Source organism: Pantoea stewartii (assembly GCF_011044475.1).
Classification (GTDB): domain Bacteria; phylum Pseudomonadota; class Gammaproteobacteria; order Enterobacterales; family Enterobacteriaceae; genus Pantoea; species Pantoea stewartii.
In genome coordinates this window covers 2982672-3213357 of record NZ_CP049115.1, presented here as the reverse complement: position 1 = coordinate 3213357, position 230686 = coordinate 2982672, and the positions used below count along the sequence as shown (strand labels likewise).

189 protein-coding genes, 7 tRNA genes, 6 rRNA genes, 1 pseudogene and 3 riboswitches (2 of these 206 only partly in view) are annotated in these 230686 nt (G+C 54.0%); of the genes and pseudogenes, 77 read left to right on the top strand and 126 right to left on the bottom strand.

Annotated elements, in window-relative coordinates:
• Positions 1–35 carry the start of an aerobactin synthase IucA gene (iucA, locus tag G5574_RS15190; protein WP_164482812.1) on the bottom strand. It extends 1690 nt beyond the left edge of the window, so the window shows 35 of its 1725 coding nt (coding positions 1–35); its start codon is at positions 33–35; the stop codon falls past the left edge of the window.
• 132 nt (positions 36–167) lie between these two features.
• On the opposite strand from iucA, the gene G5574_RS15185 reads away from it, so the two are divergent.
• Genes G5574_RS15185 through G5574_RS15175 form a run of 3 tightly spaced genes read left to right on the top strand, consistent with a single transcriptional unit; the run spans position 168 to position 2748 of the window.
• The gene (locus G5574_RS15185) at positions 168–1373 is read left to right on the top strand and encodes an MFS transporter (RefSeq protein ID WP_110268063.1); all 1206 of its coding nucleotides are present in this window, start codon (positions 168–170) and stop codon (positions 1371–1373) included.
• A 15-nt stretch (positions 1374–1388) separates the two neighbouring features.
• Entirely contained in the window at positions 1389–2279 is an 891-nt protein-coding gene (locus tag G5574_RS15180) for a siderophore-interacting protein (RefSeq protein ID WP_033739076.1), read from the top strand.
• A 37-nt stretch (positions 2280–2316) separates the two neighbouring features.
• The gene (locus tag G5574_RS15175) at positions 2317–2748 is read left to right on the top strand and encodes a GFA family protein (protein ID WP_164482811.1); all 432 of its coding nucleotides are present in this window, start codon (positions 2317–2319) and stop codon (positions 2746–2748) included.
• Between the two features lie 72 nt (positions 2749–2820).
• Here the strand turns inward: G5574_RS15175 and G5574_RS15170 are convergent, their stop codons facing one another.
• Positions 2821–3699, bottom strand: a complete 879-nt coding sequence (locus tag G5574_RS15170; protein ID WP_164483242.1) for a LysR family transcriptional regulator — start codon at positions 3697–3699, stop codon at positions 2821–2823.
• Between the two features lie 98 nt (positions 3700–3797).
• On the opposite strand from G5574_RS15170, the gene G5574_RS15165 reads away from it, so the two are divergent.
• The 3 genes from G5574_RS15165 to G5574_RS15155 all read left to right on the top strand — a co-directional run bounded on the left by G5574_RS15165 (position 3798) and on the right by G5574_RS15155 (position 5676).
• Positions 3798–4304: a phenolic acid decarboxylase gene (locus G5574_RS15165; protein ID WP_033739073.1), complete on the top strand. Its 507-nt coding sequence runs from the start codon at positions 3798–3800 to the stop codon at positions 4302–4304.
• A 502-nt stretch (positions 4305–4806) separates the two neighbouring features.
• Complete coding sequence (locus G5574_RS15160; protein ID WP_033739072.1) at positions 4807–5232, top strand: YeeE/YedE family protein; 426 nt, start codon at positions 4807–4809, stop codon at positions 5230–5232.
• A 15-nt stretch (positions 5233–5247) separates the two neighbouring features.
• Entirely contained in the window at positions 5248–5676 is a 429-nt protein-coding gene (locus G5574_RS15155) for a DUF6691 family protein (RefSeq protein ID WP_039339027.1), read from the top strand.
• A gap of 170 nt (positions 5677–5846) precedes the next feature.
• Here G5574_RS15155 and G5574_RS15150 read toward each other — a convergent pair whose 3' ends face one another.
• The 7 genes from G5574_RS15150 to G5574_RS15120 form a co-directional block, all read right to left on the bottom strand.
• A complete protein-coding gene (locus G5574_RS15150) occupies positions 5847–6863 on the bottom strand; it encodes a substrate-binding domain-containing protein (protein WP_033739070.1) in 1017 nt (338 codons plus the stop codon).
• A gap of 29 nt (positions 6864–6892) precedes the next feature.
• Complete coding sequence (locus tag G5574_RS15145; RefSeq protein WP_164483241.1) at positions 6893–8302, bottom strand: sucrose-6-phosphate hydrolase; 1410 nt, start codon at positions 8300–8302, stop codon at positions 6893–6895.
• Entirely contained in the window at positions 8302–9672 is a 1371-nt protein-coding gene (locus G5574_RS15140) for a sucrose-specific PTS transporter subunit IIBC (protein ID WP_033739068.1), read from the bottom strand. Before G5574_RS15140 ends, G5574_RS15145 begins: the two co-directional genes overlap by 1 nt.
• 66 nt (positions 9673–9738) lie before the next feature.
• On the bottom strand, positions 9739–11277 hold the full coding sequence (locus tag G5574_RS15135; protein WP_054688391.1) for a carbohydrate porin: 1539 nt from the start codon (positions 11275–11277) through the stop codon (positions 9739–9741).
• Positions 11278–11515: 238 nt separating this feature from the next.
• Positions 11516–12760 (bottom strand): MFS transporter, encoded by a 1245-nt coding sequence (locus tag G5574_RS15130; RefSeq protein ID WP_054688393.1) that lies wholly within the window; start codon positions 12758–12760, stop codon positions 11516–11518.
• Between the two features lie 50 nt (positions 12761–12810).
• Complete coding sequence (locus G5574_RS15125; RefSeq protein WP_164482810.1) at positions 12811–15897, bottom strand: beta-galactosidase; 3087 nt, start codon at positions 15895–15897, stop codon at positions 12811–12813.
• A 399-nt stretch (positions 15898–16296) separates the two neighbouring features.
• The gene (locus G5574_RS15120; protein ID WP_033739058.1) at positions 16297–17214 is read right to left on the bottom strand and encodes an aminoimidazole riboside kinase; all 918 of its coding nucleotides are present in this window, start codon (positions 17212–17214) and stop codon (positions 16297–16299) included.
• A gap of 227 nt (positions 17215–17441) precedes the next feature.
• On the opposite strand from G5574_RS15120, the gene yghU reads away from it, so the two are divergent.
• Together yghU and G5574_RS15110 are read left to right on the top strand one after the other, a co-directional pair.
• A complete protein-coding gene (yghU, locus tag G5574_RS15115; protein ID WP_006121666.1) occupies positions 17442–18305 on the top strand; it encodes a glutathione-dependent disulfide-bond oxidoreductase in 864 nt (287 codons plus the stop codon).
• Positions 18306–18316: 11 nt separating this feature from the next.
• Positions 18317–18610, top strand: coding sequence for a DUF1330 domain-containing protein (locus G5574_RS15110; protein ID WP_006121667.1), 294 nt, complete (start codon positions 18317–18319; stop codon positions 18608–18610).
• A 136-nt stretch (positions 18611–18746) separates the two neighbouring features.
• On the opposite strand, the gene G5574_RS15105 is transcribed toward G5574_RS15110, so the two are convergent.
• Together G5574_RS15105 and G5574_RS15100 are read right to left on the bottom strand one after the other, a co-directional pair.
• Complete coding sequence (locus tag G5574_RS15105; protein ID WP_164482809.1) at positions 18747–20183, bottom strand: methyl-accepting chemotaxis protein; 1437 nt, start codon at positions 20181–20183, stop codon at positions 18747–18749.
• Positions 20184–20339: 156 nt separating this feature from the next.
• Entirely contained in the window at positions 20340–21272 is a 933-nt protein-coding gene (locus tag G5574_RS15100; RefSeq protein ID WP_039339035.1) for a LysR family transcriptional regulator, read from the bottom strand.
• A gap of 136 nt (positions 21273–21408) precedes the next feature.
• Here G5574_RS15100 and G5574_RS15095 point away from each other — a divergent pair, with 136 nt between their 5' ends.
• On the top strand, positions 21409–22479 hold the full coding sequence (locus G5574_RS15095) for a tartrate dehydrogenase (protein ID WP_033739048.1): 1071 nt from the start codon (positions 21409–21411) through the stop codon (positions 22477–22479).
• Between the two features lies 1 nt (position 22480).
• On the opposite strand, the gene G5574_RS15090 is transcribed toward G5574_RS15095, so the two are convergent.
• From G5574_RS15090 to G5574_RS15070, 5 genes are all read right to left on the bottom strand, one after another.
• Positions 22481–23812, bottom strand: a complete 1332-nt coding sequence (locus G5574_RS15090) for a glycoside hydrolase family 28 protein (protein ID WP_164482808.1) — start codon at positions 23810–23812, stop codon at positions 22481–22483.
• A 36-nt stretch (positions 23813–23848) separates the two neighbouring features.
• A complete protein-coding gene (locus G5574_RS15085) occupies positions 23849–24664 on the bottom strand; it encodes a carbohydrate ABC transporter permease (protein ID WP_054634647.1) in 816 nt (271 codons plus the stop codon).
• Complete coding sequence (locus tag G5574_RS15080) at positions 24664–25536, bottom strand: carbohydrate ABC transporter permease (protein ID WP_164482807.1); 873 nt, start codon at positions 25534–25536, stop codon at positions 24664–24666. The genes G5574_RS15085 and G5574_RS15080 overlap by 1 nt, the downstream gene beginning before the upstream one ends.
• Before the next feature lie 63 nt (positions 25537–25599).
• Positions 25600–26931 (bottom strand): ABC transporter substrate-binding protein, encoded by a 1332-nt coding sequence (locus tag G5574_RS15075; RefSeq protein WP_033739253.1) that lies wholly within the window; start codon positions 26929–26931, stop codon positions 25600–25602.
• A 96-nt stretch (positions 26932–27027) separates the two neighbouring features.
• Positions 27028–27312: a hypothetical protein gene (locus G5574_RS15070; RefSeq protein ID WP_164482806.1), complete on the bottom strand. Its 285-nt coding sequence runs from the start codon at positions 27310–27312 to the stop codon at positions 27028–27030.
• Between the two features lie 145 nt (positions 27313–27457).
• Here G5574_RS15070 and G5574_RS15065 point away from each other — a divergent pair, with 145 nt between their 5' ends.
• Both G5574_RS15065 and G5574_RS15060 read left to right on the top strand, forming a co-directional pair.
• Positions 27458–28057, top strand: coding sequence for a GNAT family N-acetyltransferase (locus G5574_RS15065; RefSeq protein WP_033739037.1), 600 nt, complete (start codon positions 27458–27460; stop codon positions 28055–28057).
• 13 nt (positions 28058–28070) lie between these two features.
• Entirely contained in the window at positions 28071–29162 is a 1092-nt protein-coding gene (locus G5574_RS15060; protein WP_164482805.1) for an ABC transporter ATP-binding protein, read from the top strand.
• Positions 29163–29251: 89 nt separating this feature from the next.
• Here G5574_RS15060 and G5574_RS15055 read toward each other — a convergent pair whose 3' ends face one another.
• Both G5574_RS15055 and G5574_RS15050 read right to left on the bottom strand, forming a co-directional pair.
• Positions 29252–30370, bottom strand: coding sequence for an ROK family transcriptional regulator (locus tag G5574_RS15055; RefSeq protein ID WP_033739033.1), 1119 nt, complete (start codon positions 30368–30370; stop codon positions 29252–29254).
• Positions 30367–31242 carry a glucosamine kinase nucleotide-binding domain-containing protein gene (locus G5574_RS15050; RefSeq protein WP_164482804.1) on the bottom strand — a complete coding sequence of 292 codons (876 nt, stop codon included), beginning with the start codon at positions 31240–31242 and terminating at the stop codon, positions 30367–30369. Before G5574_RS15050 ends, G5574_RS15055 begins: the two co-directional genes overlap by 4 nt.
• 273 nt (positions 31243–31515) lie before the next feature.
• Here G5574_RS15050 and G5574_RS15045 point away from each other — a divergent pair, with 273 nt between their 5' ends.
• The 3 genes from G5574_RS15045 (at position 31516) to G5574_RS15035 (ending at position 36774) form a co-directional block, all read left to right on the top strand.
• Positions 31516–32676: a Gfo/Idh/MocA family protein gene (locus tag G5574_RS15045; RefSeq protein ID WP_006121682.1), complete on the top strand. Its 1161-nt coding sequence runs from the start codon at positions 31516–31518 to the stop codon at positions 32674–32676.
• Positions 32677–33511: 835 nt separating this feature from the next.
• Entirely contained in the window at positions 33512–34117 is a 606-nt protein-coding gene (locus tag G5574_RS15040) for a hypothetical protein (RefSeq protein ID WP_033739027.1), read from the top strand.
• A 266-nt stretch (positions 34118–34383) separates the two neighbouring features.
• Positions 34384–36774, top strand: a complete 2391-nt coding sequence (locus G5574_RS15035; protein WP_164482803.1) for a glucose/quinate/shikimate family membrane-bound PQQ-dependent dehydrogenase — start codon at positions 34384–34386, stop codon at positions 36772–36774.
• Positions 36775–36815: 41 nt separating this feature from the next.
• On the opposite strand, the gene G5574_RS15030 is transcribed toward G5574_RS15035, so the two are convergent.
• The 3 genes from G5574_RS15030 to G5574_RS15020 form a co-directional block, all read right to left on the bottom strand.
• Positions 36816–38036, bottom strand: coding sequence for an MFS transporter (locus G5574_RS15030; RefSeq protein ID WP_058702344.1), 1221 nt, complete (start codon positions 38034–38036; stop codon positions 36816–36818).
• Positions 38037–38145: 109 nt separating this feature from the next.
• Positions 38146–39042, bottom strand: a complete 897-nt coding sequence (locus tag G5574_RS15025; RefSeq protein WP_164482802.1) for a LysR family transcriptional regulator — start codon at positions 39040–39042, stop codon at positions 38146–38148.
• Between the two features lie 189 nt (positions 39043–39231).
• Positions 39232–39600, bottom strand: a complete 369-nt coding sequence (locus G5574_RS15020; RefSeq protein ID WP_006121688.1) for a helix-turn-helix domain-containing protein — start codon at positions 39598–39600, stop codon at positions 39232–39234.
• 233 nt (positions 39601–39833) lie between these two features.
• On the opposite strand from G5574_RS15020, the gene G5574_RS15015 reads away from it, so the two are divergent.
• The 3 genes from G5574_RS15015 to G5574_RS15005 all read left to right on the top strand — a co-directional run bounded on the left by G5574_RS15015 (position 39834) and on the right by G5574_RS15005 (position 42980).
• Positions 39834–40493, top strand: coding sequence for a response regulator (locus tag G5574_RS15015; RefSeq protein ID WP_033739018.1), 660 nt, complete (start codon positions 39834–39836; stop codon positions 40491–40493).
• The gene (locus G5574_RS15010; protein WP_110268073.1) at positions 40490–41839 is read left to right on the top strand and encodes a sensor histidine kinase; all 1350 of its coding nucleotides are present in this window, start codon (positions 40490–40492) and stop codon (positions 41837–41839) included. Before G5574_RS15015 ends, G5574_RS15010 begins: the two co-directional genes overlap by 4 nt.
• A gap of 274 nt (positions 41840–42113) precedes the next feature.
• A complete protein-coding gene (locus G5574_RS15005; RefSeq protein WP_006121691.1) occupies positions 42114–42980 on the top strand; it encodes a nucleoside-specific channel-forming protein Tsx in 867 nt (288 codons plus the stop codon).
• Positions 42981–43084: 104 nt separating this feature from the next.
• On the opposite strand, the gene yjdN is transcribed toward G5574_RS15005, so the two are convergent.
• Positions 43085–43522, bottom strand: a complete 438-nt coding sequence (gene yjdN / locus G5574_RS15000) for a VOC family metalloprotein YjdN (protein ID WP_039339045.1) — start codon at positions 43520–43522, stop codon at positions 43085–43087.
• Between the two features lie 572 nt (positions 43523–44094).
• Here yjdN and G5574_RS14995 point away from each other — a divergent pair.
• Together G5574_RS14995 and G5574_RS14990 are read left to right on the top strand one after the other, a co-directional pair.
• Entirely contained in the window at positions 44095–45639 is a 1545-nt protein-coding gene (locus tag G5574_RS14995) for a methyl-accepting chemotaxis protein (protein WP_033739011.1), read from the top strand.
• Between the two features lie 307 nt (positions 45640–45946).
• Positions 45947–47359 (top strand): MFS transporter, encoded by a 1413-nt coding sequence (locus G5574_RS14990; RefSeq protein WP_033739010.1) that lies wholly within the window; start codon positions 45947–45949, stop codon positions 47357–47359.
• Positions 47360–47401: 42 nt separating this feature from the next.
• Here G5574_RS14990 and G5574_RS14985 read toward each other — a convergent pair whose 3' ends face one another.
• The 3 genes from G5574_RS14985 to G5574_RS14975 are packed head-to-tail and all read right to left on the bottom strand — an operon-like array spanning position 47402 to position 51242.
• Positions 47402–48712, bottom strand: coding sequence for a c-type cytochrome (locus G5574_RS14985; protein ID WP_164482801.1), 1311 nt, complete (start codon positions 48710–48712; stop codon positions 47402–47404).
• 11 nt (positions 48713–48723) lie between these two features.
• Complete coding sequence (locus G5574_RS14980) at positions 48724–50508, bottom strand: GMC family oxidoreductase (RefSeq protein WP_164482800.1); 1785 nt, start codon at positions 50506–50508, stop codon at positions 48724–48726.
• 2 nt (positions 50509–50510) lie between these two features.
• The gene (locus G5574_RS14975) at positions 50511–51242 is read right to left on the bottom strand and encodes a gluconate 2-dehydrogenase subunit 3 family protein (protein ID WP_058707829.1); all 732 of its coding nucleotides are present in this window, start codon (positions 51240–51242) and stop codon (positions 50511–50513) included.
• 275 nt (positions 51243–51517) lie between these two features.
• On the opposite strand from G5574_RS14975, the gene sbmA reads away from it, so the two are divergent.
• On the top strand, positions 51518–52765 hold the full coding sequence (gene sbmA / locus G5574_RS14970) for a peptide antibiotic transporter SbmA (RefSeq protein WP_164482799.1): 1248 nt from the start codon (positions 51518–51520) through the stop codon (positions 52763–52765).
• Positions 52766–53133: 368 nt separating this feature from the next.
• Here sbmA and G5574_RS14965 read toward each other — a convergent pair whose 3' ends face one another.
• The 5 genes from G5574_RS14965 to gltP all read right to left on the bottom strand — a co-directional run bounded on the left by G5574_RS14965 (position 53134) and on the right by gltP (position 59497).
• Positions 53134–53343 (bottom strand): YdgH/BhsA/McbA family protein, encoded by a 210-nt coding sequence (locus tag G5574_RS14965; protein ID WP_033739003.1) that lies wholly within the window; start codon positions 53341–53343, stop codon positions 53134–53136.
• Between the two features lie 487 nt (positions 53344–53830).
• Positions 53831–55375, bottom strand: a complete 1545-nt coding sequence (locus G5574_RS14960) for a methyl-accepting chemotaxis protein (RefSeq protein WP_054688415.1) — start codon at positions 55373–55375, stop codon at positions 53831–53833.
• 324 nt (positions 55376–55699) lie between these two features.
• Positions 55700–57124, bottom strand: coding sequence for a PTS N-acetylmuramic acid transporter subunit IIBC (murP, locus tag G5574_RS14955; RefSeq protein WP_164482798.1), 1425 nt, complete (start codon positions 57122–57124; stop codon positions 55700–55702).
• Positions 57124–58035: an N-acetylmuramic acid 6-phosphate etherase gene (gene murQ, locus G5574_RS14950; RefSeq protein ID WP_039339122.1), complete on the bottom strand. Its 912-nt coding sequence runs from the start codon at positions 58033–58035 to the stop codon at positions 57124–57126. The genes murP and murQ overlap by 1 nt, the downstream gene beginning before the upstream one ends.
• A gap of 160 nt (positions 58036–58195) precedes the next feature.
• On the bottom strand, positions 58196–59497 hold the full coding sequence (gene gltP, locus G5574_RS14945) for a glutamate/aspartate:proton symporter GltP (RefSeq protein WP_006121589.1): 1302 nt from the start codon (positions 59495–59497) through the stop codon (positions 58196–58198).
• A gap of 583 nt (positions 59498–60080) precedes the next feature.
• Between gltP and acs the strand changes: the two genes are divergently transcribed.
• The 3 genes from acs to actP all read left to right on the top strand — a co-directional run bounded on the left by acs (position 60081) and on the right by actP (position 64151).
• Complete coding sequence (acs, locus tag G5574_RS14940; RefSeq protein ID WP_039339051.1) at positions 60081–62036, top strand: acetate--CoA ligase; 1956 nt, start codon at positions 60081–60083, stop codon at positions 62034–62036.
• Between the two features lie 133 nt (positions 62037–62169).
• Positions 62170–62499, top strand: a complete 330-nt coding sequence (locus G5574_RS14935) for a DUF485 domain-containing protein (RefSeq protein ID WP_054688417.1) — start codon at positions 62170–62172, stop codon at positions 62497–62499.
• Positions 62496–64151, top strand: a complete 1656-nt coding sequence (gene actP, locus G5574_RS14930) for a cation/acetate symporter ActP (RefSeq protein WP_369974375.1) — start codon at positions 62496–62498, stop codon at positions 64149–64151. The genes G5574_RS14935 and actP overlap by 4 nt, the downstream gene beginning before the upstream one ends.
• Positions 64152–64218: 67 nt before the next feature.
• Here actP and G5574_RS14925 read toward each other — a convergent pair whose 3' ends face one another.
• The 3 genes from G5574_RS14925 to G5574_RS14915 form a co-directional block, all read right to left on the bottom strand.
• The gene (locus G5574_RS14925) at positions 64219–64764 is read right to left on the bottom strand and encodes a YfaZ family outer membrane protein (RefSeq protein ID WP_006121584.1); all 546 of its coding nucleotides are present in this window, start codon (positions 64762–64764) and stop codon (positions 64219–64221) included.
• 164 nt (positions 64765–64928) lie between these two features.
• Positions 64929–65624, bottom strand: a complete 696-nt coding sequence (locus G5574_RS14920) for an LrgB family protein (RefSeq protein WP_033738999.1) — start codon at positions 65622–65624, stop codon at positions 64929–64931.
• Positions 65617–66042, bottom strand: coding sequence for a CidA/LrgA family protein (locus tag G5574_RS14915; RefSeq protein ID WP_039339056.1), 426 nt, complete (start codon positions 66040–66042; stop codon positions 65617–65619). Before G5574_RS14915 ends, G5574_RS14920 begins: the two co-directional genes overlap by 8 nt.
• 101 nt (positions 66043–66143) lie before the next feature.
• Between G5574_RS14915 and G5574_RS14910 the strand changes: the two genes are divergently transcribed.
• Positions 66144–67046, top strand: coding sequence for a LysR family transcriptional regulator (locus G5574_RS14910; RefSeq protein WP_164482797.1), 903 nt, complete (start codon positions 66144–66146; stop codon positions 67044–67046).
• Between the two features lie 58 nt (positions 67047–67104).
• Here the strand turns inward: G5574_RS14910 and G5574_RS14905 are convergent, their stop codons facing one another.
• The 4 genes from G5574_RS14905 to soxR all read right to left on the bottom strand — a co-directional run bounded on the left by G5574_RS14905 (position 67105) and on the right by soxR (position 71787).
• A complete protein-coding gene (locus tag G5574_RS14905) occupies positions 67105–68757 on the bottom strand; it encodes a Na+/H+ antiporter (RefSeq protein ID WP_033738994.1) in 1653 nt (550 codons plus the stop codon).
• A gap of 144 nt (positions 68758–68901) precedes the next feature.
• A complete protein-coding gene (locus tag G5574_RS14900; protein ID WP_033738992.1) occupies positions 68902–70251 on the bottom strand; it encodes an NCS2 family permease in 1350 nt (449 codons plus the stop codon).
• 345 nt (positions 70252–70596) lie between these two features.
• Positions 70597–71262 carry a glutathione S-transferase family protein gene (locus G5574_RS14895; RefSeq protein WP_033738991.1) on the bottom strand — a complete coding sequence of 222 codons (666 nt, stop codon included), beginning with the start codon at positions 71260–71262 and terminating at the stop codon, positions 70597–70599.
• 39 nt (positions 71263–71301) lie between these two features.
• Positions 71302–71787: a redox-sensitive transcriptional activator SoxR gene (gene soxR / locus G5574_RS14890; protein ID WP_006121571.1), complete on the bottom strand. Its 486-nt coding sequence runs from the start codon at positions 71785–71787 to the stop codon at positions 71302–71304.
• A 155-nt stretch (positions 71788–71942) separates the two neighbouring features.
• Here soxR and soxS point away from each other — a divergent pair, with 155 nt between their 5' ends.
• Complete coding sequence (gene soxS, locus G5574_RS14885) at positions 71943–72368, top strand: superoxide response transcriptional regulator SoxS (RefSeq protein ID WP_006121570.1); 426 nt, start codon at positions 71943–71945, stop codon at positions 72366–72368.
• Positions 72369–72612: 244 nt separating this feature from the next.
• The gene (locus G5574_RS14880; protein ID WP_006121568.1) at positions 72613–72894 is read left to right on the top strand and encodes a YjcB family protein; all 282 of its coding nucleotides are present in this window, start codon (positions 72613–72615) and stop codon (positions 72892–72894) included.
• A 52-nt stretch (positions 72895–72946) separates the two neighbouring features.
• Here G5574_RS14880 and G5574_RS14875 read toward each other — a convergent pair whose 3' ends face one another.
• Entirely contained in the window at positions 72947–73897 is a 951-nt protein-coding gene (locus G5574_RS14875) for an ATP-grasp fold amidoligase family protein (protein ID WP_039339061.1), read from the bottom strand.
• A gap of 8 nt (positions 73898–73905) precedes the next feature.
• Positions 73906–75162 (bottom strand): oligosaccharide flippase family protein, encoded by a 1257-nt coding sequence (locus G5574_RS14870; protein WP_033738990.1) that lies wholly within the window; start codon positions 75160–75162, stop codon positions 73906–73908.
• 523 nt (positions 75163–75685) lie between these two features.
• Here G5574_RS14870 and G5574_RS14865 point away from each other — a divergent pair.
• Entirely contained in the window at positions 75686–76081 is a 396-nt protein-coding gene (locus G5574_RS14865; RefSeq protein WP_033738988.1) for a transposase, read from the top strand.
• 902 nt (positions 76082–76983) lie between these two features.
• Here the strand turns inward: G5574_RS14865 and G5574_RS14860 are convergent.
• Together G5574_RS14860 and G5574_RS14855 are read right to left on the bottom strand one after the other, a co-directional pair.
• Positions 76984–77964: a DMT family transporter gene (locus G5574_RS14860; protein ID WP_164482796.1), complete on the bottom strand. Its 981-nt coding sequence runs from the start codon at positions 77962–77964 to the stop codon at positions 76984–76986.
• Between the two features lie 71 nt (positions 77965–78035).
• Entirely contained in the window at positions 78036–78869 is an 834-nt protein-coding gene (locus G5574_RS14855; protein ID WP_164482795.1) for an AraC family transcriptional regulator, read from the bottom strand.
• Positions 78870–78995: 126 nt separating this feature from the next.
• Here G5574_RS14855 and G5574_RS14850 point away from each other — a divergent pair, with 126 nt between their 5' ends.
• Positions 78996–79514: an isochorismatase family protein gene (locus G5574_RS14850; RefSeq protein WP_164482794.1), complete on the top strand. Its 519-nt coding sequence runs from the start codon at positions 78996–78998 to the stop codon at positions 79512–79514.
• A gap of 93 nt (positions 79515–79607) precedes the next feature.
• Positions 79608–80180 carry a DUF1349 domain-containing protein gene (locus G5574_RS14845; RefSeq protein WP_054634664.1) on the top strand — a complete coding sequence of 191 codons (573 nt, stop codon included), beginning with the start codon at positions 79608–79610 and terminating at the stop codon, positions 80178–80180.
• A gap of 256 nt (positions 80181–80436) precedes the next feature.
• Here G5574_RS14845 and ssb1 read toward each other — a convergent pair whose 3' ends face one another.
• The gene (gene ssb1 / locus G5574_RS14840; RefSeq protein ID WP_006121517.1) at positions 80437–80979 is read right to left on the bottom strand and encodes a single-stranded DNA-binding protein SSB1; all 543 of its coding nucleotides are present in this window, start codon (positions 80977–80979) and stop codon (positions 80437–80439) included.
• A 224-nt stretch (positions 80980–81203) separates the two neighbouring features.
• Between ssb1 and uvrA the strand changes: the two genes are divergently transcribed.
• Together uvrA and G5574_RS14830 are read left to right on the top strand one after the other, a co-directional pair.
• Positions 81204–84032 carry an excinuclease ABC subunit UvrA gene (uvrA, locus tag G5574_RS14835; protein WP_164482793.1) on the top strand — a complete coding sequence of 943 codons (2829 nt, stop codon included), beginning with the start codon at positions 81204–81206 and terminating at the stop codon, positions 84030–84032.
• A 227-nt stretch (positions 84033–84259) separates the two neighbouring features.
• Positions 84260–85324 (top strand): NAD(P)-dependent alcohol dehydrogenase, encoded by a 1065-nt coding sequence (locus G5574_RS14830; protein WP_033738979.1) that lies wholly within the window; start codon positions 84260–84262, stop codon positions 85322–85324.
• Positions 85325–85362: 38 nt separating this feature from the next.
• Here the strand turns inward: G5574_RS14830 and G5574_RS14825 are convergent, their stop codons facing one another.
• The 6 genes from G5574_RS14825 to dnaB form a co-directional block, all read right to left on the bottom strand.
• Positions 85363–85686 carry an MmcQ/YjbR family DNA-binding protein gene (locus G5574_RS14825; protein WP_006121520.1) on the bottom strand — a complete coding sequence of 108 codons (324 nt, stop codon included), beginning with the start codon at positions 85684–85686 and terminating at the stop codon, positions 85363–85365.
• 2 nt (positions 85687–85688) lie between these two features.
• The gene (locus G5574_RS14820; RefSeq protein ID WP_033738976.1) at positions 85689–86105 is read right to left on the bottom strand and encodes a secondary thiamine-phosphate synthase enzyme YjbQ; all 417 of its coding nucleotides are present in this window, start codon (positions 86103–86105) and stop codon (positions 85689–85691) included.
• 124 nt (positions 86106–86229) lie between these two features.
• The gene (locus G5574_RS14815) at positions 86230–87423 is read right to left on the bottom strand and encodes an amino acid aminotransferase (RefSeq protein WP_133745551.1); all 1194 of its coding nucleotides are present in this window, start codon (positions 87421–87423) and stop codon (positions 86230–86232) included.
• 42 nt (positions 87424–87465) lie between these two features.
• Positions 87466–88080, bottom strand: a complete 615-nt coding sequence (locus G5574_RS14810) for a YitT family protein (protein WP_033738971.1) — start codon at positions 88078–88080, stop codon at positions 87466–87468.
• A gap of 183 nt (positions 88081–88263) precedes the next feature.
• The gene (locus G5574_RS14805; protein WP_039339069.1) at positions 88264–88755 is read right to left on the bottom strand and encodes an Lrp/AsnC family transcriptional regulator; all 492 of its coding nucleotides are present in this window, start codon (positions 88753–88755) and stop codon (positions 88264–88266) included.
• A gap of 126 nt (positions 88756–88881) precedes the next feature.
• Positions 88882–90288, bottom strand: coding sequence for a replicative DNA helicase (gene dnaB / locus G5574_RS14800; protein ID WP_164482792.1), 1407 nt, complete (start codon positions 90286–90288; stop codon positions 88882–88884).
• Between the two features lie 96 nt (positions 90289–90384).
• Here dnaB and G5574_RS14795 point away from each other — a divergent pair, with 96 nt between their 5' ends.
• Positions 90385–91368: a quinone oxidoreductase gene (locus G5574_RS14795; RefSeq protein ID WP_164482791.1), complete on the top strand. Its 984-nt coding sequence runs from the start codon at positions 90385–90387 to the stop codon at positions 91366–91368.
• A 181-nt stretch (positions 91369–91549) separates the two neighbouring features.
• On the opposite strand, the gene pspG is transcribed toward G5574_RS14795, so the two are convergent.
• The 3 genes from pspG to G5574_RS14780 all read right to left on the bottom strand — a co-directional run bounded on the left by pspG (position 91550) and on the right by G5574_RS14780 (position 94344).
• A complete protein-coding gene (gene pspG / locus G5574_RS14790) occupies positions 91550–91816 on the bottom strand; it encodes an envelope stress response protein PspG (protein ID WP_006121560.1) in 267 nt (88 codons plus the stop codon).
• A gap of 161 nt (positions 91817–91977) precedes the next feature.
• Entirely contained in the window at positions 91978–92973 is a 996-nt protein-coding gene (gene dusA, locus G5574_RS14785; protein ID WP_058702334.1) for a tRNA dihydrouridine(20/20a) synthase DusA, read from the bottom strand.
• Between the two features lie 99 nt (positions 92974–93072).
• Positions 93073–94344: a conjugal transfer protein TraF gene (locus G5574_RS14780; RefSeq protein WP_164482790.1), complete on the bottom strand. Its 1272-nt coding sequence runs from the start codon at positions 94342–94344 to the stop codon at positions 93073–93075.
• 423 nt (positions 94345–94767) lie between these two features.
• On the opposite strand from G5574_RS14780, the gene zur reads away from it, so the two are divergent.
• Positions 94768–95289 carry a zinc uptake transcriptional repressor Zur gene (zur, locus tag G5574_RS14775; protein ID WP_033738958.1) on the top strand — a complete coding sequence of 174 codons (522 nt, stop codon included), beginning with the start codon at positions 94768–94770 and terminating at the stop codon, positions 95287–95289.
• Positions 95290–95360: 71 nt separating this feature from the next.
• On the opposite strand, the gene G5574_RS14770 is transcribed toward zur, so the two are convergent.
• The 4 genes from G5574_RS14770 to G5574_RS14755 all read right to left on the bottom strand — a co-directional run bounded on the left by G5574_RS14770 (position 95361) and on the right by G5574_RS14755 (position 98266).
• On the bottom strand, positions 95361–95573 hold the full coding sequence (locus G5574_RS14770) for a CsbD family protein (RefSeq protein ID WP_006121556.1): 213 nt from the start codon (positions 95571–95573) through the stop codon (positions 95361–95363).
• Positions 95574–95744: 171 nt separating this feature from the next.
• Positions 95745–97067: an MATE family efflux transporter DinF gene (dinF, locus tag G5574_RS14765; protein WP_164482789.1), complete on the bottom strand. Its 1323-nt coding sequence runs from the start codon at positions 97065–97067 to the stop codon at positions 95745–95747.
• 109 nt (positions 97068–97176) lie between these two features.
• The gene (gene lexA / locus G5574_RS14760; RefSeq protein WP_006121554.1) at positions 97177–97791 is read right to left on the bottom strand and encodes a transcriptional repressor LexA; all 615 of its coding nucleotides are present in this window, start codon (positions 97789–97791) and stop codon (positions 97177–97179) included.
• Positions 97792–97897: 106 nt separating this feature from the next.
• Positions 97898–98266: a diacylglycerol kinase gene (locus G5574_RS14755; RefSeq protein WP_006121553.1), complete on the bottom strand. Its 369-nt coding sequence runs from the start codon at positions 98264–98266 to the stop codon at positions 97898–97900.
• A 128-nt stretch (positions 98267–98394) separates the two neighbouring features.
• Here G5574_RS14755 and plsB point away from each other — a divergent pair, with 128 nt between their 5' ends.
• Entirely contained in the window at positions 98395–100821 is a 2427-nt protein-coding gene (gene plsB, locus G5574_RS14750; RefSeq protein WP_039339074.1) for a glycerol-3-phosphate 1-O-acyltransferase PlsB, read from the top strand.
• A gap of 102 nt (positions 100822–100923) precedes the next feature.
• On the opposite strand, the gene ubiA is transcribed toward plsB, so the two are convergent.
• The 3 genes from ubiA to psiE form a co-directional block, all read right to left on the bottom strand.
• Positions 100924–101790 (bottom strand): 4-hydroxybenzoate octaprenyltransferase, encoded by an 867-nt coding sequence (gene ubiA / locus G5574_RS14745; RefSeq protein WP_191091184.1) that lies wholly within the window; start codon positions 101788–101790, stop codon positions 100924–100926.
• Between the two features lie 29 nt (positions 101791–101819).
• Positions 101820–102332: a chorismate lyase gene (ubiC, locus tag G5574_RS14740; RefSeq protein ID WP_006121550.1), complete on the bottom strand. Its 513-nt coding sequence runs from the start codon at positions 102330–102332 to the stop codon at positions 101820–101822.
• A gap of 83 nt (positions 102333–102415) precedes the next feature.
• Positions 102416–102826, bottom strand: coding sequence for a phosphate-starvation-inducible protein PsiE (gene psiE, locus G5574_RS14735; RefSeq protein ID WP_006121549.1), 411 nt, complete (start codon positions 102824–102826; stop codon positions 102416–102418).
• Between the two features lie 574 nt (positions 102827–103400).
• On the opposite strand from psiE, the gene G5574_RS14730 reads away from it, so the two are divergent.
• Together G5574_RS14730 and G5574_RS14725 are read left to right on the top strand one after the other, a co-directional pair.
• Entirely contained in the window at positions 103401–104213 is an 813-nt protein-coding gene (locus G5574_RS14730) for an alkaline phosphatase family protein (protein WP_058707957.1), read from the top strand.
• Between the two features lie 380 nt (positions 104214–104593).
• On the top strand, positions 104594–106219 hold the full coding sequence (locus G5574_RS14725; protein ID WP_006121547.1) for a Na/Pi cotransporter family protein: 1626 nt from the start codon (positions 104594–104596) through the stop codon (positions 106217–106219).
• Between the two features lie 39 nt (positions 106220–106258).
• Here the strand turns inward: G5574_RS14725 and panS are convergent, their stop codons facing one another.
• Positions 106259–107191, bottom strand: coding sequence for a ketopantoate/pantoate/pantothenate transporter PanS (gene panS / locus G5574_RS14720; protein ID WP_033738950.1), 933 nt, complete (start codon positions 107189–107191; stop codon positions 106259–106261).
• Between the two features lie 115 nt (positions 107192–107306).
• Positions 107307–108659 (bottom strand): lysine-sensitive aspartokinase 3, encoded by a 1353-nt coding sequence (gene lysC / locus G5574_RS14715; RefSeq protein WP_006121545.1) that lies wholly within the window; start codon positions 108657–108659, stop codon positions 107307–107309.
• A 110-nt stretch (positions 108660–108769) separates the two neighbouring features.
• Positions 108770–108963, bottom strand: a riboswitch (Lysine riboswitch).
• A gap of 399 nt (positions 108964–109362) precedes the next feature.
• Here lysC and pgi point away from each other — a divergent pair.
• The 6 genes from pgi to iclR all read left to right on the top strand — a co-directional run bounded on the left by pgi (position 109363) and on the right by iclR (position 116674).
• Positions 109363–111009, top strand: a complete 1647-nt coding sequence (pgi, locus tag G5574_RS14710; RefSeq protein WP_033738948.1) for a glucose-6-phosphate isomerase — start codon at positions 109363–109365, stop codon at positions 111007–111009.
• A 558-nt stretch (positions 111010–111567) separates the two neighbouring features.
• A complete protein-coding gene (gene yjbE / locus G5574_RS14705; protein ID WP_006121543.1) occupies positions 111568–111813 on the top strand; it encodes an exopolysaccharide production protein YjbE in 246 nt (81 codons plus the stop codon).
• Positions 111814–112005: 192 nt separating this feature from the next.
• Positions 112006–112653, top strand: a complete 648-nt coding sequence (locus G5574_RS14700) for a YjbF family lipoprotein (protein ID WP_006121542.1) — start codon at positions 112006–112008, stop codon at positions 112651–112653.
• Positions 112650–113393, top strand: a complete 744-nt coding sequence (locus G5574_RS14695) for a capsule biosynthesis GfcC family protein (protein WP_164482788.1) — start codon at positions 112650–112652, stop codon at positions 113391–113393. Before G5574_RS14700 ends, G5574_RS14695 begins: the two co-directional genes overlap by 4 nt.
• On the top strand, positions 113393–115483 hold the full coding sequence (locus tag G5574_RS14690) for a YjbH domain-containing protein (RefSeq protein WP_006121538.1): 2091 nt from the start codon (positions 113393–113395) through the stop codon (positions 115481–115483). Before G5574_RS14695 ends, G5574_RS14690 begins: the two co-directional genes overlap by 1 nt.
• A 360-nt stretch (positions 115484–115843) precedes the next feature.
• Entirely contained in the window at positions 115844–116674 is an 831-nt protein-coding gene (gene iclR, locus G5574_RS14685; RefSeq protein ID WP_164482787.1) for a glyoxylate bypass operon transcriptional repressor IclR, read from the top strand.
• A 90-nt stretch (positions 116675–116764) separates the two neighbouring features.
• Here the strand turns inward: iclR and G5574_RS14680 are convergent, their stop codons facing one another.
• Positions 116765–117943, bottom strand: a complete 1179-nt coding sequence (locus G5574_RS14680; protein WP_039339084.1) for a serine hydrolase domain-containing protein — start codon at positions 117941–117943, stop codon at positions 116765–116767.
• Between the two features lie 586 nt (positions 117944–118529).
• Here G5574_RS14680 and G5574_RS14675 point away from each other — a divergent pair.
• From G5574_RS14675 to uxuR, 3 genes are all read left to right on the top strand, one after another.
• Positions 118530–120059: an MFS transporter gene (locus G5574_RS14675; RefSeq protein ID WP_164482786.1), complete on the top strand. Its 1530-nt coding sequence runs from the start codon at positions 118530–118532 to the stop codon at positions 120057–120059.
• 104 nt (positions 120060–120163) lie between these two features.
• Complete coding sequence (gene uidC / locus G5574_RS14670) at positions 120164–121426, top strand: glucuronide uptake porin UidC (RefSeq protein WP_164482785.1); 1263 nt, start codon at positions 120164–120166, stop codon at positions 121424–121426.
• 207 nt (positions 121427–121633) lie between these two features.
• A complete protein-coding gene (gene uxuR, locus G5574_RS14665; RefSeq protein WP_054634681.1) occupies positions 121634–122404 on the top strand; it encodes a Uxu operon transcriptional regulator in 771 nt (256 codons plus the stop codon).
• Here uxuR and aceK read toward each other — a convergent pair.
• The 6 genes and pseudogenes from aceK to G5574_RS14635 form a co-directional block, all read right to left on the bottom strand.
• Entirely contained in the window at positions 122362–124182 is a 1821-nt protein-coding gene (gene aceK, locus G5574_RS14660; RefSeq protein ID WP_164482784.1) for a bifunctional isocitrate dehydrogenase kinase/phosphatase, read from the bottom strand. The genes uxuR and aceK overlap by 43 nt on opposite strands.
• A 58-nt stretch (positions 124183–124240) precedes the next feature.
• Positions 124241–125542 carry an isocitrate lyase gene (aceA, locus tag G5574_RS14655; RefSeq protein WP_164482783.1) on the bottom strand — a complete coding sequence of 434 codons (1302 nt, stop codon included), beginning with the start codon at positions 125540–125542 and terminating at the stop codon, positions 124241–124243.
• A gap of 17 nt (positions 125543–125559) precedes the next feature.
• Positions 125560–127158, bottom strand: a complete 1599-nt coding sequence (gene aceB / locus G5574_RS14650) for a malate synthase A (protein WP_164482782.1) — start codon at positions 127156–127158, stop codon at positions 125560–125562.
• Positions 127159–127420: 262 nt separating this feature from the next.
• Positions 127421–128350: a homoserine O-acetyltransferase MetA gene (metA, locus tag G5574_RS14645; protein ID WP_033738928.1), complete on the bottom strand. Its 930-nt coding sequence runs from the start codon at positions 128348–128350 to the stop codon at positions 127421–127423.
• Positions 128351–128488: 138 nt separating this feature from the next.
• Positions 128489–129247, bottom strand: a pseudogene (locus tag G5574_RS14640) (substrate-binding domain-containing protein).
• Positions 129216–130286, bottom strand: coding sequence for an ABC transporter substrate-binding protein (locus G5574_RS14635; RefSeq protein WP_164482781.1), 1071 nt, complete (start codon positions 130284–130286; stop codon positions 129216–129218). The pseudogene G5574_RS14640 and the gene G5574_RS14635 overlap by 32 nt, the downstream one beginning before the upstream one ends.
• Before the next feature lie 584 nt (positions 130287–130870).
• Here G5574_RS14635 and G5574_RS14630 point away from each other — a divergent pair.
• Positions 130871–131089 carry a YdgH/BhsA/McbA-like domain containing protein gene (locus G5574_RS14630; protein ID WP_006122329.1) on the top strand — a complete coding sequence of 73 codons (219 nt, stop codon included), beginning with the start codon at positions 130871–130873 and terminating at the stop codon, positions 131087–131089.
• A gap of 573 nt (positions 131090–131662) precedes the next feature.
• On the opposite strand, the gene rrf (G5574_RS14625) is transcribed toward G5574_RS14630, so the two are convergent.
• From rrf (G5574_RS14625) to G5574_RS14610, 4 genes are all read right to left on the bottom strand, one after another.
• A 5S ribosomal RNA gene (gene rrf, locus G5574_RS14625) occupies positions 131663–131778 on the bottom strand.
• Positions 131779–131881: 103 nt separating this feature from the next.
• Positions 131882–134783: ribosomal RNA gene (locus G5574_RS14620) — 23S ribosomal RNA — on the bottom strand.
• A gap of 213 nt (positions 134784–134996) precedes the next feature.
• Positions 134997–135071: transfer RNA gene (locus G5574_RS14615), tRNA-Glu, on the bottom strand.
• 92 nt (positions 135072–135163) lie between these two features.
• Positions 135164–136699 (bottom strand): 16S ribosomal RNA (locus G5574_RS14610).
• Together the 16S, 23S and 5S rRNA genes with 1 tRNA gene alongside form the textbook arrangement of a ribosomal RNA operon.
• A 633-nt stretch (positions 136700–137332) precedes the next feature.
• On the opposite strand from G5574_RS14610, the gene purH reads away from it, so the two are divergent.
• Together purH and purD are read left to right on the top strand one after the other, a co-directional pair.
• Positions 137333–138922: a bifunctional phosphoribosylaminoimidazolecarboxamide formyltransferase/IMP cyclohydrolase gene (gene purH / locus G5574_RS14605; RefSeq protein WP_164482780.1), complete on the top strand. Its 1590-nt coding sequence runs from the start codon at positions 137333–137335 to the stop codon at positions 138920–138922.
• 16 nt (positions 138923–138938) lie between these two features.
• Positions 138939–140219 (top strand): phosphoribosylamine--glycine ligase, encoded by a 1281-nt coding sequence (purD, locus tag G5574_RS14600; RefSeq protein ID WP_164482779.1) that lies wholly within the window; start codon positions 138939–138941, stop codon positions 140217–140219.
• Between the two features lie 38 nt (positions 140220–140257).
• Here the strand turns inward: purD and G5574_RS14595 are convergent, their stop codons facing one another.
• The 6 genes from G5574_RS14595 to nudC form a co-directional block, all read right to left on the bottom strand.
• Positions 140258–140920, bottom strand: a complete 663-nt coding sequence (locus tag G5574_RS14595; protein WP_033737951.1) for a DUF1481 domain-containing protein — start codon at positions 140918–140920, stop codon at positions 140258–140260.
• 67 nt (positions 140921–140987) lie between these two features.
• The gene (hupA, locus tag G5574_RS14590; RefSeq protein WP_006121511.1) at positions 140988–141260 is read right to left on the bottom strand and encodes a nucleoid-associated protein HU-alpha; all 273 of its coding nucleotides are present in this window, start codon (positions 141258–141260) and stop codon (positions 140988–140990) included.
• 188 nt (positions 141261–141448) lie between these two features.
• Positions 141449–142039, bottom strand: coding sequence for a YjaG family protein (locus G5574_RS14585; protein WP_006121510.1), 591 nt, complete (start codon positions 142037–142039; stop codon positions 141449–141451).
• 62 nt (positions 142040–142101) lie between these two features.
• Positions 142102–142770: a deoxyribonuclease V gene (gene nfi, locus G5574_RS14580; RefSeq protein WP_033737954.1), complete on the bottom strand. Its 669-nt coding sequence runs from the start codon at positions 142768–142770 to the stop codon at positions 142102–142104.
• Complete coding sequence (gene hemE / locus G5574_RS14575) at positions 142770–143840, bottom strand: uroporphyrinogen decarboxylase (RefSeq protein WP_039343272.1); 1071 nt, start codon at positions 143838–143840, stop codon at positions 142770–142772. Before hemE ends, nfi begins: the two co-directional genes overlap by 1 nt.
• A 40-nt stretch (positions 143841–143880) precedes the next feature.
• The gene (gene nudC / locus G5574_RS14570) at positions 143881–144651 is read right to left on the bottom strand and encodes an NAD(+) diphosphatase (RefSeq protein ID WP_033737957.1); all 771 of its coding nucleotides are present in this window, start codon (positions 144649–144651) and stop codon (positions 143881–143883) included.
• A gap of 196 nt (positions 144652–144847) precedes the next feature.
• Between nudC and rsd the strand changes: the two genes are divergently transcribed.
• The 3 genes from rsd to thiE all read left to right on the top strand — a co-directional run bounded on the left by rsd (position 144848) and on the right by thiE (position 148226).
• Entirely contained in the window at positions 144848–145351 is a 504-nt protein-coding gene (rsd, locus tag G5574_RS14565) for a sigma D regulator (protein WP_164482778.1), read from the top strand.
• Positions 145352–145484: 133 nt separating this feature from the next.
• Positions 145485–145584: riboswitch (TPP riboswitch) on the top strand.
• Between the two features lie 86 nt (positions 145585–145670).
• Entirely contained in the window at positions 145671–147593 is a 1923-nt protein-coding gene (gene thiC, locus G5574_RS14560) for a phosphomethylpyrimidine synthase ThiC (RefSeq protein WP_033737960.1), read from the top strand.
• Positions 147594–148226, top strand: coding sequence for a thiamine phosphate synthase (thiE, locus tag G5574_RS14555; RefSeq protein ID WP_164482777.1), 633 nt, complete (start codon positions 147594–147596; stop codon positions 148224–148226).
• 113 nt (positions 148227–148339) lie between these two features.
• Here thiE and G5574_RS14550 read toward each other — a convergent pair whose 3' ends face one another.
• Entirely contained in the window at positions 148340–149878 is a 1539-nt protein-coding gene (locus tag G5574_RS14550) for an aminotransferase-like domain-containing protein (RefSeq protein WP_164482776.1), read from the bottom strand.
• 174 nt (positions 149879–150052) lie between these two features.
• Between G5574_RS14550 and G5574_RS14545 the strand changes: the two genes are divergently transcribed.
• The gene (locus G5574_RS14545; protein ID WP_033737966.1) at positions 150053–150238 is read left to right on the top strand and encodes a DUF1127 domain-containing protein; all 186 of its coding nucleotides are present in this window, start codon (positions 150053–150055) and stop codon (positions 150236–150238) included.
• Positions 150239–150413: 175 nt separating this feature from the next.
• On the opposite strand, the gene rpoC is transcribed toward G5574_RS14545, so the two are convergent.
• The 13 genes from rpoC to G5574_RS14480 form a co-directional block, all read right to left on the bottom strand.
• Complete coding sequence (gene rpoC, locus G5574_RS14540; RefSeq protein WP_033737967.1) at positions 150414–154637, bottom strand: DNA-directed RNA polymerase subunit beta'; 4224 nt, start codon at positions 154635–154637, stop codon at positions 150414–150416.
• Positions 154638–154756: 119 nt separating this feature from the next.
• Positions 154757–158785, bottom strand: coding sequence for a DNA-directed RNA polymerase subunit beta (gene rpoB, locus G5574_RS14535; protein ID WP_033737970.1), 4029 nt, complete (start codon positions 158783–158785; stop codon positions 154757–154759).
• A 330-nt stretch (positions 158786–159115) separates the two neighbouring features.
• The gene (gene rplL, locus G5574_RS14530; RefSeq protein ID WP_006121499.1) at positions 159116–159478 is read right to left on the bottom strand and encodes a 50S ribosomal protein L7/L12; all 363 of its coding nucleotides are present in this window, start codon (positions 159476–159478) and stop codon (positions 159116–159118) included.
• Positions 159479–159541: 63 nt separating this feature from the next.
• Positions 159542–160039, bottom strand: coding sequence for a 50S ribosomal protein L10 (gene rplJ, locus G5574_RS14525; protein ID WP_003848098.1), 498 nt, complete (start codon positions 160037–160039; stop codon positions 159542–159544).
• 421 nt (positions 160040–160460) lie between these two features.
• Positions 160461–161165: a 50S ribosomal protein L1 gene (gene rplA, locus G5574_RS14520; protein ID WP_006121496.1), complete on the bottom strand. Its 705-nt coding sequence runs from the start codon at positions 161163–161165 to the stop codon at positions 160461–160463.
• A gap of 3 nt (positions 161166–161168) precedes the next feature.
• Entirely contained in the window at positions 161169–161597 is a 429-nt protein-coding gene (gene rplK, locus G5574_RS14515) for a 50S ribosomal protein L11 (RefSeq protein ID WP_006121495.1), read from the bottom strand.
• A 145-nt stretch (positions 161598–161742) separates the two neighbouring features.
• Positions 161743–162288 carry a transcription termination/antitermination protein NusG gene (gene nusG / locus G5574_RS14510; protein WP_003848088.1) on the bottom strand — a complete coding sequence of 182 codons (546 nt, stop codon included), beginning with the start codon at positions 162286–162288 and terminating at the stop codon, positions 161743–161745.
• A gap of 1 nt (position 162289) precedes the next feature.
• The gene (gene secE, locus G5574_RS14505; protein WP_006121494.1) at positions 162290–162673 is read right to left on the bottom strand and encodes a preprotein translocase subunit SecE; all 384 of its coding nucleotides are present in this window, start codon (positions 162671–162673) and stop codon (positions 162290–162292) included.
• A gap of 229 nt (positions 162674–162902) precedes the next feature.
• The gene (gene tuf / locus G5574_RS14500; RefSeq protein WP_006120578.1) at positions 162903–164087 is read right to left on the bottom strand and encodes an elongation factor Tu; all 1185 of its coding nucleotides are present in this window, start codon (positions 164085–164087) and stop codon (positions 162903–162905) included.
• Positions 164088–164193: 106 nt separating this feature from the next.
• A tRNA-Thr gene (locus tag G5574_RS14495) sits at positions 164194–164269 on the bottom strand.
• A gap of 5 nt (positions 164270–164274) precedes the next feature.
• Positions 164275–164349: transfer RNA gene (locus G5574_RS14490), tRNA-Gly, on the bottom strand.
• Between the two features lie 192 nt (positions 164350–164541).
• A tRNA-Tyr gene (locus tag G5574_RS14485) sits at positions 164542–164626 on the bottom strand.
• Positions 164627–164633: 7 nt separating this feature from the next.
• Positions 164634–164709, bottom strand: a tRNA-Thr gene (locus tag G5574_RS14480).
• A gap of 1470 nt (positions 164710–166179) precedes the next feature.
• Between G5574_RS14480 and coaA the strand changes: the two genes are divergently transcribed.
• A complete protein-coding gene (gene coaA / locus G5574_RS14475) occupies positions 166180–167127 on the top strand; it encodes a type I pantothenate kinase (RefSeq protein WP_006121491.1) in 948 nt (315 codons plus the stop codon).
• Between the two features lie 44 nt (positions 167128–167171).
• Here the strand turns inward: coaA and birA are convergent, their stop codons facing one another.
• The 9 genes from birA to btuB all read right to left on the bottom strand — a co-directional run bounded on the left by birA (position 167172) and on the right by btuB (position 178017).
• A complete protein-coding gene (gene birA, locus G5574_RS14470; protein ID WP_006121490.1) occupies positions 167172–168131 on the bottom strand; it encodes a bifunctional biotin--[acetyl-CoA-carboxylase] ligase/biotin operon repressor BirA in 960 nt (319 codons plus the stop codon).
• Complete coding sequence (murB, locus tag G5574_RS14465; protein WP_164482775.1) at positions 168128–169165, bottom strand: UDP-N-acetylmuramate dehydrogenase; 1038 nt, start codon at positions 169163–169165, stop codon at positions 168128–168130. The genes birA and murB overlap by 4 nt, the downstream gene beginning before the upstream one ends.
• Before the next feature lie 552 nt (positions 169166–169717).
• Positions 169718–169833: ribosomal RNA gene (gene rrf, locus G5574_RS14460) — 5S ribosomal RNA — on the bottom strand.
• A gap of 103 nt (positions 169834–169936) precedes the next feature.
• Positions 169937–172831, bottom strand: a 23S ribosomal RNA gene (locus G5574_RS14455).
• A gap of 202 nt (positions 172832–173033) precedes the next feature.
• Positions 173034–173109, bottom strand: a tRNA-Ala gene (locus G5574_RS14450).
• A gap of 142 nt (positions 173110–173251) precedes the next feature.
• A tRNA-Ile gene (locus G5574_RS14445) sits at positions 173252–173328 on the bottom strand.
• Between the two features lie 73 nt (positions 173329–173401).
• Positions 173402–174938: ribosomal RNA gene (locus G5574_RS14440) — 16S ribosomal RNA — on the bottom strand.
• A gap of 396 nt (positions 174939–175334) precedes the next feature.
• Positions 175335–176186 (bottom strand): glutamate racemase, encoded by an 852-nt coding sequence (murI, locus tag G5574_RS14435; RefSeq protein WP_054632891.1) that lies wholly within the window; start codon positions 176184–176186, stop codon positions 175335–175337.
• Complete coding sequence (gene btuB / locus G5574_RS14430; protein ID WP_164482774.1) at positions 176131–178017, bottom strand: TonB-dependent vitamin B12 receptor BtuB; 1887 nt, start codon at positions 178015–178017, stop codon at positions 176131–176133. The genes murI and btuB overlap by 56 nt, the downstream gene beginning before the upstream one ends.
• A gap of 66 nt (positions 178018–178083) precedes the next feature.
• A riboswitch (cobalamin riboswitch) is annotated at positions 178084–178266 on the bottom strand.
• Positions 178267–178385: 119 nt separating this feature from the next.
• Here btuB and trmA point away from each other — a divergent pair.
• Positions 178386–179489, top strand: coding sequence for a tRNA (uridine(54)-C5)-methyltransferase TrmA (gene trmA, locus G5574_RS14425; protein WP_039342545.1), 1104 nt, complete (start codon positions 178386–178388; stop codon positions 179487–179489).
• Between the two features lie 34 nt (positions 179490–179523).
• Here the strand turns inward: trmA and G5574_RS14420 are convergent, their stop codons facing one another.
• Both G5574_RS14420 and fabR read right to left on the bottom strand, forming a co-directional pair.
• Positions 179524–179877 carry a YijD family membrane protein gene (locus G5574_RS14420; RefSeq protein WP_006121168.1) on the bottom strand — a complete coding sequence of 118 codons (354 nt, stop codon included), beginning with the start codon at positions 179875–179877 and terminating at the stop codon, positions 179524–179526.
• Positions 179878–179891: 14 nt separating this feature from the next.
• Positions 179892–180539 carry an HTH-type transcriptional repressor FabR gene (gene fabR, locus G5574_RS14415; RefSeq protein WP_006121169.1) on the bottom strand — a complete coding sequence of 216 codons (648 nt, stop codon included), beginning with the start codon at positions 180537–180539 and terminating at the stop codon, positions 179892–179894.
• A gap of 193 nt (positions 180540–180732) precedes the next feature.
• Here fabR and sthA point away from each other — a divergent pair, with 193 nt between their 5' ends.
• Positions 180733–182133 (top strand): Si-specific NAD(P)(+) transhydrogenase, encoded by a 1401-nt coding sequence (sthA, locus tag G5574_RS14410; RefSeq protein WP_033738119.1) that lies wholly within the window; start codon positions 180733–180735, stop codon positions 182131–182133.
• Here the strand turns inward: sthA and oxyR are convergent.
• The 5 genes from oxyR to argC form a co-directional block, all read right to left on the bottom strand.
• Positions 182116–183033, bottom strand: a complete 918-nt coding sequence (gene oxyR / locus G5574_RS14405) for a DNA-binding transcriptional regulator OxyR (protein ID WP_006121171.1) — start codon at positions 183031–183033, stop codon at positions 182116–182118. The two genes, sthA and oxyR, sit on opposite strands and share 18 nt — an antisense overlap.
• Positions 183034–183390: 357 nt before the next feature.
• On the bottom strand, positions 183391–184764 hold the full coding sequence (gene argH, locus G5574_RS14400) for an argininosuccinate lyase (protein WP_054632888.1): 1374 nt from the start codon (positions 184762–184764) through the stop codon (positions 183391–183393).
• A gap of 88 nt (positions 184765–184852) precedes the next feature.
• Positions 184853–186070, bottom strand: coding sequence for an argininosuccinate synthase (locus G5574_RS14395; protein ID WP_033738115.1), 1218 nt, complete (start codon positions 186068–186070; stop codon positions 184853–184855).
• Between the two features lie 24 nt (positions 186071–186094).
• The gene (argB, locus tag G5574_RS14390; RefSeq protein WP_006121174.1) at positions 186095–186871 is read right to left on the bottom strand and encodes an acetylglutamate kinase; all 777 of its coding nucleotides are present in this window, start codon (positions 186869–186871) and stop codon (positions 186095–186097) included.
• Positions 186872–186885: 14 nt separating this feature from the next.
• On the bottom strand, positions 186886–187890 hold the full coding sequence (argC, locus tag G5574_RS14385) for an N-acetyl-gamma-glutamyl-phosphate reductase (RefSeq protein ID WP_039342537.1): 1005 nt from the start codon (positions 187888–187890) through the stop codon (positions 186886–186888).
• A 168-nt stretch (positions 187891–188058) separates the two neighbouring features.
• Here argC and argE point away from each other — a divergent pair, with 168 nt between their 5' ends.
• Together argE and ppc are read left to right on the top strand one after the other, a co-directional pair.
• Positions 188059–189207 carry an acetylornithine deacetylase gene (argE, locus tag G5574_RS14380; RefSeq protein WP_033738113.1) on the top strand — a complete coding sequence of 383 codons (1149 nt, stop codon included), beginning with the start codon at positions 188059–188061 and terminating at the stop codon, positions 189205–189207.
• Positions 189208–189557: 350 nt separating this feature from the next.
• Positions 189558–192206 (top strand): phosphoenolpyruvate carboxylase, encoded by a 2649-nt coding sequence (gene ppc, locus G5574_RS14375; protein ID WP_006121177.1) that lies wholly within the window; start codon positions 189558–189560, stop codon positions 192204–192206.
• Between the two features lie 473 nt (positions 192207–192679).
• On the opposite strand, the gene G5574_RS14370 is transcribed toward ppc, so the two are convergent.
• Positions 192680–195112 (bottom strand): bifunctional aspartate kinase/homoserine dehydrogenase II, encoded by a 2433-nt coding sequence (locus tag G5574_RS14370; protein ID WP_164482773.1) that lies wholly within the window; start codon positions 195110–195112, stop codon positions 192680–192682.
• A gap of 2 nt (positions 195113–195114) precedes the next feature.
• Positions 195115–196275: a cystathionine gamma-synthase gene (metB, locus tag G5574_RS14365; RefSeq protein WP_006121311.1), complete on the bottom strand. Its 1161-nt coding sequence runs from the start codon at positions 196273–196275 to the stop codon at positions 195115–195117.
• Between the two features lie 269 nt (positions 196276–196544).
• Here metB and metJ point away from each other — a divergent pair, with 269 nt between their 5' ends.
• A complete protein-coding gene (metJ, locus tag G5574_RS14360) occupies positions 196545–196862 on the top strand; it encodes a met regulon transcriptional regulator MetJ (RefSeq protein WP_006121309.1) in 318 nt (105 codons plus the stop codon).
• A gap of 74 nt (positions 196863–196936) precedes the next feature.
• On the opposite strand, the gene rpmE is transcribed toward metJ, so the two are convergent.
• The gene (gene rpmE / locus G5574_RS14355; RefSeq protein ID WP_006121308.1) at positions 196937–197152 is read right to left on the bottom strand and encodes a 50S ribosomal protein L31; all 216 of its coding nucleotides are present in this window, start codon (positions 197150–197152) and stop codon (positions 196937–196939) included.
• Positions 197153–197376: 224 nt separating this feature from the next.
• Between rpmE and priA the strand changes: the two genes are divergently transcribed.
• From priA to rraA, 6 genes are all read left to right on the top strand, one after another.
• Complete coding sequence (gene priA / locus G5574_RS14350) at positions 197377–199572, top strand: primosomal protein N' (protein ID WP_006121307.1); 2196 nt, start codon at positions 197377–197379, stop codon at positions 199570–199572.
• A 164-nt stretch (positions 199573–199736) separates the two neighbouring features.
• Positions 199737–200771, top strand: a complete 1035-nt coding sequence (cytR, locus tag G5574_RS14345; RefSeq protein WP_006121306.1) for a DNA-binding transcriptional regulator CytR — start codon at positions 199737–199739, stop codon at positions 200769–200771.
• A gap of 156 nt (positions 200772–200927) precedes the next feature.
• The gene (gene ftsN, locus G5574_RS14340; RefSeq protein ID WP_006121304.1) at positions 200928–201869 is read left to right on the top strand and encodes a cell division protein FtsN; all 942 of its coding nucleotides are present in this window, start codon (positions 200928–200930) and stop codon (positions 201867–201869) included.
• Positions 201870–201957: 88 nt separating this feature from the next.
• Complete coding sequence (gene hslV, locus G5574_RS14335) at positions 201958–202488, top strand: ATP-dependent protease subunit HslV (protein WP_006121303.1); 531 nt, start codon at positions 201958–201960, stop codon at positions 202486–202488.
• A gap of 10 nt (positions 202489–202498) precedes the next feature.
• Positions 202499–203836 carry an ATP-dependent protease ATPase subunit HslU gene (gene hslU / locus G5574_RS14330; RefSeq protein ID WP_006121302.1) on the top strand — a complete coding sequence of 446 codons (1338 nt, stop codon included), beginning with the start codon at positions 202499–202501 and terminating at the stop codon, positions 203834–203836.
• 160 nt (positions 203837–203996) lie between these two features.
• On the top strand, positions 203997–204482 hold the full coding sequence (gene rraA, locus G5574_RS14325) for a ribonuclease E activity regulator RraA (protein WP_006121301.1): 486 nt from the start codon (positions 203997–203999) through the stop codon (positions 204480–204482).
• A gap of 54 nt (positions 204483–204536) precedes the next feature.
• On the opposite strand, the gene zapB is transcribed toward rraA, so the two are convergent.
• The gene (zapB, locus tag G5574_RS14320; protein ID WP_164482772.1) at positions 204537–204776 is read right to left on the bottom strand and encodes a cell division protein ZapB; all 240 of its coding nucleotides are present in this window, start codon (positions 204774–204776) and stop codon (positions 204537–204539) included.
• 418 nt (positions 204777–205194) lie between these two features.
• Here zapB and G5574_RS14315 point away from each other — a divergent pair, with 418 nt between their 5' ends.
• The 3 genes from G5574_RS14315 (at position 205195) to glpX (ending at position 208689) form a co-directional block, all read left to right on the top strand.
• Positions 205195–206043 carry an MIP/aquaporin family protein gene (locus G5574_RS14315; RefSeq protein WP_033738104.1) on the top strand — a complete coding sequence of 283 codons (849 nt, stop codon included), beginning with the start codon at positions 205195–205197 and terminating at the stop codon, positions 206041–206043.
• 29 nt (positions 206044–206072) lie between these two features.
• The gene (gene glpK, locus G5574_RS14310) at positions 206073–207584 is read left to right on the top strand and encodes a glycerol kinase GlpK (RefSeq protein WP_039342527.1); all 1512 of its coding nucleotides are present in this window, start codon (positions 206073–206075) and stop codon (positions 207582–207584) included.
• Between the two features lie 94 nt (positions 207585–207678).
• Positions 207679–208689: a class II fructose-bisphosphatase gene (gene glpX / locus G5574_RS14305; protein ID WP_006121296.1), complete on the top strand. Its 1011-nt coding sequence runs from the start codon at positions 207679–207681 to the stop codon at positions 208687–208689.
• On the opposite strand, the gene emrD is transcribed toward glpX, so the two are convergent.
• Positions 208679–209872, bottom strand: coding sequence for a multidrug efflux MFS transporter EmrD (gene emrD / locus G5574_RS14300; protein WP_269750932.1), 1194 nt, complete (start codon positions 209870–209872; stop codon positions 208679–208681). The genes glpX and emrD overlap by 11 nt on opposite strands.
• 270 nt (positions 209873–210142) lie before the next feature.
• Here emrD and fpr point away from each other — a divergent pair, with 270 nt between their 5' ends.
• Positions 210143–210889, top strand: coding sequence for a ferredoxin--NADP(+) reductase (gene fpr / locus G5574_RS14295; protein ID WP_164482771.1), 747 nt, complete (start codon positions 210143–210145; stop codon positions 210887–210889).
• Here the strand turns inward: fpr and G5574_RS14290 are convergent.
• Positions 210880–211314 (bottom strand): DUF805 domain-containing protein, encoded by a 435-nt coding sequence (locus G5574_RS14290; protein ID WP_006121293.1) that lies wholly within the window; start codon positions 211312–211314, stop codon positions 210880–210882. The two genes, fpr and G5574_RS14290, sit on opposite strands and share 10 nt — an antisense overlap.
• 98 nt (positions 211315–211412) lie before the next feature.
• On the opposite strand from G5574_RS14290, the gene G5574_RS14285 reads away from it, so the two are divergent.
• Together G5574_RS14285 and tpiA are read left to right on the top strand one after the other, a co-directional pair.
• A complete protein-coding gene (locus tag G5574_RS14285) occupies positions 211413–212003 on the top strand; it encodes a DUF1454 family protein (protein ID WP_006121292.1) in 591 nt (196 codons plus the stop codon).
• A gap of 120 nt (positions 212004–212123) precedes the next feature.
• Positions 212124–212891, top strand: a complete 768-nt coding sequence (gene tpiA, locus G5574_RS14280; protein WP_033738096.1) for a triose-phosphate isomerase — start codon at positions 212124–212126, stop codon at positions 212889–212891.
• A 31-nt stretch (positions 212892–212922) separates the two neighbouring features.
• On the opposite strand, the gene G5574_RS14275 is transcribed toward tpiA, so the two are convergent.
• The 6 genes from G5574_RS14275 to cpxP all read right to left on the bottom strand — a co-directional run bounded on the left by G5574_RS14275 (position 212923) and on the right by cpxP (position 218346).
• Positions 212923–213696, bottom strand: a complete 774-nt coding sequence (locus G5574_RS14275; RefSeq protein ID WP_164483240.1) for a CDP-diacylglycerol diphosphatase — start codon at positions 213694–213696, stop codon at positions 212923–212925.
• Positions 213697–213804: 108 nt separating this feature from the next.
• Complete coding sequence (locus G5574_RS14270; protein WP_033738094.1) at positions 213805–214794, bottom strand: sulfate ABC transporter substrate-binding protein; 990 nt, start codon at positions 214792–214794, stop codon at positions 213805–213807.
• A 138-nt stretch (positions 214795–214932) separates the two neighbouring features.
• A complete protein-coding gene (pfkA, locus tag G5574_RS14265; RefSeq protein WP_006121288.1) occupies positions 214933–215895 on the bottom strand; it encodes a 6-phosphofructokinase in 963 nt (320 codons plus the stop codon).
• A gap of 205 nt (positions 215896–216100) precedes the next feature.
• Complete coding sequence (gene fieF / locus G5574_RS14260) at positions 216101–217003, bottom strand: CDF family cation-efflux transporter FieF (protein ID WP_164482770.1); 903 nt, start codon at positions 217001–217003, stop codon at positions 216101–216103.
• Between the two features lie 231 nt (positions 217004–217234).
• Positions 217235–217399 carry a KGG domain-containing protein gene (locus G5574_RS14255; protein WP_028723167.1) on the bottom strand — a complete coding sequence of 55 codons (165 nt, stop codon included), beginning with the start codon at positions 217397–217399 and terminating at the stop codon, positions 217235–217237.
• Between the two features lie 437 nt (positions 217400–217836).
• Positions 217837–218346 (bottom strand): cell-envelope stress modulator CpxP, encoded by a 510-nt coding sequence (cpxP, locus tag G5574_RS14250; RefSeq protein WP_033738090.1) that lies wholly within the window; start codon positions 218344–218346, stop codon positions 217837–217839.
• Positions 218347–218494: 148 nt separating this feature from the next.
• On the opposite strand from cpxP, the gene cpxR reads away from it, so the two are divergent.
• From cpxR to trmL, 3 genes are read left to right on the top strand one after another with little or no spacing between them, the layout of a single operon-like run.
• Positions 218495–219193, top strand: a complete 699-nt coding sequence (gene cpxR, locus G5574_RS14245) for an envelope stress response regulator transcription factor CpxR (protein WP_006121283.1) — start codon at positions 218495–218497, stop codon at positions 219191–219193.
• Positions 219190–220569, top strand: coding sequence for an envelope stress sensor histidine kinase CpxA (gene cpxA / locus G5574_RS14240; protein ID WP_006121282.1), 1380 nt, complete (start codon positions 219190–219192; stop codon positions 220567–220569). The genes cpxR and cpxA overlap by 4 nt, the downstream gene beginning before the upstream one ends.
• Before the next feature lie 35 nt (positions 220570–220604).
• Complete coding sequence (gene trmL, locus G5574_RS14235; RefSeq protein WP_054632878.1) at positions 220605–221078, top strand: tRNA (uridine(34)/cytosine(34)/5-carboxymethylaminomethyluridine(34)-2'-O)-methyltransferase TrmL; 474 nt, start codon at positions 220605–220607, stop codon at positions 221076–221078.
• On the opposite strand, the gene cysE is transcribed toward trmL, so the two are convergent.
• From cysE to G5574_RS14210, 5 genes are all read right to left on the bottom strand, one after another.
• The gene (cysE, locus tag G5574_RS14230; RefSeq protein WP_006121280.1) at positions 221075–221896 is read right to left on the bottom strand and encodes a serine O-acetyltransferase; all 822 of its coding nucleotides are present in this window, start codon (positions 221894–221896) and stop codon (positions 221075–221077) included. The two genes, trmL and cysE, sit on opposite strands and share 4 nt — an antisense overlap.
• 67 nt (positions 221897–221963) lie before the next feature.
• A complete protein-coding gene (gene gpsA / locus G5574_RS14225) occupies positions 221964–222980 on the bottom strand; it encodes an NAD(P)H-dependent glycerol-3-phosphate dehydrogenase (RefSeq protein ID WP_174250601.1) in 1017 nt (338 codons plus the stop codon).
• The gene (secB, locus tag G5574_RS14220; RefSeq protein ID WP_006121277.1) at positions 222980–223444 is read right to left on the bottom strand and encodes a protein-export chaperone SecB; all 465 of its coding nucleotides are present in this window, start codon (positions 223442–223444) and stop codon (positions 222980–222982) included. Before secB ends, gpsA begins: the two co-directional genes overlap by 1 nt.
• Positions 223445–223482: 38 nt before the next feature.
• Positions 223483–223737 carry a glutaredoxin 3 gene (gene grxC / locus G5574_RS14215; RefSeq protein ID WP_033738087.1) on the bottom strand — a complete coding sequence of 85 codons (255 nt, stop codon included), beginning with the start codon at positions 223735–223737 and terminating at the stop codon, positions 223483–223485.
• A 16-nt stretch (positions 223738–223753) separates the two neighbouring features.
• Complete coding sequence (locus tag G5574_RS14210) at positions 223754–224185, bottom strand: rhodanese-like domain-containing protein (RefSeq protein ID WP_006121275.1); 432 nt, start codon at positions 224183–224185, stop codon at positions 223754–223756.
• 252 nt (positions 224186–224437) lie between these two features.
• Between G5574_RS14210 and envC the strand changes: the two genes are divergently transcribed.
• Together envC and G5574_RS14200 are read left to right on the top strand one after the other, a co-directional pair.
• Positions 224438–225739, top strand: a complete 1302-nt coding sequence (gene envC / locus G5574_RS14205; protein WP_133745880.1) for a murein hydrolase activator EnvC — start codon at positions 224438–224440, stop codon at positions 225737–225739.
• On the top strand, positions 225740–226651 hold the full coding sequence (locus tag G5574_RS14200) for a divergent polysaccharide deacetylase family protein (RefSeq protein WP_164482769.1): 912 nt from the start codon (positions 225740–225742) through the stop codon (positions 226649–226651).
• A gap of 63 nt (positions 226652–226714) precedes the next feature.
• On the opposite strand, the gene tdh is transcribed toward G5574_RS14200, so the two are convergent.
• Both tdh and G5574_RS14190 read right to left on the bottom strand, forming a co-directional pair.
• The gene (gene tdh / locus G5574_RS14195) at positions 226715–227743 is read right to left on the bottom strand and encodes an L-threonine 3-dehydrogenase (RefSeq protein WP_033738079.1); all 1029 of its coding nucleotides are present in this window, start codon (positions 227741–227743) and stop codon (positions 226715–226717) included.
• Positions 227744–227752: 9 nt separating this feature from the next.
• Positions 227753–228949, bottom strand: a complete 1197-nt coding sequence (locus G5574_RS14190) for a glycine C-acetyltransferase (protein ID WP_164482768.1) — start codon at positions 228947–228949, stop codon at positions 227753–227755.
• Between the two features lie 227 nt (positions 228950–229176).
• Here G5574_RS14190 and rfaD point away from each other — a divergent pair, with 227 nt between their 5' ends.
• Both rfaD and rfaF read left to right on the top strand, forming a co-directional pair.
• Positions 229177–230109 carry an ADP-glyceromanno-heptose 6-epimerase gene (gene rfaD / locus G5574_RS14185; RefSeq protein WP_162286805.1) on the top strand — a complete coding sequence of 311 codons (933 nt, stop codon included), beginning with the start codon at positions 229177–229179 and terminating at the stop codon, positions 230107–230109.
• Positions 230110–230125: 16 nt separating this feature from the next.
• A protein-coding gene (gene rfaF, locus G5574_RS14180; protein ID WP_164482767.1) for an ADP-heptose--LPS heptosyltransferase RfaF crosses the window boundary here: on the top strand, positions 230126–230686 show its 5' portion. It continues 498 nt past the right edge of the window; the window shows 561 of its 1059 coding nt (coding positions 1–561); it begins with the start codon at positions 230126–230128; its stop codon lies off the right edge, out of view.

The following is a 230686-nucleotide window of genomic DNA, read 5'->3' as shown; positions in this document are numbered from 1 at the left end:
ACGTCCCAGGCCCCGTCATGCGTTGATTGTATCATTATCAAACAATTTCCAGTCGTTATGATAATGCGAATTCTGCCGATAACAGTTCTCATTATCAACGACAATTGTTAGAATTGGCAGAATAAATTTTACAAATACATACAACAAAGATACGGGTTAGCAACATCGTGACATCTCCTGAACTGGCCATGACGCAAAAAAAAGCGTTAGCAAACTGGCCTTTAGCCATCAGCGCCGGGTTGCTGGGTGTGGGACAAAATGGCCTGCTGGTCGCGATTCCGGTGCTGGTTGCTCAGACCAGCCTGAGCCTGTCGGTGTGGGCAGGACTGTTAACGCTCGGCTCCATGTTGTTTTTGCCCGCGTCGCCGTGGTGGGGAAAGCAGATTGCCCGTCAGGGAAGTAAACCGGTGGTCCTGTGGTCGCTGGCCGGTTACGGCACCAGCTTTTTGCTGCTCGGTCTGGGCTGTGCGCTGCTGTCTGTGCAAGCCGTCAGCGCACCGATTGGATTAGGCATATTAATTATTGCCCGGGTTTTTTATGGTTTGATGGTATCGGCCATGGTGCCCGCCTGTCAGGTATGGGCGCTGCACCGGGCGGGCGAAGAGAAGCGCATGACGGCGCTGGCGACCATCAGCTCCGGCCTGAGCTGTGGCCGGCTTTTTGGCCCCCTCTGCGCGGCCGGAATGCTGGTGATTCATCCGCTGGCCCCGCTGGCGCTGTTGGTGGTGGCGCCGCTACTGGCGCTGGCCCTGTTGCTGCCGTTACAACGTTCGGCCCCGCAGCCAGCGGTGACGCGTAAAAACGCCCGCCTGCGCCCTCATTGCCTGCCCTACCTGCTATGCGCCCTGCTGCTGGCGGCCACCGTCAGCCTGATGCAACTGGGACTGTCTCCGGCGCTGGCCCGACAATTTGCCGGGCAGACGGCGGCGATAAGCCATCAGGTTGCCTGGCTGCTGAGCGTTGCCGCCATCGCGTCACTGGGTGCGCAGTTTCTGGTGTTGCGTCCGCAGTTACTGACGCCGCTTTCACTGTTAATCAGCGCCGGGATCCTGATGGCGCTGGGCCTGGGCATGATGCTGACCACGCCGCTCTGGCTGTTTTATGTCGGCTGTGCCGTGATGTCGTTCGGTGCGGCGCTCGGCACACCCGCCTATCAGTTGCTGCTCAACGACACGCTGGCAGACGGCGCCGGAGCAGGCTGGATCGCCACCAGTCATACGCTGGGCTATGGCTTGTGTGCCCTTTTGGTGCCAGTGATCACGCACTCGCACGGCGAAGCCGCGCTGATTGCCGCCGCACTCACTGCCGCCATGCTCTTTATTGCCCTGTCGGGGCTGATCTGGCGTTCACGATCAGCCTTATCGGCTCATTAACCACAAGGAACGACGATGGCTGACGTCCCTGCTTACCGCCTTTTTGAGGTCAAACTGGCCCGCAAACATCACCTTTCACCTTCGATGCTGAGCCTGGTGTTTAACGGGCCCGACGTGGCACAGATGAAATCGGATGCGCCCGACCAGCGGATTAAGATTTTGCTGCCTGCCGAAGATGGCAGCCTGCCCGACCTGCCCAATAACGATGAGTGGTACCAGACGATTCTGTCGCTGCCCAAAGCGCAGCGGCCGCTGCTGCGCACCTATACGCTGCGCCACCTGGATGTCCAACGTGAGGAGCTGACCATTGAGTTTGTCAGCCACGGTACAGAAGGCCCGGCCTCGGCCTGGGCCATCAACGCGAAACCGGGCGACAGCCTGGTGATCGTTGCGCCGAATGCGGCTTTTGAGGCCGACAGCGGTGGCTATGAATGGACGCCGCCAGACGGCCTGCGCAATGCGCTGCTGATTGCCGATGAAACCGCCTTGCCTGCCGCGAAAGGCATTCTGGAATTGCTGGCCCGCCAGCCCCATCCGCCCCGGGTTCAGGCTTTTTTTGAGGTGCCGGATGCTGAGGATTGCGTCGATTTACAGGCGTACGCGTTTGCCGACATTGTGTGGTTGCCCCGCAAACCTGCGTTTGCTTCACATGGTGAATGCCTGATCGCGGCAATTCAGTCCCAGGTCAGCGTACCCGATGGCGGCCAGCAGCAGGCCGTGCAGGAAGAGGAAGACGGTGAGTTACTGTGGGATCGTGCGCAGGCGCGCAACAATGAATTTTACGGCTGGGTGGCCGCCGAATCGACCGTCGTGAAACTGCTGCGTCGCCATCTGATTGGCGAGCGCGGCGTTGATCGCGAAGCGATTAACTTTATGGCGTACTGGGCCAAAAAGCGGGCACACTAATCGTCTTCTTAAGCGCATTTTATTCAGGGAAGCCAGCATGATTTCAGGACGTTGTTTATGCGGAACGGTGGTATTCAGGCTGACACAAAAGCCCAGTCATTTTTACCGCTGCCACTGTTCGCTGTGTCGTCGCCAGACCGGCACGGGCCATAATCTGGCGACGATCGTTAATGCAGACCACTTTCGCTGGTTGGCCGGTGAAACCTTTATCGCCAGCTGGCGTCGCCCGCAGGGATACCGCAATGACTTCTGCAGGAACTGTGGATCCACCGTGCCGAACGACTTACGTGACCGGCCGCTGATCTGGCTGCCGATTGGCCTGCTGGATGACGATCTTGATCTGCATTACGCCGGCGACTATTGCCTGGACGATGCCCTGTCGTGGAGCGGTCATCCGGTTGAAAACCGCCATCAGCAGGCTCCTGACTCGCTGGATGCCCTGCTTCACGCCCTGCACGTCACACCGTAAATCCAGTCCGCCGCGTAACTGGCTCACGAAAGCTGTGCCGTGGCGGATCGTCTGCCCGGCCCGTGGCGCCCGTTACGGTACGTCCGTTTGCGGTGCCGTTTTCAGCAGGTCAAGTAAGGTCGCGATGGGCGGATCCAGCATGATAATGTCTTTTTTAATCAGCAGATGCAGCGTGGTGGCGCGGCGCACCCCATGCCGAAGCGGCAATATCTTCAGGATGCCCTGTGCCAGTTCGTGACGGATGCGCTCCTGCGGAATCCAGCCATAGCCCACCTGATGCATTACCGCTTCTACCGCCGCGTCAATGGTTGAGAAAGACCAGTAATCGCCACTGCTGCTTTCATTCTGCACTGTAAAATGTTCGCGATCCGCAATGCGAATCAGCGAATACCGCGCCAGTTGTTCCTCATCCAGGTCTACGCCGCATTGATGCAAGGGGTGATCGCGGTGCGCCACCGCGACAAAATCCACGTTCATCAACCACTCGCCCCGCCCGGCCATATCCTGACGCTGGGTTACCACCATCACATCGGCCTCAGCATAATCGGTATCGGTTTCGAGCACTTCGGTGAGATTAATTTGCGTGTGTGGGTGGCGTTGCTGAAAGGTTTTCAGGACAGCGAACAGGCGGCGGCGCGGAAAGATGCTGTCCACCACCAGATCCAGTTTGGTTCTGACGCCGCTGCGTATGGCGCCCGCATACGCCTCCAGCGAATGAAACGCCTTAAGAAGCGGCCGCACCTGCGCCAGCAGCAATTCACCGGCGGGCGTAAGTACCGCTTTGCGCCCCTCAATGTGCAGTAAGGTGATGCCAATACGCTGTTGCAGCATGGCAAGATTGTAACTGACTGAGGACTGGCTGCGGTTGGTCAGGTCGGCGGCTTTTGCAAAGCTGCCTTCTTTCATAACCTTATCCAGCAGGCTCCATTGTTCCAGCGTGGTTTTATGCATCATCAATCCATTTTTTGAATGGTTTTCATCATAAATTAGCGTTTTTAATTCATAAAGTGAATGACTAAGCTGGATTCACCAACAGAGGAGAACGAAAGATGAGCAGCTTCGACAAACACAATCTTGACGGTTTCACAGGTAAACATCTGGTTTATACCTACGACAACGGCTGGAATTATGAGCTGTACATTAAAAACGAAGACACCATTGATTATCGTATCCACAGCGGGATGGTGGGCAATCGTTGGGTCAAAGACCAACACGTTTATATCGTCAGAGTCGCGGAAAATAGCTATAAAGTGTCCTGGACCGAACCTACCGGCACCAGCGTCAGCCTGATTGCCAACATGAGCGACAAGCTGTTCCACGGCACCATTTTCTTCCCACGCTGGGTCATCAATAATCCTGAACGTACCGTCTGTTTCCAGAACGACCATCTGGACGAAATGGCGAAATACCGCGATGCGGGCCCAACCTACCCAATCGAAGTGATCGATGAGTTTGCCACGATTACCTTTGTACGGGATGCCGGAAAAAATAACGAAGACGTGATTGCCTGCGCGGCAAGCGAGCTGCCGGCGAATTTCCCTGAAAACTTAAAATAGTCACCAGGCAGGAAAGGGGCTAAGCCCCTTTTTGTTCACCAAGACGCACACAGCAATACAATTCCGCCAATGCAAAACGGCCCGGTTGATCTTTACTGGCGGTTATCCCTGACCGGTTCCTTTCCCTTATCACGCCTCTTTTATCCTGTCCGGACACCCACCTCTGTCCGTACCCTCTCCCCGTACACCTGGCGCAAAACAGATCTGTGCACAGAACTTTTATGTGCCTCACACGAAGCCGATTGATAAAGACGGCAGATGCCGTCATCCTGCTTTAAAAGCCGGTAAGCACAGTTCGTCAGCTGTGTGAAAATAGCCTGTGACAGTCGTCAGCAGAAGATATTGCCCGGCCACCGCAGCGCGACCACGTTATTTGCGCTGAGGCGCATGGCGTTGCAGGTAAAGCGCAATCGCGGTCGTTCACCTGAGAGCGACGGTGAACGCTAGCTGGAACAGGGCGTGTTTAAAGCACGCATTGGCAGATCACAAGGAGTCAACGGTAATGCATATCGATCTGGACCATTTTACGCCGATTCAGAGTCTGGCAGGTGGCCTGCTGATTGGCGCGGCGGCGGGTCTGTTAGTGCTATTTTGTGGCCGCATCGCCGGTATCAGCGGCATTCTGGGCGGCCTGCTGAAACGTCAGTCGGCTGACAAGCCGTGGCGGTTCGCGTTCATTGCGGGCCTGGTGTTGTCACCGCTGGTGTTTCAGTTATTCAGCGCGCTGCCCGCTATCGACATTGACGCCTCATGGGGACGCCTGGTGCTGGCCGGCTTACTGGTGGGCCTGGGCGCGCGCCTGGGCTCGGGCTGTACCAGCGGTCACGGCGTCTGTGGTTTATCGCGACTGTCGCCGCGCTCACTGGTGGCGACACTGGTCTTTATGTTAACCGCCATGCTGACCGTCGGCATGATGGGTCACGGGTAAACATCAGGAGGCACGATGGTCGTTTTATTTTCTCTGCTTAGTGGACTGTTGTTTGGCACGGGCTTGCTCGTCAGCGGCATGGCGAATCCGGCGAAGGTTTTGGGTTTTCTGGACATTACCCGCGCCTGGGATCCCTCTCTGGCGCTGGTGATGGGCGGCGCGGTTATCGCCGGGCTGGTAACGTTCTGGCTGGCTTCCCGACGCAAGCGGCCCGTCTTTGAGGAAACGTTTTATCTGCCTGGCAACCGCACACTGGATAAACGGCTCATCAGCGGCGCGGCCCTGTTTGGCATCGGCTGGGGACTGGCGGGCATCTGCCCCGGCCCGGCGCTGGTCCTGCTCGGCGGCGGCGTGCTCAAAGGCATTGTCTTTGTCCTGGCGATGCTGGCAGGCATGCTGCTTTTTGAGTGGCTCGACAGCCGCACGTTATCGCGTGGTCAGTAATCCCAACTGGCCATCATGAAAACGTTCAGATGGCCACATGGCGAAGCACGGCCTGATACCGTCCCCGTTTCGTGAGCCCTGTCCGTAATCTTGCCCTGATGCAGAAACGGAGTGGCAACAGCACGGGATCGGTTACCTGAACCACGCTTGTGGCCTGCCGCTGAACCGGATCACCCCGCCAGCGAGGAGCGGTAGCGCAGCCTGGCGGGCAAAACGATCTGCCGCTCCGCCAGGTCCTGCCCCTGAATCATTTGCGTGATGACCGAAAAGCACTCCTGCGCCAGGCGCGGCACATCCTGCTCTACGGTATCGATATGCAGTGACAGCGAGTCATATAAATAGTGATCGTCGAAACTGGCGATATGGATATCACTCTCCAGCAAATGGTGCTGGCTCATGTAGCGCAAAACCCCTTCCAGTAAGCCACAGGCGGCGGTAAACACGGCTTTCGGCGGCCTGCCTAACCGCGCACAGAGCGCGGCAAACATCTCATAGCCGCTGCTGGGGTGGTAGTTGCCCTGGATGATCCATTCCGGTCGCGGCGTGACGCCCGCCCGCGCCAGGCCCTGCATAAAGCCAGCCAGCCGATCTTTCGTCGGTGACAGGCGCGGCTGCCCACCCAGAAAATAAACCTCATCAGGATGCGCGCGCGCCAGACGTTCTACCAGCTCGGCAGTTGGCGTTAGTGAATCCGTTATCACCAGCGGCAAACTGCTGTTATTTACGTGGCGGTCAAACAGCACGACCGGCAGTTGCTCGCTCAGCTTCAGGTAGTCGCTGTCGCTCTGCTGACTGGAGGCGACGATCAAACCATCCACCTGACGCGAGACCAGATTGTTGACCACCAGGGTTTCCTGACTGGCATTTTCATCGGTGCAGGAGATCAGCAGTTGCAGACCCGCTTCACGGCACAGGTTTTCCAGCGCGTGAGAAAACACGGCGAAACCATAGTTGGTGATTTCAGGCACCACCAGCCCCAACGTATGGCTGCGATTTTCACGCAGCAGACGCGCGTGGATGCTGGGCTGATAGTGATGTTGCTGAGCAAGGGCCATGACGCGTTCACGCGTTTCCTGCGCCACGCGCAGTTCTTTACCGCGCCCGTTAAGCACCAGGCTGGCCGTGGCTTTTGACACCCCGGCCAGCGCAGCGATATCACTGATGGTAACGCGCTTTGTTTTTTTCACGACGGTGCTTCGGTTAAGGAAACAAGGGCTTATTCTACCATGCAGGATCGTAACGACCAGTAGCAGGCCGTGACTTCTGCGCTACCGCGCAGGCGTAACTCCGTCGGATGCGTGGGGAAGTAACGGCTACTCATAACGCCTTCTCCGTCATTGATAAAAATCTCTACGCTGGAGTGGTCACACAAAATATGCAGTTTGTGCGCCCGCCCGTTCCAGTGGCGGTAAAGCCATTCGCCGGTTTCCAGACTGCGGCGCGCCAGGCACAATGCATCCGCATGCCAGGTCAGCAGCAGTGAACCGGCGAAATCCAGCGTGATCCCGCCGCCTGATTCCAGCATCAGCTCAAGCCGTTGTGCAGCGAGTAACGGAGCCTGACTGGCGTTGCCGTGATAGCGCTGCGTCTCGCCGCGCAACGCCTGCAGTTCCGCCACCGGTTGCTGGTACAGTTTACCGTTGCGCGCGCTCAGTTCCCGGATACAGGTCATTTGATGAATCCAGCCGAATTTCACGGTAGGCTGGTGCATCTCCTCTCCGTCCGGGACGCCCATCCAGCCCACCAGCAGCCGACGGCCATCCTCGGTCAGCGTGGTCTGCGGCGCATAGAATTCAAACCCCGCATCCAGCTCAGTGAACCCCCCGTGCGTATAGCGGGCGTTTTCATAATCCAGCGTGCCGCTGAGACAGGCGCAGGGATGGCTGTTCAGAAAGCGTTTCTCTTCCCGTTCAATGCCCTGAGGACAGCAGATCAAAAACGTCGATTCTCCCAGGGTGAACATGTCCGGGCATTCCCACATATAACCGGCTTCGCCCAGTCCACCCAGACCGCTACCGGCAATTTCGCCGAGGTTTTCCCAGTGGTGCAGATCGCTTCCGCGCAGTAGCAGGACTTTGCCCTTGAGCTGCTTGTCCTGCGCGCCCAGCACCATGTACCAGTGTGCGCCATGACGCCAGACTTTCGGATCACGAACATGGCCGGTGTAGCCCGCCGGCAGGGGAAGCACCGGCCCCAGCTTATCGAATCCCCCGTCAGGGTTCTGCACCGCCAGGCACTGCCAGGCGGTACGGGAGCCGTCGGCAAACTTAACGTTGCCGGTATAACACAGGGTTAAGGTGCCATTATCGTCTACCGCGCTGCCTGAATAGCAGCCGCTCCGGTCGTACTCTTCGTCTGGCAGCAAGGCGACAGGTTCATGCGACCAGTGCAGCAAATCCGCAGAGCGCCAGTGGCCCCAGCATTTATGCTTATGCTCACAGCCCAGGGCGTTCCACTGGTAGAACAGGTGATAGTGCCCGTCGAAATGGATAAACCCATTGGGATCGTTAAGCAGCCCGGTGACCGGCGCCAGGTGCCAGCCCGGATAGTGGCTGTCCTCGCGTGCTTTAGGCTGGCCTTTCATTACCGCCTTCAGCATGGCGGGCAGCAGAGTGTTGTTAGCCATCATTCAGAGTCCGTTTTGTATTTCAGCAGGAAGGCGATCACAAAGGCGACGCTAAAGGCGATAACCATACCAATAATATAATTCAGCAGCGAACTGGCCTGAACGATCGCCATACCGGGTAAGCCCGTCAGGCCCACCGCCGTCATATACACTTTCATCGACACCACCCAGGCACCGCCGATGGCTCCCCCGATCAGGCCGGCGATGAAGGGCTTCATGAAGCGCAGGTTAATACCAAAGATGGCCGCTTCGGTAATGCCCAGCAAGGCAGAAAACGCAGAGGGTAAAGTAATCGCCTTGATTTTGGCATCCTGCGTTTTGAACCACACGGCCAGACATGCGCCGCCCTGTGCCACGTTAGCCATCGCCCATATCGGCAACAGGAAATTGACGCCGATAGACGGGTTACCCAGCAAGCCAGCTTCAATCGCGTGGAAACTGTGATGCACACCAGTAATCACGATAACGGAATACAGCCCGCCAAACAGCAATCCGGCCAGCCAGCCTGCATGGGCAATCAGGGTGCTGAGCACAAAGGAGATACCATCCCCCAATGCGCGCCCGGCCGGGCCAATGATGAGCAGTGCCACAAAGCCAGAGATGATCACCGTCAGGAAAGGCGTCAGGATCAGATCGAGCGCATCCGGGATGATGCGGCGCAGCTGTTTTTCCAGCAGACTCATAAACCACACGGCCAGCAGGACCGGAAAGACCGTGCCCTGGTAGCCAATCATCGCCACTTCGATACCAAAGAAGTTCATGGTATGGAAACCGGCCGCCACGCCCCAGGCATTAGTCAGCGCAGGATGCGTCAGAATACCGCCCAGCGTAGCGCCTAAGAACGGGTTACCACCAAACTCACGGGCCGCCGTAAAGCCAATCAGAATCGGCAGAATGATAAACGCCGCCGAACTGCACATATCCAGCATGATATACAGGGCGTTTTCCGGGTTAACCCAGCCATAGGTTTTGACCATGCCCAGCAGGCCCATCAGCAGGCCGGAGGCAACGATCGCCGGAATAATCGGGACAAAAATATTCGACAGCAACCGGGCGATACGCTGGAAGGGATTGAGCTTACGGGCCGCAATGTCGGCCGCTTCCGATTTACTGGACTCGCTGATGCCCGCTTCCGCCACAAACGCCGCATAGACTTTGTTGACCACGCCAGTCCCAAAAATGACCTGCAGCTGGCCCGCGTTGCGGAAACAGCCCTTCACACCGTCGATTTTACCAATCGCGGCGGTATCCGCTTTGGCATCCTCGACCAGCACCAGCCGGAGCCGGGTTGCGCAGTGGGCTGCGCTGGCAATATTTTCTTTGCCTCCCAGCAGCGGCAGTAATGCGCGGGAGATTTGTACAAAATCCATAAAAAACCTCTGTGTTGTCGTGTAATGTTGTCAACCCGGTTGAAACGGCCCTACAGGGCCGCCCGGTCAGAACCAGGTTTCCATTTGTACGCCGAAGTTCCATTCACCGCCGGCTTCAAAGCCGCTGCTGCCAAACGCATCGCCGCGCGCATAGTTGTCCAGTCGGTGATCCCAGTCCATCCAGGTGGCGAAAAGGCGAATTTCCGGACGTTTCAGGAATTCCCCTACGTTGCTGGCTTTCAACGTAGGCGCAACGGTCAGTTTGTAGAAGTTACCACTCACTGCGCTACGCTGATTGAAGCCCTCCGGACGCAGATCCATATATTGATAGGTGGCTTCGTACTGCATTTCGAAATTCTCCGTCAGCCCCTGAATCAGGCGCAGGTTGGCGGTCGCCCACTGATAGCTGTCGCCTTTGACGTAACGATCTTTACTGCTCTGCGCCAGTACCGCCGGAGCAATATGCCAGCCGCCGCCCAGTGGGGTGATCCCGTAGCTGGCCAGACGCCAGGTATCCGCATCCGGCAGCAATGCGCCGTCGGACCCAATGGCTTTGACCTCTGCACCTAAGCCGTGACCATACAAGAGCGCGGTTTTCGCCGTTCCTTCACGCAGACCATAAAAGCTGTCGTTGTGCAGCCCCACCAGGGCATGCAGACCGGTATTCGCAGCATCGCCTTTCACTTTCAGGCCATTCACGTCCAGCCGATCGTCATTGTCTTTGGCGCGCATACCGCTGAGCATCAACTGGAACGGGCCGTAATAGTTGTTGGCTGTCAGAATGTAGTTCTGTGCGGTGTTATCGTTGTTTTCGATATCACCAAAGGTGCGCCCGTAGAGCGACAGGTTGCTGTGAGCCTGATCGCTCCACTTCATGTCGTAAATACCGGCTCCGGTCCCGGCGAGGAACACGACGTCGGAGTCGATCCAGTGAATATCGAAATTGTCGCGGTCAAAGCGTTTCCCCGCCCAGACGGTGGTGTCTTTGAACGCGCCCGTAAAGGTGGGCAGTTGACCAAGTTCCACAAACGCCTGCCGCAGGTTGAGATCGCTACTGGCGGCCGTCCAGTCGTTATAGGTCCGCTGACCGTCGGCCAGCATGGCTTTAAAGCGGGTGGTCGCCCCGTTTTCCAGCGTTTGCTTATGTTCCAGATTCAGTTCGACATAGGTATCCGGTTCGTTGCCCAGGCGCCCGACATGCCCACCGGTTTCCCCTGCCGGCGTCACGGTCGGGCCGCCCTGCGTTTTGGCCGCCGAGCTGTTCATTAATAAGCCAGAACGCGCATAACCGTGAAATTCAAAGCCCCCGTCATCACTCGCCTTCTGTTCCAGTTTCGCCGTGCGCTGTTCCATCTGGGTGGCAGTGGCCTGGGTTTGCTGTTGTGCGCTGGCAAGCTGCTGGGCCTGTTTTTCTGCTGAAGCGGCCTGTTTTTCTGCGGCGTTTGCGCGACGTTCGGCGGCGTCAGCACGCTGCTCAGCCGCCTGCAGGCGCTTTTCCAGCGCAGCCAGCCGGGCTTCGATACTGCTCATGCTCGGTTCCGCAGCCAGAGCCGGGCCTGCGCAGAGCAACAATCCAACGGTTGCAGCAAGTCTCTTTTTTCTCATCGTTTTGCCATTCCAGAAAGGTTCAGGTCGTGGTGTTGTCATTTTGCTAAACCGGTTTAGGTTCTGGATAATATTGATCGCCGGATTTCCAGGCAAAGCAATTTGCTAAACCGTTTTTATGATTGTGAGTCAGTTCGCAAAACGACACGATGTGGTGGGAAAGGAAGCGGCAAAAAGCGGGGAGCGCGGACAAAACAATGGGCAGTCTCCTGCCCAGTGTTAAGGGGATAATTGTGCGTCAGACAGGCTGCCGACGTAACGCTGTCAGCGGCCCTGGCCCGCTGAGCGTGAAGACGGAAAGCAGCGTGAAGGCCAGTGCAATACAGCCCAGCACCAGATACGCGCCCTGGAAGCCAATGCTTTCGTACATATTGCCCGCCAGTACCGACATAAAAATCATCGCTAACTGCTTAAAGAAGCAGAAGCACACCAGATAAATCGTGGCGGAGAAGCGCACCTCAAACTGGCTGGTGATGTATTTAAAACAGCCGACGATCAGGAAAGGGATCTCAAACATATGTAATGTTTTCAGGATCACCACCTCCACCGCCGTGGTGGCAAAAGAGGAGCCCATAATGCGCACAGACATGATCATGCCCGCCAGCAACAAGGCATTTTTGCCGCCGATACGGTTAACGATGAGCGGCGCAAAAAACATGATGCAGGCGTTCAGCAATTCGCCCAGCGTGGTGACGTAACCAAAAACGCGCGTGCCCTGCTCACCCGACGTAAAGAACGAGGTAAAGAAGTTGGCGAACTGCTGATCAAATACATCGTACGTACAGGAAACGCCCACAACATATAGCGACAAAAACCACAGTTTGGGTTGCTTAAACAGCTCCAGTGCCAGCTTCAGACTGAATGCGGACTGGTTCGCCCCCACGGCCTGCGCCACCGTGGCAGATGAGGAATTGCTGGTGCGTGAAAAGAACAGCAGCAGCGCCAGGATCACGGCACAGCCAGAGCCTAACCAGAAAACAAACTGGTTATTAATGGTGAACATGATGCCGACGATAGAGGCGCACAGTGCCCAGCCAACGCAGCCAAACATTCGGGCCCGGCCAAATTCAAAATGGCTGCGGCGACTGACTTTCTCAATATAAGCTTCAATTGCAGGTGCCCCCGCATTGTAGATAAAGCCCAGATAAATACCGCCCACAACCGAACCCGCCAGAATATTCACCTGCAGGAGCGGGCCAAATACATAAATAAAGAAAGGGGCGAACATCACCAGCATGCCGGTGATCACCCATAACAGGTGTTTGCGCAGCCCGAGCTTGTCGGACAGCAGCCCAAACAGCGGCTGGAACAGTAACGAAAACAACGAAATACTGGCGAAGATAATGCCGGTGTCCCCTTTGCTGATGTGATTAATATCATGCAGCCAGATGGGGAAGAACGGGAAATAGGCACCCATGATGAAAAAGTAAAAGAAGAAGAAAAGGCCAAACAACCAAAAGTTAGTATTTTTTAAATAGTACATAGCGGACTTCCTTATGCGAGAGTCAGGCAGGCCGGAGCCTGCCCGCTAAGTTACTTTTGTTGCCCCCAGGTAAACTGGTAGCCATAACGTCCGGCACTAAGCAGGAATTCAGGGGAAACCGACGGACTCCAGGAGTCATCGCCGCCGACGCCCATATGGAAGCCATCAATGTTGAGCCAGGTGCCTGCTTCAGGCTGCAAAAGGTGACGGTGGCGGGTGTCCATCAGCTGTTTCTGGCTGTAGCGGCTGATGTTGAACTGAAAATCACCGCGCCACTGATGGACACCGTACCGCAGTTCACGCGTGCCACAGCGCAGGCCGTTCTCGGTGGGGAAGACATACGGCGTGTACATGTCGTCCAGCGATAAATCCCAGCGATCAAAGCAGGCCGCGGTCAGGCGATCCGGGTAGTTTTCATGGGGACCCAGACCTAACCAGTTCACCCGATCAGCCACCTCCGCTAACTGGCAACACATCCCGATGCGGGCCGGATACGGCGTATCGCGGGCGACCTCGACATTGACCGTCACCTGCATCTCACCAAAGCCATCGATACGGTATGTTTTGCGGCTGACAAACAGGGTCTTGCCCTGGAACTGCCAGGCATGTGCGGTGGTAATCAGTACGGCATCGGTGAGCGTTTCCGCGCTACACTGCAGGGTGATAACGTCCGCCTGGTAATGCCCCGCCGCTTTCCAGCGCTCAACCCAGGCGTTGGGATCGATACGGGTGGCCTCGCTGACACCGATATCGTTATCCAGTGGCGCGCGGGTGAACTGGTCCGTCAGCGGCGACAGTAACTGTGCTTTTTCATCAATCCAGTACTGCGTCAGGACGCCCTGCTCCCGACTGAACGCCCAGCGCTGGTTATTCACCACCACGCTAAAGCGGTCTTCGCTGCGCTCAAGCACGGGGGCGCTGGCGGCCACAGACGCAGGCGTGATATCAAGAATCGTCTCCAGCGGCCACTGCTGCCAGGCACTGATGTGTCCGGCTTCGGACCAGGCGGTAGGTTGCGGCTGCTCTACGCGCACCGTTAACCACAATTGCCCTGCGGATTCTGGCAGTGGCATGGCGGGCAGGGTAATACGCTGACGGCCCTGCGGTGCGATGTCGAGCGTGACCTCACCTGTCGCCAGCAGATTACCGTCCTGGGCCACGGACCAGTGCAGAATTTCATTGTCACTATGGCGGAACAGGTATTCGCTGGTGACCTCCAGCGTGCGCTCACTGCCGGGCAGCAGGCTGAACTGGAAGAACTGCTGTGCGTGGCGCGCTTCATACAGCGACGGATGCGGCGTCCGGTCGGCAAAAACCAGCCCGTTCATGCAGAACTGACGGTCGTTGGGCGTATCGCCAAAGTCACCGCCATAAGCGGACCAGGCTTCGCCGCTCTCATCGTACCGAATTAAAGACTGATCGACCCAGTCCCAGACAAAACCGCCCTGCAGGCGGGGATACTGACGGAAGGCCTGCCAGTACTTCGCATAGCCGCCCAGGCTGTTGCCCATTGCATGGGCGTATTCACACAGAATCAGCGGCCGCTGCTCGCCCGGCATCGACAGCCATTTCTTAATCGACCATTTTGGCACCGCCGGGAACGGCTGGTCCTGATCCACGCGCGCATACATCGGGCAAATGATGTCAGTGGCCGCCGTGTTGGCGCCGCCGCCTTCATACTGCACCGGACGGGACGGATCCTCGCTTTTCAGCCAGCGGTAGAGCGCATCATGGTTGGCACCATGGCCTGATTCATTGCCCAGAGACCAGATAATAATGCAGGGGTGATTGCGGTCACGCTGCACCATGCGCGTAACGCGCTGGCTCATCGCGGGCAGCCAAGCCGGATCGTCACTCAGGCGATTCATCGGCACCATGCCGTGGGTTTCGATATTGGCTTCATCCACCACATACAGCCCGTAATAATCACACAGGCTGTACCACAGAGGATGATTGGGATAATGGGAGCAGCGCACGGCATTAAAGTTATTCTGCTTCATCAGCAGAATGTCCTGCACCATTGTTTCGCGATCCATCACCTGGCCGTGGACAGGATGGTGCTCATGACGGTTGGTGCCGCGGATAAGCAGTGGCTGGCCATTGAGTAACAACAGGCCGTTCTCAATACTGACGTGACGGAATCCCACATCGCAGGCTTCCGCTTCAATCAGCGTGCCGTCCGCCCAGTGCAACTGCACCACCGCCCGATAGAGATGCGGCGTTTCCGCGCTCCAGAGCGCAGGATTGTTCACGCGGAGGGACAGCGTTGTCCGATCGTTCCAGGCGCCGCGCTCGTCAACGATCGCACTGCCCAGTGGCGATGTCGCGTCCCCCACCAATTCACTGCCTGCAAAGAGCTGTATGCTCACCTGTAAGTCGTCATCCAGCGTGCCGGCGACGCGCACCTCGGCGTCCAGCCGGGCACGGCTGAAATCGTCATTGAAATGTGTGCGGATACGCAGATCGCGGATATGGGTGGCCGGTTTGTGCAGCAGGGTGACATCGCGGAAAATGCCGCTCATGCGCCACATGTCCTGATCTTCCAGGTAGCTGCCATCGCTCCAGCGTAACACCATGACGGCAAGACGGTTTTCACCCCTGACCAGGTACTCCGTCAGATCATACTCCGAGGGCAGACGACTGTCCTGACCATAGCCAACCCAGCGGCCGTTGCACCACACATTAAACGCTGAATTCACACCATCGAATACCACTCGGGTTTGTCCTGACACCAGCCACCCGGCATCCACATTAAATGTGAGCGAATAACATCCTGTGGGGTTTTCAGCGGGAACGAAGGGGGGATTTACCGGGATGGGATAGGTGACATTGGTATAGATGGGAACATCATAACCCTGCATCTGCCATACCGACGGCACGGCTATCGGCGCGGCCTCGGCCAGATCCTGCGTCCGCCAGCTCTCCGGTACGGCCTCGGGCGCGGTGAAATAAGCAAATTGCCACTCGCCATTCAGACACTGGACGTGCCCTGACTGATGCTTCTCACGCGCTGCTTCTGCACTGCGCCAGCTGCAAAAAGGGGGATGGGCTTCCAGCCGGTTACGTTCGCTGATGCCAGGTTTTTCCCAGTCGCGCCGGGCCAGTACGGCAGCCAGTGAATCTCTCTCCAGGGCCATGTTACTCTCCTGCGTAAAATTGTTATCCGCTCACATAAAAATGACATTACGAGCCAGGTCAGCGCTTGTAAAGCAGGGAAAGGCGAATGAGTGAACTGCCTCACAGCAAAGCGCATTCGGGCATAACGTAGCGTCGGGGGCCTGGCGAAGCAGGACAAAGCGGGCGCGGTCAGGCAACGTCGAAGCCGTCACAGGTCAGTCAAATCAGCCGGAAACCTGATAAGGCCAGCGCAACGCGGTGAAATGATACGGCAGGAGAAGGGGGCAGGTTCGGGTGCGTAATCCGTCGTGGTCGCCAGGGTGACGGAACGCGCGCATCTGGGCGTTCCGCCAACGGTCACCTGCCCCGTATGGGTTCTGCTGCCCGCCGGGCGGGCCTGAGCGCGGCGACAGTGGGCATTAGCCCGCAATCTGATGACGATAGGGCAGCGCCGTCATCGCGCCTTTGGCGGTCGTCGCCAGCGCGCCACATTGCTGAGCGCTGGTTAGGCATGCCGCCAGCTCCGTTTCATTGGTGGGCAGGCCTTTTTCTGCCAGTCCCCACAATAACCCCGCGACAAAAGCGTCACCGGCACCGGTGGTGTCCACGCTCACCACGGGCAACGTGGGATAGTGATAATGCTGACCCTGGTGCCAGACTTTTACGCCGGCTTTGCCCTGGGTGACCATCAGCAGACTGATCGCATAGCGTTCTGCCAGCATCTGCAGGCTGTCACCGCCCTGCGTCTCTTCGGTCAGAAAGGCCAGCTCTTCCTCCGACAGCTTAACCACATCTGCCCGTTGCAGCGCGCGGTTCACACAGTCACGTAACTGCGCGTCATCGCGCCACAGGTCGTGACGAATGTTGGGATCAAAGCTGACATATCCCCCGGCTTCGCTTATCCGCTGCATCGCCGTAAAGGTCGTGGAACGGGACGGTTCGGCGGCCAGCGCAATGGAACAGCAGTGAAGCCACTCGCCCGGCTGAAACGGCGGCAGATCGCCTTGTTCAAGAAACAGGTCTGCGCTGGGCCGGACCATGAAGGTAAAAGAGCGTTCGCCCTCATGGTCGAGCGCGACCACGACCGTTGACGTGCGATGCGCGCTGTCCAGCGTCATATACGCCGTCTCAACCTGCTCACTGGCCAGCGTTTGCTGCATAAAATGGCCAAAGGGATCGTCCCCGACCCGGCCGATAAATCCGCTCTTGCCCTGCAAGCGGGCAATGCCGACGGCCACATTGGCGGGCGCGCCGCCTGCACACTGAATTAAATGCCCCGGTCCGTCCGGAAGCAGGTCCACCACGGCGTCACCCAGACACCAGACTCGCGCTGTCATCGTTATCTCCTGCTCAGCTATAGCTAAATTTTACTAAACCGTTTTAGCATAGCAATGCTCAGCCGTCATCAATGTGATTTAGGCAGAGAAAACAGACACAGGGCTGACGGTCAATTGCCTTAAGCATTGTAGTAAAGCGATACAAAGTCACCGCCACCAGGGTTAAACCGGCGTGCTGGCAACTGCTACACTCGTGACACTCCAAACACAAAAAGGCGAACCTCATCATGTCTGAACAACACTATCAGCCCGCTAAAGTCTGGAAGTGGGACCCGGAAGCCAAAGGTAACGGCGCCAAAACAAATCGCCCAACCGCAGGCCCAACGCATGAAAAAGCCCTGCCGGTCGGTAAACATCCTTTGCAGCTTTACTCCCTTGGTACGCCAAACGGCCAGAAAGTCACCATTCTGCTGGAGGAGCTGCTGGCGCTGAACGTAAATGATGCGGAGTACGATGCCTGGCTGATTAACATTGGCGAAGGCGACCAGTTTACCAGCGGCTTTGTTGATATCAACCCGAATTCCAAAATCCCGGCCCTGAGTGACCACTCTGCCACGCCGCCGATTCGGGTGTTTGAATCCGGTAATATCCTGCTCTATCTGGCAGAGAAATACGGTTATTTTCTGCCAAAAGACATTGCGAAGCGCACCGAGACGCTGAACTGGCTGTTCTGGCTGCAAGGCTCTGCCCCTTATCTGGGCGGCGGTTTTGGTCACTTCTATCACTACGCGCCAGAGAAAATTGAGTACGCCATTAACCGCTTCTCACTGGAAGCCAAACGTCAGTTTGACGTTCTGGATCGTCAGCTGGCCAATAACCGCTATCTGGCCGGTGATGACTACACCATAGCTGATATCGCCACCTGGCCGTGGTACGGCAGCATGGTGCTGTACAACCAGTACAACGCGGCCGAATTCCTGGATCTTCAGTCCTATAAAAATGTGGTGCGCTGGGCCAAAGAGATCGCCCAACGTCCGGCTGTGATGCGTGGTCGCAAAGTTAACCGCGTGATGGGCGATCCCGCCGACCAGCTGCGTGAACGCCATGATGCATCGGACTTTGATACCCAAACCCAAGACAAGCAGGCCTGAGGAGAAAGACAGTGAGTGCATATGTCGTATTTATTCGTGATAACACCCTGAATCAGGATGAAATGGCTGCCTACGCGGAAAAAGCGGGCAAAGCACGGGGTGACCATCCCATCAAACCGCTGGCGTTCTATGGCGAACTGGAAACGCTGGAAGGGCCTGAAGCCGAAGGCGTTGTGATTATTGAGTTCCCGACGACTGAGGCGGCGCATGCCTGGTATGACAGTCCGGAATACCAGGCGGCGAAACAGCATCGCCTGAAAGGCGCCAACTACCGTGTACTGTTAGTGAAAGGCGTGGACAGCTAACGGCCAGGGGCCGCTGTCGTCCTGCGGATCACGACGTCATCCTGACGGACCCGCAGGCCGGCGGCTGCCCACTTAGCCAGCCAACGTAACCCCTGCCCTTGTGAACCTCATCCCGGGATGGTTCCCCTGTCTTTAATCAGCTAAAACGAAACAGCGAAATCGCCTGCTGCAACGCGCCTGCCTGCTGCCGTTGCTGCTGCGCAACCTGGAGCGTTTCGGTCACATGTTTGACGTTATGCTGCACGCTGTGATCGATACTGCTAATACTTTGCTGAATCTGCGCAATGCTCTGATTCTGCTGGACACTCATCTCAGAGAGTTCACTCACCAGCTGTGACAGGCTGTCGATACTCACGTGAATGGCCTGCATGGTTTGCGCGGCCTGGTCAACCTGAACGGTGCCCTGACCGGCGCTGGAGCTGGAGGCATCCATCAGTTGCCGGATTTCCCGTGCCGCATTCTCACAGCGTAACGCCAGGGTACGCACCTCACTGGCAACGACTGCGAATCCGCGTCCTTCCTGACCGGCTCGTGCGGCTTCCACCGAGGCGTTCAGCGACAGGATGTTGGTCTGGAAGGCAATGCCGTCAATCAGTTCAAGAATGGTTTTTACCCGCCCCGACTCGACATTAATCTGGGCCATTGAGTGCAAGGCCTGCTGAATATTCTCCTGGCCTTTACTGGCGACCTGGCGGGTTTCCCGGGCCAGATCGCAGGCCGTTTGCGCTTTGTCCCGCGCAAGACTCGCCGCCACGCTGATTTGTGACATTGCACTGGTCGCAACATCCAGCGCCTGCGCCTGCTCGTCAGTGCGCTGTGACAGCGCGGCATTACGAGACAGCATGCTGTCTGATTCCTGCAGCAGTTCCGCAACGCCGTGGCTGACCTGATTTAACGTACCGCGCATCGTCCCCAGCGTCTGACTAAAGGTGCGGGCAAAGGGCGTTTCGCTCTGCTGACTGTCCGCAAACAGCGTCAGGCAACCAGGCTCGCGGTTAATGCGGGCAGCCAGTTGCGCCACTTCGCTGGAGGCGCGCAAATCCGCAGCCATCTGCCGGGCAATAAGCACCAGCATCGCGGTTTGCGCCACCACAAACAGTGAATGAAACAGCACCATCTCCAGACCAGGATGGTGAAAGACCACGATGCCAAACCGATCGTGCTCCTGCAGATAGTTAAATACCAGGTGATGCACCGCGCCTGTCGCGGCTGCCATCAGAAGCGGTCGGCTGTCGCGGTAAACCAGCAAGACCGACAGTAAAACAAACACCGAAAAGTGAAACTCGGTTTCGCCCCGGCCCAACTGAATCAGCAGCCCCGCAAACCCAATCAGCGTGAAGGCCAGCCAGAGTCGGGAAAACAGCGTTCCGTTTGCCAGCCATCCCACCAGCGTGGCGACCAGCGCCAGCGCGGTACCCACGGTTATGGCCAGCCACGTTGACTGATACAGACTGCCGACGATAGCGGAAATCACTACCAGGGCCCAGCACAGCATAACAATCAGCCTGTCGGCCTGCTTCGCAATACGCTGAGGGGAAACCCCCTCCCCGACGCGGGTTAAATCTGTATTCATAGGTACGCATCCACCAGAGGTTGCACCGCGCCTCAGACCTGAGGCGTGCCCAGAGTTGGTCGGCGCAACGGGCGCAGACACATGAGATTGGTATCGACGCGTACCGTAAATACTTTATGGCGGGTAATGCATAACTGAGGGCGATTTTTCAAAACCTCACAGATTCGTTAACGATGCATCCATCTGCAAATTTTCCTGCAGAAAAGTCACAAACGCCGAGATGCGTGCTGGCGGCTGCCGCTGCGCCTGCCAGACGGCAAAAATATCGCCATCGGGCGCATGCCAGGCAGGCAGAACATGCAGCAATTCCCCCGCCGCAATGCTGTGTTTTGCGTCCCACCATGAGCGCAGCAAAATACCATGCCCATCCAGCGCCATGCGCATCGCCACTTCCCCGTCGTTGGTCACCAGATTACCGCGCACCTTCTGGCTCAGGCTCTCAGCGCCGCTAACTAAGCGCCACAGAGCGAAGTCGCTGTCATGTTGCCTGAGTAAAATGCAGTTATGCTGCGCCAGCGCACGGATACTGTCTGGCAGGCCGTGCTTCGCCGCATAGCCTGGCGAGCAGCACAGCACGCGCGGATTCTGGACCAGCTTACGGGCGATCAGCCGCGAATCCGGCGGCTCGCCTACGCGAATATCAATATCCACATGCGCATCAAGAAAATTCAGCGGCTGGCTGCTGAGCTGCAGGGAGAGGGCCAGATGAGGGTGGAGGGCGGCAAAAGCTGACACGCAGGGGGCAATATGGCGACGGCCAAAGCCGAAGGAGGCGTTGATGTTCAGCGTGCCGCGTAACTGCGTCGTTTCACCACTGACCGCCTCTTCCAGTGCCGCCAGTTGCTCCAGCAGCGGACGGGCACCGTCCAGATAGCGCCGCCCTTCCGGCGTCAGTTCCAGCCTGCGCGTGGTGCGGCGCAGTAACTGTACGCCCAGCCGCTGCTCCAGCTGGCTTAATCGTTTGCTGACGGCCGCCAGCGATAATCCCAGCTCGCGCGCCGCCGCCGTTAAGCTGTCCAGAGAAGCGACGCGCAGAAAGAACACTAAGTCATCACTGGAGGTGCGTGATTCTCTACTTTGATTCAACATGGGATTAACTTCCAGGCTAATTATTTACCTCAGGTGGAGAGTTATACTGCGCCGATGCCCGATCATTAATCAAGCTGCATATCGACAGCCTTCACCCACTGACGGGCCCCTACAACATCAACCTCAGAGGTACCCTGTGACAGAGAAAATTCATCGTATCGCCGTGATTCCCGGCGACGGCATTGGTAAGGAAGTAATGCCAGAAGGTATTCGCGTGATGAATGCCGCAGCAGAGAAATTTAATATTCCGCTGCAGTGGACGTGGTTCGATTATGCCAGCGCGGAATACTGGCAACAGCATGGCAAAATGCTGCCTGATGACTGGTTTGCTGAGCTGAAAACCTTTGATGCGATCTATTTTGGCGCGGTCGGCTGGCCCGATATCGTGCCGGATCACGTTTCTCTGTGGGGGTCGTTACTGCAGTTCCGTCGTGAGTTCGATCAGTACGTTAACCTGCGTCCGGTCCGCCTGATGCCCGGCGTGAAAGCGCCGTTAGCCAACCGGCATCCCGGTGATATCGACTTTTACGTCGTGCGCGAAAACACGGAAGGTGAGTACTCCAGCGTCGGCGGCACGATGTTCCCCGGCACAGAACGAGAAGTGGTCATTCAGGAAACCGTGATGACCCGGGTGGGCGTTGACCGCATCCTGAAGTTTGCCTTTGACCTGGCGCAGCGTCGGCCTAAAAAACACCTGACCTCTGCCACCAAATCAAACGGCATCGCCATCACCATGCCTTACTGGGACAACCGCGTTCAGGCAATGCAGGCGCATTATCCTGACGTTAAGGTCGACAAGTATCATATTGATATTCTGACCGCGAATTTTGTTTTGCATCCCGACTGGTTTGATGTCGTGGTGGCCAGCAATCTGTTCGGCGATATTTTGTCAGATCTGGGCCCTGCCTGTACCGGCACCATCGGCATCGCGCCGTCCGCCAATATTAACCCGGAAGGCAACTTCCCCAGCCTGTTTGAACCGGTACACGGTTCCGCGCCCGATATCGCCGGTAAAAACATCGCGAACCCGATTGGTCAGATTTGGTGTGGTGCGATGATGCTGGAGCATCTGGGCTACAAGGCGGCAGGAGATGCCGTGCTGGATGCCATCGAACGCACGCTGGCCGCAGGCGAGCACTTAACCCGCGACCTGGGCGGCAGCGCCAATACACAGCAACTGGGCGACGCTATCGCAGCGGCGCTGTAAGTTACTCCGCCAGCAGCACTACGCTGTCCGGATGCCAGCCTGGCGGCAGTGGCTCAGGCCGCTGAATCGCCAGGTGGTGCAGGTGCAAATGTTCAACGCCGCGCGCGAACAGGCCCGGCAGCCCGCCCGGATAGCGCTCCACGCCGTACGCCTCGCCCGTGGCCACATCGACCCGGTACGCGTTGTCCAGCCCCATCCCGGTCGGTGAGTCCGGATTACAGGGCGGCCGAACATCGAACTGACCCTGTACGCCCTGCGCGACTGTCTGACGCAGCTGTAGCTGGCTGATGACGATGTCGCGGATCCAACCCGGCTGCGCCGCATGCAGGTTGATCGCCCCTTCTGCCACACCGCTGAGATGGCTGAACTGAACCTGTTCAACGATCCCCGGTGGCACCTGCGGATCGCGCGTGCGCACAGAAATAAACAGGGGATCGGCTTTGCCCCAGTGGCAGGCGGCAACATGGTGACAGTGAAAGGTGATGTGACTGAACAGGACGCGCCGTATCGCACCGCCGTCCCGCGAGACGATGCCAATGCCGCGGTTGGAATCAAATAGGCTGCAGCCGGTCACGGTAATATCTTCGACGTCATCCCAGGTTTCCGTGCCGATTTTAATCGCGCAACTGTCGCTGCGCAGCAGGCAGTTGCTGATCGCGATGCGCCGGGCCGGACGGCGCAGACTGCCAGGCTTCAAGGTCGTTTTAATGCAAATCGCATCGTCAGCGGCGCTGAAGTAGCTGTTGCTAATCAACACGGCTTCGCAGCTGTCGATATCCAGCGCGTCCGTGTTGGGCAGCGTCATGGCGTTATCAATGGTCAGATGGTCAATGTGTACATGGCGGCAGCTGACAAGGTGCACGGTCCACATTGGGGCCTGGAACAGGGTAAAGTCCTTGAGCGTCACCTGCTCGCAGTCCTCAAAGACGATCATGCGCGGTCTGTCTGCCCTGGGCATGCGATAGCCCTGTTCGTCGGCCTCTGCCGCAAACCAGGCTTCGGCGTCGCCTTCTATACGGCCTTTGCCACTGATCGTCAGATTGCGCTGCCCCAACGCATACAGCAGGACGTTATGCGATTTCTCAGCACTGCTCAGCGTCTTCCATTGCTGATAATCTGCCAGGTGCCGGCTGGCAATCAGCACCGCCCCGGCGGCCAGATGCAGCTCAAAATTGGAAGGCAGATTCAGGCTGCCACTGCGATAACGCCCCGGTGGCAACGTCAGCCGACCGCCGCCCGCTTCAGCAATCTGATCGATCGCGCGTTGCAGTGCCTGCGTGTCCGGCGTTTCACCGTCCGCTGCCGGATGAAAATCAGCAAGAGAAAGATCCATTTTTCGGCCTCCGTCGTGAAGTGTGACCTGGTGGGGTTATTTCACCGCGCCTTCGGTCACGCCACTGATGAATTTGCGCTGGAAGAACAGGAACACCAGAATGAGCGGCATAATGACGATCATCGCCCCTGCCATCAGTACCGGGATATCGATGGTGTTTTTATTCTGAAAAAACATCATGCCAATCGGCAGGGTACGCAGTTCGTCTTTATTCACCAGAATTAACGGGATAAGAAATTCGTTCCACGTCCAGATAAATAGCAGCAAGGCCAGCGTGGAGATCGTCGGCCAGATAGCCGGGACTAAAATGCCCCACAGGATTTTGACGCGCGACGCACCATCCATTACGGCCGCTTCAACCAGCTCTTTCGGAACCTGCTGGAAGGCGCTGGCAATCATCAGCGTCGTAAAGGGCAACGAGAGCGCAATTTGCGGCAGGATCAGGGCCAGAGTGGTATTGGTTAATCCCATCCAGTGCAGTTCGTGATACAGCGGAATGATAAAGGCTTCACTTGGTAATACCATGCCCAGCGCCAGCATCGCCGCCACCAGCTTTTTACCGGGGATTTTCAGCATGGCAAAGCCAAATCCGGCCAGAATACCCAGCAAAATACTGCACAGCACCACCGGAATCACGACCAGCACGGAGTTCATAAAGTAAACGTTAAAATGCCCCTGTTGCCAGGCGGTCACGTAATTTTTGATATTCAGGGACGCGGGCAGCGTAAACACGCCCTGAAACAGCTCCATCTGAGTCTTAAATGAGGTCATAAACGCCATCAGAAACGGCATGATGGTCAGCAACGCCACGACCCAGATGAGCGCACGAGAAATAACCGGAGTGCTTTTCATCAGTAACGCTCCTTCAGGGCCAGATGAATCAGGTAGTTAATCCCTAGCACAATCATCATGCTGAATACGGCAACCGATGAGGCATAGCCGAAGTAGTGCAGATCAAAACCCTGCTTATACATAAAGATATTGGTGACCATCGTGGAAGTGCCCGGCCCGCCCTGGGTCATCACATAAACCAGATCAAAGGCTTTTAAGCTGGCAATCACCGTCAGGAGCAGCGCGATACGCAACTCCGGGCGCAGACCCGGCAGCGTGATGCGTATAAACTTACGCCGCCGCGACGAGCCATCCAGATCGGCCGCTTCCAGCAGGGACGGGTCCATACGCTGCAGGCCCGCCATAAACAGCACCAGACAGAAGCCAAAGAAGTACCAGGTGGCTACCATGCCCACGGCAGGCAGTGCCCAGGTAAAATCCCCCAGCCACGACATTGCCAGCTGCGGTAAACCGACAGCACGCAGGAACTGATCGATCGGGCCAAATGCCGGGTTATAAAGCCAGCGCCAGACCACGCCCAGCACCGCCATCGGCATGATATAGGGCAGGAAGAACAGAATCCGCAGCACGCTGCGCTCGGTATTGTTGCGGGTTTCATACAAAAAGCTGCACAGCAGGAGTCCGACGCTGATCGGCAGCAGCGTATAAAACAGCATCAGGATGGCGTTGTTGCCCAGCGCAATCCAGAACACCGGATCGCTGAACATGCGCAGGTAGTTAGCGACGCCGGCGAAAACCGGCATGGATATGCCATCCCATTCGGTAAAACTGATTCCCAGTGACGCCAGCAGCGGCAATAACAGAAACAGTCCATAAACCAGCACGGCTGGAAGAAGATAGAGAAAATTGCGCCAACTGCTTTGATTCAACATAACCGTACTCGTCGTAGTGAGATCGACATTCAGGCCCGGCAGATATGCTGCCGGGCACCCGGCTTAGTGTTTCAGGGTTTTTATATAACGCTGATAGTTGTTATCGAAGTTAGTGACCATCTGATTCGCCGTAAGTCGTCCCGCCAGCAGCAGCTGTACGTTTTGATTGAGTTCGGCGTTCATCGTCGGGGTGGCCCAGTCCACATAGTGACCCAGTCCGTCATAAGCATTGAGCGTCAGCCAGACCTGATAGGCCTCGCCTAAGAGCGGATTGTCGGCCGGGATTTTTGCGTCTTTACTGGTGCTGGCGGGCAGGAAGCCCACACTCAGCCAGCGGTTTGCCATGCTGTCTGACACCATATAGTTGATAAATTTGGCTGAGGCATCCTGCTGCGCTTTGGTTTTTGCCATGCTGGTCATCGAGAAGGCCAGGTCAGTCCCACCGACCATCAACGGCTGCTTCACACCCTCACCCGCCGGCATCGCGGCAAAGTGAATATCTTTATTGTCTTTAAACTGGCCCAGATACCAGGTGCCGCTGACCAGAAAAGCCGCCTGACCGTTCTGGAACAGCGTGGCGGCATCATCGTGGCCAATGCCCTGATAGCCAGGGAACAGGTAACCTTTATCGGCCCAGCCTTTCATCATCGTGGCGGCCTTAATCAGCTTTTCATCTTTGAACGTGCCGCCCACGTCATAAATCAGGTCATCCAGCGCTTTACGATCGTGACTTTCAATCTGCGCTTCCCACAAGGTGCTGAGCAGTTGCTGACCCATATTGCCGTCCAGCAGACCTAACATCATTGGCGGCGTGCCCTGCTGCTTCAGTTTTGCCATGGCGGCTTCCAGCTCGCTCAGGGTTTTCGGCACCGCAATACCGGCTTTATCCAGTAGCGCTTTGTTGTAATACAGGCCGACCATTTCACCGAGGCTGGCAACACCGTACAGCTTACCGCTGCCAAACTGACCACTGTCAGACCAGCGGTTACGCTTCAGAATGGAGTCCGGGAAGCGTTTGGTCCAGCCGTACTCGGCCGCATAGCTGTCCAGCGGCAGCAGCAGTTTGTCTTTTACCAGCGATCCCATATCGCCGCCGCCCTGGTTCACCTGTGCGATCTGCGGCCCTTCACCTGCGGTTAACGCCAGCTTCAGTGGAATTCGGGTATCTTCGAAAGAGTGCACGGAGCGATTAATGACGATGCCGGGGTTTTGTTGAGTGAATTCTTTAATGCCTTCATCGACTGCCGCCGTTTGCTGAGGATACGTATAGATATCCCACTCATTCAGCGTGACTTTGCTGTCGGCATGCGCAACGCTGCCCATCAGCAAGCCCGCCGCCAGGAGGCTACGAACCGACGTGCGAAAACGGAACGAACGAACTGAGGAATCAGACATCATGCTCACTTTCTCCAATAGAGGACGGGCATCCTTTCTTCACACGGTCTGCACTCCCGCAGACTGAAGCCGCATAACTCACCTTCTCATCCATAGTTACTTTAATAAAAAAATAAAGTCAAACACCGGGCCGGCGGAATTGCCAGGTTGTGAGCCTGCGCAAAAAATCAACCTGGCAGACCGCTTATCCGAATAAGCGCGGGGTGATAAAAAGAAATGCAGCGTAATATTCATGCTGATCTTTTCCGCAGCAGCACAATAATCCACCGCCAAAATGACGTAATAACCTGCTGATAAAAAATATGAAAATCCTATGACGCTCACATTTTTAACTTTTAATTTAAACGGGTAATCCGCGCAGGCCTTGCGGTAGCGCGCCACAAGGGCGCACGGAGACTGGTCTGGTCAGGCAGAGCGCGGGCATAACGGGAAGCCCACTGACAGCACGGTAATTATTCCATCTTGAAAACTAAGTCAGCTTTCATTAACGTGAGATTGTTCAATGACTGACCTGTGAGAAATGACGATGGTGAATCAAGGTGTCATTCGTCCGGCGACCGCGTCGGATTATCCCGCGCTCTACCGTATTTGTCTGGAAACGGCCAATGCTGGAAAAGATGCCAGTCACTGCTATTCCGACCCTGAGTATCCCGGGCAGCGCTTTGCGGTGCCCTATGCACGCTTTGCCCCGGATTTTGCCTTTGTGCTGGAGGTTGAGGGTGAGGTGATGGGATATGTCGTTGCCACACCGGATACCGTCGCCTTTGAAGCGCAGCTTGCACGCGACTGGTGGCCCCGGCTGCAGGAGAAATACCGCGATCGCACACCTGTCGCCCCTTACGACAGCAAGATCCTTGACAGTATCCGTCAGCCTGAGCCTGCCGCACAGGCGCTGGTGACGCAGTGGCCTGCCCATCTGCATATCAATCTTCTGCCGCCCGTTCAGGCGGGCGGCTGGGGACGCAGGATGATCGAACATGAACTGGCAGCCCTGCGCAACGCGGATGTGCGCGGTGTCCATCTGGGCGTCAGCCTGCAAAATGAGCAGGTTTGCGCGTTTTATCAACGCCTGGGATTCAGCCATATCCTGCGCAGCAACGCCATCTATATGGGCCAGTTACTTTGATCAGGGGAAGCTTATGACCAGCCTGCGCTTACAGAACGTTAAGAAGTCCTATGACAACATCGGGGTGATTCACGGGGTCGATCTCACCATAAACAGCGGCGAGTTTGTTGTGTTTGTCGGACCTTCCGGCTGTGGCAAATCCACCCTGCTACGCATGATCGCCGGACTGGAAGAGATTACGGACGGAAAGCTGCTCATCGACGACAAAGACATGACCCGCCAGCCTGCCACCGAACGCGGCATTGCCATGGTCTTTCAGTCTTACGCGCTCTATCCCAATATGACCGTGCGCGGCAATCTGGCGTATCCGTTAGAGGTCATGAAGAAATCAAAAGCGGAGATTGCCCAGGCCATTGAACAGACCGCCGCGCGCTTACACCTGACAGAACTGTTAGACCGCCTGCCGCGCGCACTGTCCGGTGGTCAGCGCCAGCGCGTCGCCATTGGCCGGGCCATCATTCGTCATCCCCGCATTTTCCTGTTTGATGAGCCGCTGTCCAACCTGGATGCCGAACTGCGTCTGCAGATGCGCATTGAAATCGCCCGTCTGCATGCCTCACTGGGCAATACCATGATCTATGTTACTCACGATCAGTCTGAGGCAATGACGCTGGCCGATCGCATCGTCGTGCTGCGTAAAGGCAAGATTGAGCAGGTGGGCGCGCCGCTGAGCCTGTACAGCGATCCCGACAACCTGTTTGTGGCCGGATTTATTGGCTCACCGAAGATGAATTTCCTGCGAGCTGAGATTAAGGCGACGCGTCAGGGCGAAGTGCAGTTAACCGTCCCTGATCTGGCCATCACGCAGCTGGTACTGAAGATTGAGGCGCCCTGCCATGAAGGTCAGCGCGTAACGCTGGGCATTCGCCCTGAACATATTCAGCCCGCTGCCGCCACACCATCTGCACAGCAATTTAGCGGAACGCTGTCCTTTGCCGAAATGCTGGGCCATACCAGCTACCTTTATCTGGATGTGGGCATTGAACAGATGCTGGTGGTAGAAGAACGTGAGGCTCAGCCACGTGAGTTGGGGACGGCGGTTAGGCTGGGACTGTCAACCGATCACTGCCTTCTGTTTGATGAGCAGGGGCAGCGTCTGCGCTAAACCGGATGGCGCCCCGGCGCCGTCAGATGACTTTTCCAGCTTCACCAGTGCAGGCCGCATCATCATACCAGCGGCCTGCGCGCCCCTCGTCAGGTCACCGGTTCTTCGTCTGCCTGTGCAGCCAGCAGGTCGAGCAGCATGTTCACGGCGAAACCCGCCGCGCCCAGGGCCCACATCCGGTTGGATTCGGTGAGAAACTGCAGCGGTGTCATATGAGGCGTAAGCTTCAGACGATAGGCCTGAAAGCTTTGGGTGATATGGTCTAAAAGAATACGCGAGGCCATATGCGGCTCCATAGCCAGATAAACGATATCCGGATCGTAGGCGACCGACAGGTTTGCCAGTGAAATTCCCAGCTCACGACCGGCCTCTTCCAGCGCCGCCAACACATCGGCCGTCGGACGCTGATCAAGCGCCTGCAGCGTTAACGGACCGCCCTCCTCATCCTGCGCCACACGTTGCAGAATGGCGCGGGACGAGGCCACATCCTCCAGCAGGCGCATCGAGCCATCACCGACCAGGCCATTGCCAATTTCGCCCGCTTTGCCGTGCCGTCCACGGTACAGTCGCCGGTTGAGAATGATGCCCGCACCGATGCCTTTGCCGTACGTGGCGATAACGGCAGACTGTGCATGACCCAGTTGCCCAAAGACCATCGTTGCCATCGCCATCGCGTTGGCATCGTTTTCGATAAAGACCGGCAGAGAAAAGCGCGTTTCCAGTAGCTGCGCAATGGGGACATTTTCCCAGTCGAGAACTTTAGACCGGATGCAGTAGCCGTTTTCGGCATCGACTAAACCGGACAGGGCCAGGCCAATCGCGCCGACGTGTTTTTCTTCAACACCGCGTAAAAACCTGGCCAGCGCGTCGCCTAACTGACGCGGCGTGATCGCGCCCGCAGGCATCTGCTGTTCCCCCAGCAAATTGCCGCTGAGATCCGTCATGACGATCAGGTTACGTTCGGCATTAAGCTGGATTCCGATGACGCTGGCGCGATCGGGATTCAGCCCCAGCAGCGTTTTAGGCCGCCCCATTGAGACCCGCCGCAGGCCAAGCTCCTGCACAATGCCCTGGGCGAGCAGGCGGTTGGTCGCCTGAGACACGGTCGACATACTGAGTCCACTGCGAACCTTCAGGTCAGACTGACTGATGGGCGCATGTTCCACAATCAGTCGCAGAATGCGCGCGGTGACGTTGGGAGCGATCATAAAGTCCTCAGATTTGATCGTGCCATCATTAATGCGCCGTCCAGCGCATCGTATTGCGCAGCGACCAGGCGAGCCTGCACATCGCTTGCCAGCCAGGGCAAAATCGGGGTTGCCAGCCCGCCCATTAACGCAACCTGCCCCTGACTGATGGCGGAAAGACGATTCACCATCAAACCAATATCGTGAGCGGTTTGCCGCAGTAAGACGGTAGCATGAGAATCGTCTGCATGTGCCGCGGCGAAAACCTCGGGCACCACGCGCGCCCAGTCGGCCGGCATGGCATCGCGCGTCCACAGCAGCATGGATTCCGGGCTGTGATCAAAACGCGCCATCAGGCTGTGCGTCAATGCGGTACGTTCAACAATGGCTTCATGCGCCAGCAGCGCCAGTCGCAGTGCCCGTCGACCAAGCTCAGCGCCCGATCCCTGGTCGGAAAGCGCAAATCCCCAGCCGCCCAGCAGCGTAAAGCGTTCGCCATCCCATGCCGCGCCCTGGCTCCCGGTGCCGGTAATAAAGACCGCGCCCGGTGCCGCAGCATGCGCACCGGCGCAGGCGATTTCCACATCACTGACGACCTGCAGGGCCGCGCAGTCGGGCTGCCATTGTGCCAGACGTGCCTGAACGGAGGCCACATTGGCCCCTGCTAAACCGGCTACCAGCGACGTGTGAGACAGCGCCTCGGGGGTCAGACCGGCCTGAGACAGCACCGCCGCGATTAACTGTTCAACGCTGTTCAGTGCGGCATCGAACTGGGACCAGACGTTAGCGGGACCGCCCACAGCCTGGGCCAGGAGCGTGCCCTCGCTGTCGGTTAACCGTGCGCGACACTGGGTGCCGCCGCCATCAATACCAAGGAGATAGTGTGATTGCACGCGCTTCCTCCCGTCTTAACTCATCTCGATTCTGTAATCTGCGAACGATAGGTGAAAAAAACTTAAATCGCAATAACAAATAAATATAGGGAAAAAACAATAACTATTTTTTATTTAAAATCAGTTAAATAACAAAAAATACGTACGCAAATCACACAACCCGTTATTGACATTACTTTTTCCATCGTAATAAGTTGGTGGGCAGCATCTCAACCATAACGTCCGGTCAGCGGCGTGATTACCGTTGTCAGAACTCAGGATCAGGGGTTTCCCATGAAAGTAGGCATTATTGGTCTCGGCTTTCGTCTTTCTCACGTGGTTAAAGAGTTTCACAAAGCCGATCCCGCATTTTCGCTGGTAGGCTATTGCGATCCCGCACCTGCCGGGCTGCCGAATCTGCACAGTTTTGGTATCGATCCCGGCAAGGCGTTTGACTCCATTGACGCGCTGCTGCAGCACGGCGGCTTTGATTTGTTGCTGGTGGGCTCGCCAAACTTTATGCATCTTGAGCATGTCACGCAGGCGCTGGCAGCAGGTTATACCGTATTTACGGAAAAGCCTGTCGTGATCAATGAAGAACAGACGATGGCGATGGCAAGACTGGTGCGCCAGTACGGTGAAGACCGAATCCTGGTTGGGCTGGTGCTGCGTTATTCACCGCTGTACCACGATCTGTTGGCCGCACGGGACGATCGTCGACTGGGTGAAATTACCTCAATTGAAGCCACTGAGCATATCAAGCCTTACCATGGCGCGTTCTTTCAGCGCGACTGGCGCAGGCTGGAAAAATATGCCGGCCCCTATATTCTGGAAAAATGCTGTCACGACATCGATCTCTATCAGGGATTAATGCAGGAACGTCCTGTGCGGGTTGCCAGCTTTGGTGGACGTAAATCCTTTACACCGCAACATGCGCCGCAGGGCGCAGTGAATGCGCAGTCTGAGATTTACCATACTAAACCGAGTGGCTGGGCGAGTACCGACGCGGTCTTTGACAGCGATGCGGACATCGTCGATTACCAGACGGCCCTGATTGAATATGCCAGTGGCGCGACGCTCGCCTTTCACGCCAACCTGAATGTCCCGGACGAGTTCCGTCGCTTCTGCGTGATCGGGACTGACGGCATGGCCGAGGGCGATTTTGTCCGTAACTATTTCCGCGTGCACAACGCACGTACCGGCGAAAAAGAGGTTGAAACCATCTATAACGGTAATGCCTATGATGGCCACTACGGGGCCGATGCCTTGATGGCTGAAGAGATCGTGAAACATATTAAGCAGGGCACGCCGCTAAAAGTTTCTGTGATCGATGCACTGGAAGCGGGCCTGACGGCCATTAAGATTGACGAAGCGCGCAAAACCCGCAGCGTCATCGATCTGACCGAAAGCTGGAAAAATTTTGACGCCAACCTGGGAAAAACGGGAACGCCTTAGTTCCCTCCTGATCTTTTCTCCCCCGAGAGCATCAGGTTGATCGCTAGCATCACTGACTGGTACCTCACTCAAACCGGCCCTCTGGGCCGGTTTTTTTTTAGGGCAAAGGGAAACGTACCGTTTCTTACCAGCCTGCCCGCCGACACGAAAGGTTGCTGACAGCCTGTGCGTGAACGACGCTCCGCACCTGCGACGCCTTTATCAGGTTCACGCTGAGGCGCGCCAGTGTGGCTGCCTGCTTACAGGAGTACAGGAGCCACATTCAGAGTGGCTCCTGTAAGCAGGCCATTCGGCGCTGCACGCGCCTTGCGGCGTCAGGGACCAGTCAGCCACAGCCCGGTTTCTTCGGGCGTTGAGGACAATGCCTGTACCCGCCCTGTCCGGCGTGCCATACCGTTTCGTACGCCCCTCAATTCGTCCCGCTATTTAGCAATCTGGTCGCGTTTTCTGTCACGATTATCACAATCATAATTACGTGCGAACGATAAAAAAAACCGATAACTCTGCTGCTAACTTTAGCCAGGAGAAAATAAAGCCATAACCGAAGCGGTAAGTCAGGCAAAAACACGACAGTTTATTCTGTGAATCTTAACTGCGGACTTTCCCGATTTCGTAAAGTTATCGCGTGTTGCTAAATTAACATGCGTGCAGTAATCACGTCTGGAAAAACCATTCAACGTTATAATTAGATGTCATATAAAGTTAAATGAATGCCTAATAAGAAGAGTGAGATAATGTGTTTGCCAACAGAATAGCGTATATTCATTGCCGTACTTCACTTTGTTAATGAAAAAATATAACGCACAGCAAACATAAAAAACGTTTCGAAGAGATAATGAAAAATAGCTTATATAACCCTTATATTACTGAGCCTATTCATCACGTCACGAGCCAGGTGGCCGGTATTTGCTATCATCTTCCCAATGCGGACTTTGCACGTCCTGAGAAAATGATACTTAATGACGACAACATTATTTCATTACACAATCACCTTGCAACTGAAGCAGCATTAATGATTATTCCGCTGTGCGATCGCCAGTTAAAGGAATGGATGAATCAGCCTGCGCGTTATTTACCTTTGCAGGATTCACGGGTGCGTATTGGTATTAATTATCACAGTCTTTTGCTTTACCGGGAAAGATTACTGGAATTAATTAACACCTATGCTTTCTGGCTTTTTGATTTCGCACCGCCTGGCGCAGAGTGGCATTTAGTCGAATCTTTTCCCTTTTCCGCAATTGTCCTGAGTGAAACCTTCTTTAATGACAACTATCGGAAATTTAGTTTTCCTTTCTTAATTGAATCGTTAAGGGAAAAAGGCGCCGAGATATTCGTCCGCGGTTATGATCCAACGTTAAGCGCAGAACAACTCGCAGCCGTGAACATCAGCGGCTGGCAATTACAGCGTTTATCGGGCGATCTCATTCCTTTTACGCTTTAACCTTTCCTGCGTTCGATTAGTAATGGATCATATCGAGATGAACCATTAACCCCTTCTAAAGTGTTGCCTTAGGTGCGTTGTTAAGAGTTTTAAGCCAAAAAAATCAAAACTCATACCAATTTTGCTATAACATTTAACACATCTGGATCATCGAGCTTAACGGAAGAGCCTAATTAAGAATGCCTTTAACTTTTGTACTTTATGACTGAAAACAATCTATCTGATTGTTTTCTTGTGTTTTATGGCAACGAAACGAGGTCAACATTATGGGGAAAAACTCCTCATCCTTTAGCGTGGTCCGTTTTTTAACGGTGCTGTTCGCCGTGCTAACGGGTGCGTTCATGTTAATTGGTGGTATCTGGTTAGCCATGATTGGTGGTTCCTGGTACTACATCATTGGTGGTGCAGCTATGCTGCTTACCGCTTTTCTGCTCTGGCGTCGAAACAGTGCTGCGCTGCTGGTCTATGCATTACTGCTGCTGGCGACCCTGGCATGGGGCGTTTGGGAAGTCGGTACTGACTTCTGGGCGCTGGCACCTCGCACCGATGTCCTGGTCATTTTTGGCGTCTGGCTGGTGTTGCCTTTTGTTTACCGGGTCTTTTATCGTCCAGGCAAAGGCCCATTGAGTGCGATGGCGGTTGCCCTGGTGGCCAGTGCAGTCGTATTAGCCTATGCCGTCTTTAACGATCCGCAGGTTGTTAACGGCGCCGTGCCTGCCACAGCAGATACGGCGACGCAGGCTCAGCCGTTGAGCAATGTTGCCGATGCTGACTGGCCAGCTTATGCACGCGATCAGCAAGGTACACGCTATTCACCGCTGAAGCAGATCAATCACGATAACGTGAAAGAGCTGCAGGTTGCCTGGCAGTTCCAGACCGGCGATATGAAAAAGCCGAGCGATCCCGGTGAAATCACCGATGAAGTGACGCCGATTAAAATCCGCGACACGCTGTATCTCTGCTCACCTCACCAGATTTTGTTCGCCCTGGATGCGGCAACGGGTAAGCAGAAATGGAAATTTGATCCCGGTTTGAAAACTGACCCAACCTTCCAGCATGTTACCTGCCGTGGTGTGTCCTACCACGAGTTCCCGGCAGCTAAAGATGCCGCGAATACGCAGCCTGCGCTGTGCTCGCGTCGTATCTACCTGCCTGTGAACGATGGTCGCCTGTTTGCACTGGATGCGGAAACCGGTGAACGTTGCCCGGCCTTTGGTAATAACGGTGAGCTGGATCTTCAGCACAAACAGCCGGTCACTACGCCTGGCATGTATGAGCCGACCTCTCCGCCAGTGATTACCGACACCACCATCGTGATGGCGGGTGCGGTGACCGATAACTTCTCAACCCGTGAGCCATCCGGCGTTATCCGTGGTTTTGACGTTAATACAGGCAAACTGCTGTGGGTATTTGATCCGGGTGCGAAAGATCCCAACGCGATTCCGGCGGATGAACACACGTTCACCATGAACTCGCCGAACTCCTGGGCACCTGCGGTCTACGATCCGAAACTGGATATCGTTTATCTGCCTATGGGCGTGACAACGCCTGATATCTGGGGCGGTAACCGCACCCCAGAGCAGGAGCGTTATGCGAGCAGCGTCCTGGCCCTGAATGCCACCACCGGTAAGCTGGTGTGGTCTTATCAGACCGTGCATCACGATCTGTGGGACATGGATCTGCCGTCGCAGCCGACGCTGGCCGATATTACCGATAAAGACGGTAACACCGTGCCGGTGATTTATGCGCCAGCGAAAACCGGGAACATTTTCGTCCTGGACCGCCGTACCGGTAAAACCGTTGTACCGGCCCCCGAAACCCCGGTTCCGCAGGGTGCCGCAAAAGGCGACCACGTCTCTCCGACTCAGCCTTACTCTGAACTGACCTTCCGTCCAAAACAGAATCTGACGGACAAGGACATGTGGGGCGCCACGATGTACGACCAACTGGTGTGCCGCGTGATCTTCAAACGCCTGCGCTATGAAGGTCCGTTCACCCCGCCTTCTGAGCAAGGTACGCTGGTGTTCCCGGGTAACCTGGGCATGTTTGAGTGGGGCGGGATTTCGGTCGATCCGCATCGTCAGATTGCGATTGCCAACCCAATGGCACTGCCGTTTGTGTCCAAGCTGATTCCGCGCGGACCGGGTAACCCGGAAGAGCCACCAGCCGGCGCAACAGGCGGTTCCGGTACCGAAACCGGTATTCAGCCGCAGTACGGCGTGCCGTATGGCGTGGAACTGAATCCGTTCCTGTCACCGTTTGGTCTGCCCTGTAAACAGCCTGCATGGGGTTATGTATCGGCGGTTGACCTGAAAACCAATAAGGTCGTCTGGAAGCAACGTATTGGTACCGTTCGTGACAGTGCGCCAGTGCCGCTGCCATTCAAAATGGGTATGCCAATGCTGGGTGGCCCGGTCGCCACAGCCGGTAAAGTGTTCTTTATTGGCGCAACGGCCGATAACTACCTGCGTGCTTACAGCACCGATACCGGTGAGCTGCTGTGGCAGGCGCGTCTGCCAGCAGGCGGTCAGGCGACACCAATGACTTATGAAGTTAACGGTAAGCAGTACGTCGTGATTGCTGCCGGTGGCCATGGTTCATTTGGTACCAAACTGGGCGATTATGTCATTGCCTATGCACTGCCGGACCAGAAATAACCTGAACCTGTAAAAACAAGGCGGACTCCGGTCCGCCTTTTTTATGCCGACCTTCCGCCCTTTCTGCCCTGCCGCCAGTTTAGCCAGGCGCACACGCCCACCACGAGGCTGGTCGCCAGAAAGACGGGCCGCATGCCCCATGCGCCGCCAATAAACCCGCCGAACACCGGCCCCGTTACCTGCCCGATATACTGCGCCGAGGTGGAATAGCCCAGCATCCGCCCCACCTGCGTGGCCGGAACAGTGTGACGAATAATGGCGGTAATACAGGGCATCAATCCGCCCAGCGCCAGCCCCATCAAAAAGCGCAGAGGCAGAAGTTGCCAGGCGTCGGTAATAAACGCCTGCGGAATGAGTAACAGCGCACAGCTCAGCAATCCGCCACTCAGTACGCGCCAGTGGCCGATACGGTCGGCCAGCCTGCCGGCATAAGGCGCGGAAAGAATGCTGCCCAGCGCGGCTGCCGCCATGACCACACCCGACATCAGCGTTATGGCATGCTGCTCATGTAAAAACTGGCCGATATACAGGGTAATGATCGGCTCAATCGACATGTTGGCAAAAATCAGCAGCATGCCTGAGAGCCACATCAGCCTGACGTTAACAAGCTTGTGCGGCGACGGGTCGTCAACCGGCTGAGACAGCTCCTGGTCGGTTTTTCGCACCGGCGGCCGCGCTTTCAGTAAAAAGGTCGTCGCCAGAAAGGCCACAAAGATGATCGCCCCCATCAGCCAGAAGGTCGCTCTGATCCCTATCAGCGGCGGCAGGACGCCACCCAGCAGCGGACCAACAATGTTACCGGCCATCATGCCGGATGCCAGCACACCCAGAGCCCATCCGGTGTGCGCTTTGGGCGTTTGTGCCGCAATCAAAATGGTCGAACCGGAGGCATAACCGCCCAGTAATCCCGCCAGTAAACGCAGCGCCACCAGTTGCCAGGCCGCCGTCGCCATGCCCGTCAGCGCCATGGCTACTGCCATACCCAGACTGGCGCGGATGAGCATCAGCTTACGTCCGTAGCGATCGGCCAGTCTCCCCCACAGCGGTGCAGTTAAGGCCGCACTGAAGAAGGTGGCACCATAGGCGATGCCCGACCAGCGCGCAATTGCAGCGGGTGCGTTGACGCCAAGCTGCTGCACATACAACGGCAAAAACGGCAGCAGAAGCGTCATCGCTACCAGTGTGGTAAAGGAGCCGAATACGCAAACCCACAAGTTGCGTTGCCAGTGTTCAGAGTCAGGTGCTTCCGACGCGGTTGCCATGCGATATCCCCCTTATGTTCAGGGATTCAGGCTACCAATGGTCACGAGACAACAACAGTGAGGGCGGGATATTTGTCTGCTGGCATAGTTTGTTGCTGTATTGCAACAATCAGCGACCACTGAGCTGGCTGATAAGCACATCACAGAGCAGATTGACCGCGGAAACCGCCAGACTGTCCTGATGCACCAGCAGGTAACTCTGCAAGCGATCCATCTGCCACTCTGACAGCACCTGCACAATCGTGCCCTGCGCCAAGGCTTCCTGCACCATGTACGAAGGCAAATAGGCAATACCCGTGCCTGCCAGCGCGGCATTCAGCAAAGCCATACTGTTGTTAGCGCGAAAGCGGCTGCGGACATCCACCGCCAGGCGCTGTTTATCACGGCGAAAAGGCAGCGCAGCCGTGTGTGCCGGACCGTGGAACATCAATAAATCATGGCGCGGTAACAGGCGAGGATGCGAGATAGCAGGATGCTGCGCCAGATAAGCCGGGGCGGCATACAGCCCCCAGTGGATATCGTTCAGTACCCGGAAATTGCCCTGACGTGGCGCATGAGCGCGGATGATAACCGCGACATCCACGCCTTCGTCCATCGTCTCGTCGTTGTTATCCGTCAGGCTGAGGTCGACGTTGATGTGCAGATGACCGCGCAGAAAGCGATTGAGGATGGGAACGATGCACTGACAGCCGAAGGTAACGGGAGCCTGCAGGCGCACATGTCCAACGGGATGTTGATGCGTCTCCTGAACAAACGCCTCTGCCCGCTGCATTTCATCCAGCATGCGCACGCAGTAGGGATAGTAAGCCTGGCCTAATTCGGTCAGGGTCATCCTGCGGGTGGTGCGCTGCAGTAAACGGATCCCCAACCGTTGTTCCAGTCCGGCGATCTCCCGACTGATGTGGGATTTTGACACGCCGAGTATGCGCGCGGCTTCTGTGAAGCTTTTTAATTCAACCACGCGTGCAAACACCATCATGGCGATGAGGTTATCGCTGTTATTCATGGGCTTCCTGCGGACATCGCGGCATGCTGCCGCCGGGTGCAACATGGCAGGCGCGCCATGTATCAGGCGTTAAGCATAAAGGAACGTCAGGAAAGCTGACAACATCACGGCGGAAAGGAGGCAGAACATCGCGCGGGCGATGTATGGACATTGCCACAAGCGATCAGGATGGCAATGTCCATACAGAGACTAACTGGCCATGGCGAGAGGAAACAACAAGCGATCCGGTTCAACACGGCGCTGGCGTCGTAACTGGCCGGGCGTCATCATAAAATAGTTTTTAAAGGTGCGCGTGTAGGCCTGTTGCGTATCAAAGCCGTAGTTCATCGCCACCTGCAGGATCGCTTCATTGCTGTTGAGCAGCGTCAGGGCCGATTCGGTCAGGCGGCGCTGGCGGATGTACTCGGCAAGTGAGAAACCGGTGTGCTGGCGAAACAAACGCTGTAAGTGCCAACGGGAATAGCCCGCCCGGCGGGCGACTTCGTCCAGATGCAGATCGTGTCCTAAATTGCTTTCTATCCATTCCAGCAAACTACGAATAAACTCGCGCTGATTCATGGTGTTCTCCTGGTTAAAGCAGATGTGCAGGAACACACTTTAGCGCGCTAAATTTATCCCTTAATTAGCGGAAAATTAGCGCAGAATTAGCAAAGCGCTCCATGCCTGCACCGACGCCAGGTTTTGTCGCCTTCCCGGCCGGAGCGGTAAGAGTGCTGAGGCTGGTAACAGCAATAATTCTGCGCTAATAATCCAGCGCTACACTGGGGTCATTTTTCTGGGGGACGTCATCCATGCGCGTGTTGCTGGTTGAAGATGATGAAATGATCGGTGCCAATTTACAGCAGGCGCTGGAAGCCGCGGGCTGGTCTGTCGACTGGGTTCGCGATGGCGTGTATGCGCACAATGCCTGGAGCGAAGGCGGTTACAGTTGCGTGCTGCTTGACCTCGGTCTGCCTCGCGACGACGGGTTGCAGGTGCTCAGACGCGCACGTGGGCGCGGTGATGCCACACCGGTATTAATTCTGACCGCACGCGACACGGTCGCTCAGCGGGTACAGGGCCTGGATTACGGGGCAGATGACTATTTGCTCAAACCCTTTGATCTGCAGGAAGTCATGGCCCGTATGCGCGCGATCACCCGACGCCACCATGGTTCTGCCGATTCGGTGCTGGGCAGCGGCGATGTTCAACTGGATATGTTGACCCGCGAAGTCCTGTACAAAGGGCAGCGTGAACAGCTCACCGCCCGGGAATATGCCCTGCTTTATGCTCTGCTGGAGCGGCCCGGTGCCATTCTGTCACGTGAACAGCTGGAAAACCGTATCTACGGCTGGGGCGAAGAAGTCAGCAGCAATGCCGTGGACGTTCTTATCCACGGGATGCGGCGCAAGCTGGATAATGATGTGATTCGCAACGTGCGTGGGCTGGGCTGGCGAGTACCGGCAATATGAAAATCTTTATGCGTTCATTACGAAATAAATTACTCAGTACCCTGCTGTTGATTCATTTACTGATGATTGGCGGTGTCGCCTGGTATTTTTTTAACTGCTACGGCGAAATGGTTGGCGTCATTAAGGACGAACAGCTCGCCAAGCTGGCCGATGCGTGGTCCGTTAACCGTGAAATCCCCCCGTTGATGCCGGTGATTGCGCCTGCGCATAAGATCAAAAGTGCCTTTGTCATTCAGCTGTGGGATGCGCAGGGCCGGTTACGATCCAGCTCATGGCCAGAGCTGCATGCGCCCTTACAGTCGGAAAATGGCTACAAAGACGTGCAGATCGGTGACTGCCGCGACTGTGAATGGCGTATTTACACCCGTTCCGGTCAGCCAGGCAGTGAGATTAAAACTATTCAGGTCATGCTGAACCTGAGCTACATGAAAGAGATGATGGTGCGACGGGCGCTGTCGGCGATTATTCCGCTGATTTTGATGATGCCGCTGTCGCTGCTGGTCATCTGGCTGGTCGTGCGCAAGATCACCCGGGATTTGCGCGTTGCCTCGCGAGAAATCGCCGCCCAGGATGCGCACCATCCCCACAGCGTATCGCCGGAACGGCTGCCCGACGAAATTCAGCCCCTGGTTGAGGCCTACAACTCCTTACTGGATAAACTGCGTGCCGCCTGGTCTTCACAACGTCAGTTTATGGAAGATGCCGCTCATGAACTGCGGACGCCGGTCACCGCCGTCACGCTGCAACTGGAAAATCTGCGTCAGCACATTCAACCCGGCGAGGCCAGCCGTCAGTTCGCTCAACTGGAATCAGGTGTGACCCGCACGCGCCATCTGGTCACTCAACTGCTGAATATGTCGCGCTGGGAAGATCAGTCAGTCGTCGCGCACCTCGAAAATATCGATCTGGAAGATGTGCTGAAAGAGAGTATTGAACAGCTCATGGTTGTGGCGGATAAACGCGGTATCGACATTGGCTTTAGCGGCACCACGCACTATCGACTGCAGGCCGGGCGTTCCGAACTTCGCAGCCTGTTTGATAATCTGATTGGCAACGCGATGTTACATACGCCTGAAGGCAGCATGGTCGATGTGCTGCTGCATCGTGTGGCAGGACAAACCGTTGTCGACATCGTTGATAACGGTCCGGGTGTACCGGAATCCTTTCTTGAACGCGCATTCGATCGCTTTGCCCGTTCACCCGACGTTAAAGCGCAGGGCAGCGGTTTAGGTCTGTCTATCGTGCGCAGCGTCGCCCAGAAACACCATATCGACGTTGCCCTTGCCAACTGTCGGGACGCACAAGGCCTGCGCTGCGGTTTTCAGGTGCGCGTCACCTTTCCCTGATTCCTGCCGATCGATTCGGAACCCGACAACGTAAACGGTTGCCTGGTTCCGTTCGCCACAACCCTATATTGTGACAATCATCACAATTATGATGAATTGTTATGCAACACATTTTGACAAATGTGATCAAAAGCTATTTTCTATCTCTCTGTTACAGGCACGCTACGCTAACTAAAACAGTCGGCCTGAGTACATTACTGCCCAACCTTTGGGATTGATTTCCAAACAGCACGCAAACGATTGTCTTGCGTATGAAAACCAGTGGTCAAATATAATGAAATTTAAAACGTTAGTTGCAGGTGCCCTGCTGGCAGGCTCCCTGAACGGTGCAGTGCAGGCTGCAGAAAACGATCCCCAGTACCTTTCCGACTGGTGGCATCAGAGCGTCAACGTGGTGGGCAGTTACCACACCCGCTTCGGGCCCCAGTTCAATAACGATGTCTATCTGGAATACGAAGCGTTCGCCAAAAAAGACTGGTTTGATTTTTACGGCTACGTTGACCTGCCAAACTTCTTTGGCGTAGGCAACAACAACGCCAACGGTATTTTCGACCACGGTTCACCGCTGTTCATGGAAATCGAACCGCGTTTCTCTATTGATAAACTGACCGGCACCAGCCTGGCTTTCGGTCCGTTTAAAGAGTGGTATTTTGCCAACAACTATATCTACGATATGGGCCGTAACAGCGCAAACCGCCAGAACACCTGGTACATGGGCCTGGGCACCGACATCGATACGCACAGCGATATCGGTCTGTCACTGAACGTCTATGCCAAGTACCAGTGGGAAAACTACGGTGCTGCGAACGAAGACAGCTGGGACGGCTATCGCTTTAAGGTGAAGTATTTCGTGCCAATCACCACACTGTGGGGTGGTAACCTGGGCTATGTGGGCTTTACCAACTTCGACTGGGGCTCAGACTTGCGTGATAAGACCGGGCCGATCCGTACCAGTAATTCCATTGCCTCCAGTCATATCCTGTCACTGGGCTACGAGCACTGGCACTTCTCTGCTGTGGCGCGTTACTTCCATAACGGCGGTCAGTGGGGAGACGGTCAGGAGTTAGGTTTTGGCAGCAGCGCGTCTGAAATTAAATCAACGGGCTGGGGTTACTATCTGGTAGCTGGCTATAACTTCTGATCAGTTTGTTGCAAGACAGGCACGGTAATTGACGGTGGCCTTCCCCCTGGGAAGGCCGCTGTTGTATGCGCCATCCAACGTCGTTGAACGGCATCACCGACAAATTACTCGTCTGATTTAACAACGTTAATGCGCCACGGAATATTGAATTTATCAATAAACATGGCGAAGCCATCAGACCAGAAAGTTTTTTGCCACGGTGTGGTCACTTTCCCGCCTGCCGACAGCTTTTCAAACCAGGCTTTACCCTGTTCTGCATCCGTGGTCGCCAGACTGACGGCATAGCCTGCGTGCTCTGACGCCGGTGGCTGGTCAGGATTGCCGTCACTCATCATCAGTTCGCCCTGCCCGATACGCAGATGCGCATGCATAATTTTTTCAGGTGGCAACGGGGGTGCAGACTGGTCGCCAATCTGTTCACCCTGCTCCGGCATATCACCAAACGTCATTTTTTGCAGCAGCTGTCCACCTGTTGCCTGCAAATAGAATTCCATCGCCTCTTCACAGCGACCATAGAGAAACAAATAAGGACATACTTGCATTATTACCTCGATACAGGTGAGTAGAAACTTCCTTATAAGGAAGTAATAAGTGTAGACGACAGCGCAGAGAAGAGGATTCATAACGGCGCAAAGAATCTCCTTTCAGAGGATTTACCCAATCGCCTGAGACGTCGCCCCCGTTTTTTTTCAATTAAATCAATGCCTGGTACGCTAATAATGTTTTACGTGTTAATAACCATATTATCTCACAGGCAATAGTCACTTTTATTTACTACTGCAAGGATTAGAATTAACCCTTAAATTACAATGCCTTAAAATAAATAATAAATGAACTGTTCAGACAAATGCTGACAACCGCACTTTCCTGCTTTGCACTTCCTCGTTGACTCAACCTATTAGTGGATCTGAAAACCATACCGCCGGCGTTAACGCATGAAATAACCGAAGCGGCAAGCGAAACGTCAACCTGATAATAGTGAATCAGTTGGTTCATTATTTCGCTTATGTTTTATGCACTTAATTCTGTGCTTATTTCGGTGCGTTCCAGCTAAATATTTAGCCCCAGGATGCCGATATATCTGTCCATAATCCCCCCTGTTCAGGACTGTGTTATGTCGTTAAAAAAATCATCACTGTTGGTGTTGTCTTTTCTGTTAATTCTTTTTCTTATCAGTATTTCCGTCAGCATCTGGTTACTGGCCCGCAGCAATGCGTCACTTAATGCCGTGAATAAAGAAATTCGTGTGGTGCTGTCGGTGATTGACCCCATCAACCACAGTCGTACCTTACGCGTCCGTCTGATGGAGTACATGAAAGAGACGGAGAATGGTGGCCCGCAGGGCGCCGCTTCACTGGACAGCGTAAAAAGCGTTGCCGCTAAAGCCGATGCCGCTTTCCAGGCTTATCTGAACGCGCCACGTATTCCGGGAGAAGAAGCGGAAGCAGAACGCTATCGTCAGGCTTACCTGGCCTACCGCGATCAGGGCATTCAGCCTTTAATCGCAGCGGCCGAGGCCGGGGACCAGCAGCGCTTTAAAAACCAGATCGCAAACGTCGTGCGCCTGGATCGCCAGTATGAAATTGTCCTGGACAAGGTGCTGGCACAACATGAAGCCTTTGCGAAGAAGCTCAATACGGATGCCCAGAGCAACTTTTCCTCTGGGATCCTGTTGTTAGTCGTATTTGGTGTGCTGTTTCTTGCCATTATCGTGGCCATACTGGTCTTTGTCAGACGCTATATTTTATCGCCGCTTGATCACGCCAAAGCCCACTGCAGCCAGATTGCCGCAGGAATTCTGGACAAACCGGTGCCGGTCAACACCGGTTCAAAGAGCGAGATTCAGCAGTTAATGACCTCTATGGAAAGCATGCGTACCGCGCTGACCGGCATTATTACCCGCGTCCGCCAGGCAACCCAGGCGGTCTCTTTCGCCTCGCAGGAAATTGCCAGCGGCAACGTTGACCTGGCCTCGCGCACGGAACAGCAGGCCGCAGCCCTGACCGAAACGGCCGCCAGTATGGAGCAGCTGGGCGCGACCGTGAAACAGAATACGGACAATGTCTTTGAAGCCTGCCGTCTGGCCAGCGAAGCCGTGAAGAATGCGGAGAGCGGCGAACACGTGTCCCAGCAGGTCATCGTTTCCATGTCAAAAATTAACGAGAGTTCGAAAAAAATCGAAGACATCACCAACGTCATTAACGGCATAGCGTTCCAGACCAATATTCTGGCGTTGAACGCGGCCGTTGAAGCCGCGCGAGCCGGTGAGCAAGGTCGCGGATTTGCCGTGGTAGCGGGCGAAGTACGCAATCTCGCCCAGCGCAGTGCGGTGGCGGCAAAAGAAATTGAAGGACTGATTGCAGAATCGGTGGCGACAATCCGGGTCGGCTCCGATCAGGTCAGCCAGACCGGTGAAGCGATGAATGCGATTATTGCCTCGGTCGGCCGGGTCAACGTTCTGATGGATCACATTTCGACGGCCTCCAATGAGCAGCATCATGGTATCAGCCAGATTGAAAAGGCGGTGACCGAAATGGACAGCGTGACCCAGCAAAACGCCGCACTGGTGCAGGAATCGGCCGCCGCGGCCGCGTCGCTGGAGGAGCAGGCGCAGTACCTGACGCATTCCGTGTCGGCGTTCCGTCTGGCTGACGCCTAATTGCCTGCCCGCCCCGGAAAAAAAGCGGGGCGGGCAGGGAAGTCTGTCAGGTGGTATCTCCACCTGACTGGCTGTTATCGCATCTGACTTGACCTTATTTCTCTCTGCACCGCGTCTGAACGCTGACTGCCCATCCGATCCAGCCATAACTGGACTCTGCCCTGTTAAAAATTCACCACTATTCCTATCGGCAAGAATCAGAGAATTGATTATTCTGCTGCTTCCTGCTCGCGAACGGGCACCTGTTTCAAAGCGATTATTGCCTGTAGTGAGAATGGCCATCATCCTTACATGAGGTTTACCCTAAATGACACCAGCCTTGACTTCAGGGATGGCACCGACGTCTGCCTCGTCGACTGCCCATACCAGCTTAGCCGGGCGCATTGACGCGCTGCCCTCTTCTGGCGGTTTGTGGCGATTCATCTCGCTACTGGCGTTAGGCGGCTTTTTTGAACTCTACGATCTGTTTGAAACCGGCTATATCAGCACAGGGTTACTGGCCGCCGGCATTTTCCATGCGGGCAGCGCCGGTATTCTGGGCATTACCGATCAGGCCGCATTTGCGTCGGCGACCTTTCTGGGCTTATTTGTGGGGGCCAGTTTGCTTACGCCTTTTGCCGATCGGTTTGGCCGTCGGCTGACCTTTATCTGTGCGTTAGCCTGGTACGGATTTTTCTCGTTACTGATGGCGTTTCAGCACAGCGCAGAGATGGTGATTCTGTGTCGCTTTTTGGTCGGTATTGGGTTGGGCGTGGAGCTGGTAACCATCGACACCTACCTGAGCGAATGGGTGCCCACGCATCTGCGTAACCGGGCGTTTGCCTTCTCCTTTTTTATTCAGTTTTTATCGGTGCCAACAGTGGCGCTCATGTCATGGTGGCTGATGCCGCAACATATTCTGGGCCTGGAGGGCTGGCGTTGGGTGGTCATCGCGGGCGCTGTCTGCTCGCTGATTATCTGGCTGGTGCGTAAAAACCTGCCGGAATCCGCCCGCTGGCTGGCCCAGCAGGGACGGCATGAAGACGCCCATGCCGTGATGTCGGCCATGGAAAAACGCTGCGGCATCGTGCCCGGCCAACACCTGACGCACTCACAGCCTGCGGCAGCCTCTGACACGAAAAGCCGCTTCCGCGACATCTGGGCTCCGCGCTACCGTAACCGCACCCTGATGCTGGTGATAATGAACTTCTTCCAGGCGATTGGCTTCTACGGCTTTGGTAACTGGCTGCCTGCGCTGCTGTCCGGGCAGGGTACGTCCATTACCCATAGCCTGCTGTATGCCTTTTTTATCACGCTGGCCTATCCCATCGGCTCGTTGATTTGTGGCAGCTTTACCAGCCAGCTTGAGAATAAATGGCAAATCGTCCTTTCTTCGCTGATGACAGTGGTGTTTGGTACGCTGTTTGCCCTGCAGACGAACCCGGTGTTGCTGGTGATATGCGGATTTTTGATCACCTTCTCTAATGCCTGGCTGACCTGCAGTTATCATGCTTACCAGACCGAGATTTTCCCGACCGCTATCCGCGCCCGAGCAGTAGGTTTTTGCTACTCCTTTAGTCGGTTATCGACCGCCTTTAGCAGTCTTCTGATCGGCGTGATTTTGCAGCACACCGGTACGCATGGCGTCATCGCCTTTATTGTATTGAGCATGCTGATGGTGATGCTGTCGGTGGGCGTTTTTGGTCCTAAGACGCGCGGTGTGACGCTGGAAAATATTTGATCGTGCAGCCTTCCCCGGTGGGGGAAGGCTGCAACGTACGTGTTACTTGCCTTCTAACACCTTGATATCTGCACTGCCCTGACGATCTTTCACATCCTTGCGCAGGTCAGCCACCTGCTTCGCGGTGACCGTTCCCGGTACGTTATTGCCCCAGCTGTGACGGATGAAGTTCACCACGTCCGCGACCTGTTGATCGTTCAGACGCCAGCCAAAGGCAGGCATGGTAATCGTTGACGGCGCGCCCTTCACCCCACGCAGCTCGCCTCCGACCAGCACAATGTGAATCAGCGAGGTCGGATCGTCCGCCATCACCACCGGGTTGCCGCGCAGCGCGGGATAAAAGCGTGTATAACCGCTGCCGTCCGTTTTATGGCAGGCCGCACAGCTGTCGACATAGGCCGCAGCGCCTGTCTGGCTGTCATCGCCTTTCCATAAGGCCTTCGCGGTCGCGTCATCCACGCTAAAAGCCACCTGATGCGGATCTTTCGCACCCAGCGACTTCAGGTAACGGGCAATCGCCGTGATGTCGTCATCCGTCAGGTGCTGCAGGCTGTGATCAACCACATCCACCATGCCGCCAAAGGCTGAGGTGTGATCGTTACGGCCATAGCGCAGGAACTGGCGCAGGTCATCCTCACTCCAGCGGCCCAGGCCGTCACGGTTGTCCCCGCGCAGGTTGCTGGCGGTCCAGCCATCAATCGGCGCACTGCTGCCCGCCAGATAATCGTTACTGTCGGCGTTGGTTAACGCTTTCTCCTGCATGGTCACGCTACGCGGCGTATGGCAGGCACCGCAGTGACCCAGCCCTTCTACCAGATAACGGCCTCGCGCCAGCGTCGGATCCTCCTGCGCGGCAGGCTGGAACGCTTTTACATCCGGTGCGAACAGGTTGCGCCAGATCGCCAGCGGCCAGCGCATCGACAGAGGCCAGGGGATATCGCTCGCTTTGTTAGCCTGACTGACAGGGGCAACGCCATGCATGAAGTAGGCATACAGCGCCTTCATGTCCTCATCGCTGACCACCGCATAAGAGGGATAAGGCATGGCGGGATAGAGCGTATCGCCATTTTTCGCAATACCGTGCCGCACGGCTTTCTGAAAGTCATCGTAGCTGTAATCACCAATACCGGTCGATTTATCCGGCGTGATGTTTGTTGAGTAGATCGTGCCAATCGGCGTGGCCATCGGCAAGCCACCTGCGAAGGGCTTGCCACCTTCACTGCTGTGGCAGGCGACACAGTCGCCCGCGCGGGCCAGATACTCGCCGCGTTTTATCAGATCGCTAGTGCTCTCATCGGCCAGGGCAACAAAGGAAATACCGCCCAGAATCAGGGCTAAAATGCCGTTTTTCATCGCCATCATCCTTATGCCTGCACCAGAGGGCCTGGGTTTTTCAGATATTGCTCGCGAATCGCTTTCGCTGACCAGTAAGTCAATGCCGCCACCATACCGGTGGGGTTATAGCCGAGTCCCTGAGGAAACGCCGATGCGCCAGGCACAAAGACGTTAGGCACATCCCAGCTTTGCAGATAGCGGTTAACCGCGCTGGTTTTAGGATCCTCACCCATAATCGCCCCGCCGCTGATGTGGGTGGTCTGGTAGACGGTGGTGTCGAAATGTGTGCCGGGTTTTTTAGCCCCGCCAATGATCATTTTCGCGTTCATGGCTTCGGCGATTTTATGCATTTTCCCCACCATAAACTGCGCCATCTTGATGTCATTTTCCTGCCAGTCAAACGTCATACGCAGCAGTGGCTGACCGTAGGCGTCTTTATAATTCGGGTCCAGATCCAGATAGTTCACGCGGTAAGACTGGTGCGCACCATGGGCATCCATAGAAAGGTGATGCGTGTACGTATCGGCAACGGCGGCCTTCCACTGGCTACCCCAGTTAGGTGTTCCCGGCGGGGTGGGCAGACCCGAGATGGGTTTGGTGCCCGCCTGATTGACCCAGAATGGCGATCCACCGACAAAACCGTGCGGCCCGTGGTCAAAGTTATCGGCGTTGAAATCATCCACGCCGACACCGGCACCGCCTGCCCCAATAAACGGGTTGGTGGTGGTGTTTTTGTCGAACAGCGCTTTCAGCGTCGACAGGTTCTGGTAGGCAAAGTTGCGTCCGACCGTGCCTTCGTTAGTGATCGGGTTGTAAGGCTGGCCAATGCCGGACAGCAGCATTAAGTGGACATTGTGGAACTGGAAGGCTGACAGGATGACCAGATCTGCCGGTTGCACATGTTCACGCCCCTGCGCGTCTACATAGGTGACGCCGGTAGCGCGTTTCTTATCGTCCGTGAGGTTGACGCGCAGCACATAAGCATTATTGCGCAGCTCAAACTTTGGCTCCTGACGCAGCGCAGGTAGGATATTCACATTAGGTGAGGCCTTGGAATACATATAGCAGGCGTAACCGCTGCAGTAGCCGCAGAAGTTGCACGGTCCCATCTGCGCGCCATAGGTGTTGGTATAAGGACCTGAGGTATTCGCCGAGGGCAGATCGTAAGGATGATAGCCTACTGACTCGGCGGCTTGGGCAAACAGCTGTGCTGACCAGGTGCGCTTTTGCGCGGGCAACGGAAAGTTGTCAGAGCGATCGGGCGCAAACGGGTTACCGCCTTTGTCTTTGCCGACAACCTTACCCTGAATACTCCAGGCACTACCGGAGGTGCCAAACACTTTTTCTGCTTTATCAAAAAATGGCTCCAGCTCCTGATAGTCCACGCCGAAATCCTGAATGGTCATCCCTTCAGGAATAAACTTTTTACCGTAGCGCGCCTCATAGTGGCTGCGAAGTTTTAGCTCAACCGGATCGACCCGAAAATGTACACCTGACCAGTGCAGTCCTGCGCCACCGGTGCCGGTGCCCGGCAGGAAAGCCGCTAACTGCCGATACGGCACGGCAGTCTGTGACGCATCATGACGGATAGTGACGGTGCTTTTGGACAGATCCTGGAACAGCTTTTTCCGGATGTTATAGGTCAGTTCATCAATCGACTGTGGATAGGATCCATCGGGATAGGTATCACGATGCGGACCGCGTTCCAGTGCCAGCACATTCAGACCGGCCTCGGTCAGCTCTTTGGCCATAATGGCACCTGCCCAGCCAAAGCCGACAATCACGGCATCCACTTTCTTTAATTCATTTGCCATGCTCAGCTTCTCTCACCACGAATCGACACTGACGGGAACGGATACCGTTCACCGCGCTCTACCCAGTCCATAAAATCGGCGCGGGCGCCAGGGAAGTTGATGAGCTTCCAGCCCACCATGCCCTGATTGCCACCGTGGATCGGATCGCTAAAGAAGCCTTCACGGGTGTTTTGCAGGAGATAAGAGAAAAACACGTTGGCGGGAAGCTGGCTGAAATGGGCCTTGCCGCTCTCCATCGCCTGAAGCGCCGCATCCTGCTGTTCAGCGTTCAGTTGGGCAAAGACCTTACCGTACTGCTGCCGGCTATACTGGTCGGCATCGGCCAGGCCGAGACGGTAAATCTGCTGCGGTACCAGCGGTAGCTGATAGCCCATTTCTTTGGGGAGATCCGGGTTAAAGGGGCCCTGCATATACCAGTTGGCCCCGGTGGCATAAGGCGTATTCATCTGGCGATCGATAAACTCCGGCACGCCCGCTTCCAGCGCGCCCGGACCGCGTTCATCGGCGGGGATCAGCCGCGCCACGGCAGCGTTGATAAACGCAAATTCCTCGGCAGTAAACCAACTGGGTTGATAGTCTCGGGCGACCTGGCTTTCGGCAGGCGTTGCGGCCTGTGCCTGAGCGGGTGCAGAAAAGGCACCCAATGCGCTGCTGCCTACCGCCACTGCGGGCGCCAGGGTGATGGTCTTCAGCAAAAAATCCCTGCGTGAATGACCCTTTTTCTGGTCTGACATGACATTGCCTCATCACCGCATCAACTGCGGTACGAAAAAGAGAAGTGAATGCGCGTTGTAGTGGTTTTTATTTGCGGATTTCGGGTACAACAAGCTGTTACCGGTAACAGTGGCGCTAAGTGTAACACCATTACCGACAAATACTTAGTTTAAGGAAACAAAAAAGCACAATTTCATTAACATATAAGTTGTCAATGTCATGTTCAGAAACAACAGGCTACAGACAGATGGCCGTTTAGACGTTATAAAAGCGATTACACAACAGCGGAGTACCTATGTTTAAGTCTTTCTTTCCACGACCTGGGCCGTTTTTCAGTTCGGCGGCCATCTGGAGTTTACTGGCGATTTTTGCCTGGTTTGGCTTTGCCAGCGATTTACCGGCCCATTTCTGGCCTGCGTTTCAGACCGCCATCAGGCAGCCCCTGCCCACGACGGTGATGCGCTTTATTGCGCCGGGTGAGTTATGGTTCTATGGCTATTACTGGCTGATGGTTGCCCTGTTCGCTCTTGCGTGGCGCATCATTGATAACCATCCCTGGCAGCGCTGGTCGGTCTGGGGCTCCGCGCTGATTATTTTTGTGACCTGGTTTGGCGTCCAGGTTGGCGTGGCCGTCAATGCCTGGTATGGCCCGTTCTACGATTTAATTCAAAAAGCGCTGACGAAAGCCGGTTCGGTACAGATTGCCGAATTTTATGCTCAGGTTATCGCCTTCCTGGGTATCGCGTTGATTGCGGTGGTCATTGGCGTGATGAATGCTTTTTTCATCAGCCACTGGGTATTCCGCTGGCGCACTGCGATGAATAATTACTATATGCATCACTGGCAGCGCCTGCGCCACGTTGAAGGCGCGGCACAGCGTGTGCAGGAAGATACCATGCGCTTTGCTACCACGCTGGAAGGCTGGGGCGTGAGTTTCATTCAGGCCATTATGACCCTGGTGGCGTTTTTACCCGTTCTGGTGGCGCTTTCACATCATGTAAAAAGTATCCCGATTCTGGGCAGCATCCCCTATGCGCTGGTGATCGCGGCGGTGTTGTGGTCACTCTTTGGTACGGCGCTGCTGGCGCTGGTGGGCATTAAGCTTCCCGGCCTGGAGTTCCGTAACCAGCGCGTCGAAGCGGCTTACCGTAAAGAGCTGGTTTACGGCGAAGATCACGCCGATCGCGCCACGCCGCCGACCGTAAAAGTGCTGTTCCACAATGTGCGGATTAACTATTTCCGTCTCTATTTTCACTATCTTTACTTTAATATCAGCCGCATCCTTTATCTGCAGGTGGATAACGTGTTCGGGCTGTTCCTGTTGTTCCCGTCTATTGTGGCCGGTGCCATTACGCTGGGCCTGCTGAACCAGATCACCAACGTGTTTGACCAGGTTCGGGGATCGTTCCAGTACCTCATTACCTCGTGGTCCACCCTGGTCGAGTTAATGTCAATCTACAAACGTCTGCGCAGTTTTGAACAGATTCTGGACGATGTGCCGCACGATGAAATGATGCACGACGCTTCTGAAGAGGTGTCATAACCTTTCTGGTCGCCTGGGGTAGTTGCCGCAGGCGACCAGCGGTCGATTCCGCATTGTCTCCCCCACTTTCCTTTTCCTTCTCCTGCCATTCATTGCGCATGATGCCGCGGTGTTGTCCGTTCAGGACGACATCCGCGCCCGGGTTATCGCCGGTACGCGCAGCATTGAGGGATGATGGCGCGCATACAAGGGGCTTTTCTGGCAAAGGCTGAACGGTTAAGCGAACGATCTGTTGGTCAAAGAGACAGGCCGGATGGGACAGAATGATGCAGGAAAGCGGAGTAGAGGCGGTAAAGTGACAGGTTCTGTTTCGCTAAAAACGGAGACAGGACGCCATCAGGCGTCCTGTCAGCACAGACGTTCAAGGCTTATTTATACAGCTCAGCCGTCATGTGCACACCGTTGTTGGTGTTCGCTTCGGTGATCTTATAGGAAGCACCAGCATCCTGCGCCTGAGCAGCAATTTTCGCTTCTGCGCTGTCCAGTGTTGAGCCGGTCGCCGTCACAGTTTGTGCAAAAGCCGCAACAGGCAGAATAGTCAGGGCGATTAAAGCAGCAAAAGTTTTGATAGTTTTCATGGTCAATTCCTCGGTCTTTTTCGTTTAGATAAGGCTACATGCCTTGTGTGAAAGCATAATAGGACGAATATCGCACAAGAAAAAGCAGAGGGTTTTGCTCATATCATTCAATAAAACTGAAAATGAAAAGCACGTTTAGCGCTGTTTAAACACGAAAGGTTAAATGACTACACCTTGCATAGCAGGCAGTATTAATGACTACCTGTGCGCCTGACGACTTTCGCCCAGCGCTATGCTGTTATGTCACAAGACGGCAAAGACAGGCGTTACGCCGTGATCGGCTGTAGGTGCTGTGAGACAAGTCAGGCCGTGGTGGGATGTTGGCTGAGGGTACGCAATTGGGCAGCAGAAGAGACGATTAGGACGGGAAAGCCTCTTAGCGATCATGCCGTACCAGACGGCATGATCACGGTTCGCACCCTGCGCGCGCGAAGAGCGTGATCACGCCGAATGGCACAACACCATCCGGTGGCAGGCCGGTCAAAACTTAGCGGAACACGCTGATCGCTTCCACCAGACGGTTAGCCTGATGGGTCATACGGCCCGACGCTTCTGCGCTTTCCTGAACGCGGGCGGCGTTTTGATGGGTAATATCGTCCAGATCTTCTACCGCCGTGCTGACTTCACTGAGCGCGGTCGCCTGTTCCGCCGTGGCCGCGCTGATTTGGGCAACGAGCGAAGTGACGTTCTGCACCTGCTGCACAATATCCTGCATGGTATGTCCCGCAGCACCGGCGTGCTCGTTGCCTGAACTGACCCGGCTGGCGCTGGTTTCCACCAGCGCTTTAATCTCGCTGGCGGCTTTTGCGCTGCGCTGTGCAAGGCTGCGTACTTCGCCAGCCACAACGGCGAAGCCTTTACCCTGCTCACCCGCGCGTGCCGCCTCAACGGCGGCGTTCAGCGCCAGAATATTGGTCTGGAACGCGATGCTGTCGATTACGCTGGTGATGCTGGCAATGCGTTCTGAGCTGTCGGCAATGTCCGCCATCATACTCATCATCTCTTTCATCACCTCGCCACCTTTGCTTGCCGCATCGCTGGTATTGACGGAGAGCGAACTCACCTCCTGGGCCGTTTGCGTATTACTCTTCACGGTGGCGGTCATTTCGTTCATGGTCGCGGCCGTTTGCTGCACGTTCGCTGCGGCCTGTTCGGTCCGGCGGCTCAGTTCATTGTTACTGCGGGCGATGGCGTCACTGGCGCTCAGCACGTTAATCGCCTGGCCACTCACATCGTCCACCAGCCAGCGGAACATCAGCCCTAGCTGCCCAATGGCGCGCAACGTCAGCCCCACCTCGTCAATGCGGTCCATCTGCTCCACCTGGTGACTGGCCCCGGTGGCCACGCGCAGTGCCTGTTTGCACATGCGCTCGACAGGACGGGAAATTTGCTGCTCCAGCCACAGGCTGGCAAGCAGCAACAGAACGGCCATGCCGCCCGCAAATCCGCTCAACGCCAGCGGTGCCATTCCCAGCGCCCAGACGCCTGCGACGGACAGCGGCAGTAAAGCCAGCAGCGCCGTACGGATGCGCCAGCGCAGTGGCAGCGTTTTTAAGATCGAGCCAAGGCGACGCCAGCCGCTGCGCACAATTAATCCTTTGTGAAAGCGGCGGCCTTGCGCGCGACCTTCACGAAAATCACGGTAGAGCGCTTCACTGGCTTTCACGTCCTGGGCGGATGGCTTCGTCCGCACCGACATATAACCCTGCACCTGACCGTTGCGCACCACCGGAATCGCGTTCGCCCGCACCCAGTAGTGATCCCCGTTTTTACGGCGGTTTTTCACCAGCGCTGTCCAGGGTTCGCCCTGTTTTAACGTCGCCCACATATCGGCAAAAGCTTCGGGTGGCATATCCGGGTGACGCACCATATTGTGCGGCTGCCCTTTGACCTCATCAGATGAAAAGCCACTGGCTTCAACGAATGCATCATTGGCATAGGTGATATAGCTGTTGAGATCGGTCGTTGTCATCAGTGTGGCATGATCGTCATACACATATTCACGCTGAGAAACAGGTTGGTTGTTGCGCATAGGAGTCCTTGATAGTACCAGTCAGACTTGCACCAGAAGCATGGATGAAAGCACGTGAAAGGTAAGCTTTACCTTTTTTTATGTTTTCGGCAGTGGCGCATTTACACTTTAGTGCTACGCGTTAATTTATTGCATTAAAAAAGCCGCTCAGTAGCGGCTTCGTTTACTCACGGGAATTTTTAACCCATTACATTTTAACGATTTACTTTAACGCAACTGATTAGCGCGCAGCACCATCCCACCCGCGCCCGGCGCGTGACATCCGCAGTGAGACTAACGTCTTACCGTACCGCTTGACGGGTTAATAGCGCATTCCTTATGGATTCAGCTTAAATCGACATCCCGTAAGCCAAACCACCACGTCAGTACAAAGCCACTGACCCAGGCCACGATCAAACCGCCCAGGTACACGGCCATGCCAGCAAAAATGCCCTGATGCGAGGTCATCAACGGAAGCGTGACCAGACCCGAAGGACCAAACACCGTATTCATGCCGACCGGCAGCCCCAGCCAGGCCACCAGACCGATAAAAAATCCGCCCACTGCCCCGCCGCCGCAGGCCGTAATAAAGGGTCTGAGCCGCGGTAGCGTGACGCCATAAATCAGCGGTTCACCCACGCCCAGCAAGCCGGGCACGATGGCGCCTTTTATCTGGGTGCGCAACAACGCGCCTTTTTCCGCTTTACACCAGAGCGCCAGTGCGGCCCCCACCTGACCGGCACCGGCCATAGCCAGAACAGGGAACAGTGAATTAAATCCCTGGGTTTCCATCAGCGCAAAATAGACCGGAATAAACCCCTGATGAATGCCAAACATCACGGCGATCAAAAACAGCCCAGCCAGCAGGGCGCAGCCGAAGGGGTTGTTATTGAGGTGGATAAACAACCACGACATTCCCTTAAACAGCTCGCCGCCGAGCGGCATGATGAGCAGATAAGTCAGCGCGCCCGTGATTAATAAGGTTAACAGGGCGGTAAGAATCATATCCAGGTTATCCGGGATGACCTTGCGCAACTGCCTTTCCAGCCAGCCACCAAACATCGCGGCCAGCAGCACACCGATAATGTTGCCACGCGGATCGATAGCCAGACCAAAAAAGCTGTCCATGCCGCTGTAATAGCCGACCTTCGCATCGGGCACATAGCCCAGAAGAAACAGCGAGGCGATAATGGCCCCGTTTACGCCGGTGCCACCAAGGGCTTTTTGCGCGTTATAGCCAATCAGGATGCTGAGAAAGGTGAATAACCCTTTACTGAACACTTTCATATAGGCCACGGTCTGCAGTAAGCCTGCAGGATGTGCGCCCGGCGTGCTGAGGTGCAGGCTTTGCTCAATCAGCGTGGCGAATCCCAGCAGTAAACCTGCGGCGATAAAGCCGGGGATGAGCGGTGTGAAAAGGGTGGCGAAACGTGCCAGAAACTGATGCACCGCGCGGGTCTGTCTGGCCTTTATCTGCTGTTTTTGTTGCGCAGCCACCTGTTGCAGATTCGGTGCACCCTGTGAAAGCAGCAAATGCATCCGTTCCGCCGCCGTTTGAGCCTTGCCGGGACCGAGCACGATCTGCAGTTGATCGTCACCCTTGATGACACCCAGCACGCCAGGCAAACCTTTCAGCCGGGCGATGTCAGCCTGATTCTGCTTCAGCGTCAGGCGTAAACGGGTCATACAATGGCCGCAAACGGCAATATTGTCTGCGCCGCCTGCTGCCTGCACGATAGCGTGCAGAAGTGCATCGGTCACGTCCGCCATCAGCGTGCTCCCGCAGCCTGTAGCGCCCGACGAATAAAGCCCTGATGTTGGGTCAGCAACGTTTTTGCCTCATCAGCACTCAGTTCCGCCAGCACCATGAGAATGGCGGTTTTGCAGTGCCCGCCGCAGGCCGCCAGGGCGGCACTGGCGCAGGCTTCGTCACAATCAGTAGCCTGCATCACAATATTGACCTGGCGCTGTACCAGCTTCTGGTTCGTGGCTTCAACGTCCACCATCAGATTGCCGAAGACTTTGCCTGTACGAATCATCGCGCCGGTCGTCAGCATATTCAGGACCAGCTTCTGTGCGGTCCCCGCCTTCATGCGTGATGACCCCGTCACCACTTCAGGCCCGACCACGGGCGTCAGGGCAATATCGGCGACGTCAGCCATTTTGCTGTGCGGATTACAGGTCAGCGCAACCGTCGTCGCCCCACATTGCCGGGCGTACTCGAGCGCGCCCAGAACATAAGGCGTGCGTCCACTGGCGGCGATGCCCACCAGCACGTCCTGCTGGCTGAAGTGGATGTCTTTCAGATCCTGCGCGCCTTGCGCCACATTATCTTCAGCGTTTTCCACCGCCTGCAAAATGGCCTGATGGCCCCCGGCAATCAGCCCAGTCACCTGCTCACGCGGTGTGCCAAAAGTTGGTGGGCATTCACTTGCATCCAGGATCCCCAGGCGGCCGGAGGTGCCCGCGCCCACGTATATCAGTCGCCCACCGGCCTGAAAGGCGGCGCAGATAATATCCACAGCGCGGGCGATAGCCGGCACAATAGCCTCAACGGCCAGCGCAACTTTTTTATCTTCATCATTAATGACGCGAAGCATCGCTTCCGTGCTCATTTCGTCAATATTCAGGCTGGCCGGATTGCGCCCTTCCGTGACCATCTGACTGAGATCGATTTTCACGCTTGTTCTCCACAGGAATAATTTATTCTGGATATTTTTAACACAGCGAATGAAAAATTCATCCTTTCCAGCTGTTTTTTTGTGGCGCCGTGAGCGGTGCAGCCAGACAGAATAAAAAAAAGGCCCAACCATCGTTGAGCCTTTGATTTGCTAATCCGCATTAAGGCGCGGTTTGCGTCCGTAACTGCAATTCATACGCTTTCGCCTGCTCTGCATCGAACTGGTTTTCCCAGCGGGCAATCACCAGCACCGCCAGGGCGTTACCCACGACATTCAGCGCGGTACGGGCCATATCCATGATGCGGTCAACGCCAGCAATAAACGCCAGTCCTTCCAGCGGAATACCGACGCTGCCAAGCGTCGCCAGCAGGACGACAAACGAAACGCCTGGCACGCCTGCAATCCCTTTAGAGGTCACCATCAGCGTCAGCACCAGGATGATTTCATCAGTCAGTGACAGGTCGATACCGTACAGCTGCGCGATGAAAATCGCGGCGATACTTTGGTATAACGTTGAACCATCCAGGTTAAACGAGTAGCCGGTGGGCACAACAAAGCTGGTGATGGCTTTTGGCGCACCGTAAGCTTCCATCTTCTCCATGATGCGTGGCAGCACGGTTTCAGAACTGGAGGTCGAGTAGGACAGGATCAGCTCGTCTTTTAAAATGCGCATCAGCGTAGTAATGCGCAGTTTGCAGAAGCGTGCTACCGCCCCCAGCACCACAAACGCAAAGAACAGGATAGCGACATAGACCAGCAACACCAGCTTCGCGAGTGGCCACAGCGAGGCAAAACCAAAGTTAGCAATCGTCACGGCGATCAAAGCAAACACGCCCACTGGCGCGTAGCGCATGATCATATGCGTCACTTTAAACATGGTTTCAGACACGCCGCGGAACAGGTTGACCAGCGGATCGCGCTGTTCGGAGGGCAGGGCCGACAGCCCCAGACCAAACAGGACCGAGAAGAAAATAATCGGCAGCATTTCACCCTTCGCCATCGCGGCAAAGATGTTCTGCGGGATCAAAGAAAGGATGGTCGCAACCAGACTGTGCGTCCCTTCCTGTACCTGCGCCGTCGTGGCTTCATATTTAGAGATGTCCACCGTTGCCAGCGTAGACATATCAATGCCAGTGCCGGGCTTAAACACATTTGCCAGGGTAATCCCGACCACAATGGCAACGGTGGTAATCACTTCAAAGTACACAATGGTTTTGAGACCAATACGACCCAGCTTTTTCGCATCACCAACACCGGCTATACCGACAATCAGGGATGAAATCACGATAGGCACGACAATCATCTTTATCAGGTGAATAAAGATATCGCCCGCCGGGCTGAGAATATTATTGACTAACCATTCACGATCATCTGGCTGATTATGCAATACGGCACCCACGATGATGCCGAGCACCAGTGCTATCAGAATCTGCCACGCAAGGCTGATTTTAAAACCTTTCATAACGCGTAATTTCCTCAGTCAAAACCCGTTTCTCTCTACTGCGAAGGTGCAGAAGACAATACACACAGGGAAGTGAGCAAAAAGCCCGGTAAAGTAGAGGGTGTTTTAGACAGCGTCCCGCATTGCGATGCGATGATTTCTAAACCCATTTCAGACGCGGTCTGAGTTGATACCTGATTATCAGGGGCGAGATAAGTACCATTTTCGCTGCAGTAAATGCAACCCTTGGTGGCTTCGATTAAAACTTAACCATCTCTTAAGCATAAAATGCTGATGCGGTTATTTATTCCTAACCTGCTGTTATGAAAAGTAAACTTTCGATAAGTTTTCGCATAGCTATTCAGATTGTGGGCAAACACTACGCGGTTCGTTCGCTGCTTTTTTAAACAGCGCAAGACACAAAATGTTGCAATCTAAATCCCTATCCTTTGCATGGCGTTAGCGCATTTTTCATTCTTTTGCGACGTTTTTATGTCAACAAGGTTAACGCGTGATCTATGGCGCAAAAAAGAAACAAATCTTGTTGCTCTGCTTCACTTAACTATTGATTGACATATGATTAACATCTTCAAGGAGAATCGCCATGAGCCAAAATCATAACTATCCTGTTCCAGAAAATATCGCAGCAACCGCGCTGATTACGGCCGAACAGTATCAGGCGATGTACCAGCAGTCTGTTACCGATCCAGAAACCTTCTGGGGGGAACAAGGTAAAATCCTCGACTGGATAAAACCTTACAGCAAAGTCAAAAACACCTCATTTGCGCCAGGCAATATTTCAATTCGTTGGTATGAAGACGGCACGCTCAATCTGGCCGCCAACTGCCTGGATCGCCATCTGGCTACCCGGGGCGATCATCCCGCCATTATCTGGGAAGGCGACGATGCCAGTGAAAGCAAAACCCTGACCTTCCGTCAGCTTCATGCTGATGTATGCCGCTTTGCCAATGTGCTGGAACTGCTTGGCGTCAAAAAAGGCGACGTCGTGGCGATTTATATGCCCATGGTGCCCGAGGCCGCCGTCGCGATGTTGGCCTGTGCTCGCATCGGGGCGGTGCACTCCGTCATTTTCGGCGGCTTCTCACCGGAAGCCGTCGCGGGCCGGGTGATCGACTCCAGCGCATCATTGATTGTGACAGCCGACGAAGGCGTACGTGCGGGCCGCACGATTCCACTGAAGAAAAATGTGGATGATGCATTAAAAAATCCCAATGTGAACAGCGTGAAAAACGTGGTGGTCTTTCAACGTACCGGCAAAGATGTCGGCTGGGTTGAAGGACGCGATCGGCACTGGCATGAGCTGATGCAGAACGCCAGCACCAACCACTCTGCCGCCGAAATGCAGGCCGAAGATCCACTGTTTATTCTCTACACCTCCGGTTCAACCGGTAAGCCTAAAGGCGTACTGCATACCACGGGGGGCTATCTGGTTTACGCCGCCACGACCTTTAAATTTGTCTTTGATTATCATCAGGATGACGTTTACTGGTGTACGGCGGACGTGGGCTGGGTCACCGGCCACAGCTATCTGCTCTATGGTCCCCTGGCTTGTGGGGCCACGACGCTGATGTTTGAAGGCGTGCCAAACTGGCCGACGCCAGCGCGCATGGGCCAGGTGATTGATAAGCATAAGGTGACCCTGTTGTATACCGCGCCTACCGCTATCCGCGCGCTGATGGCGGAAGGGGATAAAGCGATTGAGGGCACCGACCGTAGCAGCCTGCGTATCATGGGTTCAGTGGGCGAGCCCATTAACCCGGAAGCCTGGGAGTGGTATCACAAAAAAATCGGCAACAGCCGGTGTCCGATTGTCGATACCTGGTGGCAGACAGAGACCGGCGGTTTCATGATTACGCCGTTGCCGGGTGCCACCGTGCTGAAACCCGGCTCGGCGACCACGCCGTTCTTCGGCGTCCAGCCTGCCCTGGTGGATAACGAAGGCAATCCTCAGAACGGCGCCTGTGAAGGTAATCTGGTAATCACGGATTCCTGGCCAGGTCAGGCGCGTACGCTGTTTGGCGATCATGAACGTTTCGAGCAGACCTACTTTTCGACCTTTAAAAATGCCTATTTCAGCGGCGATGGCGCGCGACGTGATGAGGACGGCTACTACTGGATTACTGGCCGTGTGGATGACGTACTGAACGTGTCTGGGCACCGCCTGGGCACCGCCGAGATCGAATCCGCGCTGGTGTCGCATCCGAAAATTGCCGAAGCGGCCGTGGTAGGTATTCCGCACAGCATTAAGGGCCAGGCTATTTATGCCTATATCACCCTGAATCACGGGGAAGAGCCCTCACCGGAGCTTTATACCGAGGTCCGTAACTGGGTGCGTAAAGAGATTGGCCCGATTGCCACGCCTGATGTACTGCACTGGACGGATTCGCTGCCAAAAACCCGTTCCGGCAAAATCATGCGCCGTATTCTGCGCAAGATTGCCGCAGGCGATACCAGTAATTTAGGCGATACCTCCACGCTGGCCGATCCTGGCGTCGTTGAGAAACTGCTTGAAGAGAAACAATCCATCACCCTGCCGTAATACCACGCCGGCGGAAAGCATCAGGCTTTCCGCCACCGCTTCCCTACGTAGTGTGTTTCTGTAGTCACAAAAAATATAACTCATTCACGCCGTTGCGTGAGGTCCACGCCTGCAAGCTTCTGGAGATAATGTGATGAATGATGCCCTGCCCGAACAGGAAAGAATCTACCAACAAATTGAAAAGAATCCGCGCTTTCAGGAGTTGGTCCATAAGCGCCAGTCCTTTGCCCTGCTGCTGTCGCTAATCATGCTGGTGCTCTATGTCGGCTTTATTCTGCTGATTGCGTTTGCTCCCGGCTGGTTAGGTACGCCGCTGCATGCCGGTACCAACGTGACGCGCGGTATTCCGATTGGCGTGGGCCTGATCGTTATCTCCTTTTTACTGACCGGCGTGTATGTCTGGCGCGCCAATGGCGAGTTTGATCGCCTGACAAAAGCTATCCTCAGCGAGGTAAAACCATGATGCGTCTTATGCTGTGGATGCTGGCCGCCCTCCTGCCCTTTTCCGCCCTGGCCGCCGATGCGATTACCGGGGCGGTGCAGAAGCAGGCCGTTAATTATCAGGCCATTGTGATGTTTGTCATTTTTGTCGGTGCGACGCTGAGTATTACTTACTGGGCGTCAAAGCGAACCCGCTCGCGTAGCGATTATTATACGGCGGGCGGCAATATTACCGGCTTCCAGAATGGGCTGGCGATGGCCGGTGACTTTATGTCTGCCGCCTCCTTTCTGGGGATTTCTGCGCTGGTTTATACCTCGGGTTATGACGGCTTAATCTATTCGCTCGGTTTTCTGGTCGGCTGGCCGATGATCCTGTTCCTGATTGCTGAACGTCTGCGTAACCTGGGCCGGTATACCTTTGCCGATGTTGCCTCTTACCGCCTCAAACAAAAGCCCATTCGCACCCTGTCCGCCTGCGGCTCACTGGTGGTGGTTGCGCTTTACCTGATTGCGCAGATGGTCGGTGCCGGTAAGCTGATTCAGTTACTGTTTGGTCTGAACTATCATATCGCCGTCATTCTGGTGGGCATTTTGATGGTGCTGTACGTGCTGTTTGGCGGGATGCTGGCGACGACCTGGGTCCAGATCATCAAAGCCGTTCTGCTGCTGTTCGGTGCCTCATTTATGGCGATTATGGTGATGAAAAGTACCGGCTTCAGCTTTAATACGTTGTTCACTGAGGCGATGGCAGTGCACCCGAAAGGGGCGGCCATTATGCAGCCTGGCGGGCTGGTTAAAGACCCGATCTCTGCCCTGTCGCTGGGGCTGGGGCTGATGTTTGGAACGGCGGGCTTACCGCATATCCTGATGCGTTTCTTTACCGTCGCCGATGCGAAAGAGGCGCGTAAAAGCGTTTTCTGGGCCACCGGCTTTATGGGTTACTTCTATTTCCTGACCTTTATCATCGGATTCGGTGCCATTTTACTGGTCGGAGCTAACCCGGCCTTTAAAGATGCTTCGGGTGCGCTGATTGGCGGCACCAATATGGCGGCAGTGCATCTGGCTAACGCCGTGGGCGGCAGCACCTTCCTGGGTTTTATTTCCGCCGTCGCTTTCGCCACGATTCTGGCGGTGGTGGCGGGCCTGACCCTGGCTGGCGCGTCGGCGGTGTCGCATGATTTGTACGCCAGCGTTTACCGCAAAGGCCAGGCCAGCGAGCGCGACGAACTGCGGGTATCGAAAATTACGGTGCTAGTGCTGGGCGCAGTAGCCATCGCGCTGGGCATTCTGTTTGAGAAGCAGAACATTGCGTTTATGGTGGGACTGGCCTTCTCGATCGCGGCCAGCTGTAACTTCCCGATTATCCTGCTGTCCATGTACTGGTCAAAGCTCACCACACGAGGTGCGATGGTGGGCGGCTGGCTGGGGCTGATCACGGCAGTGGTGCTGATGATCCTGGGACCCACGGTCTGGGTACAGGTGCTGGGACATGCTTCCCCCATTTACCCTTATGAATATCCGGCGCTGTTCTCCATTGCCATCGCCTTTATTGGCACCTGGCTGTTTTCCATTACCGACCATTCACCGCAGGGTGCTGAAGAACGCTCCCGTTTCCGGGCACAGTTTATTCGTTCCCAGACGGGTTCAGGTATTGAGCAGGGTAAAGCGCACTAATCTGTAGAACCTGCAATAAAAAAAGGGCAGCCACCGCCAGGTCGCTGCCCTTTTTCTCAGGCCGCTGTCAGAAACGCAGTGACGCGCCGACGTACGGACCGTCGACCAGTACGTTATCTTTACGGCCACCTTTGTTATTCAGCTCGATATACTGATAACCGACGCGCAGGTTAAGCAGAGAAACAGGCGTGAAGCTCACACCACCGCTTGCCTCCTGATAGCTGTCCAGGTGGTCAGTCAGGCCTTCTGGTGCGTAATAGTACTGACCGAATAAGCCCCACATGCTGTTGATGTTGTACTGCGCGCTGCCGCCCAGCGCCACCGCAAATCCGTCTTTCCCGTCTTCAGGATGGGTAAAAATCGCCTTTGCGGTTGGCGCCAGGCGCAAATCGCCAACATCAACGTTGTAACCCAGTCCTGCACCGTAGGTGCTTCCGTCATGATCGCTACGTAACCAGTTGCCATTCAGGAACAGGCCCGGTGACGTGGTGCCCAGTCCGAGATTGAGATTCGTACTGTGCTCGCCCACATCCACGCTGCCTTCGATAGCCTGCGCAGCGCCGCTCAGCAACATAACGCTCAGCGCGCTTCCTGTGACAAGTTGTTTAAACATGATTCTACTCCATGAGGGGTCCAATAATTCCGCCTCAAGGGTAGCAGTCTGAAACGAGGTGACAACTTTATTTGGAAAGCTTTACGTAAAAAGTGATGTCATTCATGACAATCATGTCTGTCAGCTGGCCAGTGACGGCGGGCACCGTTGTGCCGTCTGCCGCCTTACTGTGCCCACATAATGTGCCCGATTAACGGTGCCAGAATCACCGTAACCACGCCGGATAACATCATCACCAGGCTGGACACGACGCCTTCCTGTTGGCCCAGCTGGTAAGCCCGCGCGGTGCCCGCACCGTGGGAGGCGGCCCCAAATCCAGCCCCTTTCGCCACGCTTTGCTGGATAGCAATGCGTAAAAACAGGACGTCGCCGACCGCCATGCCAAATACGCCAGTAATGACCACAAACAGCGCCACCAGATCGGGCTGTGCGCCCATGGGTTTGGCGGCCGCCAGGGCAAAAGGCGTGGTAATGGAGCGCACCGCCAGGCTGCGTTGCAGGCTTTCGGGCAAACTCAGCAAACGCGCCAGCCACACCGAGCTGCACACCGATACCGTGGTGGCGGTCAGCACACCGGCGCTGAGCGATAACCAGTGGCGTTTTATCACGTCCATGTTTTCGTACACGGGCACTGCAAAGGCCAGCGTGGCGGGCCCCAACAGCCACAGCAACCAGTGACTTTCGGCAATGTAGTTTTGCCAGCTGATATGGGTGACCAGCAACAGCAGCACCAGAATCATGGGCGTCATGATCAACGGCATCAGCAGCAGCGTTGGCCAGCGTCGATACAGCCGTTTATTCACGTAGTAGATCACTAACGTGGCGGCCGCGCACAGGAGGCTGATCGGCAAATCAGGCATCGTTGTTCTTCTTACGCGCCGCGCGCGCCACTTCAAACCGATAAAGCCGGTCCACAACCAGCGCCGTTGCCGCCAGCACCAGCGTGGTACTGACCGCAATCACCAGAAAAATTCGCCAGCCGTCCACCTGCAGCAGGTCCGCGTAGTTGATGACCGCAACCACCGCCGGGATAAAAAACAGTAGCATCTCTGCCAGCAACCAGCTTGCCCCGGCCTTTACCCAGCGCAGGGGTAAAATACGCAGCGCGATAAGCAACAACAGCAGGAGCATGCCTACCACGTTGGCTGGCAGCGGCAAGTGCAGCCAGTTCACCAACTGTTCGCTGGCGATAAACAGCGAGATGTAGAGCGCCAGTTGTACCGGCACGCTCAGCCGGTTTATGTGGCTGACGTTCAGGCGACGCAAGGCCAGTGCCATTTGTCTTTCCCCTCTGGAATGAATGCGTCCAGTATAGATTTGCTGCATGGGGTGAAAGAAATGAATTAAAATTATCCAAATCATGCCAAAAGGGAATAGTTATGGACGTTCGCGCCCTGCGTTACTTTACCGAGGTCGTCCGCCAACAAAGCTTTACCCGGGCTGCACAGGCGTTGTTCGTGACGCAGCCGACAATCAGCAAAATGGTGCGCCAGTTAGAAGAGGAACTGGGCTGTGCCTTACTTCTGCGTGATGGTCGCCGCCTGCATCTGACGGACAGCGGTCAGGCGGTCTACCAACGCGGTCTGGCGATTCTGCAAGAGTTTCATCAGCTTGAGGCAGAGATAGGCGATATTAACGATCTGAAAACCGGCCAGTTGCGCCTCGGTATTCCCCCAATGGTGGGCATGCAGATTGCCGGTTCCGTCTCCGCGTTTCGCCGCCGCTATCCGGGCGTGGAACTCAACATTGCTGAATTTGGCGGGCTGACGGTGCAGGAAGCCGTGCTGGCCGGAACACTGGATATCGCCCTGACGGCGCTCCCGGTCGATCCCGAACTGCCCCTCGCCACCTTATCCCTTATGCGCCATCCGCTCTGTGTGTTGCTGCCGCGTAAGGCGCCCTGGCTACGTCGCACCCGGCTTTCACTCTCTGAGCTGGCGTCGCATCCGCTGCTTATCTTTAACGAAGAATTTTCACTGAACCGGCAGTTGATGCAGGCGTTTCAGCGTCAGGGAATAACGCCCACGATTGCCGTCCGAAGCGGGCAGTGGGATTTTCTGGCCGCCATGGTTCAGGCAGAGATGGGCCTGGCCATTCTGCCGGAACCCATTTGTCAGCGTTTAGATAAGCAGTCGTTACTGTGGCTGCCGCTGGCGTCTGAACTTCAGTGGCATCTGGGGCTGATTTGGCGGGAAGGAAGTTATCTGTCGCGCAGTGCGCAGGCCTGGATCGCCTGTTGCCGGGCCCACTGGCCCGATGATGCACCCCGCCTGTCTGTCTGATGCCCCGCCTGCTCACCGCCGCACGGCGAAGCAGGCTGGGCCCGAAAGCGGCGGCGAGTTACGCCTCTTTCTCGATTAACAGCGCTTCCAGCAGATCCAGATCGTGCAGCAATTTTTGCATGGTCTCGTTCGAAATCGCCTTGGTGGCACGCAGGTGATAGACCTCCGCGCGCTCGGCACGGAGCGCGGTCAGACGGAAACGGCGCTCCAGATTTTCGGCAAACAGGGCATGTTCAAGGTCATTTTTGCCCTCAGCACGACGGCGCAGATTCCCGGTCACGCGCAGGCTTACCTCTTTTAACAGCTCTGGATCGATGTTTTCATCGGTTTCTTTTTCGAGCCTGGCTTCCATTTTTTGCAGACTCTCAATCGCCGCCCCCGCCATTACCGCCTTCGCATGCTGTATTTCATGGCGATGCGCATTTTTATCCAGTGTTTCGACGCCGCGCAACAGGACGGGCAGGATAATGACGCCGACCAGCAGGGAGAACAGAATCACCCCGGTCGCGATAAACACCAGTTCGTAACGGGCCGGGAAAGGATTGCCGTTGCTCAGAAATAGCGGGATCGACAGCACACCGGCCAGCGTAATCGCACCGCGCACGCCCGCAAAGGAGGCGATTAACAGTTCACGCAGTGAGTACGAGGAGAACACTAACGGCTTGTTTTTCAGCAACCGTTTACTGAAGCGCTGCATGATCCACAACCAGCCGAAGCGCACCACCATTAACGCCGCATAGACCAGCACGATATCGGCAAAAATCATCCAGATATCCACATTGGGATCCGCATTGGCCTCGGCGATGGATTTTTGCAGGATAGAGGGCAGTTGCAGACCCAGCATCAGGAACACCATGCCGTTAAACACAAATTCCAGCATATGCCAGACGCTGTTGGCGCGCAGGCGCATCGTCAGCGGTGCCTGACGAATAATGCCAGAGCGCGTAATCGTCATCCCGGCCGCGACGGCGGCTAAGATCCCGGATACGCCGAGGTGCTCAGCAATCAGATAAGAGGCGAAAGGCAGCAGTAACAGCAGAACAATTTGTGTGGCTGCGTCATCACTGCCGCTCCAGCGGTTCAGCACACGTAGCGACTTCCCGTAAAGCCAGCAGACCGCAACCCCAGCCACCAGGCCGCCCAGCGCCACCTTGAGGAACTCTACGCTGGCACCGCCCCAGCTAAATACCATGGTGCCCATCGCGACCGCGACGGCGAACTTCAGTGAAACCAGGCCAGAGGCATCGTTCATCAAGGCTTCGCCCTGCAGAATCGCCATGATTTTCTTAGGAATGCGGCCTTCACCGACGATACCAGAAAGGGCCACGGCATCGGTGGGTGAGAGCACGGCGGCCAGCGCAAACGCAGGGATAAGCGGAATGCCCGGCACGGTCCAGTAAATCAGGTAGCCGATACCGACGACGGTGATCAACACCAGTACCAGCGCCAGGCCAAGGATTTCCCGGCCATAGTGCAGAAACTCGCTGACCGGTGTTTTCCAGCCGTCGGCAAAGAGCAGCGGCGGAATAAACAGGACGAGGAATAATTCCGGGTCAAAATCCACATGCAGCCCAAACGTGGGCCAGGCCAGCAGCGCACCAACGGCAATTTGCACCAGCGGCAGCGGGATTTGAAAAGGCAAGATACGCGCGGCGACCCCAGAGAGCGACACCACCAGCGTCATGATCAAAATAGTAAAAAAGATTTCCATGCTTTCCTTAGGCGGGTTGTTATCTTTGAATCAACGTGAAGATAAAGTGTAAAACAAACTGGCAAGCGCGGAAAAAGCTACGTGTGCTTCGGTGAGGAAAAAGCGGAAAATTCCGGACGCACGGCTGCACGTCCGGTCAGACAGTCAGATCGCCCAGCCTCCGGCATAAAAAGCCACCAGCGCAACGGCAATCACGACCGTGCCAATATTTAACTTACGCCATTCACCGGCAAACAGTCGGCCAACTACCAGGGTGGCAAAACCGATCATGATGCCGGTAACAATGTTACAGGTCAGGACAATAATGACTGCGGTGAGCAGGCCCGACATCGCATCGACAAAGTCGGCGAAGTCAATTTTAGCGACGTTGCTCAGCATCAGCAGGCCGACATACATCAGGGCGGGTGCCGTCGCATAAGTTGGTACCAGATAAGCCAGCGGAGACATAAACAGAATCACCAGAAACAGCAGACCCACGACGATTGCCGTCAGGCCGGTTTTACCGCCTGCCGCCGTACCGGCCGCCGATTCAATATATACCGCGGCAGGCGACGCGCCCACCAGTCCGGCAAACAGGCTGCTCAGCGAATCCGTGGTCAGTGCCCGTCCGCCGTTAATAATCTGCCCGTCTTTATCGAGTAAATTGGCCTGCCCGGCCACGGCGCGAATCGTGCCGGTCGCATCAAATACCGCCGTCATCACTAACGCCAGTACGGTGGGCAAGACGGCAGGCTGCAACGCGCCCATAATGTCGAGGCTGAAAAACAGCGATGTCCCCTGCGCATCACGCAGGCTCGGCAGCGCAAACAGCCCTTGCCAGCGGACGGCGGGATCGAAGGCCAGGCCGAGAGCAGAGATCACGATGACCGTCAGCAAAATACCGCCAGGCACCCGGCGCTTCTCCAGACCAAAAATCGCCGCTAGCCCCAGCAAAGACATGAGGACGGGGAAGGAGGTAAAGTGCCCCAACGCCACCGGTAAACCTGAGCCAGGGTTTCTGACCACCAGCCCCACGTTGTCAGCGGCAATCAGCAGTAAAAACAGGCCAATCCCGATGCCCGTACCGTGTGCGACGCCCATCGGCAAATTACGTAAGATCCAGGCCCGAATCCCGGTGGTGGAAATCAGCGTAAACAGCAGCCCCATGAGGAACACAGCGCCAAGCGCGACCGGCACGCTGATGTGCTGACCCAGTACAAGACTGAACGCTGTAAAGGCCGTCAACGAGATTGCACAGCCAATCGCCATGGGTAAATTGGCCCACAGCCCTATCAGGATTGACCCGAAGCTTGCCACCAGGCAGGTGGCAACAAACACCGCCGTAGGAGAGAACCCCGCTTTACCCAGCATACCGGGGACCACGATCACCGAATAGACCATGGCAAGAAAGGTCGTCAGCCCGGCCAGGATTTCCTGTCGTACGCTGCTGCCACGGGCCGAAATGGCGAACCAGGCATCCAGTCTTCCACTGGTCGGGCGTGATTCAATTGACATAGTTAAGCCTCAAAAATTTTTATTGTGTAATTCACGCGGTCACCGTTCTGCATTCCCTGAATATGTCTTTACCCACGGGCAACCGACAAAAGGCAAACGTTTACTTCGCCACGCAGAACGGGTGTAACAAGCACCACCAGACTGAAGGGGGCAGATTATCCGGTCTTTAACCGCCGCTTTTCAACCGTTCAGAGGGAATTACTGCGTATAAAGATCAGGTTAGTAACATCAGGAACGTGCTGGAAACCTGCCAGTAACATTCTTGCAGGCAGCGTGGCCGGTCGATGGAAGAGGATGTTGGTGGAAGAGAGATAACGCCGGACGGCGTCATCAGAGCGCATCGCCTCAGCCCGGCAGAGTGAGTTCACCGCCCTGCTGAATGGCCCGTTGCCATGCGGCGCGCTGCTGAACGGTGGTTAACCATTTTTGCGTGGCGGGCGCATTGTGCAAGCCGGCGCGCTGGCTCAGCGCCAGAACAGGAAAGCTCATTTGCACATCGGCGATGCTGAATCGTTGACCGGCAAACCAGGGATTGGCCGAGAGATGATCTTCAATCATTTGCCTGTGGACGTGGAGCTGTTTGTCCAGCCAGGCTTTTTGTACGCCTTTCCCCAGCGCGGCACCCACGGGACGGAGCAACCAGGGCACGGGCGCGCTGCCCAGCCGGCCAAACACCAGCTTCATGACCAGCAGCGGCATCAGGGAACCTTCAGCGTAATGTAGCCAGTAACGCGCCTGGAGGCGCGCCTCTTCGTCGGTAAGCTGTAATCGCTTCTCGCTGTCGTACTTTTCTTCGAGGTATTCCAGTATGGCCCCGGACTCCGCCACCACCCGATTGCCATCTGTGATAACCGGCGATTTGCCTAAGGGATGCACTTTTTTCAGTGCTTCCGGTGCCAGCATGGAGGCTTCACGCTGGTAACGTTTAACCTGATAAGGCACTTCCAGCTCTTCCAGCATCCACAGCACGCGGTGCGAACGAGATTGTTCCAGATGGTGAACAGTAATCATCATGATTCCCTGCGAATGAATATGCAGACAGTATAGACGTCACTTCACCTTGTGCAGAGAACCATCCTGCTCGGGATCCAGCAGGACCGCACCTGATCCCTGCTGTCCCAGCCGATCGCCGGGGTTACGGAGCGGACAGTCACGCATGGATAAACAGCCGCAGCCAATGCAGCCATCCAGGTCGTTACGCAGGCGCGTCAGGGTTTCGATGCGCTTATCCAGTTCATCCCGCCAGTGCTGCGTCAGATTGCCCCAGTCCTGCGCAGACATGCGTTTATCCGCAGGCATGTTTTCCAGACTGTCGCTGACGCTGGCGAGCGGAATGCCGATGCGCTGGGCAATTTTAATGATCGCCACACGGCGCAGGACATCACGGCTGTAGCGCCGCTGATTGCCGGGATTGCGCGTGCTGGAAATCAGCCCTTTGCTTTCATAAAAATGCAGCGCTGACACGGCCACGCCGCTTCGCCGCGCGACTTCCCCCGGTGTCAGCACCGGTTTTGGATAATTGCGATCTTTTTTCATCTGGCACTTTACCTCAAGTTAACTTGAGGAATTATACTCCTTTCCCATCAGAACAACACCCGCCCTGACGACGTCACGCCCCCTGCAGGCTGATTATCAGCCTCACAAACTGCGGCATGCACGGTGACGGGGACATTCACCAGAAGGATGAGGCCATGATACAAGAAGAGATCATTCATTCACTGACCCACTGGATTGACCAGAACCTGGATAAAAGCCTGTCAATCGATGAGGTGGCCGCGAAGTCCGGTTATTCGAAATGGCACCTGCAACGTATGTTCCGTAGCGTAACGAAACAGACGTTGGGTGGTTATATCCGCGAACGCCGGCTGACGCTGGCCGCAGAAGCGCTGCGTCAGACGCAGCGTCCGGTATTCGATATTGCGATGCAGTATGGCTACGATTCGCAGCAGACCTTCTCACGGGTCTTTCGCCGCCAGTTTTCCCAGACGCCTACGGCGTATCGTCACTATATGCGTCGCCAGGCGGTTCAGCGTCCACGCCTGCTGAGCTTTGACTGTGGGGAAACGATGAGCAGCTTTACGCAGCGTACAACGGGTGAATGTTGTCCGCTTAATTAACAGCCCGCGTGCGCCCGATCGGGCGCACGGCTTTATCCCCTCTTTTTTACCCTTCCGCTGGCTTGACACTGCGCTGACAAATCAAACAAATTCTGTACAAAAATTGAGAACCAGATGATATAATGTGACCCACATCACATTATGACGTTTGTTGCCGACGAAAGAGCCCCACCTGACAGACTTTTCCGCCGACGTGATGTTCGCAGACAGTCAGGCGTCCTTTCCGATTTTGAGGTCAAAATTGATGGCTACCCTAACCACCAGTTTTCTTGTTATGCGCTGGGAATTGCTGAGCGCTGTAATGATGTTTTTCGCCAGTACACTGAAAACCCGCCTTCGCCAGGACAGCCATCATGTCATGGCCTTTCTCTGTGGCGGCGTGGGCGTTGGTCTGTCGTGCTGGTTTGTGACCGGTTTAATGGGCATCACGCTAAGCATGGAAAACGTGCACCATTTTTTGAGCGTCTCTAAAGAAGTGTTCATTGACATGATGAGCCGTGCGCCTGCGAACTGGCCAATGCCCTGAATGACCAATAAAAAACCCCGCAAAGCGGGGTTTTTTATATTGCTGTGTAAAGTCAAATTTTCTTCAACATGACAGGAATGGCGACATCCTGTACGTCAACGTCCGGTCTCTGCGTTCCGCGACGTTCCTGAATCCACATTTCACCCATCATTTTGTCTAAGCCACGATCCAGTCCGGTTACCATGCCTGCGCCAGGCGTAAACGTCAGTTCACCAAAATAGATGTGCTGGTCGTGGATATACCAGTCGACTCGCACGTAGTCAAAGTCACTGGCCAGCGTTTTGCTCAGGGCTAGTGCCCGCTCCAGTGAGGGCATGATCGGGGAAACATCCAGGCCGGTATCGCGAATTTTATGGTAAGCCTCGGAGAGGTTATTAACGTAAAAATTCATCGAAAGCTGAGGCTGACAGCGGTTGTAGATGACCTGAAGAACATACTCAAAATTGCCATCGCGCTTATTGAACATATGAAACTTGTAATCAACCGGCGCGCTTTTACCGTCACCAATATACTGCTCAACCAGAATACGTGGCTTGATATAGCGATAGTGGATCTCACGCGCTTCGTTGGCGAAATCGGTTTTTAACCACGAATAGCAGTTATGAATGATTTGCTGCTTACGAAGCGCATCCGGTTCTTCCAGCACGATCTCTACCATGTTTGAAGCATGATTCGGTTTGATAACCGTGCCCTGCCAGCGCGTAAGATCATTCAACGTGGTGGGATCGGTGGTGTCGTGGAGCAACGGAATCAGATAGTCATTACCAATCTTTTCCGCAATATAGTCGCGCACCGAATACTTATCGGACAGGCGCGCATACAGCTGGTAATCACCATGGATAAACTTGCGATACAGCACTTTTTCGTTGAAGACCTTGGGCTCACGCAGATTCGGGAGCTTTCTGAACTTGCGGAAGTAATAAATACGATCCTGATAAGTCCAGGGCATCTTCTTAATAAAGTACTGCAAACTTCTTCTGAGCTCTTGCTTCAACCTGAGCATATTTGACCTCATTTGTAGGTTTTGTAGTTAAGTGAGGAAACCTGAATTTTTTGAATCACGCCGCGTTTAAAGAAGTAATTCATGACGGTGAGGGACAGGAGCTCAGACAGAAAAACGCTCCAGGCGGCCCCCATGATGCCGTAGCCCTGAATTAGCCACCAGGAAAGCGGGATGCTGATGAGCACCAGACAAATGATTTTCTTCAGTAAATAATCAAAGCCCCCTTCTTTCACCATAAAACGGTACGCGACGGTTCCCATTGCCGAAAAACTGGTCGCCAGGGATAACAGCGTGATGAGGTTGCCTGACTGCCTGTAGGCCGGGCCATATAACGCCACAATAATGTGCTCACCCCACAACGCGACGATAAACAACATCAACAGCGACACGGCCATCACGTAGCCATTGAGCCGGGCCGTCAGCCTGACGGCTTCGTCTCCACGCGCACGAAAAATCTCGCTGAAACAGGAGGTAATCAGCGCCACGGGAATAAAAATCCAGGATGCGGCAATCGTATTGGCAGCAGCGAATAAACCCAGCTCGCGCGCCGAGGCGATGCCGGCCAAAAACATCTGCGCGGTTTTGACCTGGACAGAAATAAAAATGCTGGAAATGGCCAATGGCAAGCCCGCATATAGCAGATAACGCAAATACAGGGTGCGTGTTTCCCGCGGGGGAAATTGCTCCTGATGCTGCTGGTAAAAGCAGTAGCGTTTAATGACATACGGCACCAGCGTTACCGTGATAACTGACAATGTCAGCCACAGCGGATTCAGGCGTAGCCAGGCAATAGTGAAACTCAACGCAAAACTCACCAGCATGCCGACGGCATTCGCCACGGTATTCAGCTTTGATGCCAGACGTGCATTGTTATAAACGCTAAACGTATCCTGCGTGACAAAAACAGAGGCAACAAATGAAGCCAGTGCAAATGCCAGGAAATTTTCCTGCATGTTGTACCAGACCCAAATTAACACTGGTGCCGAGGTAATAAGTAATAAAACCATACGCAAAGTACGTGCAATACGCATTAAGCGCAAACCTTTGGTGGCATTTTTGCTGACACGTTTAAACAAAATAGTTTCAGTGCCAAATAGGGCTATGGTTTGCACCATGGCAAATAACGATGTTGAAAACGCCATCTGCCCAAATAGGGTTGGGCCAAAGGACTTAGCCACGTAAGACGTCACGAAAATGACGCCAAAGACGGAGATAATCTTTTCAGACATCATCCAGGCGGCATTAGACATTACGCTAAATTTCATCGACTGTTCCTTAGTAATACTCAACATCTACCGCTTCGGCACGCCCATCCGTGGGCGAATTAATAAGCGCTTAAATTTCAAAGCGAAATGATAATCATCAAGCCAACCCGGCTCGAAAATGAGAATCCGATTATATTTTAATGAAAGAATTCAGGAGAATTCTGATTATATCTGGCACGAATGCCGACTACTGGAAACGATTTCAAAATGAAATCATTAATGTTAACAAAAACCGTCATTCCTGAATAAAACGGATGCGGAGGCGTCAACCAGCCAAATTACAGTCATTTTTTATCTTTGGGGTGCGATGAATTTATATCAAAAAACCCATACCAGGAAGGCGCGGCATCCCGATCAGAATAAAATAAGATTTATCCCATGATGATATTTATTCTAAATATCTTAATTTAACCCACGTAATTTAACGTCCGTATTTAAACACGGCATTCCACACACTTTTACAGTACCAAAGGTTAATAAAGTAATCCTCATCCATTAATTGATAAGAAAGGTAAGAGCATTTATGAGAAAGTCACGATATAGCGAAGATCAAATCACAAATGCCATTAAAGCTTCTGAATCGGGCGTTAAGGTTAAAGAGATTTGTGAAGAGCTTGGCATCTCTGAGGCAACCTTCTATAGCTGGAAGAAGAAGTTTTCTGGGTTAGCCTCGGAAGAAGGCAGAAAAATCAAGGAGCTGGAAGAAAAGGTTCAGTTACTGACGCGCGAACTGCACGCACTTCATTCCGACAAGGAGATGCTGCAAAGCGTTCTGAAGAACTTCTTTACTACGCACGAGAAGCGTCAGGCCGTCAACTTCCTGCAGGACACATTCGATGTCGGCACGCGCCGCAGCTGCCGTTTGCTGGATATTAGCCGTAGTGTTTACCATTACCCAACGGGATCAGAAAACCGTTAATACTGAGAGCATTGCTTTTGATAGCTACCTCGCTGAGATTTGTTCTTACCAGAAGAGATGAAGAGCATTTAACAGGACATTAGGATGGCGCGCCTCGCCCAGTCCGTAATTAATGAATGGATTTGCGGTTACGCTTCCTTTTTTGCGGTAAAATTGATTTACAACAGCAAAAGTCTCTCAATCTACACCACTTTTATCCCCCCAGTCTCATTTCGGTGAGACTGGACCTTCCTTTTTTTTCATTAGCTCGTCTAAAAGAAACTGCCGCTGTTCCACTTTTTCGTTTAATCCCAGTAATCATATTTTGATTTCTCCGTACATTTCCTTAGCACCGACTGGTCCTGAGAAATGTTTTGCCGATCGTCGGATTATGCGTAATCGCATAAAAAGATAAAAATGGCCCAGAATAATCTCAGATTAACAGTTTATTGATACTTAACACTTTCATCCGGTAGCACACAATTGATAACTATTTCTGCCTGCTATTGATGTCTGCTGTTAAACAGTAAATATAAGCGAAGCGCAGTCTGATTCTGCTGAAATTAAGGCTGCCTGAAGTAAAAGGTGGTTTCTGATAAGGATTTCTCTTAGCCAAACGGTATGTTTTCCCCGTTTTTTAAACATAAAAGCTGGGTGCGGGTTAGCGCTTTACCTTCATCTGTCCGCTTTTTGAGGAATAAACGCGCTTTACCCGGCCGTTTTCTGGCTATTTATTGAGCAATATGTGCGATTATCTTGCTGTTAATGGGGCGGAAGCCGCCTGCGTGGATAAATACGGCATGGCTGAGTGGCGGTTTTGAGGAAGATTTAAACCCGGCAGATTACCGAGGCGGCTTTATTTCGCCGTTTTACACCTCGGTATAATCCGAAAAAGCGTGAATATCACTCCCAGTAATTATTCATTATCCGGGACGTTCAGATGATTTCCTGTTCAGGGCGGTCACGCGGGGTTGTGGCTTGATGCGCATCGCCCAAATCACGCCAACGATCAGGCAAATAATACCGATCATTGTCAGAACAGGTGGCCAGTGTTGATACCAGATAAACGTCCATAGCAAGCCAAAGAGAATCTCAAAGACGATGAGTGGCCCCATCAATACGGTAGGCAGTCGCTGGCTGGCCGCATTCCAGCATAACGTTCCGGCCCATGAGCACAGCAGGCCAATCGTCAGCATTAATGCAATAAACACCAAAGGCCGGGGGCCGAAAGGCAGCGCAAAATCAGGCTGTTGCCACGCCAGCTGTATGCTGACCAGCGCATACATGATGAGTGCCAGCGGTAAGGTCACAATGCCCTGCGCGGTGGCCCAGGTCGCGGCCTTGAGCTGAGGATGGTTGTGTAACCAGCGCGCATTGCGCAACGGATACCAGGTCCAGCACACCACCGCCATCACCGCCAGGGCAATGCCGGTCAGATAACGCTGGCCGTTGAGCGTTGCCCCCTGGAGTTGCCATTCCGCCGCATTAACGCAAACCAGGCCTGCGCCCGTCACCAGCAGTGCCGGGATAAGCCGTCGCCATGAGAGCCGTCCTTCAAGATGGCCATAACAGAGGTTTGCAGTGACGGCGATGACGATCGGTAAGGTACCAATGATCATCGTGGAGACCGGAGCCCCCGTTCGCTGAATCGCATTGGCGAGAAAAGCGTAATAGAAGAGATTGCCAACCAGCGACAGCTTTAATGCTTCCCGCCAGTGGGCGGCGCTCAGTTGGCGCAGTCGGAAACGATCGTGCCAGGCAAGCGGCAACGCAACCAGGCCAAACGCGACATAGCGCCCGGCTGACTGCAACGCGCCCGGATAATCCGGGACGATGACCGGTCCAACAAAAATCAGCCCCCACATCATGCCTGCGGCAAGGGCAAACATTATTCCTGTCAACATGGCTTTTTCCTGTCTGTCTTTTTGCTTCAGTGTGAACCAAACAGGTAAGCATGCCTTGTAGCAAATTGCGGTCAGGACGTATGTGGCGCGATCTGCTTTTGATAGCGGCCCGGTGTAATGCCGTAACGTTGGGTAAACGCACGGGTCAGATGCGCCTGATCGGTTAAGCCTACCGCTGCCGCGACGCTGGCTATGGCCTCACCCCTGGCAAGCATCTGTTTGGCTTCATAAAGCCGGTAAGCCATTAACATTTGCTGGGGCGTGACATGGAAATGATCGCGGAAGGCGCGTAAGAAATGCCACGGTGATAACGACGCTAATGCCGCCAGTGTGTCCAGCCTGACCGGATCCCCAAGATGGGCGCGCAGGTAGTCGCGCACATCATCAAAACGGTGTCTGGCATCGACTTTACGCGCTGAGGCCATACGGGCCTGTGGACGGATGCGCACCAGCAGGTCTGACAGCAGACTATAACGCGCCAGGGCCGTATCGGCCTGCCACAGCGCCGCCAGACACTGCGACACAGGCTGCGCAAGTCGCACGTCCGTTCGCAGCGCATCCCCGAACCACCAGCCACGGTCGCCACTCAGCTCATCCATACAGTCAGGCTGGATGTAGATCATTTGATAACGCCAGCCCGTTTCGCAGGCCGACTCCCCGGTGTGCAGCTCATCAGGATTCATCATGACCAGAGAATGGACAGGGGCAGTGTAGTGCGTACCGCGGTAACGGAAGCGCTGTGCCCCGGCCTCGATGGTGCCGATGCCAAAGGCTTCGTGCGTATGCGGAGCAAAGGCATAACGGGAAATATGCGCCTGGTAAAGTTCCACGCCCGGCAGTTCAGGCAACTGCCTAAACAGCGCACGATCTTTTTCACAGGGAAAAACAGCTGGAACGCCTTCCACGTTATCGCTCCTTATCTGGTTGGCAGAATCTGCAAGCATGCCGTTAAAAGGGGATGAAATGCAAAGATTGTCATCCCCGGTTGAATACATGACACTGCTTAACAGGTGTACTGACGAGGAAACATCATGCAGCGTGTTGTAATGGTAGTTGATATGCAAAATGGCGTATTCACCACGCCGCGTTTCGATCGGGCTGGCCGGGTCAGGCAGATTAACCGCCTCATCGAAAAGGCTGATCTTACGCTGTTTATTCAGCACAGCGAAGGCGACATGGTGCCAGGCAGCCAGGCCTTTGCGCTGTTACCCGAGATGGCTCAATCCCGGAATGCGCACTTTATTACCAAGACAGCCTGCGACAGTTTCTGGCGGACGTCCCTGGCCTCACTGCTGAGTGAGCTGGCTATTCATGAGTTTGTTATTTGTGGGTGTGCCACCGATTACTGCGTCGACACCACCATCAAGGTCGGCGCAGGACTGGGCTATCGCATCACCGTCGCCGCTGACGCCCATACCACCGCCGACCGGACCTGTGCCAGTGCGGAACAGTTAATTGGCCAGCATAATGAAGTCTGGGCGGGCTTAAGTCTTCCGGGTAACGTACCACGCGTGATCGATACCGATACCGTGCTGGCCGGGTGGCGTTAAGCGATCACGCTTTCATCCGTATCAGACCATCTGACTCTTTCTTCATCCTGAGTCGCATCAGCCCGGCCAGTTATGGCCGATTTTGGAGGCGCTATGTTTGAGTCGTTTGCCTGGATCAATGAGCCTGCAACGTGGCAGTGCCAGAACGGTACGCTACAGGTCACCACCGATGATAAGACCGATTTCTGGCACAAGACCTGGTACGGGTTTGAGCGCTTTTCCGGCCATGTCTTTGCCACGGAGGTGGACGGCGACATGACTTTTCAGCTCAAAATCTGCGCAGACTTTACCACGCTGTACGATCAGGCCGGACTGATGCTGATACGCGACGCACAGCACTGGCTAAAAGCAGGAATTGAATATAACGATGGTGCGCCCGCCATTGGCAGCGTGCTGACGCTCGGCCATTCCGACTGGGCAACGGGGATATTTCCTGGCGATCCGCGAGCGTTCTGGCTCCGGCTGACGCGTAAAGGTGACAGCCTGAGACTGCAGTATTCGGCAGACGGACAAACGTGGCCTTTATTACGTCTGAGCTATTTTCCACCCGGTCCGCTCAGGATAGGTGCTATGTGTTGCACGCCGGAGCGTGCCGGCCTGGCGGTCACCTTCCGCGACATGCTTCTGACGCCGCCGCTGGATAAAGCACTGCATGATTTAAGTTAACGGCGGGCGCGTCGTCCAGAGATGTGATGACATGTTTTTTGTCGCCCGTGCCCGATCTTGCCCGGGCTTTCAGGATACAGGCCATCTATTTCGGCCAGGTCATGCCGGGTCATCGCGCCTCCAGTCCCGGCGCTGGATAAACCACGCCACGATGTGCGTGAAAGGCGGGAAGTGGTGCAGAGTTAAACCAGACATCCCCAACAAAACAAAAAAGCCCCGGTAATGGGGCTTTCTGCAACAGAGACTGACAGACGGCTTAGAACGGAATGTCGTCGTCAAAATCCATCGGCGGTTCGTTATTGTTGCTGGCCGGAGCGCTGGGCTGCTGCTGCGGACGAGACTGTGCGCCGCCGCTGAACTGGTTGTTATTGCCCTGCTGCGGTTGCTGAGGCTGGCCCCAACCGTTGTTGTTGCCCTGACCGCCGCCTGCTGGCGCGTTACCGCCCTGCTGACGTCCACCCAGCATCTGCATGGTGCCGCCCACGTTGACAACCACCTCCGTGGTGTAACGTTCCTGACCGCCCTGATCCTGCCATTTACGGGTGCGCAGCTGGCCTTCAATATACACCTGAGAACCTTTACGCAGGTATTCGCCCGCCACTTCCGCCAGTTTGCCAAACAGCACGACACGGTGCCATTCGGTGATCTCTTTGTTTTCACCGGTCTGCTTGTCGCGCCAGCTCTCAGAGGTAGCCAGCGTAATGTTGGCGACAGCGCCACCATTTGGCATGTAACGTACTTCCGGATCCTGACCCAGATTCCCGACAAGAATCACTTTGTTAACGCCACGACTGGCCATGTTGCTGTCTCCCGATGAATGATTACGTCAACTCTAAACGATCAATTCTAACACGTCCCGCGCCTGGTTTCCCAGTTTCGAGCGGTGTTCCATTTTTAATCATCTGCCGGAAAAAAGCAAAAAACTACTGGATATTTATTCAGTCTATTTTTTGTGCCATAATGATGCGTTTATTCTGGCCGTGTCACAGGGCGCGGTGAGTGCAGCTAATCCGGGAAAGGTGAATGGATAAGATCGAAGTTCGTGGTGCCCGCACCCATAATTTGAAAAACATCAACCTGACCATCCCTCGCGACAAACTCATTGTGGTTACTGGCCTTTCCGGGTCCGGTAAATCCTCTTTGGCGTTTGATACGCTGTATGCGGAAGGTCAACGCCGCTATGTGGAGTCGCTCTCTGCCTATGCGCGCCAGTTTCTGTCTTTAATGGAGAAGCCGGACGTCGATCATATTGAGGGTTTGTCGCCGGCCATCTCCATTGAGCAAAAGTCGACCTCGCATAACCCGCGATCGACGGTAGGCACGATTACGGAGATTCACGATTATCTGCGCCTGCTGTTTGCCCGCGTGGGTGAACCGCGCTGCCCGGATCATGATGTCCCGCTGGCTGCTCAGACAGTGAGCCAGATGGTCGATCAGGTGCTTGAACAGCCCGAAGGTCGCCGTCTGATGCTGCTGGCACCGGTCGTGAAAGATCGCAAAGGTGAACATACCAAAACGCTGGAAAACCTGGCGACGCAGGGCTACATCCGCGCCCGGATCGACGGCGAAGTGTGCGATCTTTCCGATCCTCCTAAGCTGGAACTGCAGAAAAAACACACCATTGAAGTGGTTATCGATCGCTTTAAAGTCCGCGATGATCTGGCGACACGCCTGGCGGAATCCTTTGAAACGGCGCTGGAACTCTCTGGCGGTATCGCGATTGTGGCCGATATGGACGACAGCGCGGCAGAAGAGTTGCTCTTCTCCGCGAACTTTGCCTGTCCGGTTTGCGGATACAGCATGAGTGAGCTGGAACCGCGCCTGTTTTCGTTTAACAACCCCGCCGGTGCCTGCCCGACCTGTGACGGTCTGGGTGTGCAGCAATATTTCGATCCCGATCGCGTAGTGCAAAATGCAGAGCTGTCGCTGGCAGGCGGCGCCATCCGTGGCTGGGACCGTCGTAACTTCTATTACTTCCAGATGCTGCGCTCACTCGCCGATCATCTCGACTTCGATATAGAAGCGCCGTTTAACAGCCTCAAGGACAGCGTGCAGAAAGTCATTCTGTACGGTTCCGGCAAAGAAACGATTGAATTTAAATATATTAATGACCGTGGCGACACGTCTGTGCGCCGCCATCCGTTCGAAGGCGTGCTGAACAATATGGAGCGCCGTTATAAAGAGACGGAATCCTCAGCGGTACGCGAAGAACTGGCGAAATTTATCAGCAATCGCGCCTGCGCCAGCTGTGAAGGCACGCGTCTGCGTCGTGAAGCGCGCCACGTCTATGTCGAAAACACCACGCTGCCGACCATTTCAGACATGAGCATCGGTCATGCCATGGCGTTTTTTGAAAATCTGAAACTCAGTGGTCAGCGGGCTAAAATCGCGGAAAAAGTGCTGAAAGAGATCGGCGATCGCCTGAGTTTTCTGGTCAATGTCGGCCTGAACTACCTGTCGATGTCGCGTTCTGCAGAAACATTGTCGGGCGGTGAAGCCCAGCGCATCCGTCTGGCAAGCCAGATTGGCGCCGGTCTGGTCGGCGTGATGTACGTACTGGATGAACCGTCAATCGGCCTGCACCAGCGCGATAACGAGCGCCTGCTGGGCACGCTGATTCACCTGCGCGATCTGGGTAATACCGTGATTGTGGTCGAGCACGATGAAGACGCGATTCGCGCCGCCGACCACGTGATCGATATCGGTCCTGGCGCGGGCGTGCACGGTGGCGCTATCGTCGCGGAAGGTACGGTTGAGCAGATTATGGCGGAAGAAGCTTCGCTGACCGGCCAGTTCCTCAGCGGCAAACGCGCAATCGCCGTGCCTGAAACGCGCGTGAAGGGCGATCCCTCGAAGGTCCTGAAAATTACGGGCGCGCGCGGTAACAACCTGAAGGACGTCACCTTAACGCTGCCTGTTGGCCTGTTTACCTGCATCACCGGCGTGTCCGGGTCAGGGAAGTCGACGCTGATCAACGATACGCTGTTCCCGATTGCCCAGCGCGCGCTGAACGGGGCCACCATTGCTGAGCCAGCACCGTATCGCGATGTCGCCGGTCTGGAGCACTTCGATAAAGTCATCGATATCGACCAGAGCCCCATCGGCCGCACGCCGCGCTCTAACCCGGCCACCTACACCGGTATTTTTACGCCGGTTCGTGAACTGTTTGCCGGCGTGCCTGAATCACGTTCACGTGGTTATAACCCAGGCCGTTTCAGCTTTAACGTGCGTGGCGGACGTTGTGAGGCCTGTCAGGGCGACGGCGTGCTGAAAGTGGAAATGCACTTCCTGCCGGATATTTATGTGCCGTGCGATCAGTGCAAAGGCAAACGCTATAACCGTGAAACGCTGGAGATTAAATACAAAGGCAAAAGCATTCACGAAGTGCTGGAAATGACGATTGAGGAAGCACGTGAGTTCTTTGATGCCGTTCCTGCCCTGGCGCGTAAGCTGCAAACGCTGATGGACGTTGGATTGTCCTATATCCGCCTGGGTCAGTCGGCCACCACCCTGTCCGGTGGTGAAGCGCAGCGCGTCAAGCTGGCGCGTGAGCTGTCGAAGCGCGGCACGGGACAGACGTTGTATATTCTGGATGAGCCCACCACCGGGTTACATTTTGCCGATATCCAGCAACTGCTCGAAGTGCTGCATCAACTGCGCGATCAGGGCAACACCATCGTGGTCATTGAGCACAACCTCGACGTCGTGAAAACGGCGGACTGGATTGTCGACCTGGGGCCGGAAGGCGGCAGTGGCGGCGGTGAAATTCTGGTGGCAGGCACGCCAGAAACCGTGTCCGAATGTGAAAAATCACATACGGCCCGCTTCCTTAAGCCCTTGTTGAAAAAATAAAATCGCAGGCCCGCATCACGCGGGCCTTCTTACAGGGATTGCACAATTTACCCTGAAAAATGCAGGATCAGGCAAGATTCAGACACATATAGGCATATACGCTTTTCCCTCCCCTGACTATCCTTAATTCGTTCCCCTTTGGTACGCCCCTGGCGTCACCTTCTTGCTGCGCGCGTTATGCTGCGGCGTTGATCGAAAAATCACGACACACTTTAACTGGAGACACCATGAACATTACCCATGCGTATGCTGCTCAGGATGCAAAGTCCAAACTGGCACCGTTTGATTTCAAACCGCGTGAGCTTCGTGCTCATGACGTACAGCTTGACGTGCTGTTTTGTGGCGTTTGTCATTCTGACTTGCATCAGGCGCGCAATGAGTGGAAAAACACCATTTTTCCTGTGGTTCCGGGACACGAGATTGTTGGCCGCGTGACCGCAGTCGGCCCCGAGACGCAGAAGTACAAAGTCGGCGACCTGGTCGGCGTTGGCTGTATGGTTGATTCCTGCCGCAGCTGCCCAAGTTGTCAGGAAGGTCTGGAGCAGTACTGTGAAAATGGCTTTGTCGGCACGTATAACGGTCAGGATCGCCAGACAGGGGCTATCACCTACGGTGGATACTCCACCTCTATGGTAGTGGATGAAAGCTTTGTGCTGCGCGTTCCAGAAAACCTGGAGCTGGCCGGTGTGGCACCGCTGCTGTGTGCCGGTATCACCACCTATTCACCGCTGCGTCACTGGAATGTCGGCCCGGGTAAAAAAGTCGGGATCGTGGGGCTGGGTGGACTGGGGCACATGGGCGTAAAAATTGCTCACGCGATGGGCGCGCATGTCGTGTTATTCACCACCTCACCGTCAAAAATCGAAGACGGAAAACGTCTGGGCGCAGACGAAGTGGTCATTTCGAAAGATGCCGACCAGATGGCGCAACATGCCAACAGTTTTGACTTCATTCTTAACACAGTGGCGGCGCAACACGACCTTAATCCGTTTATCACCTTGCTGAAGCGTGACGGCAATATGACTCTGGTCGGCGCGCCTGAACACGATCATCCCGCGCCACAGGTTTTCAATTTGATCTTTAAACGCCGCAGCATCGCTGGCTCGCTGATTGGCGGTATCGCTGAAACCCAGGAGATGCTGGATTTCTGTGGCAAACACGGCATCACGTCAGATATTGAGCTGATCGCCATGGATCAGATCAACGAGGCTTACGAACGTATGCTGAAGAGCGATGTAAAATATCGCTTTGTCATTGATATCGATACGCTGCGTAAAAACGCAGCGGCATAATCCTGTCCTGTGCCCTTTCCCACGCCGGGAAAGGGCCGTTACCGCCCGGTATCTGCCTGCTGAAAAGAGGCATCCACCAGATAGTAAATTTGCGAATCTTTCAGCGTGCCGTCTAAAAACAGCGTGTTCCAGTGTGATTTATTCAGATGTTCACTGGGAAACACATCGCTGTGCTCATCCCGCATCAGTTCTGCCAGCGCGGGCGAGGATTTGAGTGACACCGCCGGACGCCCTTTGACTTCATGCACCATGGCAAACAGCACGCCGTTGCTCTTGATCTGCGTAGCTTTCCAGTCGCTGTGAACGCTCTGCTCTGCGCCGGGTTTGCTCATGCAGTACGTCAGTAAGTCCGAATTATTCATACTCATTCCCCTTGTAAGGTCGCCACAATACGTCGGGCTCCGCCATGAATACGATGTTCCCCCAGCCAAATGCCCTGCCAGGTGCCCAGTACCAGCTGTCCACGCTGCACCGGTAGCATCAGTGAAACGCCCAGCGTGGACGACTTAATGTGGGCGGGCATGTCGTCACGGCCTTCGTAATCGTGTTGATAAGGAGCCGCTTCCGGGACATGGCGCATAAAGTGTTGTTCCATGTCGCTCCGCACTGTCGGATCGCAGTTTTCATTCAGCGTCAGTGAAGCCGACGTATGCTGCAACAGCAAATGGAGTAATCCGGTGTGGATATCACGGAGTGCGGGCAACTGTTGCACAATCTCTTCCGTTACGAGGTGAAAACCCCGCGATTTTGCGCTTAAGGTCAACGTTTGTTGATACCACATACTTTTTTCCTGAATCTGTGAGACACAGTTAAGTGTGCAGAATGTGGCGCAAAGGTAAACCCGATCCGTAAAAATAAAAAAGCCGCCAACAAGGTTGGCGGCCCGGGGAAGATTGTGTGCGGAATTACATTACTGCCGCAAAGGCTTCCGCGACCTGATGCACGTTTTTGCTGTTCAGACCTGCCACACACATACGGCCGCTGCCGACGAGGTAGATCCCAAACTCTTCACGCAGGCGGTCCACCTGCTGCGCACTCAGGCCGGTGTAGCTGAACATCCCGCGCTGCTTCAACAGGTAGTCGACGTTCTTACCGGGTAGCGCCGTACTCATCACCTGTACCAGCGCCTGGCGCATGTCGATAATGCGCAACCGCATGGCTTCGACCTCGGCCAGCCAGTTAGCTTTCAGCGTAGCGTCGTTTAACACGCGGGCCACAACCTGTGCGCCGAAGTTTGGCGGGCTGGAATAGTTACGGCGGACGGTCGCTTTGAGCTGACCTAATACGCGGCTGGCCTCTTCAGCGCTGTCACATACCACAGACAGGCCGCCGACGCGCTCGCCATACAGCGAGAAGATTTTTGAAAAGGAGTTGCTGACCAGCGCAGGCAGACCTGCCGCAGCAACCGCACGCATCGCGTACGCATCCTCTTCCATGCCAGCACCAAAGCCCTGATAAGCGATATCCAGGAACGGGATCAGCTCCTGTGCTTTCAGCACGGCAACGGTTTCGTCCCACTGCGCATTGGTCAGGTCGGCCCCGGTTGGGTTATGACAGCACGGATGCAGCAGCACGATGCTTTGCTTTGGCAGGGTTTTAAGCGTGCTCAGGAAGGCATCAAAACGTACGCCGTTGGTTTCCGGGTCATACCACGGATAGGTCTTCACCTCGAAACCGGCACCGTTAAAGATAGCGATATGGTTTTCCCAGGTCGGATCGCTGACCCAGACATTGGACTGCGGGAAATAACGCTTCAGGAAATCCGCACCGACTTTCAACGCACCTGAGCCGCCCAGGGTCTGAATCGAGGCGATCTGGCCCGCTTTTAATACGGGATGATCGGCCCCGAACAGCAGTGGCGCTATCGCGTTGCGGTAGGTATTTAATCCTTCCATAGGCAGATAGAGCGAAGCCTGCTGCGGTTCGGCACGTAACTGCTCTTCAGCATCAGCCACCGCCTGCAGCTGAGGGATGATGCCTTGCTCGTTGTAATAAAGCCCAATACTCAGGTTCACTTTATGCTCGCGCGGATCCTGTTTAAAGGCTTCCATTAGCGACAAAATCGGGTCGCCAGCATAGGCATCAACGTTCTGGAACACGGTGCAGATCTCCATGATTGTTCTTGAAATAAAAAAGGGCGATTAAACCCTGTACCGCCCGGGACGATGGTTCATTGCGATGATCATATTCAGTACCACCGCGCCCGCAATGGACGCAAGCAACATCGGCAGGCTGACGACAAACAGCGAGGCCAGCACCACGCAGGTATCGACCGCCATTTGCAGTTTACCGGCGCGAATGCCGAAACGGTCTTGCAGCCAGAGCGCCAGGATATTGATCCCGCCCAGGCTGGCTTTATGGCGAAACAACACTATAAACCCAATCCCCATGATGACGTTACCGAACAATGCCGCATAAAAAGGATTCAGTGTGGAAAAATGCATAAACAGGGGATGAAGATGGGTAAAAAGCGACACCAGCCCCACGGCACAAAAGGTTTTTAGCGTAAATTCCCAGCCCATTCGCTTCACAGCCAGCCAGTAGAACGGCAGGTTGATTACAAAGAAAACGCTGCCAAATGACAGGGGCGAAAGATAGCTGATGAGGAATGCCAGCCCAGCCGTGCTGCCGGTCAATGCGCCTGCCTGCTTCAGCATGAGCACACCAAACGAGACCATTAAAGTGCCGAGCAGGATAGCCAGCGCATCTTCAAGGCGAGAGTGAGGAATATCGGCGGGTTGTACAATGTTGTCCATAAAGCAGTCTCAGTGCGAATGATGCAGCACCAATGCAATAACTGCGCCAGCCTGTGCAGGCGCTCAGGCATAAGCGTCTTACCGGATTTTACTGCCCCGCCGGGGAGGTCGATTGTGCATTGCACGACTCAAATACGCATAAAAAACGCATCATTCCGCCACATCATGCACCACCTGCGCGCATTATGCTCTTTTTTGGCGCACAGCCTGCTGCTCGCCCATCATTAATCCGTTCTCTTTGAGTCTGCCCAGTACCACCGATGTTTTGACATGGGAAACGCTCTGGTGACCGGCTAACAGCTGGCTGATTACCGCGCTCAGTGAGGCCAAATCGGCCACGGCGACTTTCAGCAGGTAGTCGGCATCACCGGTGGTTTTATAGGCATCAATAATTGCGTCTTCCTGTTCCACCATGCGATGGAAGCTGTCGACATAGTCAGCAGTATGGTTAATGAGCCGCACTTCAATGAGTCCGACAATGCCCAGCCCCACCGCGTCCGGCGACAGCCGTGCGTGATAGCCAAGAATCAGGTTGGCCTGTTCAAGATTGATACGCCGACGTGAACATTGTGAAGCAGAAAGACCGACCAAATCGCTGAGTTCCTGATTGGTCAAACGGCCATTAGATTGGAGCAGAGTAAGGATTTTTAGATCGTAATCGTCTACGTGCGTCATGCTGTTTCCGTCGCGTGTCAGTGTCGCTTTGCTACAGATAACCCGATTCACTGCGACGTTGTCCAACACTATTTTGCACGGTCCTGCCTGCCATGCACAGATCGTGCATGGCAGGCCAGTGACGGATTATTCGTCGTCGTACTGCGGGCCTGCATAGTTATCAAAGCGTGACCACTGACCGTTAAATGTCAGGCGTACGGTACCGATCGGGCCGTTACGCTGCTTACCCAGAATGATCTCTGCGATCCCTTTCAGGTCGCTGTTTTCGTGATAAACCTCGTCACGATAAATAAACATGATCAGGTCAGCATCCTGCTCGATCGAACCCGATTCACGCAGATCCGAGTTTACGGGACGTTTATCGGCACGTTGCTCCAGGGAGCGGTTCAGCTGAGATAACGCCACCACGGGCACGTTAAGCTCTTTTGCCAGCGCTTTTAATGAACGGGAAATCTCGGCGATTTCCAGCGTACGGTTATCTGACAATGCGGGCACGCGCATCAACTGCAGGTAGTCGATCATGATCAGACTGAGGCCACCGTTTTCACGATAAATGCGACGCGCGCGGGAACGGACCTCGGTCGGCGTCAGGCCAGAAGAATCATCGATATACATATTCTTCTTTTCCAGCAAAATGCCCATCGTGCCGGAAATGCGCGCCCAGTCTTCATCGTCAAGTTGACCGGTACGAATACGGGTTTGGTCAACCCGCGACAAGGAGGCCAGCATACGCATCATGATCTGTTCGCTGGGCATCTCCAGACTGAAAATCAGTACCGGTTTGTCCTGCAGCATCGCCGCGTTTTCACACAGGTTCATGGCGAACGTGGTTTTACCCATTGAGGGACGTGCGGCCACGATAATTAAGTCTGAGCGTTGCAGCCCGGCCGTTTTCTTATTCAGATCCTGATAACCGGTATCGATGCCCGTGACGCCATCGTGCGGCGTCTGAAACAGCGACTCAATCCGTGAAACCGTCGCTTCCAGAATTTGTTCGATGTTTTTGGGGCCATCGTCTTTGTTAGCCCGCGCCTCAGCGATTTTAAATACGTTCGACTCGGCAAAATCCAGCAGGTCTTCACTGCTGCGCCCCTGGGGATCATAACCGGCATCGGCTATCTGATTCGCCACGGCGATCATTTCGCGCACGACCGCACGTTCACGCACAATATCCGCGTAAGCGCCGATGTTCGCCGCACTGGGCGTGTTTTTCGCCAGCTCAGCCAGGTAAGCAAATCCGCCGGCCATCTCCAGTTCGCCGCGCGTTTCCAGCGATTCTGACAGCGTAATCAGGTCGATAGGTTTGCTGTTTTCCAGTAGGCGCTGCATCTCTGAGAAAATAAGACGGTGCGAGCGATTGAAAAAATCATTTGCCACGATGCGTTCGGACACGTTGTCCCAGCGCTCGTTATCCAGCATTAACCCACCCAGCACCGACTGCTCCGCTTCCAGCGAATGCGGGGGCATTTTCACGCCTTCTAACTGGCGATCCTGCGTTTCGTTCGATTTGTTGGTGGGTTTATTTCCTGCCATAGTGAATGCATTACCGATCTTCTGTGGGGACGCGCAAGTATACCTCAGTTAAGGGGCGTGCCTCACCTTCATGATGAAACAATCACAGGAGTAAGCATGGCAAAGCGTATTCAGTTCAACGCACACGGCGGCCCGGATGTCCTGACCTGGATTGATTTTGAGCCTGCCGATCCCGCCGATAATGAAATCCAGGTCGAAAACCGCGCGATTGGCATTAACTATATTGATACTTACGTGCGCAGCGGGCTGTATCCGACAGGTCATTTTCCCTCTGGTCTGGGCACCGAGGCGGCGGGTGTGGTCACCCGCGTGGGATCGGCGGTCACGCGTTTCAAACCCGGCGATCGCGTCGTGTACTGCCAGGCCGCACTCGGGGCTTACAGCGAGCTGCATAACGTGGCGGAAGACCGTCTGATGCTGTTACCCGACGCCATCAGTTTCGAGCAGGCTGCCGCCAGTTTTTTGAAAGGCCTGACGACGCAGTACCTGTTACGACAGACCTATAAGGTCAAAGCCGACGAAATTTTTCTGTTTCATGCCGCGGCGGGTGGCGTGGGGTTGATTGCCTGCCAGTGGGCAAAAGCGCTCGGCGCCCATCTGATCGGCACCGTCGGCTCCGCCGAAAAGGCGACATTGGCCAAAAACGCGGGAGCCTGGGCCACCATTAATTATCAGCAAGAGGACATTGCACAACGGGTCAGTGAGCTGACCGGCGGCAAGAAGGTTGGCGTGGTGTACGACTCTGTGGGGAAAGCGACCTGGGAAGCCTCGCTGGACTGCCTGCGTCGTCAGGGACTGATGGTGAGCTTCGGGAATGCTTCAGGGCCGGTGACCAATGTTGATCTCAGCATTTTAAATAAGAAAGGCTCACTGTTTGTTACCCGTCCTTCCCTGTTCGGCTACATCACCAATCGTCAGGAGCTGGAAACGGCCAGTGCAGAATTGTTCTCTTTACTGGCAAGTGGCGCCATTAAGGTCGATGTGCCCGAGCAGCAAAAATTTGCACTGAAAGAGGCCAGCCGCGCTCACCAGTTGCTGGAGAGCCGCGCGACGCAGGGATCGAGCCTGCTGATTCCCTGATGTAAAAAGGGCTTCCCGCAGGAAGCCCTTCTTTTATTTTTCATTCGCACTGATGTAGGGGCAGAAGCGATGAATATGTTATGAATCAACGACAGCTATCCTGACAGAAAACATAAGTAAAAAGTATGATTGTTGTTAATATTCTGAGCACCAATTTTTCACTGTGTGATCACGCACACATTTATCCCCTGCCATTCCGCTCCAGCCTGCGGATCCTGCGCCTGTACAGGACGCGCTGGCGAGTGTCTTCGTCAGTGAAAAAGCGCCGATAGAGCCATACTGCGGCCACGGCCAGCAGTAGCCAGGGCAGCACCTTAACAATCAGCATCACCATGCCGCCGACAAACATCACGATCGTGGCCACGACCAGGGCAGCAATGACGCCGATTAAAGACACGCCAGTCAGCAACAGCATCAGGAAGAAACCGAATACAAAAATAATGTCCATTTGTTCACTCCTCACGATGAATACGTTACGTATTACAAGAACCATGCCAACAAGTAACCTGTTGATAGTGATGAGTTAAGTATGAAGTATGCAAAATCAACCTGGCGAGATTCACCAGATTATGGTGAAAAAAAACCAGCCGGCTGGCTGGTTTAACTGTATCAGGCTTCCTGAGGGATCTTATCGGCGACCAGTGCTAATGCAGCCTCCAGTACCCGCACATCGGCACCGGGCTTATGGGCATTCTCGCTAAGGTGACGACGCCACTGGCGCGCGCCAGGGATCCCCTGGAACAGCCCCAGCATATGGCGCGTCACATGGCCAAGGTACGTGCCTTTTGCCAGCTCGGCTTCAATATAAGGGTACATGGCGCGCACCACCGCCACCGGATCAGCGGCAGGCTGTTCCCGGCCAAACACTTCCCGATCGACATGCGCCAGGATGCCGGGGTTTTGATAGGCCTCGCGGCCCATCATGACACCATCCAGGTGCTGAAGATGTGTTTTAGCCTCTTCCAGCGTTTTCACGCCGCCGTTAATGGCAATCGTCAGTTGTGGAAAATCACGCTTTAACTGATAAACCCGGGGGTAATCAAGCGGTGGAATCTCGCGGTTTTCTTTCGGACTCAGACCCGAAAGCCATGCCTTGCGCGCATGAATGATAAAGGTGTCGCAGCCACCGCGCTCTGCCACAGTGCCGATAAAATCGGTCAGGAAGGCATAGCTGTCCTGTTCATCGATACCGATACGGGTTTTGACCGTGACCGGAATATCCACCACATCACGCATCGCTTTAATGCCGTCAGCGACCAGCCCGGCTTCCGCCATCAGGCAGGCACCAAAGCGGCCATTCTGAACACGATCTGACGGGCAACCCACATTGAGGTTAACTTCATCGTAACCGCGCTGTTCAGCCAGCGCCGCACACTGCGCCAGTGCAGCCGGATCGCTGCCGCCCAGTTGTAACGCGACCGGGTGCTCCTCTTCATTAAAGGCCAGATAATCGCCTTTACCGTGAATAATGGCTCCCGTGGTGACCATTTCGGTATACAGAAGCGTATCGCCGGTCAGCAGACGATGGAAATAGCGACAGTGACGATCCGTCCAGTCGAGCATGGGGGCAACAGAGAAGCGTTGGGAGGAAAAAGTGTCGGTCATGAAGCGCAGTCGATCCGGTGGTTAACAGTGATGATATTCTGCGCAAGGATAGCATAAGGGCGGGCGACAAGGTATCGCCCGCCCGTTAATGGCACGGAATCAGAAGTTAAATCCGAGTTGCGCCATGGCACCCCAGGTATTGTTTTGCCCCACCGAGCCTGCCAGATCCAGATGCACAGAATTGTTGAACGGTGACAGCCCAAAGCCTGCGGTCGCCACATTTTCGTCGTTGGAACGCATATCTGCGCGATAACCGGCACGTAACTGCAACCAGTCCAGTACGCGATATTCCGCGCCCACGCCTACATACTGGCTGTTTTCCTGAGATTTGAAACGGTGCGTTTCGGTCAGGTCAACATCGCCTGTCAGCGTTACCGGCCCTTTATCCCAGGCTAAACCCGCCGTCACTAATGGACGGATTTCATAGGTATCCTGATAGCCATTCACCTCTTTGGTTTGCAGGTCACGTGATACCAGGTTCTGTCCGGTCACGCCTAACGTCCAGTTTTCTGCGAATACCGTCGCCAGGCCGGCGTCAACGTTGAACCCGCTTTCGGTGCTGCGGTAGCGGCCATCCCGTAAATCGTTTTTATCGTAGTTATAAACGCTGGCGGAATAGTTATACAGCCAGGTCTTTTGCAGCTTAGGCGTCACACCAATCGACACCGGATGGCCGGCAATCGTGAACTCATGGGCAACGGCGATACCATAATCGGTATTTAGCGCAGCCAGCCCGTTCGCGCTGGAGCCCAGCAAGTTTTGTACATTAGGCAGACCAAATACACCGCCAGGAATACCGGCAAACGTTCCGTCAGCCACGCCTTGTAAAATAACGATATCGCCTTCTTTTACATTCGCGCGGACATGCGCCGTACCATAGGCTTTGGTGACAAAGGCAAAAGGCAGCGTTTCATTCGGAACGGTGACTGCAATCGCGACACCTGCTGTCGCGTTGGCTTTGTTACCGCGTAAATCTCTGAGCGTATTGGCCAGATCCCCTGACGCAGCCTGTATCTCAGGAATACGGCGCAGCAGCTCTAACGTCGAGGCATTATCAAACAGATCCTGATAGCGATTTACCGTGTCAGTAATGTTATCGATCTTATCGACCATTTTGTCTTTATCAGTAATTTGCGCGCCCGCACTGGGAAAAATGATGCTGACGTTGTCATCGGGCTTCGCTTTGGTCATTAACGCCGGGTTAGCTAAAACGGCAGACCCGTAGGTAGAGGACGCCACGCCCGTTCCCCCCATTGCATCGTTACGGGCATCGTACCAGGTTCCCGCGGCCAGCGCGGATGATGAAAAAACCAGAGCATTAAACACTGCAGGGAAAACCAGAACGGAACGTGGGACGGTTAATTTTGCCATTTGCTTATCATCACCTGAAAAATTGCCGTTAAAACATTAACGACCGAATAGTTTGTTAGCCCCATTGTGGAGGATGGCTAACGCTTTATTGCTGTGAATTCAGAGTAAATAGTGGCGCAATTCCATTGATTGATTATTTTTCGATCCGTTATGTCTGGTTACCGTCCAAAAAGCGTTAACAGAAGGAGGCCGGGACCAGCACTTTATTAAGAACTTTTAAACATTAGTTCTTAACTCAGTGAGATGTAAAGCAAAAGGAAAAAATATTTACAAACATTCTGACATATATTGGCATCGCAGACGGGCGCAAAGTCGTAAGGAACAGATAAGCACGGATAAAGGGAGGAGGTGCAGACAGGCAAGGTGCATCGTACGTATCATTAATGTGATAAGATAACATCACCTGTCAAACGGAGAAATTCCATGTCAACCATGACGCCAGAGCAAATCATGACCCAGGCTGAGAAACTGTGTTTACAGCGCGGTGTACGCCTGACGACCCAGCGCGCAGAGGTCCTGCGGTTGATGGCCGGACAGCCAGGATCGATCAGTGCTTATGACCTGCTTGATCAGTTGCGTGTCAGTGAGCCCCAGGCCAAGCCTCCTACCGTCTACCGTGCGCTGGATTTTCTTCTTGAGCAGGGTTTTATCCACCGCGTCGAGTCCAATAACAGCTATGTGATGTGTCACCATTTCGACGCACCCGCCCATACATCGGTGATGCTGGTCTGCGATCGCTGTGCAGTGGTCACGGAAAAGCAGGCGCAGGGCGCAGAAAAAATCATCGCATCGCTGGCGCAGGAGGCAAGCTTTGTCCTACGGCATAGCGTGATAGAGGCGCACGGGTTATGTGAAAACTGTGCGGAAGTTGAAGCCTGTGAACAGCATGAACATTGTGATCATGACCATCAGGCTGACGGGAAGAAACGCAGTAAACGAAGTTAATTGCACATCCTTGTGCGGTCTGGCCGGCATGAGCGTACCGGCCCGGGTAGGAGCATCCCTGAATAACGTGATTACCAGCGGTAATCCTTGTTGTGACCTTCCCAGTCCGTTACTTCTTTCTCCGCCTGATCTTTCGCGTAGCCGTAACGTTCCTGAATTTTGCCGACCAGCTGATCGCGTTTACCTTCAATGACTTGCATGTCATCATCGGTCAGCTTGCCCCATTTCTCTTTCATTTTTCCTTTGAACTGTTTCCAGTTTCCACTCGCTTCGTCTTTATTCATTGCAGACCTCCACGTCATCCTTCGATTTCGTTTTATTTTGCCATCAGGAAAAATTACGATATAAAGCGCTGTTTAATAGCGCCATTCAAAGATAATTGTAGTAGCTAATTTCAGTTTTGCCGGAAAAAATGAAAATTTTATGTATCCTGCGTCATATTTCAGGCAAGTTGCTCAGGCGCTAAACCAGGTGCCATTGCGCCAGTGCCTGCGCCAGACCAGCCAAAGTGACAGGCCGCGAAGCGCCAGAAAAACGGCTATCGCCAGCCATAAACCGTGATTACCGATAAAAGGCACGGTTAACAGCGTCAGGAAATAGCCCAGTGCGGCAATCGCCATACTGTTGCGCATTTCTCTTCCGCGCGTCGCACCAATAAACATGCCATCCAGCAGATAGCACCAGACGCCAACCAGCGGCATGACAACCTGCCACGGCAGAAAACGGTCAGCCGCCTGTTGAAGTGCGGGAATCGATGTCAGGAGAGCCACGATCTGATAGCCACAAACAGCATAGACCAGGGAGAAAAACAGCGCGACTGACAGGGCCTGACGGCAGGCAGCAATCCATACCAGTTGCAACCTGCTGCCGTCTTTTGCGCCGTGTGCCTCACCAGCAAAGGCTTCGACGGCGTAAGCAAAGCCATCCAGCGCATAGGCGGTAAACGTCATGAACATCAGCAGGATGGCATTTACCGCCACCACATCAGGTCCGATACGCGTTCCCAGCACGGTCAGAGAGGCAAAGCAAAGCTGTAACAGTAAGGTACGCAGCAGGATATCGCGATTCAGGCGAAGCAGGCGGTGGATATCGCCACGCCAGCTATGGACCAGACTGTGCAGCGTGATGCCGCGCAGCGCCAGCACGCGCCAGACCATAAGTGCCCCGACCAGCAACGTCGCATATTCCGCGATAGCCGTCGCGGCTGCAGCCCCGGCTACGCCCCAGTGCAGCCCCAGCACCAGCCAGAGGTCCAGCAGAATATTGATAACGTTGCCCACCACCAGCAGGATGACCGGCGCTCTGGCATACTGTACGCCCAGCAGCCAGCCCAGAATCACCAGGTTAGCCAGCATGGCGGGCGCACTGAGCCAGCGAATATGGATAAACAGCGCAGCCTGCTTAAGCACGGCGGCCTCTCCGCCGATAAAGCGGGTTGCTAATGCCGTAACAGGATGACGCAGGGCAATAAACAGGCTGCCGGCCAGTAAGGCAATGATCAGGGGCTGTGCCAATGCGCGCGCCAGCGCCGTTTTATCGCCCGCGCCAAACGCCTGAGCCGTCAGGCCTGTCGTACTCATCCGCAGAAAAAGCAGCAGCATGAAGATGAAACTGGTAACGGTCGTCCCGACCGCAACGCCGCCCAGATAAACCGGGCTGTCGAGATGGCCAATAACGGCTGTATCGACTAAGCCGAGCAGAGGAACGGTGATATTTGACAGGATCATGGGCAGCGCCAGCCGCCACAGTTTTTTATCGGTAGCTGTCAGGAAGCGCATGTAACGTCCGTGCAATGCGCCGCTGGTGTTACAGATGAACCCACAGCGGCAAAACAGGGGCAGACTGGGTAACGTCAAGGTTGACGTAAAGAGCCAACCTTAAGAAGAGTTACAACCACTCACCGTTACGTACGATGCCAACCGCCAGACCTTCAACCGTCAGCGACTGCGCACGTGTATCGACAATGATAGGCTCAAAATCCGTATTTTCAGGTAACAGATGCACCACTGATCCCTGTTTTTTCCAGCGCTTCACAGTGACTTCGTCGTCAATGCGCGCTACCACCACCTGACCATTACGCACTTCCTGCGTTTTATGCACGGCCAGCAAATCACCATCCATGATGCCAATGTCTTTCATTGACATGCCGCTAACGCGCAGCAGGAAATCGGCAGAGGGCTTGAACATGTCTGGATCCACTTTGTAGTGGGTTTCGATATGTTCCTGGGCCAGCAACGGCTCACCCGCCGCAACGCGCCCAATGAGTGGCAGGCCATCTGAAGGTTCTTCTTCCATTAACAAACGGATACCGCGGGACGCACCAGAGACGATTTCAATCACGCCTTTACGCGACAGCGCTTTCAGATGCTCTTCTGCCGCGTTAGGTGAGCGGAAGCCCAGTTGCGCAGCAATTTCTGCACGCGTAGGCGGCATGCCCGTTTGATTAATGTGGTCGCGAATCAAGTCGTAGACCTGTTGCTGCCTGCTGGTTAATGCTTTCATCCCGCCCCCTGGTTGTTTATACAGTCGCTGTGAGTATATACAGGTATTGGTGAAATGGAAACCAAAAGTCAGGCCAAAATCAGTAATTTGACGGGAGATGGAATGCTTATCGCAAATGCGACCAAAGTAGCGTTCCCCAAACGAACAGGGCCAGTACTATTGCCAGCAAAACAGCGGCCGATCCCATATCTTTGGCACGGCCGGCAAGAGGGTGACGTTCCTGCCCTGTGCGGTCCACCACCGCTTCGATGGCGCTGTTCAGAACTTCAACAATCATCACCAGCATGACCGCGCCAATCATCAGGATGCGCGAAATAGTATCGACATCCAGCCAGCAGGCCAGGATAATTGCCGCCAGTGAAATTACGGCTTCCTGGCGGAAGGCAGCTTCATGCTGCCAGGCGGCGCGAAGACCTTGCCATGAGTAGCCAGCCGCTTTCACAATCCGGGTAATGCCGGTGACATTATTTGTCATGATAAAGGAACTCTTTTCAAAGGATTGACGTCAATACCGGGCAGCGCACAATTGTCGCTGTCACAGATTTTTGCTGCGCGTTCTGATATGCTTGCGCCGCTTTGCTAACAAGAGGCTTCATGTTGTCTATGTCAGGTTGGCGTAAAATTTTCTATAAATTGCTGAACTTACCCCTTTCATTTCTGGTAAAGAGTAAGGCCATTCCGGCTGATCCCGTGTCCGAACATGGGCTGGATCCTACCCGGCCTATTATGTATGTCCTGCCTTATGATTCAAAGGCCGATCTCCTGACTTTACGCGCGCAGTGCATCCGGCACGATCTGCCTGATCCGCTTATTCCGCTGGAGATAGACGGCGCCCTGTTGCCGCGTCATGTCTTTATTAATGACGGTCCGCGTGTGTTCCCCTATTTTGTGCCCAGCCTTGAATCGGTCAAAATCTTCCACGAATATCTTGATCTGCACCGCAGCAACCCTGAACTTGATGTTCAGATGTTACCGGTTTCAGTCATGTTTGGCCGTGCGCCGGGTCGGGAAGTCCAGGGCGACGATCATCCGCCTCATTTGCGGCTCCTTAACGGCATTCAAAAATTCTTTGCCGTTCTCTGGCATGGCCGCGACAGTTTTGTGCGTTTTTCGCCCACGGTCTCCCTGCGTCGTATGGCGACCGAACACGGTACCGACAAGTCGATTGCGCAGAAGCTGGCTCGCGTAGCGCGCATCCATTTTGCCCGTCAGCGCCTGGCTGCGGTGGGACCGCGCCTGCCGGCTCGCCAGGATTTATTCAATCGCCTGTTGCAGTCGAAGGCGATTGAAAAAGCTGTGGAAGACGAGGCGCGTAGCAAGAAAATCTCCCATGAGAAAGCGCAGCAAAACGCCATTGAAATGATGGAAGAAATTGCGGCCAACTTTTCCTACGAAGCGATTCGTATCACCGACCGCGTGATGGGTTGGCTCTGGAGCCGACTCTATCAGGGGATCAACGTTAACGGCGGTGAGCGGGTACGTCAGCTGGCGCAGGACGGCCATGAAATTGTTTATGTGCCTTGCCACCGCAGCCATATGGACTACCTGCTACTGTCTTATGTGCTGTATCACCAGGGCCTGGTTCCGCCGCATATTGCCGCAGGGATTAACCTGAACTTCTGGCCTGCCGGGCCGATTTTCCGTCGTCTGGGTGCCTTCTTTATTCGTCGTACCTTTAAAGGCAACAAGCTCTATTCAACCGTGTTCCGTGAATACCTTGGCGAGCTCTTTACCCGCGGCTATTCCGTCGAGTATTTCGTGGAAGGTGGACGCTCACGTACCGGCCGACTGCTGGATCCGAAAACCGGCACCCTCTCTATGACGCTGCAGGCCATGCTGCGCGGCGGCACGCGACCTATTACGTTAGTGCCCATTTACATCGGTTATGAACATGTAATGGAAGTGGGTACTTACGCTAAAGAGCTACGCGGTGCGGCAAAAGAGAAAGAAGGCTTTATGCAGATGGTGCGCGGCCTGCGTAAGCTGCGCAACCTGGGCCAGGGTTATGTGAACTTTGGTGAGCCGTTGCCGCTGATCAACTATCTGAACAAGCGCGTACCGGAATGGCGTGAGTCTATCGATCCCATTGAAGCGCAACGTCCGGGCTGGTTAACGCCAACGGCCAATGATATCGCCGCCACCATCATGGTACGTATTAATGAAGCCGGTGCCGCGAACGCCATGAACCTGTGCGTAACGGCACTGCTCGCTTCCCGCCAGCGTTCGCTGACCCGTGAACAGCTGATTGAGCAGCTGGAGTGCTATACCCAGTTATTACGTAATGTGCCCTACTCGCCGGATGCCACTTTGCCTGACATGTCTGCGGAAGCGTTGCTGGATCACGCGCTGAGTATGAACAAGTTTGAGAGTGAGAAGGACAGTATCGGCGACATCATTATTCTGCCGCGCGAGCAGGCGGTGCTGATGACCTATTACCGGAATAACATCCACCATATGTTGGTGATGCCCTCTCTGATTGCGGCCATCATCCAGCAGCACCGTAACCTGAGCGAAGCCGAACTGCTGCGCCAGGTCAGCCTGATTTACCCCATGCTGAAGAGCGAGCTGTTCCTGCGCTGGGGCAACGACCAGCTGCCGCAGCTGCTGGCTGACTTATGCCAGGAGCTGGCGCGCCAGGGACTGATTACCGTTGAGGCAGGTCTGCTGTCGTTCAACACGGCGCGTTACCGTACGCTGCAGTTGCTGGCTGCCGGTGTACGTGAAACGCTGCAGCGTTACGCCATCACCTTCTCGATTCTCAGCGCCAAGCCCACCATCAACCGCGGCACGCTGGAAAAAGAGAGCCGCACGCTGGCCCAGCGCCTGAGCGTACTGCATGGCATCAATGCGCCTGAGTTTTTCGATAAAGCGGTGTTCTCTACACTGGTACTGACCCTGCGCGATGAAGGCTATATCAGCGACAGTGGCGATGCGGATGTGGCGCAGACGCTGGCGACCTGGCACATTCTGGCAGAACTGGTCACCAGCGATGTTCGTATGACCATCGAGAGCGCCGTTGCACACAGCTAACGTGCTGGCATGACAAAAAAAGGCGACCTGACTGGTCGCCTTTTTTATTGCTTACTGAACCTCACACTGTGCATCGCACTGGCGCTACGTTCGGTGCCTGCCCTACAACAGGTTTGAGAACGGCGGAGTATTCATTAACACGCCGAGAAACAGCACCAGCCCTACATAATTGTTATTCAGAAACGCCTGGAAACAGGCCTGACGCGCGCGCTTTGCGATCAGTTTTTGCTGATAAACAAATAAACCGCCCGCCAGTAACAGCGTCCAGTAAAACGCCCCATTCAGATGCAGCCGTGTCCCTACCAGCGCCATCAGCCCCAGCGTCGCCAGTTGCAGCAGGCCGATAATCAATTTGTCGTACTGGCCAAACAGAATGGCTGTGGACTTCACGCCAATCTTCAGGTCGTCCTCGCGATCCACCATGGCATATTGCGTATCGTAGGCCACCGTCCAGCAAATGTTGGCGAGAAATACCAGCCAGCAAACCAGAGGTAAGGACTCACTAACAGCAGCCCAGGCCATGGGAATTGCCCAGCCAAATGCGGCGCCAAGGACTACCTGCGGCAAATGCGTATAGCGCTTCATAAAAGGATAAACCCAGGCAAGCGCCAGCCCGACAACAGAAAGCATAATCGTCATCAGGTTCATGCTCAGTACCAGGCCAAACGCGATCAGCCCCAGTACCACAAACAGCATTTTAGCCTCTTTCGCCGTGACAGCACCGCTGGCCAGTGGCCGGAGCTTTGTGCGTTCCACATGGCCGTCGACTTTGCGGTCAGCATAATCGTTAATCACACAGCCAGCTGCACGCATGACAAATACGCCCGCGACAAACACGATCAGTACCGGTAACGGCGGCATCGCCCTGTTAGCCAGCCACAGCGCCCACAACGTCGGCCACAGCAGCAGCAGCGTGCCAATAGGTTTATCAATTCGCATGAGGCGGCTGTAAGCCTGCCATTTGGTCATTTGTTGTCTGTTTTGCACAGGTCAAATCCTTAACCCTGGTAACGGTAAACCGGCGACGCCGGTAAAAATAATTCGGTTAGTAGCAGGGGCTTCCCCGATAAACGCAGGCGCGACCGACGTCCCCACAGCGATTCAACGTTACCGGGCTCGATAAAATCGCGGGTCAGGGTTGAAGAGGAGAACAGGTAACGTCCCAGCGGTCGCGTTCCGAGCTGCTGCAACATCGCTTCGGGACCGTTCAGGGTGCTTTCAGGCACCAGCGTGCGTCCCGCCAGCCAGGGTTGTTCGTCGCCATACAGGATCACTTCACGCAGCCAGAAGCGCTGATCAGCGGGTAACAGCGCACCTTCGTCACCTAATTCGTCAGCGTGGATAAACCCTTCACGAACGGGCTCCACCCTGACCTTCTGGCAATGCTGTTCGAAGCGTCTGGTCATAGAGTCCTCCTCCATCAGCCAGTCACGAAGTGATGGCGACAGAGCAGCACCGTCCAGCGCCAGCCAGTTGAGTGAACGTAATAAACGGAGCGGGTCTTGCGTCATGACACTTTCCCCCAAAAATTTTCAGGCAGGTAGTTTAGCGCAGAGCGATTCACGGCACACCCGTCCGTCATGCAAACGCGAGGTTATTCGCGCTTAAGCCGGTTACTGTTTGCCAGCCACAGGGTGATAACCAGCAGCAGAATAGCAGCCGAGTAGCACAGCGTATCAAAGGGATTTTTGTGGTCGACGATAATCAGCCTGATGATAGCCGTGATGCCGATATAGACGAAATAGCGTAACGGGAAATGGTAACCCGACTGGAAGTACTTCACGATGAGGGCAATAAACTCAAAGTAAAGGAAGTAAATCACGATGCCTTCGATCAGAAGATAGGAGGAGGCCTGCTCGCCCGTGCTGAACAGGACGTTGGCTAAATGGACCGTCTCTTTGCCCAGGAAGACCATTAAAATGAACGCCAGAATCAGCAATCCTGCATTCAGCACCCATTGCATCAGGCGCGCTATCTTTTGTGCTATCGGGTTTTTATCACTCATTTCACGCCTCGAAAATAAAGGGATGTTTTCTGGCATTATCATGCTTTAGTGTGACGTAAATCACAATATAGCCGTCAGGCTTACTTAACAGCGTCTTTCAAATCACCAGACTGCGCGATGGAATGCCAGCCCCGGCACCCTGGGTTATACCGCCGGGACCGTACGAACCTGTCTTTTGATGAAAGCCAACCGGACAGACCGATCATATCGGCTGGCAGACCCACTCCATCGTGCCGTCCTGTCATACGGTTTTCACATCCGACATTTACATTGGCTCGGTTTTTCAACCCCGGCAGTCAGCTAGCGCCCGCTTCCATACCCGACTCAATGGATAAGCGTCCTGAGGTAACACGCTGCGTTGCTCTCCGCGCAGCCAACAGCGGCGTTCAGGCCCGGCCAGGCTTAATCTGTTCCGCATTAACGGTTACGGGATTACGTCAGGTTAGTGTGCACTTACTCAACTATTAAGATGCGGCCGGACGGCGTTGCGCTGGCGGCGTTAAAACAGCCCGACGTCAGAGACGCAGACAAACGCCCCCTGTGGCGTGAAGACGCCGCAGCAAGAGAGGACAACATGAAAACAATTCTGGTGATTCTGGACGGCCTGAGCCATCACGTTGCCCATCATGCGATGGGTTATCTGCACGCAGAATGTGCGCAAGGTAAAGGGCATTATTATCATCTCACCTGTGCACTGCCTTCTCTGTCGCGTCCGCTGTATGAATGCATTCTGACCGGTGTTGCGCCTGTGCAAAGTGGAATCATCCACAACGGGGTAAACCGCCTGAGTCACGAACAGAGCGTATTTCACTATGCGCGTAATGCGGGCCTGACCACTGCCGCAGCGGCTTATCACTGGATCAGTGAACTTTACAACCGCAGCCCTTTCGAGCCCGCGCGCGATCGTCATACCGAAGCGCCGGCCCTGCCTGTCCAGTTCGGGCACTTTTACGTTGACGACAGTTACCCCGATTCGCACCTGTTTGAAGATGCCGAGAGCCTGAGGTTGCGGCACAACCCGGACTTCCTCCTCATCCATCCGATGAATATCGATTATGCCGGTCATCAACATGGCCTGTCTTCGCCCCAGTATCGTAACCGGGCACGCATGGCGGATGGTTACCTGTCGCAATGGATGCCTGGCTGGCTGGCAGAAGGCTATCAGGTGATGGTGACCGCCGACCATGGCATGAACGACGACCGCTCACATGGTGGCATGCTGCCGGAGGAAACGACCGTTCCCCTGTTTGTCTTTGGTGACGGATTCTCGCTAAAGCCTGGGCTGGAACTGCAACAAACCGATCTCTGCGGCACGCTGTGTACACTGCTCGGCGTTCCTCATGACAAGCCGGTGCATCACGATCTGCTGGCACAGGTTTCGTTCTGACCCTCTTCCCGTTTCTGGCGGCAGAAATACAGTAAACTGCCGCCCCGGGTCTGGCGGGTTGGGCGAACGGCACAACCCGTACTTCTGTTGCCGTTATTCCGCTGATCACCTGCCGTACTGACTTTGTCGCCACGCCCTTCACTGACCACAGAAAAAAGCGCACCGGCCGCGCGCGGCGGGAAAGGTCCGCCTGAGGCCAGCCGGATTTGTCGTGAGGTATCCGCAGAGTGGTCTACATTTAAAGGGGCCGACGCTGCGCAGGTCATTTAAAACACTGGAAAAAAGTTCGCAACGTCCGGCAGCCATGTTCGCAGATTGCGCTCTCCATCAGGCTGGCAATCTGTCATGCCGTAAGCCTGATGGTTGAGGAGCAACGTTACGTGTTAACCCTGCTTAACTTACTGTCTGCCGTTGCGCTTCTGGTCTGGGGCACGCACATTACGCGCTCCGGCATTATGCGTGTTTACGGGGCCGATTTGCGCCGGGTGCTCAGTCGCAGCGTGGAAAAGAAGCCGATGGCGTTTCTTGCCGGTATCGGCGTAACGATGCTGGTGCAAAGCAGTAATGCCACCACGCTGCTGGTTACCTCGTTTGTGGCTCAAAATCTTGTCAGCCTGACACCCGCTCTGGTAGTGATACTGGGCGCTGACGTCGGTACGGCCATTATGGCGCGCGTCCTGACATTCGATCTCTCCTGGCTTTCCCCGCTGTTTATCTTTTTTGGCGTGGTTTTCTTCCTGAGTCGCAAACAAAGCCGGGCAGGTCAGCTTGGCCGGACCAGCATAGGTCTGGGGTTAATTCTGCTGGCGCTACAGCTGATTGTTGAAGCCGCCCGACCGATTACCCAGGCGGCTGGCGTGCAGGTTCTGTTTTCCAGTTTAACCGGTGACGTCATGCTGGACGCTCTGCTCGGAGCGGTCTTTGCCATTATCAGCTACTCCAGTCTCGCCGCCGTGCTGATTACCGCCACACTGACCGCCACAGGCGTGATCGCCTTCAAAGTGGCCCTGTGCCTGGTAATCGGCGCGAACCTGGGCAGCGGCTTACTGGCGGTTATTAACGGCAGCGGATCCAATGCGGCCGGGAAACGCGTTGCAATGGGCAGCTTTCTGTTTAAGCTGACGGGCTGTGTAATAATTCTGCCCTTTGTTGAAACCGTAGCGGGCTGGCTGGATAAACTGCCCGTTAATGACGAAGAGCTGGTGATCTTCTTTCACGTTTTCTACAACCTGTTTCGCTGCATTATCATGGTGCCCTTTGCCGATGCGATGGCACGCCTGTGCCGTCGACTGATTGCGGACGATGCCGAAAGTGACGTCACGCTAAAACCCAGACACCTTGACAGCAGCGCGCTGGATACGCCCGCTCTGGCGCTGGTGAATGCTGCGCGCGAAGCGTTGCGTATGGGCGACGTGCTGGAGCAGATGCTGGATACGTTTCTGCAGGTGGTGCGCGGCGAGTCGCGGGCAGAACGCACGGTACGGCGGCTGGATGATGATGTGGATGTCCTGTATACCGCCATCAAACTCTATCTGGCGCGCATGCCGAAAGAGGATTTATCAGAGGAGGATTCCCGCCGCTGGGGGCAAATCATAGAAATGTCGCTGAATCTGGAGCAGGCCGGTGACATTATCGAGCGCATGAGCGGGGACGTCGCCGATAAATCTCTGGCTGCCCGGCGAACCTTTTCGCCCGAGGGCCTGAAAGAGCTGGAAGCCTTGCATGAGCAGCTTATCGCGAATCTACGGCTGAGCCTGTCGGTATTTTTATCTCACGATGTTACCAGCGCTAAGCGGCTACGCCGCGCCAAACACCGCTTTCGCCTGAAAATACGCCGCTATTCACACTCGCATGTTGATCGGTTACATCAGCAGAACATTCAGAGCATTGAAACCAGTTCGCTGCACCTGGGCTTGCTGGGCGATATGAAGCGTCTGAACTCGCTGTTTTGCGCGGTCGCTTACACGGTTCTGGAGCAGCCTGACGATGAGCGGGATTATGACTAAAGAAAGTGCGAAGGCCGTTTGGCCTTCGCACTGTGTCTCTCAGGGACGGGATGACGGCTTTTTATCTGTGGGCTTACCGGACCAGTAGCCCGCCAGCAGGGAACCGGAAAGGTTGTGCCAGACGGAAAACAACGCCCCCGGCAGTGCAGCCAGTGGCGAGAAATACAGTTTACCCAGCGTCGCCGCCAGCCCTGAATTCTGCATGCCCACTTCCAGCGCCAGCGTGCGGCAGGTAGATTCATCAAAGCCAAACAGCTTGCCGCCCCAGTAACCGCCGAGCAGACCAATAGCGTTATGTAACATGACGGCGGCGATCACCATCACGCCAACCGAGGCAATAAAGCTCTGGCTACCGGCGACCACAGCACTGATGATCAGCAGAATACACACCATTGAAAAAGCGGGAAGATAAGGCTCTACCCGACGAACCAGACCGTTAAACGTGTGGTGAATGATCAACCCTAACCCGATAGGGATCACGACGATCCTGATGATGCTCAGCAGCATACCGGCAACATCAACCTGAATATGCGTATCCACATAAAAACGGGTCAGCAGCGGCGTGGCAAACACACCAACCAGCGCGGACACCGAGGAGATGGTCACCGAGAGCGCCACATCGCCTTTTGCCAGATAAATCATTACGTTCGAGGCGGTTCCACTGGCAACGCTGCCCACCAGAATCATCCCGGCAGCCAGATCGGGCGGCATGTTAAACAGTTTTGCCAGCGCCCATGCCGCCAGGGGCATCACCAGATAGTGCAGGAATGTACCTGCAAGCACCGGCGCCGGACGGGTTAAGACGCGTTTGAAATCATTGATATTCAGCGTGACGCCCATACCGAACATAATCAGCATCAGCAGATACGCGACCCACGGGCCAATGCCCAGAAAGGTGGTGGGCGAGTAATAAGCCGCGACAGACAACAGGACGGCCCACAGGGGGAACAGACGGGTTAAGTTGGCAAGCATCAACAAACATCCTTTTAGCAAAATCAGCGACGTGCGTGGAATGATGTCCGGCGGCATCACAGTCGGTCAGTAAAAAGCCGGACAGGGTCCGGCTTTCTTTTGATGTCAGCGGCGCTTATTCAAACAAGTTGTGGTGCAGCGTACGCACCACACTTTCCGCATCGTCACCTGGCACCAGGAAGCAGAGGTTATAGCTGCTGGCTCCGTAGCAAATCATGCGCAGGTTAAAGGGCTCAAGTACGCCAAACACCTCTTTACCTACCCCACAGGCTTTCGACAGTTCATTGCCGATTATGGCCACCAGCGCCAGGTTTTCCTCTACTTCCACCCGACACAGGGATGAGAGCTCGGTTAACAACGCCTGGCTCAGCAGATGGTCGCCGGTTGAAGTCGAGCCGGTCGTATCCAGCGTCAACGCGACGCTGACTTCCGAGGTGGTAATCAGATCCACCGACACGTTGTGACGCACCAGGATATTGAACACTTCAGACAGGAAGCCCGGCGTATGCAACATATTCAGGCTGTGCAACGTGACCAGGGTTTGCTTGCGGCGCAACGCCAGCGCTCTGAACAGCGGCGGATTCGCCGTCTCATTGCACACGCGCGTACCGCCTGCTGCAGGATCTTTACTGGAGCCGACGAACACCGGAATGTCGCTACGGACAGCGGGCAGCAGCGTGGCAGGATGCAGAACTTTGGCACCAAAAGTGGCCATTTCAGCCGCTTCTTCAAAAGTGATTTCATCAATACGTTTAGCCGCCGGGACTACACGCGGATCGGTGGTGTAAATGCCCGGCACGTCTGTCCAGATATCCACGCGCGCAGCGTTTAATGCTTCACCCAGCAGGGCGGCCGTATAATCACTGCCGCCGCGGCCCAGCGTGGTGGTGCGTCCTTTTTCTTCGCTGCCGATAAAGCCCTGCGTGACCACCAGAGCGGCGGCAATGCGCGGCTGCAACTGCACACTGACCTGCTCGGCCAGTACGGCGACATCAGGCTCCGCACGGCCAAAGCGATCGTTCGTGCGCATGACTTTACGCACGTCAAACCATTCCGCATTGACCCCGCGCTCACGCAGGATCTCGACAAACAGCAGAGTCGACATGAGTTCGCCGTGGCTGACCAGTTCGTCGGTTAAGGCGCTGGAGGTGGCGAGAGCGGCGGCGTCAGACAGCATGCCGATATTGTCGATAATGCGGTCGATTTCATCGCGGATAACGTCTGGATTGTTCAGGCGATCGATGATGGCATATTGAATGCGGCGGATATCATCGAGCTGCGCCGCGCGTTGCGATGTCTCCTGACCTTCGGCAAGGGAGACCAGCAGATTGGTGATGCCTGCAGAGGCAGAAAGCACCACCAGCCGGGTATTGCTGTCCTGCAACACCACATCGGCGCTACGGTTCATGGCATCGAAATCGGCAACGCTGGTACCGCCAAATTTCGCTACATTCAGATTCAGAGACATTGTATGACCTCGTGTCAGGATACGTTGCCCTCACCCGTTAAGAGATGAGAAACAGTAATTCAGCCTAAGCACAAGGAAAGAGCAGAAACGGGTAAAATCGAATAGACGAGTCACCCAGAAGCGCTCCACCTTGCGAAACGTCCGACTGTGGACGTTTCTGGTGACAACCCAGGGGATTCAGCCCCTGTAGCCGACAGCCAACACACCGTGATGTTGACCACCTCGGCGTCGCTCCCCCTGATGTGTTATCTCTGGATACGGTTCCTCCAACACACTGCCTGGTCGACGCGCCTCTTCTGGCTTGCGCACAGGTGCGCAAGTAGCGCGCATAGATTTAGCGATTTCTGGCCCTGCTGTCAATGACCGTCACGGGACAATTTTTCATGCAGAGCGCACCGGATAACAAATTTTGCCTAATCTCTGCGACTACAGTGCTAAATGGCTTCAGCAACGTCGTCACATTCTGATGCGGCACAATGTTCGTGGGCTGCCGTTGCGCCATACTTTTCAGCCTTTCGCCCATGGAAACAGTCCGAATGATTGCCGCATCATCCACTGCGAAACGGGCTGTATTCGTGCGCTGACACCATCGCACTGACAAAGTTTTTCCTTTCAGTTGCAACTGTGGTCATACTGAAATGCTAACCGGGTACGATGCGACCCCGATGGAATGACGGTTCTTAATATCAACAAGAGTGTTGCCATGAAAAATATCAATCCGACCCAAACCGCAGCCTGGAAAGCGCTGCAAGAGCATTATGAACAGATGAAAACGGCGAAAATCGCCGACCTGTTTGCCCAGGATGCCGATCGTTTTGCTAAATTCTCAGCCACCTTTGACGACCAGATGCTGGTAGATTTCTCGAAAAACCGCATCACGCAGGAGACGCTCGATAAACTGCTGGCCCTGGCAAAAGAAACCGATTTAAGCGGCGCGATTGCGTCCATGTTCTCGGGCGAAAAAATTAACCGGACGGAGGATCGCGCCGTCCTGCACGTCGCCCTGCGCAACCGCAGCAATACGCCAATCAAGGTGGATGGCAAAGATGTGATGCCTGAAGTCAACGCGGTGCTGGCGAAAATGAAAAGCTTCTCCGAGCGCATTATTGGCGGTGACTGGAAAGGTTACACCGGCAAACCGATCACCGATGTGGTGAACATTGGTATCGGCGGTTCCGATCTGGGGCCGTTTATGGTGACTGAGGCACTGCGCCCGTACAAAAACCACCTGAACATGCATTTTGTGTCCAACGTTGACGGTACGCACATCGCCGAAACGCTGAAAGACCTCAGCCCCGAAACCACGCTGTTTCTGGTGGCGTCAAAAACCTTTACCACCCAGGAAACCATGACCAATGCGCACAGCGCACGCGACTGGTTCCTGAAAACGGCCGGCGATCAACAACACGTTGCGAAGCACTTTGCTGCGCTCTCCACCAATGCTAAAGCCGTGGGCGAATTTGGTATCGATACCGACAATATGTTCGAGTTCTGGGACTGGGTCGGCGGCCGCTATTCGCTGTGGTCGGCCATTGGCCTGTCCATTATTCTGTCGATTGGTTTTGAGAACTTTGAGCAGTTGCTGAGTGGCGCGCATGCCATGGATAAGCACTTCTCTACCACGCCAGCCGAAAAGAATATCCCCGTTCTGCTGGCGCTGATTGGTATCTGGTATAACAACTTCTTTGGCGCGGAAACCGAAGCTATCCTGCCTTACGATCAGTACATGCACCGTTTTGCAGCCTATTTCCAACAGGGAAATATGGAGTCGAACGGGAAGTACGTTGATCGCACAGGCCAGCCGGTGACCTATCAGACGGGCCCGATTATCTGGGGTGAACCCGGCACCAACGGCCAGCATGCGTTCTATCAGTTGATTCACCAGGGCACCAAACTGGTACCTTGCGATTTTATTGCACCTGCCATCAGCCACAATGCCCTGGCCGATCACCATCCTAAGCTGCTGTCGAATTTCTTTGCTCAGACCGAAGCGCTGGCATTTGGTAAGTCACGCGAAGTGGTGCAGAAAGAATTTACTGATGCGGGTAAATCGGCGGAATCTGTCGCGCACATCGTGCCGTTTAAAGTGTTTGAAGGGAACCGCCCGACCAACTCAATTCTGTTGCGCGAAATCACGCCATTCAGCCTGGGCGCGCTGATTGCGCTCTACGAGCATAAGATCTTCACCCAAGGGGCAATTCTGAATATCTTCACCTTTGACCAGTGGGGCGTGGAATTAGGCAAACAGCTGGCTAACCGTATTCTGCCGGAGCTGGAAGATGACAGTAATATTACCAGTCATGACAGTTCGACTAACGCCTTAATTAACTGCTACAAGAAATGGCGCTAATCGTATAGTGACAGAGGCGGCCTGCCGGCCGCCTTTTTTTTGTCATCACGATCGGGCACGCTGCTTTTTATCTGAAAAGCCTGCTGGCAGACTGGAAAATTCTTAAAATGCACTGCGGCAATTCTGAACCTCGCGCTGCGCAGAGCGCATCACCCTACTAAAAACCGGATCTAAAACGGTAAGCCAATGCTTCTTACCTCTTGTTTTATAAGGTGATTGTATTTTACGCTTATTCAGGTAATTCCGATTATTCTCATTCCGTACCAAAAGATACTAAATAAGTAGAAACCGCTTTGCTTTCCTCTTACTCACAGACAAATATCCGGCCTTTCACGGTAAATCCACCAATTTAAAATAAGTTAACGCTGAATCCGCTTAATTTGCCCCGTTTTTTTACGCGTCATTTACCAGGTTTTAAGACTACTCAACTCTGGTATTTTGTTGCCCTATACTGGACGCGCCCATAATGGGTCTGTCCTTCGGTTTGCGATAACCGTTTATTCTGTTTCGCGAATGTGTTGGATAGCAATCCTTCATTCAACCAATGTAGGTGTTGTTATGAAAAAACGCATGATTGCCGGTCTGGCATTACTCGTCGCCGTCTCTTCCAGCGCTTATGCGGCACCGGAAGAAGCTGGTGCCGCAGCAGGCGCACAGGCGGGGACAATCTCCGCAGGTACGACTACCGCTGTAGGTATCGGCGTGCTCGGCGCGTTAGTAGGACTCGGCGTTGCCGCTTCTGGCGGTGGTGACGGGGCAAATACGGGTACAACTACCACGACCACAACGGGCACCACACGTTGATGGGTACCCTGATTCTTTAGGCTGCAGCAAGGCCGCGAACGTGTGAGTCGTGATGCATTTACGCAGGTGAGTGTGTTGCGACGAGGATGCCAGCGTGTCGGCAGCTGAAAGAACAGAGGTATGGGAGCATTAATCATAACCACACATTCGTGTGGTTATTTTTACTTTGGCATCATTTATCAGGGACACATTGTGCGCCAACTTCCGCTGCTGCTCGTTTGCCTGCTGCTGCAGGCCTGTACACAAACGCAAAAAGGACTCGAACAGACGGTGATAATGGCCATCGAAGGGCCAAAAGATGTCACTGTCACGCCTCAGGAAATTGATGCGCTGCCCTACGCCAGCCTGTATGCACGCATTAATGACGGCCCACGCATTTTTGTCGTGCTGGGTTACAACGAAAACGGCCAGCAAAAATGGATTACGCGTGACCAGTCCATGCTGGTAACGGCCCACGGCAGGCTGATTAAAACGCTGGGCCTGCCCGACAACCTGATGAACGTCAGTAACCTGCAACAGGATCCGCTGGCGAAAGGCCTGTCGCTGACCAACGGCCAGCACTGGACGCGGATTGTGCAGTGGACCGGGCAGGGCAAATTCCAGAGCGCCACCGTCAGTTCCACTTTCGAGCGTGGCGATGATGAAGTTCTGACGATTGCCGGAAACCGCATCCCCTGCCGCGTCTGGCATGAGGCGTTACGTATCGACAGCCTTGGCCGTGAGTGGCAAAACACGTTCTGGATCGATAACAGCAGCGGTCAGGTCGTGCAATCCCGACAGATGCTTGCTGCCGATACCTTCCCTGTTGAAATCACCATTCTGAAACCGGCGAAATCATGAAAAAAATAACGCTATTGTTGGCAGGCGTGAGCCTGCTTACCAGTCTGGGTGCCCGTGCCGCAGGTCAGGTTACCGTCCATGCCCCGCAGGACACCGCCAGTGTGCAACTCAATCAGGTCGAAAATCTGGCGCAGTTGGTGACACAGCCCGCCTTAATGGCCCAAACCGACTGGCGACGGGCCGTGATTGCTGAGCAGGGAGCGACAGCCCAGGCCCGGCAGCAGTATCAGCAGGCCCTGGCCGCGCTGCGTACCTGGCGGGCCGACAGCAGTGGTGAACAAGCCGCCGCCATTGACGCGGTGATTCGGCAGTTCAGCAACATGAAGGTGACGGGCCGTCAGTTCGTCACGCTGGATCCTGATCGCATCCGGCTGCATTCAGCAGACAACCGCCGCCTGGACGGGCGTTATGATCTCTATCTCACTCAGCCCAGTCATCATGTGCTGCTGCTGGGCGCGATTGCCGGAGCCGGACGCGAAGCCTGGCAACCGGGCAAGTCCGTGCGGGAATACCTGCATGACCATCCACGGCTGGCCGGCGCAGAACGCAATTTCGCGGTTGTGATTGCGCCAGACGGAACGACGCAGAACGTCCCGATTGCTTACTGGAACCATCGCCATGTCGAACCTGAACCTGGCAGCATTATTTTTGTGGGCTTTTCCTCATGGAGCCTGCCAGGCGCCTTTGACGATCTGAATAGCCGCCTTGTTTCTGTTCTGACTCACCGGATACCAGACTGATGAAAAAACGTTATCTTCTCAGCCTGTTGGCTGTTTCAGTAGCAAGCGCCTGCCAGGCGCAGGCGGAAATGTATGAGGCGCCCGTCACGCCGTCGCAGTCTGATTTCGGCGGCGTAGGGCTGATGCAGGTACCGACTGCGCGAATGGCAAGAGAAGGCGAATTCAGCCTTAACTTCCGCGATAATGACCAGTATCGCTACTATTCCGCCTCATTACAGCTTTTCCCCTGGCTGGAAACGACTGTGCGCTACACCGATGTTCGGACACGACGTTACAGTGCGGTAGAGAGTTTCAGTGGTAATCAAAGCTATAAAGATAAAGCCTTCGATCTGAAACTGCGGTTGTGGCAGGAAGGATACTGGTTACCTGAAGTCTCGTTCGGTACGCGCGATCTTGGCGGTACCGGCTTATTTGACAGTGAATATCTGGTCGCCACCAAAGCCTGGGGGCCCTTTGACTTTACGCTGGGCTTTGGCTGGGGCTATCTGGGTAACAGCGGAACCGTTTCCAACCCCTTCTGCTCTTACAGCGACAGCTTCTGTCAGCGCCCGGGCGTGGGACAGGCTGGCTCGATTAACGGTTCTCAGATGTTTCACGGCCCTTCTGCCGTGTTCGGCGGTATTGAATACCAAACGCCGTGGCAGCCGCTGCGCCTGAAAGTGGAATATGAAGGCAATGATTATAAAGATGATTTTGCCGGACGCCTGCCGCAGCGCAGTAAAGTTAACGTCGGTGCGATCTACCGCGTAACTGACTGGGCGGATATCAATGCCAGCTATGAGCGCGGCAATACCTTTATGTTCGGCTTTACCATCCGGACTAACTTTAACGATATGCATCAGGATCATATCGACAGCCCTAAACCGGCCTATGATCCGCATCCGCAGCCGAAATTGCTGGAGACCACGGTGACAGGCAATCAGCTGTCTGCGCTGAAGTACGACGCAGGCCTGGCGGGCCCGAAAATCCAGACCAAAGGCAATACGCTGTATGTATCGGGCGAGCAGACCAAATATCGCGATACCCGCGAAGGGGTCGACCGCGCCAATCGTATCATCATGAACAACCTGCCGGACGGCATCGATACGATTAACGTCACAGAGTCGCGCTTCAATATGCCGCAGGTGACGACAGAAACGTCCGTTGCCAGCCTGCGTAATGATCTGACTGGCTACCCGTTAGGACATGAGCAGTCTCTGCAGCAGGTACGCAAAAATCCGGTCGATCCGGGTCAGACCGAGCAGGGGATGTTTATTCGCAAAGATCGCCTGGATTACGGTCTGTCTCCGGTACTCAATCAGTCTGTCGGCGGCCCGGAGAGCTTCTATCTGTATCAGGTCGGCGTCATGGGCAACGTCGATTACTGGCTGACCAATCATCTGCTGGTCAGTGGCAGCCTGTTTGCTAACGTGGCAAATAACTATAACAAATTCAACTACAACGGTGCCCCCGCCGATTCCACCCTGCCCCGCGTGCGTACGCATATTCGTGACTACGTTGAGAACAACGTTTACGTCAACGATCTGCAGGCTAACTACATGGATTATCTGGGCAATGGTTTCTACGGCCAGGTCTATGGCGGCTATCTGGAAACCATGTACGGTGGTGTCGGGGGCGAAGTGCTTTATCGTCCGGTGGACAGCAACTGGGCGGTGGGCGTAGACGCCAACTATGTGCGCCAGCGTGACTGGAACGACATGATGCGGTTTACGCATTACGAAGCCCCGACCGGCAACCTGACAGGTTACTGGCGGCCGTGGTTTGCGGAAGATGTGTTGGTTAAGGCCAGTATCGGCCAGTATCTGGCGAAGGATAAAGGCGTCACGCTGGATGTCTCTAAACGCTTCGACAGCGGCGTCATGGTCGGCGTCTATGCGACCAAAACCAATGTCTCCTCTCAGCAGTACGGCGAAGGCGACTTTACGAAAGGTTTCTACATTTCCATCCCAATGGATCTGTTTACCGTGACGCCAACGCGTGGCCGTGCGCAGATTAACTGGGTTCCGCTCACCCGCGATGGCGGTCAGATGCTGGGACGCAAGTACCAGCTGTATGACATGACCTCGGATCGCGATGCGCGGTTCAACTGATAAAGAGGGCAGCCTGCGGGCTGCCTTCTTTTTTGTCTGCGTCGTCCTCAGCTGAAAGGCCCGCGCGCCACGCCGCTCACCGACGTGTTTTTACAGCCGCATAATCTTCCATCCGATCGCGCTGGCTTTGCGCCACCGCAACATAGCGGCTGGCCAGGATGACTAAAATATCTGCCTCACCTTGACGCGCCTGACCACATCGCAAATTACCCCCACAGGTTTCATTCCAGCGTGTGCCTTCACATCCGGTCAGGCCCGGCGGATTGCGGAGACGGAGAGCAGGTCTGACCAGCGCACCAGCGTTTGCATTTACGGTGATTAAAACGAAAATGGTTTCCACTATGTGAAAGGAGAAACTCTATGGCTACGCCTGTTACCGCCAAACGCGGTAAAAAACCTCGCAGCACGTCGGCACCTCCCGCTCCGGCTGGCGGTCAGGTTCAGTCACTGACACGGGGGCTGACGTTGCTGGAGTTGATCGCCAGTTCACAGGGTAGCGTGGCACTTACCGAACTGGCACAACAGGCGGGTTTACCAAACTCGACCACCCATCGTCTGCTGACCACAATGCAGCAGCAGGGCTTTGTACGCCAGGTGGGCGATCTGGGTTTCTGGACAATCGGCGCGCATGCGTTTGTGGTTGGAAGCAGTTTTTTGCAGAGCCGCAACCTGCTCGCGCTGGTGCATCCGGTGTTACGTTCACTGATGGAGAGTTCGGGCGAAACGGTCAATCTGGCGGTGCTGGACCTGAGCGACTTCCAGGCGGTTATTATTGACCAGGTACAGTGCACGCAGCTCATGCGCATGTCCGCACCGATCGGCGGCAAGCTGCCCATGCATGCTTCCGGAGCGGGCAAAGCCTTTCTTGCCCATCTCAGCGACGACAAAGTGACCGCGCTGCTGCACCAGAAGGGCCTGCATTACTACACACCCAATACGCTGATGTCTCCGCAGAGCCTGAAAACTAACCTGGCACAAATACGTACCCGTGGATTTTCTTTCGATGACGAAGAGCATGCGCTCGGCTTGCGTTGCGTGGCGGCACCCATTTATGACGAACACGGCGAGCCTTTTGCCGCGCTGTCGATTTCGGGTCCAATTGCCCGCATGACTGACGATCGCATTACCGAACTGGGCGCGCTGGTCATTCGGGAAGCGCGCCAGGTTACCCAGGCTTACAGCGGTCGTTAAGGAACGGGCTTCGCACCGTGCGCGAGTCCGGAAATCGACGCGTAGATCACTGGCGCGATCCAGCGCGCCAGTGGCTGATGGCCTGTCATATCAGGCGCTTAGTAAACCTTTATAGACGGCATCACGCACCATCACAGGAAACTGCCCATTCACCCCCTCCGGTGTGGTATTGGTCATGGCGACCACGCACAGCGCGTTTTGACGATCCACGAACCAGGTGTGTCCATACGCTCCACTCCACGACAGCGTACCGGCTGACTGAGGCGACAGGGCAGCATCCGGATCCACCAGCAATGCCCAGCCCACACCAAATCCCCATCCCGGCCCCTGCGTAGCCCAGTTTGCCGTCACGTGTTCCTGCGTCATGTAGTCAAAACTTTCACGCGTGATTAGCGGCGCGCCTTCACGCCGGACGGTTTCCAGCACTTGCATAAAATCGAGGGCCGTTCCTGCCATACCGCCGCCGCCGCACGGCCAGGCATCGGGTTTGAGAATACGGCCGGGGCTAAAAATCGCGGCGCCTTCACCGAAAGGGATCTGCTGATTATCACGCATGACTGAAGGCACCGGGTTGTCGTCCGTGTAGACCGTGGTTAGTCGCGACGCGTCTCTGACACTAAACAGCGTGTCTGCCATCCCCAGTGGGCTCGTTATATGGTGATTCACCAGTTCTGGCAGGCTTTTACCGGTCGCCCGCACCATGATTTCACCGAGGACATCGATGCCCAGGGAATAACGCCAGCCGGTGCCGGGACGGAACTGTAACCGGGTGCCCGCAAGGCGCTGCAGATTCTCTTCCAGGGTGAGTCCGGGCTGATAGTCGATGCCGTCTGACACATTGCGTGAGTGATAAAGCGAATCCGCCGGGGCGGAATAACGATAGCGTAAACCTGACATATGGCTCAGCAAATGCCGCACCCGGATAGTGGCTGGCTCACCGTTCTCAAGGCAGGGACGGAAATCCGGAAGCCAGCGGGTGATATCGTCGTCCAGTGTGATATCCCCTTGCTCGATCAGGCGCATGGCGGTCAGGCTGACAATGGGTTTGGTGAGTGACGCAAGACGGTATATCGCATCCACAGACATGGCTTTATTTTGCTCTCTGTCCGCCCACCCCGCCGCCCGTTGATAAATCAGTTTTCCCGCCTGAGCCACCATCACTGTGGTACCCACAACACGCTGGCTATTAATCGCATGATCAATAACCGCATCCATTGCGGCTTCGAACTTTGCCGGGGCAGGAGAGAGTCCAGAGGTAAAATAAAACATAATGAAGTCCTTTTTTAATCAGAAGTAGTGAGAAAGATAAAACATCCAATCTCAGGCAATATTTAATCTTTAAAGAATGTATTCACTTAGATAATTTAATAATGAAAAATAAAAACCAAACCACAATGGTTAAACTAGATAACATCTCATCATTAAATAACACACGCCTTACATAATAACTCTCTCCCCTTTTCAACTGGTCAACCAATAGGGAATTTGAGTCTACCTTATCGGCATCCATAGTATTTGTGACCGACCTCTTTTTTTTAAAAGGGCAGAATGATTACCATGCTCTACGCCGAAAATACGCGTATTAACGCATCAGTACAAATAACATCGCACCTTTTAGAGAACACAGAGCGGGGCATTATTCTGGTCAACCAAAATTTACCACGCTAAATAACGGCGTTAAAAATTACTATTTATTTAACAAAAAATACTCACCTGCATTAAAGACTGACAACGCAAACACACACCCGCGTTGTTTATTCTTTAGAGCTTTATTTAAAAGTTCGCATTAATTTTTCACGCTTATACGACACCTGAATGCGTCTGAGCGCCACTCCGATTTTATTAAGGGAATATTATGACAACGTTAGCACAGCCCGTGCGCAGAAAAGTGGGGACAGGCACCGCCATTGGCTATGGCATTACTGATATTTTTGGCGGTGGGTCCATGGCTTTAATCGGTACATGGTTACTGTTTTTTTATACGACGTTCTGTGGGCTTTCAATGCTGGAAGCCAGCTCAATTTTTGCTATTGCCCGTATTATTGATGCCATTCTGAGTCCGGTGATGGGATATATCACCGATAAATTCGGCAGTACCCGGCTCGGTAAGCGCTTTGGTCGCCGTCGCTTCTTCCTGCTCATCAGCGCGCCAATGATGTTTGTTTACGCGCTGGTCTGGGTCAGCGACATGAACTACTGGTACTACCTTGGCACCTACCTGGCGGTAGAACTGCTGGTTGCCATGGTGCTGGTACCATGGGAAACCCTGGCGGCAGAGATGACCAATGATTTTGGTGAAAGAACACGGATGGCCGCCATCCGCCTGACATTTTCTCAGGTAGGAACCTTCCTGACCGCTTCGGTGCCGGGCATTGTGATTCAGTATTTTGGCCAGGATTCGGCGCTGACCTATACCTACACCGGTATTATGTTTTCCTGCCTGTTCTTTATTGTGGTGTTGATTACCTGGTATTGTACCTGGGAGTCAAAAGATATAAACCCGGAAGAGTTTGAACGGCGCAATACGGGTCCCAGCCTCGGATTATTGAGCCACCTGAAAAATATGTTTGTCGAGTTAATGACAACCTTCAAAATAAAAATATTCAGACAACATTTAATTATCTATATCTCTTCATTTACTGCACTGGATATTTTTATTGCTGTCTTCGTTTACTTTGTTGTCTACGGTTTAAATCTGGATGCGGCCAACGCGTCGGCCTATCTTTCCATTGCGACGTCCGTCTCCATTCCTTCCACGCTGCTTTTCATGTTTATGCTGGATAAACTGAATGTCAGGCCCGCCTACGCCATGCGTATTTCCTACCTGTGTATTTTAGGTGTGCTGGGTTATCTGATTTTAATGTTTATCGGCCATTCGGCAGTGTCGTCATGGTGGTTGACCACGCTCATTTTTGTCCTGCTGGGTTTTGGCCGTGCGGGGCTTTACTTTATCCCCTGGAATATTTACAGCTTTATTCCCGATGTGGATGAAATGGTCACGCGTCAGCGGCGCGAAGGCGTTTTTGCTGGCGTCATGACGTTGATGCGAAAAAGTACCGTGGCCGTCGCCATTATGGTGGTGGGTGCTGTACTGGAACACAATCATTTTGTTAAAGGCCAGTTAATTCAACCGGAAAGTGCGCTCAATGCGATTACCGGGCTCCTGGTCTTCGGCACCGGCGGTCTGTTACTGATCAGTTTATATATGACCTTCAAATTTAAACTGACACGCGAAACGCATCGGGTATTGGTGAATGAAATTGATCGCCTCAAGGCAGGCGGCGATAAAGCCGACTGCACACCCGAAACCAAAGAGGTCGTGAAAGCCCTGACGGGCTACGACTACGAGCAGGTCTGGCAACAGGATAAATGCACCCGGCCTTAATCTGGTCGGGTTGACGCGGGTCAGGAAAGGTAAAACGCAAGGCATGCGGATAACCGCCCGGCCCGACGTCATCCGGCTCTGTTCACATACGGTATGGATACGTGATGAAAATTGCCCTATTTTGCATTCTGCTTGTCAGCCTGTTTTTCCCGTCCTCTCCGCTTTATGCTGCCGCGATTAATGACGATGAGGACAGCCTGCGCATTCGTCTGAAAAACGATTTTCGGCGGGCCGACAAACCCAGCGCGGGTTCAGATCGTCATATTTACGCCTGGGTACAGGGTGGGCTGATTGATGTGAATACGCGCTATTACAATGACGTTATCGGCGTGAGCGCGGGAGCGTATTATGTGTACAAGCTGGGTGCAAACGCCGGCTGGAGCACCCGCTATTATCTGGACGGTCACGACAGCTTTGGTGTGGCCATTGGCGCGGTCAAACTTAAACCGGCAGAGAATCTTCGCCTGACGCTCGGGCGGTTTGGGACGGATTATGGTTACGGCAGCCTGCCCTGGCGCATCCCGTTGATCGCCGATAATTCGTCACGCACGATACAGACGATTTCTGAAGGTGCACTGGCCCACTTTGAGGCGACGGAGAATCTGGAATTCTGGTCAATGTGGCGTAAGCGCGCGTTCTATTATGTCGACTCTGCCACGGGCGTGCGTGATGAAGGCGTGATCAATAGCACAACAGGGAAATACCATCCCCATCGGAGCCGCGGCTATCTGGTGGGATCCTGGCACGATGCTTCTTCGCGGTATTCACTGGGTGCCTCTTATCAACAAGATGTATCGACTCAGGTGCAAAGCATCGTCGAAAAAACCTATGCCTTTGCTGACGATCGCGCACTCAAATGGGAGCTGATGGGTTTTTATGGTCAGGTTGAGGGGATGAGTAAGCCTCTCAGTTATCACCACGAGACGGCGTTGATTTCCGGGCGATTAACCTATTCGTTTGCGAATGCCCGGTTATTTGGTGCCGTGGGTAAGCTTACCCATGATATTGATGGTCGCATTATCTATACGGATATTGGCTATCCCGACTCGCTGAGTATTGATCGCAATAAAGAAGGCATGCTGTCTGTTCAGCTTGGCGGGCAATATTTCTTCACCCCGAACGTCGGCGTTATGCTGGGCCCGATTCTTACCCACGGTTATGAAGACAAACAACGCCACACCAGAATCAACGGAGTGGGCCTGATGGGCGCGATCCTGTACAACGTCGCAGAGGGCCCGTTTAAAGGCCTGAACATGTATATTTCCGCCGACAGAGCCAGGGAGAAGCGCCCCGGTAGCTCACTGGGTGACCGGCTCAATTACTGGGATGTGAAAGCCGGTATGCAATATGACTTCATGCTGAAGTAACAAATCATCAGATGAAGTAGTCTGTATGTTTCCAAAGTGGCATCTCTTGATGCCGCTTTTAATTATTCTCGCAATTTATTGTTAAATAAAGAATAAAACAGCGTGCCAACGCGTCAGCCTGCTTATCTTAACGTGCGCTGAACCCTGTTATCCCGATCGTGAGGTGGTAAAATTTTTGCCGCAACGGTATCTGACGGGAGCATCACTATGAGATCTGTCTCTCAGCAACGTCCTTATCAGCAAGTCGCCGCAAAAATCCGGCAGCGCATTGTGGAAACGCCCTATCGCCCGGGCGGGCGCCTGCCACCCGAGCGTGAAATGGCTGGCATGCTTAACGTCAGCCGCACCGTCGTTCGCGAGGCGCTCATTATGCTGGAAATCGAAGGGCTGATCGAAGTCAGACGGGGAGCCGGTATTTACGTCACAGCGCACAGCTCTTCATGCCGTATTAGTGAGGCAAATCCCTCCTTTCACAACGATGCCGGCCCGTTTGAGCAGCTTCAGGCGCGACAGTTGCTGGAAAGCAATATCGCGGAGTTTGCCGCCCTGCAGGCGACACGGGCGGACATCATCAAAATGCGTCAGGCTTTGCTGCTGGAAGAACGCGAGCTGACCTCGTGTTCGCTGGGAAACCCGGAAAAAGGTGATATGCACTTTCATCTGGCCATCGCTGAAGCCACGCATAACAGTATGCTGGTCGATGTATTTCGCCAGTCATGGCAGTGGCGCGAAAACAACCCTATGTGGATTCAGCTGCACAGTCATCTTGGCGATACCCAATACCGTAAAGCGTGGCTGGTCGATCACCGGCAAATTCTTGCCGCGCTGATCAAAAAAGATGCCCGCGCCGCTAAGCTGGCTATGTGGCAGCATCTGGAAAATGTGAAGCAGCGTTTACTGGAATTTTCCAACGTGGACGATCTCGACTTTGATGGTTATCTGTTTGACTCCTGGCCGCTGGCAAAGAGTGACGGCTGAAGCGGTTCCCGTTCCTGGTCGGGGTGCTCTGGGATTTTATGCCGCGGTGCAAGCCTGCTGCCATAGCGCACACAGAAGCGCTGGGCGGGCTGCCAGGCAATAACATCCTCAATATGCCCCTGCGCAATGCGCCGCTGCTGGGCGCGCCACCAGCCCGCGTCAAAAATTTCCGGATGCCGTTGCTGGAGCAGCGCACCGACTTTCGGCTCACTGCACAGGGCATAACGAAAGGTTTCAGGAAAAACATCATCTGGCCCAACGCTGTACCAGGGCTCGGCGCTTAACTCGTCCTCCTCGTAACGCGCCGCAGGCACGTCACGGAAATGGAGTTCCTGCATCGGGCGAATCTCATCGTAGTCATAAAACACCACGCGTCCATGACGGGTGATGCCAAAATTTTTAAACAGCATATCACCGGGAAAGATATTAGCGGCAGCCAGTTGTTTGATCGCGTTGCCATATTCTTCAATGGCCTGAGCACGTTGGCTGTCGCTGGCCTCAGCCAGAAAAAGGTTAAGCGGCTGCATACGACGTTCCAGCCACAGATGACTGATGATCAGGCGATCGCCTTCAATACGCATTTTTCCGGCAATCGTATTCTGGAATGCCACCAGCAGTGCCGGCGTAATGCGTGCGAGCGGCAGCGCAAACTGTTCAAAGGCCTGCGTGTCAGCCATGCGTCCCACACGGTCATGTTCTTTAACCTGCTGATAGCAGGCCCTTACCTGCTCTTCCGTGACCTCTTTTTGCGGAGCAAAGCGATCTTTGATGACTTTGAACACCCGATCAAAGCCCGGCAGCGTAAAGACCAGCATCACCATGCCAGGGATGCCTGGCGCAATCTCAAAGGCGGCATCCGTTTGCTCCAGCGCCTGCAGATATTCCCGGTAGCTTTCCGTTTTGCCATGTTTCTGGCAGCCGATGGCCATATAACGTTCTGCCAGCGTTTTACCCGGTAAGACAGGCTTCAGCCATGCGACCAGCGCGCCGGGTAATGGGGCATAAACCATGAAGTACGCGCGGGCAAAGCCGAACACGATGCTGGCCTCGTTCACATCCGTCAGGCAAGTATCGATCCACAATTCACCTTGCTCGCTGCGCTGAACCGGCAACAGGCATGGCAGGATAGCGTCGGGCAGATGCAGGCGAGCCACTATCCAGGCGGTTTTGTTGCGGTAAAACAGCTCACAACAGACGTCCAGCCAGCCCTGTGCCAGTTGCGCGGAAGAGAACGCCTCATGCAAATGGCGTACGATCCAGGCTTCATCGCGCGCCTGATCCTGCCAGGGCAGCGTCAAAGGCACATCGCGTAGCACCTCATGCAGCAGTGTTTGCCAGCCCCGATCGGGCCGATAGGTTCGCGCCAGTGGACGCGAAACCTGACGTTGTGGCGCAGGCGGTTGCGAGCTGAAGATAAATAACCGTTCCGGCTGTAATGCATGGTGACCATGCAGCCGGCAGTAAACGGAATTGAAAAAGCTTTCAGCAATTTCATAACGCGGATAACCGGGTAACAGGGTTTCATAGTGGTTTTTGATCTTCAGCCAAAAAGCATCGTCCCAGTGCGCCGCCCCGTTCAGTGCGCGCAGTTGATCGGCAACCAGCGCCACATGGTGGTCATAAAGATGAATTCGTGCCTTCATAGCCTGCTGTACGGCCAGCCACTCAGCCTGTTCAAAACGCTGCTGAGCACCCGCCGTAATATCAAGAAAACGGCCATACTGCGCATCGAAGCCCTGCAGAATGGTGTGCGCGATTAGGGATTCACGTGGCGGCATAATCCACTCCTGAAAAAGCCCGCCCACCGTTACCGGGCGGGAAAGACACAGACTTCACTCAAAACTGATGCTCTTCGGTCGATCCGTTCAGCGCCGTAACGGAGGACTGACCGCCCTGAATAATCGTGGTGACCTGATCGAAATAGCCGGTGCCCACTTCCTGCTGATGCGAGGAAAAACTGTACCCCCGCTCCCGGGCAGCGAACTCTGGTTGCTGGACTTTTTCAACATAGTGACGCATGCCTTCGCCCTGAGCATAAGCCTGTGCCAGGTCGAACATGTTGAACCACATGCTGTGAATACCGGCCAGGGTAATGAACTGGAAGCGATAGCCCATCTCACTGAGCGCCTGCTGAAAGGCCGCGATGGTGCTGTCGTCGAGGTTCTTTTTCCAGTTAAACGAAGGCGAACAGTTGTAAGCCAGCAGTTTACCGGGAAAGCGGGCATGGATGGCTTCGGCGAAGCGCTGCGCCATCGCCAGGTCGGGCGTCGACGTTTCACACCACAGCACGTCAGCATAATGCGCATAAGCCAGACCGCGGCTGATAGCCTGCTCAATGCCGGCATGAGTGCGGTAGAAGCCTTCCGCGGTACGATCGCCACGGATAAACGGACGGTCATAGTCATCGCAGTCAGAGGTGATCAGGTCAGCGGCATCGGCATCCGTTCGCGCCAGCAGAATGGTGGGAACACCCATCACATCGGCGGCCAGGCGTGCAGCAACCAGTTTCTGTACGGCCTCCTGGGTAGGCACAAGTACCTTGCCTCCCATGTGGCCGCATTTCTTCACGGCCGCAAGTTGATCTTCAAAGTGGACCGCTGCTGCCCCTGCGCTGATCATCGCCTTCATCAGCTCAAAGGCATTCAGCACGCCACCAAAGCCCGCTTCGGCATCCGCCACGATGGGCAGAAAATAGTCGATAAAGCGGCTGTCGCCCGGTTCAATGCCGTTGCCCCATTGAATCTGATCGGCACGTTGAAAGGTCTGATTAATCCGGGTGACAACCTCAGGTACCGAATTCACCGGATACAGCGACTGATCGGGATACATTTGCCCCGCCAGATTGGCATCGGCGGCTACCTGCCAGCCAGAGAGGTATATGGCTTCTATTCCGGCTTTGGCCTGCTGCAATGCCTGACCGCCGGTTAAAGCGCCGAGGCTATTGACGTAACCTTTGCGCGCGCTGCCATTAAGTAATGACCAGAGTTTACCGGCACCCCGCTCGGCCAGCGTACAGGCTGGCAGAACTGAACCGCGCAGCGAGATAACATCTTGTGCGCTGTAAGGGCGGGTAATTCCCTGCCAGCGTGCTTCCTGCCAGTCTTGTTCGAGTTGCTGAATCTGTTGTGTACGTGTCATGGCAACTACTCCTTATGTCAGGGAAGCAGGCGATAGCCCGGCAGAGTAAGAAAAGGAACCAGTTCGTTTTCGGTAGTGATTTGCGCCATTAATCGCGCTGCTTCCTCATAACGACCTGAACTGAACGTCTTATCACCCAGATTCATCTGCAGCGTGTGCAACTCATCGTTGAGCAACTGCTGAAACAGCGACGCCGTGACCTGCTGCCCATCGCGCAGGGTTTTCTTGTGATGGATCCATTGCCAGATAGAGGTACGGGCGATTTCGGCGGTGGCGGCATCTTCCATCAGGCCGTCAATAGGAACGCAGCCGTTGCCGCTAATCCAGGCTTCGAGGTATTGCAATGCCACACGGATATTGGCGCGCATACCTGCTTCCGTTCGATCGCCTTCGCAGGGCGCCAGAAGCTGTTCGGCCTGCACCGGAGCGTCTTCGTGGCGCAGAACATGAAGCTGATTGGGGTGATCGCCCAGCGCCTGGTTAAACACCGCCATTGCGGTATCGGCCAGACCTGGATGTGCGATCCAGGTGCCATCATGTCCGTTACTGGCTTCGCGCTGCTTGTCTTCCCTGACGCGCTGCAACACCCACTGATTACGTGCGCTGTCTTTACTTGGAATAAGCGCTGACATACCGCCCATAGCAAAGGCACCGCGGCGATGACACGTTTTAACCAGCAACCGCGAGTAAGCATCCAAAAAAGGCTGAGCCATGGTCACGGACTGACGATCAGGGAGAACCCGATCTTCATGTTCCCGTAATGTTTTGATGTAGCTGAAAATGTAATCCCAGCGCCCGCAGTTCAGGCCTACGATATGATCGCGCAGATTCCACAGAATCTCGTCCATCTGAAACACGGCGGGCAGCGTTTCAATTAAGACTGTGGCTTTAATTGTGCCTCGCGCCAGATCAAAACGATCCTCAGCGAAGCTAAAGATCTCTCGCCACCAGGCCGCTTCCTGCCAGCTTTCCGTTTTAGGCAGATAAAAATAGGGACCGCTACCTTTCGCCAGGAGATTCGTGACGTTATGAAAAAAGTAGAGTGCAAAATCAAACAGTCCGCCAGGAATGGCATTGCCCTGCCAGCTGACATGTTTCTCTGACAGATGCAGTCCGCGTACCCGACACATCAGGACTGCCGGATCGGCGCGAAGCTGGTAGATCTTGCCTGTCTCGCTGGTATGAGACAATGTGCCAGCCACGGCTTCACGCAGGGTTTGCTGCCCTTCCATCAGCTTTTCCCAGGTCGGTGCCAGGGAATCCTCAAAGTCAGCCATAAATACTTTCACGTTCGCATTCAGGGCATTAATTACCATTTTACGATCCGGCGGTCCGGTAATCTCCACGCGACGATCCCGTAAATCCGAGGGAATACCGCGAATCGTCCATTCTCGCTCTATGATGGAAGCCGTTTCCATTTCGAAATCAGGTAACGACCCGGCATCGTACTTTTCTTGTCGTGCCTGTCGCGCCGCTAATAACGTATCGCGTTGGGGGGCAAAACGGATAACCAGATCCTGTAAAAACGCGACGGCCTCTTCAGTAAGTAGCTGTTTTTCAAGATGATAAAAGGGCTTCTGGAAGTGTAATTCGTGGGTAATAACTGAGTCTGTCATGCTTGCTCTCTCCTGTTTACAGGCAGATCAACATGGTCGATCCACAAATAGGGTGATTAGTGAGCTACAGGATCAGAGCATATGTATTTTAAATTTAAAATCAAAAACTATTTCCATTTTAATTAAATATTATATTTATATCATTGAAATTTATGGTTTTATTTTTACTTTCCTTTAGGTAATGCCTTTCAAAGCTTTTTAAGGACGAAAAAAAACCGTGTTGCCAGCCAGCTAACACGGTTCAGTTGTAATGAAAGTGCGCTTATTCCAGCGTCGGATTCATATGGCGCAGATCAAACGGCGTAATTTGATAGACGTAATAGTTCAGCCAGTTTGAAAACAACAGGTTTCCATGGCTACGCCATGTGGCGCGTGGATGACGCTGCGGATCATCGTGGGGGAAGTAATTGTACGGCACGTCAGGGTTCAGCCCTGCGTCATAGTCGCGCTGAAACTCTCCCGCCAGTGTTAACGCATCATATTCCGGGTGACCCGTAACGAACACCAGCCTCTTGTCCTTGCTTGCCATCAGGTAGGCACCGGTTTGTTCCGATTCAGCAAATAATTCCAGATCGGTGTAATCGGTGATCAGCTGAGTGGGGAAATCCGCATAACGCGAATGCGGAGCGAGAAAATTATCATCGAATCCCCGCGTCAGTAAGGCATGGGGATGAAGAATCTGATGTTCAAATACGCCTGCAAGTTTCGTCTGTCGGGTTTGTTTAGGAATACCATACAAAATATTCAGTGCTGCCTGTACAGCCCAACAGACAAACAGGGTCGAGGTAACATGATCTTTCGCCCACGCCAGCACCTGCTGTATCTGGGGCCAGTAGGCGACATCGTTAAATTCAACCAGGCCCAGCGGCGCACCTGTAACGATTAAGCCATCATAGTTATCGTGCTGGATGTCCTCAAAGTTACGGTAGAAATTATTAAGGTGATCGCTGGGTGTGTTACGCGATTCACGGCTGTCGATACGCAGCAACTGGACATCAATCTGCAAAGGTGAGTTAGAGAGCAAGCGCAGGAACTGGTTTTCGGTCTCAATCTTTTTAGGCATCAGATTAAGTACCAGAACTTTAAGTGGGCGGATCTCCTGAACACTGGCGCGCGACGACGTCATCACGAAGACATTTTCGTTACGTAAAAAATTCACTGCCGGTAATTCATCGGGAACCCTGATTGGCATGACTTAATCACCTCTTGTAACCATATATACGTTTAGACATCCAGACAGCCAAAGATAACGGCTCTTTTGCTAAATGTCGAGTCTGCATATCGACAGGTGAAAAAGTTTCAAGGCACTGTTACAGCCCGCACTGGTGAGTCAGAGACAGGCTTTACCTTGTACGGGCTTTCTGGAACCAGACGGCGGCAAAAAACCATAACGCCGCAAAATACGCTGTGCCTCATCAGTATGGAGGAAGGCGGCAAGCGGTATGGCGGAGGGTGAAAGAGTGGCCCAGCCGTATTGCGCCCGTACGTTGTAAGCAGGAGGAATATTAAGCACCATCAGGAACTGATGATGCCTCAGGCGGGGCGCATAACTGGCATAGCCAATAAACAGTTCAGCGTAGCCTTCATCAATGAGCCACTGGGCTGCCAGTCTGCCAACAGGAACAGGCAGACTGTCCGGGCCACCAACCAGGGCGTTTGCTTTGTTCCGGATTCGGCTGCCCTGACCGGGATATCGCTGCTCAATGTTTTCGAATAACTGCCACGTGTAATCCCCTGAGGGATCGTACAGGGGCGTTGAGGTTGCCAGCCGTAAATCATCACGTTGCAGTAATGACAGCCAGTCGTCTTCTGCAGAGACATCCTCCCGCCTGGCAGTCAGACACAGCCTGTTATCGATGAAATGCCCGGTGTCCTCTGCCAGACCTTATCGCGACAGACTTGTGGGATGCTGCAGGTTGGCCGAAACAAACATGTCACCGACTTCACCCTGTTCGATGCGCTGACGCAGTAAACCAGCCGGGCCATAGTGTGTTTGTGTCGTTATGCCGTATTCCGCGCTGAACGCGGCAACCAGCACCGGCCACACATCGCGCAGACTACCGGCCGCCAGAATCTGGAGAGGTTTCATGATAGGCGGTCCGGTAAAAGCGGCGATACCAGCGGTCGGCCCGCTGCTGCATATCCACATCGCGAAATTTGTCAGGATAGAGTTTTTTCGCCATCCACAGTTCACCTAACCCTATGGCTTCTGGCATCGGATAGCCCCATGCCTTGGCATAGTCAGGCATCAACCAGACACGGTGATGTTTGACAGCATCAATGGTCTGCCAGAGCGGATCGTGCTGAATCGCCTGAACAACCTGCGGATAGCGGTTCTGCACAAAAATTACCTGCGGATTCCAGACCACCACCTGTTCCATGCTGACCTGCCTGAAACCCTGAATAGTCGATGCTGCCACGTTCAGTGCGCCAGCATGGGTCATCATCAGCCCCGTATATTTCCCGGCACCGTATGTCGTCAGACTGGGATTGGCCATATAAGCGCGTACACGCTGCTGTTCAGGGAGATCGTGGAGACGATCAGTCACCTCTTTACGCCCCGCAAAGGCTGCTGAGATGAGAGCTTTGGCCTGCTGCTGCCTGTTCACCACCTCACCTATCAGGGTGATGCCTTCCTTTATCCCGAGATCGTAGGCCTTATCTTCATTTTGCATACTGGGATTAATTTCGCCCTGCTGCCCGGCGTCATCGTGACGCAGTGAAATCGCCAGTACAGGAATGCCCAGTGCGGAGATCTGGTCAATCATCTCTTTCGGCGCATAGTTGGTGACGAATACCACCTGTGGATGCAGTGCAATTAGCTTTTCCAGATCAACATGGGTCAAATCACCCAGCATTGCTTTATGCGTCAGCTCAGGCACCAGCGTTGCGTAATTGTCCCCTAACTGCTGTTTCCAGTTAGCCAGTATCCCTACAATTTTATCTGTCGCATTTAACTGCACCAGAAGATTCAGCGTCTGGTGCTGAAGCACAACCACGCGATCAACCCGATCCGGGATTGTAACGTTACGACCAAGCTGATCGGTCACGATGCGGCTGGCGTAGCTGTTCCATGCGGTAAAGATAAGTAAGCCTGTAAAGACGAGGTGATTCGGTCTGATTTTCAATGAAGGTCCCCTGTAGCGTAATGTATTTGATTATATAGCGATGCACCGCGACAAGGTAAACAGTGGATGCGCCTGTCGTTGTCGCGGGTTTGCGTGGCAGGGATGACTGTCGGTGTCGTGGCATTTTCGATGCAGGGCGCGCCTGACAGACAGCGCCAGCCCATTGGTTCGGTTTGCTGACCTTGAAATGCGCGTATGGCCTGACATCGCTCTGCATGCTGATATCCACTTAAGAGGGCATGTTTTTAGCTGAGACAAACTACAAAAGATGAGAATAAATCGGCAGGATTAGTGCGTACTCAGCAAATACGCTTTATCCTGGTGCATTTAACCTGTTTACTTATGATTAGGGCCTGAAAATGTCAGTTCAAAATAACGTCCCCATTGTTGAAATATGTTATTTCCGTATTAAATCCCTACACAGTTAACCTGATGATATTCACTTTTACACACTGCAATTAATCTTATCAGCTTGATATTAATTAGAGCACACGACGTTAATTTTAGATCGCGTTCCTTTTGCTAATTTGATTTTAACGGAGCCAGACAGACTCCTTCATCAACCGGAATCAAGGGGTAATGTTATGAAAATCAATAAAGTATCATCAGCCGCTGCGGCTGTAGCATTGACACTGATGTCTTTTGGTTGTTTCGCCGCAGAAACGGTCTCTGCCACCTCGTTAACGCTGGATGGCGCGGTTTCTAAAATCGCCAGACAGGCTAAACAGCAGGGCGAGCATTTTAAAGTGATTAGTGCTGACACGAATAACTACGCACACGTCACCGCTGAATTATATAAATAATGTCAGTAAGTGAAATAAAAAGCCGGTTTTAAAAGGCCTCCCGGCGCTTTAATTACCGGCTTTTCAAACTTTTTTATTCATATCTTACCGTGCCGACGTATATTTCCCTGCATTAACACGTAATTAAATCACCAGTATTTAGCCCCTGTACGTCCCATCTTTTCTTCCAGTAAAACGAATGCGCCCAAAGTCACGTTAAGCACAGACATAACCGTTTCTTGGATCACGGCAGGGGTGACGCGTTCGTTTGATTTACTGGTTTTGATATTGAAAGAGATCGGATGTCATAACGTCGGGATGATGGCAGGCTTACCCTGTTTCACGACATTATTTATATTCAGGAAAGGAGGCGGAAATACGTCATAAGCCATCGTTTCATCGCGTTGCTATAAACGGGATGAGAATGGGCTGACAGTCGACGGAGGGTTCCGGCATAACGGTTCCGCGCGCGCGGTCAGGCAGCAACAGAGATCTGACCAGAAGCCCGCAGAGGTCCGGCAGCCCCCGCCCTCCCCGGACGACGGACGTAAAAAAGCCCCGTACTTCCGTACGGGGCTTCTTCACCTGATTGATGCCTGGCAGTTCCCTACTCTCGCATGGGGAGACCCCACACTACCATCGGCGCTACGGCGTTTCACTTCTGAGTTCGGCATGGGGTCAGGTGGGACCACCGCGCTACAGCCGCCAGGCAGATTCTGTCTGCCGCGCCGCCCCCTCGGGCCGCACGGCGTTATCCGGTAAACAAGGCTGAAAATTCTTCTGTCTCTCAACCCAAAACGCCTCTGGCGTTGTAAGGTTAAGCCTCACGGGTCATTAGTACCGGTAAGCTCAACGCATCGCTGCGCTTACACACCCGGCCTATCAACGTCGTCGTCTTCAACGTCCCTTCAGGAGGCTCGGAGCCTCAGGGAGAACTCATCTCGGGGCAAGTTTCGTGCTTAGATGCTTTCAGCACTTATCTTTTCCGCACTTAGCTACCGGGCAGTGCCACTGGCGTGACAACCCGGACACCAGCGGTGCGTTCACTCCGGTCCTCTCGTACTAGGAGCAACCCCCCTCAATTCTCCAGCGCCCACGGCAGATAGGGACCGAACTGTCTCACGACGTTCTAAACCCAGCTCGCGTACCACTTTAAACGGCGAACAGCCGTACCCTTGGGACCTACTTCAGCCCCAGGATGTGATGAGCCGACATCGAGGTGCCAAACACCGCCGTCGATATGAACTCTTGGGCGGTATCAGCCTGTTATCCCCGGAGTACCTTTTATCCGTTGAGCGATGGCCCTTCCATTCAGAACCACCGGATCACTATGACCTGCTTTCGCACCTGCTCGAGCCGTCACTCTCGCAGTCAAGCTGGCTTATGCCATTGCACTAACCTCCTGATGTCCGACCAGGATTAGCCAACCTTCGTGCTCCTCCGTTACGCTTTGGGAGGAGACCGCCCCAGTCAAACTACCCACCAGACACTGTCCGCAGCCCGGATCACGGGCCCACGTTAGAACACCAAACATTAAAGGGTGGTATTTCAAGGACGGCTCCACGCAGACTGGCGTCCACGCTTCAAAGCCTCCCACCTATCCTACACATCAAGGCTCAGTGTTCAGTGTCAAGCTGTAGTAAAGGTTCACGGGGTCTTTCCGTCTTGCCGCGGGTACACTGCATCTTCACAGCGATTTCAATTTCACTGAGTCTCGGGTGGAGACAGCCTGGCCATCATTACGCCATTCGTGCAGGTCGGAACTTACCCGACAAGGAATTTCGCTACCTTAGGACCGTTATAGTTACGGCCGCCGTTTACCGGGGCTTCGATCAAGAGCTTCTCCTTACGGATAACCCCATCAATTAACCTTCCGGCACCGGGCAGGCGTCACACCGTATACGTCCACTTTCGTGTTTGCACAGTGCTGTGTTTTTAATAAACAGTTGCAGCCAGCTGGTATCTTCGACTGGCCTCGGCTCCGGGAGCAAGTCCCTCACCTACGCGCCAGCGTGCCTTCTCCCGAAGTTACGGCACCATTTTGCCTAGTTCCTTCACCCGAGTTCTCTCAAGCGCCTGGGTATTCTCTACCTGACCACCTGTGTCGGTTTGGGGTACGATTTCGTGTTACCTGATGCTTAGAGGCTTTTCCTGGAAGCAGGGCATTTATCACTTCAGCACCGTAGTGCCTCGTCGTCACGCCTCAGTGTAAAGTGCACCGGATTTGCCTGGCGCACACACCTACACGCTTAAACCGGGACAACCGTCGCCCGGCCGATATAGCCTTCTCCGTCCCCCCTTCGCAGTAACACCAAGTACAGGAATATTAACCTGTTTCCCATCGACTACGCCTTTCGGCCTCGCCTTAGGGGTCGACTCACCCTGCTCCGATTAACGTTGAACAGGAACCCTTGGTCTTCCGGCGACAAGGTTTTTCACCTTGTTTATCGTTACTTATGTCAGCATTCGCACTTCTGATACCTCCAGCATGCCTCACAGCACACCTTCAACGGCTTACAGAACGCTCCCCTACCCAACAACGCTTACGCGTCGCTGCCGCAGCTTCGGTGCATGGTTTAGCCCCGTTACATCTTCCGCGCAGGCCGACTCGACCAGTGAGCTATTACGCTTTCTTTAAATGATGGCTGCTTCTAAGCCAACATCCTGGCTGTCTGTGCCTTCCCACATCGTTTCCCACTTAACCATGACTTTGGGACCTTAGCTGGCGGTCTGGGTTGTTTCCCTCTTCACGACGGACGTTAGCACCCGCCGTGTGTCTCCCGTGATAACATTCTCCGGTATTCGCAGTTTGCATCGGGTTGGTAAGCCGGGATGGCCCCTAGCCGAAACAGTGCTCTACCCCCGGAGATGAGTTCACGAGGCGCTACCTAAATAGCTTTCGGGGAGAACCAGCTATCTCCCGGTTTGATTGGCCTTTCACCCCCAGCCACAGGTCATCCGCTAATTTTTCAACATTAGTCGGTTCGGTCCTCCAGTTAGTGTTACCCAACCTTCAACCTGCCCATGGCTAGATCACCGGGTTTCGGGTCTATACCCTGCAACTTAACGCCCAGTTAAGACTCGGTTTCCCTGCGGCTCCCCTATACGGTTAACCTTGCTACAGAATATAAGTCGCTGACCCATTATACAAAAGGTACGCAGTCACACCACGAAGGTGCTCCCACTGCTTGTACGTACACGGTTTCAGGTTCTGTTTCACTCCCCTCGCCGGGGTTCTTTTCGCCTTTCCCTCACGGTACTGGTTCACTATCGGTCAGTCAGGAGTATTTAGCCTTGGAGGATGGTCCCCCCATATTCAGACAGGATACCACGTGTCCCGCCTTACTCATCGAACTCACAGCCTGTGCACCTTTGTGTACGGGAGTATCACCCTGTACCCTGCGACTTTCCAGACGCTTCCACTGATGCACAAGCTGATGCAGGTTCTGGGCTCCTCCCCGTTCGCTCGCCGCTACTGGGGAATCTCGGTTGATTTCTTTTCCTCGGGGTACTTAGATGTTTCAGTTCCCCGGTTCGCCTCATGCCGCTATGGATTCACTGCATGATAGTGTGACGAGTCACACTGGGTTTCCCCATTCGGGTATCGCCGGTTATAGCGGTTCATATCACCTTACCGGCGCTTATCGCAGATTAGCACGCCCTTCATCGCCTCTGACTGCCAGGGCATCCACCGTGTACGCTTGGTCGCTTAACCTCACAACCCACAGGCGTTTTGCGCTTGCGTGTTATGAGCTTTTGAGAGACCCGAACGCATCGTGCTGTGTTCCTTATTACGGAGGAACACGACGTGCGTCGTTTCAAATTTTCAGCTTGTTCCGGATTGTTAAAGAGCAAATATCTCAAACGTGACCCTGAGGCCAGTTTTGAGATACTTTGTGGAGACACCTTTCACCTGTCACCAAGCAAGTGGCGTCCCCTAGGGGATTCGAACCCCTGTTGCCGCCGTGAAAGGGCGGAGTCCTAACCGCTAGACGAAGGGGACACGTACGTGTGTCTCGACTTCGCAGCCGTCTTGCTTCTTCAGCTTTCTATCAGACAATCTGTGTGAGCACTTCGCACGAAGGTATCTTCAGGTAAGGAGGTGATCCAGCCGCACCTTCCGATACGGCTACCTTGTTACGACTTCACCCCAGTCATGAATCACAAAGTGGTAAGCGCCCTCCCGGAGGTTAAGCTACCTACTTCTTTTGCAACCCACTCCCATGGTGTGACGGGCGGTGTGTACAAGGCCCGGGAACGTATTCACCGCGGCATGCTGATCCGCGATTACTAGCGATTCCAGCTTCATGTAGGCGAGTTGCAGCCTCCGATCCGGACTACGACGCACTTTATGAGGTCCGCTTGCTCTCGCGAGGTCGCTTCTCTTTGTATGCGCCATTGTAGCACGTGTGTAGCCCAGGTCATAAGGGGCATGATGATTTGACGTCATCCCCACCTTCCTCCGGTTTGTCACCGGCAGTCACCTTAGAGTGCCCAACTTAATGATGGCAACTAAGATCAAGGGTTGCGCTCGTTGCGGGACTTAACCCAACATCTCACGACACGAGCTGACGACAACCATGCACCACCTGTCACTCTGCTCCCGAAGGAGAAGCCCTATCTCTAGGGTTGTCAGAGGATGTCAAGACCTGGTAAGGTTCTTCGCGTTGCTTCGAATTAAACCACATGCTCCACCGCTTGTGCGGGCCCCCGTCAATTCCTTTGAGTTTCAGCCTTGCGGCCGTACTCCCGGCGGTCGACTTAACGCGTTAGCTCCGGAAGCCACTCCTCAAGGGAACAACCTCCAAGTCGACATCGTTTACGGCGTGGACTACCAGGGTATCTAATCCTGTTTGCTCCCCACGCTTTCGCGCCTCAGTGTCAGTTACAGACCAGAAAGTCGCCTTCGCCACTGGTGTTCCTCCATATCTCTACGCATTTCACCGCTACACATGGAATTCCACTTTCCTCTTCTGCACTCAAGTCTCCCAGTTTCCAATGACCCTCCACGGTTGAGCCGTGGGCTTTCACATCAGACTTAAGAAACCACCTGCGCGCGCTTTACGCCCAATAATTCCGGATAACGCTTGCCACCTACGTATTACCGCGGCTGCTGGCACGTAGTTAGCCGGTGCTTCTTCTGCGGGTAACGTCAATTGCTGAGGTTATTAACCTCAGCACCTTCCTCCCGCTGAAAGTACTTTACAACCCGAAGGCCTTCTTCATACACGCGGCATGGCTGCATCAGGCTTGCGCCCATTGCGGAAGATTCCCTACTGCTGCCTCCCGTAGGAGTCTGGGCCGTGTCTCAGTCCCAGTGTGGCCGATCACCCTCTCAGACCAGCTAGGATCGTCGCCTAGGTGGGCCGTTACCCCGCCTACAAGCTAATCCCATCTGGGCACATCCGATGGTGTGAGGCCCGGAGGTCCCCACTTTGGTCTTGCGACGTTATGCGGTATTAGCTACCGTTTCCAGTAGTTATCCCCCTCCATCGGGCAGTTTCCCAGACATTACTCACCCGTCCGCCACTCGTCACCCGAGGAGCAAGCTCCTCTGTGCTACCGTCCGACTTGCATGTGTTAGGCCTGCCGCCAGCGTTCAATCTGAGCCATGATCAAACTCTTCAATTTAAAGTTTGATTTGCTGAAACCAGTTCAGCGATGCTCAAGGAAAACGTCGTAATGAATTTCAATACGTGTTCACTCTTAAGACTTGATATTTTTTTGCGTCCGGAGACGCGGATATCAATCCTGCGAGTGCCCACACAGATTGTCTGATAAATTGTTAAAGAGCAGTGCAACCAGCGGGTTAACCGTCTGTTGCGAGGTGGCGTATATTACGCTTTCCTCCTTCAGAGTCAACTTCTTTTTCAGAAGTTTTTCTCCGGCGGCTCAGTTGCCTGACCCTCTCAACACCGCATTCCATAAGCCGTTGTGCCGTGTCGATGGAGGCGCATTATAGGGAGTTCTCGCGGGCTGACAAGGGCTAAATTCAATAAAAATGACTGTTCGCTGCATTCCACAGCAAAAGCCCGCCTTATACGCAGTTACACACAAAGTTATCCACATTCCTGTTACGTACAAATTTAGACGAGCATCACGCAAACGTTTTCGCTACAATGCCCCCGCAACGCTATGGATGCCCCTTTTCGGGGCGTTACCTGAAGTTTTCGCGTTTTCACTTCTCTATAAAGGGGAAGAAAGCTCGCAAACTTGATGTAACGCTCTTATTTACGCGAATCAAAGCCAAGGGATAAAACCACCATGCAACAACCTCGTCCTTTACGCCGCGCCCTGCTCAGTGTTTCTGATAAAGCCGGCATCCTCGAATTTGCTCAGGCACTCTCCCAACGTGGTGTTGAGCTGCTCTCTACAGGCGGCACCGCACGTCTGCTGGCAGAGGCAGGGCTCCCCGTCATCGAAGTGTCTGACTACACCGGTTTCCCGGAAATGATGGATGGACGCGTTAAAACGCTGCACCCGAAGGTCCATGGCGGCATTCTGGGACGTCGCGGACAAGATGATGCGGTAATGGCGCAGCACGCTATCAACCCTATCGATATGGTGGTCGTTAACCTTTATCCCTTTGCACAAACCGTCGCGAAGCCAGACTGCTCACTGGAAGATGCCGTAGAGAACATTGATATTGGTGGCCCAACCATGGTGCGCTCGGCGGCCAAGAACCACAAAGATGTGGCGATTGTGGTAAAGAGCAGCGACTACCCGGCCATCATCGCCGAGCTGGACGCCAACCAAAACTCACTGACGCTGGAAACCCGTTTTGACCTGGCGATCAAAGCGTTTGAACACACCGCTGCGTACGACAGCATGATTGCCAACTACTTCGGTAGCATGGTTCCCGCCTACCATGGTGAAACTGAGCAGCCGGCAGGACGCTTCCCTCGCACCCTCAATCTTAACTTCGTTAAAAAGCAGGATATGCGTTATGGCGAGAACAGCCATCAGGATGCCGCCTTCTATATAGAAGAAAATGTACAGGAGGCCTCTGTCGCTACCGCCGAGCAGGTGCAGGGCAAAGCACTGTCTTATAACAACATTGCGGATACCGATGCAGCACTGGAGTGCGTAAAAGAATTCGCTGAGCCCGCGTGCGTCATTGTAAAGCATGCTAATTCTTGCGGCGTGGCCGTCGGCGAGTCCATTCTGGCGGCTTACGAGCGCGCTTACCAGACCGATCCTACCTCTGCATTTGGCGGTATTATTGCGTTTAACCGTGAACTGGACGAGGCGACCGCACAGGCCATTATCAGCCGGCAGTTTGTTGAAGTGATCATCGCCCCTTCGGCGACCGAAGCGGCCCTGAAAATCACGGCGACGAAACAAAACGTTCGTGTACTGGTATGTGGTGAATGGCAGGGCCGTGTCGCCGCGCTGGATTTCAAACGGGTGAATGGTGGTCTGCTGGTTCAGGATCGCGATCTCGGGATGGTCGATGCCAGCCAGTTGCGTGTCGTCAGCAAGCGTCAGCCTTCTGAACAGGAACTGCGTGATGCTCTGTTCTGCTGGAAAGTGGCTAAATTCGTTAAGTCCAACGCCATTGTCTATGCACGCGACAATATGACTATTGGCATAGGTGCGGGCCAGATGAGCCGCGTCTATTCTGCCAAAATTGCGGGCATCAAAGCGGGTGATGAAGGTCTCGAAGTTAAAGGTTCTGCGATGGCTTCCGATGCGTTCTTCCCATTCCGTGATGGTATTGATGCCGCTGCAGCCGTGGGCGTGAGCTGTGTCATTCAGCCAGGCGGCTCTATCCGCGACGACGAAGTGATTGCAGCTGCCGATGAACACGGTATTGCCATGATCTTTACTGATATGCGTCACTTCCGTCATTAATTCTGTGGAGCGTTTTATGAAAATTTTAATCATCGGTAACGGCGGACGTGAACATGCCCTGGCCTGGAAAGCCGCCCAGTCGCCGCTGGCAACGGCCGTTTTTGTCGCCCCTGGTAATGCAGGTACGGCGCTGGAACCGGCTTTACAGAACGTCGATATTTCCCCAACAGATATCCCGGCATTACTTGCCTTTGCGCAACGTGAACAGATCGATCTCACTATCGTTGGACCCGAAGCGCCGCTGGTGATTGGCGTGGTTGATGCATTCCGTGCCGCCGGCTTAAAAATCTTTGGTCCGACTCAGGCTGCCGCACAGCTGGAAGGTTCGAAAGCGTTCACGAAAGACTTCCTTGCGCGTCACAACATCCCCACTGCCGAATACCATAATTTCACCGAGGTCGCCCCTGCGCTGGCCTATCTGCGTGAAAAAGGGGCGCCCATTGTCATCAAAGCCGATGGCCTGGCTGCCGGTAAAGGTGTCATTGTGGCCATGACGTTGCAGGAAGCCGAAAACGCGGTGCAGGATATGCTGGCGGGCAACGCCTTTGGTGACGCCGGGCACCGTATTGTGATCGAAGAGTTCCTGGACGGTGAAGAAGCCAGTTTTATCGTGATGGTCGATGGCGAGAATGTCCTGCCGATGGCCACCAGTCAGGATCACAAACGCGTCGGCGATGGGGATACAGGGCCAAACACCGGCGGTATGGGCGCTTACTCTCCTGCACCAGTGGTGACGGATGAAATCCACCAGCGCGTCATGGACCAGGTCATCTGGCCAACCGTACGTGGCATGGCAGCAGAAGGGAATGTCTACACAGGCTTCTTATATGCCGGGCTGATGATCGATAAGACCGGTCAGCCAAAAGTGATCGAATTCAACTGCCGTTTCGGCGATCCGGAAACGCAGCCCATTATGCTGCGCCTGCAATCGGATCTGGTGGATCTCTGTCTGGCTGCCTGTGAAGGCAAGCTCGATCAAAAAGACTCAAAATGGGATCCCCGCCCTTCGCTGGGTGTGGTGCTGGCGGCTGGCGGCTACCCAGGCCCCTACGCGAACGGCGAACAGATTCACGGTTTGCCGCAGGAAGAAGCGGCTGACGGCAAAGTTTTCCATGCCGGTACACGCCTGGAAGGCGACCGCGTACTGACTAACGGTGGACGTGTGTTGTGCGTCACCGCGTTAGGCGATGACGTTGCCGCTGCGCAGAAGCGCGCTTATGCGCTTGCTCAGCCGATTTCCTGGCAAGGCAGTTTCTGCCGCCGCGATATCGGCTATCGCGCCATTGGTCGCCAGTAACGATGACAGGGGCACACGTTGTGCCCCTTTTTCATGCCTCAGAAATCCGCCTCTTTGGGCTCATCTGCACATTCGTCTTTGTGACTGACCCGCAACAGTTGAACGCCTTCTGGCGCTTCCAGCCATGAAACCATCAAGGGACCAGCGGAATGACGTCGGTAATGCGTGAGCGTCTGCCATGCCTCACTGTCAAACGCTGGCGTCACCTTTTGACCGTCACAGGTCTCCACGACATTGCCCCCTGCCCAGTGCCCCTGCTTCAGAAACACCCGACCGCTTAAGAGCGCATCGCTGACGTCCCGCATACGTTGCGCGTCAAACTTATAAAGTTCCACCGTATCAGGGCTGACCGCTTCACGTTGAGTAGCAAGCTGGCGCTGCATAAAGTTAAGACTGCCATTCTGGTCAAATCGCAGGGTGACATCGTCGGGAGGCGCGCCTTTCACCTGACGCTCAACGCTGACCAGGTGATCGCCCAGCCAGCGGTAGTCTGTCGTTTCGCTTTTTTCGCTGTTAAATGGGTTGTACAGCGTACGAATATGCACAGACTGATGATCCGTATTCTTACGCCAGATACGCACACTGCCACGGTCGGCCAGATAACCACTGGCGGAAAAGGCGGGAATGTCGGGGGTGGAACTGCACCCGATAATCAGTGAGGAGAGAAGCAGGGCGGAAAAGCGCTGAAGCAGCGTAGTCATGGTGGCTGGCCCTTAAACAAAAGGGGCGAAATCGCCCCTGTTTAAAACTTTACCGCTATGCGACGTCTTACTTGACGGCGTCTTTCAGAGCTTTACCAGACACGAATGCAGGTACGTTTGCCGCAGCGATTTTGATTTCTTTGCCAGTCTGTGGGTTACGACCGGTACGCTCAGCGCGGTGGTTCACTTTAAAAGTACCAAAACCAACCAGTTGTACAGCATCACCCTCTTTCAGAGACTCAGTGATTGCAGCCAGAGTAGATTCCAGCGCTGCCTTGGCCTGGGTTTTAGACAGGTCAGCTTTTTCTGCGATCACATCAATCAGTTGAGTCTTGTTCATAAGTTATCCTTAAAGTGTATTTATCGCTTGCTAAGCAACGAGTGCGAGGGAAAAGCCAACTTCGGGCACTCTTCAGCCTGCACGCACCGATAGCCACAATTTTCAGCCCCCCAAATGTAGACCAGACAGGGGGCTGATGTGAAGCCTCCAGGCGCGCTAATTAAGGCCTGAAGTCACGTTTTCTCGCCTTATTGCTGAATTTTTATACCGATGTTACTAATTCCCGCCTCGCGCAGGTCGGATCGCAGACCTTTTATCAATTCAAGGTCTCGCTCTTCACAGTCTGCGAGCAGGCGAAAAATCTCCCATTGCAGGTCCCATTCGTCGATGACAGCCGGGTTTTCCCGCAGCTCTTCATCGGTCATTTCACGACCTGCCTGAGTCATTTCCAGAATGGCCACGGTGGTGATGGAGGTCTTGCTGACTTCAATCGCATGTTCAAGCGTTTCGCCACTTAACAGGGCGTGCAGCACTTCACTTAATGCCACACAGGCATCGATGGCCGGATACACGCCGTAGACCTCAAAATCATCGCCATCCGGAATCGCAGCTTCGAGCTTTTCCAGTTGACTGTCGAAGTTGATCTTTGCATCTTTCACCGTCAGCGTTTCCCAAATCAGATCGAGAATCCGGCGGTAAAGCGCAGGATCGGCAAACGCAGTTTGCTGGCAAAAGGCCATGTAATTAGGATACATGCGCTCGCACAGGCAAGCCATAAACGTCAGATGTTGCCAGCTTTCCAGCTTTGCCAGACGCAAATGCACAGGGTTTTGTAACATACACAGAGCTCTTATTCGTTTCGCTGGCCGCAGTGTAACGCAAAAGCGCCCTACAAACAGTGCTAAAGCGCGTTTTGCCAGCGCAGAAATGCAGGTCGGCGTGATGCGACAGCATCTGCCCAGCGCGTCGGTTCCGGTAAACGGTAGCCCTGAGTACACTTTTCAACCCAATCGAGGGCACTGTCCAGGCTGACGCGATGCCCGGTGGCCACAAACAGCGGATTACAGCGTACCTTGCTGCGCCATACCCAGCCAATTTGCTCCCCTTTATCCATTAACGGCTGGCGACTGCCGGGAGTCTCGTCCAGCGGCTCAAACCGTCCGCACAAACGCTTTTTGGCGACACCGATGGTGGGAACATCGACCATCAGTCCAAAGTGTGACGCCACACCGAGCCGACGCGGATGCGAAATGCCGTGACCGTCGACAAACAACAGGTCAGGCTTCTGCTCCAGCATATTCCATGCCGCCAGCAAGGCGGGATATTCCCGGAAAGAGAGAAAGCCAGGAATGTACGGCATAGTCGTCTCGATGCGCGCGATACGATGCTCCACCAGCTTCAGCGACGGGTATTCAAGAATAACCAGCGCCGCGCGCGTGACCGCACCTTCCTGTTCAAACCCGACGTCTGCGCCACCAATAAAGCGTGGCGGCAGCACATCAAAATCGTCCTGCCGCACGACGTCTGCGGCACGCTGTTGTTGCTCCGCACGAAGTGCAGCAATATCCATTATGACTCCTGATGATACTGGCGGGAAAGGCGGTGCACCGCCTCAACGAAGACGCCGGCATGCTCTGGCGGTACATCCTGATGGATACCATGTCCCAGATTGAATACGTGGCCTTCACCTTTGCCGAAACCGTCCAGAATACTGGCCACTTCCTGCTCGATACGGGCCGGTGGTGCGTACAGCATGGAGGGATCCATATTGCCCTGTAAGGCGACTTTATGCCCGACACGACGGCGGGCCTCACTGATGTCGATAGTCCAGTCCAGGCCCAGTGCATCGCAGCCTGTTTCAGCCATGGCCTCAAGCCACTGACCGCCGCCTTTAGTAAACAGCGTGATCGGCACACGACGGCCTTCGTTTTCGTGCAGTACGCTGTCGACGATTTTATGCATGTAATACAGCGAGAACTCGCGATAATCGCGGCCACTCAATGCGCCGCCCCAGGTGTCAAACACCATGACTGACTGCGCCCCGGCGCGGATCTGAGCGTTGAGATAGAGAATAACGCTGTCGGCCAGCTTATCCAGCATGGCATGCAATGTGGCAGGTTCGGCGTACATCATTTTTTTAATTTTGGTGAAGGCCTTACTACTGCCGCCTTCTACCATATAGGTTGCCAGCGTCCACGGACTGCCTGAAAAACCAATTAAGGGCACCTCACCATTAAGGTTCTTACGGATGGTCCGTACGGCATTCATCACGTAACCCAGTTCCTGTTCAGGATCGGGAACAGGCAGGCGATCGACATCGGCACGGCAGGTTACGGGGTTTGAAAAGCATGGACCTTCCCCCGTTTCGAAGTACAGCCCTAATCCCATCGCATCAGGAATGGTGAGAATATCACTGAAGAGGATGGCCGCATCGAGCTTGTAGCGACGCAATGGTTGCAGGGTGACTTCGCAGGCCAGCTCGGCATTCTTACACAGCGACATAAAGTCGCCCGCCTGGGCACGCGTGGCTTTATATTCCGGCAAATATCGTCCGGCCTGGCGCATCATCCATACGGGGGTAACATCGACAGGCTGGCGTAACAGGGCGCGCAAATAACGGTCGTTCTTCAGTTCACTCATGTCAGGACTCTCTCGGTATCAAGCGAGTAGTGTAGCACTCTCACGCCTCAGCGCGGCAGAGGGCAACGGTATCTTCAATTAATCGACGGGCAACGGTGCCAGGTGGAGGCAGTAAAGGCAGCGCATCAAAACGGAACCATCCGGCATCCAACAGCTCTTTACCGTCGTGCTGTAAGTCGCCGCCGTCATACTCCGCCATAAAGGCCATCATTAAGGACTGCGGGAAAGGCCAGGGCTGGGAAGTGACATAACGGACATTCTTCACGCGCACGTTGCTCTCTTCCATCACTTCGCGTGCAACCGCCTGTTCAATGGTCTCACCGACTTCAACGAACCCGGCCAGCACAGTGTAAATGTTATTACGATGACGCGCATGGTTGGCCAGCAGGATCTCATCTCCACGGCGGATAGCAACGATAATACAGGGCGCAATTTGTGGGTAATAACGTTCACGGCAATGGCTACACAGGCAGGCAAATTCGCGTTTACTGGCATGCATCTCATGACCACAATAGCCGCACCAGCGATGGGATCGGTAAAACTCTGCTAACTGCACCCCGCGCCCGGCCAGCTGAAACAGGCCCGGATCTTCGTTGAGTAACTGGCGCAACGACAACATATCTGACGAACGCGTTTCACAAATCAGCCAGACCTTCTCTCCCTGCCATTCGCCAATCACGCGCCCCTGGTGCCCGGTCAGGCCAAACTGCTGTGCGTTTCCGTGAGGTAAATCGCCTTGCGGTAACCAAATTTTCTGTTCACTACTGACAATCCACCATCCAGCGTCTACGCTTGAAATTTCGCATTGCATTTATTTCGTCATCCTTAGCGTCAACCCGCACGCTGAAGTCCCGATGTTAAGTGTGTAGATGAACAACTATACCCAAATAATTCTGGTTGCAAGACGACAGCACGCTTATTTATCCCGACAGGTTCGCGGAGAACAAGCGCAATTGGCGCATCGCTAATCTGAAATATGAAGGTGCATAACGCATACGGAGTTAACTATGCTTAACCAGTTAGACGTTCTGACCCAACGCGTAGGTGGCAGTAATGAACTGGTAGATTCATGGCTGGCAGCTCGCCGCCAGCTGTTGGTTTCTTATTACCATTTGGTCGGCATCAAGCCAAAAAAAGAAGCGCTGACTCGCCTGGACGAGCAGGCACTGGATAACTTTTGCCACACGCTGGTCGATTATCTTTCATCCGGTCACTTTAGCCTTTACCAGCGTTTGATTGCAGAGATGGACGGCACCAGTCCGCTGCTGGCTGCCGCGCAGATTTACCCGTCGCTGGAAGCCAATACCGAGCAGTTGATGCAGTTGTATGACAGCCACCTGCAACAGGCCATCGACGACGACAACTATGTGACGTTTCAGCACGCCTTGTCAGAAGTCGGCGAAGCTCTTGAGGCGCGTTTTACCCTTGAAGACAAGCTTATCCAAATGGCATGGGACAATCACCTGACTCCGCCCGTGGCGAACGATAGTGAAATTGCCCGCCCTGCTTAACAGGGCCGCAAATGTAAATAACTTGTGATTCATAAAAAGCCCCCTTATGCTGAGTGGGCTTTAAAACATCTGTTTTATGTTAGTCAGGGTTTGACGGTTGCACGTCCTTGCGGGACCTGATTAACCGTTAAACCAAATCTTGTCGGAGTGCCCATTGGGCTGAGACCGTTAATTCGGGATCCGCGGAACCTGATCAGGTTAGAACCTGCGAAGGGAACAAGAGTAAATTTTTACGGTACGCCGCACTCAGGGTGCCCGCTGTGCCGTTACTCCTTCCGAACTCCGGACAAGCAACCTTCCCACTTACTGGAATATTGCTATGTCTACTACGAAAACGACCCGTCGCGAACAACGTGCTCAGGCACAGGAATTCATTGATTCCCTGCAGGGTGGCAGTGCCTTTCCCAACTCAAAACGTATCTGGCTGACCGGCAGTCGTGACGACATTCGTGTCCCCATGCGCGAAATCCAGCTTAGCCCTACATTGACCGGCGGCAGTAAAGATGAGCCCGTTTACCAGGAAAATGAGCCTGTGCCGGTTTATGACACCGCCGGTGCCTATGGCGATCCGGCAGCAAAAATCGACGTGCATCGCGGACTGGATAAACTGCGTGCTCGCTGGATTGAAGAGCGCGACGACAGCGAAAAACTGACGCAGATTAGCTCGGCGTATACGCAGCAGCGACTGGCTGATGACGGACTGGATCACCTGCGCTTTGAACATCTGCCAACGCCGCGCCGTGCTAAAGCCGGCCGCTGTGTGACCCAGTTACATTACGCGCGTCGGGGAATCATCACGCCAGAGATGGAGTTCATCGCCATCAGGGAGAACATGGGCCGTGAGCGCATTCGTGGTGAGGTACTTCTGCAACAGCATCCGGGCCACAGCTTTGGTGCCCATCTGCCCGAAAACATTACCCCCGAGTTTGTACGCCAGGAAGTGGCCGCTGGCCGCGCCATTATTCCGGCCAATATCAACCATCCCGAATCCGAACCGATGATCATTGGACGCAACTTTCTCGTGAAGGTGAATGCCAACATTGGTAACTCAGCGGTGACCTCGTCTATTGAAGAAGAAGTAGAAAAGCTGGTCTGGTCCACACGCTGGGGCGCGGACACGGTCATGGATCTGTCGACCGGACGCTATATTCATGAAACCCGTGAATGGATTCTGCGTAACAGTCCTGTTCCCATCGGCACTGTTCCGATTTATCAGGCACTGGAGAAGGTCAACGGTGTGGCTGAAAACCTGAACTGGGACATTTTCCGCGATACGTTACTGGAGCAGGCCGAACAGGGCGTGGATTATTTTACTATCCATGCGGGTGTGCTGCTGCGCTACGTTCCCATGACTGCAAAACGCCTGACCGGTATTGTGTCCCGTGGTGGCTCCATTATGGCGAAGTGGTGCCTGTCTCATCACAAAGAGAGCTTTCTCTATGAACACTTCCGCGACATCTGTGAAATTTGCGCAGCCTACGATATCGCTTTGTCACTGGGCGACGGATTACGCCCCGGATCGATTCAGGACGCCAACGACGAAGCACAGTTCGCTGAGCTGCACACGCTGGGTGAACTGACAAAAATAGCCTGGGAATATGACGTACAGGTGATGATCGAAGGCCCCGGCCATATCCCGATGCAGATGATCCGTCGCAACATGACAGAGCAGCTGGAACATTGCCATGAAGCGCCGTTTTATACTCTGGGCCCACTGACGACCGACATTGCGCCGGGCTACGATCATTTTACCTCTGGCATCGGTGCCGCCATGATTGGCTGGTTTGGCTGCGCGATGTTGTGTTACGTCACGCCGAAGGAGCATCTTGGCCTGCCAAACAAAGAGGATGTGAAACAGGGGTTAATCACTTACAAGATCGCCGCGCATGCTGCCGATCTGGCCAAAGGCCATCCGGGGGCGCAGATCCGCGACAACGCCATGTCGAAAGCGCGCTTCGAATTTCGCTGGGAAGATCAGTTCAATCTGGCGCTGGATCCTCATACAGCCCGGGCCTATCACGATGAAACGTTGCCACAGGAATCGGGTAAAGTCGCCCACTTCTGTTCAATGTGCGGCCCTAAGTTTTGCTCAATGAAGATCACGCAGGAAGTGCGTGACTATGCTGCCAGACAGGAAGCGGAAGCGCAGGCTATTGAGGTTGGCATGGCGCAGATGTCTGATCATTTCCGTGAACGGGGCGGTGAACTCTACCATCCCGCCACAGCGATTAAGGAGGAGTAAATGAACGCCTTTCCCGCTACCGCGCCGCGATTAGGGCTGTATCCGGTGGTCGACAGCGTTGAATGGATCGAACGCTTACTGGATGCCGGGGTGCGCACGATTCAGCTGCGGATTAAGGATCTGCCAGATGAGATCGTTGAACCCACCATCATCCAGGCTATCGCAACAGGTCAGCGTTACCAGGCGCGCCTGTTTATTAATGACTACTGGCAGCTGGCGATTAAGCATAAGGCTTATGGCGTTCATCTGGGGCAGGAAGATCTGGCCGTGGCCAATGTGCAGCGCATTCTGGACGCAGGCTTGCGCCTGGGCATTTCCACGCACGATGATGCTGAGCTGGATCGGGCGCTGGCGCTGCGTCCTTCCTACATTGCGCTGGGACATATCTTTCCGACTCAGACGAAGGTGATGCCCTCTTCTCCGCAGGGTTTGCCTGAACTTAAACGCCATCTGAGTCGGTTGCAGGGGATCTCTACCGTGGCGATTGGCGGCATCAGCATTGATCGCGTTCCGGCGGTACTGGAAACTGGTGTCGGCAGTATCGCCGTGGTGAGCGCCATTACGCAGGCAGAGGACTGGCGGGCGGCCACCCGCGAGCTGTTACAGCTTGTTGAGCCCGAATCCGGGCATTAACCGCCCTGTCGCGCAGATAAACGCGCACGTTGTGCAACAGGCAGATAAAAACTGGAAAGCCGCGCACGGCAATGAACATTGCGACTGGCGCGGCTTTTTTCTGTCCTTTAAAGTCACTGGCGTCCGGCCGGGATGGCCTGACCAGGGCCAGTTCCCTCCTCTTTCTGGCCCTGCTTCTCACCACCTGAAGCGATGATATCGATAACGGCGGACAGGTCAGCCGACGGCTGATGCGCACAGGCGGCCATCGCCCGCTCGACAGCCTTACCGGTCAAGGCCAGTGCCTGTTCAATCTTACCGCTTGCGGGCAAGGCGTAATTCAGGCGCAGACAGTTACGGTACTTTCCGGAGGCCGAAAACAGCGAGCCTACGGCAATCTGGATCCCTGATTTGCGTAATTCGTGGTTGAGCTGCACCGCATCAAATGCCTCAGGCAATTCAATCCACATCAAAAAACCGCCGTGAGGCCGCGTGACGCAGATACCGCAAGGGAAGTAATGCCGTACCCAGCAGGAAAAGGTGTCGTAATTGCGCTGGTAAACCTGGCGCATCCGCCGAAGATGCGTCTGGTAATGGCCCTGCTGGATAAAGTCAGCTACGGCATGCTGAGGCTGAGTGGCGGTAGAACCTGTCACAATGTATTTCATATGCAAAACACGATCGCGGAAGCGTCCGGGCGCCACCCAGCCCACACGTAAACCCGGTGCCAGCGTTTTGGAAAACGAGCTGCACAGCAATACGCGTCCTTCTGTATCCAGAGATTTAATGGATGAAGGCCGCGGGTACTCCCAGGCCAGCTCACCATAAACATCGTCTTCAATGATCGCCGCATCAAAACGCTGTACCAGACTCAGCAGCGCGCGCTTGCGCTTTTCGGGCATGATAAAGCCAAGAGGATTGTTGCAGTTAGGGACGACGACGACCGCTTTGATCGGCCACTGATCAAAGGCCAGTTCCAGCGCTTCAAGGCTGATTCCCGTTACAGAATCGGTCGGAATCTCAATGGCCCGAATGCCGAACCCACGTAATGTCTGCATGATGCCGTGAAATGACGGCGATTCGACCGCAATGATATCGCCGGGCTGGCATATTGCGCGCACGGACACTGACAGCGCTTCGTGGCAGCCTGTGGTAATCACAATATCTTCTGAGGTCAGCTGGCAGCCGCTGTCGATCATCAACCGGGCAATTTGTTCTCTCAGCCGGGCGACACCGTAAAGGTTGTCGTAATTCAGCAGCGTGCTTTCCTGCTGCTGCGCCTGACGGCTAAACGCCTTCCACAGAGGTTTCAGTGTGGACTGCGTTAAATCCGGCATACCGCTGCCCAGTTGCAGTACATCCTGTTCCCGGCGGCTGTTAAGCAGGTCAAGCACCGCGTCCCACTGGGTAATTTCCACCGGATGTTGCGCCGGACGCGTCAAGGCCGGAACGGGCGGCATCGCCTTATGCGGCGCCACAAAATACCCGGAACGCGCCTGCGCAATAATCAGCTGTTTCTGCTCCAGCAGATAATAGGCCTGCTGTACCGTGCTGATGCTGACACCATGTTCGACGCTCAAACTCCGAACGGAGGGCAGGCGTTCGCCACTTTGGTACAACCCCTGTTCAATACGTTTTTCCAGCAATGTGGCTAAATGTTGATAGCGCGTCATGATCGACCTCAGCCAGGTTGATGACCCGACAAAACAGTACAGACAGCCTGTATTTCTACCATTCAGTCCACGCTGACGGCAATCTGTATGTTAAATAATTGCTTCGGGTGCATCTGTATTGGAAATTGTATCTGCATGAAAATATTTCTCAGGTTACTTACTGAGGGCAGGATCATGGGATATGAGGAAAATCGTAGCGCTAAACCCTTTGCAGTTTCACTCAGCCTGTTTCGCTTTATCTGGCATCATTTTCGTCGCTGGCAGTGTCGGCGCGAAACCCGCATGATTTTATGCAGACTGAGCGACAGTGCGCTGAAAGATATCGGGTTAAAGAGAAGCGATATCAACAAACGCTTTTAATTACGGCTCGCCTGCAAACAGGCGTGAGTCGATTTCGTTAACAGGACGGACTTCGGAAAACACTCTTCACGACAGCACGCGTTATGAATGCCGGTGCCGCCTGTATAAGACAGCCTGATCTCGCAGGCAAAAAAAAACCCTGCCGGAGCAGGGTTTTTTATCAGGCGTTTGACGATTACTCGTCGTTGTTACCGCCAAGACCCGCGTTCAGTAACTCCGCCAGGCTTGCGGATGCTTCGTCAGCAGTCACCTGCGGTGCAGCTGGCACTTCGCCTGCCGCACGACGACGCATACGATCCTGGTGATAAGCGTAACCGGTACCGGCCGGGATCAAACGACCCACGATCACGTTCTCTTTCAGACCGCGCAGTTCGTCGCGCTTGCCTGCTACTGCCGCTTCGGTCAGGACACGTGTAGTTTCCTGGAACGATGCTGCAGAGATGAACGATTCGGTTGCCAGTGACGCTTTAGTGATACCCAGCAGGTCACGTACGAAGGTTGCGCCAACTTTTCCGTTCGCTTCAAGTTCACGGTTAGAGATCTTGATGCGAGAGAATTCAGCCTGCTCACCTTCCAGGAACTCGGTGCTGCCCGCGCTCATGATAGTAGCTTTACGCAGCATCTGACGAACGATGACTTCGATGTGCTTATCGTTAATCTTAACGCCTTGCAGACGGTAAACTTCCTGCACTTCGTTAGTGATGTAACGGGTAACCGCATGCACGCCACGTAAACGCAGGATGTCATGTGGTGACTCTGGACCATCGGAAACCACGTCACCGCGCTCAACACGTTCACCTTCGAACACGTTCAGCTGACGCCATTTCGGAATCATCTCTTCGTACGGATCGCTACCATCCAGCGGTGTAATCACCAGACGACGCTTACCTTTGGTTTCTTTACCGAAGGAGATGATGCCGCTGATCTCCGCCAGGATTGCTGGTTCTTTCGGACGACGCGCTTCGAACAGGTCAGCAACGCGTGGCAGACCACCGGTAATATCCTTGGTACCGCCAGATTCCTGCGGAACACGCGCCAGGGTATCACCCGAGCTGATCTTCACGCCATCTTCCAGCTGTACAATCGCTTTACCTGGCAGGAAGTACTGAGCAGGCATATCGGTACCTGGGATCAGAACATCATTGCCGTTGGCATCAACGATTTTCAGTGCCGGACGCAGATCTTTACCACCTGAGGTACGTTCTGCAGAGTCCAGAACCACCAGCGATGACAGACCCGTTAAGTCGTCAGTCTGACGCGTAATGGTCTGACCATCGATCATGTCGGTGAAGCGAATGAAACCGCCCACTTCTGTGATAACTGGCATGGTATGCGGATCCCAGTTTGCAACGGTTTCACCCGCAGCAACCTGCTCACCATCACCTTTCGCCATGGTCGCACCGTAAGGAACTTTATAGCTCTCTTTCGTACGGCCAAATTCGTCGATCATTTTCAGTTCAACGTTACGCGAGGTGATCACCAGCTTGCCTGCTGAGTTCGTTACCGACTTAGCATTGGTCAGCTTGATGGTACCTTTGTTCTTCACCTGAATGCTGGATTCAGCTGCCGCACGAGATGCCGCACCACCGATGTGGAACGTACGCATCGTCAGCTGTGTACCCGGCTCACCGATTGACTGTGCCGCGATAACACCGATTGCTTCGCCTTTGTTGATGATGTGACCACGTGCCAGGTCGCGACCATAGCAATGCGCACACACACCAAAGTCGGTTTCACAACCTACAACCGAACGCACCTTCACGCTGTCGACTGAGTTCAGTTCCAGCACGTCACACCAGTGCTCATCGAGCAGTGTGTTACGTGGAACCAGAATATCAGCCGTGCCAGGCTTCAGAACGTCTTCTGCCGTTACACGGCCCAGAACGCGCTCACGCAGTGGCTCTTTCACGTCGCCACCTTCGATGACTGGCGTCATCATGATGCCTTCGTGTGTACCACAGTCGTCTTCGGTGACAACCAGATCCTGCGCAACGTCAACCAGACGACGCGTCAGATAACCGGAGTTCGCGGTTTTCAGTGCGGTATCTGCAAGACCTTTACGTGCACCGTGCGTCGAGATGAAGTACTGAAGTACGTTCAGACCTTCACGGAAGTTCGCGGTGATAGGCGTTTCAATGATGGAGCCATCTGGCTTAGCCATCAGACCACGCATACCGGCCAGCTGACGAATCTGTGCAGCAGAACCACGCGCACCGGAGTCGGCCATCATAAAGATGCTGTTAAAGGAAACCTGTTTCTCTTCTTCGCCGTCACGGTTAATCACGGTCTCGGTTGAGAGGTTTTCCATCATCGCCTTCGCTACGCGCTCGTTCGCGGCAGCCCAGATATCGATGACTTTGTTGTAACGTTCGCCGGCGGTAACCAGACCAGACTGGAACTGTTCCTGAATTTCGGCCACTTCGGCTTCGGCTTCAGAGATGATTTCCACTTTCTTGGCTGGGATAACCATGTCGTCGATACCAACAGACGCACCTGAACGGGCGGCGTAGGCGAAACCGGTGTACATGGTCTGGTCAGCAAAGATAACGGTCGGCTTCAGGCCCAAAATGCGATAACAGGTGTTCAGCATTTTAGAGATAGCCTTTTTACCCAGCGCCTGGTTGACGATGGAGAAAGGCAGACCTTTCGGTACGATCATCCACAGAATCGAACGACCAATGGTGGTGTCGATCAAGCTGGTTTTCGCAACGAACTCATCCTGCTCGTTTTTGCTGTACTCAGTGATACGCACTTTAACGCGCGCATGCAGCTCGGCCAGGCCAGCGCGATAAACACGCTCAGCTTCTTTCGGGCCGGTCAGCACCATGCCTTCACCTTTGGCATTCACTTTGTCGCGGGTCATGTAGTACAGACCCAGTACAACGTCCTGTGAAGGAACGATGATTGGCTCGCCGTTCGCCGGTGACAGAATGTTGTTGGTCGACATCATCAGCGCACGCGCTTCCAGCTGGGCTTCCAGCGTCAGCGGTACGTGAACAGCCATCTGGTCACCATCGAAGTCGGCGTTATAGGCCGCACAAACCAGCGGGTGAAGCTGGATGGCTTTACCTTCGATCAGAACCGGTTCAAAGGCCTGGATACCTAAACGGTGCAGCGTTGGTGCACGGTTCAGCAGGACCGGGTGTTCGCGGATGACTTCGTCCAGGATATCCCAAACGACAGCTTCTTCACGCTCAACCATCTTCTTCGCGGCTTTGATGGTGGTGGCCAGGCCACGCAGTTCCAGCTTGCCGTAGATGAACGGTTTGAACAGCTCCAGTGCCATTTTCTTCGGCAGACCGCACTGATGCAGACGCAGGTATGGACCAACGGTAATAACAGAACGACCGGAGTAGTCGACACGCTTACCGAGCAGGTTCTGACGGAAACGACCCTGCTTACCTTTGATCATATCGGCCAAAGATTTCAGAGGACGCTTGTTAGAACCGGTGATCGCACGACCGCGACGACCGTTATCCAGCAGGGCATCAACCGCTTCCTGCAGCATACGTTTTTCGTTACGTACGATGATATCTGGCGCAGCCAGATCCAGCAGGCGTTTCAGACGGTTGTTACGGTTGATCACGCGACGATACAGATCGTTCAGATCCGACGTAGCGAAACGACCACCATCCAGCGGTACCAGCGGACGCAGATCAGGCGGCAGAACCGGCAGAACGGTCAGGATCATCCACTCTGGCTTATTACCAGACTGAACGAACGCTTCCAGCAGCTTGATACGCTTGGTCAGTTTTTTACGCTTGGTCTCGGAGTTGGTTTCGTTCAGCTCTTCACGCAGCTGCTCGCACTCTTGCTCCAGATCCATATTTTTCAGCAGCGCCTGGATAGCTTCTGCACCCATCTTCGCGTCGAATTCGTCACCGAACTCTTCCAGCGCGTCAAGGTACTGCTCTTCCGTCAGAATCTGACGTTTTTCCAGGTTAGTCATGCCGCCTTCGATCACAACATAAGATTCGAAGTACAGCACGCGCTCGATATCACGCAGCGGCATATCCAGCAGCAAGCCGATACGCGATGGCAGTGATTTCAGGAACCAAATGTGCGCAGTCGGTGATGCCAGTTCAATGTGGCCCATGCGCTCACGACGTACTTTGGTCTGTGTAACTTCTACGCCACACTTCTCGCAGATTACGCCACGATGTTTTAAACGCTTGTACTTACCGCACAGGCATTCGTAATCTTTTACCGGTCCAAAAATACGGGCACAGAAAAGACCGTCACGCTCTGGCTTGAAGGTACGGTAGTTAATGGTTTCCGGCTTTTTAACTTCACCAAAAGACCATGAACGGATCATGTCTGGCGAAGCCAGCGCAATTTTGATCGCATCAAACTCTTCGGTCTTAGTTTGCGCTTTCAGAAACTTAAGTAAGTCTTTCACGGATTAGCTCCCGTCGGAGTGAGACTCAGGGGCGTCCAACCGAAATTGAACGCCCCATAACCAGTACAAATGCGAGCGCGTTAACCCTGCGCTTACAGGCCGAAGCCTGCTACTGAGGGTTACTCGTCTTCCAGCTCGATGTTGATACCCAGCGAGCGAATCTCTTTCAACAGTACGTTGAACGATTCTGGCATGCCAGGTTCCATCTGATGGTTGCCATCCACGATGTTCTTATACATCTTGGTACGGCCGTTAACGTCATCAGACTTAACGGTAAGCATTTCCTGGAGGGTATATGCCGCACCGTATGCTTCCAGTGCCCATACTTCCATCTCACCGAAGCGCTGACCACCGAACTGTGCCTTACCACCCAGCGGCTGCTGAGTAACGAGGCTGTAGGAACCGGTAGAACGTGCGTGCATCTTGTCATCAACCAGGTGGTTGAGTTTCAGCATGTACATATAACCAACGGTTACCTGACGTTCGAACTGCTCACCAGTGCGACCATCAAACAGGGTAATCTGACCGGAAGAAGGCAGACCGCCGAGCTCTAACAGCTCTTTGATTTCGCTCTCTTTCGCACCATCAAACACCGGCGTGGCGATTGGCATACCTTTTTTCAGGTTTTCAGCCAGACGCAGAACTTCATCATCACTAAAGGTATTCAGGTCAACTTTCTGACGCACATCTGTGCCCAGATCGTAAGCACGCTGGATGAATTCGCGCAGTTTGGCGACTTCTTCCTGCTTCTTCAGCATCGCGTTGATTTTCTCGCCGATACCTTTCGCTGCCATCCCTAAGTGCGTCTCAAGGATCTGACCGATGTTCATACGTGAAGGTACGCCCAGCGGGTTCAGTACGATATCGACCGGCGTACCGTTCTCATCGTAAGGCATGTCTTCGATTGGGTTGATCTTCGAGATAACACCTTTGTTACCGTGACGACCTGCCATCTTATCACCAGGCTGAATCTGACGTTTAACGGCCAGATAAACCTTAACGATTTTCAGCACGCCTGGTGCCAGATCATCGCCTTGTGTGATTTTACGACGCTTGCCTTCGAGTTTTTTCTCAAACTCGTGCTTCAGTTCGTCGTACTGCTCTGCCAGCTGTTCCAGCTGGTTTTGCTTGGCTTCGTCAGTCAGACCCAGTTCCAGCCAACGCTCACGCGGCAGCTTGTCCAGTTTGTCTGCTTCAACGCCACCAGAAATCAGGACAGACTGGATACGGCTGAACAGGCCCGCTTCCAGAATCTGCAGCTCTTCAGACAGGTCTTTCTTCGCCTGCTTCAGCTGCATCTCTTCGATTTCCAGCGCACGTTTGTCTTTTTCCACGCCATCGCGGGTGAAGACCTGAACGTCGATAACCGTACCCGAAACACCGTTAGGCACGCGCAGAGAAGAGTCTTTCACGTCAGACGCTTTCTCACCGAAGATCGCACGCAGCAGTTTCTCTTCTGGTGTCAGCTGGGTTTCGCCTTTTGGCGTCACTTTACCAACCAGAATGTCACCACCGGTCACTTCCGCACCGATGTAAACGATACCGGATTCATCCAGTTTAGAGAGTGCAGCCTCACCCACGTTCGGGATGTCAGCGGTAATCTCTTCTGGCCCCAGCTTGGTGTCGCGAGACACACAGGCCAGTTCCTGAATGTGGATGGTCGTGAAGCGATCTTCCTGCACCACGCGCTCGGAGACTAAGATGGAGTCTTCGAAGTTGTAACCGTTCCACGGCATGAACGCGACGCGCATGTTCTGACCCAGCGCCAGTTCACCGAGATCGGTAGACGGGCCATCAGCCAGCACATCACCACGCTCAACTGGCTCGCCCAGAGATACACATGGCATCTGGTTGATACAGGTGTTCTGGTTAGAACGGGTGTATTTGGTCAGGTTGTAGATGTCGATGCCCGCTTCGCCCGGATACATTTCGTCTTCGTTAACTTTGATAACGATACGTGATGCATCAACGTACTGAACGGTACCGCCACGTTTCGCCACAGCGGTAACACCGGAGTCAACGGCAACCGCGCGCTCCATACCGGTCCCTACCAGCGGCTTATCGGCACGCAGTGTAGGAACGGCCTGACGTTGCATGTTCGCACCCATCAGGGCGCGGTTAGCATCATCGTGTTCCAGGAACGGGATCAGTGACGCACCGACGGAAACGACCTGTTGGGTCGAAACGTCCATGTAGTCAACCTGATCGCGGCTGAACAGGCTCGATTCACCTTTGCTACGGCAGGTCACCAGGTCATCAACGAACGCACCTTCTTCTGACAGATTGGTGTTCGCCTGAGCGATGACATAGTTACCTTCTTCGATGGCAGACAGGTAATGAATTTCATCGGAAACCACACCGTCGATCACGCGACGATAAGGTGTTTCCAGGAAACCGTACTCGTTGGTCTGCGCATATACAGACAAGGAGTTGATCAGACCGATGTTCGGACCTTCAGGGGTTTCGATTGGGCAGACACGACCGTAGTGCGTTGGGTGTACGTCACGCACTTCGAAGCCGGCACGCTCACGGGTTAAACCACCCGGGCCGAGAGCAGAGATACGACGCTTGTGCGTAATCTCTGACAACGGGTTGTTCTGATCCATAAACTGGGACAGCTGGCTTGAACCAAAGAACTCTTTCACCGCGGCCGAAATAGGCTTGGCGTTGATCATGTCCTGAGGCATCAATGTGTCGAGGTCGCCCAGAGAAAGACGCTCTTTCACTGCACGCTCAACACGGACCAGGCCGACGCGGAACTGGTTTTCCGCCATTTCACCCACTGAACGAATACGACGGTTACCGAGGTGGTCGATATCGTCCACTTCGCCTTTACCGTTACGGATGTCGATCAGCTTTTTCATCACTTCGATGATGTCTTCTTTGCTCAGGATACCTGAACCTTCGATTTCATCACGCAGCAATGAACGGTTGAACTTCATGCGGCCGACAGCAGAAAGATCGTAACGATCTTCAGAGAAGAACAGGTTCTCGAACAGGTTCTCTGCTGCTTCACGCGTAGGTGGCTCACCAGGACGCATCATGCGGTAAATCTCAACCAGCGCGCTCAGGCGATCGTTGGTTGGGTCGACGCGCAGGGTCTCGGAGATATAAGGGCCGTGATCCAGATCGTTGGTGAACAGCGTTTCGATACGCTTGTGACCCGCCTGGCTCAGCTTGGCCAGCAGATCCAGCGACAGCTCCATGTTCGCTGCGATAATCAGTTCACCGGTGTTCTCATCGATATAATCTTTAGAGACCACTTTGCCTGCAATATATTCAACAGGCACTTCAATGTGCTGGATACCGTCTTTTTCGAGCTGACGAATGTGACGCGCAGTGATGCGACGCCCTTTCTCAACGTAGACCGTGCCGTTCGATTCGATATCGAAGGTCGCGGTTTCACCACGCAGGCGCTCTGGCACCAGTTCCATCTGCAGCTTGTTGTCACGGATTTCATACACCACTTTCTCGAAGAAGATATCGAGGATTTCAGCAGTGGTGTAATGCAGTGCGCGCAGGATGATACTGGCCGGCAGCTTACGACGACGGTCAATACGGACGAAAAGGTTGTCTTTCGGGTCAAACTCGAAGTCCAGCCATGAACCACGGTAAGGAATGATACGTGCGTTATACAGCACTTTACCCGATGAGTGGGTTTTACCCTTATCGCTGTCAAAGAATACGCCAGGACTACGATGCAGCTGAGAAACGATAACACGCTCAGTACCGTTGATAACAAAGGTACCGTTGTCTGTCATGAGTGGAATTTCACCCATGTAGACTTCTTGTTCTTTAATGTCTTTTACTGTGCCTTCTGGCGCTTCGCGCTCATAGATCACCAGACGCAGTTTGACGCGCAGCGGTGCCGAGTAGGTCACGCCACGGATCTGACATTCTTTCACGTCAAAGACAGGTTCACCTAAGCGATAGCTGACATACTGCAACTCAGAGTTGCCGCTGTAGCTCGCGATAGGGAATACAGAGCGGAAGGCAGCTTCCAGTCCGTACTGACCTTCTGGATCTTGCTCGATAAACTTCTGAAACGAATCAAGCTGGATAGAAAGGAGATAAGGTATGTCCAAAACTTGTGGACGTTTACCAAAATCCTTACGAATACGTTTTTTCTCGGTATAGGAGTAAACCATAGGGTTCCTCAGCTAGCTGACAAGTCGACCCACGCTGTCCGTCCTGACAGGACAGTTCATGCAACACGATTTTGTTTGATTCACGCACTGCCCGGCAGTGTGTGCAATACCTCTTTCTATCACGCTTAAATCATTTCATTGCTTCAGCGTGGGCAGGGAACCCGCACAGGAAAGCAGTATATTAAGTCGTCGATAGAGAAAGATATTGAAGAGCAACAATGGACAAACAGTGCGAAACCCCATTGAGGCCCTGGAGCGCAAAAAGGCTGGTGACCAAAAAGTCACCAGCCATCAGTCTGATATTACTCAGACTGCAACCCGAGGGTTGTCTTACTTAACTTCAACTTCAGCGCCAGCTTCTTTCAGAGCAGCTTCAAGTGCAGCTGCGTCATCTTTGCTGATGCCTTCTTTGATCACGCCAGTTGCTTCAACCAGATCTTTGGCTTCTTTCAGGCCCAGACCAGTTGCGGTACGAACGGCTTTGATTACTGCAACTTTGTTCGCGCCAACAGCTTTCAGGATAACGTCGAATTCAGTTTTCTCTTCAACAGCTTCAGCTGGGCCAGCAGCAACAGCTACAGCAGCAGCAGCAGAAACGCCGAATTTTTCTTCCATAGCAGAAACCAGCTCAACTACTTCCATTACGGACATAGCGGCAACGGCTTCCAGAATTTGGTCTTTAGTGATAGACATAACAATTGTTCCTAAGAATCAGAAAAAGTTTATACGTTAGCAAGTACGAAGAAAAGAGAGGCCTTAAGCCGCTTCTTTTGCATCGCGAACAGCAGCCAGAGTGCGAACCAGTTTGCCGGCAGCGGCTTCTTTCATGGTCGACATCAGACGTGCCAGTGCTTCTTCGTAGGTCGGCAGCGTTGCCAGACGGTCAATATTGGCCGCCGTGATCAGCTCACCTTCAAAGGCTGCAGCTTTGACCTCAAATTTTGCATTCGCTTTCGCGAAATCTTTGAACAGACGAGCAGCAGCGCCCGGGTGTTCCATAGAATATGCAATCAGGGTCGGACCAACAAACGTGTCTTTCAGGCACTCGAACTGAGTACCTTCAACGACGCGGCGCAGCAGGGTGTTACGAACAACACGCATGTAAACGCCAGCTTCACGACCTGCTTTACGCAGTTCGGTCATTTTATCAACGGTAACGCCACGAGAATCCGCAACAACCGCTGAAAGCGCACCTTTGGCTACTTCGCTGACTTCAGCAACAATCGCTTGTTTGTCTTGAAGATTTAATGCCATTAGCTTTAGCTCCTGGATTTGACCGGGGATGGATTTCCCCGGAACTCACTTCACTTATTCGCCCGAAGGAAAATAAGCGCTATTACACGGTGAGCAGAATCCAGTAAAGAAAAATTCTTTTGGTTCTGTCACCGTCTACGCAGGGTATTAAGCATTACATCCGAAAATGTGCAGCTCCTGCGGTCTTGGACGGAGGCCAGGATAAGGCCTGGCTCCAACCTAAAATTCGGCTGTACATCGTGGCTCAGATTGCCTTGCACTGACAGCCTTTATAAGGCCTGCTGAACACTTTACTGTGTTTCAGGCGACTGACTCAGTCGCTGCGTTCGCACAATCTGACTTACTCACGATGACATCTGCATGAATGCAGAACAACGGGCGTAAGATTCTAGGTGAATTTTTCGCCCGTTTCAAGCAGCAATTAGTTTGCCGCTGCGCTCAGACCAGCCTGGTCAACGGCAACGCCGGCGCCCATGGTGGTAGAGATGCTGACTTTCTTGATATACACGCCTTTCGCCTGAGCAGGTTTTGCTTTTTTCAGCGCAACCAGCAGAGATTCCAGGTTTTCTTTCAGTTTGTCAGCATCGAAGTCCACTTTACCGATGGTAGTGTGGATGATGCCGTTTTTGTCGTTACGATAACGAACCTGACCTGCTTTAGCGTTCTTAACCGCTTCAGCAACGTTCGGGGTTACAGTACCGACTTTCGGGTTTGGCATCAGGCCACGTGGACCCAGAACCTGACCTAACTGGCCAACAACGCGCATTGCATCTGGAGATGCAATAACAACGTCAAAGTTCATTTCGCCTTTCTTGATCTGCTCAGCCAGATCTTCCATACCTACCAGCTCAGCGCCAGCTGCTTTAGCAGCTTCAGCGTTTGCGCCCTGGGTGAAGACGGCTACACGTACAGAACGACCTGTACCGTGTGGCAGAACGGTCGCGCCGCGCACGTTCTGGTCAGATTTACGAGCGTCGATGCCGAGGTTAACAGCAACGTCTACGCTTTCTACGAACTTAGCGGTAGCCAGCTCTTTCAGTAATGCGATTGCTTCAGCAATATCGTACTGCTTAGTCGCGTCAACTTTGTCGCGAATAACGCTCATGCGCTTGGTCAGCTTTGCCATTTCTTAGTCCTCTACTACCAGGCCCATGGAACGAGCAGTACCTTCGATTGAGCGAGTCATCGCTTCAACGTCAGAACCAGTCATGTCCGCAGCTTTAGTTTCTGCGATTTCACGTACCTGAGCACGAGTCACTTTACCGACTTTATCTTTGTTCGGCTTACCAGAACCAGACTTGATGCCCGCTGCTTTTTTCAGCAGAACGGCAGCCGGAGGCGTTTTGGTAATGAAGGTGAAAGAACGGTCGCTGTATACGGTGATAACAACTGGAGTAGGCAGGCCTTTTTCCAGTGATTCTGTTTTGGCGTTAAACGCTTTACAGAATTCCATGATGTTAACACCCTGCTGACCCAGAGCTGGACCAACTGGTGGACTTGGGTTCGCCATACCAGCTGCAACCTGCAGCTTGACGTAGGCTTGTACTTTCTTAGCCATGATAATTCCTCAATTGGGTTATAGCGCCTTTAAAAGGCTCCCCGTGGTAACGATTTACACGCTGTTGCCAGCGCATAAAAACAAAAGGCGCGAAATTATAGTTTAATTTCGCGCCTGCTGCAACAGCCAAATAGTGAAAGAAAGGTTAGCCTTTCTCCACCTGACCGAAATCGAGTTCGACAGGTGTTGCACGTCCAAAGATGGAGACCGAAACAGTCAGACGACTCTTCTCATAATCGACATCTTCGACCACGCCGTTAAAGTCGGCAAACGGACCATCGTTGACGCGTACCATTTCGCCCGGTTCGAACAGCGTTTTCGGACGTGGCTTGTCACCTACCTGCTGCAGGCGGTTCATGATCGCATCAACTTCTTTATCGCTGATTGGCGCAGGGCGGTCAGAAGTACCACCGATGAAACCCATTACGCGTGGCACGCTGCGAACGAGGTGCCAGCTGGCATCATTCATTACCATCTGAACCAGAACGTAGCCTGGGAAGAATTTACGTTCGCTTTTACGGCGTTGACCACCACGGATCTCGACCACTTCTTCAGTCGGCACCATGACGTCGCCAAACAGCTCTTCCATGTTGTGCAATTTGATGTGCTCACGCAGCGACTGTGCTACGCGGCCTTCAAAACCGGAAAACGCCTGCACGACGTACCAGCGTTTTTTTGGAGCTTCAGACATCTCAGAACCTCAGGCCAGTGATAAACGATACCAGACGGACCAGAATGCCATCCAGCCCCCACAAAATCAGTGACATCACGGCAGTGACCGCGGCAACGATTAACGTGGTATGCAGTGTCTCCTGGCGGGTTGGCCAGATAACCTTGCGCATTTCGGTTCTTGCTTCACGTGCAAAGGCTACGGTCGCTTTGCCTTTGGTCGTTAAAAGCGCAATGCCGCCTGCTGCTGCAATCAAAATAACAACAGCCAACGCACGCAGAGGTAACGTCACATCACGATAGAGGTAGTTACCTACGATCGCCGCAAGCAGTAATAAGACTACCACTACCCATTTCAGCGCTTCGAGGCCGCGCCCGCTCCCTTGAGCTTCGGTATTCGCACTCATAAACCAACCTGCCACAATAATTCAGAAACTATTCTGCCCCGCATCGCGAGGCATCCAAACCGAATGAGCTTTTGGGGCGTAACTCGGTATCCAGCGCCGCATAACAGAGCCTGTCTCAGCAATGATTATGGTGCAAAATCACTGATGAGTCAGGTTCTATAAAACAGCGTACAAAAAGGGCATCAAATGATGCCCTTTCCATGTGCATTGCGTCAAATATTATCGGTAATTAAGCGATAACTTTGGCAACAACGCCCGCGCCAACGGTACGGCCGCCTTCGCGGATTGCGAAGCGCAGACCTTCGTCCATTGCGATTGGGTGAATCAGGGTAACAACCATTTTGATGTTGTCGCCTGGCATAACCATTTCAACGCCTTCTGGCAGCTCTACTGAACCGGTCACGTCAGTGGTACGGAAGTAGAACTGTGGACGGTAGCCCTTGAAGAACGGAGTATGGCGGCCACCTTCGTCTTTAGACAGAACGTAAACTTCTGACTCGAACTTGGTGTGTGGCTTGATGGTGCCTGGCTTCGCCAGAACCTGACCACGCTGGATGTCTTCACGCTTGATACCGCGCAGCAGAACACCACAGTTTTCGCCTGCCTGACCCTGGTCCAGCAGTTTGCGGAACATTTCAACACCGGTACAGGTTGATTTCGCCGTATCTTTGATACCCACGATTTCAACTTCGTCGCCGACTTTAACAACACCGCGCTCAACACGACCGGTTACTACAGTACCACGGCCAGAGATTGAGAATACGTCTTCGATTGGCAGCAGGAACGGCATGTCGATAGCACGAACCGGATCCGGGATGTAGTTGTCCAGGTGGTTAGCCAGCTCAACGATCTTCTCTTCCCACTCTGGGTTGCCTTCCAGCGCTTTCAGTGCTGAACCGCGAACGATTGGAGTGTCGTCGCCCGGGAAGTCGTACTGTGACAGCAGGTCACGGACTTCCATCTCAACCAGTTCCAGCAGCTCTTCGTCATCAACCATGTCACACTTGTTCAGGAACACGATGATGTAAGGAACGCCTACCTGACGACCCAGCAGGATGTGCTCACGGGTCTGAGGCATTGGGCCGTCAGTCGCAGCAACAACCAGGATCGCGCCGTCCATCTGCGCAGCACCGGTGATCATGTTTTTCACATAGTCGGCGTGGCCCGGGCAGTCAACGTGTGCATAGTGGCGAGACGGGGTTTCATACTCAACGTGTGCAGTGTTGATGGTGATACCACGTGCTTTTTCTTCAGGGGTGCTGTCGATCTGGTCGAACGCACGCGCCTGGCCGCCGTTGGTTTTAGCCAGAACGGTGGTGATTGCTGCAGTCAGGGTGGTTTTACCGTGGTCAACGTGACCGATGGTGCCCACGTTTACGTGCAGTTTGTTACGTTGAAATTGCTCTTTAGCCATCGCTTGTCCCTCTAAGACACGGATATATCAAAGATATCGTCACATTAACCAGGCATTGCCTGACTGCAAGGAGTTACAGAGAAAATCAGGAGGGAGATAAAGGAAGTGGTGCTGATACCCAGAGTCGAACTGGGGACCTCACCCTTACCAAGGGTGCGCTCTACCAACTGAGCCATATCAGCACATCTGGAGCGGGCAGCGGGAATCGAACCCGCATCATCAGCTTGGAAGGCTGAGGTAATAGCCATTATACGATGCCCGCATCCTGGAACTCGGCTACCTGTTCTTTCTGTAGCTTGTGAATAATAGGGGAAGTCCCCTATTATTCTTAGCCTGCCAGCGAAGCTGGCTGACTTTGACTGAGCTTACACCCAATCTGAATTCAGGGTGAGAAGAAGTGACTCACCTGCCAGATAAACAGGTTGTTTATCTGTTCTCAACCCGAGGGTCGAGATGGTGGTGGGAGAAGGATTCGAACCTTCGAAGTCTGTGACGGCAGATTTACAGTCTGCTCCCTTTGGCCGCTCGGGAATCCCACCTACTTGATGGTGCCGGCTACCGGAATCGAACTGGTGACCTACTGATTACAAGTCAGTTGCTCTACCAACTGAGCTAAGCCGGCATCAAGTGACGCGCATTCTAGGAAGGTCGGCTGAAGGATGCAACAAAAAAATCACTGTTTTTGTTCTATCGCTTACTATTTGTGCAAAGCATCGCAATTTACCCCTATTCTGCAGAAATAACGTCCAATTATTGGTCAAATTTTCGCGTCATCTTCTGTCCCTGGATTTGGTCTTCACGATTTCATTCTTTGGTGGATGGCTTTTTTCACGCCCCCTTTTTTTGCTGATCCTGCAAAATTCGTCTCGATTGCTTATTTATTGCCCGGTGTTTTCCATCGACAGCCGGTTTTTGTTTGTGGATATCGGTTTGTTTGTGCAAAAACGTCACCACAGGGTAAGCGATGAGTGATGTTAAGTTGACAGGGTTGCAGAGAAAACGTACTGGCACCTAAAGAGGTGGGAATGGACACTGGCACAATACCGCTTTCAATACGCGTGAATAAGGCATTGCTTGTATGCTTTCTGTGGCCGACAGCGCTGCTCTGTTCGGTTACTGGCCTGACAGGCGCGGAGTGCATGTGTATTGATGTCGACGCGGTGAAGATGAGCGAGGTTGCATATGAACAGGTACTGCCTACGTACAACAGAGAAGTCACATGACACATGAGAACGGCCCGATGCTTGATGTGCAGATTCCACCCTGTCCGCACCGATGACGGCTGCGACCAACTGGAACGCCGCCGAAAGTCATTATGTTTGTCCCTTCTGTTGTCAGAACGCGCTGTGCCTCCCGGTTCAACCTGCATAGAAACCCGGTCAGGCGGATTGAAGCGCTTCTTCTCTCCTTCGGCCCTCAGACAGCTTAAGCACACCACAAAGCCTGTGGCGGCCTTATGTTGGCAGCAACGGTATTTGATGCACACGCCATGCGAGGGCAGAGAAAGGGTCGTGGTAAGGGTTATTCGTCACGGGAAAGAGAGTACAGAAGGTATCCGTGCCTGGGGCAGACTGGTCTCTGAAGGCAATAAAGTGCGTTGTGGATGTTCAGACAAATGACCTGGGGAATGAAAGCACGCCCCAAAACAGTGACGCGCCTGACACGCACCTTATTTGCGGCTTAACGTCCGGCATAAAGTAACAAACAGCCACGGATTCATTGCACGCGCGATCATGAAAGACCCGCTCGTTAACCGGCTGCTGGCTAAGTGAACCATACGATAATGAGCGGAGGCCCGTTTACGTGCCCTGATCCGTGCTACCCACCAGGCTGAAGATTTACCTGTCACATCGCATGCTGTAATTACAGAGATCAAGCCTCTTGATCAAGGATTTGTTAAAATTGCGGAGGCGCCGACGAAAGCTTATCCCCGTTTATTTTTTACTTCTTTTAAAAGCTATACTGGTGGTACCCTCCAGCCCATTGTTCTCGTTAATAACTCTGTGACCCGCAATTCATTACGCTACCGTGCCCGAGTAATCTTCGGTGAAAATGTACAGATTGGTTTGAATCTGCAGTCAAATGTATACTTATGGATAAAACGACATCACTCACCACGCCTTATTTACAGTTCACCCGTGAACAATGGGCGTCATTACGCGACTCCGTTCCCATGACGCTGGCAGAGGATGAAATTGCTCAGTTAAAAGGGATAAACGAAGACCTTTCTATTGAAGAGGTGGCCGAAATCTATCTGCCGCTCTCACGCTTGCTGAATTTCTATATAAGTTCGAATGTGCGTCGCCAGGCTGTTCTGGAACAATTTCTGGGCACAGACGGGCAAAAGATCCCTTACATTATCAGTATTGCTGGTAGCGTTGCGGTGGGGAAAAGTACGACTGCCCGCGTTTTACAGGCGCTTCTCAGCCGCTGGCCTGAGCACCGTAAGGTTGAGTTAATTACAACTGATGGCTTCCTTCATCCGAACTCGGTACTAAAAGAGCGCGGTCTCATGAAGAAAAAAGGGTTTCCTCAATCTTATGATATGCATCGGTTAGTTAAGTTTGTGTCAGACCTTAAGTCTGGCGCCCAGCAGGTGACGGCGCCCGTTTATTCCCATCTCATTTATGACGTTATTCCGGATGGGGATAAAGTGGTGCAACAACCCGATATTTTAATTCTGGAAGGCTTAAACGTTCTTCAAAGTGGAATGGATTATCCTCACGATCCGCACCACGTATTTGTTTCTGATTTTGTCGATTTTTCTATCTATGTCGATGCGGAAGAAGATCTTTTACAGCACTGGTATATCAATCGCTTTCTGAAATTTCGCCAGGGCGCTTTCACCGATCCCGACTCTTATTTTCATCATTATGCACAGTTACCTGAAGATGAGGCCATCAAGATCGCGGGATCGCTGTGGAAAGAGATCAACTGGCTGAACCTGAAAGAGAATATTCTTCCTACACGTGAAAGAGCCAGCTTGATTATGACCAAAAGTGGTAATCATGCGGTTGAAAAAGTCCGCCTGAGAAAATAAGTTACGACAATAAAGCCTGCCTTAAAAGCAGGCTTTACAGACTTTTAAAGGGGACGCAGCGATATTTCCCCACCCATCCAGGATTTAATTTCGCCCTCTTGTTCCAGCAGCAAACCACCCTGATTATCAATGCCGCGTGCAATGCCGTGAACTTCCCGCTCGCCCATCAGTAACCTGACCGGACGGTTGATAAAGTTGTCTAAGCCTGCCCAGCGTGCGACAAAAGGTGCCAGACCTTCCTGTTCAAAAACAGGTAGTGCCTCACGCAGGCGATTGATTAACGTTGCAGCCAGGTCATTACGATCAAGCGTTACGCCCGCTTCCTGCAGATTAATCCAGCCCTGATTGATTTGCGCCGCGTCGGCATTTCGCATCGCTAAATTGATGCCCGCTCCCATTACGATCTGCGCAGCATCGCCGGTTTTACCGGTTAACTCCACTAAGATGCCTGCTAATTTTCTGTCATGGAGGTAAATATCATTCGGCCATTTTACGCGAACATCCTCCGCACCTAATGACTGAAGCGTCTCTGCCATCACTATACCAATCACCAGGCTGAGCCCCATCGCTGCAGCAGGCCCTTGCTCCAGACGCCAGTACATAGACATATAAAGATTAGCACCGAAGGGAGAAAACCAATGCCGCCCGCGTCGTCCGCGTCCCGCTTGCTGATATTCCGCTACACAGACGGCACCTGAAGGCAGTGAATCCATACGCTCAAGTAAATACTGGTTCGTCGAATCGATAACCGGTATCACGGCGACATCGGGCTGAGAAAGCTGACCAAGAATCGCCTCTTCATTGAGCAACTGAAGCGGTGCAGGGAAGCTGTAGCCTTTCCCGGTAACCGTATACACTTCAAGGCCCCAGCTTTTTAACGTCTGAATATGTTTATTAATTGCTGCGCGGCTCATGCCGAGCGTTTCACCTAATTGCTCACCAGAATGAAATTCGCCATCTGACAGGATATCAATAAGCTTTAGCGGTACGCTGTGGTCTTTCATGCAATCACCTCAACCGCATTGCATTCACCTTGTGCCCGGATAAAACGGACCTCAGGCTCAAGCCAGACATCAAATTTCTCACCTACGCGTGCGCGCACCTTTTTGGCCAGCGCAACGATATCGCCTGGCGTGGCATCGGCAGCATTAATCAGCACTAATGCCTGCTGCTGATGAACTTCCGCGCCGCCAACGCGACAGCCTTTAAGCTGACACTGATCGATTAACCAGCCTGCGGCAAGTTTTACCATACCCTCTGGTTGGGGATAATTTGGCATCGCAGGATAGTGATTAAGCAATACTTCAGCCTGCTGGCGGCTAATCACTGGATTTTTAAAAAAACTGCCAACATTGCCTGTTATTTTGGGGTCAGGTAATTTGCTCTGTCGCATATGGCAAACGGCATGAAACACATCCCAGGCATTCGCAGTCGCCGGATTAAGCGTCTTTAAATCGCCATACGTCAGCACCGGTTGCCACTGTTTGGTTAATGAAAACCCGACGGCAACAATCGTATAGCCCGACTGGTACTGATGTTTAAAAATGCTGTCGCGATAGCCAAACTGGCAATCGTCACGGCTTAAACGCTCAGTGACGCCGGTTTGCAAATTCAGCACGTCTACATATTCACAGACATCTTTCAGTTCAACGCCATAGGCGCCGATATTCTGGATGGGTGCAGAGCCGACCATACCGGGAATAAGTGCCAGGTTCTCTAGTCCGGAAATCCCTTTTTCCAGCGTCATTTTTACCAGTTGATGCCAGTTTTCACCCGCGCCAACATGCAGCTTCCAGCGCTCATTCTCGTCGCGTATTTCAACTCCAGCGATGCGGTTGAGCACCACAATGCCCGCGAAGTCCTCAAGAAACAGTACATTGCTGCCTTCACCCAGGACCAAAAAGGGTTGCTGGTTACGCTGGCTCATCTGCCATGCCGCAAGTATGGCTTCAGGCGTTTCGGCGACAATACGAATTTGTGTGCTGACATCAAGACCGAGCGTATTGTCGGCTTTTAAGGAGGTATACGAGCTGGACATGATAAGGCCTTCACGGGGTTAATCTGGCCGTAGTTTACCGCATCATGAACGGATTGAGAGGGAATTTGCGTGCGAAGACGTTTTTCGCTGCATATCAGCCACTCAGAACGCTGAACGGGTAGAAAGAAATCCCGTCGCGGGCATGACGACAGGGGAAGCTGATGGAATGGGAGTTGTTTAAAGCAGCTAAAAACACAGGCGGAACAATTGTGAAGTATCAGCAGAACTTTGTAGAGGTGGGCATCCATTTCATCCGGCCGTTTTGCCAACCGCACGTTTAAACAGCGCGGTTTGATCGCAGTCTGTTTAGCTATTCACTGGAGAGATTGATGCAAAGCATGGGCTAAAAGGCATAGACAGGAAAGGGCCGCTGACGACATATTCTTTCCTTTTACATGCAGAGACAAGGTAAACGGACCAGGGAGGATGACCGGCAGGCGACGGCAGAGATCTGCCCTGAAGCCCGCAGAGGCCCGGCTGCCCCCGCCCTCCCCGGACGGCGGACGTAAAAAAGCCCCGTACTTCCGTACGGGGCTTCTTCACCTGATTGATGCCTGGCAGTTCCCTACTCTCGCATGGGGAGACCCCACACTACCATCGGCGCTACGGCGTTTCACTTCTGAGTTCGGCATGGGGTCAGGTGGGACCACCGCGCTACAGCCGCCAGGCAGATTCTGTCTGCCGCACCGCCCTCTCGGGCCGCACGGCGTTATCCGGTAAACAAGGCTGAAAATTCTTTCTGTCTCTCAACCAAAACGCCTCTGGCGTTGTAAGGTTAAGCCTCACGGGTCATTAGTACCGGTAAGCTCAACGCATCGCTGCGCTTACACACCCGGCCTATCAACGTCGTCGTCTTCAACGTCCCTTCAGGAGGCTCGGAGCCTCAGGGAGAACTCATCTCGGGGCAAGTTTCGTGCTTAGATGCTTTCAGCACTTATCTTTTCCGCACTTAGCTACCGGGCAGTGCCACTGGCGTGACAACCCGGACACCAGCGGTGCGTTCACTCCGGTCCTCTCGTACTAGGAGCAACCCCCCTCAATTCTCCAGCGCCCACGGCAGATAGGGACCGAACTGTCTCACGACGTTCTAAACCCAGCTCGCGTACCACTTTAAACGGCGAACAGCCGTACCCTTGGGACCTACTTCAGCCCCAGGATGTGATGAGCCGACATCGAGGTGCCAAACACCGCCGTCGATATGAACTCTTGGGCGGTATCAGCCTGTTATCCCCGGAGTACCTTTTATCCGTTGAGCGATGGCCCTTCCATTCAGGGCCACCGGATCACTATGACCTGCTTTCGCACCTGCTCGAGCCGTCACTCTCGCAGTCAAGCTGGCTTATGCCATTGCACTAACCTCCTGATGTCCGACCAGGATTAGCCAACCTTCGTGCTCCTCCGTTACGCTTTGGGAGGAGACCGCCCCAGTCAAACTACCCACCAGACACTGTCCGCAGCCCGGATCACGGGCCCACGTTAGAACACCAAACATTAAAGGGTGGTATTTCAAGGACGGCTCCACGCAGACTGGCGTCCACGCTTCAAAGCCTCCCACCTATCCTACACATCAAGGCTCAGTGTTCAGTGTCAAGCTGTAGTAAAGCTCCACGGGGTCTTTCCGTCCTGTCGCGGGTAACCTGCATCTTCACAGGTACTATAATTTCACCGAGTCTCTGGTTGAGACAGTGCCCAAATCGTTACACCTTTCGTGCGGGTCGGAACTTACCCGACAAGGAATTTCGCTACCTTAGGACCGTTATAGTTACGGCCGCCGTTTACTGGGGCTTCGATCAAGAGCTTCTCCTTACGGATAACCCCATCAATTAACCTTCCAGCACCGGGCAGGTGTCACACCGTATACGTCCACTTTCGTGTTTGCACAGTGCTGTGTTTTTAATAAACAGTTGCAGCCAGCTGGTATCTTCGACTGGCCTCGGCTCCGGGAGCAAGTCCCTCACCTACGCGCCAGCGTGCCTTCTCCCGAAGTTACGGGGTCATTTTGCCGAGTTCCTTAACCAGAGTTCTCTCAAGCGCCGGGTATTCTCTACCTGACCACCTGTGTCGGTTTGGGGTACGATTTCGTGTTACCTGATGCTTAGAGGCTTTTCGAAGCAGGGCATTTATCACTTCAGCACCGTAGTGCCTCGTCGTCACGCCTCAGTGTAAAGTGCACCGGATTTGCGGCGCACACACCTACACGCTTAAACCGGGACAACCGTCGCCCGGCCGATATAGCCTTCTCCGTCCCCCCTTCGCAGTAACACCAAGTACAGGAATATTAACCTGTTTCCCATCGACTACGCCTTTCGGCCTCGCCTTAGGGGTCGACTCACCCTGCTCCGATTAACGTTGAACAGGAACCCTTGGTCTTCCGGCGACAAGGTTTTTCACCTTGTTTATCGTTACTTATGTCAGCATTCGCACTTCTGATACCTCCAGCATGCCTCACAGCACACCTTCAACGGCTTACAGAACGCTCCCCTACCCAACAACGCTTACGCGTCGCTGCCGCAGCTTCGGTGCATGGTTTAGCCCCGTTACATCTTCCGCGCAGGCCGACTCGACCAGTGAGCTATTACGCTTTCTTTAAATGATGGCTGCTTCTAAGCCAACATCCTGGCTGTCTGTGCCTTCCCACATCGTTTCCCACTTAACCATGACTTTGGGACCTTAGCTGGCGGTCTGGGCTGTTTCCCTCTTCACGACGGACGTTAGCACCCGCCGTGTGTCTCCCGTGATAACATTCTCCGGTATTCGCAGTTTGCATCGGGTTGGTAAGCCGGGATGGCCCCTAGCCGAAACAGTGCTCTACCCCGGAGATGAGTTCACGAGGCGCTACCTAAATAGCTTTCGGGAGAACCAGCTATCTCCAGGTTCGATTGGAATTTCTCCGCTACCCACACCTCATCCCCGCACTTTTCAACGTGCGTGGGTTCGGGCCTCCATTCAGTGTTACCTGAACTTCACCCTGGACATGGGTAGATCACCTGGTTTCGGGTCTATACCCTGCAACTTAACGCCCAGTTAAGACTCGGTTTCCCTGCGGCTCCCCTATACGGTTAACCTTGCTACAGAATATAAGTCGCTGACCCATTATACAAAAGGTACGCAGTCACACCACGAAGGTGCTCCCACTGCTTGTACGTACACGGTTTCAGGATCTCTTTCACTCCCCTTCCGGGGTGCTTTTCACCTTTCCCTCACGGTACTGGTTCACTATCGATCACTAGGGAGTATTTAGCCTTGGGAGATGGTCCTCCCAGATTCCGACGGAATTTCACGTGTTCCGCCGTACTCATCGAACTCACAGCCTGTGCACCTTTGTGTACGGGAGTATCACCCTGTACCCTGCGACTTTCCAGACGCTTCCACTGATGCACAAGCTGATGCAGGTTCTGGGCTCCTCCCCGTTCGCTCGCCGCTACTGGGGGAATCTCGGTTGATTTCTTTTCCTCGGGGTACTTAGATGTTTCAGTTCCCCCGGTTCGCCTCATGCCGCTATGGATTCACTGCATGATAGTGTGACGAGTCACACTGGGTTTCCCCATTCGGGTATCGCCGGTTGTAGCGGTTCATATCACCTTACCGGCGCTTATCGCAGATTAGCACGCCCTTCATCGCCTCTGACTGCCAGGGCATCCACCGTGTACGCTTGGTCGCTTAACCTCACAACCCACAGGCGTTTTGCGCTTGCGTGTTATGAGCTTTTGAGAGACCCGAACGCATCGTGCTGTGTTCCTTATTACGGAGGAACACGACGTACGTCGTTTCAAATTTTCAGCTTGTTCCGGATTGTTAAAGAGCATAATACTTCGCAGCACACCGTTACCGGTACGCTCTGAAGTATTGTCAGAAAAAACAGCAAGTATGGTGGAGCTAAGCGGGATCGAACCGCTGACCTCCTGCGTGCAAGGCAGGCGCTCTCCCAGCTGAGCTATAGCCCCATACAGTTACTGCAGAGACCACTACCACCACTCAACTGCGTGCACTTCATGAGAAATGCACTTCGTGCTCAGGCAAGGCGTGTGTCCGCGAAGCATAGTGAACTATGCGAGCCGGAGACATAACGCAGCATGAGTGCGAAGTTGGTAGGCCTGAGTGGACTTGAACCACCGACCTCACCCTTATCAGGGGTGCGCTCTAACCACCTGAGCTACAAGCCTGTAGAGGTTTTTTCTGCTCGTGACTTTCTATCAGACAATCTGTGTGAGCACTTCGCACGAAGGTATCTTCAGGTAAGGAGGTGATCCAACCGCAGGTTCCCCTACGGTTACCTTGTTACGACTTCACCCCAGTCATGAATCACAAAGTGGTAAGCGCCCTCCCGGAGGTTAAGCTACCTACTTCTTTTGCAACCCACTCCCATGGTGTGACGGGCGGTGTGTACAAGGCCCGGGAACGTATTCACCGTGGCATTCTGATCCACGATTACTAGCGATTCCGACTTCACGGAGTCGAGTTGCAGACTCCGATCCGGACTACGACGCACTTTATGAGGTCCGCTTGCTCTCGCGAGGTCGCTTCTCTTTGTATGCGCCATTGTAGCACGTGTGTAGCCCTACTCGTAAGGGCCATGATGACTTGACGTCATCCCCACCTTCCTCCGGTTTATCACCGGCAGTCTCCTTTGAGTTCCCGACCGAATCGCTGGCAACAAAGGATAAGGGTTGCGCTCGTTGCGGGACTTAACCCAACATTTCACAACACGAGCTGACGACAGCCATGCAGCACCTGTCTCAGCGTTCCCGAAGGCACCAATCCATCTCTGGAAAGTTCGCTGGATGTCAAGAGTAGGTAAGGTTCTTCGCGTTGCATCGAATTAAACCACATGCTCCACCGCTTGTGCGGGCCCCCGTCAATTCATTTGAGTTTTAACCTTGCGGCCGTACTCCCGGCGGTCGACTTAACGCGTTAGCTCCGGAAGCCACTCCTCAAGGGAACAACCTCCAAGTCGACATCGTTTACGGCGTGGACTACGGGTATCTAATCCTGTTTGCTCCCACGCTTTCGCACCTGAGCGTCAGTCTTCGTCCAGGGGGCCGCCTTCGCCACCGGTATTCCTCCAGATCTCTACGCATTTCACCGCTACACCTGGAATTCTACCCCCCTCTACGAGACTCAAGCCTGCCAGTTTCAAATGCAGTTCCCAGGTTAAGCCCGGGGATTTCACATCTGACTTAACAGACCGCCTGCGTGCGCTTTACGCCCAGTAATTCCGATTAACGCTTGCACCCTCCGTATTACCGCGGCTGCTGGCACGGAGTTAGCCGGTGCTTCTTCTGCGGGTAACGTCAATTGATGAGGTTATTAACCTCACCACCTTCCTCCCCGCTGAAAGTACTTTACAACCCGAAGGCCTTCTTCATACACGCGGCATGGCTGCATCAGGCTTGCGCCCATTGTGCAATATTCCCCACTGCTGCCTCCCGTAGGAGTCTGGACCGTGTCTCAGTTCCAGTGTGGCTGGTCATCCTCTCAGACCAGCTAGGGATCGTCGCCTAGGTGGGCCGTTACCCCGCCTACAAGCTAATCCCATCTGGGCACATCCGATGGTGTGAGGCCCGGAGGTCCCCCACTTTGGTCTTGCGACGTTATGCGGTATTAGCTACCGTTTCCAGTAGTTATCCCCCTCCATCGGGCAGTTTCCCAGACATTACTCACCCGTCCGCCACTCGTCACCCGAGGAGCAAGCTCCTCTGTGCTACCGTCCGACTTGCATGTGTTAGGCCTGCCGCCAGCGTTCAATCTGAGCCATGATCAAACTCTTCAATTTAAAGTTTGATTTGCTGCAACCAGTGCAGCGATGCTCAAGGAAAACGTCGTAATGAATTTCAATACGTGTTCACTCTTAAGACTTGATATTTTTTTGCGTCCGGAGGCGCGGATATCAATCCTGCGAGTGCCCACACAGATTGTCTGATAAATTGTTAAAGAGCAGTGCCACACTTCTCTGTGGCGCGGGCTGCATATATTACGCTTTCCGCTTTATGAGTCAAGCACTTATTTTTGCTAAACTCATCGGTTCGAATGATTCTGAACCTTACTCAACCCGGCGCTTCGTATTCCGTTGTGCCGTGTCAGTGGAGGCGCATTATAGGGAGTTCTTCGAAGCTGACAAGGGCTAATTTCAATTAATTTTCCGAGTGCTGTTTTTTTCAGCGAAAACCCGCTAAAGCGCCAGTTTTTCAAGCAACGGGAAGCCATAACGCTGTAAAACCGGCGATAATTGCGCCGCCTCTTCATCCAGCTCAGTGCAAAACGCCATGTTTTGATCCGGCGAGCGGACTTCGGGTGCTTCATTGTCCAGTAGCCAGGCAGTACGTCTGGCTATTGCGGCACCGGAGTCAATCAAACGCGTACCTTCAGGCAGGACATGCTGAAGCTCATCGCGAAGTAAAGGAAAGTGCGTGCAGCCTAATACGACAGTATCCGGTGGCTCCGTCATACGTAACCAGGGTTGCACAATGCGCCTGACGTCATCCAGTGAAACCTTATCGCCATGAAGCTTGGCTTCGGCTAACTCCACCAGCTCGGCTGAGCCCAGCATTTCAATCTTGCAGGTTTTAGCAAACTGCGACACCAGATCATGCGTGTACGAACGCCGGACCGTTGCGCGCGTCGCCAGCAGCCCGACCACACCGTTACGTGTAAGGCGTGCAGCCGGTTTGATTGCCGGTACAACGCCGACAACCGGAAAGGCAAATCGCTCACGTAATGCAGGCAAAGTGACGGTGCTGGCGGTATTACAGGCAATAATGACGAGAGAAATGGGATGACGGCGAGTAATGGCATCAACCATCGCAACAACGCGCTCGACAATAAAGGTCTCGGTTTTCTCACCATAAGGAAAACCGGCATTATCGAACGCATAAAGATAATGCAGGTCCGGCAGGAGTTGCCGAACCTCATCATAGACAGAAAGCCCGCCTACGCCGGAATCAAACACCAGCACAGTCGGGCGCAGGTCAGAAGCTGTAGCTTCCGTTGAGGTAATACTCTCTTCCTGGAGTCTGGTAGCCATACGCTGTCTCGTAATCTTTATCGAACAGGTTGGCAATTCTACCACGAACGGTCAGATGTGATGTGACAGGATACGATACGGCGAGATCAACGGTGCTGTAGGCCGGCAAACGGCGCTGCTCACTCGTGTACTGGCTCGTGTTATTGTCATAACGCTTGCCAAAATACTGGTAAATAACATCTATATCAGCCTTATAAACCGTTACACCCAACTGATATTTCATCTGTTGACGAGACCGGCGAGCCAGGACTTCATCATCCGAATCCCGTCGGGCATCAAGATAGCCTAAGGTGATTTGATGATGCAGGAAGGACGTATCGAAGTCTGCGGTGGCTTCAATACCTTTCATTGTCACCGCTTTCTGATTGAAATAGCCGCCCTGGAATGTCAGCGGATCGGACGCATAGTCAATCAGGTTCGTGACGTGATTACGGTAGGCCGCCAGCCGCCAGTTAACGGGGCCACTTAACCCTTCGAGCGCAGCTTCCCATTGTTTTGATTTCTCAGGCTGCAAATCGGGATTGGCGCTAATGCCAAAATGCTTTTGGCCATAAAGCTGCCCCAGCGTCGGTGCCTGGAAACCGGTGCCATAGGAGAGCGATGCCTTATAACCCGGCACAAACTCCCATCCAGCCGCCGTTTGCCAGGTACCATGACGACCATAATCCTGGTTATCGTCCCCCCGGACAGCACCTTCAAGCGTAACAGTGCCCAATTGCTGCTGCGTCGTCAGATATGCCCCGGTATTATCCTGCTTATAGCGGTCCGTTTCTCTGGGCTGACCAGAAAAGAGTTGGCCTACTGAGCTCAACGCTTGCCGCTGCCAGTCAATCCCGGTACTCACCGTGCCATAACCGACTGCGAAGGCGTTCCCCCATTGAAGGTTGCGCTGATCCATATCATCCAGCGTATTGGAGTCTGCGTAACGTCCCTCAGCGCCAACATAATTATATATTTTGTACTTTTGGTAGCTGGCGACCAGTTGAGAAGAATAATCACCTTTAGTAAAGCGCAGGCCGGTATCAAAGGCGTGGTTATAAATCTGCTGCTCATCCGATCCGCCCGGGAAGCCAGCATCGTAGTCAGTATTCGCCGCATAACCATAACCACGAAAGAAACCAGAAAACATGTCATTGAACTTATGCTCAACCCCTGCCCAGAACGCTTTGTTGCGCCAGCCATCACGATCGCGATCGGCTGGAGACGTCGAATCAGGCTGGATGTTATAGCCATTGGTTGCCTGATAAGAACCGGCGACGGTAAGGCGGGTTTGGTCGGTCACATTCTGGTTTATGCCACCGCTGTACTCCTGATATCCCTTTGACCCCATGCCTGCAGAAAGCACATTGTGATTTTGTGGATTTTGAGTAATCACGTTTACCACTCCGCCAATGGCATCAGCGCCATAGACGGAGGAGCGCGGCCCGCGAATGAATTCAACGCGTTGTATAAGGGAGATCGGAATCAGATTGAAGTCCGCTGCACCGGTGATGCCTGGTCTTGCAAAGGGCACGCCATCCACAAGAATCAACGTCTGGCGCGCTTCAGCGCCTCGCACAAACATTGACGCGCTTTGCCCAATCCCACCGTTCTGCGCAATATCCACGCCGGGCAGGCGACGAAGCACGTCTACCAGATTTTTTGCCTGCCACAGGTCAATCTCATCCCGTGTCACTACCGAGGTTGAAGCCAGCACCGACGAAACCGGCTGTTGAAAACGATTAGCCGTCACGATGAGCGCATCATCACTTCTCTGTGCAAAGCCATTTTGCGCCCAGAGGAAAATCGCCGTTGCACTGAAGGCAAACAGCGGGGTTGTTGTTTTACTCATTTTTATCGCATCCAAAAGAAAAAGGATGCCGCAGGCATACAGTCGATAGCACGCGATGACTGTACGCGTGGCGACGTCACACCGGCAGGTCTTCGGGCTGGGAATCATAGCAGGTGATGACTTCCCATCCCGCAGGACAGTGTCTGCAATCGCAATCACCCTGACATTCCTTACCGCTGCGCGTCAGCTCCAGATTCACACTGGATTCCCTGTTAACTCAAGGTTGAGGCCGGTGCCCGCAGTCTACGAAGCGCGCACGGGCAAGTCCAGATCTGCACACCCCGACGCTCTGCTCGCGCGCAGGACTGGACATCAGCAGGTGAATCCCTACAATCGCCCGGCAAGCAGGCTATTAACCAGGATTAAACATGACACCCGAACATCTCCCTGTTGAACAGTATGACGCGCAGCTGGCGGAAAAAGTCAGTCGGTTAGAAACGATGATGACGCCTTTCGCTGCCCCCGCCGTGGAGGTGTTCCGTTCACCGGTCAGCCACTATCGCATGCGTGCAGAATTCCGCATCTGGCATGATGGCGACGACATTTATCACATCATTTTCGATCAGGAGACGAAACAGCGCATTCGCGTTGACCAGTTCCCGGCGGCCAGTGCCCTGATTAACCAGATGATGCCGAAAATGATGGCGGCCATTCGCGATAATCGCATCCTGCGCCATAAGCTGTTTCAGCTTGATTATCTGTCGACGCTAAGCAACCAAATCGTCATCTCCCTGCTCTATCACCGCAAGCTGGATGAGGAATGGCAGCAGGCCGCCACAACGTTACGCGATCAGTTGCGGGCGGAAGGCGTCGATGTGCAGCTGATTGGTCGCGCCACTAAGACCAAAATTTGCCTTGATCGGGATTACGTGGAAGAGCGTTTGCCGGTCGCCGGTAAAGAGATGATTTATCGACAGGTGGAGAACAGCTTCACGCAACCCAACGCGGCGATGAACATTCATATGCTGGAATGGGCGCTGGATGTGACAACGGGTTCCCGTGGCGATTTACTGGAACTCTACTGTGGTAATGGCAACTTCTCGCTGGCGCTGGCCAGAAATTTCCGCCGCGTGCTGGCCACGGAAATTGCCAAGCCATCCGTCGCGTCGGCCCAGTACAATATTGCCGCCAACCAGATTGATAATGTCCAGATTATTCGCATGGCGGCCGAAGAGTTTACCCAGGCAATGAACGGCGTGCGCAGCTTTAACCGGCTGGAGGGGATCGACCTGAAGAGTTATGACTGCGAGACGATCTTTGTGGATCCGCCGCGCAGTGGGCTGGATGAGGAAACCGTCAGGATGGTGCAGGCTTATCGCACGATCCTGTATATTTCCTGCAACCCGCAAACCCTGTGTGACAATCTGCTGGAGCTGGCGCAAACCCATGATGTCACGCGACTGGCCCTGTTTGACCAGTTCCCGTATACCCATCATATGGAATGCGGTGTGCTACTGACGCGCAAAGCGTAAAAAAACGGGAACCCAGGGGTTCCCGTTTTTGTGATTACCGGTTGCGATTGCGCTTGTAACGCAGGGCAATCCAGAACACCAGCCCGACCATAAGAATCGTGGGGATAAAGTTAGATCCGATATCCGGATATTCGGCACGCACTAATGCGCTGTACACCAGGATTCCCAGCAGGAAGAAGGCCGCAGCCAGCCCCGGAACCCCATCGGGCATACTTTTATTCAGGTAACGTTGATGCAGGCACCATGCCGCCAGCCCCAACGCAATCAACGGGAAAATAGAAAAAGGAACGAAAGCACTAAACAGCACAGAGAACGAGCCGTTCATAGCAAGGCCGGTGATAAAAGCCAGTAACATCGTGCCTTTATCACGGGAGCTTGGGTGGGTCATGGCAGGGTCCTTATTCATAGCTCTTCAGGTTTATCCAGGGTTACCGCCAGGCGTTCTTGTTCCCGGCGATACCAGTAATACGCGCCCTTCGCGATCATACGTAACTGCAATACCAGACGATCTTCCAGCTTACGACGCTGCGCTATATCAATATCCAGCGCCTCGGCACCGGCACTGAAGACAATAGTCACCATCGCTTCAGCCTGCGCTTCGGTGAAGCTGCGCGGCATGCGGTTTTCGACCTCAAGATAATCAGCCAGTTCAGCAATAAAATGTTGGATTTCACGCGCAACCGCCGCACGGAAAGCCGCAGACGTCCCCGAACGTTCGCGTAACAGCAGCCGAAACGCATTGGGGTTATTTTCGATGAACTCCATAAAGGTGGCGATAGAGGTTTTAATGATACTGCCGCCTTTCGCAATACGTTGACGTGCCTGTCGCATCAACTGCCGCAGCATCAGCCCGCTTTCATCCACCATGGTTAAACCCAGCTCATCGACATCTTTAAAGTGCCGATAAAAAGAGGTTGGCGCGATGCCCGCCTCGCGGGCAACCTCACGTAAACTCAGACTGGCGAAACTGCGTTCGGCGCTGAGCTGACTGAACGCAGCTTCAATCAGTGTACGTCGTGTACGTTCTTTTTGTTGCGCTCTGACGCCCATTCTCTCTGCCTTGTGAGGTTCTGAAACAGCACTATAACAAAATATTCAGCGTACAGTCCGGCAAACTTTGTGACGACGTGTTAAACCTCACTGAAAGCCAAAACGTGATGAAAATCGCTGTTAGAATTCAGAAGTGCGCGGCGAGATGTTAGAATCTCGTTGTAAAAATGTATAAATAATAGGACGTACCGGTATGCAAAAGTCTTACGATTACGATGTCATTGTGATTGGATCAGGACCAGGCGGTGAAGGTGCGGCGATGGGGCTGGTGAAGCAAGGCGCCCGAATCGCGGTTATCGAACGCTATCACAACATAGGCGGCGGCTGTACACACTGGGGTACGATCCCCTCGAAAGCCCTTCGTCATGCTGTGAGCCGCATCATCGAGTTCAACCAGAATCCTCTCTACAGTGACCATACCCGCCTTCTCCGCTCATCGTTTGCCGATATTCTCAATCACACGGAAAGCGTGATCAGCCAACAAACCGCAATGCGTCAGGGTTTTTACGAGCGCAATCGCTGTGAGCTGTTTCAGGGCGATGCGCATTTCGTGGATGCCAACACGGTTGAAGTGGAACATCATGATGGCACGCGCGAACAGCTGACCGCCGGGAAATTTATTATTGCCTGTGGTTCGCGCCCTTATCATCCGCATGATGTCGACTTTACCCATCCACGTATTTACGATTCCGATTCTATTCTCAACCTGCATCATGAACCCGGCCACGTCATCATTTATGGCGCGGGCGTGATTGGCTGTGAATATGCTTCCATTTTCCGTGGGCTCAATGTCAAGGTTGACCTGATCAACACCCGTGACCGCCTGCTGGCGTTCCTTGATCAGGAGATGTCTGACTCGCTGTCTTATCACTTCTGGAACAGCGGCGTGGTGATTCGTCACAACGAAGAGTTTGAGAAGATTGAAGGCGTGGATGACGGCGTTATCATGCACCTGAAATCCGGCAAGAAAGTCAAAGCGGACTGCCTGCTGTATGCGAACGGCCGTACAGGTAACACCGATTCACTGTCGCTGGAAAATGTCGGTCTGGAAGCGGATGGCCGTGGGCTGTTGAAAGTGAACAGCATGTATCAGACAGCGCAGCCGCACATTTATGCAGTGGGCGACGTCATTGGTTACCCCAGCCTGGCCTCCGCTGCTTACGATCAGGGCCGTATTGCCGCACAGGCCATCATTAAAGGCGAAGCCTCAGCGCACCTGATCGAAGACATTCCGACCGGGATTTATACCATTCCGGAAATCAGCTCTGTGGGCAAAACCGAACAGCAGCTCACGGCGATGAAAGTGCCTTACGAAGTGGGACGTGCGCAGTTTAAACATCTGGCGCGTGCGCAGATTGTGGGGATGAACGTCGGTAGTCTGAAGATCCTGTTCCACCGTGAAACCAAAGAGATTCTGGGCATTCACTGCTTTGGGGAACGTGCTGCGGAGATTATCCATATCGGTCAGGCGATCATGGAGCAAAAAAATGGTGGCAACACAATTGAGTACTTTGTGAATACCACCTTTAACTACCCGACCATGGCAGAAGCGTATCGCGTCGCCGCGCTAAACGGTTTAAACCGCCTGTTTTAGCGTGGTATCGAAATAGCCTTGCATATGTGTGCGGATTGCCTCTGCCAGTTGTTCATAACGGCTGCGCAGAGGTGAGCCGGGACGGTAAACCAGCGCAATCGTACGCTGTGGTACCGGCTTATAACAGGGCAGATAACAAACCCCATCACGCACACGCTGTGGCGGGACAGCCAGAGCAGGCAGTAACGTAATACCGCTTCCTGCCGCGACCATATTGCGCAACGTTTCCAGGCTTGTCGCACGGAAATGGGTATCTTCGTCTGCACCCGCTTCAAAACAAAAACCCATGGCCTGATCGCGCAGGCAGTGGCCGTCTTCCAGCATCAGCAGTTTTTCACCGGCCAGATCGGACATTGGCACACGATCGCGTTCGCGCCACGGATGATCCTCATAAACCGCCAGCTTCATCGGCTCATCGAACAGCGGGACTTCAATAAAGGCTTCGCTTTCTTTGACCAGCGCCAGAATCGCGCAGTCCAGTTTGCCGCTGTCGAGCTGAGCCAGCAATTGCTGGGTCTGTGCTTCATGCAGGTACATTTCCAGCTTTGGAAAAGTCTGATGCAGCATAGGAATAATTTGCGGCAGTAAATACGGACCGGTGGTAGGAATCAGCCCAATATGCAGTGGTCCTGACATCGCTTCGCCCTGCTGACTGGCCATCTCTTTCAGCACTTTGACTTCACGAAGGACAGTACGCGCCTGGTCGACCAGCAGCAAACCGGCCTGCGTAAACAGTACTTTGCGGCTGGTACGTTCCAGCAGCATGACACCTAACTCATCTTCTAATTTGCGAATCTGCCCGCTTAAGGTCGGCTGACTGACATGACAGGCATCCGCCGCACGTCGGAAGTGACGATGTTCAGCAAGCGAAACCAGATATTCAAGATCACGGATATTCATTATTACCCTCCATTCCACGATAGCTCGTGGCGATAGATAGAATAGCAACCAACGATTGGCCCTATCAAGAGCGGATGGGAATAATGCCCACATCAAATCAAATTCAGACTCATCGCCACCCAGGGAAATGTTTTCTGAATCATAAAGACAGCGTTATCCGCTGTTTTTAGCTGACGCAAATCTTCTGGCGACGCTGATAAAACAAAAAACTGAACAGGCGAAGGCCAGACGACAAGCGTAACGAATCTGAACATCGGTCGGGAGCACCGATGGTCTGATGATGTGCCTAAAATAAAAGTAGTTTCTGAAGCTAGAGGTTGGCGGGCATGGTATGCCCGCTCTTTTTTTATCTGCGACTCAGGCTAAGCGCGCTTTGGCATCCGCAATGGCACGGGCAACCTGAGACGGTGAAACGCCTCCCTGCGCATTGCGCTTATCCAGGCAGGATGACAGGGCCAGCACCGGATAGACATCGTCTTCGATAACAGCACTGAACTGCTTAAGCTGAGATAACGACAAGGCTTCCAGTGCCACACCTTGCGCGATCGCTGCAACGACCGTTTCTCCCACGATATGGTGCGCTTCACGGAAGGGAACGCCTTTTGCCACGAGATAATCGGCCAGTTCAGTTGAGTTTGCGTAACCCTGTTCGGCCGCTTCCTGGCAGCGAGGACGTTTTACCTGCAAACCTTCCAGCACCAGCACGGACATATGCAGGCAGTCCAGCCAGGTATCCAGCGCATCAAACAGCCCTTCTTTGTCTTCCTGCATGTCTTTGTTATAGGCAAGCGGCAGGCCTTTCAGCGTCATCATCATGCCGGTTAACGCGCCCTGAACCCGCCCGCATTTTCCACGGATCAGCTCCAGTGCATCCGGATTTTTCTTCTGTGGCATCAGGGACGAACCTGAGGTGACTTTATCCGAGAGTTCGATAAAGCCGGCTTCGCCTGTATTGAAGAAAATCATGTCTTCCGCAAAACGTGAAAGGTGCACCATGCCGATTGACGCATCGGAAAGCAGCTCCAGCACATGATCACGGTCGGATACGGTATCCAGGCTGTTACGCGTTGCAGACGCGAAGCCTAACCAGCCTGCCAGTTGCTCACGGTCAATAGCATAAGCCGTTCCGGCCAGTGCACCACAACCTAACGGGCTGACATCAAGACGCTTTAACGTATCCTGCAAACGGCTTTCATCGCGCGCCAGCATTTCAACGTAAGCGAGGCACCAGTGTGCAAACGTCACCGGCTGTGCACGCTGTAAATGTGTATAGCCCGGCATCACCGCGTCCTGATTGGCTTCGGCAGTCGCCACCAGCGCCTGCTGCAGCTCACGTGTGGCATCCAGCAGTGCGGCAACCTGCTCTTTACACCAGAGTTTCAGGTCGGTCGCCACCTGATCATTGCGGCTACGGCCGGTGTGCAGTTTTTTGCCCAGCGCACCGACTTTCTCAATCAACTGGCCTTCAACCCAGCTGTGAATATCTTCGGCATCGCTTTGCAGGATTTGCTCAGGATTGGCACGAACCTCCTCCAGCAGTGCGTTCAGTGCGGCTTCAAGCTGTTGCTGCTCATCACTGCTCAGGACATTTACCGTCACCAGCGCTTTGGACCAGGCCACTGAGCCAATGATGTCCTGCTCTGCCAGGCGGTAATCAAAACGCAGCGAGTCGTTGAACTGTTTGAAACGTTGATCTGCTGCCTGGGTAAAGCGTCCACCCCAAAGTGCCATGTGAATCTCCTTCAAGTCGTTAAACCAGGGGCGGCCTGAAAGCCGCCCCTGATGCCATACTGAGAGGCGAGGCGATCCCCGCCTGCGATTACTTTTTCTGCTCGTTCAGCGCACGGATACGTGAAGAGAGTGAGAACAGACGAATAAAGCCGCCTGCATGACGATGATCGTAAACTTCGTCTTCGCCGAAGGTCGCGAACTCTTCGGAATACAGGCTGTTAGCTGAACGCTTCTGCGTCGCCGTGGCCTGACCTTTGTAGAGTTGCAGAACCACTTCGCCGTTAACCTCTTCCGCCAGCGACTCTGCCGCCGCCTGGATAGATTTACGCAGAGGTGCAAACCAGCGACCATCGTAAACCACATAAGACATTTCATGGCCCAGCTGCTCACGCCATTTGAAGCTGTCGCGATCCAGAACCAGTTGCTCTACCGCACGCAGCGCGTTAACCATAATGGTGCCGCCAGGGGTTTCGTAACAGCCGCGTGATTTAATGCCTACCAGACGGTTTTCAACGATATCGATACGGCCCACGCCATGTTTTGCGCCCAGCACATTCAGTTTTTCCAGACACTGGAACGGGCTCAGTCTTTCACCGTTCACCGCCACCACGCGGCCTTTTTCAACGGTTACTGTCACGTCTTCTGGCTGATCGGGCGCTTCCAGCGGATCGACAGTCCAGACCCAGCAATCTTTGTTAGGTGCGTTAGACGGGCTTTCCAGCACGCCGCCTTCGGTAGAAATGTGCCAGGCGTTTTCATCACGGCTGTAGATTTTTTCCAGCGACGCGGTGGTAGGGATGTTACGCGCTTTCAGATAATCCAGCAGCGCTTCACGCGAACGCAGATCCCACTCGCGCCATGGCGCCACCACTTTCAACTGCGGCGCCAGTGCGGTGTAAGTGGTTTCGAAACGCACCTGGTCATTACCTTTACCCGTGGCACCGTGGCACAGCGCATCAGCACCCACTTTCAGCGCCAGCTCAACCTGGGCTTTCGCGATGATAGGACGCGCCATTGAGGTACCCAGCAGATACGTCCCTTCATACAGGGCCCCGGTCTGCAGCACCGGATAAACGTAGTCACTGATAAACTCTTCACGCAGATCGACAACGTGACATTCTGATGCACCTGACTGCAGCGCTTTCTTCTCAACGCCTTCCAGATCGCTACGTTCCTGACCGATATCCGCCACGAACGCGACCACTTCACAGCCGCCATAGTTTTCTTTCAGCCAGGGAATAATGGCCGAAGTATCCAGACCACCGGAGTAAGCCAGTACGATTTTTTTGATGTTTTGCGTTTGCATTTCGTAATCCTTGAATCTGAGTCGTTAAGCGAGAATCCGGGTGCCAATGGACACGCCGTTAAAAAGGGTAGGTAACTGCTCGGCATGACGCCAGCTGGCAATATCGACCGGACGGCCCAGCGTGCGTGCCGCATCCAGCGCAGCGTTCACTTTGACAATCATGCCATCGGTGATGATGCCCTGAGCGATCAGCTGTTCTGCTTTATCTGCCGTCATTTCTTCGATGCGCTGACCTTTGCCATCAAGAATGCCGCTGACGTCCGATAACAAGACTAAGTCAGCACCCAGCGTTGAGGCCAGCGCTGTGGCAGCCTGATCGGCATTGACGTTCATAAGCTCACCGCTGTCGGTGATGCCGATTGAACTGACAACGGGCATGTAACCTGCGCCCAGCAGCGTGTTAATTAATGCAGGATTGCCCGGCGTTGCGTTGCCCACATGGCCCAGCGCTTCATCTAACTGGGTGACATTGACCAGGCCCGCATCGCCCAGACACAGACCGACGGCCTGAATGCCGTATTTTTTCGCCCAGGCCAACAGCGTTTTGTTGGCGGTACCAGCCAGTGCGCCGGTGATGATGTCAATCTGATCGGCAGGCGTAACACGCAAACCGTTCTTCTTTTGCACCGGCAGCGCCAGTTTTTTCATCAGTTCATCGACCAGGCAACCGCCACCGTGAACGATAATCAGGGGGCGCTGATGAGCAGAACGGTAGGCCAGCAACGCGTCAAATAAACGGGCCAGTGCTTCTTCGCTGTCTAACAGCACACCGCCCAGCTTGATAATTAATGGATTAGTCATGGTTTAGTCGTCCGTTAAATCAGTGACTGCGTTTCAGGGAAACCGAAACGAATATTAAGGCACTGTACTGCCTGAGAGGCTGCCCCTTTAAGCAGGTTATCTTCAGCAGCCACCACAATCAGGTGTTCGCCCTGTACGGCAAAGCCAATATCGCAGTAAGGCAGACCGACCACGGCTTTCAATGCCGGTACGCCTTGCTCGTAAACGCGTACCAGCGGCTTATCGTGGTAGGCATTGTGAAAGACCTCAGCGACATCATCACGGCTGACGCCGGCATTAAGACGGCAGGTGATCGTGGCCAGGATGCCACGCGGGAAACTGCCCAGGTGCGGCGTAAAAATTACCGGTGTGCCCAGGTGCGCCACAATTTCAGGATGATGACGATGATTAAAAATACCGTAAGGCTGCAGACTGACTTCACAGAAGCTGGTACCAACATTCGCTTTGCGCCCTGCTCCACTGACGCCACTGGTGGCATTGATGACCGGCCACTGCGCCTCATTCAGTAAACCGGCATCCACCAACGGCTTGAGTGCCAACTGAGAGGCGGTGGGATAGCAGCCAGGGACGGCAATCAGCTGTGCTTCTTTGATTTTTTCCTGCTGGAACTCCGCCAGACCGTAAACGGCTTTATCCAGCCAGTCCCCATGCTGGTGCGTGAAGCCATAAAACTGCGTGTAAAACTTGCCGTCGTTGACGCGGAAAGCGCCGGACAGATCAAACACGACGCAGCCAGCTTTCAGAAATTCAGGCGCCAGGTCGTGACTGACTTCGTGGGCCGTCGCCAGAAACACCACATCAACTTTATCTGCCCATTCGTCGGCGCGGCTCAGTGGCTGCAGCGGCAGATCCACCACGCCTTTCAGCTGTGGATGAAGATCGGACAAGCGCTTACCCGCATCGGGACTTTGCGCAGACACCGCCAAAGCGGTTATGTTGATATGTGGATGGCGATTAAGGAAGGTGGCAAGCTCTACGCCAGCGTAACCACTGGCACCAACGATCAGCGTATTCAACATCAGGCTGTATACCTTTATTACAGTCACACGTTCCGGGTCGCGGCCTTGCCCCGTTGCCCACGATGTCGTTTGCAGCGATTTAAGGTTCACATGCACACGACGTTAATGTATTTTTATTCACTATTAATGCATGAATATTGATACATCCTAACTCAAGGACCGTCAACAGTGAAGACAAAATTACCGCCTTTTATCGAACTCTACCGCCAGTTGATCGCAACACCGTCTATCAGCGCAACCGATGCCGCTCTCGATCAGAGCAATGAAACTTTAATCAATTTACTGGCTGGCTGGTTCCGTGACCTGGGTTTTACCGTGGAAGTCCAACCCGTGCCGGGCACGCGGCATAAATTTAATATGCTGGCGCGCACCGGAAGCGGTGCGGGCGGTCTGCTGCTTGCCGGGCACACCGATACCGTTCCGTTTGATGATGGTCGCTGGACTCGCGATCCCTTTACCCTGACCGAGCACGACAACAAGTTGTACGGTCTGGGTACCGCCGATATGAAAGGCTTCTTCGCGTTTATTCTGGACACGCTCCGTGATGTGGATGTGACAGCCCTGAGTAAGCCGCTTTATATTCTGGCCACCGCTGATGAAGAAACCACCATGGCGGGCGCGTCATATTTTGCCGCATCCACACAGCTTCGCCCTGACTGCGCCATTATTGGCGAACCGACGTCGCTGAAACCTGTCCGTGCGCACAAAGGACATATCTCGAATGCGATTCGCATTCAGGGTCAATCTGGCCATTCCAGCGATCCGGGTCGCGGCGTTAATGCCATTGAGCTGATGCATGAGTCGATTACCGAACTCATGCAACTGCGCAATACGCTGAAAGCCCGTTACAACCATGATGGTTTTGCGATTCCTTATCCCACAATGAACTTTGGTCATATTCATGGCGGTGATGCAGCAAACCGTATCTGCGCCTGCTGCGAATTGCACATGGACATCCGCCCTTTGCCGGGGCTGACGCTGAGCGATCTTGACGCGCTGCTGAATGAGGCACTGGCGCCGGTGAGCGAACGCTGGCCGGGACGGATTACCATCGAAGAATTGCATCCGCCGATTCCGGGCTATGAATGTCCGGTTGACCATGAGCTGGTCAAGGTGGTGGAAAAACTGCTGGGTACACCGACAGAAGTGGTGAATTATTGCACTGAAGCCCCGTTTATCCAGCAACTTTGTCCAACGCTGGTGCTGGGCCCGGGTTCTATCAACCAGGCGCATCAGCCGGACGAATTTATCGATACCGCATTTATTCAGCCTACGCGCGCCTTAATCGCTCAGGTTGTGCAGCATTTCTGTCACTAATTATCATCAAACGGGGCATTTCACTGTATTAACAGCAAAATGCCCTGCCAATCTGTGGGATTTGATAATAAGAATAACTTATCCCGCTTCGCCGCTATCAAATTCCATGAATTTCCGTCAGTTAGCTGCACGTTTCCCTCACTTTAAGTCATTTGACGAACGCCTGATTACGTGGCTAGATAAAAGACGATGTTATACCCACTGGGCAATCATCCCACTTTATTCAGCTTGCGACGGGCAGCAACTGAAGAACCCCGGTCAGAGCCGGGAGGACGACGTTGCTGGCTTTTCTGCTGCCTGAAAAGGCCGGGTATAGAGGTTTATCAAGACGATAAGGGTGTCAGGGTCACATGAACGAACAATATTCCGCAATGCGAAGTAATGTCAGTATGCTCGGCAAACTGCTCGGGGATACGATTAAGGATGCGCTGGGAGAGAATATCCTGGGCCAGGTGGAAACCATCCGTAAGCTTTCTAAGTCATCCCGTGCAGGAAATGACACTCATCGTAAGGAATTGCTGAATACGCTGCAAAACCTGTCAAATGACGAGTTATTGCCCGTGGCGCGTGCCTTTAGTCAGTTCCTCAACCTCACTAACGTGGCTGAGCAGTATCAAACGATTTCCCGCAGCGGCGATGGCGCAAACCACCCTGAACTATTGAAAAAAACATTTGAAACCCTCAAGCAAAATAATCTCAGTGAAAGTGCGATTCATAAAGCCATTGAATCACTTTCCCTGGAACTGGTTTTAACCGCGCACCCTACTGAAATTACACGCCGCACGCTGATTCACAAACTGGGCGAGGTCAACAGCTGTCTTGAACAACTCGACCACAGCGATATCTCTGAATACGAACGCAACCAGATTATGCGCCGCCTGCGCCAACTGGTCGCGCAGGCCTGGCATACGGATGAGATCCGTAAATACCGTCCAACGCCGGTTGATGAAGCCAAGTGGGGATTTGCCGTCGTTGAAAACAGCCTGTGGGAAGGTGTACCTGCATTTTTGCGTGAGCTGAATGAGCAGGTAGAAGAGACGTTTGGCATTAAGTTACCGGTTGATTTTGTGCCGGTGCAGTTCACCTCCTGGATGGGCGGAGACCGTGACGGTAACCCGAACGTCACCGCCGCCATTACCCGCCATGTTATGCAGCTCAGCCGCTGGAAAGCCACCGATCTGTTTCTGCGCGATATTGGCGTGTTGATTTCGGAACTGTCGATGTCCGAATGCAGTCAGGAAGTTGCCGAGCTGAGTGGCGATCCTGAGGCGCTGGAGCCGTATCGCGTGATCTTAAAGCGTCTGCGCAGTCAGCTAATGTCTACCCAGGCTTACCTGGAGCGCCGCCTGAAAGGCGAGCGCTTGCCCCGCCCGGCAGACCTGCTGGTCTCCAACGCGCAGTTGTGGGATCCGCTTTTCGCTATCTATCAGTCCCTGCAGCAGTGCGGCATGGGCATTATTGCCAACGGTCAGTTACTGGATACGCTGCGCCGTGTGAAATGCTTTGGCGTGCCGCTGGTTCGCATCGACGTCCGTCAGGAAAGCACCCGTCACACTGAAGCTATCGCTGAAATTACCCGCTATCTGGGCCTGGGCGATTATGAAAGCTGGTCGGAAGCCGACAAGCAGGCTTTTCTTATCCGTGAGCTGAACTCCAAGCGCCCTTTACTTCCTCGCAGTTGGGAACCGAGTGACGAAACCCGCGAAGTGCTGGAAACCTGCAAAGTAGTGGCAGAAGCGCCCCAGGGCTCTATCGCAGCCTATGTCATTTCGATGGCGAAAACGCCGTCTGATGTCCTTGCCGTCCATCTGTTACTGAAAGAGGCTGGCATTCCGTTCGCTATGCCGGTTGCTCCCCTGTTTGAAACCCTGGATGACCTGAACAATGCCAATGATGTGATGAGCAAACTGCTTAACATCGACTGGTACCGTGGTTTTATTCAGGGCAAACAAATGGTCATGATTGGCTATTCCGACTCGGCGAAAGATGCCGGCGTGATGGCCGCCAGCTGGGCACAATACCAGGCACAGGATGCACTGATTAAAACCTGCGAAAAGGCGGGCGTTTCCCTCACGCTATTCCACGGACGCGGCGGCACCATCGGCCGCGGTGGTGCACCCGCGCATGCCGCACTGCTGTCCCAGCCGCCAGGCAGCCTCAAAGGCGGCCTGCGCGTGACGGAACAGGGCGAAATGATTCGCTTCAAGTACGGCTTGCCGGAAGTCACTATCGCCAGCCTGTCGCTTTATACCGGCGCGATTCTGGAAGCCAACCTGATGCCGCCGCCGGAACCCAAACCGGAATGGCGTAATATCATGAACCAGCTTTCTGCCGACTCCTGCGCCATGTACCGGGGTTATGTGCGTGAGAATAAGGATTTTGTGCCTTACTTCCGTTCCGCAACCCCTGAGCAGGAACTGGGCAAGCTGCCCCTGGGCTCTCGTCCGGCGAAGCGTCGTCCGACGGGCGGTGTGGAATCCCTGCGCGCCATTCCCTGGATTTTTGCCTGGACGCAAAACCGCCTGATGTTACCCGCCTGGCTGGGCGCGGGCGCCGCCCTGCAGCAGGCGATGCTGGCAGGCCATCAGGATCAGCTTGAGGCCATGTGCCGCGACTGGCCCTTTTTCTCAACCCGCCTTGGTATGCTGGAAATGGTGTTTTCGAAAGCAGACCTGTGGCTGGCGGAGTATTACGATCAGCGACTGGTTGATAAATCGTTATGGCCATTAGGTAAACAGCTGCGTGACCAGCTGGATGCCGATATTAAAGCGGTGCTGACCATCGCCAACGATTCCCATCTGATGGCGGACCAGCCGTGGATTGCCGAATCGATTGCCCTGCGTAACGTTTATACCGATCCCCTGAACGTACTCCAGGCAGAGCTGCTTCACCGTTCACGTGCACAGGAAGCCCGTGGTGAAGAACCGGATGCGCGCGTCGAACAGGCGCTGATGGTAACGATTGCCGGTGTCGCTGCAGGGATGCGTAATACAGGTTAACTCACAGAAACAGGGCGGTTGATACCGCCCTGTTTCGTATCAGTTAACGCCATCCTCATATCGCCATTACAGGTCGCCCAACTGACGCGGGGGCAAAAGGTATCGCACCTTTCAGATTGTAGACATGCCGGTCTTTTACCCTTTCGCGTGACAGAATATTCACCCTGTTCGTAGCAGGCTCAGGTGACCAATGGCATGCCATAGCTTCTCTGCCATTTCGCTGATCCGGGGCGGGAAGAATGAAGAGTAATCTGTCCGTTTAGCGCTGACCGGCAAAAAAACGCATCCTGCCACCACCACCCAACGCTTCCCCCCAACATAGTGAGACGTTCAGACATTCAACGTGATCGATGCTTCCCTCAGCGCCAGTCAAAATGGCGCCACAGGCAGGCAAACGTTACCGCACGTTATGACATCGGCGAGCAGAAACAGGGCAAAAAAACAGGTGCCGGAGCACCTGTGTTGAAACCTGTTTAGAGGAGTTGCGCGAGGCGATTGATATCAGACTGTATCGCGCCTGCCGTGACGTCACGACCCGCGCCAGGTCCGCGAATCACCAGAGGATTATCGCGATACCAGCGGCTGTCGATGGCAAACACATTATCGCAGGGCAGTAAGGCTGCCAGAGGATGCTCAGGACGAACGGCTTCCACACCCACACGTGCTTTGCCATTGGCATCAAACCGTGCCACATAACGCAGGACCAGCCCCATTTCCTGGGCGGCTTCAAACCGTTGCAGCATCTGCTCGTTAAGTTCGTCACCGTTCTCGAAGAAATGGTCGACGGATTCATCACAGTTCTGGGGCACCAGTGACTCGACGCGTACCTGATCGGGTTCAATGTTATAGCCCGCTTCACGGGCCAAAATGACCAGCTTACGCATCACATCTTCGCCAGACAGATCAACACGCGGATCCGGCTCGGTTAAGCCCTGCTGCCATGCCTGATCCACCAGTTCGGTAAAGGGCACCGTCCCGTCAAACTGCAGGAACAGCCAGGACAATGTGCCTGAGAAAATACCGCTAATCGACAGAATGGTATCGCCACTTTCACGCAGATCCCGCACCGTATGGTTGATGGGTAAACCTGCGCCTACGGTGGCGTTATATAACCAGTGACGCCCGGTTTTTTCGAAGGCATCGCGAATCTCACGCCAGGTTTGCGTGTCGGACGCGCCCGCAATCTTATTGGCGCTAATCACGTGGAAACCATGACTGGCAAAATCCAGATACTGCTGTGCCAGTGGTTTACTGGCGGTGACGTCCAGCACCACAAGATCATCGTAAGGATGGGCCCGCATCCACAGAAACAGCGATTCTTCATCACGTGTTTCCGCTTCATCGTCAAAGAAGGCCAGCGCGCGGCTGGCATCAAGCCCGTCATAGTTCAGCAGGCTGCGTTGACTGTCGACCACACCCGCCAGCACAAATTCAAAACCGGTTCGTGCTGACAAGGTTTCCTGCTCACGCGCAAACAGTTCCAGCCAGCGTGAGCCGATATTGCCTTTGCCAAACAGCATCAGGCCAATTCGCTTTTCGGCACGGAACAGGGAGCTGTGTAAGCCCTGAATTAAATGCTGCGTCGGCCCCACGCGCAGGACCGCCACCACGCTGATATGTTCTGGCGACTGACAAACAAACTCAACCGGCTGATCTTTCAACTGCTGCCAGAAACGGTGCGTATGCAACGGATTACGAGTTACGCCAGCTCCGACCAGCGCTACCAGCGCTAAGCCATCACGTAACTGTAAATGTCCGGGTAAGCCTGCGTCCTGCAACAACGTGAAGGCGCTGTTAACCACTTCAGAGGTGTAACAGAGTTGCAGCAGCTGACGATCAGGATGAACGCCCATTGCCAGTGGGCGCATCTGCGCGCGCGTGAGCAACTGATCGATCTCTTTGCGCAGGAGCGTAAAATCGTGCTGCCCGGGAAGCTGGATTTCGACCAGACACACATCATCGTGACTGGTCACAATGCGTGCGCCCGTTCCGGAAGCGAGGACGCGCTCAATACGGGTTGAGCCCTGTTCTGGCTGATAGCTACAGCGCAACTGCAAATCGATGTCGCTGCCGGAAACGGGCTGTAAGGTGCGGGTATGCAGCACCGGTGCGGCGAGACGCGCCAGTTCACTGGCCTCATCAAGACGCAACAGCGGCAGCAGACAGGCATCAGAAACTTTACGTGGATCGGCACTGTAAACACCCGCCACATCACTCCAGATAGTGACGCGTCCCACACCGGCCAGCGCACCAATTTGTGTGGCGGAGTAATCAGAGCCATTACGCCCCAGCAACACGGTTTCACCCGCATCGTTGGCGCAGATAAAGCCCGTCACCACGATACGTTTATGGGGATGCTGGGCCAGCAGCGTTTGTAACAACGGCCAGGATTTTCCTTCATCAACCTGAGGCTGCGCGGCACGTTCTGCACGCAGAAAATCGCGCGCATCCAGCCAGCAGGCCTGCAGGTCGTATTGATTCAGCACAGCGGACATTAAACGTGCCGACCAGACTTCACCATGGCCCACGACTTCCGCATAAACCGCGTCGGTAACGGTACCATCGAGTAATCCGGCAAGCTTCTCAAGATCGCGAATAAAGGCCGATATTAAAGGTTCGGCGATTTCGGCAGGCAACAGGGCACTGATGAGCTCACTCTGATAACGACGTAATGTCTGCTGCACCTGATGCGCGGACAAGCGGTCACTCTGGCTCAGTTTCAGCCAGCTAATCAGCTGATTGGTCGTTGAACCTGCGGCTGAGACCACCATCATGTCGCCTGGCTGGCTGTAATCCGCCATGATGCTGGCAACACGCTGGTAGCAGCGTGCATCGGCAAGGCTGCTGCCACCAAACTTGTGGAGCTGTCTGTTGTTTGGCGTTCCTGCGCCTGCTGAAATCGTCATGGTTAATCCTCTGCTGCGATCCGGAATGCATTATCCAAATCGGCAATTAAATCTTCGTGGTCTTCAATCCCCACAGAAATACGGAGCAATGTTTCAGAAATACCTGCTGCGGCACGGGCTTCTGCAGACATGCCAGCGTGTGTCATGGTCGCGGTATGCGAGATTAAGCTCTCAACGCCACCCAGTGATTCAGCCAGCGTAAACAGTTCAAGCGCTTTCAGGAAACGACGCAAACGCGCTTCATCGCCATCGAGTTCGAAACTGAGCATGGCGCCAAACCCACGCTGCTGACGCGCAGCGACTTCATGCCCGGCATTTTCTGGCAGAGAAGGATGATACAACTTTTTCACCAGGGGCTGCTGCTTCAGATAAGCAACAATTTCTAACGCATTACGCTGAGCAGCGGCCATACGCGGCCCCAGCGTACGCATACCACGTAACAGCAGGTAGCTGTCAAAAGCGGAACCGGTCACGCCAATATTATTCGCCCACCACGCCAGATCGGTCGCGACCTGAGGATCTTTGGCAATGACAGCGCCAGCCACGACATCGGAGTGCCCGTTTAAATATTTGGTACAGGAGTGAATAACCAGATCTGCGCCCAGCGCCAGCGGGTTTTGCAGCGTCGGACTCATAAAGGTGTTGTCCACAACGCTTACTGCGCCTACTTTGCGCGCGGCGTCGCAGATGGCCGCGATATCGACGACACGCAGCAGCGGGTTACTGGGGCTTTCTACTAATACGAGCTGAGGTTTCTCGTCCAGCGCAGCCTGTAGCGCGGCACTGTCGCCTTGATCGACAAACTTCACCCGATAAGCACCGCGCTTGCTTAAACTATCGAACAGACGGTAGCTGCCGCCATAGCAGTCGTGCGGCGCCACCAGCAAATCGCCAGGCTTCAGGAAAACCGTTGTGACCAGATGAATGGCGGACATGCCGGTATTAGTCAATACCGCGCCCGCACCGCCTTCCAGCTCTGCCAGCGCGCGTTGCACAACGTCGCGCGTAGGATTACCACGACGAGAATAATCGTGGGCTCGCGGCTCATTGAAATCATGGAAGTTATAGGTGCTGGAAAGGTGGATGGGCGGGACAACGCAGCCATATTGCTCGTCGTCATTCAAACCGCTGCGCACTGCGATGGTTGCCTGTTTACGCGTCATAGGGCTAACTGTTCCTGAAGTGAGAAATAAACTGACCACAGGATATCAGCTTACATTTAGACGTCAATACATCTGGACATCCAAATGTCTTTGCGTATAGATTGAGCATGGCCGCAATAACCGCTAAAATTATGCGCCCATGCTGGCGTTCAACCCATTTTCTTCCTGTGTTGGACGAAGAAACCCGCCAGAGAAGGGGTCCGGTAGAAGAAAATCAGGCATAATCGGCTGATTTCGTAACTTTTAACTTTTATTGATTAAGGTATCCCATGGCTGAATGGAACGGCGAATATATCAGCCCGTACGCTGAGCACGGCAAGAAGAGCGAACAGGTTAAAAAAATCACGGTTTCTATTCCGTTGAGCGTGTTAAAGATTTTGACTGACGAACGGACACGTCGTCAGGTGAATAACCTGCGCCATGCGACCAACAGTGAGCTCCTGTGCGAAGCCTTCTTGCATGCTTTTACCGGACAACCGTTACCAAATGATGTCGATTTGCGTAAAGAACGTAACGACGAAATCCCGGAAGAAGCGAAGAAAATTATGCGCGAGATGGGCATTGACCCGGACACCTGGGAATACTGAGTCAGCCAGACATAAAAAAACCCAGCCTGAGCTGGGTTTTTCTTGCCGCCGAACAAATGTTCGAATGCCGTTTCTTATTTTTTGGTGCCTGGCACGCTGAAACGCTTGTTGAAGCGGTCAACGCGGCCACCAGTGGCAACTTCACGCTGCTTACCGGTGTAGAACGGGTGGCACTTACCACAAACGTCCAGGTTCAGTTCGTGAGTCAGCGTAGAGCGAGTGTGAATCACGTTACCGCAAGTACAGTTGATGGTAACTGCTTCGTATTTAGGGTGAATACCTTGTTTCATGGGAAACCTCATAGAAGGCCGTGTCGCTCTCCGCGCCAGGACGAAACCTGCGCAGCACCACACGCGATTGAACATTAATGGTGTACTCCGGTAAGGTCTTTCCTACCGAAGGCGGCATATTATACAGGCTAATGTTTGCTGCTGCAAATGTCGCCTGAGATATCCGTCTTGTGCGCCAGCGTGTACACTAATCGCCCTGTCAGATGAACCGGAAAGAGAAAGTTATGCCCGTTGTTCAGGTTGCCCTGCCCGTTCCCCTTCCCCGCCTTTTTGACTATCTGCCGCCTGAGGGTGTGCAGCCGGTGACTGGCGGTCGCGTGATCGTGCCGTTTGGTAACCGGAAAATGATCGGCATTGTGGTGGCGTTCTCTGACAGCAGCGATCTGGCGACCTCACAGCTTAAACAGGTGCTTACCGTCCTGGACAGGGAATCCCTGTTTCCGTCCTCTCTGTGGCGCATTCTTCACTGGGCAGCCGACTATTATCACTCTCCGCTGGGTGAGGTGCTCAGCCATGCCATTCCGGTACTCCTCAGACAAGGTAAACCGGCTCAGGATGATCCCCTGTGGCGCTGGGAAATCACGGAACAGGGCCGCGCGACGTCCCCGGAAAGTCTTAAACGCGCGCCCAGGCAGCAGCAAGGTCTGGCGGTGCTGCGCCAGCAACCGCTCTATCGTCATGAAGTCAGTGAACATGACCTGACCGAGGCGGCTATGCAGGCGTTGCGCGCGAAAGGGCTGTGCGAATTGCACGAGCACCAGCCGCAAATGCATGACTGGCGAACCGCGTTTGCGGTAAAGGGTGAACGTCTGCGCCTGAACACCGATCAGGCGACTGCGGTGGGCGCCATCCGGGGAGAAGATGAGCACTATGCCGCCTGGCTGCTGGCAGGAATTACAGGTTCCGGTAAAACCGAGGTGTATCTCAGCGTACTGGAAAATGTGCTGGCGCGGGGGAAACAGGCACTGGTGCTGGTACCGGAAATTGGCCTGACGCCACAAACCATTGCCCGTTTCCGTGAACGTTTTGACGCGCCGGTGGATGTCCTGCATTCGGGACTTAATGACAGCGAGCGTCTGTCCGTGTGGCTGCGGGCGCGACGGGGGGAAAACGCCATCATTATTGGTACGCGTTCCGCGCTCTTTACCCCCATGGCGCGACCGGGCGTGATCATTATTGATGAAGAGCACGACAGTTCCTATAAGCAACAGGAAGGCTGGCGCTATCAGGCACGGGATCTGGCTGTCTTCCGCGCGCATGAAGAAGACATTCCTGTTGTCATGGGATCCGCAACGCCGGCACTGGAAACCCTGCATAACGTGCGTAACGGTAAATATCGCCAGCTTGATCTGATGAAGCGTGCCGGCAATGCTAAACCGGCACTGCAGCAGTTGATCGACCTGAAAGGGGCACAACTTACTGGTGGCCTGGCACCCGCCCTGATCTTCAAAATGCGTCAGCACCTGAAAGCCGATAACCAGGTTCTGCTGTTTCTGAACCGCCGCGGTTTTTCGCCGGCTCTGCTCTGTCACGATTGCGGCTGGATCGCCGAATGCCAGCGCTGCGACCGTTATTACACGCTGCATCAGCATCACCGCCAGTTGCGTTGCCACCACTGTGACAGTCAACGACCGTTGCCGCATCAGTGCCCGCAATGTGGTTCAACACATTTACTGCCGGTCGGTGTGGGCACGGAACAGCTGGAGCAACAGCTCGGCACCCTTTTTCCCGGCGTCCCTGTCTCACGCATTGACCGTGATACCACCAGCCGAAAAGGCGCTCTTGAACAGCACCTCGCCGACGTTCATCGCGGAGGCGCGCGTATTCTGGTTGGCACGCAGATGCTGGCAAAAGGTCATCATTTCCCGGATGTCACCTTAGTGTCGCTGCTGGATGTAGACGGTGCCTTGTTCTCAGCCGATTTCCGTGCTGCGGAGCGCTTTGCTCAACTGTATACCCAGGTGGCAGGACGTGCCGGACGTGCCGGTAAGCAAGGTGAGGTTTTACTGCAAACCCATCATCCTGATCATCCCCTGCTGCAAACGCTGCTGCATCAGGGCTACTTCGCTTTCGCACAACAAACGTTGCTGGAGCGCCAGTCGGTCTTTTTACCTCCCTGGACGCACCATGCCTTATTCCGGGCAGAAGACATGGATAATCATCAGGCTGCAGAATTTCTGCAACAGCTACGCAATATGCTGGAAGCCAGCCCGCATAACGATGCGTCAATGTGGTTTATGGGCCCGTTACCTGCCTTGCAGCCCAAACGCAGTGGCCGCTGGCGCTGGCAGTTACTGGTTCAGCATCCCTCGCGTAAACGCCTGCAACAGTTGCTGAGCAGTTCGTTACCGCTGGTCACAACCTTGCCTGCCTCACGAAAGGTGAAGTGGACGCTGGATGTCGATCCTACCGAAAGTTAAGGCCGGCCAGGTTGCGAGCGGGATCGAAATACGTCGCATAAGTCACAATTTTTATGCAAATTAAGTAACAGCCTTGTTGGCCAATCGATAACAATAGTGCCCGGCTTGTTTTTATACCCGTCGATACGAACGTTGAATGCGCGATTACGCATCAGGAGCATGTGTTGGATCAGAATCAACCGCCGGCCGCCGCCACCATGAAAGACGTCGCAGAAAAAGCCGGCGTCTCCACTGCTACCGTGTCGCGTGCGCTGATGAATCCCGAAAAAGTCTCTTCGGCCACCCGTCAAAAGGTGGAACAGGCCGTCGCGGCCGTAGGCTATGCGTCGCAAAGCATGACACGACATTCCCGGCGCAACGACACACAAACGATTTTGTTGATCGTCCCCAATATCTGCGATCCCTTTTTCAGCGACATTATTCGCGGCGTTGAAGTCGCCGCCTCAGAAGCCGGTTATCTCGTGCTTATCGGCGATTGTGCGCATCAGAAACCGCAGGCGTGGACATTTCTCAACCTGATACTGACACGTCAGATTGATGGCATGGTGCTGCTGGGCGCGCAGTTGCCTTTTGACGTCAGCCCGGACGAACAACGTAATCTTCCGCCCATGGTGATGGCGATTGAGTTCGATCCCGAGATGTCGTTGCCGACGGTGAATATCGACAATCTTACCGCCTCATTTGTTGCCGTTAACCATCTGCTGGAGTTAGGCCATAAACGCATCGCCTGCCTGGCCGGTCCGGAAGATGTCGCCCTGTGTCAGTATCGTCTGCAGGGCTACGTACAGGCGTTACGACGCAGCGGGATTAGCGTCGATCCGACCTGTATTGTTCGGGGAGATTTCACTTTCGAATCAGGTGTGGCCGCGATCAATCAGCTCATGACCTTAGCCGAGCCCCCGCAGGCCCTGTTTTGTCACAGCGATATCATGGCCATCGGTGCCATCAGTCAGGCAAAAAAACTGGGCTTACGTGTGCCGGAAGACCTGTCCGTGGTGGGATTCGATGACATCGAGCTGTCGCGCTACTGCGAACCGCCGCTGACCACGGTGAAACAACCCTGTTTTGACATTGGCCGCGAAGCGGTGCTGCTACTGCTGAACGAACTTCAGGGGAAAGGCACGCGGAGCGGGTCAAAGTTACTCGACGCAGAATTAGTGATACGCGGTAGCACAACATTGGCAAAAATGGGGCGTTGATACAGAAAATGTTCCGCTATTTTCAGGAGATTCTTAGGGCTATCATTGCTGGTCAAAGTTCCAGCCCTTAAGTAACATGGCGGGCTCCTTGCCGGGCGTGTGGTAACAACGGATTCGCCCAAATGGCATCATATTTTGAAGGGTATCAGGACGAGAGTGGCACAAAAAGATTATGTAGGCCGCGGGCGTTCAACAGGGACGCGTCGCAAGAAAAGCCCCAGCCGTGGTAAAAAAACGAAAAGCGGTTCAGGCACCTCTAAACTTATGATTGTACTGGCGGTGGCTGTATTAGTGACCTTTGCCGGTGGTTTATGGTTCCTTGCGCATCATAAGAAGGAAGATGTGCCGGTCATTACGGATCATAAAGCCAACGGTAATGGCTTGCCGCCCAAGCCTGAAGAACGCTGGAAATACATAAAAGAGCTTGAAAATCGTCAGGTTACCGTTCCAACGCCCAGCGAACCAACCTCGGGTGGCGAAGTCCAGTCACATACTCAGTTGACGGATGAGCAACGTCAGTTGCTGGAACAAATGCAGGCAGATATGCGCCAGCAGCCTACCCAGTTGAACGAAGTCCCGTGGAACGAGCAAACCCCGGCACAGCGGCAGCAAACGCTGCAACATCAACAACAGGTTCAGCAATACCAGCATCAACAACAGGTGCAACAATTCCAGCGTCAGCAACAGCAGGTGCAGCAACGTCAGCAGCAGGTACAACAGCCGCGCCAGCAGATTCAGGAACAACATACGCAGCGCCAGCAACAGCAGAATACTCAGCAGCAGTCACAACCTGCGCCGGTGACACGCGAACCTACCGCCCAGCCTAAGACACAGGATACGGCGAAAACGAAACCTGCTGAAAAAGCGGCATCGCAACGCTGGATGGTGCAGTGCGGTTCGTTCAAGGGAACAGAACAGGCTGAATCCGTGCGTGCTGCCCTGGCGTTCGAAGGTTTTGAAAGTCGCCTCACCTCCGGCGGCGGCTGGAACCGTGTGGTGGTCGGGCCCTTTAAAGATCGGGCCAGTGCCGACAGTACGCTGAAACGTCTGCGTGCGTCAGGCCATTCCGGCTGCATTCCGCTCGCCATTGGGGGTTGAAACCCGTCAAACCCGCCCCATATCTGTCTGCATGATCCTCCGCGCCTTGTGCGCGGAGCTTTTTTCCGACAGTAAAAGGGGTCTGCCCGTGACAACAATAGTAAGTGTTCGACGCAACGGCCAGGTAGTGATTGGCGGTGATGGCCAGGCTACGCTCGGTAATACCGTAATGAAAGGCAACGTTAAAAAAGTGCGTCGTCTTTACAACGATAAAGTCATTGCTGGCTTCGCTGGCGGTACCGCCGATGCCTTTACCCTGTTTGAACTCTTCGAACGTAAACTTGAAATGCATCAGGGCCATCTGGTGAAAGCGGCCGTTGAGCTGGCAAAAGACTGGCGCACCGATCGGATGTTGCGCCGTCTTGAAGCGCTACTGGCGGTGGCCGATGAATCCGCCTCGCTGATTATCAGTGGTAATGGTGACGTCATTCAGCCTGAAAACGATCTTATTGCCATCGGTTCAGGCGGTCCCTTCGCCCAGGCGGCGGCGCGCGCACTCCTGGAGAATACAGAGCTGGGCGCACGTGACATCGTTGAGAAATCGCTGAATATCGCTGGCGATATTTGCATCTACACTAACCACAACGTTAATTTTGAAGAATTAACGTCTAAGTCGTAAGGATTTAACCATGTCTGAAATGACTCCACGCGAAATCGTCAGCGAACTGAACCGCTTTATCATTGGTCAGGACAGCGCCAAGCGCGCCGTGGCCATCGCGCTGCGTAATCGCTGGCGCCGTATGCAGCTTGATGAAGAGTTGCGTCACGAAGTGACACCGAAAAACATTCTCATGATCGGCCCGACCGGTGTGGGTAAAACGGAAATTGCTCGCCGACTGGCAAAACTGGCTAATGCCCCCTTCATCAAGGTGGAAGCTACCAAGTTCACCGAAGTGGGTTATGTCGGTAAAGAAGTCGACTCCATCATTCGCGACCTGACGGACTCCGCGATTAAAATGGTGCGTAGCCAGGCCATTGAGAAGAACAAATACCGCGCAGAAGAAATGGCGGAAGAGCGCATCCTGGATGTCCTCATCCCGCCGGCAAAAAATAACTGGGGACAGGCTGAACACACCAGTGAGCCCTCATCTGCGCGTCAGTCTTTCCGTAAGAAGCTGCGTGAAGGCCAGCTTGATGATAAAGAAATTGAGATCGACTTAGCCGTAACAGGGCCGGGTGTAGAAATCATGGCACCGCCGGGCATGGAAGAGATGACCAGCCAGCTACAGTCCATGTTCCAGAATCTGGGTGGTCAAAAGCAAAAGCCACGCAAACTCAAAATCAAAGAAGCGATGAAGCTGTTGATTGAAGAGGAAGCGGCTAAGCTGGTTAACCCGGAAGAACTGAAACAGGATGCCATCGACGCGGTTGAACAGCACGGCATCGTCTTCATCGATGAGATCGATAAGATCTGTAAACGCGGCGGCCAAAACGCCGGTGGCCCCGATGTTTCGCGCGAAGGTGTCCAGCGCGACCTGCTGCCACTCGTAGAGGGCTGTACCGTGTCGACAAAGCATGGCATGGTTAAAACTGACCATATCCTGTTTATCGCCTCGGGCGCATTCCAGGTGGCCAGCCCGTCTGATTTGATTCCTGAGCTACAGGGCCGTTTACCGATTCGCGTTGAACTGCAGGCGCTGACGGTCAATGATTTCGAGCGCATTCTGACTGAACCGAATGCCTCCGTCACCGTACAGTACAAAGCGCTGATGAATACCGAAGGCGTGAACATTCACTTCACCGACGATGGTATTCGCCGTATCGCGGAAGCGGCCTGGCAGGTCAACGAAACGACCGAAAACATCGGTGCGCGTCGTCTGCATACCGTGCTGGAGCGCCTGATGGAAGATATTTCTTACGATGCCAGCGATCGCAGTGGAGAGTCCGTAACCATCGATGCTGATTACGTCGGCAAGCATCTGGATGAACTGGTTGCAGATGAAGATTTAAGCCGCTTTATTCTGTAACACTCCGCGTCCATGCGTTGTATCAAAGCCCAGACATTACGTCTGGGCTTTTTTCTGCATGCGCTTGATGCCGTACCGTTTTTTTACGGTTGATGATTTTGCCAACAATTAGCATAAAGCGATATACTTAGCGCTCCTGTGGCAAACAGACGAAACCCTTATGAAATACGATACTTCTGAACTCTGCGACATCTACCACGAAGAAGTGAATGTTGTTGAACCGCTTTTCTCAAATTTCGGTGGGCGGACCTCATTCGGCGGTCAGATAACCACAGTGAAATGCTTTGAAGATAACGGCCTGCTTTACGATCTGTTGGAAGAGAATGGCCGGGGTCGCGTACTGTTAATTGATGGCGGCGGTTCAGTGCGCCGTGCGTTAGTGGATGCACAACTTGCGCGTCTGGCAGCACAGAATGAGTGGGAAGGCATCGTCGTTTACGGTTCAGTTCGTCAGGTTGACGAACTGGAAGAGCTGGAAATTGGTATCCAGGCCATTGCAGCCATTCCGGTGGGCGCAGCGGGCGAAGGGATTGGTGAAAGCGATGTGCGCGTGAATTTTGGTGGCGTCACTTTTTTCTCAGGCGATCACCTGTATGCAGACAACACCGGTATGATTTTGTCGGAAGACCCGCTTGATATTGAATAATGTCTGCAAACGAAAACGGGTGCCAGTGGCACCCGTTTTTGTATCAGCAGAGGCTTAAACCTCTTCCATTTTTCCCAACAAGGCATGCAGGCGTTCTTGCCAGACATGCTGCTCCTCTTTCAGATGCTGATTTTCACGCATCAGAGCTTCGTGGTTGCCGGCTGCGTTCTGCGCCTCATTGCGCAGGTTGTTGTTCTGCTCTTTCAGCTCTTCAATTTCCATTTGCAGCAAGGTGATAGTATCAATCGCCTGCTGTACTTTCGCTTCCAGTTTCTCAAACACTTCAAATGACATCTTTCTGACCTCTCCTAAAATCCTGCAAGGCGTTGATGATGCCAGCTTTCGCACACAAGGCGTTTACCAGCAACGTTGTCCCGATTGTATGTAGCCTCATCCCGCAAGTCCAGCAACGCAGGCCTGCAGTCCACTGTCAGTACCACTTTTCAGCCTATCCCTAAAAACCACTTTTTGCTGCGCGCATTACTGTCAGAGCCTGAAGAAAGCCCGCAGAAAGGCACTCAATGGTGCTTAAAGAAAACTGAAACACGCGAAAACGCGCATTTTTTTGACGCGCCACACAAAAATCAATTTCGCTATTTCTCGTTTATGCTCGTTAACGATAAATTAACATCAGCCCTACAACGAAGATGGGTGACTCACGGACTGAGAACAAAAACTGATAAAATTTAACCTCGCTTCAGGAACAACTATCATGAGTCAGACTACAACCACACTCAAAGGTCAGTGTATTGCCGAATTTCTGGGTACCGGTTTGATCCTGTTTTTCGGCGCGGGTTGTGTTGCCGCGCTTAAGCTGGCTGGCGCCTCTTTTGGCCAATGGGAAATCTGTATCGTCTGGGGTTTAGCCGTTTCAATGGCGGTCTACCTCAGTGCTGGCGTATCAGGCGCCCACCTCAATCCAGCCGTTACGATTGCACTTTGTCTTTTCGCTAATTTTGAAGGCCGTAAAGTCGTGCCTTATATCCTGTCTCAGGTCGCAGGCGCATTCTGTGGCGCAGCGCTGGTATATGGTCTTTACTACAGCTTGTTTATCAATTTCGAACAAAGTCATAACATAGTGCGCGGTTCAGTTGAAAGCCTGAGTCTGGCCGGCATTTTCTCTACCTATCCAAATCCACAGATTTCCGTGGGTCAGGCGTTCCTGGTAGAAATGGTCATCACTGCGGTATTGATGTCTGTGATTATGGCGCTGACGGATGACGGCAACGGCGTTCCACGTGGTCCAATGGCACCCCTGTTGATTGGCCTGCTGGTAGCGGTGATTGGCGGTTCAATGGGCCCACTGACCGGCTTTGCGCTGAACCCGGCTCGTGATTTCGGACCTAAAGTTTTCGAATGGCTGGCTGGCTGGGGCTCCGTTGCCTTTACGGGCGGCCATCAGATCCCTTATTTCCTTGTGCCAATTTTTGGTCCACTGGTCGGTGCTTGCCTGGGTGCCTTTGGTTATCGCGCCCTGATTGGTCGCCATTTACCCGGCGCGGTGATTGCCTCACCCAGCACTGACAAACCGATTGCGTCCGCGCATGAACGTAAAGCGTAAGTTCCACTTTTATCATCAGGAATGAATTTATGACTACCACCGATAAAAAATACATCGTCGCTCTGGATCAGGGCACAACCAGTTCACGCGCTGTTGTGCTGGATCATGACGCTAACATTGTGGCGGTATCGCAACGCGAATTTACTCAAATCTATCCCAAAGCGGGCTGGGTAGAACATGACCCTATGGATATTTGGGCGTCCCAGAGTTCAACGCTCGTAGAAGTGCTGGCCCATGCTGATATTCGTTCTGATGAAATCGCCGCTATCGGCATTACGAACCAGCGTGAAACGACCATCGTCTGGGATAAAGAAACGGGCAAACCGGTTTATAATGCCATTGTCTGGCAGGATCCCCGTACCGCTGACTACTGTCACAAGCTGAAGAGTGAGGGGCTGGAAGAATACATTCAGCACACCACGGGTCTGGTGATTAACCCCTACTTCTCCGGCACCAAAGTGAAATGGATTCTTGATAACGTTGAAGGTGCGCGTGAGCGTGCAAAACGTGGTGAATTGCTGTTCGGTACTGTGGATACCTGGCTGGTCTGGAAAATGACTCAGGGACGTGTGCATATCTCCGATTACACGAATGCCTCACGTACCATGTTGTTCAACATCCACACACTTGAGTGGGATCAACGCCTGTTGGATGTTCTTGATATCCCGCGTGAAATGTTACCCGAAGTGAAATCTTCGTCTGAAGTATACGGACAGACTAACATCGGTGGTAAAGGCGGTACGCGTATTCCTATCGCCGGTATTGCAGGCGACCAGCAGGCTGCGCTTTACGGTCAAATGTGCGTGCAGCCGGGAATGGCGAAAAACACCTACGGCACCGGCTGCTTTATGCTGATGAACACCGGTACCGAAGCGGTGACTTCAACGCACGGTCTGCTGACGACTATTGCCTGCGGCCCGCGTGGAGAAGTGAACTACGCGCTGGAAGGTGCCGTCTTTATCGGTGGCGCAGCCATTCAGTGGTTACGCGATGAGATGAAGTTGATTAGCGATGCGGCTGACTCTGAATACTTCGCGATGAAAGTGAAAGATTCTAACGGCGTATATATGGTGCCAGCCTTTACCGGTCTGGGCGCACCTTACTGGGATCCCTATGCGCGTGGTGCGCTGTTCGGTCTGACTCGTGGTGCGAATGCAAACCACATCATCCGTGCAACGCTGGAGTCCATCGCTTACCAGACGCGTGACGTCCTGGAAGCCATGCAAAACGATGCTAACACACGTCTTCAGTCACTCCGTGTCGACGGTGGTGCGGTTGCCAATAACTTCCTGATGCAGTTCCAGTCTGACATTCTGGGTACGCGCGTTGAGCGTCCTGAAGTGCGCGAAGTCACAGCACTGGGTGCCGCATATCTGGCGGGTCTGGCCGTTGGCTTCTGGAAAGACCTGGATGAAGTCCGCGCTAAGGCTGTCGTTGAGCGCGAATTCCGTCCAACGCTTGAAACCACAGAGCGTAACTTCCGCTACGCCGGCTGGAAAAAAGCCGTTGCGCGCGCGCAAGCGTGGGAAGAAAAAGAGTAATCTGCCCTATGCCCGTGACCTCGGCTGTCACGGGCCTTTTCCCCGCCTTCTCCCTCCGCTACACTGCCTGCCTGTTTTTTGTCAGGTGCCTACAATGAAACGAGAACTTGCCATTGAATTTTCCCGCGTAACCGAAGCTGCCGCGCTGGCAGGCTATAAATGGTTAGGACGCGGCGACAAAAACGCGGCCGACGGTGCGGCGGTCCATGCCATGCGTCACGTCTTAAATACCATCCAGATCGATGGCCAGATTGTGATTGGCGAAGGGGAAATCGACGAAGCCCCGATGCTTTATATCGGCGAGAAAGTGGGAACCGGCCAGGGTGACGCGGTAGATATTGCGGTCGATCCCATTGAAGGCACACGCATGACGGCGATGGGACAAGCTAATGCGCTTGCCGTCATGGCCGTAGGCGATAAAGGCACCTTTCTTCATGCGCCTGACATGTATATGGAGAAGCTTATCGTGGGTCCGGCGGCGCGCGGCCATATAAATCTGGACCAACCGCTTGAGCTTAACCTGCGTAATATCGCGATCGCCATGAATAAACCGCTCTCAGAGCTCACCGTATCAATTCTGGCCAAGCCGCGCCATGACGCTGTCATTCAGCAGCTTAAAGCGCTGGGCGTACGCATTTTTGCCTTTCCCGATGGCGACGTTGCGGCATCCATACTGACCTGTATGCCGGACAGTGAAGTTGACGTGATGTACGGGATTGGCGGCGCGCCTGAAGGCGTGGTTTCAGCCGCCGTTATCCGTGCGCTGGATGGTGATATGCAAGGCAGATTACTGGCACGTCACCATGTGAAAGGTGACACGGAGGAAAACCGCCGCATTGGCGAATATGAGCTGAAACGGTGTGCTGGTATGGGAATCGAAGCCGGAAAGGTTTTGCCACTTCAGACGATGGCGCGCAATGATAATGTCGTTTTTGCGGCTACCGGCATCACCAGCGGCGACCTGCTGAAAGGTATTACTCGTCAGGGCAATATGGCCACCAGCGAAACGCTGTTAATACGCGGCAAATCGCGCACGATTCGCCGCATTCAGTCTGTACATTATCTCGACCGTAAAGATCCAGCTCTGCACCCTTTTATCCTGTAACCGCCTGATTGTCACCTGCTGGCTGGCGCGAAAGCGGTAGCCAGCAGAGCAGCATCACCAGCGCCGTGACGAACATCAGCATGCCAAGACTGAACTGATCGCGCTGTGGCATCAACGCCGACAAAGAAGCGACCAGCCCGGACCCCAGGTTCTGCATACCACCGATCAATGCACCCGCGCTTCCTGCCAGCCAGGCATAGGGTTCCATGGCACCCGATGTCGCCAGGGGAAACAGCATCCCCGCGCCAAAGAAGAACAGCGATGCCGGTATCAATAACGTCCAGATAGTCATGATGCCAAACCAGGCAGGCACCCACATCAGCACTGCTGCCAGTAGGCAACTGTTGACGCCAAACCACATCAGGCTGTGCCAGGAACGCTGCTCACGCCCGGCAAACCATGCCCCAAAGAAGGCGGCCGGGATGGGCAGAATGAACAAGATACTGACGGTAAAACTGTTCAGACCCAGTACGCCGCCCAGCAGCACACCACAGCTGGCCTCAAAGACGGCAATGCCTGACAGCGCACCAATCAGCAGCACCAGATAGCGGACAAAATTCGCATCGCGTAACAGACGAATGTAACGTTTAAGGAACGGCGTTACTTCGGCGCTGACCGGGCGTGTTTCCGGCAACCAGCACGCCATAGTCACCGTCACGATCATGCATAACAGCAGTAAAAAAGCGAAACAGGCATGCCAGCCAAACAGTTGTGTCAACGCTGCGCCAATCACTGGCGCGACTAACGGGCTGGCAAGCACGCCCATGTTGAGCCAGCTGTTCGCCTGACGTAACGCATGGCCATTATAGAGGTCGCGCGGCATGGTCCGCGCCATCACCCCGGCCACGCCAGTGCCCGCGCCCTGAATCGCACTGCCAATGACCAGCATATCCAGTGATGAGGCCAGTAAGGCAATTATTGATCCGATCATAAAGATCGCCATGCCCGCCAGGATCACCGGACGGCGTCCCACGCTGTCAGACAACGGGCCATAGATCAGCTGCGATCCACCATAGGTCATTAAATAGGCCGCCATGACATGTTGCATCATGCCGTTACGCACCTGCAGTGCGTCCGCCATTGCCGCCATTGCCGGCACATAAATGGTCTGAGCCATCTGCCCTACTGCGACCAATGCGATGAGCATGATCAACAACGGGCGATTTTCTATCTTCTTCATCATCATTGAACAAAAATTCTGTATGAAAAGGAACGTTTAAACAGCACAACTAACGGCTGAAACAGGTTGTGGCAGGAAAATATCAGGATTACGTGACAAAGCGAGTGATTCACACAAAGTGGGTGCGCCATTCACGTCAATAAATGCAACCAGGATGTAAACTTAATATTACAGTTTGTCGATTAGAGCCTTTGCCCCGTTACCGACTGGTAATCTGTCAGAGCAGTAGCGAAGATGTTTATCCGCCTGACTATCAACGCTTAAGGAGTCACTATGGCCGAGTGGATCAATGCGCAAGTGAAGGAAGTGAAAAACTGGACCGATGCGCTGTTTAGCCTGCGGGTTAAGGCACCGATTGCCCCCTTCCATGCCGGACAGTACGCAAAACTGGCACTCGAAATTGAGGGCGAACGTGTGCAGCGAGCTTACTCTTACGTCAATGCACCCAATGACGACCTGCTTGAGTTCTACTTAGTCACCGTACCCGACGGCAAATTAAGCCCGCATCTGCAGGCGCTGCGCCCCGGTGAGCAGGTGATGATCACCAAAGATGCGGCGGGCTTTTTTATTCTGGATGAAGTCCCTGAGTGTCAAACATTATGGATGCTGGCGACCGGTACCGCCGTGGGTCCTTACCTGTCGATCCTGCAACAGGGCGAAGGCCTGGATCGCTTCGATAATATCGTCCTCGTCCATGCCGCCCGTTATGCCGCCGACCTGAGCTTTTTACCGCTGATGCAGCAACTCCAGCAAATCTATAACGGTAAGTTGCAGATCATCACGGTTGTCAGCCGTGAGGAAAGTCTGGGGTCGCTGACGGGACGCATTCCGGCCCTGATTGAGAATGGCAAGCTGGAGCAGGCAGCAGGGTTAACCATTGACGCAGAGACCAGCCATGTCATGGTTTGTGGTAATCCACAGATGGTACGTGATACGCAGCAGTTACTGAAAGAGACGCGCGGTATGCGTAAGCACCTTAAGCGCAAACCCGGCCATATCACCAGCGAAAACTACTGGTAAGGCGCGCGTTTCAGACGCAAGGGCACCGGCGCGGCACCAAAGCGGTTGTCGCCGACGGTGCCACGAAACACCCCCAGATCCAGAATCAATCCGGCCAGGATAATAAAGGGCAGTACGCGCCCGATGAGCCACTGTAACACTTCTCCCGTCATGCTCCAGTTGCCCGCCATCAGTAGCCAGGCGGCAATCAGCAGCAGAGCCCAGTAGCCCCGGCGATCGCGATCGTGCAGGCGTTTAACCACAATCGCGCTGGCAGGCCACAATAAGCAGACGATGCCAAACGCAGCCATCTGTGTGTCCAGCAGATCGTTACCTGCCAGGAAAAACAGCAGGCTGGTTAGCAGTACCCAGATTGCCTGCCAGAGCCAAAAATCCCGACGCCCTACGCGCCCGCGAAAAGAGAAAAACCATTGCTGGATTATCATGCACTTTCCTTAGACAAAATTTTACGCTGCACACTTTTGACCTTGAAGATAAAAACCGTTCTAATTTGGCATCGAGTTTATTGGTCAGAGCCGACAAAATGAAGAATTTGCCAGGCGTACTGTTGCTGAGCGTCGCGCTGACGGTTCCGGTATTTGCCGCCGATCCGCAACCCCTCGACAAGGCTGAACACATGCCAACCGCACCCTATCTGTTACCGGGCGCACCCACGCTGGACATGACCATTGGCCAGTTTCGTGAAAAATACAACCTGGCCAATCCCCAATTGCCGCTCAGGGAATACAGTGCCATTGATACGCGCGATGAAAAGAGCGATCTGACACGCGCCGCCACCAAAATTAATGAAACCCTTTATTCTTCTACGGCGCTTGAGCCGGGCACGGGCAAAATCAAAACGTTGCAGATCACGTGGCTGCCGATTCCGGGGCCTGACCAGAGTGCCTCGCAGGCTAAGGCGCTTGATTATATGACCGCCATGTTACGTTTTTTTGTGCCGGGACTCACGCAGGAAGAAGGGCGAAAAAAGCTGGAAACGCTGCTTAAAGCCGGTAAAGGCTCACGATACTATGAGCACGTTGAAGGCGCACTGCGTTTCGTGGTTTCAGATAACGGGGATAAAGGACTCACCTTTGCCATTGAGCCAGTAAAACTGGCGCTGGCTACGCCCTGATGGACGGGGCAAAAATGACGAAAAGCAAAGCCATGGCATTATTTGATCTCTATACTGTCTGGCAGACAACGTTGCCCCAGGGCAGCGCCATTTCATGTATCGCGTTATGCGGAGGATAGAATGCGACATCCACTGGTTATGGGTAACTGGAAGTTGAATGGCAGCAAGCATATGACAGCCGAACTGATCGACGGTCTGCGCAAAGAACTGTCGGGCGTGGAAGGCTGTGGCGTTGCTATTGCCCCCCCTGCGCTCTATCTTGATCAGGCTAAACATGCTGTCTCCGGTAGCCATATTGCACTGGGTGCTCAAAACGTTGATGTAAACCTGTCTGGCGCATTTACCGGCGAGATTTCCGCTGAGATGCTGAAAGATATTGGCGCGAAGTACATCATCATTGGTCACTCAGAACGCCGCACTTACCATAAAGAAAGCGATGAATTCATTGCGAAAAAATTTGCCGTCTTAAAAGCAGCGGGTCTGGTGCCGGTTCTGTGCATCGGCGAAACCGAAGCCGAAAATGAAGCAGGCAAAACCGAAGAAGTGTGTGCACGTCAGCTTGATGCTGTACTGACCACTCAGGGTGCCGAAGCATTTAAAGATGCGGTTATCGCTTACGAACCCGTCTGGGCGATTGGCACGGGTAAATCAGCCACCCCAGCGCAGGCGCAGGCCGTTCACAAATTCATTCGTGACCATATCGCGAAAAAAGATGCTGCTGTCGCTGAGCAAGTGATTATTCAGTACGGTGGTTCAGTCAACGATAAAAATGCAGCCGAGCTGTTTACGCAGCCGGACATTGACGGTGCCCTGGTTGGCGGTGCGTCACTGAAAGCCGATGCATTTGCGGTCATCGTTAAAGCAGCCGCGGCAGCCAAACAAGGCTGACCTGGCGCTTAGTCCATTCTGAGCGGCCAAATCAGGCCGCTTTTTTTATGGGTTGCAGTAACGCGCAGTCGTGATCCTGCACTTCCTCAGCGGAACCTTTATTTAACAACAGCCAGTTGCGCTCCACCGCCATCAGTATCAACCGCCCATCAGACAAGCGCGCCAATGCGAGACCGTAGCGGCCCATCTCATCGCGTGCATGTGGTATCTCAGCGGCCAGACGGATAAATACGCTTTGCTCTGCCAGCTCGGCTTCACTCAGCGTACGCACGTGATAAGGATGACTGAGAAAGGTGACGGCTTTCCATTCCGGTGTGAACGTGGGTGTCAGCGCATCCAGTTGCTTTCTCACATCAGGCCGAAGGCATGAAAGATGAATATGAAGCTGATTCTGGGTACGGCCGTACTGGGAATTGATGGCCAGTGACAGCACACTGTCGTTGATGGGCTTGCCATATTTTTGCGCCACGACGCCTCTGTCCTGCCAGGCCAGGTCAAAATAATTCGGCGTGTCTGAACGGAGCAACTGTGGGCTTTCGATTCCGGTGATTTTATCAATGGGGATGAGCAGATACTGAAGGGGGCCGTTTCGGTCTTTCAACAGCGCGTAGCGGTGCTGCAGATCAACGTGCTGACACGGCGCGGGTTGACCATGCGTGAGCTGATCGGGCAGACACTTTTCACTGACGATTTGCCAAAGCGCATCCGCATTCGTTTTAACATGCGTAGCCGCAACCAGGATCCCTGCGCCAATCAATACCAGCAGAAGCGCAATGATGATGAAGGCCCGACGATTTGCCTGCATTGTTATCTTCCCCTGACTGTTTTCATTCGCATCCTCACCTGACAGCGCGTAAATGTCACGCATAAAAAAACCAGCGTTTCCGCTGGCTTCAAGAATAACCGGTAAGGATTACGGCTTCATGATCTGATCATAGGTGCCGCCATCAGCGAAGTGCGTTTTTTGCGCCTTCGCCCAGCCGCCAAACTTATCGTCGATGGTAAACAGTTTTACCGGCGCAAACGTACTGGCGAACTTCTTCGCGACCTCTTCATTGCGCGGACGATAATAGTTTTCAGCCGCAATCGTCTGCCCTTCCGTCGAGTAGAGATATTTCAGATAGGCTTCCGCCACCTGACGCGTTCCTTTCTCATCGACCACCTTATCCACGACGGACACAGTTGGCTCCGCGAGAATCGATTCACTTGGCGTCACAATTTCAAATTTGTCTTTACCCAGTTTATTGACCGCCAGGTAGGCTTCGTTTTCCCAGGCGATCAGGACATCACCAATACCACGCTCTACAAAGGTATTGGTTGCGCCGCGCGCACCGGAATCCTGCACTTCAACATGCTTAAACAGATCTTTCACGTAACGCTGTGCTTTTGCCTGATCGCCGTTGTTATGATCCAGTGCCCAGCCCCAGGCAGCCAGGTAATTCCAGCGAGCGCCGCCTGACGTTTTAGGATTTGGGGTAATCACCGAAACGCCGGGCTTGATAAGATCGCTCCAGTCATGGATGCCTTTAGGATTGCCTTTACGCACCAAAAAGACAATCGTGGAGGTATAAGGCGCGGAGTTGTCGGGCAGACGTTTAATCCAGTCTTTATCAATGCGACCGCGATCAGCAATTGCATCAACATCCGACTGCAGCGCCAGCGTCACCACATCAGCACGAATACCGTTGATGACAGAAGTCGCCTGTTTACCTGAACCGCCGTGCGACTGGCGGATGACCACGTTGTCGCCCGTTTCCTGTTTGTAGTGCGCGCTAAAGGCCTTGTTGTACTGCTCGTAGAGTTCCCGGGTAGGATCATAAGAAACGTTTAGCAGCTGAATATCCTTCGCCAGAACACTGCCAGATGCCAGTAACAACCCTAAACCCACGGCCCATTTATTCATTGCGCACTCTCCCCATTCATGATGAGACAAGCGTGACATAAACGTGATTATAGCTAAAAGAATTAAAAATAAGCGGTTATAACTTTGGGGAATATGAGGAAGGCATAAGGGCATGCCGTTAAGCATGCCCGGTAACACTTAGTACAACTGCTTAGCCGTATCCATCCAGTCACGCTTAAATGGACGTTTCATATTTTCAATGGCATCAATGATATCGTGATGGACCATCTTGTCATTCTGGATACCTACACACCGGCCACCGTAGCCCTGCATCAGCAACTCAATCGAATAGGCACCCATGCGCGACGCAAGAATGCGGTCATAAGCGCAGGGCGCGCCGCCGCGCTGAATGTGACCAAGTACCGTGGCACGCGTTTCGCGTTTGGTTTCTGTTTCGATGAAACGCGCCAGGTCGTCGATATCACAGATGTGCTCCGTAATAGCTACGATCGCGTGCTTTTTACCTTTCGCAATACCGGCTTTAATCTCTGCCACCAGCTCCTCACGAGTGTAAGGAATCTCAGGTAACACGATAAATTCACATCCCCCGGCAATAGCCGCAGCCAGCGTCAGGTCGCCACAGTAACGACCCATGACTTCAACAATCGAGATGCGCTGATGCGATGACGACGTATCACGCAGGCGGTCAATGGCTTCGACGACCGTTTCCAGCGCCGTAAAGTAGCCGATGGTGTAATCTGTCCCGGCCACGTCGTTGTCAATCGTGCCTGGCAGACCGATACACGGAAAGCCCATTTCGGTGAGCCGCTTGGCCCCCATATACGAACCGTCGCCACCGATCACTACTAAGGCATCAATGCCCCGCTTTTTCAGGTTCTCGATTGCTACCTGGCGGACATCATCATTACGAAACTCAGGAAAACGTGCAGAACCCAGGAACGTGCCGCCGCGATTGATCATATCTGACACGCTGTAGCGGTCGAGGTTGATCATGCGATCTTCATATAAACCCTGATAGCCGTCATAGATACCAAAAACTTCCAGCCCTTCGCTTAATGCGGAGCGAACTACACCGCGAATGGCTGCGTTCATGCCTGGGGCGTCACCGCCGCTGGTCAGTACACCAATTTTTTTGATCATGACAACCTCTGGATTGTTCAAAACTAAGGGTTAATCCGGCCTGTGCAACGCTGATGAACACTGATGTGGTAAGCGCGACATATGATGGCAGATAGTATATCAAAGGCCTGATGCTGAATTGATTCAGGTCAGACAACTTTTCACTAATTTTTTTAGCAATGTTAGCTGCATGTCATTTTCATCTTTCTAACGTCTTTCCTGTGCGTCAGAAATTGAATGCATCCTGTTTCTCTAACGGTACCACAGAACAGGGATCCTGATGAATAATGACGTCCGACCCGGGAAAGGCTTCGCGTAATGCTTTTTCAACCTGATCGGCGATTCGGTGTGCCTGCACTAACGGTAATTGATCTTCCAGCTCTACGTGAAGCTGAATAAATTTCGTCGGGCCAGACTGACGCGTCCGCACATCATGAACGCCTTGCACACCGGGCCAGTTTGATGAAATCGCAATAATATGTTGTCGTTCTTCATCGGGTAAGGCTCTGTCCAACAGGGACTGAACGGCTTCATAGCCCATCCGAAGTGCGCTGACGAGAATATACACGCCAATGCCCAGCGCAAACAGCGCATCGGCGCGAGCGAATCCGTAGCTGGTTAACACCAGCGCGACCAAAATTGCCCCGTTCATGAAAACATCGGATTGATAATGCAGCATATCGGCCCGAATCGCCTGACTGCGTGTTTTTCGTACGACCCAGCGCTGGAAAGCCACCAGCAGTAATGTCGAAATGAGAGCCAGCACCGTCACGATAATGCCCATACCGGGCGATCGCAGTTCATTCGGGGAAGCGAGATGCTGAATACCCGTCAGAAAGAGGAAAAGTGCCGAACCTGAAATGAACATGCTTTGCGCCAGGGCGGCCAGCGATTCCGCTTTACCGTGGCCAAAGGTGTGATCGGCGTCAGCGGGCTGAAGGGAATAGCGCACCACCAGCAGGTTTGTCAGGGAAGCGGCAATGTCCACCAGCGAATCAACCATGGCAGCCAGCAGGCTAACCGATCCGGTATACCACCAGGCAAAAATCTTGATAATTAACAAGGTTGTCGCCAGCAGCGTCGCCGCAATCGCCGCAGATTTAACCCACTTTCCATATGAAGCCTGCATGCCACACTCCATGAACATCATGACTGAAGAGGTAAAATAACAGCAGAGAAGGGCTAAGTTTAACACTGACGCAGGCGATGCGCCCGACTGATACCGTTCGGACAGCGTGATGAGGGATAAGATGGGAAGAGATAATACGACTTCGCCCCATCGGGTAACGATGGGGCGAAGGATTGCTTACCTAAGTAAGCGCCAAATCAACGTGCAGATTTGGTTCAGTGCTCAGCAAAATTATTTTTTGCCGCCTTTCTTGCCCGCTTCGGAGGCTTTTTCGGGGTTATTTTTGAAATTACCGCCGCCGCCGTTGCCGCTGCTCTTTCCGCCTTTTTTACCGGCTTCAGAGGCTTTTTGCGGGTTGTCTGCGAAATTACCTGAACCACCACGATGCTCTGCCATAATTTACTCCATTAATAGATTAATTCGGACTACATGATGTGGTTGCTGCTCTCCGTTAATTTCAGAAGTGCATCGGCTTCCTTGCTGAGACAATATAAGTGTAGGCGAGGCCGGATAAGGTGCAAGCGGAGCGGGATATTTACAGCCCCTTGAAAAGCAAGGAAAATGCATAAATAAATTAATGTAATCTTTATATTTATCAATCGATTGGAAATAACTCACGACCTGTAAAACAGATCGGCAAGACAGTAATAACAGACAGGAAAGCGTGCGTAAGAAAAATAAAAAAAACGTTGCCATTCAATCGTCCAGATCATTTTTTTCGCGCACTGTAAAACTACAGTAAATAATGGCGAAAAACAGATAAAAAAAACCCCCTCATCATGAGGGGGAAGACAGGGATGTGTCTATGGCAAGGAAAACAGGGATACTATTTACTACTGGTTACTACTGGTACGACTTACGGGTTGCAGCGTCGAAGCTGGCTGCAAACTTGAGAGCTTACGCATGGCATTCAGGCGCTGCTCATAATTCTTCTGTAACGCGGCCTGCTGCTCGGGCGTTAACAGGTGGTACATCTGATTACGCACTCTCGCCATCTCAACTTGCTGTTCAACCTGAACTTTGGCGATGGCCTCTGCCTTGTCACGTATGGCCGCTTCGTTAAATTTATCTGCCGTCACCAAATCGTGCATAGCTGCGATATCATCAATATTCGTTGCCGGACGGTCATGTCGGGCTTGCTGCATAAGGTCACGCATTTGTTGTCGTTGATGTTCCGTCAACTCAATGCCGTCGAACATGTGACTTTGCGAATTTTGCGTCATACTGCCTGTCGTAAATCCGCCGTGATGCACCTCGTCAAGCGCCATCGACTCTGCTGCTCCTGCGCTGGCGTGACTGAGAACCATCGCTGAGGCAAGAACGACGGCGGTTAATTTGCGCATCGTTTACTCCAGTTCGTTCTGTTTTGCGATTCAACGATAGCCATTGTACGGCGATAGCTGCAAACATCCGTCAGGGGGTGTAAAAGTACGTAAAGCGATGGATTGGTATCATAGGAACACGCTATTTTGCCTGCGGAGGGCTACAAAAATGAATAAAATCCTGTTGGTAGATGATGACCGCGAATTGACTTCGCTTTTAAAAGAACTGTTAGAAATGGAAGGGTTTGAAGTGGTGGTTGCCAGCGATGGTGAGCAAGCACTGAATCTGCTCGATAACTCAATTGATTTGCTTTTACTGGATGTCATGATGCCCAAGAAAAACGGTATCGACACCCTGAAAGAATTACGCCAGCAGTATCAAACACCTGTGATTATGCTTACCGCCCGCGGAAGCGAGCTTGATCGTGTGCTGGGCCTTGAGCTGGGCGCCGATGACTATCTGCCTAAGCCCTTTAACGATCGGGAGCTGGTTGCGCGCATACGCGCTATCCTGCGCCGTTCGAACTGGAGCGAACAACAGCAGCAGCACGATAACAGCTCACCTACGCTGGAAGTGGACTGCCTGCGCCTGAACCCGGGCCGTCAGGAAGCCAGTTTCGATAACGAAACGCTGGATCTCACCGGCACAGAATTCACCCTGTTGTACCTTTTGGCTCAGCATTTAGGTCAGGTTGTCTCGCGCGAGCATCTTAGCCAGGAGGTGCTGGGCAAACGTCTGACGCCTTTTGACCGTGCCATTGATATGCACATCTCGAACCTGCGCCGTAAACTCCCTGAACGTCGCGATGGGCATCCGTGGTTCAAAACCTTACGTGGCCGCGGTTATTTGATGGTTTCGGCATCATGATAGGCAGTTTGACTACCCGCATCTTTGCTATTTTCTGGCTGACGCTGGCACTGGTATTGATGCTGGTGCTCATGGTACCCAAGCTTGATTCACGCCAGATGACGGCGCTGCTGGAAAGCGAGCAGCGCCAGGGCACGATGATCGAGCAGCACGTTGAAGCCGAGCTGTCACGGGATCCGCCTAATGATTTGATGTGGTGGCGGCGCTTATTTCGCGCTATTGAGAAGTGGGCTCCACCCGGCCAACGTTTGCTCCTGGTCACCAGCGAAGGCCGGGTCATCGGCGCACAGCATAATGAAATGCAGGTCATTCGTAACTTCATCGGTCAGTCAGATAACGCCGATCACCCACAGAAGAAGAAATATGGCCGGGTAGAGATGGTAGGTCCTTTCGCCGTCCGGGACGGAGAGGATAACTATCAGCTGTATCTGATCCGCCCCGCCAGCAGCTCTCAGCTGGATTTTATTAATCTGTTGTTTGATCGCCCTTTGCTGCTGCTCATTGTTACCATGCTGATCAGCTCACCGCTTCTGTTGTGGCTGGCATGGAGCCTGGCGCGTCCTGCGCGGAAACTTAAATATGCCGCGGACGAAGTCGCCAGCGGTAATCTGCGCCAGCATCCTGAACTGGAATCAGGCCCACAGGAATTTCTGGCGGCAGGTTCCAGTTTTAACCAGATGGTCAGTGCGCTGGAACGGATGATGAACGGTCAGCAGCGCTTACTGTCTGATATCAGCCACGAATTACGCACGCCGCTAACGCGATTACAGCTGGCGACCGCCCTGCTGCGCCGCCGTCATGGTGAAGGCAAAGAGCTGGAACGTATAGAGACGGAAGCACAACGCCTCGATGGCATGATTAATGACCTACTGGTGCTGTCGAGGACCCAGCATAAGAACGCGCTGGTCAGCGAGGCCATGAAGGCAAATCAGCTGTGGAACGGCGTGCTGGAAGACGCCCGATTTGAAGCGGAACAAATGGGTAAGACACTGGAGATCCCTTATCCTCCGGGGCCATGGCCTTTGTATGGTAACCCCCATGCGCTTGAAAGTGCGCTGGAGAATATCGTGCGGAATGCGTTGCGCTACTCTCATACCCATATCAGCGTCAGTTTTTCCGTTGATATTTCAGGCATTACCGTTCACGTTGACGACGATGGTCCCGGCGTGAGCCCGGAAGATCGTGAGCAGATATTCCGACCGTTTTACCGCACTGACGAGGCGCGCGACCGAGAGTCCGGCGGCACCGGCCTGGGGCTGGCCATTGTGGAAACGGCCATTCAGCAGCACCGTGGCTGGGTAAAAGCAGATGACAGCCCACTGGGTGGTCTGCGTCTGACAATCTGGCTGCCACTTTACTCCTCTGGCAGACAATAATTTGCTATGCTTCGGCCCTCGTTACCGGGGGCCTTATGCTTAACATCGTACTCTTTGAACCAGAAATTCCACCCAATACAGGTAATATTATTCGCCTGTGCGCCAATACCGGCTTCCAGCTTCACCTTATCGAACCGCTGGGTTTTGCCTGGGACGACAAGCGCCTTCGTCGCGCGGGACTGGATTACCACGAGTTCACCGCCATTAAGTTCCATGCTGATTTTCAGGCGTTCATGATGACCGAGCAACCTGCGCGGCTGTTTGCGTTGACAACGAAGGGGACGCCCGCGCACAGTGCCGTCGCCTGGCAGCAGGGAGATTATCTGCTGTTTGGTCCAGAGAGTCGGGGCTTGCCCGCAGAGGTGCTACAGACGCTGCCTGCAGAGCAAAAAATACGGATTCCCATGCGGGCGGAAAGCCGCAGTATGAATTTATCAAATGCGGTATCCGTGGTGGTATACGAAGCCTGGCGCCAACTCGACTACGCTGGCGCGTTGATTAAGTCCTAAATTCCGTCACCAAACTGAAAGCCTGCGCCATTGCCGCTGAAATGCTGGTCCATATCCATGGACGGCTTTTCACTGCCGGGCTTGCCAACGATGCGCGCAGGCACGCCAGCGGCGGTGGTGTGAGGCGGAATGGGTTGCAGCACAACAGAGCCAGCACCAATCTTGGCACCGCGACCAACTTCAATATTGCCCAGAATTTTTGCACCTGCGCCAATCATGACGCCTTCGCGAATTTTCGGATGACGGTCGCCGCTGGTTTTACCGGTCCCGCCGAGCGTCACCGACTGCAGGATGGACACATCGTTTTCCACGACAGCCGTTTCACCGATCACAATACCTGTAGCGTGATCCAGCATGATCCCGTGTCCAATTTTTGCGGCCGGATGAATGTCCACAGCAAAGGAAACGGACACTTCATTTTGCAGGTAAACGGCTAAGGCGCGTCGGCCTTCATTCCAAAGCCAGTGCCCGATACGATGGGCCTGAAGCGCATGAAAACCTTTCAGATACAGCAGCGGCGTCGAATATTTATCAACCGCAGGATCGCGCTGGCGTACGGCCTGAATATCGCAGGCAGCGGAAGCAATCATTGAGGGATCTTTTCGGTAGGCCTCTTCGACAACTTCACGAATAGCGATAGCAGGCATGATTGGATTCGCCAGCTTATTGGCCAGCATATAGCTCAGGGCGCTGCCCAGATTCTCATGCTTAAGCAATGTCGCATGATAAAAGCTGGCCAGCATTGGCTCGCAGTCTGCCAGCGCGCGTGCTTCTGCCTTAATGTTGTTCCAGACCAGTTCTAACTCATCAGACGACATGCTGTTTTCTCCCGATAAAAAAAGCGCCTTGACCGGCGCTACAGGTGATGACGCTTGGCTTCCTGCTTTAGTTTGTGCTGTTTTCGTCCTTCCGTGAACGCCCCAGCAGGCTTAATGCTGCATCTCGTGCCGGTTTTCCGCAATAGAGCACCTGATAAATCTGTTCGGTGATAGGCATTTCAACCCCTGTGCGTGCCGCCAGCGCTTTGACTTCTTTGGTATTTCTGTAGCCTTCTACAACTTGTCCGATAATGCGTTGTGCGCTATCGACATCTTCACCCAGCCCGAGCATCATGCCAAAACGGCGATTGCGCGATTGGTTATCAGTACAGGTCAGCACCAGATCGCCCAAACCGGCCATGCCCATAAATGTTGTGGCATCTGCGCCTAATGCCGCACCCAGACGACTCATCTCGGCCAGCCCGCGCGTAATTAACGCCGTGCGTGCATTCGCACCAAAGCCGATGCCATCAGACATGCCAGCACCGATAGCAATGACGTTTTTCACCGCGCCGCCCAGTTGAACCCCAATAAAATCGGGATTGTTATAGACGCGAAAGCTTTTGCCGCAGTGCAGTCGCTGTTGTAAATCGTCTGCGAACTGCGCGTCAGTAGCCGCCAGCGCAATCGCTGTTGGTAAACCCGCTGCCAGTTCTTTTGCAAAAGTGGGGCCGGAGATGACGGCCAGTGGAATCGTTTCGCCCAAAATGTCGCGGGCAACATCCTGCAGCAGACGACCCGTTTCCTTCTCCAGTCCTTTCGTTGCCCAGACGATGCGTGAATCATCACGTAAACCGGGCTTTATCTGCGTCAGCACATCGCCGAAAACATGACTCGGTACAACAACCAACAAATCGCGGCTGGCGGCTATAACGGTATTCAGGTCAGGTTCAACAGTCAGATTATCGGGAAACGTTACATCTGGCAGGAAAGCACGGTTGCAGCGGTCGGACTGAAGTTGTGCCATATGGGCAGGATTGTGCCCCCACAGCAGCACCGGATGGCCATTGCGGGCCAGCGTAATCGCCAAAGCGGTGCCGTATGAACCGGCACCGATGACGCTAATCGAAGCGTGAGTGGTCATCAGGCATCCTGATGTTGCGCTTCTTCGCCTTGCTGCTGCTGCAGATAATTCATAAACAGCGCATCAAAGTTCACTGGCGCAAGGTTAAGCTGCGGGAAGGTACCACGTGAAACCAGGCTGGTGATGCATTCGCGGGCATAAGGGAACAGGATATTTGGGCAGTAAGCGCCAAGGCAATGCGCCATCTGGGTACCTTCAATGCCACCGATGGTGAAAATACCTGCCTGCTGAACTTCACACAGGAAAGCGGTATCTTCGCCAACGGTTGCCGTAACGGTCACACGCAGCACCACTTCATACACTTCATCAGCCAGCTGCGAAGAGGCAGTATCCAGATCCAGCTTAACGTCTGGCTCCCACTCTTTCTGAAACACCTGCGGCGCATTGGGCGCTTCAAAAGAAATATCCTTCGTGTAAACGCGCTGAATCTGGAATTGCATTTCGTTAGTGTTATGTTCTGACATGTGACTAAGTCCTGTAAGTTAAAATGTCTGGCGTAAAACTACGCCTGAAGTAACGGATCTAAACCCTGACGATCGTTAAGTGCCATCAAATCGTCGCAGCCACCAATATGCTGGCCATCAATAAAGATCTGAGGCACTGTCGTGCGGCCGCTGCGCTTAATCATCTCTTCACGTTTTGCCATGTCCCCATCAATGGGGATCTCCTGGAACGCCGCGCCTTTCTCATTCAGCAGCGCTTTTGCGCGATGACAATACGGACAGGTTGGTTTGGTATAAATCTCAACGTTTGCCATAGGGACCTCAGGATGGTTATTTACCGCGAACTAACGGCAGATTTTCGCCGCTCCAACCGCTAATACCGTCTTTGAGCACGCTCACCTGATTGAAACCTGCCGCGCTCAGATGTGCAGCAGGATCGGCCGCGCTCTGCCCGGTAGCGCATACCACAATTATGGGCTGTGTTTTATGCTTTTCCAGCTCGCCAAAACTGCCTTTCTTGATATCAGCTGCAGCGACGTTGACCGCGCCCGAAATATGCCCCTTGCGGTAATCGTCGCGCGAACGCACGTCTACCACCACCGCATCCTCTTTGTTAATAAGTCGGGTTGCTTCGCCTCGACTGATCGTTTTTACTTTAGAGAACATCCCTTTAACGGTGGTCACAATCACCAGTATAAGTAAAACGACCCATGCCAGACTCAGGATGGGGTGATTGCTTGCAAACTGCATAATTTCTTGCATGAGGGGTAACGACTCCAGACCGGGCTAATAAGCTAAAACAAGGCTTCTGAGTATACCTGCGCCACTTCGCATGTACAGACGCTAAGCGGGCAGAGTGATAATTTGTGCGTCATTTTCCAAAAAAATTCACCGAATGGCAAAAATGTCGTGACGCTTATGCCTTGTACTGTTGAAAATGGTCACGTTTAGGGAAGCAAAAGCCGGTCGGCAATGCTGGTAAGCAACTGTTCATCGTGGAATAATCATCGACCTATGAAGGGAAAGACAACTGCTCTGCCAACATGGACCCGTCACAACGGCGTTACCGTGCCGCTGTTTACACGCTTGTCCGTTCTGTCTTTTAGCCTGCTTTATGCGGGCCTGTTGTCATTGCCCTTACCCGGGCTGGCCGCTGATGATAACAAAGCGCAACTGAAATCCATTCAGCAGGAAATTGCTGAAAAAGAAAAAAGCGTTAAGGCGCAAAAAGCCCAGCGCAGCCAGTTGCTTAATCAGTTGCAAAGTCAGGAAAAAATCATTGCGCAGGCCAGCCGGCAGTTGCGTGAAACGCGCAATAGTCTGTCCGCCTTAAACAATGACATCGTGCAGGTCACCGCCTCCGTTGCCCACCTTGAGAAACAACAGGCTCAGCAGGAAAAACTGCTGGCAGAGCAACTGGATGCCGCTTTTCGTCAGGGCCAGCACAAGGGCCTGCAACTGCTGTTAGGTGGCGAAGAAAGTCAGCGCAGCGAGCGCATCCTGGCCTACTTTGGTTACCTGAACACGGCACGTCAGGAAAATATCACCGCCCTGCAAACTACCCGCAAGGAACTGGCTCAACAGCGCGCATCGCTGGAACAAAAACAGCAGCAGCAAAAATCGTTGTTAACTCAGCAGCAAGCACAGCAGGACAAACTTCAGCAAGCCAGCGCCGCCCGCAAAAAAACGCTAACTTCTCTGGAAAGTGCGCTGCAGAAAGATCAGGCTGATTTGGTCGAGATGCGGCAGAACGAAAGCCGCCTGCAAGACAAAATTGCCCGTGCCGAGCGAGAAGCGCGTGAACGCGCCGCACGGGAAGCGCGTGAGGCTGAAAAAGTCCGCCAGCGTCAGGTGCAGGCAAAAGCGAAAGGCTCCAGCTATCAGCCAACCCAGAGTGAACGCGAACTGATGGCGCGCACAGGCGGGCTTGGGCGGCCAAATGGTCAGGACATCTGGCCAGTAAGAGGACGGATTGAGCATCGCTTCGGTGAGGAGCTTCAGGGCGAATTACGCTGGAAAGGGCTGGTCATTAACGCGCCTGAGGGCACAGAAGTTAAAGCCATTGCCGATGGTCGCGTGTTAATGGCTGACTGGTTACAGGGTTATGGCCTCGTCGTCGTGATTGAACATGGCAAAGGGGATATGAGCCTCTATGGTTACAACCAAAGCGCACTGGTCAGCGTCGGCGCTCAGGTAAAAGCAGGTCAGCCTATTGCCCTGGTCGGCACCAGCGGTGGCCGTGGTACACCTTCGCTCTACTTTGAAATCCGGCGTCAGGGTAAAGCGGTTAATCCACTTCCGTGGTTAGGAAAATAAGTGTTACGTCAGCGAAAGACCCTGGTTGCACTGCTGAGTGGATTGCTGCTCAGTTTCGCAGCCCAGGCCGGTAAACTCGCCATTGTTATTGATGATGTCGGCTACCGGCCTACAGAAGAGAATAAAGTGTTGCAGATGCCGCAGGCGATATCGGTTGCCGTCCTCCCCGATGCGCCCTATGCACGTCAAATGGCAATCAAAGCGCATCAGGGCGGACACGAAGTCCTGATCCATCTGCCCATGGCCCCTCTCAGTAAGCAACCTCTTGAAAAAAACACGTTAACGCCCGAGATGAGCAGCGCCGAGATTGATCGCATCATCCGGAGTGCAGTAAATAACGTGTCTTATGCGGTGGGGTTGAATAACCATATGGGCAGCAAAATGACGTCCAGTCTGCCGGGTATGCAAAAAGTCATGCAGGCTCTTAACCAGTACAATCTGTACTTCCTTGACAGCATGACGATTGGCAACAGCCAGTCTGTACCCGCCGCCCAAGGCACGCATGTCAGAGTGCTAAAGCGCAGGGTCTTTCTGGACGACAGCCAGGACATCAACGCCATCCGTCAGCAATTTAGTCGGGCAGTGAAACTGGCCGAGCGGGATGGCTATGCGATTGCGATTGGTCACCCGCACCCGAACACTGTGCGCGTGTTGCAACAAATGCTGCCCACTTTGCCTGCGGATATTACGCTGGTGACACCGGGTCAGTTATTAAATGAGCCGCTGCGTAACGGCAGTGCTTCGCCGGCAAAAACCCTGCCGCGCAATAAACCTGCGCAAGGCTTCCAGGCGCCAGGCGAATGTAAAGTGAAGCAACCACTGTCACCTGTGCCTGCTACGCGTGCACTGGGCGTGATTGGTGAGAGCATCGCTGAGAGCCCGCTGTATCGCCGTATTAATGCACTTTTTTGACACACTCAGCATCGGCCTTAAACCCGATGCTGAGCGTCAACGTTAAAAAAACAAAGGGCAACATTACGTCCAGCTCAGAATCACCTTTCCTGATTGCCCCGACCGCATATCATCAAAACCTCGCTGAAAGTCATCTATATCGTAGCGATGTGTAATGATCGGGGTGAGATCCAGACCTGACTGTATCAGTGCGGCCATCTTGTACCAGGTTTCAAACATCTCCCGCCCGTAAATGCCTTTAATAAACAGCCCTTTAAAAATCACCTGATTCCAGTCGATGGCCATTTCACCGGGCGGAATGCCCAGTAAGGCAATACGACCGCCGTGATTCATGACGTCAAGCAGGGTCCGAAAAGCAGGCGGTGCGCCCGACATTTCTAAGCCCACGTCAAAGCCCTCTCGCATATCGAGCGTATGCATGACCTCACGCAAGTCATGTTTCGCCACGTTGACCGCACAGGTCACGCCCATTTTACGGGCCAGTTCAAGGCGATAATCATTAATGTCTGTGATGACGACATTTCGTGCACCCACATGACGACATACCGCCGCCGCCATGATTCCAATCGGCCCTGCCCCAGAGATCAGAACGTCTTCTCCCACCAGATCGAAGGACAAAGCGGTATGAACTGCGTTGCCAAACGGGTCAAAAATCGACGCCAGTTCGTCTGAAATATTGTCAGGAATTTTGAAGGCATTAAAGGCAGGGATCACCAGATATTCAGCAAAGCATCCCTGCCGGTTGACACCTACACCTTGCGTATTGCGGCATAAATGTGTCCGCCCTGCCCGGCAGTTACGGCAGTGCCCGCAGGTAATGTGACCTTCACCCGAAACGCGATCGCCAATCTGAAACCCTTTCACTTCCTGCCCCACAGCCACCACTTCGCCTACATATTCATGGCCAACAATCATGGGCACGGGGATCGTTTTACGGGACCAGTCGTCCCAGTTGTAAATATGTACATCGGTGCCGCAGATCGCGGTTTTGCGGATTTTGATCAGCAAATCGTTGTGGCCAGGCTCCGGCATGGGCGCATCGTTAACCATCCAGATACCCTGCTCTTTTTTCAGTTTCGCAAGTGCTTTCATGGTCTGTCCTCAGGCGATCACGCCAAGTTGCTTACCAATCCGCGTGAAAGCGGCCACAGCGGTATCGAGCTGCTGCTGGCTGTGCGCGGCTGAAATTTGTGTGCGAATACGTGCCTGACCTTTTGGCACTACCGGATAGAAAAATCCGGTCACATAAATCCCCTCCTGCTGAAGCAGATGTGCAAACGCCTGCGCTACGCTGGCTTCGCCCAGCATGACCGGAATGATGGCGTGATCGGCCCCCGCCAGCGTAAAGCCCGCTGCCGTCATTTTTTCGCGGAACAGGCGTGCGTTTTCCCAGAGGCGCTGACGCAGTCCGTCGCCTTCGCTTAACAGATCCAGAACGCGCAATGAGGCAGCCACGATTGCGGGTGCCAGTGAATTAGAGAACAGATAAGGTCTTGAACGCTGACGTAGCCATTCTATAACCTCGGTTTTGGCTGCCGTATAGCCACCGGAAGCACCCCCCAGCGCCTTACCCAGGGTGCCGGTGATGATGTCTACCCGCCCCATGACATCACAATACTCATGCGTTCCCCGCCCTGCCTTTCCCACAAAACCCACCGCATGGGAATCATCGACCATGACCAGGGCAGAGTATTCGTCTGCCAAATCGCAAATGCCTTTCAGATTGGCAATTACGCCATCCATAGAGAAGACGCCATCGGTTGCAATCATGATGGTCTTTGCGCCGTTATCTTTGGCTTCCTGCAGGCGGGCACGTAACTCGTTCATGTCATTATTGGCGTAACGGTAGCGTTGTGCTTTACACAGACGCACACCATCAATAATCGACGCGTGATTAAGTGCGTCAGAAATGATGGCATCCTCAGCCCCCAGCAGTGTTTCAAATAATCCGCCATTCGCATCGAAGCAGGAGGAGTAAAGTATGGCGTCTTCCATACCCAGAAAATCAGCCAGTTTTCTTTCCAGTTGTTTGTGCTTATCCTGCGTACCACAGATAAAGCGCACCGATGCCATCCCAAAACCGTGCGAATCCATTCCCTCTTTCGCGGCCTGAATCAAAGCAGGATGGTTAGCCAGCCCAAGGTAATTATCTGCACAGAAATTAATGACAGCGTGATGATGCCCAACGTCGATTTCAGCCTGCTGCGCGGAAGTGATAATACGTTCTTTTTTGAACAGCCCTTCTTGCTGGGCGATAGCCAGTTGCTGACGAATATGCTGATAAAAATGCGCTGACATTATTACACTCCTGAAAAGGTAGGAAGGGGCAAATACGACTGAACATATCGCCTTTTAACGCCTAATCGACCAAAATAATGTGAATTATGTAGCACAGTTCACGTCACAGGCATTTTAGGTCCTGACCTTACGGAGTCATCTGGCTGTCTGTGACGGGATGAAATGTTATGATGGTGACATTACGCGTGAGACGTCCCGTTTCACCACAAAACGTTAAAGGTAGCAATATGATTATCGTAACCGGTGGCGCAGGTATGATCGGCAGCAATATCGTTAAGACGCTGAACGATCGTGGCCATACAGATATTCTGGTCGTAGATAATCTGAAAGATGGCACCAAGTTCGTGAATCTTGCCGATCTGGACATCACAGATTACATGGATAAAGAAGAGTTCTTAACCTACATCATGTCGGGTGAAGATCTGGGTCCGATTGAAGCGGTGTTCCATGAAGGTGCCTGCTCAGCCACAACGGAGTGGGATGGTAAGTACATGATGGATAATAACTATCAGTACTCAAAAGACCTGCTGCACTTTTGCCTTGAGCGTGAAATCCCCTTTCTGTATGCCTCTTCGGCAGCCACCTATGGTGGACGCAATGAGAATTTCATCGAAGAGCGTCAGTACGAGCAGCCGTTAAACGTTTACGGCTACTCAAAAATGCTGTTTGACCACTATGTACGCCAGATTCTGCCAGAAGCAACGTCACCAGTCTGTGGTTTCCGTTACTTCAACGTTTACGGACCGCGCGAAGGCCACAAAGGCAGTATGGCGAGCGTTGCCTTCCATCTGAATACGCAGATCAGTAATGACGAAAATCCAAAACTGTTCGAGGGCAGCGACAGCTTTAAACGCGATTTTATTCATGTTGATGATGTTGTGTCAGTCAATCTGTGGTGCTGGGAGAACGGCATTTCCGGGATTTATAACTGCGGCACAGGCCGCGCCGAATCGTTCCAGGAAGTTGCGGACGCCGTGCTTAATTTCCATCAGAAAGGTGAAATTGAATACATTCCTTTCCCGGAAAAACTGAAAGGCCGTTATCAGGCTTATACCCAGGCTGATCTGACGAAACTGCGTGAGGCAGGCTACGACAAGCCTTTTAAAACAGTGGCACAGGGCGTGTCTGAATATATGGCCTGGTTAAACCGCAACATCTAAGGAACGGATACCGGTAATGAAAATTCTGGTGATCGGCCCGTCGTGGGTCGGCGATATGATGATGTCGCAAAGTCTCTATCGTACGCTCAAGGCCGAACATCCTGATGCGGTGATTGATGTGATGGCACCTGAATGGTGCCGTCCTTTACTTTCCCGAATGCCTGAAGTGAATCAGGCGCTGGCCATGCCACTCGGCCATGGTGCGCTGGCGATAGGCGAGCGCCGCCGTTTGGGTAAATCACTGCGCGATCAGGGTTATGATCGCGCTTACGTGTTGCCCAACTCATTCAAATCGGCATTGGTGCCCTTTTTTGCGGGTATTCCTCGCCGCGTCGGCTGGCGCGGAGAAATGCGCTATGGTCTGTTGAATGATGTGCGGGTACTGGATAAGGCCGCGTTTCCTTTAATGGTAGAGCGTTATGTTGCGCTGGCCTATGACACGCCTTTCCGTTCAGCCCGTCAACTGCCACAACCCTTGCTGAAACCGCAGTTACAGGTCAGCGAAGCGGAAAAAAGCGTAATGGCTGCGCAGTTTCAACTTTCCTCTGAACGCCCGGCTATTGGCTTTTGCCCCGGG

Excerpts from the sequence above, each read along its gene's own strand:
- G5574_RS14805 (WP_039339069.1), bottom strand. The coding sequence starts at position 88,755 with ATGACGCACGTAGACGATTACGATCTAAAAATCCTTACTCTGCTCCAA.
- secE (WP_006121494.1), bottom strand. The coding sequence starts at position 162,673 with ATGAGTGCGAATACCGAAGCTCAAGGGAGCGGGCGCGGCCTCGAAGCG.
- lexA (WP_006121554.1), bottom strand. The coding sequence starts at position 97,791 with ATGAAAGCATTAACCAGCAGGCAGCAACAGGTCTACGACTTGATTCGC.
- G5574_RS15160 (WP_033739072.1), top strand. The coding sequence starts at position 4,807 with ATGCATATCGATCTGGACCATTTTACGCCGATTCAGAGTCTGGCAGGT.
- G5574_RS14880 (WP_006121568.1), top strand. The coding sequence starts at position 72,613 with ATGGCTACCCTAACCACCAGTTTTCTTGTTATGCGCTGGGAATTGCTG.
- murB (WP_164482775.1), bottom strand. The coding sequence starts at position 169,165 with ATGTCCAGCTCGTATACCTCCTTAAAAGCCGACAATACGCTCGGTCTT.
- G5574_RS14695 (WP_164482788.1), top strand. The coding sequence starts at position 112,650 with ATGAAAAAAATAACGCTATTGTTGGCAGGCGTGAGCCTGCTTACCAGT.
- envC (WP_133745880.1), top strand. The coding sequence starts at position 224,438 with ATGAAGGGAAAGACAACTGCTCTGCCAACATGGACCCGTCACAACGGC.
- G5574_RS14980 (WP_164482800.1), bottom strand. The coding sequence starts at position 50,508 with ATGGCAAATGAATTAAAGAAAGTGGATGCCGTGATTGTCGGCTTTGGC.
- gltP (WP_006121589.1), bottom strand. The coding sequence starts at position 59,497 with ATGAAAGGTTTTAAAATCAGCCTTGCGTGGCAGATTCTGATAGCACTG.
- G5574_RS15165 (WP_033739073.1), top strand. The coding sequence starts at position 3,798 with ATGAGCAGCTTCGACAAACACAATCTTGACGGTTTCACAGGTAAACAT.
- G5574_RS15060 (WP_164482805.1), top strand. The coding sequence starts at position 28,071 with ATGACCAGCCTGCGCTTACAGAACGTTAAGAAGTCCTATGACAACATC.
- rplL (WP_006121499.1), bottom strand. The coding sequence starts at position 159,478 with ATGTCTATCACTAAAGACCAAATTCTGGAAGCCGTTGCCGCTATGTCC.
- rpmE (WP_006121308.1), bottom strand. The coding sequence starts at position 197,152 with ATGAAACAAGGTATTCACCCTAAATACGAAGCAGTTACCATCAACTGT.
- G5574_RS15005 (WP_006121691.1), top strand. The coding sequence starts at position 42,114 with ATGAAATTTAAAACGTTAGTTGCAGGTGCCCTGCTGGCAGGCTCCCTG.
- G5574_RS14275 (WP_164483240.1), bottom strand. The coding sequence starts at position 213,696 with ATGCAGGCAAATCGTCGGGCCTTCATCATCATTGCGCTTCTGCTGGTA.
- G5574_RS14795 (WP_164482791.1), top strand. The coding sequence starts at position 90,385 with ATGGCAAAGCGTATTCAGTTCAACGCACACGGCGGCCCGGATGTCCTG.
- thiE (WP_164482777.1), top strand. The coding sequence starts at position 147,594 with ATGAACGCCTTTCCCGCTACCGCGCCGCGATTAGGGCTGTATCCGGTG.
- G5574_RS14810 (WP_033738971.1), bottom strand. The coding sequence starts at position 88,080 with ATGGACAACATTGTACAACCCGCCGATATTCCTCACTCTCGCCTTGAA.
- argB (WP_006121174.1), bottom strand. The coding sequence starts at position 186,871 with ATGACTAATCCATTAATTATCAAGCTGGGCGGTGTGCTGTTAGACAGC.
- G5574_RS15035 (WP_164482803.1), top strand. The coding sequence starts at position 34,384 with ATGGGGAAAAACTCCTCATCCTTTAGCGTGGTCCGTTTTTTAACGGTG.
- lysC (WP_006121545.1), bottom strand. The coding sequence starts at position 108,659 with ATGTCTCTGAATCTGAATGTAGCGAAATTTGGCGGTACCAGCGTTGCC.
- btuB (WP_164482774.1), bottom strand. The coding sequence starts at position 178,017 with ATGAGTAAAACAACAACCCCGCTGTTTGCCTTCAGTGCAACGGCGATT.
- G5574_RS14850 (WP_164482794.1), top strand. The coding sequence starts at position 78,996 with ATGCAGCGTGTTGTAATGGTAGTTGATATGCAAAATGGCGTATTCACC.
- G5574_RS14595 (WP_033737951.1), bottom strand. The coding sequence starts at position 140,920 with ATGACTACGCTGCTTCAGCGCTTTTCCGCCCTGCTTCTCTCCTCACTG.
- G5574_RS14820 (WP_033738976.1), bottom strand. The coding sequence starts at position 86,105 with ATGTGGTATCAACAAACGTTGACCTTAAGCGCAAAATCGCGGGGTTTT.
- G5574_RS15130 (WP_054688393.1), bottom strand. The coding sequence starts at position 12,760 with ATGTACTATTTAAAAAATACTAACTTTTGGTTGTTTGGCCTTTTCTTC.
- yjbE (WP_006121543.1), top strand. The coding sequence starts at position 111,568 with ATGAAAAAACGCATGATTGCCGGTCTGGCATTACTCGTCGCCGTCTCT.
- G5574_RS14190 (WP_164482768.1), bottom strand. The coding sequence starts at position 228,949 with ATGTCAGCGCATTTTTATCAGCATATTCGTCAGCAACTGGCTATCGCC.
- G5574_RS15155 (WP_039339027.1), top strand. The coding sequence starts at position 5,248 with ATGGTCGTTTTATTTTCTCTGCTTAGTGGACTGTTGTTTGGCACGGGC.
- uvrA (WP_164482793.1), top strand. The coding sequence starts at position 81,204 with ATGGATAAGATCGAAGTTCGTGGTGCCCGCACCCATAATTTGAAAAAC.
- tdh (WP_033738079.1), bottom strand. The coding sequence starts at position 227,743 with ATGAAAGCACTTGCGAAACTGAAAAAAGAGCAGGGTATCTGGATGGTT.
- G5574_RS15145 (WP_164483241.1), bottom strand. The coding sequence starts at position 8,302 with ATGGCTAACAACACTCTGCTGCCCGCCATGCTGAAGGCGGTAATGAAA.
- G5574_RS15170 (WP_164483242.1), bottom strand. The coding sequence starts at position 3,699 with ATGCATAAAACCACGCTGGAACAATGGAGCCTGCTGGATAAGGTTATG.
- G5574_RS14860 (WP_164482796.1), bottom strand. The coding sequence starts at position 77,964 with ATGTTGACAGGAATAATGTTTGCCCTTGCCGCAGGCATGATGTGGGGG.
- glpK (WP_039342527.1), top strand. The coding sequence starts at position 206,073 with ATGACTACCACCGATAAAAAATACATCGTCGCTCTGGATCAGGGCACA.
- iclR (WP_164482787.1), top strand. The coding sequence starts at position 115,844 with ATGGCTACGCCTGTTACCGCCAAACGCGGTAAAAAACCTCGCAGCACG.
- acs (WP_039339051.1), top strand. The coding sequence starts at position 60,081 with ATGAGCCAAAATCATAACTATCCTGTTCCAGAAAATATCGCAGCAACC.
- soxS (WP_006121570.1), top strand. The coding sequence starts at position 71,943 with ATGATACAAGAAGAGATCATTCATTCACTGACCCACTGGATTGACCAG.
- priA (WP_006121307.1), top strand. The coding sequence starts at position 197,377 with ATGCCCGTTGTTCAGGTTGCCCTGCCCGTTCCCCTTCCCCGCCTTTTT.
- G5574_RS14770 (WP_006121556.1), bottom strand. The coding sequence starts at position 95,573 with ATGAATAAAGACGAAGCGAGTGGAAACTGGAAACAGTTCAAAGGAAAA.
- G5574_RS14780 (WP_164482790.1), bottom strand. The coding sequence starts at position 94,344 with ATGGCAAAATTAACCGTCCCACGTTCCGTTCTGGTTTTCCCTGCAGTG.
- G5574_RS15075 (WP_033739253.1), bottom strand. The coding sequence starts at position 26,931 with ATGTCTGATTCCTCAGTTCGTTCGTTCCGTTTTCGCACGTCGGTTCGT.
- G5574_RS14830 (WP_033738979.1), top strand. The coding sequence starts at position 84,260 with ATGAACATTACCCATGCGTATGCTGCTCAGGATGCAAAGTCCAAACTG.
- nudC (WP_033737957.1), bottom strand. The coding sequence starts at position 144,651 with ATGCAATGCGAAATTTCAAGCGTAGACGCTGGATGGTGGATTGTCAGT.
- G5574_RS14420 (WP_006121168.1), bottom strand. The coding sequence starts at position 179,877 with ATGACCCACCCAAGCTCCCGTGATAAAGGCACGATGTTACTGGCTTTT.
- cpxP (WP_033738090.1), bottom strand. The coding sequence starts at position 218,346 with ATGCGCAAATTAACCGCCGTCGTTCTTGCCTCAGCGATGGTTCTCAGT.
- murP (WP_164482798.1), bottom strand. The coding sequence starts at position 57,124 with ATGGCGGACGTGACCGATGCACTTCTGCACGCTATCGTGCAGGCAGCA.
- murI (WP_054632891.1), bottom strand. The coding sequence starts at position 176,186 with ATGGCTACCAGACTCCAGGAAGAGAGTATTACCTCAACGGAAGCTACA.
- G5574_RS14545 (WP_033737966.1), top strand. The coding sequence starts at position 150,053 with ATGGGATATGAGGAAAATCGTAGCGCTAAACCCTTTGCAGTTTCACTC.
- thiC (WP_033737960.1), top strand. The coding sequence starts at position 145,671 with ATGTCTACTACGAAAACGACCCGTCGCGAACAACGTGCTCAGGCACAG.
- sthA (WP_033738119.1), top strand. The coding sequence starts at position 180,733 with ATGCAAAAGTCTTACGATTACGATGTCATTGTGATTGGATCAGGACCA.
- G5574_RS15105 (WP_164482809.1), bottom strand. The coding sequence starts at position 20,183 with ATGAATACAGATTTAACCCGCGTCGGGGAGGGGGTTTCCCCTCAGCGT.
- G5574_RS14255 (WP_028723167.1), bottom strand. The coding sequence starts at position 217,399 with ATGGCAGAGCATCGTGGTGGTTCAGGTAATTTCGCAGACAACCCGCAA.
- rplA (WP_006121496.1), bottom strand. The coding sequence starts at position 161,165 with ATGGCAAAGCTGACCAAGCGCATGAGCGTTATTCGCGACAAAGTTGAC.
- hslU (WP_006121302.1), top strand. The coding sequence starts at position 202,499 with ATGTCTGAAATGACTCCACGCGAAATCGTCAGCGAACTGAACCGCTTT.
- gpsA (WP_174250601.1), bottom strand. The coding sequence starts at position 222,980 with ATGACCACTCACGCTTCGATTAGCGTCATCGGTGCCGGTTCATACGGC.
- G5574_RS14965 (WP_033739003.1), bottom strand. The coding sequence starts at position 53,343 with ATGAAAACTATCAAAACTTTTGCTGCTTTAATCGCCCTGACTATTCTG.
- G5574_RS14550 (WP_164482776.1), bottom strand. The coding sequence starts at position 149,878 with ATGACGCGCTATCAACATTTAGCCACATTGCTGGAAAAACGTATTGAA.
- glpX (WP_006121296.1), top strand. The coding sequence starts at position 207,679 with ATGAAACGAGAACTTGCCATTGAATTTTCCCGCGTAACCGAAGCTGCC.
- G5574_RS14675 (WP_164482786.1), top strand. The coding sequence starts at position 118,530 with ATGACAACGTTAGCACAGCCCGTGCGCAGAAAAGTGGGGACAGGCACC.
- G5574_RS15100 (WP_039339035.1), bottom strand. The coding sequence starts at position 21,272 with ATGTTGAATCAAAGTAGAGAATCACGCACCTCCAGTGATGACTTAGTG.
- hemE (WP_039343272.1), bottom strand. The coding sequence starts at position 143,840 with ATGAGTGAACTGAAGAACGACCGTTATTTGCGCGCCCTGTTACGCCAG.
- G5574_RS14990 (WP_033739010.1), top strand. The coding sequence starts at position 45,947 with ATGACACCAGCCTTGACTTCAGGGATGGCACCGACGTCTGCCTCGTCG.
- psiE (WP_006121549.1), bottom strand. The coding sequence starts at position 102,826 with ATGAGTGATAAAAACCCGATAGCACAAAAGATAGCGCGCCTGATGCAA.
- nusG (WP_003848088.1), bottom strand. The coding sequence starts at position 162,288 with ATGTCTGAAGCTCCAAAAAAACGCTGGTACGTCGTGCAGGCGTTTTCC.
- hupA (WP_006121511.1), bottom strand. The coding sequence starts at position 141,260 with ATGAACAAGACTCAACTGATTGATGTGATCGCAGAAAAAGCTGACCTG.
- G5574_RS14920 (WP_033738999.1), bottom strand. The coding sequence starts at position 65,624 with ATGCCTGATTTGCCGATCAGCCTCCTGTGCGCGGCCGCCACGTTAGTG.
- G5574_RS14730 (WP_058707957.1), top strand. The coding sequence starts at position 103,401 with ATGAAAACAATTCTGGTGATTCTGGACGGCCTGAGCCATCACGTTGCC.
- fieF (WP_164482770.1), bottom strand. The coding sequence starts at position 217,003 with ATGCAGGCTTCATATGGAAAGTGGGTTAAATCTGCGGCGATTGCGGCG.
- G5574_RS14925 (WP_006121584.1), bottom strand. The coding sequence starts at position 64,764 with ATGTTTAAACAACTTGTCACAGGAAGCGCGCTGAGCGTTATGTTGCTG.
- G5574_RS14370 (WP_164482773.1), bottom strand. The coding sequence starts at position 195,112 with ATGACGATTTCAGCAGGCGCAGGAACGCCAAACAACAGACAGCTCCAC.
- ubiA (WP_191091184.1), bottom strand. The coding sequence starts at position 101,790 with ATGACCAAATGGCAGGCTTACAGCCGCCTCATGCGAATTGATAAACCT.
- G5574_RS14585 (WP_006121510.1), bottom strand. The coding sequence starts at position 142,039 with ATGTTACAAAACCCTGTGCATTTGCGTCTGGCAAAGCTGGAAAGCTGG.
- G5574_RS15065 (WP_033739037.1), top strand. The coding sequence starts at position 27,458 with ATGGTGAATCAAGGTGTCATTCGTCCGGCGACCGCGTCGGATTATCCC.
- aceA (WP_164482783.1), bottom strand. The coding sequence starts at position 125,542 with ATGACACGTACACAACAGATTCAGCAACTCGAACAAGACTGGCAGGAA.
- cpxA (WP_006121282.1), top strand. The coding sequence starts at position 219,190 with ATGATAGGCAGTTTGACTACCCGCATCTTTGCTATTTTCTGGCTGACG.
- metJ (WP_006121309.1), top strand. The coding sequence starts at position 196,545 with ATGGCTGAATGGAACGGCGAATATATCAGCCCGTACGCTGAGCACGGC.
- rpoB (WP_033737970.1), bottom strand. The coding sequence starts at position 158,785 with ATGGTTTACTCCTATACCGAGAAAAAACGTATTCGTAAGGATTTTGGT.
- ubiC (WP_006121550.1), bottom strand. The coding sequence starts at position 102,332 with ATGACGCAAGACCCGCTCCGTTTATTACGTTCACTCAACTGGCTGGCG.
- G5574_RS14315 (WP_033738104.1), top strand. The coding sequence starts at position 205,195 with ATGAGTCAGACTACAACCACACTCAAAGGTCAGTGTATTGCCGAATTT.
- dinF (WP_164482789.1), bottom strand. The coding sequence starts at position 97,067 with ATGCGCTTCCTGACAGCTACCGATAAAAAACTGTGGCGGCTGGCGCTG.
- nfi (WP_033737954.1), bottom strand. The coding sequence starts at position 142,770 with ATGGATATTGCTGCACTTCGTGCGGAGCAACAACAGCGTGCCGCAGAC.
- purH (WP_164482780.1), top strand. The coding sequence starts at position 137,333 with ATGCAACAACCTCGTCCTTTACGCCGCGCCCTGCTCAGTGTTTCTGAT.
- G5574_RS15025 (WP_164482802.1), bottom strand. The coding sequence starts at position 39,042 with ATGAATAACAGCGATAACCTCATCGCCATGATGGTGTTTGCACGCGTG.
- argH (WP_054632888.1), bottom strand. The coding sequence starts at position 184,764 with ATGGCACTTTGGGGTGGACGCTTTACCCAGGCAGCAGATCAACGTTTC.
- dnaB (WP_164482792.1), bottom strand. The coding sequence starts at position 90,288 with ATGGCAGGAAATAAACCCACCAACAAATCGAACGAAACGCAGGATCGC.
- G5574_RS14290 (WP_006121293.1), bottom strand. The coding sequence starts at position 211,314 with ATGATAATCCAGCAATGGTTTTTCTCTTTTCGCGGGCGCGTAGGGCGT.
- G5574_RS14900 (WP_033738992.1), bottom strand. The coding sequence starts at position 70,251 with ATGTCAATTGAATCACGCCCGACCAGTGGAAGACTGGATGCCTGGTTC.
- G5574_RS15125 (WP_164482810.1), bottom strand. The coding sequence starts at position 15,897 with ATGGCCCTGGAGAGAGATTCACTGGCTGCCGTACTGGCCCGGCGCGAC.
- grxC (WP_033738087.1), bottom strand. The coding sequence starts at position 223,737 with ATGGCAAACGTTGAGATTTATACCAAACCAACCTGTCCGTATTGTCAT.
- uidC (WP_164482785.1), top strand. The coding sequence starts at position 120,164 with ATGAAAATTGCCCTATTTTGCATTCTGCTTGTCAGCCTGTTTTTCCCG.
- aceK (WP_164482784.1), bottom strand. The coding sequence starts at position 124,182 with ATGCCGCCACGTGAATCCCTAATCGCGCACACCATTCTGCAGGGCTTC.
- G5574_RS15040 (WP_033739027.1), top strand. The coding sequence starts at position 33,512 with ATGAAAAATAGCTTATATAACCCTTATATTACTGAGCCTATTCATCAC.
- rsd (WP_164482778.1), top strand. The coding sequence starts at position 144,848 with ATGCTTAACCAGTTAGACGTTCTGACCCAACGCGTAGGTGGCAGTAAT.
- ppc (WP_006121177.1), top strand. The coding sequence starts at position 189,558 with ATGAACGAACAATATTCCGCAATGCGAAGTAATGTCAGTATGCTCGGC.
- G5574_RS14915 (WP_039339056.1), bottom strand. The coding sequence starts at position 66,042 with ATGGCACTGGCCTTGCGTCGCCTGAACGTCAGCCACATAAACCGGCTG.
- zur (WP_033738958.1), top strand. The coding sequence starts at position 94,768 with ATGTCAACCATGACGCCAGAGCAAATCATGACCCAGGCTGAGAAACTG.
- G5574_RS14210 (WP_006121275.1), bottom strand. The coding sequence starts at position 224,185 with ATGCAAGAAATTATGCAGTTTGCAAGCAATCACCCCATCCTGAGTCTG.
- G5574_RS15015 (WP_033739018.1), top strand. The coding sequence starts at position 39,834 with ATGCGCGTGTTGCTGGTTGAAGATGATGAAATGATCGGTGCCAATTTA.
- rplJ (WP_003848098.1), bottom strand. The coding sequence starts at position 160,039 with ATGGCATTAAATCTTCAAGACAAACAAGCGATTGTTGCTGAAGTCAGC.
- pfkA (WP_006121288.1), bottom strand. The coding sequence starts at position 215,895 with ATGATCAAAAAAATTGGTGTACTGACCAGCGGCGGTGACGCCCCAGGC.
- birA (WP_006121490.1), bottom strand. The coding sequence starts at position 168,131 with ATGAAAGACCACAGCGTACCGCTAAAGCTTATTGATATCCTGTCAGAT.
- plsB (WP_039339074.1), top strand. The coding sequence starts at position 98,395 with ATGTCAGGTTGGCGTAAAATTTTCTATAAATTGCTGAACTTACCCCTT.
- emrD (WP_269750932.1), bottom strand. The coding sequence starts at position 209,872 with ATGATGAAGAAGATAGAAAATCGCCCGTTGTTGATCATGCTCATCGCA.
- yghU (WP_006121666.1), top strand. The coding sequence starts at position 17,442 with ATGTCTGAACAACACTATCAGCCCGCTAAAGTCTGGAAGTGGGACCCG.
- G5574_RS14845 (WP_054634664.1), top strand. The coding sequence starts at position 79,608 with ATGTTTGAGTCGTTTGCCTGGATCAATGAGCCTGCAACGTGGCAGTGC.
- cysE (WP_006121280.1), bottom strand. The coding sequence starts at position 221,896 with ATGTCGTCTGATGAGTTAGAACTGGTCTGGAACAACATTAAGGCAGAA.
- sbmA (WP_164482799.1), top strand. The coding sequence starts at position 51,518 with ATGTTTAAGTCTTTCTTTCCACGACCTGGGCCGTTTTTCAGTTCGGCG.
- G5574_RS14905 (WP_033738994.1), bottom strand. The coding sequence starts at position 68,757 with ATGGAAATCTTTTTTACTATTTTGATCATGACGCTGGTGGTGTCGCTC.
- rraA (WP_006121301.1), top strand. The coding sequence starts at position 203,997 with ATGAAATACGATACTTCTGAACTCTGCGACATCTACCACGAAGAAGTG.
- G5574_RS15090 (WP_164482808.1), bottom strand. The coding sequence starts at position 23,812 with ATGGATCTTTCTCTTGCTGATTTTCATCCGGCAGCGGACGGTGAAACG.
- G5574_RS14285 (WP_006121292.1), top strand. The coding sequence starts at position 211,413 with ATGAAGAATTTGCCAGGCGTACTGTTGCTGAGCGTCGCGCTGACGGTT.
- G5574_RS14960 (WP_054688415.1), bottom strand. The coding sequence starts at position 55,375 with ATGCGCAACAACCAACCTGTTTCTCAGCGTGAATATGTGTATGACGAT.
- G5574_RS15045 (WP_006121682.1), top strand. The coding sequence starts at position 31,516 with ATGAAAGTAGGCATTATTGGTCTCGGCTTTCGTCTTTCTCACGTGGTT.
- G5574_RS15175 (WP_164482811.1), top strand. The coding sequence starts at position 2,317 with ATGATTTCAGGACGTTGTTTATGCGGAACGGTGGTATTCAGGCTGACA.
- actP (WP_369974375.1), top strand. The coding sequence starts at position 62,496 with ATGATGCGTCTTATGCTGTGGATGCTGGCCGCCCTCCTGCCCTTTTCC.
- G5574_RS15030 (WP_058702344.1), bottom strand. The coding sequence starts at position 38,036 with ATGGCAACCGCGTCGGAAGCACCTGACTCTGAACACTGGCAACGCAAC.
- G5574_RS15055 (WP_033739033.1), bottom strand. The coding sequence starts at position 30,370 with ATGATCGCTCCCAACGTCACCGCGCGCATTCTGCGACTGATTGTGGAA.
- G5574_RS14870 (WP_033738990.1), bottom strand. The coding sequence starts at position 75,162 with ATGAAATTTAGCGTAATGTCTAATGCCGCCTGGATGATGTCTGAAAAG.
- rplK (WP_006121495.1), bottom strand. The coding sequence starts at position 161,597 with ATGGCTAAGAAAGTACAAGCCTACGTCAAGCTGCAGGTTGCAGCTGGT.
- ssb1 (WP_006121517.1), bottom strand. The coding sequence starts at position 80,979 with ATGGCCAGTCGTGGCGTTAACAAAGTGATTCTTGTCGGGAATCTGGGT.
- coaA (WP_006121491.1), top strand. The coding sequence starts at position 166,180 with ATGGATAAAACGACATCACTCACCACGCCTTATTTACAGTTCACCCGT.
- purD (WP_164482779.1), top strand. The coding sequence starts at position 138,939 with ATGAAAATTTTAATCATCGGTAACGGCGGACGTGAACATGCCCTGGCC.
- secB (WP_006121277.1), bottom strand. The coding sequence starts at position 223,444 with ATGTCAGAACATAACACTAACGAAATGCAATTCCAGATTCAGCGCGTT.
- G5574_RS14910 (WP_164482797.1), top strand. The coding sequence starts at position 66,144 with ATGGACGTTCGCGCCCTGCGTTACTTTACCGAGGTCGTCCGCCAACAA.
- G5574_RS14825 (WP_006121520.1), bottom strand. The coding sequence starts at position 85,686 with ATGAATAATTCGGACTTACTGACGTACTGCATGAGCAAACCCGGCGCA.
- aceB (WP_164482782.1), bottom strand. The coding sequence starts at position 127,158 with ATGACAGACTCAGTTATTACCCACGAATTACACTTCCAGAAGCCCTTT.
- G5574_RS15140 (WP_033739068.1), bottom strand. The coding sequence starts at position 9,672 with ATGGATTTTGTACAAATCTCCCGCGCATTACTGCCGCTGCTGGGAGGC.
- trmA (WP_039342545.1), top strand. The coding sequence starts at position 178,386 with ATGACACCCGAACATCTCCCTGTTGAACAGTATGACGCGCAGCTGGCG.
- panS (WP_033738950.1), bottom strand. The coding sequence starts at position 107,191 with ATGCTTGCCAACTTAACCCGTCTGTTCCCCCTGTGGGCCGTCCTGTTG.
- yjdN (WP_039339045.1), bottom strand. The coding sequence starts at position 43,522 with ATGCAAGTATGTCCTTATTTGTTTCTCTATGGTCGCTGTGAAGAGGCG.
- G5574_RS14755 (WP_006121553.1), bottom strand. The coding sequence starts at position 98,266 with ATGACAAATAATGTCACCGGCATTACCCGGATTGTGAAAGCGGCTGGC.
- G5574_RS15085 (WP_054634647.1), bottom strand. The coding sequence starts at position 24,664 with ATGAAAAGCACTCCGGTTATTTCTCGTGCGCTCATCTGGGTCGTGGCG.
- G5574_RS14875 (WP_039339061.1), bottom strand. The coding sequence starts at position 73,897 with ATGCTCAGGTTGAAGCAAGAGCTCAGAAGAAGTTTGCAGTACTTTATT.
- cpxR (WP_006121283.1), top strand. The coding sequence starts at position 218,495 with ATGAATAAAATCCTGTTGGTAGATGATGACCGCGAATTGACTTCGCTT.
- fpr (WP_164482771.1), top strand. The coding sequence starts at position 210,143 with ATGGCCGAGTGGATCAATGCGCAAGTGAAGGAAGTGAAAAACTGGACC.
- G5574_RS15010 (WP_110268073.1), top strand. The coding sequence starts at position 40,490 with ATGAAAATCTTTATGCGTTCATTACGAAATAAATTACTCAGTACCCTG.
- G5574_RS14995 (WP_033739011.1), top strand. The coding sequence starts at position 44,095 with ATGTCGTTAAAAAAATCATCACTGTTGGTGTTGTCTTTTCTGTTAATT.
- fabR (WP_006121169.1), bottom strand. The coding sequence starts at position 180,539 with ATGGGCGTCAGAGCGCAACAAAAAGAACGTACACGACGTACACTGATT.
- tpiA (WP_033738096.1), top strand. The coding sequence starts at position 212,124 with ATGCGACATCCACTGGTTATGGGTAACTGGAAGTTGAATGGCAGCAAG.
- G5574_RS14690 (WP_006121538.1), top strand. The coding sequence starts at position 113,393 with ATGAAAAAACGTTATCTTCTCAGCCTGTTGGCTGTTTCAGTAGCAAGC.
- tuf (WP_006120578.1), bottom strand. The coding sequence starts at position 164,087 with ATGGCTAAAGAGCAATTTCAACGTAACAAACTGCACGTAAACGTGGGC.
- rfaD (WP_162286805.1), top strand. The coding sequence starts at position 229,177 with ATGATTATCGTAACCGGTGGCGCAGGTATGATCGGCAGCAATATCGTT.
- G5574_RS14630 (WP_006122329.1), top strand. The coding sequence starts at position 130,871 with ATGAAAATCAATAAAGTATCATCAGCCGCTGCGGCTGTAGCATTGACA.
- zapB (WP_164482772.1), bottom strand. The coding sequence starts at position 204,776 with ATGTCATTTGAAGTGTTTGAGAAACTGGAAGCGAAAGTACAGCAGGCG.
- G5574_RS15135 (WP_054688391.1), bottom strand. The coding sequence starts at position 11,277 with ATGAGAAAAAAGAGACTTGCTGCAACCGTTGGATTGTTGCTCTGCGCA.
- oxyR (WP_006121171.1), bottom strand. The coding sequence starts at position 183,033 with ATGAATATCCGTGATCTTGAATATCTGGTTTCGCTTGCTGAACATCGT.
- G5574_RS14975 (WP_058707829.1), bottom strand. The coding sequence starts at position 51,242 with ATGTCAGACCAGAAAAAGGGTCATTCACGCAGGGATTTTTTGCTGAAG.
- G5574_RS15180 (WP_033739076.1), top strand. The coding sequence starts at position 1,389 with ATGGCTGACGTCCCTGCTTACCGCCTTTTTGAGGTCAAACTGGCCCGC.
- metB (WP_006121311.1), bottom strand. The coding sequence starts at position 196,275 with ATGACGCGTAAACAGGCAACCATCGCAGTGCGCAGCGGTTTGAATGAC.
- G5574_RS14270 (WP_033738094.1), bottom strand. The coding sequence starts at position 214,794 with ATGAATAAATGGGCCGTGGGTTTAGGGTTGTTACTGGCATCTGGCAGT.
- pspG (WP_006121560.1), bottom strand. The coding sequence starts at position 91,816 with ATGGACATTATTTTTGTATTCGGTTTCTTCCTGATGCTGTTGCTGACT.
- G5574_RS15120 (WP_033739058.1), bottom strand. The coding sequence starts at position 17,214 with ATGACAGCGCGAGTCTGGTGTCTGGGTGACGCCGTGGTGGACCTGCTT.
- trmL (WP_054632878.1), top strand. The coding sequence starts at position 220,605 with ATGCTTAACATCGTACTCTTTGAACCAGAAATTCCACCCAATACAGGT.
- uxuR (WP_054634681.1), top strand. The coding sequence starts at position 121,634 with ATGAGATCTGTCTCTCAGCAACGTCCTTATCAGCAAGTCGCCGCAAAA.
- G5574_RS14395 (WP_033738115.1), bottom strand. The coding sequence starts at position 186,070 with ATGCAAACGCAAAACATCAAAAAAATCGTACTGGCTTACTCCGGTGGT.
- G5574_RS14895 (WP_033738991.1), bottom strand. The coding sequence starts at position 71,262 with ATGATTACTGTTCACCATCTGGAACAATCTCGTTCGCACCGCGTGCTG.
- pgi (WP_033738948.1), top strand. The coding sequence starts at position 109,363 with ATGAAAAATATCAATCCGACCCAAACCGCAGCCTGGAAAGCGCTGCAA.
- argC (WP_039342537.1), bottom strand. The coding sequence starts at position 187,890 with ATGTTGAATACGCTGATCGTTGGTGCCAGTGGTTACGCTGGCGTAGAG.
- G5574_RS14935 (WP_054688417.1), top strand. The coding sequence starts at position 62,170 with ATGAATGATGCCCTGCCCGAACAGGAAAGAATCTACCAACAAATTGAA.
- G5574_RS14985 (WP_164482801.1), bottom strand. The coding sequence starts at position 48,712 with ATGAAAAACGGCATTTTAGCCCTGATTCTGGGCGGTATTTCCTTTGTT.
- G5574_RS15080 (WP_164482807.1), bottom strand. The coding sequence starts at position 25,536 with ATGTTGAATCAAAGCAGTTGGCGCAATTTTCTCTATCTTCTTCCAGCC.
- dusA (WP_058702334.1), bottom strand. The coding sequence starts at position 92,973 with ATGACCGACACTTTTTCCTCCCAACGCTTCTCTGTTGCCCCCATGCTC.
- G5574_RS14865 (WP_033738988.1), top strand. The coding sequence starts at position 75,686 with ATGAGAAAGTCACGATATAGCGAAGATCAAATCACAAATGCCATTAAA.
- G5574_RS15020 (WP_006121688.1), bottom strand. The coding sequence starts at position 39,600 with ATGAATCAGCGCGAGTTTATTCGTAGTTTGCTGGAATGGATAGAAAGC.
- metA (WP_033738928.1), bottom strand. The coding sequence starts at position 128,350 with ATGCCAATCAGGGTTCCCGATGAATTACCGGCAGTGAATTTTTTACGT.
- G5574_RS14680 (WP_039339084.1), bottom strand. The coding sequence starts at position 117,943 with ATGTTTTATTTTACCTCTGGACTCTCTCCTGCCCCGGCAAAGTTCGAA.
- soxR (WP_006121571.1), bottom strand. The coding sequence starts at position 71,787 with ATGAAAAAAGATCGCAATTATCCAAAACCGGTGCTGACACCGGGGGAA.